We start from the raw sequence: 216,942 nt of genomic DNA, 5'->3' as shown, positions 1-216,942 counted from the left end.
CGGCTCCCCGCGGGGCGTCGCGACGGTCGCTGGGCGGGGGAGCGGTGCGACGTTGCAGGGCCAACGCCCAGCTGCCCAGCATGGCTGCGGCCGCCGGCGAACAGCAGGCCGGAGACGTCGCTGACGTGCAGGGTCAGGAACGTGACCAGGACGGGACCGAGGACAAAGGCCACCTCGTCGAGGACGGCCTCGATCGAGAAGGCCGTGTCGCTGTTCGCGATCAGTCAGGAGGTGCGACCAGCGGGCACGGACCATGCTGCCGGTCTGGGGCGTGGCAAGCCCGGTCAGGACCAGGCACAGGTGCGGCCAGGGGGCATCCCAGCCCGCGTCGAGCACCAGGATGAACAAGGTCATCCCGGTCGCGTACAGCGCCCGACGACCCACAGGACGACGCTCTGGCCCAGACGATCGGCCAGGCGCCCCTGCCCACGGACCGAACGCAGCCGCCGACAGGACGTAGGACGCCGACATGACACCGGCCTGCCCGTACGAGCCGGTGCGCTGCGTTGATCAGCAGCGCGATGCCGAGACCAGCCATCGACATCGGCAACCGCGACCGCAGGGCCGTGAACGAGAACAGCGCTGCGCCGCGGTGGGACAGCGCGTCCCGGTACTTCGTCAGCATCCTGGCCTTCCCGCCCCGTGTGACAAATGGGTCACGGTGCGAGGATGAGGGCATGAATGTTCGCCCCTTCGACGCGCTCCTGCTCGTCTCGTTCGGCGGCCCGGAACACCCGGACGACGTCGTGCCATTTCTCGAGAACGTCACCGCCGGTCGCGGCATCCCGCGCGAGCGCCTCGGAAGAGGTGGTCAGCGCTACTTCCTGTTCGGCGGGAAGTCGCCGATCAACGAGCTCAACCTCGAGCTGCTCGACGCGCTGCGCAAGGACTTCGCCGACCATCGAGTCGACCTGCCGATCTACTGGGGCAACCGCAACTGGGATCCCTACCTGCGCGACGCCGCCCAGCGGATCGCTCCGGCACGTCGAGCGGGCCGCCTGCTTCGTGACCACGCATACTCGTCGTACTCCGGCTGCCGCCAGTACCGCGAAGACCTGTACGACGCGACCACGGGGCTCGAGATCGGTCTCAGCAGGCTGCGGCACTACTTCAACCACCCCGGATTCGTCGGTCCGTTCGTCGAGGCGACCAGAGACTGCGCTGGCCTCGGCTCCCGCCGGCACGCACGTCGTCTTCGTGACCCGCTCGATCCCGACCTCGATGAACGAGGCGAGCGGCGGCCCCGGTGCGCGGCCTACCTGCACCAGCACGAGAGCGTCGCCGCGTTGGTCGCCGACGGCGCCGGCGCAGGAGAACTGGTCGGCCTGGCGTACTGCTCCCGATCGGGCTCGCCGCACGTTCCGTGGCTCGAGCCCGACGTGAGACGACCACCTGCGCACCCTGCACGAGCAGGGCGGTCGGTCGGTGCGTCGTGGTGCCGATCGGGTTCATCTCCGACCACATGGAGGTCATCTACGACCTCGACGCCGAAGGCAAGGCAACCGCCGAGCGAGGCTCGGGCTGCGCTACGAGCGGGTGGCCACACCGGGGCACGCCCGACTTCGTCGCGATGGTCCGAGAGCTGCTGCTCGAACGGGCCGCCGTCGAGCGCAGCGAGGCCCGTCGCACGAAGGTCGCTCGGCGACTGCCAGCGTCCCACGACGTCTGCGCCGTGGACTGCTGCTTCAACCCGCGCTCCGTCCTCCCGACGATCGCATGAGCGCCGCCGAGTCGCTCCTCGGAGCGCGCGCGCCGTCGGGCTGGAGGCTGCCGAGTTCGTCCGCAGCAGCCGCCCGAGGGCCGGGTCGACGTCGCGACGACCAAGAGCAGCCCGACCGACGTCGTCACGGAGATCGACCAGGCCTGCGAACGGCTGATCCGTGACCGCATCTTCGCTGCTCGACCCGATGACGGCTTCGTCGGCAAGGAAGGTGACGACATCGTCGGCACGTCCCGGCGTCGACTGGGTCGTCGATCCGATCGATGGAACCGTCAACTTCATCCACGGAATCCCGGCCTACGCCGTCGCGATCGCCGCACGGCGGCGGCGTCGTCGTGGCCGGACATGTCGTCAACATCGCGACCCGCGAGGAATGGGGTGCCGTCCGGGGGCAGGGCGCGTGGCGCTACGAGCGGGACGAACGCGTCACACTGACAGCGCCGGTCGGAGCGCCGCTGCCCAAGGCCATCGTTGCCTCCGGCTTTCACTACGTGCAGGAGATCCGGGCCAAGCAGGCCGCCGCGATGGCCGTCTTCCTGCCGCAGGTCGCCGACATCCGGCGCACCGGCTCGGCCGCGCTCAACCTGTGCGCGCTCGCGGAGGGGCAGTACGACCTGTACTTCGAGCAGGGGCTGCACCTGTGGGACCAGGCCGCAGCCGGCCTGGTGGCGACCGAATCGGGTCTCGTCATGACCGGCCTCGACGAGCGAGCCGAATGAACGTATGGTGATGGCAGCACACCCCGCGATGGCAGAGGAATATTTCGCGCTCGTACGCACTTGTGGGTTCTGAGTGTGAATGCCACAGCAAGATGTGGCACAATCACGCCGGTTGTTCCGCACAATAGGAGAGTTGATGGCTACCGACTACGACGCACCGCGCAAGACTGAAGAAAGAGCAGTCCGAGGACAGTATCGAGGGAGCTCAAGGCGCGTCGGCACGAAAGAATTCCGGCAAGGTCGACGAGGACGAGACCGAGGCAGCGGAATCATTCGAGCTGCCCGGAGCCGACCTCTCGCACGAAGGCTGGCCGTCCAGGTGATTCCCAAGCAGGTCGACGAGTTCACGTGCTCGTCGTGCTTCCTGGTGCATCACCGCAGCCAGCTCGCGTCTGAGAAGAACGGCGCGCTCATCTGCCGCGATTGCGCCGACTGACTTTTCGGGGTGACGATGTGGGAGCCGGTTCCGCAAGGACCGGCTCCTTTGCGTTGTCCGGGGCCTTGGACTTGGCGTCGGCCAAAGGCTTCATGCCGGGCGGCAGCTGGCCGGTCGACTTGACCCAGTACGTTGCTGCGCCCCGCCGGGTTGCGACCTTGACGAGCTCGACCATGGCCCCGCCCACCACGGCCCAGGCGACCGCCTCGCGGGTGCTGACCTCTGGATGGCGCCCGTCGTCGGCGGCTTCTTGCCCGTCACGGCCCGCCACGCCAGCATCGTCGCGCGCTGCGCCAGCAGACCCGACGCGATCGTGGCGCTCCTGTCCATGAGCTTCCACGTGCCCTTGCCGGGCGCCTTGCTCGTCGGTGTCGCCGCGGCCTGAGCCTCCAGCGAGGACGGGGCCTTCTTACGCTTCTTGGCCACGGGGCGCGTCTCCGTTCGATGTCGTGGGTGCCAGCGCCGCGGCAAGTGCCTCGGGGTGCCGGCTTGAGATCAGCCAGTATGGGGCCGGATCGGTCGGATCGTCGACGACAACGGTGATTCCGTGGTCGATGTACGGACGAGTCATCATGTGGGCACGGACGTCAGCACCCGGTCCGAGCGTGTGACGGTAGGCCGCCCGGTTGAGCACGGTGACCTCGCCGATGTGGCGCGGCTCGAGGTGCGCGCGTCCGACGCGCAGCCCGTCGGCGTCCACCGTGATGTCGACTGCTCCGTAGCGCCAGACCAGGAAGCAACCGGCGACGGACAGCAGAACTGTCACGGTGATGGTGATCGGCCACGTCGTGACGACCCAGAACAACCAGCCCCAGACGAGGGCGAAGAAGACGGCTGCCAGCCGACCAGGAGACGGGAGCGGACAGGCGTTCACGGTAGTTCGTCACGGTTCAACCTTGCCTCATGCGGACCAGGCACCCGACGCAGGTAGGGTCGCAGCCATGTTCGAGGTGGCTGTCACGCGGTTGGACCCAGACGTTCCGATGCCGGAGTATGCGCACCCAGGTGACGCCGGAGCCGACCTGGTGTCGACGGTCGACGTCGAGCTCGCACCCGGTGAACGCGTGCTCGTCCCCACCGGGATCGCACTGGCCCTTCCGGACGGGCTGGCCGCCTTCGTCCACCCGCGGTCCGGTCTGGCGCTGCGCCTCGGACTGTCGATCGTCAACACCCCGGGCACGATCGATGCGGGCTATCGCGGCGAGATCAAGGTGCTGTTGATCAACCACGATCTCCGAGAGACGATCAAGGTGAACCGGGGCGACCGTATCGCCCAGCTCGTCATCCAACGGGTCGAACGGGTTTCCTTTGCCGAAGTTCAGGCACTTCCGGACTCGGTGCGCGGCGCAGGGGGATACGGTTCTACAGGCGGTCACGCGACCGTTGACATCCACGAGGAGAACAGCCGATGGCACGCCGACGCAGCAAGAACCAGCCGGTCGAGGAACCGGTCGACGAGATCAAGACGGTCGAGGGGGTTCGCCACCTCGGACCGTGGACAGCTCTGAGCGGACGCCCGGGGACGATCCTGCCTCGGTCGATCTCGGGGCACTGGTCGTCAAGGTCCGGATCGGGCTCAACCTCGAGCTCCCCGTCGACCAGAACGACGACATCGGATCTGTCGTGCTGATCGCTGACAACGCCGCCTTGGAGCTGCGCGCGTTCGCGGCCAACAAGTCCGGCGGCCTGTGGGACGAGGTGCGCGACGACCTGATCCTCGAGGTCGAGCGGCTCAACGGCCAGTGCGAGCAGGTCGACGGCCTGTTCGGCCCCGAGCTGCACGTGCGCGTGCCCGTCGACATGGACGGCGAGGAGGGCTTCCAGCCCAGTCGGATCCTCGGCATCGAAGGCCCGCGGTGGCTCCTGCGCGCGACCTTCCTCGGCGACGCGGGTCTCAACCCGAGCGACGAGGGACTGCTCATGGACGCATTGCGCGACGTCATCGTCGTCCGTGGCAGCGAACCCCGCCTGCTGCGCGAGGCCCTGCTGCTGACGCCGCCGGAGACCACGACCGTCGTCCTCGACGGAGAGTAGAATCGGGGCATGGGACTCTTCAGCCGAACGCTTGATCGGCTCTCGTCCGAGAAGCAGGAGGCCGGTGAGCTCCAGAACGACGCGACCAGGGCCGGATGCCAGCTGATCTGCTCGCTTCCTGACCGGTCGGTCGTCTCGATCCACGGTGTCCTGCGTTCGGTGACGTTGCGTCCTGTCGACGGCGTCACGGCGCTCGAGGCCAGGCTGTACGACGGTTCTCGACAGCGTCACGCTGGTCTGGCTGGGGCGTCGCCGGATCCAGGGCATTGCCGTGGGCCGGCAACCACGGCACACGGCCGCATCGGCACCCGCACGACCGAGCGAGTCCTGTACAACCCTCGCTACGAGCTCGACGCGTGAGCAGCGCACAGGCCACGGTCGAACAGGTCGTCCGTGCCCAGCTGGCGCGGGCGCTCGGCGGGCGGCGAGGCATCGTCGAGAGCGCCGTGCCCACGGCGCTGTTCACGGTGTGCTTCCTGATCTCCGACGAGATCCGGCTGTCGCTGTACATCAGCATCGGCGTCACGGCCGCTCTGCTCCTGATCAGGATCCTCCAGCGGTCGACGACGCAGTTCGTGTTCAACGCGCTGGTCGGCATCGGTATCGGCGCCCTGTTCGCCTACCGGGCGTCACAGTCGGGCGGCTCCGACGAAGACATCGCCCGAGCTGTCTTCACGCCGGGCCTCATCTACAACGGTGCGTACGCGGTCGTGATCATCTTCACGATCGTGATCGGCTGGCCGATCGTCGGATTCATGGTCGGCTCGGTGACCGGCGACGCCACCGCGTGGCACAGCGACAAGGCGATGGTCAAGCTGTGCTCGCAAGCTGACCTGGATCCTGGCGATCCCGTGCGTCCTGCGTGTCGCGGTGCAGCTGCCGCTGTGGCTGGATCACCAGATCGGCCTGCTGGGCGTCTCGAAGATCGCGCTGGGCTGGCCTCTGCAGCTGGCATCCTTCGCGGTCATGGCCTGGCTCCTGAGCCGCAACCGCACCCCGATCGAGCTCGACACACCCCCACCCACCGACCCCCGCTGAAGAGGTAGTTGTCGCCCCACGACGAGAGGCTTGCCGCCCTTCGGCCGGCAGCCTGCACCTCGTCGAGGGGCCATAACGGCCTCGTCAGGGGCGGCAAGGGCCTCGTCAGCGGGGCTACTTGCGGGGGGAGAGCAGCTCGCCCAGCTCGTCCTCGACGTCGGACGGAGTCACGAACAGCAAGCGTCGCCAGACTCCAGCGAACGGTCGCCATCGGGGGTCTGGATGCTGTTGTCGCGCAGGATCGCGACCAGGACGGCATCGGAGGGCCACGGGACGTCGCACACCCGAGTACCGATGAACGGCGAGTCAGCCGGCATCGTGAGCTCGACGAGATCGGTGTTGCTCTGCCGGAACGTGAACAGCCGCACCAGGTCACCGACCGTGACAGCCTCCTCGACCAGCGCCGACATCAACCGCGGCGTCGACACCGAGACGTCGACACCCCACGACTCGCTGAACAGCCACTCGTTGCTCGGATGATTGACCCGGCCGACCGTGCGCGGCACCGCGAACTCGGTCTTGGCCAGCAGCGAGATGACGAGATTGGCCTTGTCGTCGCCGGTCGCCGAGATCACGACGTCGCACGACTGGAGCCGGGCCTCCTCCAACGACGACAGCGCACGCATCAGCGAGCAGCCACTGCGCCTGCGGCACCATCTCAGAACGGATCGAGGCGGGGGACTTGTCGATCAGCAAGATCGAGTGGCCGTTGTCGATGGGCTCTGGGCAACCGAACGGCCCACTGCGCCGGCTCCGGCAATCACGACGCGCATCAGTCGGCCTCCGGTCCTGCTTCGAGCACGGCATGGGTGCTGTCGGCCGAGGCCTCCAGCATGAAGACGCTGAGGTAGTCGCCCTCCTGGATCACGGTGTCGGGCCGGGCGATCAGTCCCGCGCCCAGACGGGTCAGATACGCGACACGCACGCTGGCAGCCTCTTCGAGCTCGACGATGCGGTGACCGATCCACGAGAAGGGCGCGTAGACCAGGTCGAGCCGGACGTCGCCGGACTGTCTCGCCAGGCCGGTTGGAGCCAGCCGGCAGCAGGCGCTTGAGCACCTGGTCGGCGGCCCACGGCACCGTCGCGACCGTGGGGACGCCGAGTCGTTCGTAGACCTCGGCTCGGCCCCGGATCGTAGATCCGGGCGACGACGTTCTCGACCTGGAACTGCTCACGTGCGACGCGCGCCGAGATGATGTTGGAGTTGTCGCCGCTGGAGACCGCCGCGAAGGCGTCGGCGCGTTCGATGCCGGCCTTCTTCAGCACCTCGCGGTCGAATCCCATGCCGGTCACCGTGATGCCGGCGAATCCGGTGCCCAGACGACGAAAGGCGTCCGGATTGGTGTCGATGACGGCGGTGGTGTGGCCGCGCTGCTCGAGGCTTCGGGTCAACGTCGAACCGACCCGGCCGCAGCCCATGATCACGATGTGCACGGAGGCGACGCTACACCTGGAAGGCCGCAGGCGCGCGCATGAGGCCTGCGAGGTCTAGCATCATCTCTCGTGGGACTCACCGAGGTCGTCAAGCGCGCTGTGGTCGGGCGCGAGCCCGAGCACCCAGCTGGGCGAGACGTTGCTCCCCAAGCGCATCGCGCTGCCGGTGTTCGCCAGCGATGCCCTCTCTTCGGTCGCGTACGCCCCGGACGAGATCTTCTTGACGTTGTCGCTCGGCGGGCTGTCTGCCTACGCGTTCAACTGGAAGATCGGCATCGCCGTGACGCTGGTGCTGCTGACGGTCGTGGCGTCCTATCGCCAGAACGTGCACGCGTACCCCAGTGGCGGCGGCGACTACGAGGTCGCGACCGTCAACCTGGGTCCCACGGCCGGTCTGACGGTGGGTAGCGCCCTGCTCGTCGACTACGTCCTGACCGTCGCGGTGTCGATCTCGTCCGGGGTACAGAACGCGACGTCGGCGTTGCCGTGGCTCAACGGTCACGAGGCCACCGCTGCGTCAGTCCTGGTGCTGGTGCTGATGGCGATGAACCTGCGAGGTACCAAGGAGTCCGGCAAGGCCTTCGCCGTGCCGACCTACCTGTTCATGCTCGCGAATCTTGATGATGGGCCTGTGGGGGTACTCCCGCTACCTGTTCGGCGACCTGCCCGAAGTCCCGAGCGCGGCCTACGACATCGCGCCCGAGGGACAGTTCGAGCAAGGCCTCACGGGCATCGCGATGGTCTTCCTCCTCGCGCGGGCCTTCTCATCGGGTTGCGCGGCGCTGACCGGGGTCGAGGCAATCAGCGACGGCGTCCCGGCGTTCAAGAAGCCCAAGAGCAAGAACGCCGCAACGACGCTGCTGCTGCTCGGCACGCTCGCCATCGCGATGCTGATGAGCATCATCGTGCTGGCCGACCTGATGAAGCTGCGGTACGTCGAGGACCCGGCGCACCAGCTGCTGCAGAACGGCAAGCCGGTCGGCTCGTCGTACGAGCAGGACACCGTCATCGGCCAGCTGGCCAAGACGCTGTACTCCGACTTCACGCCGCTGTTCTACTTCACGATCGCGTGCACCGGCATCATCTTGATCCTGGCGGCCAACACGGCGTTCAACGGCTTCCCGGTGCTCGGCTCGATCCTGGCCCGCGACGGCTTCCTGCCCCGCCAGCTCGACACCCGTGGCGACCGGCTCGCGTTCAGCAACGGCATCATCTTGCTGGCACTTGCGGCGATCGTGCTGATCCAAGCCTTCGATGCCGAGGTCACCAAGCTCATCCAGCTGTACATCGTGGGCGTCTTCGTGTCGTTCAACCTCAGTCAGCTCGGCATGATCCGGCACTGGAACCGGCACCTGCGGACGGAGACCGATCCCGCCGAGCGCAAGCGCATGGTGCGTTCGCGCGCCGTCAACGCGATCGGCCTGGCGATGACCGCGACGGTGCTCGTGATCGTGCTGCTGACCAAGTTCCTCGCCGGGGCGTGGATCGCGATCGTGGCGATGATCGCGGTGTTCGTGCTGATGCGCGCCATCGGCCGTCACTACGACCGCGTGTCAGACGAGCTCGCGATCGACGACTCCGACGTGATCCTGCCGTCACGGGTCCACGCGATCGTGCTCGTCAGCCGCCTGCACAAGCCGACGATGCGGGCCCTGGCCTATGCGCGGGTGTCGCGGCCGAACTCGTTGGAGGCGATCACGGTCGACTTCGACCCCGAGCAGACCGCAAAGCTCGTCCAGCAGTGGGACGAGCCGCGGTCCCGGTGCCGCTCAAGGTCATCGACTCCCCGTATCGTGGGCCGTCCGACCCGTGATCCGGTACGTCAAGGAAGCTGCGCAAGTCGGGACCGCGCGACATCATCACCGTCTACATCCCCGAGTACGTCGTGGGACGTTGGTGGGAACAGCTGCTGCACAACCAGACGGCCCTGCGCCTCAAGGGACGGCTGCTGTTCATGCCCGGTGTCATGGTGACGAGCGTGCCCTACCAGCTGAGCTCAGCGGGTCTGGCGAAACAGAAGATGGCCCAGCAGCGGCCAGCAGCCGGCGATGTCCGCCGTGGAGTGGAAGAGCGTGAGTGAGCACTGAAGCAGTAGTCGACGTCGGACCGGTCGCCCACGGTGGGCACTGCGTCGCACGACTCGACGGTCAGGTCGTGTTCGTCCGCCACGCGCTCCCGGGCGAGCGGGTCAGGATCTCGATCACCGAGCGCACCAAGACGTTCCTGCGCGCCGATGCGGTCGAGGTGCTCGACGCAGCGCCCGGCCGGGTCGACGCGCCGTGCCGGTACGCCGGGACGTGTGGCGGGTGCGACTTCCAGCACGTCGATCCGGCGGTGCAGCGCGAGCTGCTGGCCGATGTCGTCCGCGAACAGCGCGCCGACTGGCGGGGCTCACGTGGGACGGCGTCGTGGAGGCCGTCTCGCCGGAGGCACTGGGTTGGCGCACGCGGGTGCAGTTCGCAGTCGACCGCCAGGGCCGTCCAGGACTGCGGCGGCATCGTTCGCACGAGATCATCCCGGTGACTGAGTGCGTCATCGCCCATCCCGACCTGCCTGACGTGCTCGGGCACACCTGGGACGCCGAGTCGGTCGAGGCCATCGCGTCGTCGACGGGGGAGCGTCTGCTGGTCACCGATGCGAGCATCAGCGACGAGGTCGAGGACTCCGTCGACGGCGTCGTGGCCACCGACGGCACGACACGCGGTGGCCGAGGAGCGCTGACCGAGCGGGTGCACGACATCGACTTCCGGGTCAGTGGATCGGGTTTCTGGCAGGTGCATCCTGCGGCAGCGACGACCTTGGTCGACGCGGTGCTCGAGGGCGCGCAGGCTTCTCCTGGCGAGACGGTGCTCGACCTGTACGCAGGCGTCGGGCTGTTCACGTCGTTCTTGGCCGAGGCGGTCGGTGAGACCGGCACGGTCTTGAGCGTCAGTCCGATCCCGGAGGATCGCGCGACGCCCGGCGCAACCTGCATGCCCTGCCGCAGGTGCGGCTCGTCGCCGAGACGGTCGAACGGGCACTGCGTCACGGCACTCTCGGGGGAGGCCGCCGACGTCGTGGTGCTCGATCCGCCGCGCACCGGCGCCAAGAAGGCTGTCGCCGACATCGCCGCGCTGGCCCCTCGCCGCATCGTCTACGTCGCCTGCGATCCGGCGGCACTGGCCCGCGACCTGGCGTCGTTCGCCGCCCGCGGCTACCAGCTGACCAACCTGCGGGCGTTCGCGCTGTTCCCGATGACCCATCACGTCGAGTGCGTAGGCTGTCCTCGAACCCACCCCGCCCCCACGCTGACGAGGTAGTTGTCGCCCCCCGAGGAGGCGGTTTTTCGTCCTTGGCCAGGGCGGCAACTACCTCGCCGAGGGGCGGTAAGTACCTCCTCAGCGGTGGTGGAGGGGGTTAGCGGCGGGCGAGCAGGAAGCCATCACGGCGGCGCACAGGCCGAACGAGACCAGAGAGCCGTTCACGTCGGGTGCGACCATCAGCGGAACCGTCAACAGGGCGAGCACGTCGAAACCGCGTGCGGAGCTGATCAACAGCCCCGGCGGGATGGCGCCAGCCGGCGACGTGACGAGCGGGGTCGAGTAGTTGGGCTGACCGGCCAGGAGCAGACGGGCGATGGCGCCCAGTACCGCGGTGCCGGTGGCCAGGGCCACGACGACCGCTCCCGCCGCAGGGCCGTCGATGCCATGGCTGATCGCCGGGATCGCAGCCAGCGCCCACACCACGACCACGACACCCGGTACCGCCAGCGTCGCGGCGCGCACGGTCGCGATCGGCAGCGGGAAGCACCGCACGAGACCTGGGCTGTTGGCGACCGTGCGCAGCGCCGGGAACAACCACAGGCCGACGAACAGGCCCGTCAGAGCCGTGACCGGGATGATCGCGGCGTCGAGCCCGAGTGCCACCAACAGGTACGGGACGATCAACGCGGCCGCCAAGGCCGTGATGGCGCCGGGGAGCGACGCAGGCGGATGACGTCGCGCCACACGATCGCCCACGGACCACCGGGTCCGCCCCGTACCGGTCGCACCGTCGCCGCCGTGCGCCACTTCCGGGCCACCAGGACGTCGTAGGCCAAGGTGAAGTCGAGTCCGGCGAGGGCGCCAGAGATGCTGGAGAGCACCGATCCGGAGGCGGTCAGGTCGGCCCGTCGCACCTCGCCGATGCGACGCTGCGTGCACGGTCAGGGCTGCGGCCACGATGGCGACCCCGCTGATCAGGCCGACGCCCCAGGGGCCGGTGATCCAGGCCGAGCCGGTCTGCGGTGCCTGGTCGACTGTGATCAGCAGCATCCACGACCACGCGGCAGCACCGAGGGCGAGTGCAGCGACACGGGCCTGGCCCGACGGATGCCGCTGCCAGCGGGCGGCAAAGCCCCGTGACGCCGGCTGCTGCCAGGGCTGCGAGACCCGACCAGACGGCGAGCGGCGTCGGCGGCAGCCCGGCGAGCAGCGCCGAGACCCGCGACGACCAGACCGCACGACAACGCCGCCACGGCCGAGGTGACCATCAACCGGGTCCGCAGGAGCGGGCGTCGGTCGATCGGGGTGCTGAGCAGCCAGGTGCCGGTCGCCGGCGTGATCATGACGGGGCCGAGTGCGCCGCACACGGCTGAGCCGACGCCCAGCGAGGCGATGGTCGTGGCCCACAGCAGCGACGTGCGCGCGTCGTCGCAGGCCGCTGTCGTGCACCCCGCCGCGACACTGACCCGGGTCTGGATCAGTGCGCTGATCGCCATCGCGCCGATCAGGACCGCCGAGAACACCCAGATGTACGCCTCGGAGAGCTGTTCGTACAGCGTCGTGCTGGCGCGCTCGCGGCGCCATGACCGCATCTGACGACGCAGGGCCCGGGCTTCGGCGCGGGCCGGCGCGGTTGACGTCATCCGAGGTCGACGATGTAGTCGGCGACAGCCTCCACGAGTCCCGCGTCGTGGCTCACCAGGAGGATGCCTAGCCCGTCGGCCTTCTCGGCGATGAGCCGTTCGGCGAGCCAGTCGATGCCGGCGGCATCGAGCCGCTGCTCAGGTTCGTCGAGCACCAGGAGGCGCCGCGGACGCACGAATGCGCTGGCCAGGGCGAGCCGCCGCCGTTGCCGCGAAGACAACGTCCCCGGAAGCTGGGCGGCCTGGTCGCTGAGACCGACGTCGGCCAGCACGGCGTCGACGACTGACTCGGGATCATCGACGCGGTGCGCGCGGGCCAGCAGGTCGAGGTGCTCGACGACGCTCAGGTCGGGGAAGAAGGACAGGTCGTCCATCACGACCGCCAGGTCACGGCGGGTCGCGGTCGAGCGTTCGTCGAGGGGAGCCCCGTCGAGCCGACGGTCCCGCCAGTGGGCTCGTCGGCCCCGCAGATGCAGCGCAGTGCCGTCGACTTGCCTGAGCCGTTGGGCCCGACGAGGGCCAGGGCCTGACCGCTGTCGAGGTCGAGGTCGAGCCCGGTCAGCACCTGCAGCTCGCCGAAGTGTCGGTGCAGGTCACGAACGCGCAGCAGCGGCGGGGGAGTCTCGGCCATGCTGCCAACGTATCGGCCTGACCTTCGGGGGGGCGCACTTGCTGCGGACAGGCAGTCACGAGAGGGTGACGGCATGCGCTTTGCCGATCCGAATGCCTGCCCCGAGTGCGGCGAGGTGGTGACTGGCCTTCCGGCCTGCCCGCACTGCGGCCTGGACCTGACGACCCAAGAGGTACGCACGCTCTCGGCAGACGTTGCTGCATGCCGATAAGCTGCTGGCGCTTGCCTCGGTGCATCGGGTGGCACCGAGACAAGCGCCGACGGTGCCGACTCCACCTGCACCTGCACCTGCGCCCGCACCCACGCCGACGCACACCGCGCCGGCACCGCCAGTCGTGCCGTTGACCCAGAGCATCCCCTTCTACCCGGCGCAGGCGCCTGCCCCGAAGCCCGCGAAGGCCTCGACAGAACGGTCGTGGTCGGTCGGCACGATCTTGCTGGTGCTGGGTGCCTTCGGCCTGATCGTCGCGGGGCTGATCTTCGTGACGCGCTCGTGGGACAACCTCGGGCTGACCGGACGGACCGTGATCCTCGGGGGCGTCACGGCGCTGATCGGCGTGCTGGGCGTCTGGGTGACCCGCCGGCCGCTGCGCGCCTCGGCCGAGGCGGTCTGGACGGTGTTCCTGGCACTGCTGACGCTCGACTTCTTCGCTGCCCGGCACGAGAACCTGCTGGGCCTGGAGGCCCTGAGCATCCAGGTCACCTGGATCGTCTCGGGTGCGGTGCTGCTCGCGCTATGTGTCTTGATCGCCGTGTGGGCGCGGCCGCTGGTCCACGCTGCGCTGGTGGCGCCGGCCGTCATCGGCGGGCTGGCCATCGCGATCGGCGGGATCGGCGCGGGTGGCGTGCCCGAGGATGTCGACTTCGCCTGGCGCGCGTTCATCGCGCTGATCGTCTCGGGACTGCTGGCGCTGTCGACCCGGCCTGCTCGACTCGCGCCCATGACGCTGGTCGCGCGGATCGTGTTCGCCGGCTTCTTCGTGGCTGCCTATGTGTCGGCCTTCGTCGAGGTCGCTGCGCACCCGAGTCTCTCCGCCCTGATCGGCGACGCCCATGGCGTCGTCATGGCTCTCATGGCGGTCGCCTCGATCGTGGTGGCGTGGCTCGTTCCGCTGGTGCGCATCCCCCTGACGGCCTGCGGCGTCGCGGCGATGTCGTTGCTGCTCGTCGCGCCGTTGTCGGCGGACGGACCCACCGGGACGATCTGGCCGACGGTGGGGGTGCTCGCCGCCGGTCTTGCTGCGGCCGGATCTCGCGGGCGCAACGACTGGATGCGCGGTGTGCGGGTCGGCGCAGCGCTGCTTCTCGCATTTGCTGCCTATCTGGTGCTGTACCTGGTGTCCAACCTGCTGGCGACGATCGGGCAGTCGCTGGACGAGCCGTGGTCGCTGGCCTGGGACGCACGCCTCGATGCGCCGGGTATGCCGAACATCGCCGTCTGGGCTGTGTCGGTGCTGCTGGCGGCGTTCGTGGTGTCGGTGTGGTTCGTGTCTCGTTGGCCTGAGCTCGATCGGTTCCGTTCGCTCACGCCGCTGGTGATGGCATCGGCGATCGGTCTGGCAGCGGTCGTCGGCGTCACGGGAGTGCGTCTGCCGGTCCTGGTTGCGGCCATCGTGCTGCTGGCTGTCGCTGTGACGGTTCTCGGGCTGAGGATCCGCCGCCTGTTCGTCACGATCGGGCCGGTGGCGCTGGTGGTCGTCGTGGTCGCGTCGCTGCTGGCCCTGACATCGCACGGCGTGTCAGCCGCGACCTGGATGCCGGCCGCGGCGATCGTGGCCGGGCTGGCGTGCACTGATCGGCAGGCGTGGTGGCGGCCCGTCTACGGGGTCGCGGTCGCGGTCCTGGTGCCGCTGGGGGTCTTGGCGGTCGTCGAGCTGTTCGACCCCGACACCTCGATCACCGCACTGGCCGTGCTGGTCGCGGCGCTGGGCCTCGTCGTCGTCGCAGGACTGCTGCTGGTCGGTGACACGGTGCGGCTCCCGGTCGAGGTGACCAGCGCGCTCGCCGTGGCAGCCGCCTTGTTTGCCGCCGGGTCGACCGGCGAGGTGGCGGTGCGGTGGACGGTCGCCGGGGTCGTGGCGATCGCGCTGGCTTCTGCGTGCCCGACCGCCGCTGGTACCTGTGGCCGGGCCTGTCGGCACTGGTGGTGGCGTACATCCTGCTGATCGTCGACAGCGGCTTCTCGTTCGTCGAGGCGTACACGCTGCCGCTCGGGGTGGCTGCACTCGGCGTGGGCGGCTATCTCGTCCGCCGAGACCAGCAGACGCCGACCTGGCTCGTGCTCGGACCCGGTCTGGCGATCGCGCTGCTGCCGAGCGTCCCGCAGGCCCTCGCCGACCCGACCGGGCTGCGGGCACTGCTGTTGGGGGTTGCCGCGTTGGCGGTCCTCGTTGCCGGCGTGCGGCTGCACTGGCAGGCGCCGTTCGTGTCGGGTGTCGTGATCCTGACAGCTCTGCTGCTGTTCAACATCGGCCCGTATGCGAATGCTGCACCGCGGGTCGTGCTGATCGCGATCGGGAGCGCGATCCTGCTCGGCATCGGCATCACGTGGGAGGACCGGGTGCGCGACGGTCGCAAGGTCGTCCGGTACGTGCGGTCGATGCGCTGACCGGACTACTTGCGTGCGCGGAACCGGATGCTGGCCTTGCTACCGACGACGACTGTCGATCCGGAGTGCACCGCGCTGATCGTGTTGCTCTTCTTCGGGCTGACCTTGCAGCTTCTTGGCCTTCTTCGCACTGATCTTCAGCGTCGCTCGGCCGCCCTTGATCGTTGCGCTGCCCAGGGACTTGCCGTTGAGCCGGAACGTGATCTTTCCGGTTGCCCGGGGTGAGGACGTGACCGTTGCGCGCACCGTGAACGCCTTGCCGCGGCGTGGCTTGCTGGGACTGACGGCGAGGCTCGTGCGTGAGGTGGCTCTGACCGTGACCGACACGGTCGTGACCGCCGGTGCGCTGGTGGTGCTGCCCAGGTAGGCGACCGTCAAGCGCTGCACACCGGCCTTGAGTGTCCTCGGCGCGGTGAGCGTTGCGCTGCCACCGGTCAACGTGGCGGTTGCCAGCACGTGACCGCTGCTGGCGCGCAGCTCGACCGTGCCCAGGGCGGGAGCGCCCTGCGCTGTCGTCGCCGTGACCGGAACCCGCGCCGTGCTGCCGACGATCCACGGCTTCGGTTGTGTCGCCGCGAGTCGAGTCGCGGACCTCGCGGTCACCGTCACGGGCAGGACGACAGTCGCTCGCGCATAGACGCTGTTGCCGAGATAGGCGACTGTGAGCTGATGGGTGCCGACGGGGACTGAGCTCGGAAGCGTCACGGTCGCGGAGCCGTCTGCCAATGTCGCAGTGCCCAGCAGCGAGCCCGTGCTGTCGCGCACCTCGACGTCGCCGGCGGCCGCCGAGCTGTCGGCCGAGGTGACGTCGACCCGCAGCTGGCTGGAGCTGCCGACGGTCCAGGTCGTGGGGGCCGTCGCAGCCACCGACGTCATCGTGGCGCAGTAGGTGACGGCGACGTCGTCGACGAGCCAGCCGTGGACGCCGGCGCAGATGTCGGTGCCGAGGTCGAACCGGATCCGGATGCTGTCACCGACCGTGACGCCGGTGGCTGCGAGATCGATCTGCGAGGTTCCCCACCGGGCGCCGGTGGTCTGCTGCTCCGTGCCGGTCCAGACCTGCTGGCCCAGCATCGGGTTGTCATTGTCCTGGCCGCCGATGACACCGTCGGGTGCGTTGAACGTGTAGGCCGATGTCGGCACGACCGTGAACGGTCCGCCGTTGACGCTGATCTTGACGTTGCCCCCGTCATAGCTGTCCTCGATGGCCAGCGTGTGACGGAAGGTCGCTCGTGCGCCGCGTGTCGAAGGCACCGTGAAGGATGGGCTGGTCAATGAGCCGATGCCGGTGAGCGAGTCGGCGGCGCTGCACGTGCCGTAGGGATTGGCCGCGAAGGCGGCCGATCCGCGGATCCCGGCAGCCTTGGTCGTGGTGGTCCAGCTGCTCGGTCCGGAGGTCGAGGTGCCCACCGGATCGGTGACCGTGCTCGACCAGTCGGCCAGTCCGTTGTCGAAGTCCTGCTCGAGCATCGTGACCGACGTGGTGCCTTCGCCGCAGCCGGCCGGTTGCCCCGGGGTGAAGCGGGCCGTGGCACCGCAGCGGGCCACCGGGTCGGTCCGCAGCTCGGTCGCCGTGACGACCTTGGCCAGCTGAGCGCAGTCGGCTGTGGTGACCGAGGCGGCTGCCTCACCTGGGGCGCCGGTCAGGCTGAGCTTCTTGATCGGTTCTGCGACCAAGGTCGTGCACGCCTGCGTCAGGGAGCTCGCGAAGTCGTCGAAGTCGGAGGTCGGCGTCAGGTAGGACGCTCCGGCCCGCCACCAGATCTGCGCGGCCTTGTCGAGGCCCAGGCCGACGACGGTCTGCCCGTTGAACGTGCCACCGTCGACCGCCAACGAGTAAGCCCGATTGGGCACGCCGGAGTTGATGTGCACACCGCCGCTGTCGCTCGTGGCGCAGTGGTACTGCGCGTCGGTGACCTTGGCCGGATCGCCCTTGCAGGTGGGGTTCCACATGTCCCGCAGCGCCCCCGGGGTCGCTGTGGCCTGTTCGCCGACCAGCCACCGGTCGCTCGCGACGCCGGTCGGATCGTTGCCGGTCACGGTGACCGTGATGGGCGTGCCGGTGGGAACCGACTTGATCGCGTCGCCCCGGTCTTGGCTGATCATGACCGCGGGAACGGCGGCGTTCCCGGTGGGTCCGAACGGTGGAGTGCCAGCGCCCGAGCTGACCAGCATCCCGGTGCCGCCTGCGGCTTTGACGTTGCTCGCCTTGGTCGCGAAGGTGCACGTGCCTCGATCGAGATAGACCCACTTGCCGGACACGGCTGCCGCGTTCGACAGCGTGGTGCAGCCATCGGTCGTCGAGGGCCCGGTGGGGTTCGCGGCGTCGAGACCGACGACGACCTGCACGGTCTGCGGGGTCGAGGGCAGGCGCGGGCCGTTCTCCGAGGGCATCGCACCCGGCAGGAGCCGGCGATCGTGGCAGGCGAGTCGATCGTCACGGTCACTGTGCGCGTGGCGGCCGTGCTGTCTGCGCAGGAATTGTCGGCTCGGACAGCGTCGATCGCGGCCTCGCCCTCGTCCTCGCGGCTGTTGAGCAGGTCGACCGTCTCGCCCCAGACGTCCGAGTACGACTCGTTGAGTGCGCCGGCCTGCCACTGGTAGATCAGGCCTGACGTGTGCTCGGTGTAGGCGTGGCCCCACTCGTGGGCGACGATGTCGTCTGCCTCGAGGCCCGGGCAGAAGCTGGCGTGCTCGCCGGTCCACGAGGCATTGGGGCACCGGTCAGCTCGGTTGTCGACCAGCACCAGCTGCGCTCCGTTGCCGTCGAACGAGTCGCGACCTGCGAGGTTGCTTGAACAGGTGGTAGGTCTCGCCGGTGGAGGACAGGAGGTCTTGGCGAGTCTGGTTCAGCGAGTCGGTCGACTGGCCCTCGCTCCAGACGTCCGCGCGAACGTCGTCGTCGGGGTCGTCCGATCACGCCCGGCGTCACGACGGTGCGCAGCGTGCGGTTCAGCGCCGTGTGGCCGTCGCTCCATCGGTTGAGGGGCTTGAGCCGGTGGGCGTCGAGGATGACCTGTTCGCGCAGGCTTTGTCCGGCGGTCACCTCGACCTGCCAGGCGAGGTAGGGGGTTCCGCTTCGTCCCAGCATCGAGCCGGTCTGTAGATGACCAGCGTGGACGTGGCCGTCGCCCGGTCTGCAGAGGCCAGCTTGCCGTCCTCGGAGGTCGGCGGATCCTGACGGACCTGCCGGATCGCGGCTGCCTCGGCCTTCGCTGCCGAGACTCCGGGCTGCGTGGTGAGGTCGAGGTCGGGCACGACATGACCGTTGACGCTGGTCAGAGCACCATGGGTGTCGAGGTTGACCTTCAGCGCAGCGCCGAAGACGGGGACGCCGCCATGCTGCTGCGTGTACGTCAGGGTGCGGCCGTGGTCGGAGGATTCGTTGCCGGCCAGGACCAGGTCGTCGGGGGAGACCCCGAACAGCGCTGCCTGCTCAGCCAGCCAGTCCTCGGCCTTGTCGGCACTTGCGCTCTTGCTGCGTCCCGGCCACACCGGGGTTGAGGTCGGGCTTCTTGCCGGTCGACCTGACGAACTCGACACGCTGCGAGGTGGGTCGCGCTGGATCTCGACCGATTCGCTGGCGCCAGCGGGGGAGGACAGCGGCGCGGCGAGGCAGACGCTGGCGAGAGCGAGCCCGCACACCATGGTGGTGAGCTCGGTGGGCAGGACGGAATAGATCACAGCAGGTGGCTCCTTGGTGGCGCTCGGGGGCAGCGCTCGGAACATTCTGGCGGTCGAACGGGTCAGGGTGCACCAGCGGGTCTGGCTGGCCGTGTGGCGGAGGTGCAACGTAGTTCGGCATCATGTATCTTGATATCAAGAACATATTCCGCACTGAGCCACCACGACCCGCGGTTAGGTGAGCCTGACCGACTATCGCCCATCGGCGGTAGGCAGGATGGACACGACCGCGCGAAGGAGAATGACGATGGCCGTCGACAGCTTCAATTCCAAGGATTCCCTCTCAGTCGGGGACGCGTCCTACGACTACTACCGACTCGGAGCGGTGACAGGCGAAGGACTCGACGTCGCGTCGCTTCCGTTCAGCCTCAAGGTGCTCCTCGAGTCGCTTCTGCGCACCGAGGACGGTGCTGACATCACCAAGGCCGACATTGAGGCCCTGGCCGGCTGGGACGCTCAAGCCGAGCCCAGCAAGGAGATCCAGTTCACGCCTGCCCGCGTGATCATGCAGGACTTCACCGGCGTGCCGTGCGTCGTCGACCTCGCCACGATGCGGGAGGCCATGGCCGACCTCGGCGGCGATGCGACCAAGATCAACCCGCTCGCGCCCGCCGAGATGGTCATCGACCACTCGGTCATCGCCGACGTCTTCGGCACCCCGGAAGCCTTCGAGCGCAACGTCGAGATCGAGTACGAGCGCAACCGCGAGCGCTACCAGTTCCTGCGCTGGGGACAAGGCGCGTTCGACGACTTCAAGGTCGTCCCGCCCGGAACCGGCATCGTGCACCAGGTCAACATCGAGAAGCTCGCGCGCGTCGTGTTCGACAAGAACGGCACGGTCTACCCCGACTCCTGCGTCGGCACCGACTCGCACACCACGATGGTCAACGGCCTGGGCGTCGTCGGCTGGGGCGTCGGCGGCATCGAGGCCGAGGCTGCGATGCTCGGCCAGCCGATCAGCATGCTGATCCCGCGCGTCGTCGGCTTCAGCTGTCCGGTGAGCCTGCCCCAGGGCGCCACGGCGACCGACCTCGTGCTCGTCATCACCGAGAAGCTGCGCCAGCACGGCGTCGTCGGCAAGTTCGTCGAGTTCTACGGCTCGGGCGTCTCGGCAGTCCCGCTGGCCAACCGCGCCACGATCGGCAACATGAGCCCCGAGTACGGCTCGACCATCGCGGTCTTCCCGATCGACGACGAGACGACCAAGTACCTGCGTCTGACGGGTCGTACCGAAGAAGAGATCGCTCTCGTCGAGGCTTACGCCAAGGCTCAGGGCCTGTGGCACGACGCCGACAACGAGCCGCGCTTCTCCGAGTACCTCGCTCGACCTCGGCGACGTGGTTCCCTCGATCGCCGGACCGAAGCGTCCTCAGGACCGCGTCTCGTTGGTCGACTCGGTCTCGTCGTTCAAGACCGCTCTGGCCGACTACGCCGGAACGTCCGATGCGAGCAACAAGCAGACCGTCACCCTCGACGACGGCACGTCGTACGAGATCGACCACGGTGCCGTCACGATCGCCGCGATCACGTCGTGCACCAACACGTCCAACCCGTCGGTCATGATCGGCGCTGGCCTGCTGGCCAAGAAGGCTGTCGAGAAGGGTCTGCAGCGCAAGCCGTGGGTCAAGACGACGCTGGCGCCGGGCTCGAAGGTCGTCACCGACTACTACGAGAAGTCGGGCCTGAACGTCTACCTCGACAAGCTCGGCTTCAACCTGGTCGGCTACGGGTGCACGACGTGCATCGGCAACTCCGGCCCGTTGATCCCCGAGGTCAGCAAGGCTGTCAACGACGGCGACCTCGCGGTCACCGCGGTGCTGTCAGGCAACCGCAACTTCGAGGGACGCATCAACCCCGACATCAAGATGAACTACCTGGCGTCGCCGCCGCTGGTCATCGCGTACGCGCTGGCCGGCTCGATGGATGTCGACCTGTACACCGACCCGCTGGGGCAGGACGCCGACGGCAACGACGTCTTCATGAAGGACATCTGGCCGACCCCGCAGGAGATCGAGGACGTCATCGCGACCTCGATCGACGCCGACACGTTCAGCCGTGAGTACGCCGACGTCTTCGCCGGTGACGAGCGCTGGCAGAACCTGCCGACGCCGGACGGCGACGTGTTCGAGTGGGACGAGCTCGACGTACGTCCGCAAGGCGCCGTACTTCGACGGCATGCAGCGCGAGCCCTCGCCGGTCACCGAGGTCACGGGAGCCCGGGTGCTCCTGAAGCTCGGCGACTCGGTGACGACCGACCACATCAGCCCCGCTGGTGCGATCAGAAGGACAGCCCGGCCGGCAAGTACCTGTCGGAGCACGGCATCGAGGCCCGCGACTTCAACTCCTACGGCTCGCGTCGCGGCAACCACGAGATCATGATCCGCGGCACCTTCGCCAACATCCGTCTGCGCAACCAGATGGCGCCGGGCACCGAGGGCGGCTTCACCCGCGACCTGCTGGATCCCGAGACCCCGGTCACGACGATCTTCGAGGCGTCCGAGAAGTACATCGGCGCCGGTGTGCCGCTCGTGGTCCTGACGGGCAAGGAGTACGGCTCGGGCTCGTCGCGTGACTGGGCGGCCAAGGGCACCGCACTGCTGGGTGTCAAGGTCGTCATCGCCGAGTCGTACGAGCGCATCCACCGCTCGAACCTGATCGGCATGGGCGTTCTCCCGCTGCAGTACCCGGCGGGCGAGAACGTCGAGTCGCTGGGGCTGACGGGCGAGGAGACGTTCGACTTCTCGGGCATCACCGAGCTCAACGAGGGTCGCACGCCCAAGACGGTCCACGTCACGGCCACGGCCGCTGACGGCACGGTCACCGAGTTCGACGCGGTCGTCCGTATCGACACACCGGGCGAGGCCAACTACTACCGCAACGGCGGCATCATGCCGTACGTGCTGCGCAGCCTGCTCGACTGAGACTGCACGCTTCCGAAAGGGCCGTCCTGCTTCGGCAGGGCGGCCCTTTCGCCGTCTTGTGCGTCGAGGCGCTGGTGGTCGCCCTGTCATTGCAACCAATTTGTTGCCGCAAACGCTGGACGTGACCCCCGTCACGCTATACGTTGTCTCAAACAACAATTGCGTGCCGGTGTCAATCAGATGTCCATCGTGTGGCGCACTTACTGGAGAAATTGGAGGCGGTCTGTGTGAAGCGGACACACAAGCTCGTACTTGCCACGGTCATGAGTGCGACATTCGCGCTCAGTGCGTGTGGTGGCAGTGACAGTGCAGGCAGCGATGGCGGTAGCGATGGCGGCGGCGGTGACAAGGTCGAAGGAAAGATCGGCGTCATCCTGCCCGACACGAAGTCCTCGGTCCGGTGGGAGAGCGCGGACAAGCCGGCGCTCGAGGCAGCATTCAAGGCAGCCGGCGTCAAGTACGACGTCCAGAACGCCGAGGGTGACGCCGACAAGATGGCGACGATTGCTGACAGCATGATCACCAGCGGCGTCACGGTCCTCGCGATCGTCAACCTCGACTCCGACTCGGGTGCGGCGATCGAGGAGAAGGCGGCCAAGCAGGGCGTCAAGACGATCGACTACGACCGTCTGACACTGGGTGGCTCGGCCGATGTCTACATCTCGTACGACAACAGCAAGGTCGGAGCCCTGCAGGGCGAAGGCCTGGCCAAGTGCCTCGGCGACAAGGACGCCAACATCATCTTCTTGAACGGCTCGCCGACGGACAACAACGCGACGCTGTTCTCGCAGGGTGCGCACAGCGTCCTCGACAAGATCCCGACGTACAAGAACGTTGCCGAGCAGGCTGTTCCCGACTGGGACAACGACAAGGCCGTCACGATCTTCGAGCAGCTGTACACCAAGGTCGACGGCAAGGTCGACGGCGTCTACGCGGCCAATGACGGTCTCGCAGGCGGTGTCATCTCGATCCTGAAGAAGAACGGCCAGAACGGCAAGGTGCCGGTCACAGGTCAGGATGCCTCGATCGAGGGCCTGCAGAACATCCTCAGCGGTGACCAGTGCATGACGATCCAGAAGTCGGCAACGGGCCAGGCCAAGGCGCTCGCCGAGGCTGCGATCGCCATGGTCAAGGGTGACAAGCCCGCCACGACCGGCACGGTCAAGGACGACACGGGCAATCGTGAGGTCCCGTCGATCCTGCTGGATCCGGTCTCGATCGACAAGAGCAACGTCCAGGCTGTCGTCGACGCCGGTGACCTGAAGGCCGCCGACATCTGCACGGCGGACTTCGCCAGCTCTGCACCGAAAACGGCGTGGGCTGACCCACCGGGTGTGGCTCTCCGGGATGACCTCGGAGAGCCTCACCCGTTGCTGTCCACAGCACCCTCACCATCTCGGAACCAGCACTTCGGAAGGCTCACCATGAGCGACACGACACCACTCCTGCAGCTCCGCGGAGTCAACAAGAGCTTCGGCGTCGTCCACGTCCTCCACGACGTCGACCTCGCCATCTATCCCGGCCAGGTGACCGCCCTCGTGGGCGACAACGGCGCCGGCAAGTCGACGCTCGTCAAGACAGTTCGCCGGCATCTACCCGGCCGACTCCGGCGAGTATCTCTTTGAGGGCAAGCCCGTCTCGGTCCACGGTCCGAAGGACGCCGGCGCACTCGGCATCGAGGTGGTCTATCAAGACCTCGCCCTGTGCGAGAACCTCGACATCGTCGAGAACATGTTCCTCGGTCGCGAGAAGACCAACGGCATCATCCTCGACGAGACGACGATGGAGTCGAAGGCCAGGGAGGCGCTGGCCTCGCTCTCGGTCCGCACCGTCAAGTCGGTACGACAGAGCGTTTCGAGCCTGTCGGGCGGTCAGCGCCAGACCGTGGCCATCGCCAAGTCGGTGCTCTGGAACTCCAAGGTCGTCCTGCTGATGAGCCGACGGCGGCCCTGGGCGTCGCTCAGACGCGTCAGGTGCTCGACCTGGTGCGCCGGCTCGCCGACTCCGGTGTCGGCGTCCTGCTGATCTCGCACAACCTCACGGACGTCTTCGAGGTTGCGGACCGCATCACGGCGCTGTACCTCGGCCGCGTGGCGGCCGATGTCGCGACCAAGGACGTCACGTCACGCCAGGTCGTGGAGCTCATCACGACTGGTTCCTCATCCGACCTCGGTGCCGCGGCGCCGACCGCCACGGCCTGATCCGGGAGATCACCATGACTGACATCATCAGCGACGCGGAGCAGGCTGGCTTCGTCTCCGACCTCACCCAGTCCAACACCTTGGGCGACTCCGTCAAGGCGTATGTCCAGCGTGTGCGCGGCGGCGACATGGGCGCCTTGCCGTCGATCCTCGGGCTAGTCGTGCTGTTCATCGTGTTCGGCATCGCAAACGATCGCTTCCTGTCGAACCTCAACATGGCGAACCTGGCGACGCAGGCAGGGTCGATCATCATCCTCGCCATGGGGCTCGTGCCAGTCCTGCTGCTCGGCGACATCGACCTGTCGGCGGGGGTCGCGGGCGGTGTGGCGGCCTGCGTCATGGGCCTGCTGGTCGTCAAGCACGACCAGCCGTGGGGCGTAGCGGTGCTGGCCGCTCTCGTGACGGGTGCCGTCATCGGGATCGTGATCGGCTTTCTGGTCGCCAAGATAGGCATCCCATCATTTGTCGTGACGCTCGCATTCTTCCTGGGCCTGCAGGGCGTGACTCTCAAGCCATCGGCGAGGGTGGTTCGGTCCGCATCAACCAGGAAGTCATCAGCGGCATCGCCAACAGCAACATGAGCGTGTTGGCCGGTTGGATCTCGGCCGTCGTCATCATCGCCGGCTACGCGATACTCAGCCTGCTGCGTCATCGCCGCAAGGTCTCGCAGGGTCTGCAGCACCAGCCGTTCGCGGTGGTCGTGTCGCAGATCATCGCGATCGGGGTCGTGCTGCTGGTCGTGACGTACATCCTGAACCAGAACCGCAGCGTCAACGTCAACTTCCCGATCAAGGGCATCCCGTACGTCATCCCCATGGTCATCGTGCTGCTCATCGCCTGGACGTTCGCTCTCGGACGCACCACGTGGGGGCGTCATGTGTACGCCGTCGGTGGCAATGCCGAGGCGGCCCGTCGTGCCGGCATCAACGTCGACCGCATTCGCGTCTCGGTCTTCATGATGTGCTCGAGCATGGCGGCGCTCAGCGGCATCGTCGTGGCGTCGCGCCTCGGCAAGGTCTCGACCGATTCCGGCGGCGGCAACGTGCTGCTGTACGCCGTCGGCGCGGCGGTCATCGGCGGCACGAGCCTCTTCGGTGGCAAAGGGCAAGGCCAGTGACGCGGTCGTCGGCGGTCTCGTGATCGCCACGATCGCCAATGGCCTCGGCCTTCTTGCGCAGGCGTCGTGGATCAACTTCGTCGTCACCGGTGGCGTGCTGCTGCTTGCAGCGAGCGTCGACGCGATCTCCCGCAGGCGTCGCTCCACGTCAGGCCTGTAGAGATGGCCACTGCCAGGCGGGTCGGGGTCGGCACCAACCAGGAGGATGTCCGTCGGCACAATCTCGGCACCGTGCTGGGTCACGTGCACCGTGCTGGTCGTGTGTCTCGGGCTGAGCTGACCGCCACGATGGGGCTCAACCGCAGCACGATCGCGGGGCTGGTCACCGAGCTGGAGTCGCTCGGTCTCGCCGAGCAGGCCAAGCCGTCCGGGGCGCGGGTCAGCGCGGGACGCCCGTCCGTCGACGTCATCGTGCGCACGGGGGCGTACGTCCTGGCCGCTGATGTGCGGGTCGACGGTCTGACCGTCGCCCGCATCGGCCTCGGCGGGGTCGTGCAGTCGAGGGCGACGGGACCGGTGCCTGCCGGACGTGCGCCCGAGGCGATCGCCGCGTCGGTCATCGACCTGATGCGGCTCGTCGTCAAGGACGTCGAGCCCGGTGCGGCACTGGTCGGCGTGGGCGTCGGCGTCCCGGGCATCGTCCGGGCGTCCGACGGGCACGTGCGGCTGGCCCCCAACCTGGGCTGGCACGACGTCCCGTTCGCGCAGATCTTGGCCGACCAGCTGGGCGAGCTGGGCATGCCGGTGCTGGGCAACGACGCCGATCTCGGTGCGCTGTCGGAGCACCTGCGGGGTGCGGGCGTCGGGGTCGAGGACCTCATCTACCTGTCCGGCGAGGTCGGCGTGGGTGCCGGTGTCATCGTGAGCGGCCACAAGCTCGAAGGGGCTGGCGGGTACGCGGGCGAGATCGGCCACATGCCGTTCGTGCCCGAGGGGAAGCCGTGCCACTGCGGTGCCCGTGGGTGCTGGGAGACCGAGATCGGCGCTGAGGCCATCGCGCTGGCGATCGGTTGCCCGCCAGAACGGGTCGGCGCTCTGGGGGAGTACCTCGAAGCCGTGCACGAGGCGCCCGATGACCTGCAGGTTGTCGCCGGCCACCTCGGCCGTGGACTCGCGGGCATGGTCAACATGCTCAACCCGCGGGTCATCGTCCTCGGCGGCTACCTGCGGTCGCTGTTCCCGCTCGTGCACGACGTCGTCGAGAAGGAGCTTGCCTCGCATGCGCTGGCGGCGCCTCGAGATCTCGTCCGGGTCACCTTGCCCGGCCTCGGCGGTGACTCGGTGCTGCACGGCGCTGCCGAGCTGGCCTTCGAGCCGTTGCTGGCCGACCCGGTGGGACGTCTGGCGACGGCCTGCCACGACGCCGCAGCAGCGCTGTCAGCCTGACGCTGACCTCGGTCAGATCGGCAGCGCTCCTGAGAACACGTCGGCCAATGCGTGCTCCGCTGCACCGAGAGCGGCAGCCTGGATGCCGAGCGAGCTGAGCCGGATCTCCGGCAGATGCAGCTCGGCCGACGGCAGCCGCTCGGCCAGTACTTCCTGTGCGGCAGGAACAATGAACTCGCCCAGCGGCACGAAGTAGCCGCCGAGGACGATGGCCGAGGGGTTGAGCACAGCGGTCAGCGTGGCCAGGCCGTTGCCGAGGTCGCGCCCGAGCTGCGTCAGCGCCGCCTGGACCGCGGCATCGGAGGCGGCCCGTTCGGCCACGAGCGCAGCCGTCGCCAGGGGAGTGCTCGCCTCGTCCATCCCGACCGCGGCCAGCATCGCGCGCAGCCCGACCGAGGCCTCCCAGCAGCCACGTCGCCCGCAACCGCACACGGCGGACGGATGACCGATCGGCATGTGGCCGACCTCGCCAGCGAACCCGGCACCGCCCCGCAGCAGGACGCCGCTCTGCACGATGCCGGCACCGATGCCGATAGTTCCGGTGAGGTACAGCGAGTCCTCGACATCGACCGCGATCCCGTGGGACGACTCCGCCAGCGCAGCGCAGTTGGCGTCGTTGTCGACCGTCGTGGGGCACTGGCCCTCGAAGGCAGTCTCGAGCTCGTCGGCGAGCGGTCGTGAGTGCCAGTCGAGGTTGGGGGCCCATGCGACGGTGCGGTTGTCGCGGTCGACGAGACCCGGCACTGCGACGGCGGCGCGCACGACCGTGTGACCGTCGGCCATCAGCGAGTTGCGAACATCGGTCGCCAGGGCGACCAGGTCACTGCCGATGCCGACCGGACGGGTCTCAGCCAGCGTGACTCGGCCAGCCAGGTCGAGCGCAACGGCTGAGACGTAGTCGACGTTGACCTCGAGCCCGAGGCCCACGATCCTCTCGCCGGTCAGGGCGACCGGACGGCCGGGACGCCCTCGACCCGCCACGACCGGACCGTCCTCGGCGACGGCGCCCCCAGACTCGAGCTCGCCGATGATGGTGCCGATCGTGGCCTTGGCCAGGCCTGTGCGGCGAGCGAGCTCGGTCCGCGTGCCGGGTCCGTCCGACCGCAATGATCGGAGCACCAGCCCGGTGTTCTGCCGCCGTACGTGCTCGGTCGCGGTCGGCGCGTCGCCCACGCTCAGCGCACCCCGTACAGGTGCTCGAGGGCGAGCTGGTCGAGGCTGCGAAGCCGGCTCCGCGGGCCGCCAGGACCTCGGGATCGGCCAAGGGTGCCTCGGCGAGCTCGGCCCAGCCTTCGCCCTCGGCGAGGGTCGGCACCGCCAGCTCGGGCAGCTTGGCCGCCTCGAGTGCTGCCTGCACTTCTGGATCTGCCCGGAACGCCAGAGCCTTGTCACGCAGGATCAGGTAGTTGGTCATGCAGGCCTCGGCGGCGACCCAGACGCCGTTGTCGTCCTCGGTGCGCGGCGTCTTGAAGTCGAAGTGGACGGGGCCGTCGTAGCCGCCCTGCAGCAGGGTGTCGACGACCCAGAAGGCGCCGCGAGCGTTGCCTGCACCGAAGCGGAAGTCCTGGTCGTAGCGGGGACCGCTCTGCCCGTTGAGGTCGATGTGGAACAGCTTGCCCTGCCACATGGCCTGGGCGTAGCCATGTGCGGCGTTGAGCCCGGCCATCTCCTCGTGCCCGATCTCGGGGTTGACGCCGACCAGCCGAGAGCGGTCGAGGGTCTCGATGAAAGCCAGTGCGTGACCGATCGTCGGCAGCAGGATGTCGCCGCGCGGCTCGTTGGGCTTGGGCTCGATCGCGAACTTGATGTCGTAGCCCTTGTCGGTGACGAACTCGCAGAGCACGTTGAACGCCTCGCGGTAGCGGTCGAGTGCTGCTGCGACGTCCTTGGCGGCGCCGGACTCGGCGCCTTCACGGCCGCCCCAGGCCACGTAGACCTTCGCGCCGAGCTCGGCGGCGAGGTCGATGTTGCGCATGACCTTGCGGATCGCGAACCGTCGCACCTCGCGGTCGTTGGACGTGAAGCCGCCGTCCTTGAACATCGGGTGCGTGAACAGGTTGGTCGTCGCCGTCGTCACGGCGAGCCCGGTGTCGGCGAGTCCCTTCTTCCACCGGTCGATGATGGCGTCGCGGGCGGGAGTCGTCGGTGCCGAACGGGATCAGGTCGTCGTCGTGGAAGTTGACGCCGTACGCGCCGATGCCGGCGAGCTTCTCGAGGGCGTAGATCGGGTCCATGTCGGCGCGCGTCGGCTCGCCGGAACGGGTCACGTCCGGGGTAGGCGACGGTCCACAGGCCGAAGGAGAACTTGTCGGCGGGGGTGGGGGTCAGGTTGGTCATGGTGGGTCCGATCTGGGTGTGGATGGGTGTGCGGTGTCAGTGCCAGCGCGTCGTGCGTTCGCGCAGCTGTGCGTAGGCCTCACGCACGAGAGGGGTCGGTTCTGCTGTGTGGGTCGTGGCCGGGGCAGGAGACCAGGCCGGTGGGGCGACGTCGCCTGACAACGCCCAGGCGGCCTGCCGTGCGGCGCCGAGTGCGACGTACTCACCTGGTGCTGGGACGGTGACGGGCGCGCCGAGGATCGCGGGGGGCGAGGGTCTGGATGGCCGGATTGCTGGCAGCGCCACCGATCAGCAGGATCTGTTGCACCGGGTCGCCGGTCATCCCGACGAGCAGGTCGACTGCGTCGGCCAGCGAGCAGAGGAGCGCCTCGAAGGCGGCTCGTGCGAGGTCTTCACGTGTCGTGGACGAGGTGAGGCCAGCCCAGGTGCCGGTGGCGTCGGGGCGGTTGGGGGTGCGCTCGCCGTCGTAGTACGGCAGCAACGTGAGGCCGTTTGCGCCGGACGGTGCGGCGAGCGCGAGGCGACCGAGCTCGTCGTGGTCGACGCCGAGCAGGCGGCACTGCAGGTCGAGGATGCGTGCGGCGTTCATGGTCGTGGCCATGGGGGAGGAAGCGTCCGGTGGCGTCGGCAAACCCGGTGACCGACCCGGTGCCGTCGGCGACGCGGGTGGCACTGATCGAGGAGGCGACCCCAGACGTCCCGATCGACACGACGACGTCGCCGGGTTGCACGTCGAGCGCCAGCGCGGCGGCCATGTTGTCGCCGGTGCCAGCTGCCACGACTGCTCCTGTGGGGGCGTGCGCGGCCACCTCGGCAGGCCCGACGATGCGCGGCAGGTTGACCGGATGTCCGATGGCCGCTTCGGCGAGGTCTGGGCGCCAGGTATCCGCTGCGGTCGAGAAGTAGCCGGTGCCGGAGGCATCGCCGCGGTCGGTGAACGTCTCGCCGGTCAGGTGCCTGGAGATGTAGTCGTGCGGCAGGAGCACCTCGTGGACGCGGCGCGCGGCTTCAGGGCGGTGGTCGCGCAGCCAGCGCAGCTTGGTCGAGGTGAACGACGCCACCAGGACGCTCCCGACTGTCTCGGCGCAGGCTTGCGCGCCGCCGAGCTCGTCGATCAGGTCGCGCGCCTCGGCGCTGGAGCGGGTGTCGTTCCACAGGAGGGCGTCGAAGACGGGGTCGCCTGCGGGGTCGAGGGCCACCATGCCGTGCTGCTGTCCGCCGACGGCGACGGCCGACGCCCGGGGGAGCAGGTCGGCGGTGGCCTGGTCGAATGCGGTGAGCCAGGCACGCGGATCGACTGCGGTGCCGGGCGGGTGGGGGCGCCGACTGCTGTGCGACGACGTCGCCGGTAGTGGCATCGACCAGCACGGCCTTCGTCGATTGTGTCGACGAGTCGATGCCGAGCACGAGGTCTGTTCCCATCATCCTTGTTTAATACGAGACTTGAACTAAGTCAAGGATCTGGTCGAAATCCCACGCGGACGGCCCCTTCGCCGATAACGTCTGGCCAATGACCACTGTCCGGGCCAGTGCCGTCGGCCGCCTCGCGCGACTCGTACGCCGTTCCCAGCCCCCTTCTTCCTCAGCAGACCTCAAGCCGATCGGCACCGACGGCATCCCCGGCAGGCTGCTGCGGGTCGTCCCCGAGACTGCGCCTGCCGAGCAGGTCGACGAGCTCGAAGGCACCGACGCCGCCGAGGTCGCGGCCGTTCGGGCGGGCTGGCTGCTCCTGGACGCCCACGAACGGCTCAGCAAGCGTGGCGCCGACCGTCTCTTCGGTCATGAGACGGCCGCCTGGCACGCCTACGCCGAAGACACGATCGGCGAGCTGAACTACACCCTGTCCACGGGCAAGGAGCTGGTGCCCGAGACGAAGAAGAACCGGCTGCGGTTCCGTCGCACCCTCGACTTCGCCCGTCACGGAGAGACGGTCTTCGACGTCGGCTTCGGTCGCGGGCTGCTGGCCGCCCAGCTGATCAAGGATCGAGGCGTCCGGCGTTATCACGGCATCGACATCGTCGACCGCTACGTGCCCATCGCGACCGACCTGTTCCACGTCAACGGGCTCGAGCCCGACTCGCTCAACCTCAAGGTGGCAGATCTCTACCAGCTGCGCCGCGAGGACATCGAGGCCACCGGCGCCAAGCTGGTGATCTGCTGCGAGGTGCTCGAGCACGTCCCCGACGCCGAGCTTGCGCTCAAGACGCTGGCCGATGCGCTGCCTGAGGGTGCAGACCTGCTGTTCTCCGTGCCGATGCACGGACGGATCGAGGCCGAGTGGGGGCACGTCTCGGTGTTCGACGTCGCCCGGCTCAAGGGGATGCTCGACGGCGCTGGCCTCATCGCCCACCACGTCGAACCCCTGGCCAACACGTGGTCGCTGATCGTCGCCTCGCGTGACCCGGCTGGCTCCCAGCGCGTCCGCGAGGCCACCGGACGTCCGCCGCGTCGAGTCTCGGCCCCTCTGTCAGAGCACCGCGACTTCGTCTACCTGCAGGCTGCTGACCTGGCGGCCGTCGGTGGCGCCACCATCAAGGCCAACAACCAGAACGCCGTGTCCTGTCAGCTCACCTCCGGCGGTGGGCTGTCGTTCGAGGTCAAGAGCCTGCAGGCGCTCCGGTTCCGCTTCAAGGCCAAGGACGTCACGTTGTTGACCCGGCTGGTGGCCACGGCCTATGCCGGTGACGAGCCCGTTGCCCGATGGACCTGGAACCTGAAGCCCGGAGACCTGCCGGTCGGGGCGAGCACCTCGGTGTCGATGCGACCCGGCGAGGTCGGGATGCAGTTCGTCGGCGGGCGCCACGAGCGTGCGGAGCGGGCCGATCGGGTCGAGCTCGTCGGCACGGTCAAGGACGGGCAGCAAGCGGTCTTCGCGGTGCGGGTCGCCTACCTGCCTTGAACGACCCCGCCCTCAACCGCGTCGGCCAGTCGACGAACTAGTGTCACTGGTGTGACGATCCACTCCGACCACCCGTTCGTCCCTCCGGAGGGGCAGCGCGATCCACTGCGCCGTCTGCGAGGCCGGATGCCGGCGCCCGTCACGGTCTGGACGAGCGGCACCGGTGCAGGACGCAGCGGTCTGACGATCTCGTCGGTGCTGGTGGCCGACGGGGAGCCGGCCCAGGTGCTGGGCCTCGTCGACGAAGACTCCGACTTCTGCATCGACGAGCCGCAGACCTGGGTCGTCAACGTGCTCGGCACCGAGCACCGCTTCTTGGCCGACGCGTTCGCCGGCACCGCACCGGCCCCGGGAGGGCCGTTCACGATGGGGACGTGGACCGACAGCGAGTGGGGGCCGGTCCTGACCGGCACAGCAGGCTGGCTCGGGGTTCGACGCAGCGGCCCGCCGTCGCGTCACGTCGGCTGGGCGCTGCTGCTCGAAGGAACCGTCGAGCACGTTGACGTGGGCGACGCCGACGCGATGCTTCACCTGCGCGGACGCTATCGGGACACCGGCATCTCAGGCTAGGGTCCCGAGAATGACCAAGCCGTCGCTCGATCCAGCCCGTTGGACACCGCCTGCTCCGGCGCCGTCCGGACAGCCCACCGCACCGCGAGGTCTGCGGGTCTACGACACGTCGGGCTATGGCACCGAGGACGTGCTGCTGCGTTCCGACGGGCAGGTCATCACGGGCGTCGAGGACGGTCGGCTGCTCGCCATCGATCCCGAGACCGGGGCCGAGACCGTCATGGCCACGACCCACGGTCGTCCGCTCGGCATCGAGCACCACCCCGACGGTGGGTACGTCGTGTGCGACTCGACCCACGGGCTCCTGCGGCTCGACGCGGACGGCACCCTCACGGTGCTCGCCGACGGATTCGACGGTGCACCGTTCAGGTTCTGCAACAACGCCGCCGTCGCGGCCGACGGCACGATCTACTTCACCGACTCGTCGACGAAGTTCGGCTTCGAGCACTGGCGCGGCGACCTAATCGAGCATCGGCCGACCGGACGGCTGTTCCGACGCGATCCCGACGGCACTCTCACGCTGCTGCTCGACCACCTCGCCTTCGCCAACGGGGTCGCCCTCGCCGCCGACGAGTCGTTCGTGATCGTCGCCGAGACGGCCGGCTACGCACTGCAACGCCTGTGGCTGACCGGCGACAAGGCCGGCACGGCTGAGCCGTTCGTCGCAGTGCTTCCCGGCTTTCCCGACAACATCTCGACCGGCGAGGACGGCAACATCTGGGTCACGATCGCCTCGCCTCGCGACGAGATCCTCGACAAGCTCCTGCCCAAGGCGCCGTGGATCCGCAAGATCGTCTGGTCGCTGCCTGAACGGTTCCAGCCACAGGCCAAGAAGCTCATCAACATCCACGCCTACGCGCCCGACGGCACCCTCGTCCACGACATCGCCGGTGAGCACGACCGGTTCGGCAAGGCGACCGGCGTCCGTCAGGTAGGTGGCAAAGTGTGGCTCGGCAGCTTCGAGCAGAGCACGATCGCCGTGCTCGACGTGCCGTGAAGACGCGGGCTCAGGTGACGCCGATAGACTGGACGCTATGGCCGACGGAGGGAAGGAGCCCGCAATGAGTGTCCTGGGCACGTTGTCTGGACCCTCCGACCTGAGAGGTCTCGACGAGCAGCAGCCGACTCAGCTCGCCGCCGAGATCCGCGAGCTTGCTGATCACGTCAGTGGCCTCCAACGGAGGACATCTCGGACCCAATCTCGGTGTCGTCGAGCTCGGCATGGCGATCCACCGGGTCTTCGACTCTCCCCGCGACCGGGTCGTGTGGGACACCGGTCACCAGTCGTACGTCCACAAGATGCTGACCGGCCGCGCTGGCGAGTTCAGCTCGCTGCGCACCGAAGGTGGCCTGTCGGGCTACCCGAGCCGCGCCGAGTCCGAGCACGACTGGGTCGAGAACTCGCACGCGTCCACGAGCCTGTCGTACGCCGACGGCATGGCCAAGGCCAACCACCTGCTCGGCAAGGACGATCACGTCGTCGCCGTGATCGGCGATGGGGCGCTGACCGGCGGCATGGCGTGGGAAGCCCTCAACAACATCGCTGCCGACAACGACCGCCGGCTCGTCGTGATCGTCAACGACAACGGCCGCTCGTACACCCCGACCGTCGGCGGGCTCGCCAACCGGCTCACCGACATCCGCACCAACCCCAAGTACGAACCCACGCTCAGTGCGATCCGCGAACGTCTCAGCAACGCCCGCTTCGGTGGCGCGCAGGCCTATGAGGCGCTGCACGCCATCAAGAAGGGCGTCAAGGACGCCCTCGCACCCCAGGGCATGTTCGAAGACCTGGGGCTCAAGTACATCGGCCCGGTCGACGGCCACGACCTGGCATCGGTCGAGCACGCGCTGACCCAAGCCAAGAAGTTCGGCGGTCCGGTGCTGGTGCACGTGCTGACCACCAAGGGTCAGGGCTACGACATCGCGGTGTCCAACGAGAACGACCAGATGCACCAGGCCAGTCCCTTCGACCGCGAGACCGGAGACGCTCTCAACGTCGCTCCGGCCGGATGGACGTCGGTGTTCCGCGACGAGATCGTCCGCATCGCCGACGAGCGTCCCGACGTCGTCGGCATCACCGCCGCAATGCTGTATCCCGTCGGTCTCGACGCCTTCGCCGACAAGTTCCCCGACCGGGTGTTCGACGTCGGCATCGCCGAGCAGCACGCCGTCACCAGCGCTGCGGGTCTCGCGATGGGCGGGCTTCACCCCGTGGTCGCGGTCTACGCCACGTTCATCAACCGGGCGTTCGACCAGGTGCTGCTCGACGTCGCGCTGCACAAGTGCGGTGTCACGTTCGTGCTCGACCGTGCTGGTGTCACCGGCGACGACGGTGCGAGCCACAACGGCATGTGGGACATGTCGTTGCTGCAGATCGTCCCCACCCCTGCGGCTCGCGGCTCCCCGTGACGGCACGCAGCTGCGCGAGCTGTTGCGTGAGGCGGTCGACGTCGACGACGCACCGACCGTCATCCGGTTCGCGAAGGGGCCAGTCGTCGACGAGCTTCCCGCGATCGAGCGAATCGGCAGCTTCCGACGTGCTCTCGCGCGATGAGGCCACGAACGTCCTGATCGTGGGGGTCGGCATCTTCGCCCACCTCGCCGCCGAGGCCGCCGACCTGATCCGGGCCGCAGGCCACGGTGTCACGGTCGTCGACCCCCGGTGGAGCAAGCCCTTCGACCCCGTACTGGTGTCGCTGGCGGGGGAGTACGACCTGGTCGTGACGGTTGAGGACAACGGACGCCACGGTGGCGTCGGCTCGGCGTACACGCAGGCCGTGCGCGATGCCGGCATCGAGGTGCCGGTCAGGGTGCATGGCATCGAGCAGGAGTTCCTCGACCACGCCAAGCGCAACGTGATCCTCGACCGGCTCGGTCTGACGGCTGAGACGGTCGCCGACGACACGTTGGCTCGGCTGGCTCGGAATAGCACGGACGGGTGAGTGGTTGACCATGTCGATGAAGAACTGGCTCTCACGAAGCAACTTCGTGCACAAGCGTGCTGACCGGCCGACCCGTACGGGTTCTGGACCGGTGCTGATCCATGCTCTCGACGGCTTCCTCGGCGCCGGCTCGGCCGCGCGCCTGGCCGCCGACCAGCTCAAGTCGGGCAACGGCGACGTCGTCTACGAGTTCGACATCGACTCGATGTTCGACTACCGCGCCCGGCGTCCGATGATCGCGTTCCGCGAGAACCACTACGCCGACTACGAAGATCCGACGCTGCAGATCGTGCTCGAGCACGACGCGAATGGTGTTCCGTACTTCTTGATGGCGGGTCCCGAGCCCGACTTCCAGTGGGGAGCTTGTTCGTCAACGAGGTGCACGAGTTCGTCGAAGAGAATGATGTGCCGTTGACGATCGGCCTCGGCGCTGTGCCGATGGGCGTGCCGCACACCCGTCCGTCGATGATCACGGCCCACGGCACACGTCCTGAGCTGATCGACCGGCAGAACATCTGGTCGGCGCAGGTCACGGTGCCGTCGTCGGCACAGGCTCTGCTCGAGTACCGACTCGGCCAGTGGGGTCATGACGCCGCCGGTTATGTCGTGCACGTCCCGCACTACCTCGCGCAGATCGACTATCCGACGGCCTCGCTGGCGCTGATCGACGCACTCGTCGACCGCACCGGGCTGAGCCTCGACGTCGACGCGCTGCGCGCCCGCCAAGGCGATGCGATCAAGGAGATCGAGCAGCAGATCGAGGAACAGGGCGGCGCTGGTCTGCTCGGTGGCCTCGAGGAGCAGTACGACGCCTTCACCCGCGGTGCCGCGCAGTCGCTGCTCGCGAGCGACAGCGACCTGCCCAGTGGCGACGAGCTGGCCGACCAGTTCGAGCAGTTCTTGGCCCGTCAGCGCAAGGACGAGCAGGGCTAGAGCGCGGTTCGTTCGTCAGCGGTGTTATGCCACGCCATAGCGCTGGCGGGCCGCTTCACCACTGGTGCCCAGCGCCTCGCCCAGCTCACGCCACGAGAGCTGGGCGTCGCGCGCTTGGCTGATCGCTTCTGCGAGGTCCTTTTCGGCCTGAGCCCGCCGATACGCGGCCAGCTTGACAGCCATCAGCGGGGGTAGGGGGGCGTCGAAGTCGCCGGGTTGGGGTTCGTAGTTCTCGAAGGCATCAGCAAGCGCGTCGGCGTTGGCGATGAGTTCGGCTAGCGAGCGTGGCATCAAGATCACCTGAGGTACTTGTCTCGAGCTGGGCAGTAGGCATGAGCGATGGCAAGTTCGCCACCCCACCAGATCACCACCCCGACCTCGATGAGCGTGTGCCCGGTGCGGTCGGGGCCGATGAACATGACCATGTCGTCGGCTTGTCGGACTTCTTGGATCGAGAACCTCATGGCGTGCAGCATGTTCTCGGTCGTCACGCCGTGCCGATGTGCTGATTCGAGAATGAGCGGCTCGTCCGACTCACCATTTCTGATCACAAGTTTACTTGTCGACGGTCGGTTTGTGAAGGTATATGCAGAAGATGCCTGAACATGAAAGCTTGCTGCAACGTTGACATATTTCGATAGTTGCGGTTGCTCGGTCGGGTTGGAATAGGGCTGTCAGCATCTGTGGACAGGGATGGGGCTGACGTGTAGCCCAGGTGGCGGCGATCGACACCGCTGAACACCAGGGCCTGATGGATGCTCTGGCATGTCCATCGGCCAATCCGTATCGGGGCGATTCATGCGCCGCTGGCGACTTGCAGTTCGGCGCCGTGGGTAACGGGTGCTGTTGCTAGGCGAACCGAAGGTCTGCTCCATGCTCGACCTTCGGCTGATGCGCCTGGCATTACGTCTGACCTAGATTCATCGTGTGACGACGCAGCCGGTGGGACCCATGACGCTGGAGGAGCGCGCTCTCGGTCCTGACCTGGCGCGCGGCCTGATGCTGCTGTTCATCGCGCTCGCCAACTCGCACTACTTCCTGATGGGCGACCAGGTGCGGGGCGGATTTCCCATGGGCGGCTCGGCGATCGACGACGCCACGATCTGGTTCATCGCGACCTTCGTCGACGGCCGGGCGTTCCCGATGTTCGGGCTGCTGTTCGGCTACGGTGTGGCTCAGATCGTCCGGCGTCAGCAGGGGCTCGGACGCCGCGGCGTGCGGCACCTGCTGTGGCGTCGCAGCGCCGCGCTCGTGCTGGTCGGCTTCGTCCACGGATGCTCCTGTACGTCGGCGACATCCTCGGCGCCTACGGTGTGCTGCTGTTCTTCGGCGTGTGGACGCTGCGGTGGAGCGATCGTTGGCTGCTGGGCGTCGCCGCAGCGATCTTCATCCTGACGGCGCTGCCATCCGCCGACTCGTTGACGATCTCGACCGACGGGCCGGACCCGTCGATGCTGCCGCCCGACCTGGCCACGATGCTCACCGAACGGATCGTCGTGGTGCCGTTCATCATGCTGCTGGGTCCGATTGGCTTCCTGTGCCCGTTCTTGGTCGGTCTGTGGTTCGGGCGCCGCCGGGTGCTCGAACGTCCAGAGCAGCATCGGCGGTTGCTGGCGGCGACCGCGGTGCTCGGCATCACGGCCGCTGTCGCCGGTGCACAGCCGATCGCGCTGATGCTCTCAGGCGTCACCGGGGTGCCGTCCGACTCGACGCTGGAGGTCATTGGCCCGCTGCATGACGCGACGGGCGTGCTGGGCGGCTTCGGGTACGCGGCGCTGATCGTCCTGGTGGCCTCCGGCCTGGGTAGCCGGCGACCGCGGGTCGTCGAGGCGATCGCCGCAACTGGCCAGCGCTCGATGACGTTCTACCTGGCACAGTCGGTGATCTGGACCATCGTGTTCACGCCATTCCTGCTCGGTCTGGCCGACGACCTCAGCGTCGCCGCGACGGCGCTGCTGGCCACCGCCACCTGGGCGACGACAGTCCGTGCTGGCCGACCGCATGCGCCTGGCTGGACGACGAGGGCCGTTCGAGCAGCTCATGCGTCGCGTCACGTACATCACGGTTCCGGGAGCCTCTTCTTCATCGCCTCAGACGCGTACTCCCCGTAGCATCGGGCTGTGCCCTCCTCGATTGAAGAAGTTGTCGGACTGCTGGAGCTCGAAACCCTCGAGGTCGGGCTCTTCCGCGGATCGCAGCCCAAGAACTCCACCGTCAAGCGGGTCTTCGGCGGTCAGGTCGCAGCGCAGGCGTTGATGGCCGCGCAGCTGACGGTGCCCGAAGACCGTCATGTGCACTCGATGTACGTGTACTTCCTGCTGGGCGGCGACCCGAGCATCCCGATCATCTACGACGTCGAGAACGTTCGCGACGGCCGCTCGTTCACGACCCGGCGGGTGGCGCCCGCCAGCACGGCAAGATCATCTTCTACATGACGGCGTCGTTCCAGATCGACGAACCCGGTTCGACCACCAAGATGCGATGCCCGAGGTGCCGGGCCCCGACGAGGCGACGCCCATGGTCGAGATCGTCCGCGGTCTCGGCACAGCCGCCGCCGAGCACTGGGAAGCCGAGTGGTCGTCGTTCGACATCCGTTACATCGGCGACAACCGTGCCTCGGACGATCCGCAGCGCCAGTACGTGCCCGGCGTCCAGCGCCTGTGGTTCAAGGCCGCGGGACCGCTGCCGAAAGTCTCGGATCGTCCACAACGCGGTGTTCACCTACGTCAGTGACCTGACGTTGCTGGGTGTCAGCCTGGTCCCGCACGGCTACTACATCGGCTCACCGAAGATCCAGCCGGCTTCGCTCGACCACACGGTCTGGATCCACCGACCGATCGCGGCCGACGAATGGCTGTTGTACGACCAGACGTCGCCGTCGGCGTCCGGTGCGCGCGGCCTCAGCACGGCGCGGGTCTTCGCGCAGGACGGGACGCTCGTCGCGTCAGCGGCTCAAGAGGGCCTGATCCGGCCGGTCACGCGTTAACGCACCCGCCAGGTCACCGAGCGGCTCGATGACCGGACGGTCGGCGATCCGAGGTACTTGACCGTCACCCGGTAGGCGCGGGCGCGAGCCTGCTTCGGGGAGCGTGACGACCACGCGACCCTTCTTCAGCATCTCGGTCCTGACCTTGCGGGAGCCGACATAGACCGCGACCTTGCCGGTGGCGACAAAGCCATCGTTCTTCACGGTGACGGTCGCCCGGTTCGTCCTGCGGGTGTGGGGTCGTGCGGTGCCGCAGCTTCACAGCCGTCGACGACGCGAAGGTGCCCACGGTCGGGATGGTCAGCTCGGACGGGTACGCCGCCGAGCTGTGGATCTTCATGACGGTCAACGTGCCGAGCAGGTCGGGCAGCGTGGGCAGCAGGTGAGGGACATCGAAGGCTTGCACCGCGAGCCGCAGCTTGCTGTCCGGGCTTGATCTGCGCGGCGGTCGGGAAGATCTCGACGTCGACAGGGGCCACCTCGCCACTGGCCAGCTTCTTCTGTGCAGCCTTCGTGAACGGATGGAAGGGCTGCAACAGTTGCCGTCGACGTACCGTGACTTGCTCTTGTCGAGCGCGCGATGCGACAGCACCTGCCAGCCACCGGTGAGCCGACTGACCTTGCCGTCGGGGGCGACGTCGGACAACGAGACCGACAGCATGCCGTCGCCGCCGATCGACGACGTCCACAGCCGGGCGTTGATCGGGCCCTGCAGCGTCAGGGTTTCGTGGCGGCGGATGTCTCGAACACGACGCCGGTCTTGTCGTTGAGTGCGTTGTCGGTGAAGCACGGGTTGTCAGGCAGCACCATGTTCAGGATGCCCGCTGTCCACTGACTGGCCGAGCGGGTGCAGAGCCGGCCACCGGCACAGGGAGCACGTCCGAGGTGCCGTCGACAGGCTTGCCGGTCGTCAGTCTTCCGGGCGCGCCGCCGGTGCTCGACGATCCCGAGAGCCGCAGGCTCGTCGCGCGGATGTTGGAACCGACCCAGGCGCGCGACTTCGTCCAGGCGCCAGTTCCCTGCTGGTAGTAGGTCAGGTTGGCGATGTCGCTGTCGAGCGTCGCATCCTTGATGCCCTTGACGTAGTGGTCGAACCAGCGCAGCTGCAGCTCGGCGAGCGTTCCGTGCCCGGCCTTCTCCCAGCCCCGTGCCGCCAGACGCCTGCAGGTGGTCCCACGGTCCGACGATCAGCTTGGTCGGGATCTTGCGCTGGTTGAGGTTCTCGAACAGCAGCGGCGTGCCACGTTGGAACAGGTCGTACTCACCTGACACGAAGAACGCCGGCACCTTGATCCGGTTGACGACGTTGATCGCGGACCGTTCGGCGTAGAACGGGCCGTCATAGGCCGGCTCGCCGCCACCTAGCGCGCTGACCAGCAGCGGGACGGTGAACGTCCCCGCACCGACGAGGTGCTGCAGCAGGGCGCTGATGCCGGACTGCGGTGCAGTCGCGGTGACCGCCGGCGGATCGATCCCGGTGGCCGTGACGAGTCCCATCCACAACGGGATGAATCCGACGTCGACCTGACCGCCCCGACGCAACGACGTCACGGTAGACGTCGGCTCCTGGCACCTGCGGGAAGATCGCCTTGAGGCCCGGAGGCTGCGCGGCCGCCGCCCACAGCTGGCTGATGCCCATGTAGGACGGGCCGGACATCCCGGTGCTGCCATTGCTCCAGGGGCGGCTCTTGGAGTGGGCCCACGTCATGATCTCGCCGCCGTCCTTGTTCTCGCGGGCGCTGAAGGCCTGCCAGACGCCTTCGGAGCTGCCGGTGCCGCGAGCGTCGACGGTCAGCTGCACGTAGCCGCGCTTGACCAGGTAGTCGGGGCTGGCGCCGCCGAGACCACCGGCCGACGACAGGACGGACTTGTTGTAAGCGGTGATCGTGACGATGACGGGGAAGCGCTGGTTGATCGCCTTCCCGCTCGCGCATCGGCCGGACGCATGACGTCACCTCGCAAGATCGTGCCGTCCGACATGGGGATCGCGACGTCGCGCTCGGTGACGGTGCCCGCGTACTGCGGTGCGCGCGGCTTCCACTTCGGGGTGGCTGCGGAGGCGGTCGTGACGGACAGCGAGGCACCGACCAAGGCGATGCTCAGAGCCATCACGACGAAGAACCGGGCGAGAACGGTGCGGGTCATGCACCCACAACGAACTGCGACAGCTCGACGTTACGCGCCGGCAACTAGGGGTTGGCGATCAGCCGCAGCAGAGTCCCATCCGGATCGAGCAGAGCGCCGATGCGCAGCCCCGAGCTGCGCGCTGCGGTCGGTGCAGCCTCGGGAAGCCATGCGTGGTCTCCGGAATCCCGGCTGACAGGCAGACGTCATAGAACGCATCGACGTCGTCGAGCCGCAGGCAGCAGCTGAACGAGCTGGTTGCCGGGTCCAGGTCGACGTGGCGGAAGAACTCGATCAGCAGGTCTCCCCGACGCAAGATCAGCCAGTCGTCGTCGCTGAACTCCTGCGTGAAGCCGAGCTGGGCGTAGAAGTCGGTCGTCGCCTTCAGAGACCGGAAGGGCAGATTCGGGGTCGCCGTGTCCATGAACGTCAGAGGCCGGGGACGATCCGGCCCACCAGATGGGTGCTGGGCTTCTTGGCGCCCTTGACCCCGAACACGCAGCTGATCGGCCGACTGCTGCGATCCGAACACGACGGTGCTGGGCAGCAGGATCGGCTTGCGGAACTCGGCGTCGTTGACGAACGACTCCGGCAGCTTGTTGTGAACCGCCGCAAGGCTGTGGGCGAGCGTCCACATGCCGTGGGCGATGTTGCTCTTGAAGCCGAAAGCCTTGGCGGTCAACGGGTACAGGTGGATCGGATTACGATCGCCCGAGATCGCACCGTAGCGCCGTCCGAGACTGCCGTCGAGCTTCCAGTGCACGACGCCGTGCGGGGCCTCGACGCCGGTCAGAGGTGCGGCCGACGTCTCGGCCGAGCCGCCGGGCTGGCGCGAGAACAACGTCATGACCTCGTCCCAGACAAGCTCGTCGGCGACCGACACCGTCGTGACGAGGTCGATCAGTGAGCCCTTGGGGTGCGGCCGCAGATCGGCAGCGCGCACCGACACGTCCAACAGCTCGTCGGGCCGGATGCGGCGGTGCTGCCGGATCGTGTTGCGCAGATGCACCAGACCCATCGGCGCGAACGGGAACGCGGTGTCGGTCATCATCGTCATGTGCAGGCCGAACGCCGCCATGTGCGGATAGGTCACCGGCAGGAAGTCGGCACGAGGGAAGCCGCAGACCTCGTTGTACGCGTCGAGGTGCGCCCGATCGGTGGCGATCGCCTTGCGCTCGAGCACGAGATCGGGGGCGGCGCCCTCGGTGTGCTTGATGCCGGGCAGGGCGCCGACCAGCGGGATGGCCGGCAAGGCTGCCTTGAGCATCAACGGCAGACCTGCCGGCGCCTTCGTCAGGACTCGGGTCGTCACGTCACGCGCCGATCAGAGCCTGGCCGCACACGCGGACGACATTGCCCGAGATCGCGGACGAACCGGGGTTGGCGTACCAGGCGATGGCCTCGGCGACGTCGATCGGCTGGCCTCCCTGCGACAGCGAGCTGAGCAGACGCCCGGCCGTGCGGATGCCGACCGGCATCGTCTTGACCATGTCGGTCTCGATGAACCCCGGGGCGATCGCGTTGACCGTGATGCCGTCCTGGGCGACGCGCTTGGACAGGTCTTGCACGAAGCCGATGACGCCGGCCTTGGCCGTGCCGTAGCTCGTCTGACCGTTGTTGCCGGCGATGCCGGCGATCGAGGAGATGCCGATGACCCGTCCGCCGGTGCGGATAGCTTCTGGTCGAGCAACTCGGCGGTGATCCGCTGCGGCGCGCCGACGCTGATGTCGATCACGAGGTTCCAGGTCTCGGTCTTCATGTTCTTGAGCCGCTTGTCGCGGGTGATGCCGGCGTTGTGGACGACGATGTCGACGCCGCCGTGCGCCGCCTTGACGGCTGCGGCGATGACCTTGGGAGCGTCGTCCGCCGTGATGTCTTCGGCGATCGACGTGCCGCCGACTCGGCCATCACGGCGTCGAGCTCGGTCGAGAGTCCCGGGACGTCGAGACCGATGATCTGGGCACCGTCACGGTGCAGCGTGCGAGCCATGGCGGCCCCGAGGCCGCGCGAGGCGCCGGTGATCAGCGCGACCTTGCCGGCCAGCGGCTTGGTCGGATCGGCGACGGCGTCGGGCGTGAGCAGCTCGGTGAGGCCGAGGCGGATGACCTGCCCGGAGACGAAGGCCGACTTGGGGGAGAGCAGGAACTCCAAGGTGGACGTCAAGGCGCCCTCGGCGCCCGCACCGACGTACACCAGGTTGGCGGTGCTGCCGTTGCCACCGACTTCCTTGCCCGCTGAACGGACGAAGCCTTCGAGCGCCCGCTGCGCGATCGCGGCGGTCTCGGTGGCGGCCTGCTCGGGCAGGGTGCCGATCACGATGAGACGACCCGAGCCGGCGAGGCTGCGCAGGGCGGGGGTGAAGAACTGCTGCATGTCAGCCAGGCCCGCGGTGTCGGTGATGCCGGTCGCGTCGAAGACCAGGCCCTTGTAGCGCTTGCCGTCGGCGCGGACCCCGACGACCTCGATGCCGCTGGCCTTGAGTGTCGTGTTGAGGGAGGCGCCGAGTGTGCCCTTGGGCGCTGCGCCGATCAGCACCGTGCCCTGGACGAGGGGGGTGCCTTCGGTCCAGCGCTCCAGCACCGGGGGATTGGGCAGACCCAGGTTCTTGATGACGAACTTGCCGATGGGATTGTGTGCCAGCGACTGGTAACGGTCAGTCATGAGTGGGGTGTGTCCTATCTCTCGGATACCATTGGTATCTGGATCGCTGCAGAAACTGTAACCTCATGTTTCAGGGCCAGTCCACCCTTGGGTGTGCGGCGCTCGTCACGTACGGCAGCACTGCCTGACCAGCACTGTCTGGTTCCACTGTTCACGAAGATCGAGGAGATCGCCATGGCGGACACGACCCCAGCCAAGAAGTCGGCCAAGAAGGCCGCCGCATCCGACGCAGCCACGACCCAGCAGGTGCGCCGCGTCGCCGTCATCGGCGGCAACCGCATCCCGTTCGCGCGTTCCAACACGGTCTACGTCGACGCCTCCAACCAGGACATGCTGACCGCCGCAGTCGACGGCCTGGTGGACCGGTTCGGTCTGGCCGGTGAACAGGTCGGAGAGTTCGCCGCCGGCGCCGTGCTCAAGCACAGCCGCGACTTCAACCTCGCCCGCGAGACCGTGCTCGGCTCGGCGGCTCTCGCCGTCGACACCCGCCTACGACGTCCAGCAGGCCTGCGACACCGGCATCCAGGCCGCGGTGCTGGTCGCCAACAAGATCGCCCTCGGCAAGATCGAGTCCGGTATCGCGGGCGGCTCCGACACCACGTCCGACGCGCCCCTGGCCGTCGGTGAGAAGCTGCGCAAGATCCTGCTGGAGGCCAACCGGGCCAAGGACAACAAGGGGCGTCTGTCGGCGTTGGCCAAGATCCGGCCGAGCCACCTGGCCCCCGACCAGCCCCGCAATGCCGAGCCCCGTACAGGCCTGTCGATGGGTGACAGCCAGGCCATCACGACCAAGCAGTGGGGCATCACGCGTGAGGCCCAGGACGAGCTGGCCGTCGCCTCGCACGTCAACCTCGCGCGTTCGTACGACGAAGGCTGGCAGGACGACCTGGTGACGCCGTTCCGCGGTGTCACGAAGGACAACAACTTGCGGCCTGACTCCAAGCTGGAGAAGCTTGCGACGTTGAAGCCCGTCTTCGGCAAGGGCGAGGGCGCGACCATGACGGCCGCCAACTCGACGCCGCTGTCCGACGGTGCGTCGGTCGTGCTGCTGGCGTCCGAGGACGAGGCGAAGCGTCACGGCTGGACCCCGCAGGCCTACTTCGTCGACTACGAGACCGCTGCGGTCGACTACGTCTCGGGAGCCGAAGGCCTGCTGATGGCCCCGGTCTACGCGGTGCCGCGGATGCTCGGCCCGTCAGGGCCTCACGCTGCAGGACTTCGACTTCTACGAGATCCACGAGGCGTTCGCCGGTCAGGTGCTCACGACGCTTGCTGCTTGGGAGGACGCCGAGTTCTGCAAGGACAAGCTGGGTCTCGACGCACCGCTGGGCGCGATCGACCGCAGCAGCTGCAACGTCAAGGGCTCCTCGCTGGCTCGCCGCGCACCCGTTCGCCGCGACCGGCGGACGCATCATCGCCAACCTCGCCAGCTGCTGCACGAGAAGGGCTCGGGCCGCGGCCTGATCTCGATCTGCGCCGCCGGCGGTCAGGGCGTTGTCGCGATCCTCGAAGCCTAGTTGCTGGCGCTCAGTAGTCGTCTGAGTCGATGTGCTCGTCAACGAGCCAGGCGGTCCCGACCTTCTTGACCACGTAGCCGTTGTCGGGTTGCCCCTTGCTGCGAACGACGACCTCGGCGGTTCCAGCCGAGGTCGTCGTGGAGGTCACGGCCTTGACCTGGAGCCCACCGTGTCCAGCAACGAGCTCTGAGGTGAGCTTGACGTATCCCTCGCAGGTGCCGTCTGTCTCTTCGTCCCAGCCCGAATCCTCCATGTCCGCCTTGACCGCGGCGAGAAACTTCGGGGTCATCAAGGGGCAGGCGGTCTTGCCGTCACCACTCGTCAGTGCCTCGACCAGTGAGATCGCAGCCTTCTCCGCGGGAGTGTCACCAGAAGGAGATCCTGCGCAGGCCGTCAGGCCGGTGCTGAGCACGACAGCAATGGTCGTGGCGAGAGCTCTCTTCAGCTGCGGGGGCATGCGAGAAACCTAGGGCAGGTACCCGCCCGGATGGACCCGAGGGTCAGGCAGCGGTCCCGCGGGCCATCGCGATGGCTGCGGTCGTCACGAGCGCCTTGACCTGGTCGAAGGGGACCGCGTCGACGGCGGGCAGTCCGGGGTTTTCCTCGCGCACCGACAGCTGCAACGTGGCGAGGTTGAGCACGCCGAGCGCCTGCGTGTAGTAGACGTTGGCAAGCAGGTGAGGATCAGCCACCTTGAACTGGCCAGAGGCCACGCCTGCTTTCAGGATCTCGACGGCGTGGTTGAGGCAGGCGGTCATCGCAACGCCGAGGTCGACCATGACCTCTTGGCTGACTTCTTCCATGAGCTCTTCGCCGCGACGACGCAGCAGCGCCTGGGCGCAGTCGACGAAGGCGGGAAGGCCGGCACCGAAGTCGAGGAAGGCCTCGGAGATCGCCCTCAACCGGACTTCTGGGTCGGCGGTCGAGTCGTCGGCCGCCGCCAAGGTCTCGTCGAGCCACGCAGGTACCCGACCAGAGTCTGCGCGAACAGCTCTTCCTTGCCGGAGAAGTGCCGGTAGATGATCGCGCGGTTGATGCCGACCGCGCGGGCGATGTCCTCGATCTGGGCGTCGCGGACACCTCGCTCGTCGAACAGGCTGCGGGTCGCCTCGAGAATTTCCCTCTTGCGCGCTGCGCGGCGTTCTGTGACGGGCATGGGGTCACTTTATCGTCCTTGTCGGTGGTGGCCCGTAGGCTCGACACATGAGGCAAGTGTCCGAGCTCCGGCGCCAGGTGGCGCCCATCCAGGTCGTGTCCGACTATCAGCCTGCCGGCGACCAGCCCGCGGCCATTGCCGAGCTCGCCAAGCGCATCCGGGGCGGTGAGCAGGACGTCGTGCTGCTGGGCGCCACGGGCACCGGCAAGACCGCCACGACAGCTTGGCTGGCCGAAGGCTGCAGCGCCCCATGCTGGTGATGATGCCCGACAAGTGCTGGCGGCCCAGTTCGCCAACGAGCTGCGTAAGCTGCTGCCCCACAACGCGGTTGAGTACTTCGTCTCCTACTACGACTACTACCAACCTGAGGCGTACATCGCGCAGAGCGACACCTACATCGAGAAAGACTCCTCGATCAACGAAGAGGTCGAACGCCTGCGGCACTCGGCGACCTGGTCGCTGCTGACCCGCCGAGACGTCATCGTGGTGGCGACGGTCTCGTGCATCTACGGCCTGGGTTCTGCCCAGGAGTACCTCGAGCGGATGATCGGCTTCAAGGTCGGCGAAGCTGCCGCGCGAGCAGCTGCTGCGCACGCTCGTGCAGGCGCAGTACGTCCGCAACGACGTCGCCAGCACCCGTGGCACGTTCCGGGTCAAGGGCGACACCGTCGAGATCTTCCCCGTCTACCAAGAGATGGCTGTCCGGGTCGAGTTCTTCGGCGACGAGATCGAGCGCCTCATGACCTTGCACCCGCTGACTGGCGAAGTCCTCAGCGACGACCAAGAGCTGTTCGTCGGTGCCGCGACGCACTACGCGGCCGGCAACGAGACGATGCAGCGGGCGATGCGCACGATCGAGATCGAGCTGCAAGAGCGGCTGGCCGAGCTCGAGGGCGAGGGCAAGCTTGCTCGAGGCGCAACGACTGCGCATGCGCACGACCTATGACCTCGAGATGATGCAGCAGGTCGGCACCTGCGCCGGCATCGAGAACTACTCGCGCCACATGGACGGACGCGCGGCCGGCTCGGCGCCCAACTGTCTGCTCGACTACTTCCCCGAAGACTTCGTCCTGGTCGTCGACGAGTCGCACGTGACGATCCCGCAGATCGGTGCGATGTACGAGGGTGACATGTCGCGCAAGCGCTCGCTGGTCGATCACGGCTTCCGGCTGCCCAGCGCCATGGACAACCGTCCGCTCAAGTGGCCCGAGTTCCTCGACCGCATCGGTCAGACGGTCTACCTCTCGGCAACCCCCGGCAACTACGAGATGGAGAAGGTCGAGCACGACGTCGTCGAGCAGATCATCCGCCCGACCGGTCTGGTCGATCCTGAGGTGCTGGTCAAGCCGACCAAGGGGCAGATCGACGACCTGATCACCCAGATCCGCACCCGCGTCGAGAAGAATGAGCGGGTCCTGGTCACCACGCTGACCAAGAAGATGTCCGAAGATCTCACCGACTACCTGCTCGAAGCCGGCATCCGCACCCGTTACCTGCACAGCGAGGTCGACACCCTGCGACGGGTCGAGCTGCTGCGTGAGCTGCGCATGGGGGAGTACGACGTCCTGGTCGGCATCAACCTGCTGCGCGAGGGCCTCGACCTGCCCGAGGTGAGCCTGGTCGCGATCCTCGACGCCGACAAGGAGGGCTTCCTGCGGTCAGGGCGCTCGCTCATCCAGACGATCGGTCGTGCTGCCCGTAACGTCTCGGGTCAGGTCATCATGTACGCCGACCGCATCACCGACTCGATGGCACTGGCGATCGACGAGACCAACCGCCGCCGGGCCATCCAGGTGGCGTACAACACCGCCAACGGGATCGACCCGACACCGCTGCGCAAGAAGATCGGCGACATCACCGACATGCTCGCGCGCGAAGACGCCGACACCGCGACATTGCTCGCGGCCACGGGCGACAAGCGCCGCAAGGGCGCCGTCGTGCCGTTGGGGCAGCACACCGCAGATCTCGCGAGCCTGCCGTCCGGTGAGCTGGCGGCGTTGATCGAGCAGCTCAGCGAGCAGATGCACGCCGCAGCCGCCGAGCTGCAGTTCGAGGTCGCTGCCCGACTCCGTGATGAGATCGGCGAGCTCGAAGAAAGCTGCGCGGCATGATCGAGGCCGGGGTCTGACGTATCGGTGATACTGGACGGGTGACTCACGTCCTCGAGAACGGCTTGCTGCGCGCCACGATCGATCCCAGCAAGGGAGCGCGGCTGACCTCCTTGCAGGTCGGCGGACTGAGAGCTCCTGGCCGAGGCCGGCAGCTTCCCGATGATCCCGTGGGCCGGACGGGTGCGGGCCGGTCGGTTGAACGTCGGGGGCGCGACCCACCGCTGCCCCTGGGCAAGGACGGCAACGCGATGCACGGTCTGGGCCGCAACGTGGCCTGGGACCAGGTCGACGACGGGCACTACCGCCGTGACATCGGCTCACCCTGGCCGACCGAGGGCGTCGCCGAGCTGCGCTACGAGCTGCAGCCCGACGGTCTGCGCACGACACTTACCTGGACCGATGGCACCGACCTGCCCTGCTCGATCGGGCTGCACCCGTGGTTCAACCGCAGGCTCTCGGTCGGTGGCGACGTCGTCCTCGGCGTCGACCTGGCGCAGATGGTCGAGCGTGGCGCCGACGCCCTGCCGACCGGGCGCCTCGTCTCACCGCGGCCGGGCCCATCGGACGACTGCTTCCGCCTGAACGGCTCCCCGGTGCTGACCTGGCCCGGCGCGGTCGAGGTCACCCTCAGCTCCACCTCACCCTGGTGGGTCATCTACGACGAACCAGAATCGACGGTGTGCGTCGAGCCGCAGACCGTCCCACCCGATGCCTTCGACCATCCAGGTCTGCAGCCCGACGGCGCCTGGCCGCGCTCGTTGACGTTCGACCTGATCGCGAAGGCCCTCTAGCCAGAAGGCGCCGATAGCACGAATCGGCGAGAACGGCCGGTGATGTCAACACCTGACACTGCCGCGATTGACGTGGTCGGCGGGTGATGCTGGGCGGATCGTCAGATCACGCCAAGGAGACTCCCATGACCGTCACCGATGAGTTCGTCGAATCCAACAAGGCCTATCAACAGGGATTTACCGGTCCGCTGCCGTTGCCGCCCGCCCGCAAGATCGCCGTCGTCGCCTGCATGGACGCCCGGCTCGATCCGGCCAAGGTCCTGGGCATCGACGAGGGCGATGCCCACGTGATCCGCAATGCAGGTGGCGTGGTGACCGAGGACGCGCTGCGTTCGCTCGCGATCAGCCAACGGCTGCTCGGCACCGAGGAGATCGTCCTGGTCCATCACACCGACTGCGGGATGATCACGTTCCAGGACGATGCCTTCCGGCAGGGAATCGAGGCCGAGACCGGGATCCGTCCGACCTGGTCGTCCGAGGCCTTTCCCGACGCCGCAGCTGATGTCCGGCAGGGGATCAACCGGATCAAGGCCAATCCGTTCATCCCCAAGAAGGACCAGGTCCGCGGATTCGTCTTCGACGTCGCCACCGGTGCGATCGACGAGGTCTGATCGCGCGCGTCGTCAGCGTCCCGGCACGTAGTGGCTCGGGTCGTTCCGTTCAGCCAGAGGCGGGAGATTGCGATCGGGGGTCTCCGGCAACGGAGCGTCAGCGGGGAGGCGCCCGGTCGCCCGGTCCCAGCCGGCGCGGGCCCGTGGGTGCATGCGGCGACGGAGGGGGAGCAGTCCGAACGCCACATGGACGATCCGTCCCAGCACCCTGTGACGCCGTTCGTCACGTGCCGACCAGGTATAGCCGAGCAGGGTGCGGACCTCGGGGTCGTACAGCCCGACGGTGATCCACGCCTGCATGCGGGCGACTCCCGGCCGGAGTGCCCGCCACACGATGGTCGGCAACCACCACCATGTCGGTGGCTTGGGCAGCTCTGACAGGTCGAGCACCTGGCGGGTCGCAAGATTGTCCTCCAACACCTCGGCGCACATGTGCTTCCAGTAGACCTGGAAGTCTTCCCAGGTGTGGGGAACTGGCCGCATGCTCATGCCGTACAACGCGTACCAGGCGACGTGCTCGTCGAACAGGCGTCGCTTGTCGTTCTCGGTCAGGCCACCCATGAAGTGCTGAGCCGTCAGGAGCGTCCCCATGAAGAATGTTGCGTGCGCCCAGTAGAACGTGTCGGGGTCGAGCGCGTGATAGGCCCGTCCCTGTGCGTCGACACCGTGGATCCCGTGGTGGAAGTCGCGCACCTGGCGCGCGGTGTGCTCGGCCCGGTCGCCGTCGAACACCACGCCGCCGATCGGGTAGAGCGAACGCAGCAGCCGCTCCCAGCGTTCGGTGAAGAACCGCGAGTGCTGCTCGACTCCTGCTCCGAGACCCGGGTGCATGTTCTGCATCGAGCCGGCCCACAAGCCTTGAAGCACCCCGCGCCAGTCGCCGAAGTAGCGCCAGGTCAGGGAGTCTGGGCCCAGGGGAGCAGGCGGTGTGCGCATCCGGGAAGAATAGGTTGATTCGGCACGCGCGGCCATCCCCTGACACAATGATCCCCGGAGGGGAGTATTCCCTGATCGCAGTGCCGTCATCACGATGACTCCCGGCAGTCATCCGGTGCTGCGGGCCGCACGCCGATGTCCGGTGCGTGCGGCGGAAGAGACCTCTGGCGTACTGACGACCGGAGGAATCTCTTGAACGTGTCCCAGACCGAATGGTTCATCACCATCGGTGTGACCGTCGCGGTGTTGTTGTTCGACATCATCATCGTGGCCCGCAAACCGCACGAACCGTCCATGAAGGAATGTGCGGCGTATCTCTCGATCTATGTCGGCATGGCAATTGCCTTCGGCATCTGGGTCACGGCGTATCACAACGGACCAGGCAAGAACGAGGACTACGGTCTGCAGTTCTTCGCCGGATGGCTGACCGAGTACAGCCTGTCGATCGACAACTTGTTCATCTTCATCATCATCATGGCGAGCTTCAAGGTGCCGAGGAAGCTGCAGCAGGAAGCCCTGCTGGTGGGCATCATCATCGCCCTGGTGTTCCGCGGCATCTTCATCGCCCTGGGTGCGGTGGCGATCAACAACTTCTCGTGGATCTTCTACATCTTCGGCGCTTTCCTGCTCTACACGGGCTACAGCCTGATGAAGGACAAGGACCACGACGACGACGGTGAGAACGCTGTCGTCCGGTTCGCGCGCAAGCGGTTCCGCGTGGCTGACAACTGGTACGGACTCAAGCCGTCGTCCGCGAGAACGGCGCCCGCGTCATCACCCCGATGCTGCTGGTCATCATCGCGCTCGGCACGACCGACCTGCTCTTCGCGCTCGACTCGATCCCCGCGATCTACGGTCTGACCAAGGAGCCGTACCTCGTGTTCACCGCGAACGTCTTCGCGTTGATGGGACTGCGCCAGCTGTACTTCCTGATCGGCGGACTGCTGACCAAGCTGATCTACCTGTCGCAGGGACTCGCGATCCTCCTGGGCTTCATCGGCGTCAAGCTGATCCTGCACGCACTCCACGAGAACGAGCTGCCGTTCATCAACGGCGGCGAGCACGTCAAGGTGCCCGAGATCCCGACGCTGGCGAGCCTCGGCGTGATCATCGTGATCCTCACCGTGACTGCGGCCGTCAGCCTGATCGTCTCGAGCAAGCGCGAGAAGGCCGCCGCTCAGTCAGGCTCGTCGGACGAGATCTCGTAACGTCCGGGCGTCATCTGAACCAGAACGACCTGCCAGTCGACAAGACTGGCAGGTCGTTCTCGTTGTATCGGACCTCAGAGCATCATTCGATCTCGTCGGACAGCTCTTCGAGGTTTCCTGAGTCCGTCCCGGTGAGGCGGTTGAACACCAGCGTGATGGCCCACAGTGCGACACCGATCAGCATCATGACACCGGCGATCTTGTAGACCTCGCCGTCGCGGTCGACCCAGGGACCGGCCAGGAACAGGCACAGCACCGCAGCAACCGCCGGGAGCGGGCCGGGTGACGTGAAGGTCTTGCGTGCATTGGGGTCGTTGCGGCGGCGCAGGATGACGCAGCAGACGTTGACGACCGCGAACACGCACAGCAGCAGCAGCGACGTCACGTTGGACAGGTTGGCCACGACGTTGCTGTCGGGGTCGCGGGTCACGTAGAAGATCAGGCTCAGCGCGAGCACCGTCGAGAACACGATGCTGACCCATGGGGTCCGACGGCCGGGCAGCACGGCGCCGAGCGCCTTCGGCAGCACCCGCTGGCGGGACATGCCGTACAGGAGGCGGCTGGCCATCAGCATGTTGATCAGCGCGGTGTTCGCGACCGCGAAGACCGCCAGGAACGGGAACACCTTGTCGATCGGGAAGTCCGGTGCGCCCTTCGAGACCACCTCGAGCAGCGCGCGTCCCTCGGAGTCGGCGATGTTCTTGAGCTCGGGTGCGGTCAGGACGCTGACGACCGACACGGCGACCAGCATGTACAGGATGACGGCGATACCAAGACCTGTGAGCATCGTCTTGGGGAAGATCTTGACCGGCTCCTCGACCTCCTCGACCATGTTGACGGCATCTTCGAAGCCGACCATCGCGAAGAAGGCGATCGACGTCGCTGCGGTCACCGCCAGGAACATGCCCCGGTCGCCGTAGTCGCTGAACGAGACCAGCTCCGACATGTCGGCATCGCCGCGGCCGATGACGTAGAACCCGACGCCGATCACGATGCTCAAGGCCGACACCTCGACGAGGGTCAGCACGACGTTGAACTTGACGCTCTCGCCGACGCCGCGCAGGTTGATCAGCGCCAGCAGGACCATGAAGCCCATCGCAATGGCGGTGATGGCACCCGTGCTGAGCGACTTGTCGATCCAGCCGTTGATCTCAAGACCACCGGAGAAGTTGTCGGCCAGGGTCTTGGCCGACGTCGACGCGCTCGTGATGCCCGAGCAGACCACCGCGAACGCCACGAGGAAGGTCACGAAGTGCACACCGAACGCCTTGTGCGCGTACAACGCCGCGCCGGCGGCTTGCGGGTACTTGGTCACGAGCTCGAGGTACGACATCGCCGTCATCGTCGCGACGATGAACGCCAGCAGGAACGGTATCCAGACGATTCCGCCGACCTGGCCGGCCATCTGACCGGTGACGGCGTAGATGCCTGCGCCCAGGATGTCGCCGACGATGAACAGCAGCAGGAGCTTGGGCCCCATGACTCTCTTCAGCTCTGTTGGCTCGCTCTGTGGTGCTGTGTCGGTACTCATGAGATCTCCTCGGGGAAGCCTGCCGAAAATGGGTTCCGGGTCTCACCTTCCACCGGCTGACCTCAGTGCGCAACCGAGCGGTGTAGTTTCAGGTGCGTGTTTGATGTCAAGGAGAGGGCCACCGGCCTGCTGCGCAAGCTGGCTGTTCGCCGTATCCAGAAGAAGGGCATCGACCTCAGCGCGCTGTCCTTCATCCCCGCCAAGACCAAGATTCCGTTGCAGCGCGAGGGGATGGACCCGCTGCCCGAGATCGCCGAGTGGCGGGCGACCGAGCCGATGCGCAAGCTCGAGCTGCCGTTCGCCTTCACGGCCTACCTGGTCACGGGGTACGAGCAGACCCGTGCGGTGCTGACCGACCGCGACGCCTACAGCAACGACATCCGTCACCTCCTGCTCGGTGATGGTCCGGCCACGGCCGATGACGTCGGCGGGCTCGGCTTCACCGATGCGCCGCTGCACACGCGTCTGCGCAAGATCATCACGCCCGAGTTCACGATGCGGCGCCTGGCGCGGCTCGAACCCATGATCAGCGAGTTCGTCGAGACCCAGCTCGACGCGCTGGAGGCGCAGGGCCCCGGCAGCGATCTGTGCAAGGCCGTGGCGTTCCCGATCCCGTTCCAGACGATCTGCGCGCTGCTCGGGCTCGACTACGACGATCGCGATGCCTTCGAGAAGCTGGGCAGCGCGCGTTTCGACGCCACCAACGGCGGCGCAGCGGCCTTCGGTGCCGTCTCGGAGCAGCGAGAGTTCCTGTTCGCGGCGGTTGCCAAGCAGCGCAAGGAGCCGGGACCGGGTCTGATCGGTCAGATCATCCGCGACGAGGGCGACGCGATCAGCGACTTCGACCTGGCCGGACTGGCCGACGGCGTCTTCACGGGCGGTTACGAGACCACGGCGGGCATGATCGCCCTCGGCACCATGGTGCTGCTGGCCGACCCCGAGCACGCCGCCTTGATGCGCCGCGGTGAACGCGAGGACGTCGACCGGATCGTCGAGGAGCTGCTGCGCTATCTCGCGGTCGTCCAGGTCGCGTTCCCGCGCTTCGCCAAGCGCGACATGGAGCTGTTCGGCACGCAGGTCAAGGCCGGCGACGTCATCCTCGCCTCGCTGAGCGGCGCCAACCGCGATCCTGAGAGCGCAGGGGAGCGGCCCGACGAGTTCGACCCGTTCCGGACGCCGACGAGCGGTCACCTCGCCTTCGGCCACGGAATCCATCGCTGCATCGGCGCCGGCTGGCCCGCATGGAGCTGCGGATCGCCCTGCCTCGGCTGTTCCAGCGCTTCCCCGACCTGGCGCTCGCCAAGCCGCAGGAAGAGCCGGCTTTCGCCAGCTGTCGTTCGTCTTCGGCGTCGACGAGCTCCCGGTCACCTTCTAGCGATGCCGTCGGACCACGCGCAGTCAGCCGCACTGATCGAGACGTGGTTCGACGAGCACGGGCTGCCGTACTTCGCGGGTGACCACGCCGATGCGGTCGAACGCTGGCTGTCGAGCCGGCGGATCGTCGCGGTCATCGTGCTGATCGTGGCGCTCTCGGTCGCCACCGGCATCGTCGTGGGCGCCGTGCTGGCCGACCACGGCTCTGTCGGGACGCTGGCGGGGGTCGGCGCCTTCCTGGTGCTGCTGGGCCTGTACGCGGGCAGATTCCTGCGCATGGGCACGATGCTGCGGTGGGCTATCCGGCGGACGTTCGGCTCCTTGGGTCTGATGTTCCCGCTGCTGACTCGCGCCCTGCCGCTGCTGCTGCTGGCCGTGACGTTCTTGTTCATCAATGCCGAGGTGTGGCAGGTGGCGGCACTGATGTCGCGGCACGTCCTGTGGCTGGCCGTGCTGTTCTTCGCCGCGATCGCCCTGACCTTCCTGCTGGTCCGGCTGCCGGAGGAGGTGCGCCAGGTCGAGGACGATGTCGTGGGTGACCGGGTTGCCGAGTGCTGTGTGGGCACACCAGCCGAGGAGGCCGCGCGTCTGGTCGCCGCGACGCCGCCGGCGCTGCCGCGGTTCGCCCGCGCCAACCTGGTGCTGGTGCTGCTGTTCAGTCAGGCGATCCAGGTGCTGTTGCTGTCGTTGGGGCTGTTCGCCTTCTTCGTCGTGTTCGGCTCCCTCACGATCCCGGACGCGACGGTGCAGGCCTGGACGGGTGCCGCCGTCACCGACTTGCCGTCATCCCTTGGCAGCCACATCCCGGTGACCAACGAGCTGTGGCAGGTCGCGGTGTTTCTGGCGGCCTTCTCGGGGCTCTACTTCACGGTCTACGCCGTCACCGATGAGACCTACCGGTCCCAGTTCTTCGCCGGGTTGTCCCACGAGCTGGAGCAGGCCGTCGCGGTCAACGCGGTGTACGTGTCGCTGCCGCGCGAGCCCTAGGTCGGCGTGCCCACGCCGCCGTCGATGGGTTCTCCGGCGGCGCACTGGCTGAGGGTCACTGCCTTGTGCCGAGCGAACTCCGATGACGTCCGGGACGCCTTGAGATAGTCCTCCTCGGGCAGGTCGGCGTAGTACCGGACGGCGTCCAGGAGGGCGCGTGCCTCGGGCTCCGGACTGAGCATGGCGTACGCCTCGGCCGACGGAACTGCGTCGACGAAGTGCGCGATCGTGCCGTCGAGGTCGTGCTCGTTGAAGTCGTCGATGCCGGCCAGGACTTCCTCGCAGGTGCGTTGGACGGCCTGGGCCGCCGAGAGATCGGACGTCTCGGCGTCGTTGCCGCACCCGGCTAGGACCAGGATGCAGGCGAAGGCGGCGAGCGATCTCATGTCTCCACGCTAGGCGCTTGCAGTCTTTTCGCGAGCGGAGTCCGCAGGCGGCAGCCCGACAGTAGATTGGCGGGGTCCGGTCACTGCGGCGCGCCTCACGGGAGGGTCACGAGATGAGACCACTTCGCTACTCGATCAATGTCACGCTCGACGGCTGCTGCCATCACGAGGCAGGACTGCCCCCGGACGACGAGTCGATGCGTTACTGGACAGCTCAGATGGCGCAGGCGGATGCCTTGCTCTTCGGGCGGGTGACCTACCAGATGATGGAGTCGGCGTGGCGGAAGCCGACCACGGGTGCCTGGCCTGACTGGATGGGTGAGCGGGAGGTCCCGTTCGCCGAGGCCATCGACCGAGCAAAGAAGTACGTCGTGTCGAGCACGCTGGACGGTGCCGACTGGAACGCCGAGCTGGTGCGAGGCGACGTGGGTCGAGCGGTCCAGGAGCTCAAGCAGCAGCCGGGTGAGGGTCTGTGGGTGGGCGGAGTGACGCTTCCCATGGCGTTGGCAGATCTGCGACTGATCGACGAGTACGAGTTCGTCGTGCAGCCAGTCGTGGCCGGACACGGACCGACCCTGCTCGCGGGCCTGCGCGAGCGCATCCAGCTGAAGCTCGTGGATCGCCAGGAGTCGGGTCGGGAGCGGTGGTCCTGCGATATCGGGCCCCATAGGCCCAGCGCGACGACGCCAGTAGAACATGTGTTCGAACGCGCGTATCCTGATCGGGTGAACGCGAACGGGACCACGAACGGCAGGCCGCTGGCCAGCGCCGATCCGTACGCCGTGGCCACGCCGCAGGCTCCGCCGGTCTATCACGTGTGGGTCAACCTCTCGAACCTGACGAGCCAGATGGCTCAGGAGTATCCCGGTCTCGTCATCGGGTGGCGGCGGACGTCCGACGGCTACGAGGCTCAGGTCGTCTACGTCATCCCGGGCAAGAACCAGCGCCACAGCGACGCCTCCCAGATCGCCTGGTTGCCAGCCAGCAAGCTGAAGCCTCGGGACTGAGCGGTAGAAAGGTCGTATGGGACTTTTTGCGACGTTTGTGTTCGCCGACGGCGAGTGGGGCGGTCTGTCCGACTCGGTGCCGCGACTGTCGGTCAAGGTGCACGACAGCGACTTCGTCGCGGTCGACTACGCGCCGGTGCTGGCTGGCGGCAGCGGCCGTTGCTACGTCGGTTTCGAGCCACGGCACTACTTCGAGGACGAGACTGCTTCTGAAGCAGTCGACACCGACGCGGAGGCGCGAGCCCTAACGGCGTGGGCCGCCGACGTCCGCGGGGTCGTCGTCGACCCGGCCGTCGTGCGAGCGTTGCTGGCAAGCCCCGCCGTCGAGGACGAGGCACCCGACGTGTTCGTCGAGGCGGCCCTGGTGCGGCTGCTGACCGTCCTGGGACTTCCTGTCCCCGAAGACCTCGAGGACTGGGTCGAAGCCTGACCCGCCCACCGTCCCCACCCGCCTCGTCGGTTTCCCACGAGACCTGGGGTCTCCGGCACGCACCGAGCGTTACAGCGCTGGGGGAGTGCCGATCTCCCTACATGCCTAGGGTCCCTGACAGGCTCACCAACCTCGCTCGCGCCACTCCGCCAGGTGTGGGCGCTCGGCACCGAGGGTCGTGTCGCCGCCGTGCCCGGGGTAGACGCGGGTGTCGTCGGGGAAGCGGCCGAAGATCTTGGTCTCGACCTCGTCGATGAGGGTGGCGAAGTCTTCGGGTGACCACGTCTTGCCGACGCCGCCGGGGAACAGCGAGTCGCCGGTGAACAGGTGCACGATGCCGTCGGGGTCGTCGTAGGCCAGGACGATCGAGCCGGGGGTGTGGCCGGCGATCTCGATGACCTCGAGCTCGCAGGAGCCGACGCGTACGCGGGCGCCGGTCTGCACGCGGACGTCGACGGGGACGGGCAGCTCGTCGGCGTCGCGTTCACCGGCCACGGTCGTGGCGCCGGTGGCGGTGACGAGGGACTCGAGCGCCTGCCAGTGGTCGCCGTGGCGGTGGGTCGTGACGATCTGGGTGATGCCGGCGTCGCCGATCAGCTCGACCAGGCGGTCGTGCTCGTTGGCCGCGTCGATCAGGATCTGCTCGCCGGTCAAGTTGCACCGGAGCAGGTAGGCGTTGTTGTTCATCTCTCCGACGGCGACCTTGGTGATGATCAAGTCGGTCGCGTCCTGCACGTCGGCTGGGCCGCCGACCTCAACTTCTCCGGTGTACGTCATGAGAACCAGCCTGCCAGATCCCTAGGTGGCGGTCGGCAGATGCGTCTGGAGAAGCGTTCGGACGCTGCGCGGTTCGTCGACCCACAGCCCGACTCGGCTCGCGGCGACGTCACCCCCGGACGTTCGTAGATCTGCAATCCCGTCGAGCCTGAGTTCCAGGTTGGTTCGAGCGCTGACTCCGACCAGCAGCAGTTTATCGTCCTGGTGCACGGCCTTGATGATCCCGGGAAGCTCGTGCTCGACGGTATGGACGCTGGCGATTCGGTTGAGCGGAACATCGACCCAGGTCCGAGCGCTGTTGCGGATCCTGAGGTTCGCCTCGGACAACAGGTGGGGACGAACCCGGTAGGCGGCCATCATTCCGATCATCCAGAGCACGCCCCAGATGCCGACGACCAGAAGGGGCAGCCGGATGGCTTCGGCCCATGGTGCGTCGAAATGGCGCAGAAGGACCTCGACCACGATGGCCTCTGTCGCCGAGCCGAAGATCCAGAGCCACAGCATGGGTGCCACGAGTTGCGCGTATCCGATGGGAGTCGCACCGTCAGGTACATCGGGTCGCCGCGCCAGCCAGCGTCCGATCGAGCGGTACAGAGCGAGTTCGAGGCGGACCGCATTCATAACATGGGTCAGTGGGGAGCCGTTCATGTCGCCTCCTCCATCAACTCCTGGAGCGTCGCGATGACTTCGCTGAGCGTCGCGACGAAGGCGGAAACCTGCTGGTCCGACATCCTGTCGAAAAGCTGACGTGCCAGGTCTTCGTGGCTGTCCTGCAGATCCTTGATCGTTTGGTCGCCGGGCCTTGTCGGTGTGACGAGCGTTGCTCTGCGATCGGTGGGATGTTTTTCACGGGTCACGTGGCCCGAGGCGACGAGCCCGTCGACCAGGCCGGTGATGTTGCGCGGGGTGACGCCGAGTGCGGTCGAGAGCGTTTGTTGCGTGCTGGGCCCGGTCTGACCCAGCGCCCACAGGAGCTGGATACGTGGTCCGGTCAGCCCGGATTCGTGTTCATATCGCACCAAGTCCGTGGCCAGCAGGGCAGACAGGTGGAGCACGGTATTGAGGGCCTGAGTAGATTCGGTGGGCACATCGTGAATCTACTTCACTATGTAGTTGAGGCGCAATGTTGTCACCTCGACGCCCGGGGGTGTGACGGGGCCGACCTGGCCTTCGGAAAGAAACTGTCGGACCCCGTCGTTACGATGACGTGGGGCAGAATTCTGCCTCGCAACCACGATTCTTACAGGGGAACAAGTGACCGATCGCCTCGTCATCCGCGGCGCACGAGAGCACAACCTCAAGGACGTCTCGCTCGACCTCCCGCGCGATTCGCTGATCGTCTTCACGGGGCTGTCCGGGTCGGGCAAGTCGTCCCTGGCCTTCGACACGATCTTCGCCGAGGGCCAGCGACGCTACGTCGAGTCGTTGTCGGCGTACGCGCGTCAGTTCCTCGGTCAGATGGACAAGCCCGACGTCGACTTCATCGAGGGCCTGTCGCCAGCGGTCTCGATCGACCAGAAGTCGACCTCACGCAACCCGCGCTCGACTGTCGGCACGATCACCGAGGTCTACGACTACCTGCGCCTGCTGTACGCCCGTGCAGGACGCGCGCACTGCCCCGAGTGCGGTGAGCCGATCGCCCGGCAGACCCCGCAGCAGATCGTCGACCGCATCCTCGAAGGCACCGAGGGCGCCAGGTTCCAGGTGCTCGCGCCGGTCATCCGCGGCCGCAAGGGCGAGTACCTCGAGCTGTTCCGGCAGCTGCAGACCCAGGGCTTCAGCCGCACGATCGTCGACGGCGAGGTGCACATGCTGGCCGACGAGCCGCCCAAGCTCGCCAAGCAGAAGAAGCACACGATCGATGTGGTCGTCGACCGTCTCCAGGTCAAGGCCAGCCAGCAGCAACGGCTGACCGAGTCGATCGAGACTGCGCTCAACCTGGCTGACGGTCTCGTGATCATCGACTACGTCGACCTCGACGCCAAAGACCCGGAGCGCACCAGGCGGTTCTCCGAGAAGCTGGCCTGCCCCAACGACCACCCGCTGGCCGTCGACGAGCTCGAGCCGCGCTCGTTCTCGTTCAACGCCCCGTTCGGCGCCTGCCCCGAGTGCCACGGCATCGGCACCCGCATGGAGGTCGACCCCGAGCTGGTCGTCGCCGACGACGCCAAGTCGCTCAACGAGGGCGCCGTCGTGCCCTGGGCCTCGGCGCACGTCGCCGACTGCTACTCCCGCCTGATCGGTGCTCTGGCCGACGAGCTGAACTTCTCGGCCGACACCCCGTGGGGCGATCTCAGCAAAGAAGTTCAGGACGCGATCCTGCATGGGCATCCGACCAAGGTGCACGTCCGCTACAAGAACCGCTACGGCCGCGAACGGTCCTACTTCACGTCCTTCGAAGGTGCGATCACCTACCTCGAACGACGCCACGAAGAGACCGAGTCCGACACGAGTCGCGAACGCCTCGAAGGGTTCATGCGTGAGGTTCCGTGCCGGGTCTGCCAGGGCACCAGGCTCAAGCCCGTCATCTTGGCCGTGCAGCTGAACTCGGCGAAGTTCGGTCCCAAGAACATCGCCGAGGTCTGCGCCCTGTCGATCGCCGAGGCCGCGGAGTACCTCGCGACGCTCGAGATGACCGACCGCGAGCGTCAGATCGGCGAGCGGGTGCTCAAGGAGATCAACGAACGTCTCCGCTTCCTGCTCGACGTCGGTCTCGACTACCTGGCGCTCGACCGCGCTGCCGGCACGCTGTCAGGCGGCGAGGCGCAGCGCATCCGGCTCGCGACCCAGATCGGCGCCGGTCTGGTCGGTGTGCTCTACGTGCTCGACGAGCCATCGATCGGTCTGCACCAGCGCGACAACCAACGACTGATCGAGACCCTCGTGCGGTTGCGCGACCTCGGCAACACGTTGATCGTGGTCGAGCACGACGAAGACACCATCCGGGCCGCCGACTGGGCCGTCGACATCGGTCCCGGCGCCGGCGAGCACGGCGGACAGGTCATGGTCTCCGGTCCGGTCAAGGAGCTCTACGCGAGCAAGGACTCGCTGACCGGGCAGTACCTGTCGGGGCGCAAGAAGATCCCGTTGCCCGACAAGCGTCGCGAACGGGTTCCGGGTCGCGAGCTCACGGTGCACGGTGCCAAGGAGAACAACCTCCGCGACATCGACGTGTCGTTCCCGCTCGGCATGCTCGTCGCCGTGACCGGGGTGTCCGGCTCGGGCAAGTCGAGCCTCGTCAACGACATCCTCTACACCCAGCTCGCGCGCACGATCTATGGTGCGCGGACGATTCCGGGCCGCCACCGCACCATCACCGGCCTCGACCAGGTCGACAAGGTCATCCACGTCGACCAGTCGCCGATCGGTCGCACACCGCGATCCAACCCGGCCACCTACACCGGCGTCTTCGACCACGTCCGCAAGCTGTTCGCGCAGACGCCCGAGGCCAAGATGCGCGGCTACCAGCAGGGCCGATTCTCGTTCAACGTCAAGGGCGGCCGTTGCGAGGCGTGCTCCGGCGACGGCACGCTCAAGATCGAGATGAACTTCCTGCCCGACGTCTACGTCCCGTGCGAGGTCTGCCACGGTGCTCGCTACAACCGCGAGACGCTCGAGGTGCACTACAAGGGCAAGTCGATCGCCGACGTGCTCGACATGCCGATCGAGGAGGCCGTCGAGTTCTTCGAGGCGATCCCGGTCATCGCCCGACACCTGCGCACCCTGGTCGAGGTCGGCCTCGGCTACGTGCGCCTGGGTCAGCCGGCGACGACGTTGTCCGGTGGCGAGTCGCAGCGGGTCAAGCTGTCGGCCGAGCTGCAGAAGCGATCGACCGGCCGCACGGTCTACGTCCTCGACGAGCCCACGACCGGTCTGCACTTCGAAGACATCAACAAGCTCCTGGGCGTCCTGCAGCGCATCGTCGACACCGGCAACTCGGTCATCGTCATCGAGCACAACCTCGACGTCATCAAGACCGCCGACTGGCTCATCGACATGGGGCCCGAGGGTGGCAGCGGCGGCGGACTGTTGATTGCCGAAGGAACGCCCGAGGACGTCGCGGCCTGCCCCGACAGCCACACCGGTTCGTTCCTCAAACCGCTCCTGGCCACCTCGTAGGCTGGGTCGGTGGCAGATCCAGCAAGCTTATCGACCCGCGCCGGGGGAGATCCCGCGTGATCCGGGGGTCTACCGGTTCGTGACGACGAACGCCGGGTCATCTACGTCGGCAAGGCCAAGTCCCTGCGGCCGAGGCTGAGCTCGTACTTCCAGGACATCAACGGGCTGCATCCGCGCACCCAGCAGATGGTCATGACGGCGTCCAGCGTCGAGTGGACTGTCGTGACCACCGAGGTCGAGGCGCTGGCGCTCGAGTACTCCTGGATCAAGGAGTTCGACCCGCGGTTCAACGTCAAGTACCGCGACGACAAGTCCTACCCGTGGCTGGCCGTGACGGTCGGCGAAGAGTTCCCGCGCGTCACGGTCATGCGCGGCGCCCAACGCAAGGGTGTGCGCTACTTCGGCCCGTACGGGCATGCCTGGGCGATCCGAGACACCGTCGACACGCTGCTGCGGGTGTTTCCGATGCGGTCGTGCTCGGCGGGGGTGTTCCGACGCTCCAAGGCGATCGGTCGGCCCTGTCTGCTCGGTGACATCGGCAAGTGTGCCGCGCCGTGCGTCGGCCGGGTCAGCCCCGACGAGCACCGCGCGATCGTCAACGACTTCCTGGCGTTCATGGGCGGGCAGACCGCAGGTTTCACCAAGCGCATCGAAGCACGGATGCTCGAAGCCTCCAGCAACCAGGAGTACGAGCTCGCCGCCAAGCTGCGCGACGACCTCGGTGCCCTGCAACGGGTGCTCGAGAAGCAGACGGTGGTGCTCGGCGACGGCACCGACGCCGATGTGCTCGGGTTCGTCGACGATCCGCTCGAGATCGCGGTGCAGATCTTCTCGGTGCGCGGTGGACGCATCCGCGGTCAGCGCGGCTGGGTTGCCGAGAAGGCCGACGAGGCCGGGTTCCCCGAGCTCGTCCAGCGCGCCTTGATGACGCTCTACCAAGACAGTGCGCCGTCGGCGATACCCCGCGAGGTGCTGGTGCCTGCGATGCCGCTCGACGCCGACTCGGTGGCCGAGCTGTTGTCTCGCGCGGGGGAGTCGTCCGCATCCGAGTGCCTCAGCGCGGCGACAAGAAGGCGCTCATGGAGACCGTCGAGCAGAACGCCAAGCAGTCGCTGATGCGGCACAAGATGAAGCGCACCTCCGACCTCACGGCCCGCAGCCTGGCGCTCGAAGAGATCCAAGAAGCGCTCGACCTGCCGACCGCACCGCTGCGTATCGAGTGCTACGACATCTCCAACCTCGGTGCGACCGAGACCGTCGCGTCGATGGTCGTGTTCGAGGACGGCCTCGCCCGCAAGTCCGAGTACCGCCGGTTCACGATCCGCAACGAGGACAGAGCGATGTCGCGGCGATGCACGAGGTCATCACCCGACGGTTCAGCCAGCTGCTCAAGGCCCGCGACGAGAACGACGAGGAGGGCCCCGGGTATCGATCCCGAGACCGGCAAGCCCCGACGGTTCGCCTACAAGCCGGCTCTCGTCGTCGTCGACGGCGGCCCCCCGCAGGTGGCCGCCGCCCACCAGGCGATGCAGCAGCTCGGCATCACCGACATCGCGTTGGTCGGCCTGGCCAAACGCCTCGAAGAGGTCTGGTTGCCCGAGGACGAAGATCCGGTGATCCTTCCCCGCACCAGCGAGGGGCTCTACCTGCTCCAGCGGCTGCGCGACGAGGCTCACCGCTTCGCGATCAGCCATCACCGAGGTCGTCGCAGCAAGTCGATGATCGAGAGCGTGCTCGACTCCGTCGACGGTCTCGGGCCCACCAGGCGCAAGGCTGTGCTCAAGTCGTTCGGCTCGATCAAGAAATTGCGTGCCGCGACAGCAGAAGAGATCGCAACCGTCCCCGGGATCGGCGCGACTACGGCACAATCCATCGTGGACGCCCTCGCAACCGGCGACAGCGCACCCGCGATCAACACCGCAACCGGCGAGATCATCGAGTCATGACAGTGGAGGAAAGTTGACGACGCTCAGCCAGTTCGTGCTCGTGACGGGCATGACAGGAGCCGGCCGCGGTTCGGCCTGCAAGGTGCTGGAGAAGCTCGGCTACTACGTCATCGACAACCTGCCCCCAGGCCTCCTGGCCGGCGCCGTCGAGGCGATCGAGAAGTCGCCCGACGTCGACAAGCCGCGGTGGCCGTCGATGCCCGGTCGCGCCACTTCTTCGGTGGGATCGTCGACGAGATCGAAGGCCTGCGTGACCGCGGTGTCAGCACCCGCATCCTGTTCCTCGAAGCCGCCGACGAGGTGCTCGTGCGACGGCAGGAGGCCGCCAGACGGCCGCACCCGTTGAGCCTCGAAGGTCGTCTGATGGACGGTTTCGACCGCGAGCGCGAGTTGCTGCGGCGGCTGCGGGGCCGCGCCGACATCGTCGTCGACACCACGAACCTCAACGTCCACCAGCCCGGCCAGCGCGTCCATGCTGCGTTCGTCGACGCCCGACTCGGGCGGCCTGCGGGCATCGGTCATGTCATTCGGCTTCAAGTACGGCATCCCGATCGACGCCGACATGGTCGCCGACCTGCGTTTCCTGCCCAATCCCTACTGGGGTCGACGACCTGCGACCGCTCAGCGGCCTCGACGTGCCGGTCAGCGAGTACGTGCTGAACCAGCCGCGAGCCGACGAGTTCCTCGAGCAGTACGAGAAGCTCGTCGCTCTGCTGACCGATGGCTACCTGCGCGAGGACAAGCACTTCTTGACCATCGCGATCGGCTGCACGGGTGGACGGCACCGCAGTGTCGCGATGTCTGAGGCATTCGCCGAACGGCTGCGGGCCCAGGGCGTGAAGACGCTCGTCGTGCACCGTGACCTGGGGCGCGAGTGATCGCGCGTCCACCGCGGCCTGTCCGGCCAGAACGCTACGAAGGTGACCTCAAGGTCGTCTCCCTGGGTGGCGGGCACGGCCTTGCCGCGAGCCTGTCCGCCCTGCGACGGCTGACCACCGAGCTGACCGGCGTCGTGACGGTCGCCGACAACGGTGGCTCCTCAGGGCGCCTGCGCGACGAGCTCGGCGGCCTGCCGCCAGGTGATCTGCGGATGGCACTCGCAGCGCTGTGCGGCGACGACCAGTGGGGCCGTACCTGGGCGGGCGTCCTGCAGCACCGGTTCACCAGTGAGGGGCCCTTGCACAACCACGCGGTCGGCAACCTGCTGATCGCCGCCATCTGGGACCAGCTCGGCGACCACGTCGCCGGGCTCGACCTGGTCGGCGACCTGCTGGGCGCCCAAGGACGGGGTCCTGCCGATGGCCGCCGTCCCACTCGACATCGAGGCCGACGTCCACCTGAGAGCCGCGCCCGACCGGCTGACAGTGGTCCGTGGGCAGGTTCAGGTCGCCCAGGTCGACGGACAGGTCGTGTCGGTGCGGTTGTCGCCGGCAGACCCGCCGGCCTGTCCTGAGGCAGTGGCCGCAGTCGAGGCGGCCGACTGGGTCGTGGTCGGTCCCGGCTCCTGGTTCACGAGCGTCATGCCGACCTTGCTGGTCCCGCAGCTGCGCGACGCCCTGATCCGCACCCCGGCCAAACGGGCCTTGGTGCTCAACCTGGTCGAGCAGCGCGGCGAGACCGAAGGGCTCAGCCCGACCGACCACCTCGAGGTCCTGGCCGCTCACGCGCCGAGCTGAGGCTCGATGCCGTGATCGCCGACAGCAGCCAGGTCGATGCACGTGGCTCGTTGGAGTCGACGGCCCGTGCGCTCGGTGCGACGCTGTTCGTCTCCGACCTCGCAGCGACGTCCGGATCCGATCAGCACGACCCGGCGCAGCCGCAGCCGCATTCGGGCACGTCATGCGGCAGGCGTAAAGTGACACACTCTCTGAAGGCACAGATCTTGACCGTGGAATGGGGCTTGGTGGCATGGCAATGACGGCGCAGGTGAAGGCGAGCTAGCCAGCACCACGATCACGAAGTCATGCTGCCGCAAGGCTGAGGTGTCCTCGATCCTGAGGTTCTCCGGGGGGCTGCACATCGTCCTGGGACGCATCGTGGTGGAGGCCGAGCTCGACACGGGTGCTGCGGCTCGGCGGCTCCGCAAGGACATCGCCGAGATCTACGGCCACGACAGCGAGATCCTGGTGATGCAGAACGCTGGCATCCGCAAGGACACCCACTACGTCGTGCGCGTCTCCAAGGACGGCGAGGCGCTGGCCCGCCAGACCGGTCTGATCGACGGGGGAGGTCGGCCCATCCGTGGTCTGCCCCCGCAGGTCGTCTCAGGATCGTCCTGCGACGCGGTCGCAGCCTGGGCGCGGCAGCTTCCTCGCGCACGGCTCGCTGACTGAGCCCGGACGTTCGTCCGCCCTCGAGGTCAGCTGCCCCAGCCCCGAGGCCGCATTGGCCCTGGTGGGCGCGGCGCGTCGTGTCGGCATCAGCGCCAAGGCGCGTGAGGTGCGAGGCATCGACCGAGTCGTCATCCGTGACGGTGAGGCGATCGGTGCGCTGCTGACCCGTCTGGGCGCGCACGCGTCGCTGCTCGCCTGGGAAGAACGGCGCATGCGTCGTGAGGTGCGTGCCACCGCCAACCGGCTCGCCAACTTCGACGACGCCAACCTGCGTCGTTCCGCCCCGCGCGGCCGTCGCTGCCGGTGCCAGGGCGCAACGGGCACTCGAGATCCTCGGCGACGAGGTGCCCGACCACCTGAAGATGGCCGGCACGCTGCGCGTCGAGCATCGTCAGGCCAGCCTCGAAGAGCTCGGGCAGCTTCACGAACCGGCCCTCACCAAGGACGCCATCGCCGGACGCATCCGCCGCTTGCTGGCGATGGCCGACAAACGCGCCGAAGAGCTCGGCGTGCCCGACACCGAGTCGAGCCTCGGCGAAGAGACGCTCGCCAGCGACTGACGCCGATCATCTCGTCGCGACGCGCCCGGCCCAGCTGTCGGGAAGATGGCCTGCAGCCAGCGTCGTGACGGCCAGAGCGAGCCAGGCTGACTCGGCCCAGATCGCCAGGGCGGCAAAGATCAGCACCGGAAGCACCGCCATCGGCACGGGAACACCGGCGACCGGACTGAACAGGACAGCCACCCGGCGCCCGCTGCGCACGTAGCGCAGCCACAGCATCCAATAGCCGGCGACGAGCGCCACGACGCCGATCGCGCACGCAGCGTCGAGACCTCGGCCGATCGACTGTGGTCCTGTCATCGTCGCCAAGGCGAGGCAACCGACCTGACCGAATCGTTCGAGGGCTGTGGCCAGCGCTCCCGCAGAGAATCCCGCTGGTCCGGCCGGACGAGGCGGCCAGAACACCAGCAGCATCGACGGCGCGAGGACGGCAAGCGCGACCGAGAGGCCGATGGTGGACAAACTCATGGTGCGCACACGGTCGCACATCGAGAGGTGACTCGCCGGTAGCGACGCACTCTCGGTAGGGTGGGGGCACCTAGCCACCCCATCTTGCAGGAGATCTGTTTCCCGTGACCGTACGCGTAGGCATCAATGGATTTGGCCGAATCGGCCGTAACTTCTTCCGTGCGGTTCGCGCCGCCGGGGCTGACATCGAGATTGTCGCCGTCAACGACCTGACCGACAACAAGACGCTCGCCCACCTGCTCAAGTACGACTCGATCCTGGGCCGTCTCGACGCTGACGTCACCTACGACGAGGGCAACATCTACGTCGGCGACCAGAAGATCGCCGCCTTCGAAGAGCGCGACCCGGCCAAGCTCGACTGGGCCAGCGTCGGCGTCGACATCGTCGTCGAGTCGACCGGCTTCTTCACCGACGCCACCAAGGCCAAGGCGCACATCGATGGCGGTGCCAAGAAGGTCATCATCTCGGCGCCGGCCAAGAACGAAGACATCACGATCGTCATGGGCGTCAACCACGACCTCTACGACCCGGCCGCGCACACCGTGATCTCCAACGCCTCGTGCACGACCAACTGCCTCGCTCCGATGGCCAAGGCGCTCAACGACGCGCTCGGCATCGAGAAGGGCCTCATGACGACGATCCACGCCTACACGCAGGATCAGAACCTGCAGGACGCGCCGCACGGCGACCTGCGTCGCGCCCGCGCTGCTGCGATCAACATCGTTCCCACGTCGACGGGTGCCGCCAAGGCTGTCAGCCTGGTGCTGCCCGAGCTGAAGGGCAAGCCGACGGCTACGCGCTGCGCGTCCCGGTCCCGACCGGTTCGGCGACCGACCTGACCTTCACGGCTTCGCGCGAGACGACGGTCGACGAGGTCAACTCGATCATCAAGGCTGCTGCCGAAGGCGCCATGAAGGGCATCCTGGTCTACACCGAGGACCCGATCGTCTCCTCCGACATCGTCACCGACCCCGCGTCGAGCATCTTCGACTCGGGTCTGACCAAGGTCATCGGCGACCAGGTCAAGGTCGTCTCCTGGTACGACAACGAGTGGGGCTACTCCAACCGCCTGGCCGACCTGGTCGCGCACGTCGGCTCGTCGCTCTCAGCTGCGGAGTCCACTGACGTGAAGACAGTCTCAGACCTCGGCGACCTGCGCGGCAAGCGCGTGCTGGTCCGCAGCGATCTCAACGTCCCCTTCGAGGGCGACGCGATCTCCGACGACGGTCGCATCCGTGCGAGCGTCCCGACGATCAAGAACCTGGCTGACGCGGGTGCGCGCGTCCTCGTGACCGCACACCTGGGTCGGCCCGACGGCGTGCCCAACGAGGCCTACTCGTCGGCGCCGTCGCCGTGCGGCTGGGCGAGCTGCTGGGTGCGCCCGTGCAGTTCGCCGCCGACACGGTGGGTGCCGAGGCTCAGGCTGTCTCGTCAGGCCTCCAGGACGGCGAGGTCGCCGTCCTGGAGAACGTCCGCTTCAATGCGGGCGAGACCAGCAAGGACGATGCCGTCCGCGGTGAGTTCGCCGCGCAGCCGCGGCGCTGGCCGACGTGTTCGTCTCCGACGGATTCGGTGTCGTGCACCGCAAGCAGGCCAGCGTGTACGACGTCGCGAAGCTGCTGCCGTCTGCGGTCGGCGGACTCGTCGAGGCCGAGGTGACGGTGCTCAAGCGCCTCACCGAGGAGCCGGCCCGTCCGTACACCGTCGTGCTGGGCGGCTCGAAGGTCTCCGACAAGCTCGGCGTCATCGACAACCTGCTCGACAAGGCCGACAACCTGCTGATCGGCGGCGGCATGGTCTTCACCTTCCTCAAGGCCCAGGGCCACGAGGTCGGCAAGTCGCTGCTCGAGGCCGACCAGCCGAAATCGCCCGCGGATACATCAAGCAGGCCGCCGACCTCGGTGTGCAGCCGTGCTGCCCACCGACATCGTCGTCGCGCCCGAGTTTGCCGCCGACTCGCCGGCGACTGTCGTCGCCGCCGACGCGATGCCGGCCGACCAGCTGGGCCTCGACATCGGGCCTGAGTCGGGTGCCGCCTTCGCCGAGATCATCCGTGGCTCCAAGACCGTGTTCTGGAACGGGCCCATGGGCGTGTTCGAGATGGAAGCGTTCGCTGCGGGCACCAAGGCTGTCGCCCAGGCACTCACCGAGGTCGACGGCCTGTCGGTCGTCGGCGGCGGCGACTCGGCTGCTGCCGTGCGTCAGCTCGGATTCGCCGACGATCAGTTCGGCCACATCTCCACCGGTGGTGGCGCATCCCTCGAGTACCTCGAGGGCAAGACGCTGCCGGGCCTGGACATCCTGAACGAAGGAAGCTGAATCATGACCCGCAAGCCACTCATGGCAGGCAACTGGAAGTCCAACGTCAACCACCAAGAAGCCGTGGTGCTGGTCCAGAAGCTCGCCTGGACGTTGCAGGACAAGAAGCACGACTACGACAAGGCCGAGGTCGTGGTGATCCCGCCGTTCACCGACCTGCGCAGCATCCAGACCGTCGTCGACGGCGACAAGCTGGGCATCCGCTACGGCGCCCAGGACGTCTCCGAGCACGACGGCGGCGCCTACACCGGCGAGATCTCGGCGGCGATGCTCGCCAAGCTCGGCTGCTCGTACGTCGTCGTCGGTCACTCCGAGCGGCGCGAGTACCACGCCGAGAGCGATCAGGTCGTCAACGTCAAGGCGTCCAAGACCCTCGCTGCCGGCATGAGCCCCATCGTGTGCGTCGGTGAAGGCCTCGACGTGCGCAAGGCGGGCGACCAGGTCGCGTACACGCTGGCGCAGATCGACGGTTCGCTCGCCGGACTGACGGCCGAGCAGATGGCCGACGTCGTCATCGCGTACGAGCCCGTCTGGGCTATCGGCACCGGCGAGGTCGCCACTCCTGAGGACGCCCAAGAGGTCTGTGCGGCCATCCGCGGACGCATCGAGGAGACCTGGTCCACCGAAGTGGCCTCGGCAACGCGTATCCTTTACGGCGGATCGGTCAAAGCGGCTAACATCGCTGCCATCATGGCGAAGTCAGACGTTGACGGAGCCTTGGTCGGCGGGAGCTAGCCTGCAGGCCGACGAGTTCGCCGGGATCTCCCGGTTCTATGCCATGCCGGACCTTTCCGGTTCCTGACAACGAAGGCCTAACGTGATTCTGACGTTTTCGATTATCCTCGCGATCAGCAGCCTGCTGATGATCGTGCTGGTCCTCATGCACAAGGGACGCGGGGCGGCCTGTCCGACATGTTCGGCGGCGGTGTCTCCAGCTCACTCGGTGGCTCGTCCGTCGCGGAGCGCAACCTCGACCGCATCACGGTCGGTATCGCAGTCGTCTGGGTCGTGTGCATCTTCGCACTCGGTCTGCTCCTGAAGGTGAGTAACTAGTGGCAGCAGGTGCAATCCGGGGCAGCCGCATCGGCTCTGGCCCCATGGGCGAGGCCGAGCGCGGAGAAGCGGCCCCCCGGCAGTTCGTGACGTTCTTCTGCATCAACAATCACACGACCGAGCTGCAGTTCTCGATCGAGGCAGAGGTCCCCGAGTCGTGGGATTGCCCGCGCTGCGGCATGCCGGCCAGTGTCGATGCCGACAACCGTCCGACGGCCAAGAAGATCGAGCCGTACAAGACGCATCTGGCGTACGTCAAGGAACGTCGTTCCGAGACCGAGGCCGACGAGATCTTGAAAGAGGCTGTCGACACCCTGCGCAGCAAGCGCAAGTCCGGCGAGATCATCTTCTAGGTCGCTCGACCCAGAGCCTGACGTCCGTCCCGTGCAGGGGCGGGGTCGGGCTCTTCGTCGTTCTGGGGTACGCCGCGCCCTGGAGCGGTGGTTTTTCAACGTCATTACCTCGGCACGGTGGTTTTTCAACCGCATTCGGGCCCACAAGGTTGTGGATCCACCACGCCGGGGGGCGGAAGTGGTCCAGAAGGTTGCGGATCCACCACGCCGGGGGCGGGGTGGCGGTGCCGCTAGGGGAGCTCGGCGTCGAGGAAGTCGGTGACCTGCGCGGCAAAGACGTCGTTGTCGTCGCCGGCGACCATGTGGCCGGCCTTGGCCTCGCGGACGACCGCGTGCGGGATGAGTCGACGGAACTCCTCGACTCCTTCGGCTGTCACGACGTCTGACTGCTGCCCGCGCACCAGCAGCGAGGGGATGCGAATGGCCTGTGCGGCATCCTCGAGCCGTCGCTGCGATGCCTGGCGCTTGTGCTCGTCTCCACCGTCGAGGAAAGCCGGATCCCAGTGCCAGCGCCACCGGCCGTCGGGGCCCTGACGGACGTTCTTCTTCAGACCCTCCAACGACGACGGGCGCGACCGGTGCGGGTTGTAGGCCGAGACGGCATCGGCGACGTCTTCGAGGGAGGCGAAACCGTCAGGCGCAGAGCGCATGAAGCCGATGATCCGTTCGACGCCCTGAGGCTCGCTACGGGTGGCGATGTCGACCAGCACCAGCGCTCGGGCCAGGTCGGGGTGCTCTCCTTGCGCGACGAGCGAGGTGATCCCGCCGAGGGATGCGCCGATCAGCACCGGCTGGGCGTCGAGCTGTGCCGTGACCTCGAGCAGGTCGGCGACCAGAGTGTCGATGCCGTAGTCGCCGTCGGCTGCCCACGAGCTGTCACCGTGGCCGCGCGCATCGAGCGCATAGGTCGTCCACCCGGCCTGGGCGAACCGCGCACCGCTGCGGTGCCACGAGTGACGGGTCTGTCCGCCACCGTGCAGCAGCAGCACCGTGCCCCGGTCACCCGGGCTCTCCCACCGATCGGCGACGATCGTGCCGGCAGAGCCGTCGGCTTGACGACGTCAGACTTCATGCGGTGATCTCCTGGGCGGCGTCGTGGTCGAGCAGCCACAAGGTCTCGGCCGTGCCATGGACCCCGCTCGCGGGGATCTGAGCCTTGTCGGTGCCGTTCAGGGCCTCGGCGACCACGCCCGCCTTGGCCGCGCCGGAGACGAGCAGCCAGACGCTGTCAGCGTGGTTGAGGGCCGGGTAGGTCAACGAGATGCGTTGCGGCGGCGGCTTGGGGGAGTCGAAGACCTCGACCGCACGCCGCTGAGTCTCTTCGAGCTGGGCGAACCCGGGGAACAGCGAGGCGATGTGCCCGTCGGGGCCCATCCCCAGCAGGACCAGGTCGAAGGGTGCCTCGGGCAGTGAGGCGGCGTACTCGTCTGCGGCATCGGCCAGGCTCTGCTCGCAGCCGTGGGCCGGCATCGCATGGATGTTCGTCTCCGGCACGTCGAGCCGGGTCAGGAACGCGTCGCGGGCCTGCTGGTCGTTGCGATCGGCGTGGCCTGCGGGCACGAAACGCTCGTCGCCCCAGAAGAAGTCGACGTCGGCCCAGTCGGCGCCGTCACCGGTGATCTGCTGGTAGGCGGCGATCGCGATCGTCCCCGCCGGTCAGCACGACGGACGGCCGGCGGCCGGTCTGCTGCACCTGGGCGATCCGATCGGTCAGCCGTTCGGCGATCTTGGTTGCGAGCTCGTCGGCTGTGGGCCAGACCTCGACCGTCATGTCAGGCCTCCAGCATGTGCTTGATCGTGGCCGCGTAGATGTCATCGGCATCGAGCCGGCGCAGATCTTCGGCCAGCAGCTCGGCGAGCGACCGTGCGCCGAGCGGCACCTCGCGAGGTGACGATCCGGGAACGCTGAAGTGGCACGAGACGGAGTCGATGCGTTCGATCAGGACGTCGCCTGCGGTCGTGGACAGCACGACCGACGCGATCTGGTCGGTGTCGCTGCGCTTGGACGTGATCTTGATCTTCAACCGGCTCTCGAGCCAGGCGATGAGCAACGTCGCGGCCGGATTTCCTGACCCTGCGATCACCGTCCCGCTCGTCACCGTGCCGGGCGTCTGGTCAAGAGCTGCGGCCAGGAGAGCGCGCCACGGGGTGAGCCTTGTCCACGACAGGTCGGTGTCACCGGGCTCGTAGGCACGGGCCACCGACTTGAGCGAACGGATCGGCGAGTCGGTCGCCTCGGCGTCGGTGAGCCGGCGACGAGCGAGCTTGCCGATGGCGTCCTTCGACGGGACGGCTGGAGGCTTGCCCGGCCACCAGACGACGACGGGGGAGTCGGGCAGCAGCAACGGCAGCACGACCGACTCGGCATGCTTGGTCAGCCGCCGGAGATGCGCAGCAGGATCGACTCGCCGGACGAGTTCTCGCCGACGCGCACCTTGGCATCGAGCTTGGCCGAGCCGCGTCCGTCACCCAGGATGACGCCGATGACACGAGACGGATGCTCCCGCGACAACGTCGTGGCGGTCTGCAGCGCCTGGCCCACGTTGGCGTCGTCAGTCACGACGAGCAGCGTCAGCACCATGTCCATCGCGGGGCTGCCTGCCGCCGATCGCGCCTTCACGAGTGCGCGAGCGATCTTGGCCGAGTTGGTCGAGGTGAGTGCGATCTCCATCAGGGACGCCTCCAGACGCGACCGTCGTGGGCCATCATGGCGTCGGCGCTGGGGGGTCCCCAGGTGCCGGCCTCGTAGGTGTCGATGTCCTTGTCACGCTTCCAGTGCGCGATGACCGGGTCGAGGATCTTCCACGACAGCTCGACCTCCTCGTGCTGCGGGAACAGCGGAGGATCGCCGAGGAGGACGTCGAGGATCAACCGCTCGTACGCCTCGGGGCTGCTCTCGACGAAGGCACCGCCGTAGGCGAAGTCCATGTTGACGTCGCGGATCTCCATCGTGGTGCCGGGCACCTTGGCGCCGAACCGCAGCGTCACACCCTCGTCGGGCTGGATCCGCATGACCAGGGCGTTCTGTCCGAGCTCTTCCGACGTCGTTCTTGCTGAACGGCTGGTGCGGGGCGCGCTTGAACACGACGGCGACCTCGGTGACCCGGCGGCCGAGCCGCTTGCCGGTACGGAGGTAGAACGGGACTCCGGCCCACCGGCGGGTCGACACGTCGACCCGGATCGCCGCGTAGGTCTCGGCCCGTGAGCCGTCGGGGACGCCGTCCTCCTCGAGGTAGCCGCGCACCTTCTCGCCACCGGCCCAACCGGCCACGTACTGTGCCTGCGCGGTGTGCAGGTCCATGCGTGCCGGTGGGCGCGCGTTGGCGAGGATCTTCTGCTTCTCCAGGCGCAGGGACGAGGCGTTGAAGGAGACGGGTTCCTCCATCGCGACGAGGGCCATGGCTGCAGCAGGTGGTTCTGGATGACGTCGCGGGCAGCGCCGATGCCGTCGTAGTAGCCGGCGCGAGAGCCGATGCCGATGTCTTCGGCCATCGTGATCTGCACGTGGTCGACGTAGTGGTTGTTCCAGATCGGCTCGAACATGCCGTTGGCGAAACGGAAGGCCAGGATGTTCTGGACCGTCTCCTTGCCCAGGTAGTGGTCGATGCGGAACACCGACTCGCGGGCGAAGACGTCGGCCACGATGCGGTTGAGCTCTTCGGCAGAGGCGAGGTCGTGGCCGAAGGGCTTCTCGATCACGACTCGACGCCAGCCCTTGGCCGACTCGGCCAGCCCGTGCTTCTTGATCTGCGACACCACGACGGGGAAGAGCCCCGGCGGGATCGACAGGTAGAAGGCGTGATTGCCGCCGGTGCCCTGCTGCTCGTCGAGCCGGCCATGGTGTCGGCGAGGCGCTCCCACGCATCGTCGTCGTCGAACTCACCGGGGACGAAGCGTATGCCGGCAGCGAGCTGCTTCCAGACCGTCTCGCTCCAGGCGGTGCGGGCCCCGTCCTTGGCGGCCTGCTTGATCATCTTGGCGAAGGTGTTGTCGCCGAAGTCGTGGCGGGCGAATCCGACCAGCGCGAACCCGGGCGGCAGGAGACCGCGGTTCGCGAGGTCGTACACCGCCGGGATGAGCTTCTTCTTGGCCAGGTCGCCGGTCACGCCGAACATGATCAGGCTGCACGGCCCGGCGATGCGGGGCAGACGACGGTCGTTCGGGTCACGCAGCGGGTTCGTGGTGGCCGACGTCATGCCAGCAAGCTCCTGATCGTGGCGAGTCCGGCGGGGATGTCGTGCAGGTGGAGGCGAAGCACGGGTCTGCCGTGCTCCTGCAGGACCGCCGCGTCGCCGGCTGCCTGCGAGTCGATGAACGAGCCGAACGTGAACTCACGTCCCGGCACGGGGAGATCGTCGAGCGGGGTGCCCGTGACCTGCAGGAACACGCCGTTCGGCGTGCCGCCCTTGTGGTACTGGCCGGTCGAGTGCAGGAACCGAGGCCCCCAGCCGAACGTCACCGGCCGGTTGAGGCGGGTCGCCGCGATCTCGCGGACGCCCGCGAAGTCGGCGTGGTCGATCCGGTCGAGGTACACCTGGATCGCGAGGTAGCCGTGGTCGAGATCGATCTGGTCGAGCAGCGTGCGCACTGCGTTGGCCAGCGTGCCGCCAGCACCGTAGACGTCGATGTCGTCCTCGGTGAAGTCGGCCGACGGCACGGAACCACCGCCGTTGAGCAGCTCGCGTGCTGCCTGCTTGGCGCTCTCGACATCGGGCTGGTCGAATGGGTCGATGCCGATCAGGCGACCGGCGATCGACACCGCGATCTCCCACAGCAGCATCTGGGCGCCGAGCGGGCCGGTGAGCCCAGCCGCATAACCCGACTGGGCCGGCGGGACGTCGGTGGTGCCGAGCGAGACGAGGATCGAGTCGGCGGTGCTGGGGTCGAAGTTGACCGCATGCGCCGAAGGCACGACGACCGGCAGGACGCCGCGGCCCTTCTTGCCGGTCGACTCGGCGACGAGCTGCTCGATCCAGTCGCCGACCCCGTGCTGGGTCTGGTCGGCGATCACGAGCTTGTCGACCTGATGGGTGTTGGCCACGCCCATCAGGACGCCGAGCTGCAGAGCCGGATTGGCGGCGTCGTCGGAGTACAGCAGGGCCTCCGCGTCGGCTGCGCTGGCGAGCAGTCCGTTGATGTCGGCGCCAGCCAGTCCGCTGGGAACGAGCCCGAAGGCCGTCATCGCCGAGTAGCGTCCGCCGACGTGCGGATCTGCCCGGAACACCCGGTAGCCGGCCTGGGTGGCTTCTTGGTCGAGCGGTGAGTCGGGATCGGTGACCACGATGATGCGGGTCAACGGGTCGATCTCAGCGTCGGTGAACGCCTTCTCGTACGCCCGACGCTGGCTGTCGGTCTCGACCGTGCCGCCAGACTTGCTGGACACGACGACGACCGTCCGCTCGAGACGGTCGTCGAGCGTGCTGCGGACCATGTCGGGCTGCGACGAGTCGAGCACCGTCAGCTCGACCCCTGCGGTGTGGCAGATGACCTCGGGGGCCAGGGACGAGCCGCCCATGCCGCACAGCACGACGTGGTCGAGCCCCTGCGCCAAGAGCTCGTCGCGCAAGGTGAGGATCTCGGCCACCAGCGGGCGGGACGACTCCGGCAGGTGAGTCCAGCTCAGCCGGATGCTCGCCTCGGACTCCGCGTCCGGACCCCACAGAGTCGAGTCGCGGGCCGCGATGCGCGAGGCCACCCGGTCGTCGATGGCCTGCTGCAATGCGTCGTCGAGCTCGGACTGGGACGGGACGCTGTACGCGATCTCGATGCTCTGCGGATCACCAGCCACGGGTTCAGGCCTTGTCGAGCTCGGCAGAGACGGTGTCGAGGAGCTCGTTCCAGGAGGTCTCGAACTTCTCGAGCCCTTCGTCCTCGAGCACCTTGACGACGTCGTCATAGGAGACCCCCGCCCGTTCGAGGGCTGCGATGGCGTCGCGGGACTCCTCGTACGTGTTGCTGACCCGGTCGCCGATGATCTCGCCGTGGTCGGCGACAGCTTCGAGCGTCTTCTCAGGCATCGTGTTGACGGTATTGGCGACGACGAGCTCGGTGACGTACAGCGTGTCGGGCAGGTTGGGATCCTTGACACCGGTGGACGCCCACAGCGGCCGCTGCGCGTTGGCGCCCTGGGCTGCCAGCGCCTCGAACCGGTCGGAGCCGAAGACCTCCTCGTACGCCTCGTAGGCCAGACGCGCGTTGGCCAGCGCTGCCGTGCCGCGCAACGGGCTGTCGTCGCCCAGGCGCTTGTCGACCTCGGTGTCGACGCGGCTCACGAAGAAGGACGCGACCGAGTGGATCGCCGACAGGTCGCGGCCAGCGGCGGCCGCCTGCTCGAGCCCGGCCAGGTAGGCGTCCATGACACCGCGGTAGCGCTCGAGCGAGAAGATCAGCGTGACGTTGACGCTGATGCCCTCAGCGATCGCTGCCGTGATGGCCGGCAGGCCCTCGACGGTCGCCGGGATCTTGATCAGCAGGTTGGGCCGGCTGACGCGCTCCCACAACCGGTGGGCGAGTGCGATCGTGCCCTCGGTGTCGCGGGCGAGATCGGGGTCGACCTCGATCGAGACCCGTCCGTCGACGCCGTTGGTGGCGTCGAAGACCGGCTTGAGGATGTCGCAGCCGTTCTGCACGTCGGTCGTGGTGAGCTCGAACACGGTCGTCGCGACGTCGGCGCCGGACTCCTTGAGCTCCTTGACCTGCGGTGCGTACTTCTCGCCCTTGGCGAGCGCCGCGGCGAAGATCGAGGGATTGGTCGTGACACCCACGACGCCCGACTCGGCGATGAGCTGGGCGAGGTTGCCCGACTCGATCCGTTCGCGGGACAGGTCGTCGAGCCAGATGGATACTCCCGCGTCAGCGAGAGCCTTGAGACGGTCGTTCATGAGTGCTCCTTCGTGAGGATCAGTCTTGCGTTCGTCAGTGCGAGATGTCCGGGATGACAGGTCCTGCCGGCCGGGCATGGAAGGGGGCGACTGGCTCGCCGGCTGCTGCGGCGATCGAGTCCTTGGCAGCTGCGACGACGGCCTCGGCGGTGATGCCGAACTTGTCGTACAACGTCTGGTAGTCGGCTGAGGCGCCGAAGTGCTCGAGGCTCACGGTGCGGCCGGCGTCGCCGACCACGTCGCGCCAGCCCAGCGAGATGCCGGCCTCGACCGACACACGTGCTCGCAGCGCCGGGGGGATGACGCTGTCGCGGTAGTCGGCGTCCTGCTGCTCGAACCACTCACGTGACGGCATCGACACGACCCGCGCGGCGATGCCTTCGGCGGCGACTGCTCGCGTGCGGCGACGGCCAGCTGCACCTCGGAGCCGGTCGCGACCAGGATGACGTCGGGCGTGCCCTCGGTGTCGAGCAGGACGTAGGCGCCCTTCTCGACGAGATCGGCAGTCGCCCAGCCGTCGGTGCCCCGCGGAACGTCGGCAGGTTCTGCCGGCTCAGTGCGAGGGCCGCGGGACGATCGGTCGTCGCCAGGATCTTGCGCCAGGCGGCGATGGTCTCGTTGGCGTCGGCCGGTCGGATGACGTCGAGGCCGGGGATCGCACGCAGCGAGGCGACGTGCTCGACCGGCTGGTGGGTCGGTCCGTCCTCGCCGAGGCCGATCGAGTCGTGCGTCCACACGTAGGTGACGGGCAGCCCCTGCAGGGCGGCCAGGCGCACCGAGGGGCGCATGTAGTCGCTGAAGACCAGGAACGTCCCGCCGTAGGGGCGGGTCAGGCCGTGCTGCGACATGCCGTTCATGATCGCGCCCATGGCGTGCTCGCGGATGCCGAAGTGCAGCACACGACCGTACTGGTCGCCCTGGAACTTCGCAGTCGAGTGCTCGGCCGGGATGAAGGACGGCTCGCCCTTTGGGGTCGTGTTGTTCGAGCCGGCAAGGTCGGCTGAACCGCCCCACAGCTCGGCAGCCGGGGAGCTGCCCGCGGACAGGAAGTCACCCGATGCGACGCGGGTCGCGACGCCCTTCGAGCTCTCCTCGTACGTCGGCAGGTCGGCGTCCCAACCGTCGGGCAGGGCGCGGGTCGACAGGCGGTCGAGCAGCTTGGCCCCTTCGGGCGAGGCGGTGCGCCAGGCGTCGTACGACTTCTGCCACGCGGTGTGCGCATCGGCGCCGCGGTCACGGGCGCCGTGGGTGTGCGCGATGACGTCGTCGTCGACGATGAACGTCTTCTCGGGGTCGAAGCCGAGCAAGGTCTTGGTGGCCTTGATCTCGTCGTCGCCGAGGGCCGAGCCGTGCGATCCGCCGGTGTTCTGGGCGGTCGGCGCGGGCCAGGCGATGATGGTGCGCAGCTTGATGAAGCTCGGCTTGTCGGTGACGGCCTCGGCGGCCTGGTAGGCGTCCCACAGGGCCTGGACGTCTTCTTCGTAACCGGTGCCGCCGTTGGTCCAGTCGACGGTCTGGACGTGCCAGCCGTACGCCTCGTAGCGCGCTGCGACGTCTTCGGTGAAGGCGATGTCGGTGTCGTCCTCGATCGATATCTTGTTGTCGTCCCACAGCACCGTGAGGTTGCCGAGCTTCTGGTGTCCGGCCAGCGAGGATGCCTCGGCCGACACGCCCTCCTGGAGGTCGCCGTCGGACGCGATGACGAACACGCGGTGGTCGAACGGGCTCTCACCGGCAGCCGGGGTCGGGTCGAGCAGGCCGCGCGTCGCGTCGGGCCGCCATCGCCATGCCGACCGCGTTGGCGACGCCCTGGCCCAACGGGCCGGTCGTGACCTCGACGCCGGGGGTGTGACCGTACTCGGGGTGACCCGGAGTCTGGCTGCCCCACGTGCGCAGGCTCTTCAGGTCGTCGAGCGTCATCGGGTAGCCCGCCAGGAACAGCTGGATGTACTGCGTCAGGCTCGAGTGACCGCACGACAGGACGAACCGGTCGCGGCCGATCCAGTGCGGATCGCTGGGATCGTGACGCATGAGCTTCTGGTAGTGGAGGTAGGCGACGGGGGCCAGGCTCATGGCCGTGCCGGGGTGGCCGTTGCCGACCTTCTGCACGGCGTCGGCGGCCAGGAGACGGACCGTGTCGACGGCCTTCTTGTCAAGGTCGGTCCACTCGAGGGCTGGGGTTCCGGACGTCACAGCGGTGGCTCCTGATCGTGGTGCGAGTTATGTCGTTGACGAGCGGCGTAGGCCGTCATGCCGAGCCTACTCGCGTCCATTAGAATGGCGAACGTGACCGCCGTTGATGTGAAGACAGCCGCTACTGCTGACGTACCCACATCGCCACCCTTCAGCCAGATCGTCAAGGCCTATGTCGCCTTGACCAAGCCGCGGATCATCGAGCTTGCTGCTGTTGACGACCGTGCCGGTGATGTTCCTGGCACAGCAGGGTGTCCCACCGTTCTGGCTCGTCATCGCGACGTTCGTGGGCGGTGCACTGTCTGCGGGCAGCGCCAATGCGCTCAACTGCGTCGTCGACGCCGACATCGACCAGAAGATGCGCCGCACCTCGCGTCGGCCGCTCGCGCGTCATCAGATCCCCACCCGCAACGCGCTGATCTTCGGCCTGGTCCTGGGCGTCGTGTCGACGCTGGTTCTCGGCTACTACGTCAACTGGCTCTCCGCCGGCCTGTCGCTGACCGCGAACGCCTTCTACGTCTTCATCTACACGATGATCCTCAAGCGCCGCACGAGCCAGAACATCGTCTGGGGCGGCGCGGCTGGTTGTTTCCCTGCGTTGATCGGCTGGACCGCAGTCACCGGTGGCTGGCCTGGGCGCCGTTCGTCTTGTTCGCAGTCGTGTTCTTCTGGACGCCGCCGCACACCTGGGCGCTCGCGATGCGCTACCGCGAGGACTACGCCGCAGCCGATGTCCCGATGCTGCCGTCGGTCGCCCCGGCGGCCGAGGTCGGCCGTCAGATCGTCCTCTACAGCTGGGCGATGCTCGCCACCTCGTTGGTGCTGTGGCCGGTCGCCGGCACCGGCTGGTTCTATCCCTCGGTCGCGATCGTCCTCGGCATCGTGTTCATGGTCGAGGCCTACGACCTCAAGACCCGTGCGCAGGACACCGAAGAGCTCTCGGTCATCAAGCCGATGCGGTTGTTCCACTACTCCAACGCCTATCTTGCGCTGCTGTTCGTGGCCGCCGCGATCGATCCGTTCCTGCGCTAGGGCGCACCTGAGGTGATCCGTCACGTCGGTCCTGACCAGTGGGCCGACTGGCGTCTGCTGCGCCGGCGCTCCCTCGTCGAAGATCGCGCTGCCTTCTCGGCCTCGACGCAGCTGTGGTCGGGGGCCGACGACACCGAAGAACGGTGGCGCGCCCTGCTGGCCGACACGGCCTGCTTCATCGCCTACGACGGCGAGGAGCCTGTCGGGATGGTCAGCGGCCGAGTCGTCGACGGAGCACACGAGCTGACGTCGATGTGGGTTGCGCCGCAGGGCCGAGGCCGCGGCATCGGACGTCAGCTCATCGCCGCGGTCATCGCCTGGAGCGCCGGGCGGCCGCTCTCGCTGCGGGTCATGGACGGCAACCAGGCGGCGATCCGGGTCTACGAGGCGGCTGGCTTCGAGCTGCAGGACGGTGTCGACGCCGAAGGATGCCGTCGGATGGTGCGGGCCGCTCCGCCGTTCCGGCTCGTGGCCGGTGCGCAGCGGGCGCCGTTGCCGCCAGGATCGCGGCGGGTCGGCCTGCGCGGACTGCTGGCCGATCTCAACCGCTCGGCCCAGCATGTCGAGGTCCCGGCGGAGGCAGCGACGTACGGGATTTCCTGGGACCCGACCGATCGCGACACGACTCGTTGGTTCCCGCAGGGCATCACGACGTCGTCCGATGCGTACGGCCCCGAGCCGACCGGCGGGGATGTTCGAGGGCCATGACGTCGTGATGACGACTGGTACGGCCGTGGCTGGATCGGGCGACGCCTCGGTGCACGCATCTCGGTGATCGACTGGCACGACGACGCACCGCCGCGCTACCGGCACGTCCTGCTGGTCGAGCCTCGTGGACGTCTGCGGCTGTCCCGCCTGCGCCGCGTCAAGGTGCACGCCGGCGGGATCGTCTGGTACGGCGATTACCTGTTCGTGGCCGGCGGCTCGGCCGGGATCCGGGTCTTCCGGCTCGACGACCTCACCAAGGTCCGCAACCGGCTGCGCACCGGCGGCTACCGCTACGTCCTGCCGCAGCTCACGGTCTACACCGCCGAGCACGACGACGGGGCAGGCCCGTTGACCTACTCGTTCATGTCGCTTGATCGTCGCGGCACCGAGGATCACCTGGTGGCGGGGGAGTACGGGCGCAAGGGTGGCAGCCACCGGCTCATCAGCTATGCGATCGACCCGGCGACGGGGGTTGCTGCGCAGCGACGACCAGGGTCGGTCGGTGCCGACTGATCTGCACGACCGTCAAATTGCCCGCATGCAGGGCGCCGTCGTCGCCGACGGCCAGTGGGTCGTGACGTCGAGCAATGGCGAGGGCTTGCCGGGCGACCTGTGGGTCGGCTCTCCGGGTGCCTTCACCCGGCACCGGGGTGTGCTGCCGACGGGTGCCGAAGACATCACGTACCTGCCGCAGCGGCGCCAGCTGTGGTCGTTGACCGAGTGGCCCGGACGGCGCTGGGTCTACGCGATCGACGCCGATCGCTGGCTCTGATCATCGCGAGTGGTGCATTTCAGCCCGCGAGTGGTGCGGTTCGGACCGACACGCCGTCCTAGAACGTCCACCAACCAGCACTCGCGGAACTCAGGAGGTGAGGAGGCGCTTGAGCAGCTCGTCGACCGACTGGTGATTGCCGGCGAGGTGCCAGCGGTGGCCGCGGTGCTCGACGACCTCGGTGCGTCCGCCTGCGCCCTCGACGAGCGCCTGACCGGGAAGCCAGTCCCAGGCCGGCACCGAGTGCTGCGCCCAGACCCCGATCCGGCCCGTGGCGACGCTCGACATGTCCATCGACCCGGAGCCGAGCAACCGGGGAGTGGCGACGCCGCCGACCATGGCCAGCCAGGGCTCCAGCACGTCGGGATCAGCCAGCGTCGTGGGATGCACGTACGTGGCGAGACTGACCTGGTCCAACGGCTGATCGGCGAGGCGCGCGACCGGCTGGCCGTCCAGCGTCGTGGGATGCTCACGTCCGCCGACCCAGGTCTCGCCGCCGACCGGCTGGTGCACTGCGCCCGCAGCACGACTCCGTCGGCGTCACGCAGGGCCAAGGCGCTGCACCAGTAGGCGAGCCCGGAGGCAAAGTTGTAGGTGCCGTCGACCGGGTCGATGACCCAGGTGCGGCCGCTGGTGCCGGCGTGCGACGCGCCTTCCTCGCCGAGGATGCCGTCAGCGGGCCGAGCCTGACGCAGTGCCTCGGTGGCGAGCCGTTCGGCAGCGTGGTCGGCCGCCGTCACGACATCGGACACCGACGTCTTGTGCGCGACGTCGAGCCCGTCGGCACGCATGTCGGCGGCCAGACGCCCGGCCGCCTGCACCAAGGAGACCGCCAGGTCGGCGTCGCTGAGGTGGCCGTCGGTCACGCCGACACGTCCGCCGGCGTGCTGGTGCCGGCCGACGACCGGCTGCTTACGATCTCGATGAGCAGGCGGGTGCCGACTCCGGCGAGCAGCGCTGCGCCGAACAGGTGGACCGTGACCAGGGCGATCGGCAGATCGGTGAAGTACTGCACGAAGCCGACGACGCCCTGGGCCAGCTCGGCGACGAGCAGCGCGATCGCGATGGTCCGTGCCGCGGTGTGGCGCAGCACCCAGCAGCACAGCAGGGTCAGTCCCACGAGGGCGTAGACGCTGAAGGCGTGGACGTGGCTCATGACCTGCGGGTCGAGCCCGTTGCGGCGGGCGTCGTCATCGCCCGCATGTGGGCCGCTGCCCGTGACGATCGTGCCCAGGTAGATCGCGATCCACAGCACGACGTAGGTCAGCACGACGAGCTGGCGGGTGCGCTGGGGGTAGGCCGTCGTGGCGCCGCCGCGCACGCGCACCAGCAGCAGCACCGAGGCCGACACCAGCACCAGCGACAAGATCAGGTGCAGCGCGACGATCCACGGGTTCAGGTCGGTCAGCACCGTGATGCCGCCGATGACGCCCTGGAACGGCACGCCCAGTGCGATGAGTGCTGCGAGCCGCCGCAAGCCACGGCTCGTGCCCGACCAGCGCCACACCGCCACGAACGTCGCGACGACGACCGCGATCAGCACGTAGGTCAGCATCCGGTTGCCGAACTCGATCAGGCCGTGCAGGCCGAGCTCGCTGTGCGGCACGAACGACTCGTCGGTGCACTTGGGCCAGGTCGGGCAGCCGAGACCAGAACCGGTCAGTCGCACCAGGCCGCCGGTCAGGATGATGACGGTGTTGGCGACGACGGCCGCCCACGCCCACCGTTCGACGGTCTTGCCGTCGGCACGCTTGAGACCCAGATCTATACCCATGCGGCTATTCCCATTTGAAAGTTCTCGAGACCATGAGGCTCGCGCACACGGTCCAGATCAGCAGGACGACGGTGGAGAAGGCGGAAGGTCCGTGGCCCGCGAAAGTGTCGCGCAGACCCTGTCCGAGCGCGCCGGACGGCAAGAACTCCAGCACGTGGCTGGCAGCCTCGGGGTAGCGGCTCAACGGCACCAGGAGTCCGCCGCCGATCAGCAGCAGGACATAGACCAGGTTGGCTACGGCGAGGGTCGCCTCGGCGCGGAGCGTGCCGGCGATCAGGAGTCCGAGGGAGCCGAAGGCGGCTGTGCCGAGCACGATCATCAGCAGGAACTGGACCACTGCCGTCAGACCGCCGTGGGGCTCCCGAGCCGAGGGCGAAGCCGACGCCGGACAAGATCGCCAGCTGCACGATCTCGACGATCACGACGGCGCCGATCTTGCCGAACAGCAGTCCCCAGCGCGGCAGGGGAGAGGCGCCGAGTCGCTTGATGATGCCGTAGCGCCGCTCGAACCCGGTCGCGATGGCCAGCGACGTGAACGACGTCGACAGCACGGCGAGCGCCAGGATGCCGGGGGTGATGATGTCGATCGTGCGGCCGGGGCCCAGGTCGACGACCGAGCTGGCCTTGGCGCCGAGCACCAGCAGGACCAGCGGGATGACCATCGTGAGCAGCACCTGCTCGGCGTTGCGGGTCTGGAGCCGCAAGCTCCATGGCGGTCTGTGCCCGCAGCATCGAGACGCGGGGCGCGGCACCGGGGCGGGGCGTCAGGTCGAGGGAGGTCATCGCAACGCCTTTCCGGTCAGCTCGAGGAACCGGTCTTCGAGGGTCTGCCGCTCGACAAGCAGCGACTCGGTCAGAACCCCCTGGTTGGCGCACCAGGCGGCCAGGGTCGCGAGCAGGGCGGGGTCGACCTCACCGGCGATGACGTACGCCCCGGGGTTGACCTCGTCGACCTTGGTGTCGTGCGGCAGCGCCAGCATCAGGTTCGCGATGTCGAGGCCGGCCTGTGCGGTGAACCGTACGGTGTTCTTGGCGCCGGACGAGGCCAGCTGGGCGGGCGTGCCGGAGGCGATGACCTGGCCGGCGTCGACGATGTGGATCAGGTCGGACAGCGCCTCGGCCTCGTCCATGAAGTGGGTCGTCAGCACGGTCGTGACCCCGCTGTCGCGCAGCTCGGCGATGAGCTCCCACGTCGACCGGCGCGCCGCCGGGTCGAGGCCTGCGGTGGGCTCGTCGAGGAACAGCAGCTCGGGGCGTCCCACGACCGCCATCGCGAGGCTGAGTCGCTGCTGCTGTCCGCCCGAGAGGCGACGGTAGGGCGTCTTGCCGTACGACCCCATGCCGAGGCGTTCGATCAACACGTCGACATCGAGCGGGTGCGCGTGCAGCGAGGCGATGTGGCGCAGCATCTCGTACGACCGGGCGCCCGACCAGGCACCGCCGGACTGCAGCATGACGCCCACGCGGGGACGCAGCAGGTGGCCGTCGGCGACAGGATCGAGGCCCAGCACGCGGACGCTGCCGCTGTGCGGGGTGCGAAATCCTTCGCACGTCTCGATCGTCGTGGTCTTCCGGCACCGTTGGGACCGAGGATCGCCGTGACCGTCCCGGGCTCGACCGTGAGGTTGAGTCCGTTGACGGCAGTGGTCGTGCCGTACTGCATGACGAGATCGACGACCTCGACGGCAAGTACCTCTGGAGCCGGCTCAGTCACCCGAGAAGTATAGGTGTCGTCCATTCCGGCCGCGGGCTGAGGCTGTGCTTCCTCACTGCTCTGGCATGCTCGAGACATGAGCGAGATGCCTCGCCCGGATGTCGCCGTCATCGGCGGGTCGGGCTTCTACACATTCCTGGAGAATCCGCGCGAGGTCGAGGTCTCGACACCGTACGGCACACCCTCGGCGCCGATCTCGATCGGAACGGTTGGTGGCCGCACGGTCGCCTTCTCGCCCGCGTCACGGGAAGCAGCACGACTTTCCTGCGCACCAGGTCCCGTACCGAGCGAACATGTGGGCGCTGCGCAGCCTCGGGGTGCGGCAGGTGCTGGCTCCTTGTGCAGTCGGTGGGCTCCAAGTCGCCTACGGCCCCGGAACCTTCCTGGTTCCAGATCAGCTGGTCGATCGGACGTCTGGTCGGGTCCAGACCTTCTTCGACGAGGGCGCGTGTCACGTCTCGTTCGCCGATCCGTACTGCTCCAGGCTGCGGGGCCACCTGCTGAGTGGACTCCGCGAACAGGCTCCGGTCGACGGCGGGACGATGGTCGTGATCGAGGGCCCGCGGTTCTCGACACGCGCCGAGTCTGTCTGGTACGCCGAGCAGGGGTGGGCCGTCGTCAACATGACGGGCCACCCCGAAGCCGTCCTGGCCCGTGAGCTTGCGCTCTGCTACGCGACCGTTGCGCTGGTGACCGACCACGACGCAGGCGTCGACCAGGCCTCGTCCGTCAGCATGGATGCGGTCTTCGAGGTCTTTGCCGCGCACACCGGCGAGCTCAAGACGGCACTGGCCGACGTCATCGGCCAGCTGGGTGACGAGCGCCGACTGCGCCTGCGCGTCAGCCCTCGACGGCATGGACCTGCCACCCGGTTGGACGGCGGACGCTCTGGGGCGCCTGCGTCGTGTGAACGCGCACGACGGCGGGCGCCCATCATGGGCACCCGCCGTCTTGCTGCTCGCTGCCAAGGCGAGGGGCCAGATCAGCTGGCAGGCGTGGTGTTGACCGTGATCTTGGCGACGCCGACCAGCAGTGCGTCGGTGACTGCGTCTGTCTTGAACGTGTCGTTCAGCAGGCTTGCGGCGACCGGGCTGATGAACACCTTCGTGCCTTCGAGGATCGCGGTGTCACCCTCGGTCTGAAGCGGCTTCAGGGTGGCGCCTGGCAGCTGGAACAAGAATGCGGAGTCGACGACCTTCTTTCCATTGACCGAGACGTCACCGTAGACGCGCGAGATGCCGGGGTCGACGTTGAAGTTGGTCAGCTGACGGTCGTGTCGCCGGCCTTCAGGGACAGGCCCGACCCTTCGTGCTGGATCTGGCCGATGACGTAGGGCTTGGCCGTGCCGGGCTTGAAGTACGTCACGTTGCCGCCCGTGATCGGGAAGATCAGCGAGCCGTCCGTCAGCTCTGCGTCGCCGACCACGCCGGGCTCGAGGCCCAGCGTGCCGAGCGCGTCGGTGAACCCGGTGTCGAGGGCGATCGCCGTGGAGTCTCCGGAGAGGGCGTTGATGCGAGCGACGGGCTTGGCGACCGATGTCTTGTTCTCCGAGGAGGACGATCCGGCCGAGTCGGACGACGAGCAAGCGGCGAGCGGCAGTGCCGCCACGGCCGCGAGGGCGATTCCTGCGAACATCTTCTTGCTAGCGGTGATGGAGCTCGTGCGGTCCACGTCCTTGAGATTGTTCGTGCTGGTGAGGTTCTGGGGACTTACCTGTACTTCGCGACGGGCGGGGGCGGTGATTGGTCGGCCCAGGTCCTGCAGTCGGCTGAGGACTCGATCTGCCCTGGCATCGCAGCAGGAAATCCGTCGAGAATAGTTTGAGCCGCTGGGTCTTGGACGTCGTCTGACGCGCAGTGGGTCCTTCTGACATGCTCGGACTGACATGCTCGGACCATGACGGGGACTGCACGATGAGGATTCTGCTGACAGGGGCCGCCGGATTCATCGGAACCCACATCGGCGAGGCAGCACGAGAGCGTGGCCACGAGATCGTGCCGCTCGACATGTTTCTCGACAAGGCTCACGGTCCCCGGCCCGCACCCCGCGGGCTTTGCGGGAGCTGGACCTGCGTCACGACGGCCTCGACGGCGTCCTCGAGGGAATCGACGTCGTGTGCCACCAAGCGGCGATGGTCGGCAACGGTGTGGACTCGCAGGATCTACCCGACTACGCCGAGCACAATGACGCGGGGACGGCCAGGCTCCTCGCCGCGATGGCCCGGGCCGGGATCAAGGATCTCGTGCTGGCGTCGTCGATGGTGGTCTACGGCGACGGTCGTTTCACGTGTCCGGCACATGGAGACGTGCCTCCGGCCGTGCGCCACGATAACGACCTGGCAGCCGGCCGTTTCGATCCACGCTGCCCGGTCTGCGACGGGGACATCGAGTGGCGACGGATCAACGAAGACGCTCCGTTCCTGCCCCGCACGGCTATGCCGCGTCGAAGATCGCCCAGGAGCACTACGCCTCAGCGTGGTGCACGTTGGAGGGCGCTCGGACCATCGCGTTGCGGTACCACAACGTCTACGGACCCGGCATGCCTGCCGACACGCCCTATGCCGGTGTGGCGGCGATCTTTCGCTCCGCGATCGCCCGCGGCGAGGCGCCCCGCGTCTTCGAGGACGGGCAGCAGGTGCGCGACTTCGTGCACGTCCGTGACGTCGCCCGCGCCAACGTCCTGGCCATCGAGCAGGTCGCGGACCATCCGATCGGGCTGACGCCGTACAACGTCGCCTCCGGGACGACGTTCACGATCGGTCAGATGGCCTCGACCCTGGCTGCGTCGGCAGGAGGACACGCACCGGTCCTGACCGGTGACTACCGGGCGTTCGACGTCCGCCACGTCGTCGCCTCGCCGGAGGCAGCGAAGGTCGGCCTCGGATTCGAGGCCGAGATCGGTCCGGAGCAGGGTCTGGCCGAGCTGGCAACAGCTCCGCTGCGGTCGCGCTAGGCGATGGTGCTCACCATCGGGTGAGCAGGAGCTTGCTGGGCCAGCAGCGCGGTAGCGACCTGCGACAGCAGCAGAGGTCGGTGCCACTTCTCAGGCAGCAGTGCGGGCAGGGCGACGATCCAGATCGTGAACGGCAGGAAGATGCGTTCGACCTCCGCCTTGCTCATGCCCGACAGTGTCGCGACGAGAATCGTGAGAGCGGCCGCTGCGGCCAGCTGCGCGAGCACATTCCTCTCTCGTGTAGCTCGGGCTGCTGCCGGGAATGCGGCCCACACGGCGAGCCCAGCGGTGAACGTCCAGGCGGCGAGGTTGCCCCAGACCCAGTACGAGTACGCACGTTCGGACGCGATGCCGTCGTAGTACCGCTCCCCGCAGCACGGGGAGGCGTCCCCACCACGCGAAGCCTCCGACGGTGAACGCCGCTGTCACGACGAAGGCACCACCGAGGGCCCACGGAAGTGGTCGCCATGATCTGGCGATCGTCAGCACGGCCACTGCCAGGATCCCGAGCAGGACCAGCCCGTAGGACAGGAAGACGCAGTAGCCCAGCAACACACCGGCACCGATGGCCGCAAGCGCCCGGCCGCGCGTGGCCGCGACCGCCAGGAGGGCCAGCCCCCAGGCCGCGACGGCTGTGAAGACGGCATCGCCGTTGACGCCCATCCAGACAGCACTGGGTGCCAGGACGATCCAGGGCATCGCCGATCGGGCCAGCCGCTCGCTGCCGAGGGTGCGCAGCGTGATCATGACGGCCACGATCGCGGTGCTGGCCAGGGTCACGCACACCACGCCGATCCAGAACGGGTCGGTGACGCCGATCCGGTCGAGGCCCACGAAGTACAGCAAGGCTCCAGGTGGATGACCGGCCACGTGGACGTACCAGTTGTCGGGCGAGTCGAAGGGGATGCGCTCGATGAACGTCTGCAGCATCTCGTGGATCGAGCCCACGCTCTGGGCATCGAAGACGTACTCCTGCCGGCGTTCGAACACCCGCGCGAGGCCGTCGGTCCCTTCGGTCATCGCGAGCGCCATGATCCATGTCCATGTGCTCGCGAAGGCTACCGCCAGCAGTGCGTGCCACGAGGCCGTCCGGGACACCCTTGGCAGCGCGAGCACGAGCATCAGGCCGATGGCGATGGCAGGCAACGTGAGCAGGCCGAAGCGCGGGTCCCAGTCGGCGTGCAGCGGTGGCCAGTGCACCCGGACGTCCTCGTCGAGCCAGCGCGGCAGGACCATCGCCGCGACGACCAGCAGCACCCCGGCGCTGGCCGACAGCATCGCGGCGCGAGACGTGAGGACGGGTCGGTGCACAGACTCACCCTAGGTGTCGGACCCGGCGTCGGCCCGGTGCACGAGAAGCGCGTCAATCTGTCGCGGTCGCGACCAAGCGCATTCGGCCCTAGGTTCGAACCAGAGTTATGAGCACCTGTGATGTTGTGATCCCGTGTCGGGACGAGGCACGTGCTCTGCCGGCCGTTCTCGAGCATGTGCCGGACGGGTGGAACGTCATCGTCGTCGACAACGGCTCGACGGATGACACGGCTGCCGTGGCGCTCGCTCTTGGTGCGACGGTCGTGACGGAGCTTCAACCGGGCTACGGTGCCGCGGTCCATGCCGGGATGCTCGCGGCTACCGCAGAGCATGTCGCGGTGATCGACGGCGATGCGTCGATGCGGCTGACCGAGCTCGTGCCGATGCTCGACCTCGTCCGCTCGGGCACCGCGACCATGGCGGTCGGACGCCGACGGCCGGTAGGTCGTGGAGTCTGGCCGTGGCACGCACGGCTGGGCACGAAGCTTGCTGGCCACGATGATCCGCCGTCGCAGCAGCTTCCCGATCCACGATCTTGCGCCGATGAGGGTGTGTCGTCGTGACGACCTTCTCGCACTCGACGTCCAGGACCGCAGATTCGGTTATCCGCTCGAGCTGATGCTCAAGGCGGCCCGCGCAGGCTGGACGGTCCGCGAGATCGACGTGTCGTACGCCCGTCGTGCGGCTGGGACGAAGTCGAAGGTCTCCGGCTCGCTGAGAGGCACCGCACGGGTCGTCCGCGACTTCGCGGGGGTGCTCCGGTGACCGCCCCCACGGTGCTCGTGGTCGCGAAGGCACCGGTTCCCGGACTCGCGAAGACCAGGATCGCTGAGACCGTCGGCGACGACCTTGCCGCCGCGGTGGCGGCTGCGGCGCTCCTCGACACCTTGGCGACCGTGACGGCTGTCGGTTGGCCGGTCGTTGTCGCGATGACGGGGGACCTGAGCCAGGCGGCACGGTCTGACGAGATCCGGGGCGGCGCTGAAGCCCCACCAGGTGATCTCGCAGCGGGGTGAGGGGCTGGCCGAGCGCCTTGCCCACGCACATCTCGACGCCGGCGGTCGGTCCGGGACCATCCAGGTCGGCATGGACACCCCGCGGCTGCTCGTCGCCGACTACCTGGATGCCGGTCGTCTGGTCGAGTGCGGCAACGTCGTCATCGGGCCAGCCCGAGACGGCGGTTGGTGGCTTCTCGGGCTGCCAGATCCCACAGCGGCCCAGGGCCTGGTCGGCGTCGTCATGTCGCAGGAAGACACCTGTGCCAAGACCGAGGAGGCCCTGGGCGGTGACGTCGTGCGACTCCGGACGGTGCTCGACATGGACACGTGGGACGACGCCCTCGAGATCGTCCGCGACATCCCGATCTCTCACCTCGCGCAGACGATGTCACAGCGCCCAATGTCACAGCGCTCGGGTCGCTCAGCATGACCGCGGCCTTCGACGCCGTCAGCGCGTACGACGCGGCATTCTCCGGCAAGCAGGCTCAGGTGGTCCACCACTGCGGTGGCACCGAGACGTTCGACGTGACGGCGTGGGCGGCCGAACCGGACTGGGTCGACCATGACCTGTTCGTCGACCCTGCGATGCACGGACCATCGACGTCGGGTGCGGGCCGGGCCGGCTGGTCGGAGCACTCACGTCACGTCAGATCCCGGCGATGGGCATCGACGTCTCCAGGGAGGCAGTGCGCCAGACCCGGATCCGGGGCGCGCTCGCCCTGCGGCGTGACGTCTTCTCGACCGTCCCGGGGGAGGGGACCTGGGCTTACGCCCTGCTGGCCGACGGAAACCTTGGCATCGGCGGCGACCCCGTGCGGCTGCTTTCTCGGCTCGCCGACGTGCTTGCTCCTGCCGGCCAGGTCATCGCCGAGGTGGCAGAAGACGGCGCAGGTCTTGTGAAGGGGCGTCGTCAGCTCCGCGTCGACGGTCGCTGTCGGCTCATTTCGACTGGGCCGTCGTCGGCCTCGACGCGATCGAGGAGGTGGCGTCGACCGCGGGCATGCGGATCGTCGCGCTGAGAAGTGCGGGTGGACGTCACGCCGCCACGATGGTCCGGTCCGGGCCATGAGACTGCCGACTGTCGCCGACATCGAGCGACGTATCCCGCGTCAGGAGGACTTCACGAGTCGCGCGCGGGGGACGGGCCTGACGGCGCGGGTGGGCAGTGCCCTGGGCGTTGCCTTCCTCATCTGCTTCGTGACCGGGTTGTGGAGCGGTCTGCAGTACCAACGCCCGAGCTGGGTGCCGTTGGGGCCAGGACCGACTCAGCTGTACCGGTGGACGCAGGGCATCCACGTCGTGTCGGGCATGGCGGCGATTCCGTTGCTGCTGGTCAAGCTGTGGTCGGTGTTCCCGCGGCTGTTCATCCGTCCTCCGACCGGGGCCAAGGAACGCGTGCTGGAGGCGTTCGAGCGCGGGTCGATCGCCGTCCTGATGGCGTCTTCGCTGTTCATGCTGACGAGCGGGCTGCTGAACATCGCCCAGTGGTATCCGTGGGAGTTCAGCTTTCGCCGGACGCATGAAGCAGTGGCGTGGGTCGCGATCGGCTCGTTGCTCGTGCACATCGCGGTCAAGCTGCCGGTGATCCGCCAGGCCTTCGCCGAGCCGGTCGAGGATCACGATGTCGACTCCGATGCACCGACCAGGCGAGCTGTGCTCCATGGCGCGGTCGTCGCCTCGGGCCTCGCGGTCGTGCTCACCGCCGGGCAGACAGTTCCGTGGCTCCGCAACATCTCGGTCTTCGCGGTGCGCGACGGAGAGGGGCCGCAGGACCTGCCGATCAACCGCACGGCGAAGGCCGCGGGTTCTGTCGACACCGCGCAGAGCCCGAGCTATGCGTTGGAGATCCTGGTCGGCACCCAGATGGTGTCGCTGACCCGCGAGCAGCTGCTGTCGATGCCGCAACGGACCCACCGGCTGCCGATCGCGTGCGTCGAGGGATGGAGCCGCAGTGCCGAGTGGACCGGTGTGTCGGTCAGGGACCTGCTGGCGCTCGCGGGCGGCGCGCCGGACTCCGAGGTCGTGGTTCGGTCGCTGCAGACGAAGGGCGCTTTCGGCTCGTCGCGGCTGCTCCCGAGCTACGTCCAGGATCACCGTACGATGCTGGCGCTGAAGCTCAACGGCGAGGATCTCAGCCTCGACCACGGCTACCCGTGCCGCCTCATCGCACCCAACCGGCCCGGCGTGTTCCAGACCAAGTGGGTCAAGCGTCTGGAGGTCCAGGCATGAGGGCCACACGGCTCCTGCTCGTCCTCGCTGGCGTGGGTCTCGGTCTTCGTGGCCTGTGGCTCATGCGGGACTTCACCCGCGAACAGCTGACGTCCGAGGCGTTCTGGCTCGCCGGCGGTGTGCTGCTGCACGACGCCCTCTTGGCACCCGTCGTGGTCGTGGTCGGGGTTCTTGCGGCACGCCTGCTTCCGGCGAGCTTCCGCGCCTCGTCGGCCCTGGCCTTCTTCGGTCTGGGGAACCCTGACCATCGTCTTCGTGCCGGTCCTGAGCGGCCAGGGCGGCAAGCCCGACAACGACACGATCCTGGGCCGTCCCTACTGGTTGAGCTGGATCGTCATGACGCTGATCCTCGCGGCTGCGGCGGTGTGGGCCGGCTGGCGCAGGGGCAGGCGCGCTGAGCGCGCGGGGGCACCTGACCGACCACGTGCCTGATGGTTGCGCACGGTCGCTGCCGTCGTCTATCGTGTGCGGATGGATCTGCCCGTGATGCCACCGCTCAAGCCCATGCTGGCCAAGTCGGTCAAGGGCGTGCCAGCCGCAGACTCGGTCGACGGCGGGCTCTCGTTCGAGCCGAAGTGGGATGGCTTTCGGTGCTTGGTGTTCCGCGACGGTGACGAGGTCGTGCTGGCCAGCCGGTCGACCAGAGGAGCTCAACCGGTACTTCCCCGAGGTCGTCGAAGCGGTGCTGGGGCAGACGCCTGCTCGGTGCGTGCTGGACGGCGAGATCTTCCTCGCGGTTGACGGTCGGCTCGAGTTCGACCTGCTGTCGCAGCGGATCCATCCGGCCGCTTCGCGGGTCAAGATGCTGGCTGTCGAGACGCCAGCCTCGTTCGTGGCCTTCGACCTGCTGGCGGTCGGTGACGACTCGTTGATCGACGAGCCGTTCTCGGTGCGTCGCGCCCGGCTCGAGGCCGAGCTGGCCGATGTGTCCGCCCCGATCCACGTGACCCGCACGACGACCGATGCCGCAGTCGCCGAGGAGTGGTTCGGGATCTTCGAGGGCGCGGGGCTCGACGGCGTCGTCGCCAAGCCGCTCGCGAAGCCATATGCACCCAACGGCCGGACGATGCTGAAGATCAAGCACGCCCGGACCGCCGACGTCGTGGTGGCCGGCTACCGGCTGCACAAGACCTCGACCGACGAGCGGCCGCTGCTGGGCTCGCTCCTGCTGGGTCTGTACGCCGATGACGGGAAGCTGCAGCACGTGGGCGTCGCGGCTTCGTTCACCGACACCCGGCGGGCCGAGCTGATCGACGAGCTGGCGCCGCTGGTCGTCGGAGCGGGCGAGGATCATCCATGGGCGCAGTGGCAGGACGCCGACGCGCAGGCGTCCTCGCGCCTACCGGGCGGGCAGAGCCGGTGGACCGGCACCAAGGACCTGTCGTTCGTGCCGCTGGCTCCGAGTCGCGTCGCCGAGGTCGGCTACGAGCACATGGAAGGTACTCGCTTCCGGCACACCGCACAGTTCAAGCGCTGGCGTCCCGACCGCGAACCGCAGTCATGCACCTACGAGCAGCGAGGAAGTTGCGAAGTACGATCTCGCCACCGTTCTTGGGGTAAGCTGACCGACTGATCAGGGTGCCATGCGGCGCAGGCGTTCGACGAAGTCTTCGCCCGGCACGACATCGCTGCTGATCTGCAGCTTGCGCTTGAGCTCGGGGGACAAACTCGCCTGCGGTCATGACCTCGGTGTGCAGCCGTTCCATCGTCGTGTCGACTCGCCAGCGGTCTCGGCCGCCTGACGGAGACCCTCGACGAGGGAGTCGGGGATGTCCTGGCGGTACTTGTAGTGGATCTTGTGCTCGAGGCTGGCCCAGAAGTCCATCGCGATGGTGCGCCACTGCACCTCGACCAGCACCGGCACGACGCCGTCGGTCATGAAGACCGGTACCTCGATCAGCGCGTGCAGGCTCCGGTAGCCGTTGGGCTTCGGCTCGGCAATGTAGTCGCGCACCTCGACGACCTTGACGTCCGTCTGACCCGTCAGCAGGTCGAAGACTCGGTAGACGTCGGAGATGAAGCTGCACGTGACCCGGATGCCGGCGATGTCGGTGATCTTCTCGGCGATCGACTCGAACGTCGGTTCGCAGCCCTTGCGACCCATCTTCTCCAGGATGCTGTCGGGCTTCTTCGAGCCGCGACGAGACGTTCTCGATCGGATTGGTCTGGTGCAGGTGGGCGAACTCTTCACGCAGGATCGACAGCTCGGTCGTGATCTCCTCCATGCCGAACTTGTAACGCATCATGAATCGCGTGAAGTCTTGGCGGAGCTCAGCGGCATCCTCGTAGGCGAAGTCGCCGGTGGGCTGCTCGATGAGACGGCCGAGATCGATCCGGTCGGGCGTGGTGTCCACCTGACCCACTGTAGACACGCGGTCCATGGCTGCGCTGTGAGGCCAGGGTCACACCACTGTGCGCATCTATCCTGAACGACATGACCGCCATGGACGACGCGGAGCGCTTTCACCCGCAGACACAGGACGAATGGCGTGCGTGGCTCGACCGCCATCACGACCGCGGTCACGGCGTCTGGCTCGTGTTCTGGCGGCGCGCCTCGGGTGGGCCGGTCATCGAGTACGAGGACTCCGTGCTGGAGGCTCTGTGCTTCGGCTGGATCGACTCGACCCGCAAGGTCCTCGACGACGACCGGGTCATGATGTGGTTCGCCCCGCGGCGCCCCCAGAGCACGTGGGTCCGCAACAACAAGGAGCGGGTCGCGCGGCTGGAGGTCGAGGGACGGATGCAGCCGGCCGGTCGTGCCCTGGTGGAGGCGGCAAAGGCCAATGGCATGTGGAACCTGTTCGACGACGCCGAGGACGGCGTGGTTCCGGCTGACCTGGCCGCGCGGCTGTCTGGCTCGGTCGCCGGCGTGGCCTGGGACGCGCTGACCCCGGCGAGGCGCAAGCGTCACCTGATGGATCTGGCCCTGGCGAGGACTGCCGCGACCCGCGAGAAACGGATCGACTCCCTGCTGGACGAGCTGGTAGCAGGGCGGTGAGAGAGGCTCAGTCCTTCTTGGCCTTGCTCGGCTGCACCCGCTTCGGCTCGCCCGGCATCTTCGGGTACTCCGGGGGATAGGGCATCTCGGTCGGGTCGTCGGCCCACAGCGCCAACAGGGGTTCGAGCGAGTGGGCGACGTCGTCGATCTCGGCCCACGCATCGCCGTCGGCGGCGAGCTTGTCAGGGACCGTGTGCAGGGTGAACGCCTGCGGGCCGTCGAGCTCGGCCAGCCGTCCCAGGTCACCGGCATCGAGACGGTCGCGCCAGGCGCGGGTCGCAGGCTGTAGGCCGACGCGATCGTCCGGTCGCGGCAGTTCTGGTTGAAGTCGATGAAGATGTTGTCGCCACGTTCTTCTTTCCACCAGTGCGTCGTCACGCCCGACGTGCGTCGTTCAAGCTTCGCGCGCGAAGGCGATCGCCGCGTGCCGGACGTCGGTGAACGTCCACTGTGGAGCAATGCGGACGTAGACGTGCACCCCGCGCTTGCCGCTGGTCTTGGCGAATGCCCGGATGCCGAGCTCGTCGAAGAGGTCTCGTGCGACCGCGGCGACGCGCACCGCATCGGCGAAGGTCGCCGAGCCGAAGGGGTCGAGGTCGATGCGCAGCTCGTCGGGCCGGTCGTTGTCGTCGCGTCGGGTCGGCCACGGGTGGAACGTGATCGCGCCCATGTGGGCGGCCCAGGCGGCGACGGCGATCTCGGTCATGCACATCTCGTCGGCCGGGCGTCCGGACGGGAACAGCACCCGCGTGCTCTCGACGTACGGGGGAGCGCCACGCATCATCCGCTTTTGGTAGAACGCGTCGCCGTGACTGTCGGCGCGCGTCGACATGACCATGCCTGCGCGGACACCCTTGGGCCACCGCTCCAGCGCCACGGGCCGATCGCGAAGGGCCCGCATCAGACCGTCCTCGACGGCGACGTAGTACTGAGCGACCATCAGCTTGGTCACTTCTGCCGAGAAGTCGGTGGCCTCGAAGATGACGCGGTCAGGACTCGACACCCGCACCGAACGTCCGCCTGCCTCGATCTCGACCGCATCGCTTGCCATGGGAATCACTCTAGGTCTGACAGCCGACATCGCGCGGGACCTGAGCCTGTGGACAACTAGCGTCCTGGCCTGACCCGCTGTCATAGGGTGCTCCAAGGATGAACGCATCAGCCAGAACAGCCGTCAACGACGAGATGCCCGACGCCGCGCAACTGCGCGCTCCCCACGACCGGCCCCCGCACGATCTTCCAGGCAACCGGTGCTGACCCAGGGCGATCTGATCACCTTGATCGGGCGAGCCAGGCGCTACGCCGTGGCCTCGCCACGGGCCGCCGTGCCGCACATCCAACAGCTGAACGAGCTGGCCGAGCTGGCCTCATCACCTGACGTCGATCCGGCAGTGCTGGTGACCGACCAGGTCCTGTCAGTCATCGGCTTGACGTGGGAGCACGGCTGGCAGCCAGCTGACCTTGTTCATGCGGCAGCACGCCGCACGTCGAAGGTCGGCGCCCGGTGGCTCGCCCGCGCTGTGCTGGTGCATGCAGAGCGCACCGAGGCCGACAGCCGGGCTCCCGATGAGTGGACCAGCCAGTTAAATGCACTGTCGTCGCGTCATCGTCACGCAGGCGGCACCGAGGGGCTGCTCGCCACGGCGGGACGCGCCCAGCACGACGACTGGGTCACTGCTCTGGTCGTGCTCGACTTCTTGTCGGAGCTGCCTGCGCTTCCGCCGTTGGTGCCGCCCCCGTCACGATGGGGGCAGCCCAGGCAGACGCCTCGCACGCAGCCCGGCCCCTCCGGTGCGCGAGACGATCACGACAAGGTGCTGACCCGCATCAGGGCGCTGCTGGCCAAGGCCGAGTCGACCGAGTTCGCTGCGGAGGCCGAGGCCTTCACCGCCAAGGCGCAAGATCTCATGACCCGCCACTCGATCGACGAGGCGCTGCTGGCGGCCGAGGCCGGCCATTCCTTCGACATCGGCACGATCAGGGTGCTGATCGATCACCCCTATGCGCGCGAGAAGGCCAATCTGCTGCACGTCGTCGCGCAGGCCAACCGCATCCGGGCGATCTGGTTCGACTTCGCATCGCACGCGAGCCTCGTCGGGGTGCGCTCCGATCTGGCTCAGGTCGAGATGCTGTTCACCTCGTTGCTGGTCCAGGCAACACGCGCGATGACACAAGCTGGCGAGCAGTCACGCGGAGCCGACCGCACCTCGGGATTCCGCAAGGCGTTCCTGACGTCGTACGCCGTGCGCATCAACGAGCGGCTGACCGAGGCGAGCCAGGAAGCCGCCGACTCGTACGGCACAGACCTCGTGCCGATCTTCCAGCGCCAGGCTGACGCCGTCGAGGCAGAGTTCGAGCGGCTCTACCCGCACGCCACGCAGATGTCGTCGCGTGCCTCGTACGACGCACGCGGATGGGATGCAGGTGCCAAGGCCGCCGACCAGGCCGTTCTTCCGGCCGGGGCTGTCGAGGCCTGATGTGACATCCAGATGAGGTCCACCTCACTAAGGTTCACCTTCGTTGAAACGCTTTGGTGAATAAAGGCACACTTGTCTTGTGAAAAACATCGGGCCGTCGCAGACGCCCGCTGCCGAGGTGGCAGTGGACGATGCGCCGACCCGTGAAAAGGTCGCGACGACGCTGCTCAAGAACGGTCCGTCCACGGCAGCCGACCTGGCTGTCGAGCTCGGACTGACCCCGGCCGCAGTGCGCCGCCACCTCGACCAGCTGCTGGCCGACGGTGTCATCGAGGCCCGCAGCGAACGCATCACCGGTCAGCGTGGACGCGGACGTCCTGCCAAGGCATTCGTCATCACCGACGCTGGCCGCGACCACTTCAACCACGCCTACGACGAGCTGGCCGCTGGCGCGCTGCGCTTCCTGGCCGAGACTGCCGGGAGCGACGCGGTCAAGGCCTTCGCCCAGCACCGTCTGCTCGACCTGGAGAACCGCTACCGTCCGCTGCTCGAGATGGCCGATCCGAACCACCGAGCTCAAGTCCTCGCCGAGGCATTGAGCAAGGACGGCTTCGCCGCCTCCGTCAGCACGACCCCGGCGGGAACCCAGATCTGCCAGCACCACTGCCCGGTCGCCCACGTGGCCGAAGAGTTTCCGCAGATGTGTGAAGCCGAGACCGAGATGTTCTCTCGTCTGCTCGGCACCCACGTCCAGCGGCTCGCGACGATCGCCCACGGCGACGGCGTCTGCACGACCCACCTACCTGCTTCATCTGCTTCCACCACAGAGAGGTTGACCTCATGACGACGACGTCGCACGAGAGCACCGCACCCAACGCCATCATCGAGGCCAATCCGGGCCTCAAGGACGTGGGCCGCTACGAGTTCGGCTGGTCCGACAGCAACGACGCCGGGGCCAACGTCCAACGCGGTCTGAGCGAAGCGGTCGTCCGCAACATCTCCGGACTCAAGAGCGAGCCGCAGTGGATGCTCGACCTGAGGCTCAAGGGCCTCAAGCTGTTCGACCGCAAGCCCATGCCCACCTGGGGTTCCGACCTCGGCGGCATCGACTTCGACAACATCAAGTACTTCGTGCGCTCCACCGAGAAGCAGGCAGCCACGTGGGACGACCTGCCCGAAGACATCAAGAACACCTATGACCGTCTGGGCATCCCCGAGGCCGAGAAGCAGCGTCTCGTCTCTGGCGTCGCCGCTCAGTACGAGTCCGAGGTCGTCTACCACTCGATCCGCGAAGATCTTGAAGCGCAGGGCGTGCTGTTCCTCGACACCGACACGGCCCTCAAGGAGCACCCGGAGATCTTCCAGGAGTACTTCGCGACCGTCATCCCCGTCGGCGACAACAAGTTCTCCGCCCTCAACTCGGCCGTGTGGTCCGGCGGGTCGTTCATCTACGTCCCCAAGGGCGTCCACGTCGACATCCCGCTGCAGGCCTACTTCCGCATCAACACCGAGAACATGGGCCAGTTCGAGCGCACCCTGATCATCGCCGACGAAGACTCCTACGTTCACTACGTCGAAGGCTGCACCGCGCCGATCTACTCCTCGGACTCGCTGCACTCGGCTGTCGTCGAGATCATCGTCAAGAAGGGCGCCCGCGTCCGCTACACGACGATCCAGAACTGGTCGAACAACGTCTACAACCTCGTCACCAAGCGCGCCGTCTGCGAAGAGGGCGCCACGATGGAATGGGTCGACGGCAACATCGGCTCCAAGGTCACGATGAAGTACCCGGCCGTCTACCTCATGGGCGAGCACGCTCGTGGCGAGACGCTGTCGATCGCCTTCGCTGGCGAGGGACAGCACCAGGACGCCGGCGCCAAGATGGTCCACGCCGCGCCCCAACACGTCGAGCTCGATCCTGAGCAAGTCGGTGGCCCGCGGCGGTGGACGCACGTCCTACCGCGGCCTGCTGCAGGTGCTCGAAGGCGCCGAGGGCTCGGCCAGCACGGTCAAGTGCGATGCGTTGCTGGTCGACCAGATCAGCCGCTCCGACACCTACCCGTACGTCGACGTCCGCGAGGACGACGTGACCCTCGGACACGAGGCGACCGTCTCCAAGCTCAGCGACGACCAGCTCTTCTACTTCATGTCACGTGGCATGGAGGAGGACGAGGCCATGGCCATGATCGTGCGCGGATTCGTCGAGCCGATCGCTCGCGAGCTGCCGATGGAGTACGCGCTGGAGCTCGAACCGTCTGATCGAACTGCAAATGGAGGGAGCTGTCGGATGACGCTCGCCGAGACCCTGGAGCTCGCTCCGGTTGAATCCCACCTGCACCCCGAAGGATCCTTCGACCTCGCCGACCACGAGGTGCCCACCGGGCGCGAAGAGATCTGGCGCTTCACGCCGCTCAAGCGCCTGCGTGAGCTGCACAAGGACGCGCCGCTCGACGGTGACGACTACAAGGTCGAGGTCGACGCCGCTCCAGGCGTCACCGCGGTCTCGGTGCCCGCCGCCGACTCGGCGCGCGGAGTCTCCGGCTACGTCCCCGTCGACCGGGTCTCGGCCCGCGCCTGGGACGCCGCACAGTCAGTGTTCGAGGTCACGATCCCGGCCGATGCCGAGATCGTCGAGCCCACGACGCTTCGTCTGATCGGCGGCAGCGTCGAGAAGGCGGCCGCCGGTCACCTGCTCGTGCGCGCCGGCCGGTTCAGCAAGGCCGTCGTCGTCGTCGACTACAACGGCTCGGCCACCTGGGCCGAGAACATCGAGGTCGTCCTCGAAGACGGCGCCGAGCTGACGTTCGTCACGATCCAGGACTGGAACGACGACAGCGTGCACGTCGTCACCCAGCACGCCCGGGTCGGCCGCGACGCCACGTTCAAGCACGTGGCAGTCTCGCTCGGCGGTGACGTCCTGCGCGCCAGCACCTCGGCCGACTACATCGGCAGCGGTGGCAGCGTCGACATGCTCGGCGTGTACTTCGCCGACGAGGGCCAGCACATCGAGCACCGGCTGTTCGCCGACCACACGGCTCCGCGCACCAAGAGCAACGTCGAGTACAAGGGCGCGCTGCAGGGCGACGGAGCCCACACGGTGTGGGTCGGCAACGTCCTCATCCGCAAGGAAGCCGAAGGCATCCTGACGTACGAGAGCAACGACAACCTCGTGCTGACCGACGGTGCCAAGGCCGACTCGGTGCCCAACCTCGAGATCGAGACCGGTGAGATCGAGGGCGCGGGTCACGCGTCCACAACCGGCCGCTTCGACGACCAGCACCTGTTCTACCTGCAGAGCCGCGGCATCCCTGCCGAAGAAGCCCGCCGACTCGTCGTGCACGGCTTCTTCCACGACATCATCCGTCGTATCGGCGTGCCGTCCCTGCAGGAGCGACTGATCGCCTCGATCGAGGACGAGCTGGCCGAGCACGTAGGACGTCTCGAAGCATGACGTTCGTCGAGGCCGCGCAGCTGACCGACGTACCCGAAGGCGGTGTCCTGGCGGTCGAGATCGACGGCGAGGAGATCGCACTGGTGCGCGACGGCAGCGATGTCTACGCGATCCGCGACGAGTGCTCGCACGCGTCGATCAAGCTGTCCGAAGGCGATGTCGAAGGCTGCGAGATCGAGTGCTGGCTGCACGGATCACGCTTCGACCTGCGCACCGGCAAGGCGCTGAACTTCCCAGCCACAGAACCCGTACCCGTTTACCCCACCCAGATCACCGGAGACGTCGTCATGGTCGACCTCTCCGCCGACAGGAGCTGAACCCACATGGCAACCCTTGAGATCAAGGACCTGCACGTCTCGGTCGACACCGAAGAAGGCGCAAAGCAGATCCTCAAAGGCGTCGACCTGACCGTCAAGAGCGGCGAAGTCCACGCCATCATGGGCCCCAACGGCTCGGGCAAGTCGACTCTTGCCTACTCGATCGCCGGACACCCCAAGTACCAGGTCACCGGCGGCAGCGTCACCCTCGACGGCGTCGACATCTTGTCGATGTCGGTCGACGAGCGCGCCCGCGCCGGACTGTTCCTCGCGATGCAGTACCCCGTCGAGGTTCCCGGCGTCTCGGTCGCCAACTTCCTGCGCACCGCCAAGACCGCGATCGACGGCGAAGCGCCGAGCTCCGCAGCTGGGTCAAGGACGTCAACGCCGCGCTCGAGCGGGTCACGCTCGACAAGGAGTTCGCCCAGCGCAGCGTCAACGAGGGCTTCTCCGGCGGCGAGAAGAAGCGTCACGAGATCGCTCAGCTCGAGCTGCTCAACCCCAAGTTCGCCGTCCTCGACGAGACCGACTCCGGCCTCGACATCGATGCGTTGCGCGTCGTCTCCGAAGGCGTCAACCGCTACAGCGACCAGGGGGACCGCGGCGTCCTGCTGATCACGCACTACACGCGCATCCTGCGCTACATCAAGCCCGACTACGTGCACGTGTTCGTCGCCGGTCGCGTCGCCGACCAGGGTGGCCGTGAGCTCGCCGACGAGCTCGAGGCGAACGGTTACGACAAGTACGTCAAGGCAGCCGCAGAGGTCTCGGCGTCGTGACAACCGTCGAGGGCACCAGACGTACGACGTCGCCAAGATCAGAGCCGACTTCCCGATCCTGGGTCGTCGGCTGTCAGGTGACCTCCCGTTGGTGTACCTCGACAGCGCCAACACCTCGCGCAGAAGCCGCAGCAGGTCATCGACGCGATCGCTGACCACTACCGGCTGCACAATGCGAACGTGGCGCGGGCGATGCACCAGCTCGGTGCCGAGGCGAGTGCGGCGTTCGAGCTCGGCCGCGACAAGGTGGCCGAGTTCATCGGCGCGCCGAGCCGCGACGAGGTCGTGTTCACCAAGAACGCCTCCGAGGCGCTCAACCTGGTGGCCCGCGTGCTGGGCGACGCCGGACGCATCGGTGTCGGCGACGAAGTCGTCATCACCGAGATGGAGCACCACTCCAACATCGTTCCGTGGCAGCAGGTCACGCAGCGCACCGGCGCGACCCTGCGTTGGTTCGGTGTGACCGACGAGGGTCGACTCGACCTCGACGACATCGACACGCTGATCACCGAGCAGACCAAGGTCGTCTCGCTGACCTGGGTGTCCAACATGCTCGGCACGATCAACCCGCTCGACGTCATCATCGCCAAGGCTCACTCGGTCGGCGCGCTGGTCGTGGTCGACGCGTCGCAGGCCGTTCCTCAGATCCCGGTCGACATGGCGTCGCTGGGCGCCGACTTCGTGGTGTTCACGGGCCACAGCTCGTCGGACCAACCGGCATCGGCGTCCTGTGGGGACGCTACGACCTGCTCGCCGGCTTGCCTCCGTTCCTCGGCGGCGGCGAGATGATCGAGACCGTCACGATGGCCACGTCGACCTACGCTGCTCCGCCTTCGCGCTTCGAGGCCGGCACTCCGCCGATCGCCGAGTCCGTCGGGCTCGGCGCTGCCGTCGACTACCTGTCGTCGATCGGGATGGAGAACGTCGCCGCCCACGAGCAGGCCATCACGGCCTATGCGTCGGCTGCCATGCAGGAGATCGACGGACTGACGATCGTCGGTCCCAAGACCGCCGACATGCGCGGGGGAGCGATCAGCTTCACCCTCGACGGCGTGCACCCGCACGACGTGTCGCAGCTGCTCGACTCACGGGGCGTGGCAGTGCGCGCGGGTCATCATTGCGCCAAGCCGGCGCACCTGCGCTTCGGTGTGCAGTCGACGACGCGCGCATCGTTCTACCTCTACACGACCGAGCTGGAAATTGATGCGCTGGTCGAGGCGTTGCACCATACGAAGAAGTACTTCGGAGCCTAGGGGGATCGTGAACGTCGACGCGTTGTACCAGGAGATCATCCTGGACCACTACAAGCACCCGCACGGGGCTGGCCTGCGGGAGCCCTTCGAGGCTGAGGTCCACCACGTCAACCCCACGTGCGGTGACGAGATCACCCTGCGGGTCCACCTCGACGGCGAGACGGTCGCCGATGTCTCGTACGAGGCACAGGGCTGCTCGATCAGCCAGGCGTCGGTGTCGGTGCTCAACGACCTGATCCTCGGCAAGAGCGTCGATGAAGGCATGTCGGTGCTCGACTCGTTCACCGAGCTCATGCAGGGCAAGGGCAAGGTCGAGCCCGACGAAGAAGTCCTCGAGGACGGCATCGCCTTCGCCGGCGTCGCCCAGTTCCCGGCACGCGTCAAGTGCGCTCTGCTGGGCTGGATGGCCTGGAAGGACGCTGTCTCACAAGCGCTAGTCACCACCAACACGGGAGATGCCCCATGACCACCGACCACAGCGACCTCCCCGAGGTCTCCACGGCGCCGGCTGGCGCGACGACGACCGAAGACGTCCTCGAGGCCATGAAGGACGTCGTCGATCCTGAGCTCGGCATCAACGTCGTCGACCTGGGCCTGGTCTACGGTGCCGACGTCGACGAGCACAGCAACACCGTCCTGTCGATGACCCTGACGTCTGCGGCGTGCCCGCTGACCGATGTCATCGAGGACCAGACGCGTGCGGCTCTTGACGGCATCGTCAACGACTTCCGGATCGAGTGGGTCTGGATGCCGCCGTGGGGCCCCGACAAGATCACCGACGACGGCCGCGAGATGCTCCGCGCCCTCGGCTTCAACATCGGCTAACCCTGACGAGGTAGTTGTCGCCCCCTGGCGAGGTGGTCGTTGCCCTTCGCCGGGTGTGACCAAGGGCACCAACCACCTCGTCGCAGGGCGGTAACTACCTCGTCAGCGGGGGCGTAGGATGGTGAGGTGCCTTTTTATCAGCGTGAGTGACGTCGGCGTCGTCTTGCCGATCCCCAGTTCTTTTCACTGTCACCCCTGATTCAAAGGTTTTCCTGTGCTTACTGTCTCCAATGTGGAGCTGCGCTTCGGCGCGCGCGTCCTGATGTCCGATGTCTCGTTCCGCGTCGACAAGGGCGACAAGATCGGTCTGGTCGGTCGCAACGGCGCCGGCAAGACGACACTGACCCGCATGCTGTCCGGCGACGGACAGCCCGCTGAGGGCAGCATCACCTCGACGGGCAAGATCGGCTACCTTCCGCAGGACCCGAAGTCCGGCGACCTGTCGACGACCGCACGCGACCGCATCCTCGGCGCCCGCGGCCTCGACGAGGCACTCACGGCGATGCGCAAGGCCGAGCTCGACATGGGCTCACCCGATGCCGCCATAGCCGAGAAGGCCATGAAGTCGTACACCCGCGCCGACGCGATCTTCGGCTCCGGCGGCGGCTATGCGGCCGAGGCTGAAGCCGCGACGATCGCCCACGCGCTCGGGCTGCCCGACCGCATCCTCGAGCAGCCGCTCAGCACGCTGTCCGGTGGTCAGCGACGCCGCATCGAGCTGGCGCGCATCCTGTTCTCCGACGCCGACACCCTGCTGCTCGACGAGCCCACCAACCACCTCGATGCCGACTCCGTCGTGTGGCTGCGCGGATTCCTCAAGACGTTCTCCGGCGGGCTCATCATCATCAGCCACGACGTCGAGCTGATCGAGGAGACCGTCAACAAGGTCCTGTACCTCGACGCCAACCGATCGACGATCGACATCTACAACATGGGCTGGAAGTCGTACGTCAAGCAGCGCGAGGCCGACGAGCAACGCCGTCGCCGCGAGCGGGCCATCGCCGTCAAGAAGGCTGACGCGCTCACGAGCCAGGCCAACAAGTTCCGTGCCAAGGCGTCCAAGGCGTCCACGGCCCAGCAGATGCTGCGCCGCGCCGAGCAGCTCGTCGCGGGTCTCGACGGCGAGCGGGTGCAGGACAAGGTCGCGAACATCAAGTTCCCCAAACCGGCACCGTGCGGCAAGACCCCGCTCATGGCGGAGGGCCTGTCGAAGTCATATGGCTCGCTCGAGATCTTCACGGGCGTCGACCTGGCGATCGACAAGGGCAGCCGAGTCGTGATCCTGGGCCTCAACGGCGCAGGCAAGACGACGCTGCTGCGCATGCTGGCCGGGACGCTGAAGCCAGACTCCGGCGACATCATCCCGGGGCACGGCCTCAAGATCGGGTACTTCGCGCAGGAGCACGAGACGCTCGACACCTCGCGCACGGTGCTGGAGAACATGCAGGCGCAGGCGCCTCAGCTGACCGACACCGAGGCGCGCAGCGTGCTCGGCTCGTTCTTGTTCAGCGGTGACGACACGTCGAAGCCCGCCGGCGTGCTGTCGGGCGGCGAGAAGACCCGTCTGGCGCTCGCCAGCCTCATCGTGTCGAGCGCGAACGTGCTGCTGCTCGACGAGCCCACCAACAACCTCGACCCGGCGTCGCGTGAAGAAGTGCTGCGCGCGATCCGGACGTACGAGGGCGCGATCATCCTGGTCTCGCACGACGAGGGTGCCGTCATGGCGCTCGAGCCCGACCGCGTGCTGCTGCTGCCCGACGGTGACGAGGACATCTGGTCCGACTCGTACGCCGATCTCGTCAACTTGGCGTTAGCTCGAAACCGTCGATGCGCGTCGGCTTGCGCCGTTCCTTGGCCTCGGCCCGGGCGAACCAGAAGTAGCCGACGACTGCCAGCAGCGCGAAGAACCACCACTGCAGAGCGTAGAAGAAGTGTGGACCCTGTCCGAGCTCCGGCTTGGGCTCGGCTGCCAACGGGGTGGCCGGTTCGGGGGTCTGCGCCTGCAGGTTGACGTAGCCGTCGACCAGCCGTACGGAACGTGATCTGCGAGCGCCGTGCTGGAGATCGCCCGGATCTGACCATCCGACGGCACCGTGGCGTTGCTGCCGGCACCGGAGTCCTTGCGCAGCCAGCCCTCGATCGTGACCTGACCGCTCGACGGCGCAGGGGCGTCGGGCTTGGTGACGTTGTTGTCGGTGGCGACCCAGCCTCGATTGACCAGGACGGCGTCTCCGGACGCCAGGACCAGCGGCGTCACGACGTCGGCCCCAGGTGCACCATCGCGGGTCACGAACTTGACGCTGGCTGGTGCTCCAGGTCGTACGTGCCGGTGGCGGTGACGCGGGTCCACTCGTTCGTGCCGTCGACCTCAGTGCCAGGGGGGAGCGCGGCCGAGATGTCGACCGGGTCGGCTGCGAAGTGCTTCGTGACGAGCTTGTTGCGGTCGAGTCGCTGGTCGAGCTTGTCCATCTGCCAGAAGCCGAGACGTGTGCAGATGGCGGCGAGCAGGACGACGAAGACCGCGAATCCGATCCAGCGCGCGCTCAAGACGAAGCGATACACACCTTGACGGTAGTTGTCGTGACCAAGCATGAGTCAGCCGGGCTGGCCGCTGGCGCCTAGACTCGACCCATGGAGCTGATCGACGGGCACGGACGCACGGCGACCGACCTGCGTGTGTCGTTGACCGACCGGTGCAATCTGCGGTGCCAGTACTGCATGCCGGCCGAGGGGCTCGACTGGTTGCCCACCGATGCGACGCTGACCGATGACGCTGATGCGGCTGATCACGATCGGCGTGGAGGTGCTGGGCGTCACCGACGTGCGGTTCACCGGCGGCGAGCCGTTGCTGCGGCGCAGCCTTCCGGCGATCGTCGCGGCAACCAAGGCGCTTCCCTCCCGTCCGCGCACCGCGATGACGTCGAACGGCCTGGGGCTCAAGCACACGGCTCGCGCGCTTGCCGAGGCGGGACTCGACCGGGTCAACATCAGCCTCGACACGACAGATCCGACGACCTTCGAGAAGATCACCCGACGCAACCGGCTGGGCGACGTCCTGGACGGCCTCGAGGCGGCCCGTGAGGCCGGTCTGACGCCCGTGAAGGTCAACGCCGTCCTCTTGCGTGGCATCAACGACCGCGGCAGAGCCCCAGATCTGCTGCGCTGGTGCATGAAGCACGAGTACGAGCTGCGCTTCATCGAGCAGATGCCGCTCGATGCTCAGCACGGCTGGAGCAGGGAGGCGATGGTCACTGCCGACGAGACGTTGTCGTTGCTCGGGGAGCACTTCACGCTCACGCCGATGGACGGGCGAGGATCGGCACCGGCCGAGAAGTTCCGGGTCGATGACGGGCCGCACACGGTCGGCATCGTCGGCTCAGTGACTCGCCCGTTCTGCGGCGACTGCAACCGGGTGCGGCTGACGGCCGACGGCAGATCATGAACTGCCTGTTCGCCCGTGAGGAGTCCGACCTCCGCACGGCGTTGCGAGCAGGCGCCACCGACGACGAGATCGCCCGGCGGTGGGCGGCGGCGATGATGACCGAAGCTGCCCGGCCACGGCATCGACGATCCGACGTTCCTGCAGTCTCCGCGGCCGATGTCGGCCATCGGCGGCTGACCACCCCGCCGGGGTGCGGTTCCCACGAGACCTCGGGAACTCGTCACGTACCCAGCGCTGTAACGCGAGGTACGTGCCAAAGACCCCAGGCCTCGTGGGAAACCGGCGCGCGGCGGGAGAGCGGGGCTAGAGGGGGAGGGTTTCCTTCCAGAAACCTCGGGCGCCGAGGAAGGCTCGCAGCGACTCCTCGTGCTCGTCGCAGGCCATCCAGGTCTTGCGGCGATCGGGTGTGTGGAGCTTGGGGTTGTTCCACAGCACCTGGTGCGTCGCGGCGGCGGTGCAGCCCTTCGCCGAACAGGTCAGCTCATCAGCCACGGCCCGGCTCCGGATCGGCCGGGGGCTGCTGAGGGCCTTCGAGCTGTCGGCCGGCCTCGGGACCGAAGGGCGATGGGCCCGCGCCCTCTTGCGGACGCCGGCATTGGCGATCACGACCGCGATGTACGGCAAGAACACGGCCGCGACGAACATCAGCCATCCAGCGACGGCCCACGGCATCGGCTGCATCACCAGGACGACGCCGGCGAGGAAGCAGATCGTGCGGATCGCCATCGACAGGGCGTAACGCTTCTCGCCGGCGTACGCGGTCTGCGGTCTGCGACTCGGCGGCGGACGTGATGGAGAAGACCTGCTGCTTGCGGGGTTCGCGGGACTCGGGGGGCACCCTTCCAGACTACGCCGATGAGGGCAGACGGCATGATGGGCTCATGACTGATCGCACCTACCGCATCACCGAGATCGTTCGGCACCTCTCCCGACGGCATCACCGAGGCCGTCGACAACGGCATCAAGCGCGCCGCGCAGACCCTGCGTCACCTCGACTGGTTCGAGGTGACCGGCGTCCGTGGGCAGATCACCGACGACTCCGTGTCGCACTACCAGGTCACGATGAAGATCGGCTTCCGCCTGGAGGACGGCGAATAGCCCCGGTCTCCTAGTCGTCTGAGGCGAACTTGCGCAGCAGGGCCGCGCTCCCCGACAGCACGACGACGACCGCGCCGTAGATGTACGTGGTCGTCGCCAGGCCGAGGTGGGGCGCGGCGATCCCTGCGATGACCGCAGGGATGCCGAACGCCAGGTACGAGATGACGAACACCGAGGCGAACAGCTCGCCCCGCTCGTGGGGTGCTGCCAGGGGCGTGATCGAGCGCATGATGCCGAGGAACGCCGTCCCGAAGCCGGTGCCGGTCAGCAGCGCAGCGGCGATGAAGCCCCAGTACGAGCCGCCGGCGATCGCGATGAGGGTCAGGGCGGTGCCGACGGCAAGAGCCGTGGTCCCGTAGATCGTGATGGCGCGCGAGGTCCGATTTCCGGCGAGGTAGCAGGCAGCTGCGCCGGCGCCGGTCAGCACCGTGACGACGAGCCCTTGCTCGACGTGGTTGGTGCCGCCGAGCTCTTGGGCGACCAGGGGAGCGCCCAGCGACAGGTAGAGGCCGCCGGTGGCCCATCCGGCGAACACCGCTGGTGCGCTTCGCAGGAATGGTGCACGTGCCGCGTGCGGAAGACCGATGCGCGGGATGAACGAGTGGAGCAGTCCCTCGTGGCGGGGCGACGTCTCGGGCAGCAGCCACACGGCGGCCGCGATGAGGACGTAGGACGCGGTCAGGGTGCCGAACACGATCGCCAGGGCCGACGACGAGTGGTCGAGCAGCACGCCGGAGCCGAGGGCGCCGAGCGCCAGCCCTGCCAGTGGGCTGATGCTGTTCAGGGTCGCGGCCGAACCGGGACGACGTGGCGACTCGAGGTCGACGACGGCGGCGGACAGCGATGACATGAGCAGTCCGGCGGCGACGCCCTGGACGATACGAGCGACGAACAGCACCGTGACGCTGTCGGCGTGCCAGAAAGCCACCATGCTGATGGCGAGCACGACGAAGCCGACCGAGATGACGGGGCGGCGGCCGAGGTGGTCGGACAGCGAGCCGGAGACGAGCAGCGTCAGCAGCAGGCTGACCGCGTAGACCGCGAAGATCGCGGTCATCGTGACGGCGGAGAATCCGAGCTCGGCCTGCAGCACCGGGTAGAACGGCGAGGGCGCGCTCGCACCGATCATCATGGCCAGCACTCCCGCGACTGCGAGGGTCAGGCCGCGGGTGCGTGTGCGGGTCGTGGTCGGTGGTGCGGTGGTCGTGGCGGTCATCTCTGCCTCAGCGTCATAACGTTCGAAAAAAGTGGAACTTTGACGACGTTACCCGATCATTGGGATGGTTCGAGTATTCTCGAACCATGACGGTCATCACACGGCTCCCGCACCCCGACATCGACGACGTGGCCCTGACCGACGTGCTGTTCGCGTTGAGCGATCCGGCACGCCTCGACATCGTCCGTCGCTGGCGGACGGACCGCTCAGCATGGCCGAGTGCTACGTGACCAACCCCGACCTGCCGAAGTCGACCAAGTCGCACCTCATGAAGGTGCTGCGCGAGGCCGGGATCGTGCGCAACGAGCCCGAGGGTCGTCGGCGAGTCCTGAGCCTGCGCAAGGACGGCTCGACCGGGCGTTCCCCGGGCTGCTCGACTCGGTGCTGGGTGCGAGCTAGTCGGCTGCGTCGGCCGCTTCGACCTCTTCGCGCGTGATGCCGAGCAGGTAGATGATGGCGTCGAGATAGGGCACGTTGACCGACGTGCGGGCCTGGTCCCGCACGACCGGCTTGGCGTTGAAGGCGATGCCGAGGCCCGAGGCGGCCAGCATGTCGAGGTCGTTGGCGCCGTCGCCGATCGCCACGGTGTTCTTGATCGGGATGCGGGCCTCAGCCGCGAAGGTCCGCAACGCCTCGGCCTTGCCGGCCCGGTCGACGACCCGGCCGACGATGCGTCCGGTCAACAAGCCGTCGCTCACCTCAAGCTCGTTGGCCGCGTAGTAGTCGATGCCGAGCTCGGCGGCGATCTTCTCGATGATCTGGGTGAAGCCGCCGCTGACGAGCGCGAACCGGTAGCCGAGACGCTTGAGCGTGCGGATCATGGTGCGCGCACCGGGGGCGTACAGCAACGACTCGTAGACCGAGTCGAGCGCAGCGGCGTCGACGCCTTCGAGCAGTGCCACGCGAGCCGCCAACGACTCGCCGAAGTCGAGCTCGCCGCGCATCGCGGCCTCGGTGATCCGGGCGACCTCGGCCTCGCAGCCAGCGTGTGCGGCGATCATCTCGATGACCTCGCCCTGGATCAACGTCGAGTCGACGTCCATGACCACGAGGCGTTGGGCGTGCCGCAGGATGCCGTTCTCCTGCACTGCGACGTCGACGCCCTGCTCGTAGGCCACGGCGGCCAGGTCGGACTGCAGCAGGTCGGGGTCAGCGCCGGAGACCTCCATGCGGATCGCGGTCACGGGGTAGCGGGCCATCCGGACGATGCGGTCGATGTTGCCGCCGTCGTCCTTGATCCGCTGCGTCAGCGCCGCGAGCGCGCCGGGGCGCAGGGGAGCGCCAGCACGACGACTTTGCGCCCGTCCTACCCGGCGCGGGCGGTTGTCGCCGGTGCCGTACTCGATCGTGACCTCGAGGCCGACCTCGTCGGCCGCAGCGACGGCCGTGGCCTCGAAGGACGCCTTGTCGTCGGGGACCGTCACGAGGGCGCTCAGGACGAGACGGCCGCGCACCACGAGCTGCTCGACGTCGATGACCTCGACGCCGAAGGGCGCGAAGGCCGTGAACAGGCGTGTTGACACGCCGCTCTTGTGCGGGACCGGTGAGGGTCACGAGCACGGTGGGGTCGGTGAAGTGCAACGTGGGCACGGGATCAGTCATCGCATCCGAGGCTATCGCTGACGCTGTGGCGGCTCGCGATAGGTTGACACCGACGCCGTCGACCACGCTGAGGAGGGCCCATGCCTGCTGCTTTCGAGCTCGAAGGTGAGTGTGGTGCGTCCCGGCAAAATTCTGCTCGACGACGTCGACTGGACCGTGGCGACGACGAGCGCTGGGTCGTCCTGGGACCCAATGGCGCGGGCAAGACGACGCTGATGCGGGATCATCGGCACGTTCATGCACCCGACGCGCGGCTCGGTCCGCATCCTGGACGAAGTTCTCGGCGAGGTCGACGTCTTCGACGTCCGCACGCGCATCGGCCACACCAGCACGTCGGTCGCCGACCACATCCCGCCGGCCGAGTCGGTCTCCAATGCGGTGCTGTCCGCTGCGCACGCTGTCAGAGGACGGTGGAAGGAGGCGTACGACGAGCAGGACGTGCGTCGCGCCGAGCAGATCATGGGCGAGTCGGGGCATCCTCGGGCTCGCCGGACGCACGTTCGGCACGTTGTCCGAGGGCGAGCGCAAGCGGGTGCTGATCGCCCGTGCGCTGATGACCGATCCTGAGCTGCTGTTGCTCGACGAGCCGGCTGCCGGGCTTGACCTGGGTGCGCGCGAAGACCTGGTCGCGAGCCTGCAGATGCTCTCGGAGGCCGACGACTCTCCGGTGCTCGTGATGGTCTCGCACCACGTCGAGGAGATCCCGGCCGGTTTCACCCACGTGCTGATGCTGCGCGACGGCAAGGTCGTGGCGCAAGGCCCGATCGAGTCGACCATGACCGCCGCCAACCTCAGCCGGACCTTCGGCCAGCGGATCCACCTCGACCACGAAGGTGGACGCTGGGCAGCCCGTCGGGCAGCATACGGACACCGGGCAGACACCAGCCGCTAGACCCACACCACCAGGGAGCAGCACATGATCGACTGGATTCAGGAACATGCATGGGCCAGCTGGCTCGGGGCTGCGGTGATCCTCGCCGCGGTCGAGCTGCTGAGCCTCGACCTGGTCCTGCTGATGTTCGCGATCGGCGCGCTCGCGGCCGCTCTCACCGCCGCGCTGGGCGGACCGGCCTGGCTCGCGATCGCGGTGTTCGCGGTCGTCTCGCTGCTGCTGCTGCTCGTGGTGCGGCCGTCGATGGTCGCCAAGCTGCCGCGCCGGACCCACCCTCGAGACGGGGCACAGCAACCTCGTCGGCCGCACGGCCGTCGTCTTGGAGCCCGTCTCCGGCACCAACGGCCGGGTGCAGCTCGGCGGCGAGCTGTGGTCGGCTCGAGCGGCTCTGCCCGATGACGCCTACGACATCGGCACCGAGGTCGTCGTCACCCAGATCGACGGCGCCACCGCTGTCGTGACCCATGCCAATCCATCGTCCAGTCTCCAAGGAGTACTGATGTCTGCAGCATTGATTGTGCTGATCCTGCTCGCCGTCCTGGCGATCATGATCGTCGCGATGACCGTCAAGATCGTGCCCCAGGCACGTTCTGGCATCGTCGAACGGTTCGGCAAGTACCGCACGACCCTGTCGGCCGGCCTCAACATCGTCGTCCCGTTCATCGACAAGGTGCGCTACGTCATCGACCTGCGTGAGCAGGTCGTGTCGTTCCCGCCCCAGCCGGTCATCACCGAGGACAACCTGGTGGTCTCGATCGACACCGTGATCTACTTCCAGGTCACCAACCCGGTCGACGCGACCTACGAGATCGCCAACTACATCCAGGCCATCGAGCAGCTGACGATGACGACGCTGCGCAACATCACCGGCGGCATGACGCTGGAGCAGACGTTGACGAGCCGCGACCAGATCAACTCGGGTCTGCGCGGCGAGCTCGACTCGGCGACCGGCAAGTGGGCATCCGCGTCAACCGTGTCGAGCGCAAGGGCATCGACCCGCCGCCGTCGATCATCGACGCGATGGAGCAGCAGATGCGTGCCGAGCGCAACAAGCGTGCCGCGATCCTGACCGCCGAGGGCGAGCGCCAGTCGTCGATCCTGACCGCCGAGGGCGACAAGCAGTCGGCCATCCTGACCGCCGAGGGCCAGCGCCAGGCGCAGATCCTCACGGCGCAGGCCGACCGGCAGGCGCAGATCCTGCGTGCCCAGGGTGAGGCCCAGGCCATCACGACGGTCTTCCAGGCCATCCACGACGGCAACCCCGACCAGAAGCTGCTGTCGTACCAGTACCTGCAGATGCTGCCGAAGATCGCCGAGGGCGACAACGCCACGACGTGGATCATCCCGGCCGAGCTGACCAAGGCTCTCGGGACGCTGGGCGGCACGATCGGCTCGATCCCGGTCGACGGCGGCGGAAGCAAGACCCGCGTCGACGTCAACGCACCGATCGAGGACGACGTCGAAGACGTCGAGGCCACCAACGAGGCCGTGCAGCAGGCGCTCGACGCGGCGAAGGCCGCCGAGAACCCTGCGACGGCTGCCGCGGACGTGCCGCCACCGCCCGAGCCGCAAAGCTGCAGCCAGCTGGGCTGAACGACTGACCGCGACGCCGGCGCGAACGAGTGCAGAGGCTCGTTCGCGCCGGCGTCGCCGTGCGTTGCAGAAGGTACGCCCAGCGTTCATTCCACGTTCACCGCAAAGGGGCCGAAAGCCGTCACGCTGCCCCTAGATTTCTCGCGTCAAGCAACACCGACTGCGCGAGAAGAGAACCTCTGTGAGCACGATCTTGCGTTCCGGGCCCCCGGACGCAGACCTGGACGAGCCGCGTGAGTTGGCCAGCAACCCCACCGGATCCGACCGGGCGTTCCTGGTCATCAGCCGCTGTGTCGCGGCCGTGGTCCTGGTCATCACCGGCGGCATCGGCGTCTTCCTGGCCATGTCGTTCCTGCCGACGCTGGGCCACTACGGACTAGCTTCTTCACCGAGAAGCAGTGGCAGCCCGAGGCCGATGTGCTGGGCATCGCCGCCGTCCTGACCGGAACGTTCACCGTCGCCATCGTGGCGCTGCTGATCGCCTTCCCGTTGTCGGTGCTGACGGCGCTCTACATCGCCGAGTACGCCCCGGCGAAGCTCCGTCCGACGTTCGTGTCGCTGGTCGACCTGATGGCCGCGGTGCCGAGCATCATCTACGGGCTCTGGGGCTTCACCCTGATCAGCCCGCACGCCAGCAGCCTGGCGCACTGGCTGCACATGCACCTGGGCTTCATCCCGTTCTTCCGGGTCGATGCCGATCCGAATGCGGCCATCTGGGAGCAGACCCGGTACACCGCCTCGGCGTTCATCGCCGGCATCGCGGTCGCCATGATGGTCATCCCGATGGCGTGCGCCGTGATGCAGCAGGTGTTCTCGCAGGCTCCGCCCGGAGAGCGCGAAGCGGCCTTCGCCCTCGGTGCCACCCACTGGGGCGTCGTCAAGAGCGTCGTCCTGCCGTTCGGCCGCGGTGGCATCATCGGCGGGACGATGCTGGGGCTGGGGCGTGCGCTCGGTGAGACCATCGCGGTGCTGCTGATCATCTCGCCGGCCTTCGACATCAAGCTCCGCCCGCTCGAGGTCGGCACCAACACCGTGTCGGCGTTGATCGCCGGACGGTTCGGCGAGGCTACTGCCGCCCAGCTGCAGGCGCTTCTGGCGGCAGGCTTCGTGCTGTTCCTCATCACGCTTGGCATCAACACGCTCGCCTCGATGGTCGTCGCGCGCAGCCGTTCAGGACAGGGAGCTGACGCCTGATGAGCATCGACACACAAGATGCGCCCACCACGATCATCCCGACGGGCACGACAGCTCAGCCGGCCCCGGCAGGATCGACGACGGTGCGCACCGAACCGTCGTCGACTGAGTCGATCCCGGTCTACCAGCGCCGACTGCTCAGCCGGTCGACCGCGGAGCAGAAGTTCGAGGTCGTCGGCTGCTGGGTCGCCGCCTTGGCGATGGCCTGGCTGATCTGCGGGCGGCTCATGCCCTGGAACGGGCCGATCGTGTTCACGATCGTGACCGTCGTGGTCGGGCTGCTGCTGATCGCCGTCATCACGGCGATCGACTCCGGCTGGCCCGAGGTCGCCGACCGGATCGTGACGACCGTCATCAACCTGGCCGCCCTGCTGGTCGGCGTCGCACTGGTCTCGACGGTGCTGTTCATCTTCGCGCGGGGCTGGAAGCCGCTGATGCACCTCAACACGTTCTTCGACGACATGGCGGGCGTCGGCCCGCGCGATCCGTTGACCAAGGGCGGTGTCGCGCACGCGATCGTCGGCTCGCTGATCCAGGTCGGCATCGCGATCATCATCACGATCCCGCTCGGCATCGGCACCGCGGTCTACATGACCGAGGTCGGCGGCAAGTTCGCCCGCATCGTCCGGACGGTCGTGGAAGCCATGACGGCGCTGCCGTCGATCGTGGCGGGCCTGTTCATCTACACGACGCTGATCGTGGGACTCGGTGTTCCCCGGTCGGGTCTCGCCGCGGCGCTGGCGCTGGGCGTGATGATGCTGCCGATCATCGCCCGGGCGGCCGACGTGGTCCTGCGTGTCGTGCCGAGCAACCTGCGCGAGGCGAGCCTGGCCCTGGGGGCGTCACGCTGGTCGACGGTGTGGCACATCGTGCTGCCGACAGCACGACCAGGACTGGCCACGGCCGTGATCCTCGGCGTGGCCCGAGGCATCGGCGAGACATCGCCGGTCTTGCTGACATCCGGTGCGGCGAGCTTCATGGTCGTCAACCCAGCCGACGGCGTCATGAACTCGCTGCCGCTGTTCATCTTCTCCACCGTCCGAAGCGGCGAGCCGATCTTCATCGAGCGCGCCTACGGTGCCGCCGCGATCCTGCTCGGCATCGTCCTCATCTTGTTCATCATGGCCCGACTCCTGGCCCGTCCACGAAAGGGCATCCGTTGATCACCTCCGCCCGCAAACCCCTCGTCCTGAGCGCCCTGATCGGCGCGCTGGCGGTCGCCGTCCTGCTGGCAGGCGCACGCCCGGCCAGTGCGGCGGCCTACGCCCAGATCGAGGGCTCAGGGTCTACCTGGTCCCAGGGAATCGTGTCGCAGTGGATCGCGAAGGTCAGCGACAACGGCATGAAGATCGCCTACAACGGTGCAGGCTCCTCGCAGGGACGCAAGGACTTCGCCAACAACGTCACCGACTTCGGCATCACCGAGATCCCGTACCAGGGCAAGGACGAGTTCGGCAACGTCGACACCGCCGGCTCCCGCGAGTACGCCTACATGCCGATCGTCGCCGGAGGCACGGCGTTCACGTACCAGCTCAACGTCGCCGGCAAGCAGGTCGAGAACCTGCGGCTGTCAGGTGACACGATCGCCAAGATCTTCACCAACAAGATCACCAACTGGAACGATCCGGCGATCGCCAAGGACAACAACGGGCGCAAGCTGCCGTCGTTGCCGATCGTCCCGGTCGTGCGTTCGGACGGCTCGGGAACGACCGCGCAGTTCACGGCGTGGATGGACAAGATGCACTCCAGCGTCTGGCGGTCGTACTTCGGCCGCTCGGGCCTGACGTCGTACTACCCGAAGAAGCCGGGCAGCAAGATGATCGGTGCATCGGGCTCGGACCAGGTCATGAACTCGATCTCGGCGAAGTCCGGCCAGGGCACGATCGGCTACGTCGAGTACTCGTACCCCGTCAACAAGGGCTACCCGGTCGTCAAGATGCTCAACAAGGCCGGCTACTTCGTGGAGCCGACCCAGTACAACGTGGCAGTGGCGCTGACCCGCGCCAAGATCAACCAGGACAAGAGCTCGCAGAACTACCTGACCTCGATCTTGGACGGTGTGTACACCGCATCCGATCCGCGCGCGTACCCGCTGTCGTCGTACTCGTACATGCTGCTGCCGACCGGCAAGGAAGACCGGCGCATGACGACCGCGAAGCGGCAGACGCTGACCGACTTCATGTTCTACTCGCTGTGCCAAGGGCAGAACAGCGCCGGCAAGCTCGGCTACTCCCCGCTGCCGCTCAACCTGGTGCAGGCCGGATTCACCCAGCTGAAGAAGCTGTCGACCGCTGATCCCAAGGTCAACTTCACGAATCGCGACGTGACGCAGTGCAACAACCCCACGTTCACGAAGGGCAACTTGTCCAAGAACCACCTGGCCGAGATCGCCCCGCAGCCGGCCAAGTGCGACAAGGTCGGCGCCGGACCCTGCGGCGACGCCACGGGCGCGGCACCGACGACGGTCGACCAGGCGAGCGGCAGCGGCAAGCCCGCCGCCGGGGGAGACACTCCGGCTGGAGGCGGCGCCCCGGGCGGCGACGCCGCGGTCGACCCGGGCACGGTCGACCCGGAGACGGGCCAGCCGGCCGCAGGTGGCGGTGAGGTGGCCGCTGGAGGCGTCGGGTCAGAGGCCGTCCCCACCGAGCTGGTGTCGAGCCGTGCAGGTGACACCAAGGTGTTCGGCGCGCTGGCCGCCATCCAGCTGCTGGCCATCGTCATGGCGCCCGGAGTGGGCGCCGTCTACTTCCGTCGACGCGCGCGCAAGCGCCAAGGAGCACTCTGATGACGCACCGCCTTGCCCGTCGTGGGCTGTTCGCCCTCGTGACGCTGACCTTGTTGGGAGGCAGCGTGGTCGCTGGAGTCGCCATCCCCGCCACTGCTGCTGGCTCGGACGAGGGCGCGTTCAGCAAGACCAAGACCGTGACACGAGAGTTCCGTGACGCCGACGGCGCAGACCAGGTCGTCGACTCGCGTGACGTGACGTTGAAGGTCGACCACACCAAGAACCTGCGAGGACGCGAACGCGTCAAGGTGACGTGGGCGGGCGCTCGGCCTAGCGCTGCACGGGCTGCCGACCCGTTCGGCGAGAACGGGCTCAAGCAGGAGTACCCCATGCTGATCCTGCAGTGTCGTGGCGTCGATGACGCCTCGCTGCCTGCGGCCAAGCAGATCCGGCCAGAGACGTGCTTCACCTCGACCCGCCAGCAGCGGTCGCAGTCGACTGACCCGTTCTACGCGATCTGGCGCCACGACCTGTACGCGACCGACAAGGACCGGGCAGAGAAGTCAGGGCTCGATCCGATTCCCGCCGAGTGCAATGACTTCGGCGGCTTCTCGACCCACCTGACGCCGTTCGTGGCCGCGTCGGGCAAGACCTATCCGGCGTGCACGGGGGAGACGATGCCACCAGAGGCTGCCGTCGGGGCGTCGTTCCCGCCAGCGGAGGTCGCTGCCTTCACGGGCAAGGACGGCAAGGGCCAGGTCAGCTTCGAGGTGCGGTCGGCGGTCGAGAACGAGTCGCTCGGATGCTCGGACAAGACGCCGTGCTCGATCGTGGCGATCCCCATCATGGGCCTGAGCTGTGTCGACGCCGACCGCGAATGTCGACGGACGGGGCGCTTCGAGCCCGGTTCGAGCAACTTCGCCAACGAGGGCGTCGATGCCGCCGTCTCGCCGACGTACTGGTGGAGCGAGTCGAACTGGCGCAACCGCATCACGGTGCCGTTGACGTTCGCCCTCCCGCCGAATGTCTGCGACGTGATCGACAACCGCACCCCGGTCGACTTCTACGGCTCGAGAGCTCATGAGCCAGGCCACGATGCAGTGGGCACCGGCTTACTGCCTGCGCAAGGGACGGTTCACGTTCCAGCACACATCGGTCGGCGACACCCCGGCGTTCAAGCTCGTCGAGAGCGGTGAGGTGCCCGCAGCATTCGTCTCTGGAACACGCAAGAGGACGACGACTGATCCGATCGGCTACGCGCCCACCGCGCTGACGGGCTTCGCGATCGCGTACGTCATCGACCGGCCGAACAATGCCGGCGAGCAGGTCGAGCTGAACCTCAATCCGCGCCTGATCGCCAAGCTGCTGACCCAGTCGTACACAGGCTCAAGTCTCGGTGCGCAGCATCCTGGACTCGCCAAGAACCCGATGTCGTTGAACCAAGATCCGGAGTTCGCGGCACTCAACCCGGGTCTGGACTCGATCTCGCGTGAGGCGGCCGCGACGGTCTTGTCGTTGTCGGAGTCGTCGGACGTCATCGAGACGCTGACCGCGTACCTGAAGGCTGATCCCGAGGCCAGCGCCTTCATCAAGGGCAAGGCCGATCCGTGGGGGATGGTCGTGAACCCGTCGTACAAGGGCATCGACCTTCCGGTCAGCGAGTACCCGCTGCTGGACGAGTTCGAGCCGAAGTCGGAGCAGCAGTGCCGCATCGAGAACCCGGCACCGTACTTCGGGCAGCTTGCGGCGCCCGTCACGACGTTGCGCAAGATCTCCGAGGCCGTGCTCGATGCCTGGCCGAACGTGCAGACCAAGTGCGAACGGCCCAATCCGGCCGAGCCGTACAAGGTAGGCCGCATCGACCGGCAGGGCGTCGGCGCGCGGTTCATGCTCGGCATCGTCAGCCTGGGCGATGCGCAGCGCTACGGACTGCGCACGGCCAGCCTGCAGACGCAGTCGTCGATGTCGCCGACCGAGAAGGTGACGAGCGCGGAAGGTCGCACGTTCATCGCGCCGACCAATGCGAGCGTCCAGGCAGCTGCCCGCGTCGCCAAGCCCGGCAAGAAGACGGCGGCGTTCTCGCTGCCGATGAAGGCGCTGCGGGAGAACCCGGACGCCTATCCGGGCGCGATGATCGTGTACACGACGGCCAAGCTGACCGGGCTTGACAAGTCCGATGCCAAGAACGTGTCGTCGTTCATCAAGATCGCCACGAGCGAGGGCCAGGTGCGTGGATCGGGCAACGGCAGACTGCCCGAGGGGTATGTACCCATCACGAAGGGCGGTGCCACCGCCGCGCTGTACCAGCGTGCGCAGGACGTCGCGAAGCTGATTGCCGAGCAGAAGGAGCCGGCCACGCCGGTCAGCACGCAGGGCCCCGGTGCTGAGTCTGGTCCGGGAACCACGACGCCTGATGCGGCCGGACCGGCTGATGAGGTCGTCCCGGACGAGCAGGTGTCGGCCGGACCTGCTGTGACCCAGACGTTGCAGACCAGCCCGACCTCGGCGGACAGCCGCGGCCGGCGGCGATGCTGCTGCCGCTGCTGATCGGGCTGGCCCTGCTGGCCGGTCTCGGCGGGCCCGTCACCCGCGTCGTCGCGATCGTGCGAGCCCGCCGATGACCGCGATGCTCAACGGCCGGCGACGGGCGAGCCAACCGGCCCAGGTCTGGCCTATCCTGCCGCGGGCAGACCGGTCGCCGGTCACCCTCGCGGAGTCCACGTCGATCATCAGCACGTCGCTGACGGTCTTCGCGATCGTCCTGATGTGGTTCTTGGCGCAGCTGCTGTTCCTCAGCGGGATCGAGCAGGGGCGCGCACAGGAGCGGTTGTACCTCGACTTCCGGACCCAGGTGGCCGGCGCCACGGCACCGACCGGCGGTGTCATCGCACCGGGGTCACCGGTGGCACTGTTCTCGATCCCCTCGCTGGGCTACGAGCAGGTCGTCTCAGAAGGCACGTCGTCGGGCGTGCTGATCAACGGGCTGGGCCACCGCCGCGACACGGTCCTGCCCGGACAGGCGGGCGTGTCGATCATCTACGGCAAGTCACGGACGTTCGGCAAGCCCATGGCCGCGATGCTGACCGATGCGACCGGTCGCACCCTCACGGTCACGACGGGCCAGGGGGAGTCGACGTACAAGATCAGCAAGGTGCGACGGGGCGGGGATCCCATGCCCGTCCCGCCGACGGGCACCGGCTCGCGGATCACGATGGTGACGTCCGAGGGGAGCGGAAGCCTGGGTGCGCTGTCCCCGAGCAAGGTCGTGTACGTCGACGCCGAGCTCGTCGGCAAGTCGTATCTCGCGCCGGGCGGTCGGCCCAACACGGTCAGCACGATCGAGACAGCGATGGCCGGTGACAAGACCGTCATGCCGTCGCTCGCGTTGGCGCTCGGAGCACTCGCTCTGGTCACGGTCGGGTCGATCTGGTCCCGGCACCGGTTCGGCCTGGTGCGCACCTGGATCATCGCGGCGCCGATCGTCGTGGCCCTGGCCTGGCTGACATCGGACCTGACGATGTACCTCCTGCCGAATCTCCTGTGATTGCAGGGAATCCAAGTCGTCTTCCGATGGTCACTTGGCGTTCACCTCAAACACCGCGAACGACGCATCTGCACCCCTAAGTTGCTCGTGGGAAGCAGCAATCCGCTGGCCCACTCATACGAGGCAAGACACACGAGAAGAGGAACCCAGGAATGATTCGTCAGCGAGTCTCCTTCGCCGTGGCCGGGGCGCTTGTCGCCGGCACGGCACTGACCGTAGGACTGGCCGGACCGGCCTCTGCGGCCGCCACCGCTTACGACCCGAACTTCACGCCTGCATCAGGCGACCTCGTCGGCGTGGGATCCGACACCATCGAGATCGCTCTCGACTACCTGGCCAAGGGCGCCGACGGCGCGGCCGGATTCAACGCCGGCACGGCTGGTTTCAAGATCGCCTCGTTCGCGGCCGCTGGCGACCCGGCCACCGTCACCCTGCGCTCGGGCAGTGCGGCGATCGCTCGCTCCACGATCAACGGATCGGGCTCCGGCAAGTCCAAGCTGTACGGAACCGGCAACAACGCCGACGTCAACTTCGCGCGGTCCTCCTCGACGCTCAGCGCCGCCGAGATCTCCGCCGGGCTGCAGCAGTACCCGTTCGCGGTCGACGGCCTGAAGCTCGCCGTGTCGGCGACGGTGCCGTCCAACGCCCCGGAGACCATCAGCCCGGCCGACCTGGTCCGCATCTACAGCGGCGCGGTCACCAACTGGAGCCAGCTCGGCGGCACCCCCCGGTGTCATCAAGCCGTACGTCCCGCCGACGACATCGGGCACGTACTCGTTCTTCATCTCACAGCTGACGGCCGCCAACTCCGGCAACGCCGTGACGCTCGCGGGCACCGTGGCGACGAGCCAGGAGCACGACGAGACCCTCATCAAGAGCGACCCGAACGCGATCGCCCCGTTCTCGACGGCACGCGCCAAGAGCCTGACCAGCAGCATCAAGCTGGAGAAGGGCTTCAAGGCCTACCGCGCGGTCTACAACGTGGTCCGCCAGGCTGACCTGTCGAACCCCAAGATCACCGCAGTCTTCGGCGAGACCGGCTTCATCTGCAGCCCGGCCGGCAAGCCCCTCATCGAGGCCGCCGGTTTCGAGCAGCCGCGACGCAGGCCGCCGGCGGCGGCGTCTGCGGCAAGCCCCTGCAGGAGGCCGTGTCGACGTTCGTCACGACCTCGCAGGTCGAGACCGACTCGACGCTCGTCGCCGAGTCGCTCAACGGCAACAAGGTTCGGCTGTCGGCCACGGTCGACGCCTCGAGCACGCCCGAAGGCACCGTGACGTTCAAGCAGGGCAGCACGGTCCTCGGCGATCCGGTCGAGGTCGTCAACGGCAAGGCGTCGACGACGGTCCTGGCTCCCGCCGGGAACCACACCTACACCTCGACGTTCACGGCGTCGGACGTGCTCGCGTTCAAGCCGTCGTCGTCGACGGCGACGGTCTCGGTCAAGACGCCCTCGCAGGTCACGGTCGGCCTGATGAACCCCATCGGCGCCTACGGCTCGACCCGCCTCGCGGTCGTCTCGGCCACGGTCGACGGTGAGTCGGCGACCGGCAATGTCGCGGTCAAGCTCGACAACGGCGCTTCGGTCAACGTCGCCCTGAAGAACGGCTTCGGCTTCTACACGGTTCCCGGGACGACTGCTCTCGGCGCTCACACGCTGACCGCCTCCTTCGCCGGTTCGTCGACCGTCAGCGCCGCGACCGCGTCGACGCCGCTCAACGTCTCGAAGGCGACGACCAAGACGTCGTTCACCCTGAGCCCGGCCAAGATCAAGGTCAAGAAGTCGACCAAGGCCAAGGTCACGGTCACGATCAACGGCGCCTCGGTCAAGCCCAACGGCCTCATCGTGATCAAGAGCGGCTCGAAGGTCGTCGGATCGGGTGCCGTCAGAACGGTGTCGCCACCGTCACGATCGCCAAGCAGACCAAGAAGGGCAAGCTCAACCTCAAGGCGACGTTCACCGGCAACAGCGACTACGCCGGCTCGTCGTCCTCGGTGGTGAAGCTGACGGTCACCAAGTAGCGCATGCACGTCCCCGCACTGCACGGCCGGCTCCGCGTCCACCCGGACGCGGAGCCGGTCAGCGCGTGCTCCGAACTCCAGAAAGGCATGACCCATGACTGTGACCGCCCCCGAACGCGACCACTCCGCTGCGCCGGACGACGCGCACACCGACGTGCTGCCGGTCGTGCCGGCAGCGGCCTCGCACCTCGCCGAGATCAAGGCCAACGAGATCTCGGCCTGGTCCGGAACCCACAAGGTGCTCGACCGGGTCTCGTTGACGATGCCGCCCGGCGCCGTGACGGCGTTGATCGGCCCGTCGGGCTGCGGCAAGTCGACGTTCCTGCGCATCCTCAACCGGATGCACGAGCGATCCCGTCAGCGTCGCTCGCCGGCAGCGTCGGCTCGACGGGCAGGACATCTACGACCCCGAGCGCAAGCTCACCGATGCCCGACGGTCGATCGGCATGGTGTTCCAGAAGCCGAACCCGTTCCCGGCGATGTCGATCCAGGAGAACGTCCTGGCCGGTCTGAAGCTGACGGGGACGAAGATCGACAAGTCGGCTCGTGAGGAGCTCGTCGAGTCCTGCCTGACCAAGGGCGGTCTGTGGAACGAGGTCAAGGACCGGCTCGACGCCCCCGGTGGCGGGCTCTCCGGCGGCCAGCAGCAGCGGCTGTGCATCGCCCGCTCGCTCGCGATCAAGCCGCGCGTCCTGCTGATGGACGAGCCGTGCTCGGCGCTGGACCCCACGTCGACCCGCGTCATCGAGGAGACGATGCTGGAAGCTCGCCCAGGAGGTGACGATCGTGATCGTGACCCACAACATGCAGCAGGCTGCGCGGGTCTCGTCGCAGTGCGCGTTCTTCCTCGCGGCACAGGGCACCCCTGGTGTGATTGTGGAGCATGGGGATACTGGTTCCATGTTCGGCAATCCTCAGGACTCGCGCACGGCTGACTACGTCAATGGCCGCTTTGGCTGAGCGTGCGCGAGACGGCCGGTCCACGTCGGGAATCCTTCTCGGCGTGATCGCTGCGCTGGTCGGCGTCGCGCTCTTGGCCGCGACGGCGGCGTTCGCGAGCGTTCCGTCCAGTCCGCGCCCAGAGCTCGCGGCCGCGCCGGTGCCCACCACCACGATGTCGCCCGTGCAGCCGACCGCCGAGGCAGCGACCCCGAAGGCCGTCACGGAGCAGGCCACGACGGCGGGCGTCGCGCCTGACTGGATCGCCAAGGTCTCGCAGCAGACGGGTGTCAGCAGCGTCGCGGTGGCTGCGTACGGCTCGGTGTCGTTGCGCATGGCGGCGGAGCAGCCGGGCTGCAAGCTCGGCTGGACGACGCTGGCCGGCATCGGCGGCATCGAGTCGGGGCACGGCACCAACGGCGAGCTCCCCAGCTGTTGCCTGACGGCACGACCTCGCTCCAGATCATCGGTCCCGCCCTCGACGGGAGCGCGGGCATGGCGGCGATCCGCTCCGACGCCGAGTCGGCGCAGTGGCACGGCGACACGTCGTGGGACCACGCGATCGGCCCGATGCAGTTCATTCCCTCCACCTGGGAGAAGTGGCACTCCGACGGTGATGGCGACGGCAAGGACGATCCGCACAACATCTTCGATGCGGCCTACGCCGCCGGTCGCTACCTGTGTGCGTCCGGAGCAGACCTGACCACGGGTGAAGGCTGGACCCGGGCAGTGTTCTCGTACGACCATTCCGACGACTACGTCCGAAACGTCTTGGCGCGCGCCAACTCGTACGCCGCTCGCTGACTCGGCCCGCACCACGCACACGAGGCCCCCGGTTCGCACCGGTTTCAGACTGTGAGATGCGCATCGAATCGTCTGCTGTCCCCATAGATTTCGCTGTCGGTATGCACCTTCAGACGATGGGACGCTTGTGGCACTCGAGAGCCAGGTGGTCGATCAGCCGCGCCAGGTCACGGCGCGTCTGACCCGTGGCGACCTGTGGTTCGTCCGGGGCACCCGGACCATCGCGCTGCTGGTGTTCGCGATCGTGTTCGCGATCGCGCTGTTCCTCGGCCTGCAGTCCGTGCCGACGTTCAGGGCGTACGGCTGGTCGTTCTTCACCGAGTACCGCTGGCTGCCGAGCCAGGACGTCCTGGGCATCGCTGCCGTCGCGCTCGGGACGCTCGAGGTCGCACTGATCGCTCTGCTGATCGCGGTGCCGCTCGCCCTCGCGACGGCCCTGTTCATCACCGACTGGGCGCCGCCGCGGATCAAGCCGATCCTGATCACGCTGGTCGACCTGATGGCCGCAGTGCCCGGGATCGTGTTCGGGCTGTGGGTCCTGCTCGTGGTGCAGCCCCACGCGAACGCACGTGACGCACTGGCTCAGCAAGGTCTTCGGCTGGTTCCCGCCGTTCAACGTCCGCACCGACGTCGACTTCCCGATCTGGAACCAGGCTCCCGGCTACCCGTCGTACGCCGGCTCGGCCGCGATCGCCGCGATCGCCGTCGCGGCAATGATCTTCCCGATGGCGACGTCGGTGATGCGCGAGGTGTTCGCCGAGGCGCCGCTGGGCGAGAAGGAGGCAGCCCTGGCGCTGGGCGGCACCCGCTGGGCGGTCGTGCGCCACGTCGTCCTGCCATTCGGCAAGAGCGGGATCATCGGAGGGTCGATGCTTGCGCTGGGTCGTGCGCTGGGCGAGACGATCTCGGTCGTGCTGGTCATCACGCAGACCTTCGAGATCAAGATCCGGGTGCTGGAGGCGGGCACGTCGACGATCTCCTCGCTGATCGCGACGGGCTACAAGGAAGCCACGCCGGCCCAGCTCTCGGCGCTGCTGACGGCCGGATTCTTGCTGTTCGTCACGACGATGGCGGTGAACGGGCTCGCTGCGGCGGTCGTCGCGCGGTCTCGCTCCGGGGCGGAGAGCGAGATATCGAGTGTCGACGTGCTGACCGTCGAGAAGGTGCTCTCCGACGATGGTCTGGGGCCCGAGCAGCTGAGGCGACCCGGGCGGGCCACCCGCGAGGACCGGCTGACCTATCTCGGGGCGGTCGTGGCCTCGCTGTCGCTGACCTGGCTCGTGTACACCCAGATCCTGCCGTTCACCGGACGACTGGGATTCATCGTGTCCTGGTACGCGCTGTTCGTGATCCTCCTCGGGGTGCTGACGGCCCTCGACCGCCCGCGCGCCGTCGTGGTCGACCGAGTCATCTCGACCCTGGTCGCCGCAGCACCCGTCATCGTCGGGCTGGTCCTGGCGTCGACGGTGATCTCGACGGCCTGGAAGGGCATCGAGCCCCTGATGCACCTGAACTTCTACACCCAGGACATGGCCGGGGTCCGGGCGACGGACAGCTTCGACAAGGGCGGCATCCTGCATGCGATCGTCGGCACCGTGATCCAGGTGTCGATCGCCGTCATGATCGCGATGCCGCTGGGCATCACGACCGCAGTGTTCACCTCGGAAGTCGGCGGACGCACCTCGCGCTGGGTGCGGGCCGTGGTCGAGGCGATGACCGCGATGCCCTCGATCGTGGCGGGCCTGTTCATCTACACCGTCTGCATCGTCCACCTGGGCATGCCGACGAGCGGCTTCGCGGCGTCACTCGCGCTGACGGTCATGGCACTGCCGATCATGGCCCGGGCCAGCGACGTCGTGCTGCGCGTCGTCCCCGGCGGACTGCGCGAAGCTTCCTACGCCCTCGGGGCGACGAAGTGGCAGACCGTGTGGCACGTCGTGCTGCCGACGGCCCCGACCCGGTCTCGCAACGGCGTTGATCCTCGGTGTGGCCCGGACCGTCGGCGAGACCGCGCCGTTGCTGCTGACATCGGGTGCATCGACGTACCTGACGGCCAATCCCTTTCACGAGCCCATGAACTCGTTGCCGTTGTTCATCTTCAGCGGGGTGTCCTCCGGCTCCCCGATGTTCGAGGAGCGTGGCTACGCCGCAGCCGCCGTGCTGCTGGTCGTGGTCCTCAGTCTGTTCGTGTTCGCGCGCCTGGTGGCACGCAGAAAGCCAGGAAGCTGTGAGACCCCTCCCGCCGAAACTCCTCCGCCCGGTGCTGATCGCCCTGGCGGCCACCCTGGTGCTGCTGTCCGGGCCCGGTGCGGCCAGCGCAGCGGTCTCGCACGCCCTGATCCAGGGATCCGGCTCGAGCTGGGCCGGGAACGCGCTGAGCGAGTGGGTCGCCGATGTCGATGCCAAGGGCCTCAAGGTCGTCTACACCCCCAACGGCGCCGCGCAGGGACGCAAGGACTACGCCAACAAGTCGACCGACTTCGGCATCACGGACTCGCCCTACCGCGGCAAGGATCCGACGACCGGCGCCGACGACTCGCCGCTCGGCCGGTCCTTCGCCTACCTGCCGGTCGTGGCCGGCGGCACGTCGTTCCCGTACCACCTGGAGGTCGGCGGCAAGCTCGTGCGCAACCTGCGTCTGTCCGGCGACACGATCGCCAAGATCTTCACCAACAAGATCGACAGCTGGAACGACCCGCAGATCACCAAGGACAACAACGGGAAGGCGCTGCCCGACATCCCCGTGATCCCGGTCGTCCGTTCGGATGGTGCCGGCATCACCAACCAGTTCACGACCTGGCTCGTGGCCGAGCACGCAGGTCTGTGGAAGGAGTGCAATGGCGGACGCCTCGCGCCGACCGACTACTTCCCCTGAACTGCGGCGACTCGCGTGGGCCGCAGAAGGGGCAGGCAGGTTCGGACGGCGTCATGAACTTCATCAAGAGCAAGGGCGCGAACGGGTCGATCGCGATGGAGGAGTACTCCTATCCGCTGATGGCGAACTACCCCGTCGCGAAGGTGCTCAACCGGGCCGGCTACTACACGCTGCCGACGCAGTACAACGTCGCCGTGGCGCTGACCAAGGCCACGATCAACTCCAATCCGAAGGATCCGGACTATCTGACCCAGAAGCTCGACGGCGTCTACGTCAACTCCGACAAGCGCACCTACCCGCTGTCGTCCTACGTGTACGCGATCATCCCCACCGCCGCGAACGACAAGCGCATGACGACCGCCAAGCGGCAGACCGTCGTCGACTTCTTGAAGCACGCGATCTGCGAAGGGCAGTCGGAGGTCGGCCCGATCGGCTACTCGCCGCTGCCGGTCAACCTCGTCCAGGCCGGGTTCGCCCAGATCAACAAGCTGAAGCTGGCGGACAAGAAGGTCTCGTTCGACGCCAGGATCATCAAGAACGTCAAGAACTGCCACAACCCGACATTCGTCCCGGGCAAGCCGAGCCAGAACTACCTGGCCAAGATCGCCCCGTACCCAGCCGAGTGCGACCGCCCCGGCAAGGGACCGTGCGTGGAGGGAGCAGGGGCCTTCAACGCCAATCCCGACAAGTCGGCAAGGTGCCGAAGTCCGACGTGAAGCCCGGTACGACGGCCCCGGGAGCGGTGGCAGGCGGTCCCGCTGCTGACACCCCTGTCGCGGCAGACGGCGCTGTCGTCGAGGCGGCCAGCGGGCAGGTCGCGAGCACGGCCACCCCCGTCGCGTCGACGCTGCCTGCCGATGCGCACTCCGGCCCGTCGCCGGTGCTGACGGCCCTCGTGATCGGGTTGCTGCTCGCGGCGCTCGGCTTTCCGCCGATCGTCAGTCACTGGGTCGACCGGTCAGGAGGCCGACGATGATGCGTCGCGTCGTAGGAACCCGGATGCTCGTCGTCGCGGCACTGCTGGCGACCTCAGCGGTCGTGCTGCCTGCCTTCGACCAGGGAGCCACCGCCGCGAGCGGTGCGGTGACCAAGAAGGTCACTGCCACTCGCACCGTGATCGACGAGGACGGGACGTCGCGCGAGATCTCGCGCAACGACGTGAAGCTTACCGTCTCACAGACCACCAGTCTGCGTGGACGGCAGGAGCTTAGAGGTCAGCTGGGAGGGGGCCGTTCCCACCCGTGCGCTCGTCACGAACGTCAACAGCAGCGCTGGCAAGGACCAGGAGTATCCCTTCGTGCTGCTGCAGTGCCGCGGCGTCGACACGACGGGCAAGGTGCCGAAGGGCCAGAGCCGTCTGCGGCCCGAGAACTGCTGGACCCAGACGACGTCCGAGCGGTACGTCTCCGGCGCGACAGCGACACCGGGCTGGCGTTTCGACGCGCACGCGCTGGCGGCCGATCGTGCTGCTCTGGTCGACACGCCCGACCCCTGGCCCGAGGCCTGCGGCACGGAGCCTCAGTCGTCGCGCTGGCTGCACTTCGCCGCAGCTGGCGGCACCGGTCTACCAGGGAGGTCCCGACCCGGACCGCGGCTGCATCGGACAGGCGCCGGAGTCGGCCGACACCAACGGGGGACTGCCGAGCAACACCACCTACGGCATCACGGGCGCCGATGGGAAGGGTCGAGCCGACTTCGCGGTGTGGAGCAAGGCCGAGAACGCCTCGCTGGGCTGCACCGCGGACGTCGACTGCGCGCTGGTCGCGGTGCCGATCGTGGGGCTCAGCTGTGACGCCTGGGGGCACCGTCTGCCCGACGGGGTCGAGCAGACCAACGAGAGCGGGACACCCCTGACGTCGGCGCAGAAGACGGCCGGCAACACGTCGTGCACGGCGACCGGCAAGTACGAGCCGGGGGAGGGCAGCTCGGTGCAGACGACCGATGCGGCCGTCCGGGGAACGTACTGGTGGAGCGAGTCGAACTGGCGCAACCGGCTGACCGTTCCGCTCGAGTTCGCCGTGACCGGCGAGGTGTGCGACGCCGAGTCGAAGACCAAGCCGGTCGAGCTGATCGGGTCGGTCGCGGTGAACGGCTCGCCGCGTCGTGGCGGCCGAAGTTCTGCACCGACAAGTCGCTGTTCAACTTCACCCACATCCAGCAGTCCGACTCCTTGGCCCGCAGGTCGATCAACCAGAACGAAGCTCCCCTGCGGGATTCACGACAGCACCGGTGGGGGAGAGCATCGTGCGTCCTGTCGTCCAGGCGCCGCTGACGTTCACGGGCTTCGCGATCGCGTTCACGATCGACGACGCCGAATCGGGAACGGCAGGAGAGCCTCAAGCTCAATGCCCGACTCGTGGCCAAGCTGTTGTCGGCGTCCTACCCGGCGGCCAGCTTCGTCCGCAACAACAATCCGGGTCTGCAAGACAATCCGCTCAACATCTCGGTCGACCCGGAGTTCCAGGCGCTCGACCCAGGCCTGCTCAGCAACTCCAGCAAGGAGTCGGCCGCCACCTTGCAGAACCTGTCGTCGAATGCCGATCTCGTCTGGGCGATGACGAGCTGGATCGATGCCGATCCCGAGGCACGCGCCTGGCTCGACGGCGCTGCAGATCCGTGGGGGATGAAGGTCAACCCGAACTACCGCGGGATCGAGCTGCCGGTCGAGAACTGGCCGCTGCTCGACGAGTTCATCGCGCCCGACGCATCGGTCAACCCGTGCTACCGGGAGACCCCGTCGCCGTACCTGCAGCTCGTCGCGAACCCCACTGCGACGCTCAACAGCATCCTGGTCAACCTGCAGTTCGGCCTGTCGAGCGTCCGGACAGGCTGCGCCTACGACGGCAACGACCCCACGAGCCTGAGCCTCAGCTGGAAGGCGCCCAGTCGGTCGGCTTCCGGTTCGTGCTCGGACTCGTGACCCTGTCATCGGCCGAGCGCTACAACCTGCGCACGGCGGCGCTGCAGACGACGTCGAACGTGCCGGCAGCGACGCAGTTCACGAATGCCGACGGCCGCACGTTCACAGCCGGCGACGCCTCGTCGTTGAAGGCGGCGGCAGAGGTCCTCAAGCCCGACGGCAAGCAGTGGAACCTCGACTACAAGGCGCTGTCGACTGCACGGGGTGCCAAGGCCTACCCGGGAGCCCTGCCGGTCTACGCCACAGTGCCGACCTCCGGGCTCGAGCAGCCGGTGGCAGACAAGCTGACCAGGTTCCTGTGCTACTCCGTCGACCGCGGCCAGCGACCCGGGCAGGCCAACGGCCAGCCGCCGGACGGGTACCTGCCGATCACGGAGGCCAACGGGCTGGGAGCGCAGCGATCGTACGTCGTCAACGCCATCGCCGCGGTGCGGCAGCAGAAGGGCGCGGTGCCCGCTCTGGACGACCGTGCCGGTGATGCGTCTAGGCGTGCTCACCCACGAAGGCCAAGCCGGTGTCGACGCCGTCAACGGCTCCCGCAGCAGATCCTGTCGTGGACTCGCCGGTCGTCGAGGACGTGCCAGCGACCGAGGACGTCGCGGTCGCCGCGGACGACAACGTGGCGCCCGAGGTGCTGCTGACGGCTGGACAGGGCTCGATGCTCGGTGACCTCGGGATGCCACTGCTGCTGCTTGCGGCGCTGCTGGCCGGTGTTGTCGGCTCCGTGATGCGCTGGTGGGAGCCGCTGGGTGCGACGGTCCGTCGTGGTCGCCGGGCCTGGGCAGAGCGGACGCGGGGGCGATGACCGACGTCCTCACGGCCCCACCGCAGACGATCCTGCACACCGGCACGGTCGACGACTCTCCTCCGCCGCGGCGCAGCCGTGAGCCCGTGGCGTATCGGCTTCGCCCGTGCGCTCCTCGGAGTGCCGTTGGCGTGTCTGTGGATCGTGGCCTACCTGGCGGTCTTCAGCGGCTTCGAGCAGGGACACACCCAGCACGTCCTGTACGACGAGGTGCGCACCACGTTCGCACTGGGTGAAGGCCCGACTGGTGCACCGATCGCGGTCGGGGACCCGGTTGCCTGATCTCGGTGCCCGACCTGGACATCTCGAACCTCGTGGTGGTCGAAGGCACGCGCAACGCCGAGCTGCAGGACGGCGTCGGGCACGAGACCGGCACGGTCCTCCCGGGCCAGCAGGGGGTCAGCACCGTCGTCGGCAAGTCGTTCACGTTCGGGGCCCCGTCCCGGGAAACTCCATGAGCTTAACCCGGTGCCGCGATCCGGGTCGCCAACGGCCAAGGCAGCTTCACGTACGCCGTGACCGGACTCCGGGTCAAGGGCGATCCGATCCCTGCGCCGCCCCAGGCTGGCGAGGGACAGCTGCGCCTCGTGACATCGCTGCGGTCCACGGGCCTGCTCGGCGGCTTGAGACCTGCGACGACGATGTACGTCGACGCGGAGCTCGAGAAGGCCGCTCCGGCCGGTGCTGTCGCCCCGGCAGACCCGGGCACGAGCTGACATGACCGGCAAGCTCACGGTGTCGACGCTGGCGCAGCCGCGCTGGCCCTGCAGGTCGTCCTGATCGTGCTGGCCGCCGTGACCTGGGCCTGGAAACGCTGGTCACCACGCGCCGCCTGGATCGTCGCTCTGCCGACGCTGGGCGCGGCCCTCTGGGTGGCTTCTTCGCTGGCATCCCTAGTGCTTCCTGGCCTGATCTAGGGGCGCATCTCATGGGATGAGACGCCGAAAGCGGGGGGGTTGACGACCGATACGTTCCTCGTCAGTTGATGTCCGAAGCCCCCGAAGCTGCGCCCGGCATCACCCCCCACCGAGCTTCATGAAAGGCACACCATGTTCACCAGACGTGCGGTCGTCGGACTCACCGCTTCCGGCCTCATCGCCTCGGGCGCCCTGCTCGGCTCGCAGGGCGCCGCCCACGCCGACCTGGCCCCCCAGCCCCAGGACGTCGTGACGACGGGGTCGGACATCATCCAGACCTCGTTCAACTTCCTGGCCGACGGCTACCGGCAGCTGCCGGGCTACAACACGGCCGGCAACCGCTGGCGGTTCGTCAACTTCGACTCGTCGGGCGACGCCCAGGGCCGCAGCGCCTACGTGGACGCCTCGCTGCTGCCCACCGTCACAGGCAACGGCGCGGTCGGCGACAACGGCACCAAGTACGTCAAGCAGAGCGACGTCAAGCTGCTCGACCCGACGATCTCGCTGCGTGCGGGGGCAGGGGCTGATCGTCCGGCCGTCCGGTGGCGGCGGCGGAGGTCTCACGGCGATCGTCAACGACGAGGTCATCGACGGCGTCGGCGGCTGGATCGACGTCGGCCGTACGCCCAACCTGCCGACCACGACCGACCAGAACACGGCAGACTCCAAGCTGGGCAGCAAGCTGTACTCGGTCAAGATCGGTACCGATCGTCAGCTGATCGCGACCTCCACGACCACCAACGCCCCGGCGACGTTGTCGGGCGACACGATCGAGAAGATCTACAACGGCACCTACACGACGTGGAGCCAGGTTCCCGGCTACGCGGGATCGGCCGGCTCCGAGACGATCATCCCGCTGACGCTGCCCAGCGACGCGGGCATGTGGACGACGTTCGTCAACGGCGTCAAGTCGCAGACCGGCAGCACGACCTTCACGGGCACCGGCAACCCGAACAGCATCCAGGTGCAGCAGAACGACCCGACCGCGATTCCCGCCCTGCCGGAGGCGCAGCGCAAGAACGCCATCGTGCCGTTCCCGCGCGGCCGGTTCAAGGTCGTCGAGAGCGGCTTCTACACCGTCGCCAAGGACGGCGGCGACCAGACCAACCCGTACAACGGCACTCGCACCTACACCGGCGGCAAGAAGCGGCTCGCCGCGGACGTCGCAGGCATCAAGCTTCTGGACCCCAGCGCGACCGCCAGCACCACCGGCAACGCTGCGGCGCCGTACGGCACGAACTTCGCCTACAACGGCGTGTTCCGCAAGTCTGACCTGAACAGCACGACCCCCTGGCAGCCGGGCAGCACGCTCAACTGGGTCCAGGCGCTGTTCTTCAACCCGGGCGGCCCGGCCCCGTTCGTCGACACCGAGGCAGGACGCGCGTTGATCGCGGCAGCCGGCATCACGCCGGACTACCAGGTCTACGACGAGACCAACAGCCCGCAGATCGACTAAGACCTGGCCGGCCGGGCGTACACCGAACGCTTGGCCGGCCAGCCCACCCACCAGACTCTCTCGACCAGATCGGACCCACCGTGACCACCACCTTGCAGACGCAGCCCCGCCGGGTTCGCCGATCCTTCCTGGTCGTTGCCGCCGCCGTCATCGTGGTCGGTGCCGGGCTCGTGGCCGCCAAGGTCGTCGGCAGCGAGGACGTCGTTCCGTACACGGATCCACAGTCCGCAGGTCGGCTGACCCTCTGCGACGCCACGGGGTCTGCCGTCACCAGCGGCAAGGTCGACGCCCGTCCCTTCGCGGCGTACGTGCTCGGTGAGACGGCGCTGGGTGAGCAGTACGCACCCGATGGTGCCGTGGCCGCGTTGTACGCCTACCAGCCTCGGGCCGGGGTCGAGGCACGTGAGTTCAGTGGCAACACCTTGACGAAGGCCTCCCTGCTCGCCGATGCAGCCCGACCAGCGGTGCGTCTGACCAAGGAGTCGACCTCACTGGCCGACTTCACTGCGGCGTTCCCCGCCGAGCACGAGGGATATGTCCAGCTTCGGGTGTACCTCGGTACACCGGCCGCCGGGACCCTCACGACCGAGAAGTACGACACCGCAGACCTCAAGATCGACGGCGACGAGTGGAAGCTCGTGGCTGGCGGCCAGCAGTCCTGCTCTGGCGCCGCATCCGCGGTCGCCGACTGATCCCCCCACTTGCCGGCACCCCCTGCCAGCGCCCCATCCATGAGGAGACACACCATGAGGATCCGCACCCCCAGAACGGCTGTGGCCGGACTCGGATTCCTGATCGCCGTCAGCGCCGGCACCGTCGCGTACGCCGACACCAGCCTCGACTGGTTCGAAGGTGACAACGCAACAGTCGCCGACCCGCACCAGCTGAGCGCACCACTCAAGATCTACGACGCGGCAGGTGCTGTCGTGACGGGCGGCGACATCGACGAGCCATTCGGTGCCTTCGTCGCGGCGGACGGAGCCATCGCGGCCGGCGCGACCCACGCGAGTCTGTTCGTGCACGTCCCGAGCCCCTCCTCGGCCCCCGGTGCCTGGACCGGGCTGCAGACGACCGGCACGACCAAGCTGGACGTCACCCACCCGCCAGCGCTCAACGGCAAGGCGTTCGCGGTCAGCAACTCCAGCCGGGCGATCACGTTGGAGCAGATCGTGCAGGGCTACGAGAACACGTCGACGGCCGACAGCTTCACGGACGTGTACGAGCTGCGCCTGCGGGACGCGCTCTGCTCCCGGTGGCGTCTCGGACGACTACGCCTCGACGTTCGTCAAGGTCGACGGGACGTCGTGGTCCGTCACGGGGGCACCCGACCTGGGTGAGGCCACGGCGCCCGATGCGACCCTGACCCCTGCCTGGGCGGGGCCATCACGTATGGAACGGCGCGAGCAGTCGTCGTCACGGTGTCCGGTGGATCGACTCCGGCCAAGGGCAAGGTCGTGCTGAAGTCGGGCACCACTGTCGTCAGCCAGGCCGAACGGGTCCTCGACAGCTCCGGCCGGGCCACCTTGACGATCCCCAAGGGCAGCTGCTTCCGGGCAAGCGGGCCGTCACGGTGGCGTTCACGACCTCCGACGCGGCGATCGCCGCCTCCGGAGTCTCGGCGGCGCACACCTACTCCGTGAGCAAGGGCGCCGTGGCGGCGCCGACGTTCAAGGTCACCAAGAAGATCACCGCGAAGAAGGCCGGCTCGTTGACGGTCAGGCTCGCGACGCCCTCCGGGCTGGCCCGTCCCACGGGCAAGGTCGACGTGATCCTGAAGAAGGGCCGCAAGACGGTCACGATCAGGAACAAGACCGTGGCCGGCAATGGTCAGGTCAAGGTCAAGGTGCCCAAGCAGAAGGCCGGCAAGTGGACCGTGACGATCAGCTACAAGGGCGACACGCGATACAACGCCAAGAAGTCCGCAGCCAAGAAGATCACGATCGCCAAGAAGTAGCACCTCGTGCGGTGGGGCCTCTCTCGGGTGAGGCCCCACCACCCACAGGACCGTGACACCACCCACCGAAGGGCACCACCATGACGTTGACCGACGAGACGACGATCCTGCCTTCCGTGCCCGCTGCGGCGTCGGCCCCGTCGACGTTGCGCGCCGAGGCGGTATCAGCCTGGTTCGGCGACCGCAAGGTGCTCGACCGGGTCGACCTGGAGATGCAGGCCGGCAAGGTCACGGCGCTGATCGGGCCGTCAGGCTGCGGAAAGTCGACGTTCCTGCGGATCCTCAACCGCATGCACGAACCTCGTGCCCAGCGCGTCGCTGGCTGGGAAGGTGCTGCTTGACGGTCAGGACATCTACGACCCCCAGCGCCAGCTCACCCGAGGCCCGCAAGTCGATCGGCATGGTGTTCCAGAAGCCCAATCCGTTCCCGTCGATGTCGATCCAAGAGAACGTGCTGGCCGGTCTGCGGATCACCGGCACCCGGATCTCGCGCGATGCTCGCGACGAGCTCGTCGAGGAGAGCCTGGTTCGCGCCGGACTGTGGGCCGAGGTCCGAGACCGGCTGCACCAGCCGGGGTCAGCACTGTCGGGCGGGCAGCAGCAGCGGCTGTGCATCGCACGCTCGCTGGCGGTCAAGCCCAAGGTCCTGCTGATGGACGAACCGTGCTCGGCGCTCGATCCGACGTCGACGCGTGTCGTGGAGGAGACGATCCTCGAGATCGCCCGCGACGTCACGATCGTCATCGTGACCCACAACATGCAGCAGGCCGCGCGGGTGTCGAGCTCGTGCTGCGTTCTTCCTCGCAGCGCACGGAACGCCGGGCGTCATCGTCGAGCAGGGGTCGACGCACGCGATGTTCGGCGACCCGCAGGACCCCCGTACCGCCGACTACGTCAACGGTCGGTTCGGCTGATCCTGCAGGTCACTTCGCCCTGTCAGTGGGCGTAGGTGCCCTGGATGATCGCGCGGCCCAAGGTCTTGAAGGCCAGGTTGAAGCCCACGGCGGCTGGCGATGCGGAAGCGTCGACGCCGAGCGTCTCCTCGCCGACCGCGTGGACGACGAAGTAGTAGCGGTGCACCTGGTCGCCCTGCGGGGGAGCGGCGCCCATGTACGACAGCCCGCCGCCGTCGTTGCGCACGTGGAACGCGCCGTCCGGAAGGGTCGCGTCGGACGCGCCGGCACCGGTGTCGAGCGTCGTGACGTCGGCCGGGATGTCGACGACGGTCCAGTGCCAGAAGCCCGACACGATCGGCGCATCGGGATCGAAGCACGTCACGATGTACGACTTCGTGCCTTCGGGCGCACCGCTCCACGACAGCTGCGGTGACGTGTCACCTGCATGGTTGACCTGGTCGTCCTTGAGCGGGAACCCGTCGCTCACGTCGGTGCTCGTGACCGTGAACGAGGCCGTAGCAGGCAGCAGGTGGTAGGGATCGGGTGTGACGGGGCGATCAAGACTCATGGTCGCTAGGCTAACGCGGTGGCCGAGATCGTACGACTGGAAGACCTGGACGATCCGCGCCTGCGGGACTACGTCGATCTGCGCGACGTCCAGATGCGGCTCAAGCACGAGGTCGCCGGTGGGATCTTCCTGGCCGAGGGCGAGAAGGTCGTTCGCCGGGCGGTCGAGTCAGGCCACACCCCGCGATCGTTCCTGATGGCCCCGAAGTGGCTCGACGGGCTCTCCGACATCCTCGACACCACCGACGCGCCGTGTTTCGTGCTCGACGAGAAGTCGGTCGAGAAGGTCACCGGCTTCCACGTGCACCGGGGCGCCCTCGCAGCGCTCGAGCGTCCCGAGCTGCCGACTCCTCAGCAGGTTCTGGCCGATGCGCGCCGCGTCGTCGTGATCGAGGACCTGGCCGACCACACCAACGTCGGCGCGATCTTCCGCAGCGTCGCTGCGCTGGGCTTCGATGCGGTCCTGCTGTCTCCGCGGTGTGCTGACCCGCTGTACCGGCGAGCCATCAAGGTCTCGATGGGATCGGTGTTCTGGCTGCCGTACGCGCGGGTCGACGACTGGTACGGCGCGCCCGAGCTGTTGCGGGAGGCCGGTTACACGACGTATGCCATGACGCTCGCCGATGACTCGGTGGCGATCGACCAGGTGCCGCGCGACGTCGAGCGCCTGGCGGTCATCGTGGGGTCCGAGGGGCACGGCCTCACGGCGCACTGGGAGCAGGGCGCCGACTACCGCGTCACGATCCCGATGGCGGCCGACATCGACTCGCTCAACGTCGCGTCATCGGTCGCGGTGGCGTGCTGGGGAAGCTGCGCAGCCGCTAGTCAGCGATCGTGGTAGTGCTGTCTCACTGTTCGTCGGCAGTGGATCCTTGGAGAGCGCTGAGCGCCGCTGAAAGATGGTCGAGCATCGGCGGCAGATGGACCCGCGCGGCATCGACGATGATGCGATCGCGTTGGCGGCGTCGATCATCTCGTGGATGAAGAGGTCCTCACGCCGCATACAGCGGTCTCGCGTCAGCAAGCACCTGCTCACGGATGTATTTGTTGATGGCGTTCCGTCCGACCAAGTCAACAGGCCGGCCAAACAACTCCGTGAGCTCGTCTTCCAGCTCGAAGATCCGAAATCCTGTCACGGCGTCAGGTTTGAAGACGTACAGCAGATCGACATCGCTATCGGGGTGATCGTCGCCGCGGCTGCGGACCCGAACACCTCCAAGGACGCCACGCCATAGCGCTCGCACACCTGGCGCAAGCGTTGCGGGTCTACCTCGGTCACCATCACGATCCTCAGTCTACTGTTCACTCGGATGGTTGTGGAGGGAGCGCGTCAGCCGTCTCGGCGCGGCTGATCAGGACGAGGGCCGCCGTGACGACGTCGCTGAGGTAGTCGGCGGTCTCGTCGGCCGACGGCGTGAAGAACGTCGGCCGGGCCGAGTCGTCGCGAGCCTGCATCAAGATCTCGAGGTCGTCGACTTCTTCGCCGGTGCAGAGGTCGAGCGAGGACAGCATCTCGAGGAGCAGCCGCCGGTCGTGCGCACCGACAGGTCCTCGATCGTTCCGCCGGACCAGCTCGGCCGGATCGCCCGCACGGCCGCGAAGTCGTTCGAGGCGAGCATCGTGAGGGCGAGCGCCGTGAAGCCGTTCCAGACCGAGATGTGGGCAGGACGGTACAGCCGTGCCGGGTGCACTCGAGCGCTTCCTGGTAGGCAGCCGTGAGCCGCCGCATCGCCAGCAGCCGCTCGTGGGGGGTCAGCCTGATCTGGCGGGAAGCCGGGCTCTTGGACGTCTGGATGACCGACACCGAGAAGTTGGCGTGCTGCGTCAGCGCCAGGAAGCACTCGGCCGTGCGAGTCACGTGGTGCTCGGAGTACTCGGTGTGGCGGCGGATGACCTTGGCCAGGGAGGCCAGGTCGCGGTCGGGTGCGTCGGGATACCGGACGAACAGGGGAGCGTACGCATTGCGGAGCGCTCCGGCGAGCACGACGCCTGCATGATCGGGGCGTCGGTACCGGTTCCAGGTGAGGGTCGGTCGTCCTGCGCCGTCGACGAAGCCCAGCGAGCGCAGCATGCCCACGACGTGACCGCCCTCGCCGGCCGGGATGCCGTTGGCCTCCAGGAAGGCAGCGGTCACCTTGCCGGGGACGGTCGCGTCCTGGATGGCCTTGAGGGTCAGGGGGATCGATGACGGTGCCGTGGTGTGCGGCATGCCGGCCATTGCTCCTCCTCGTGTCGGGTCCGGCCGTTGACGACGGCTGGGGCGCTGTCAGCGCTCGATGGCGTCCTCGTCTACGAGGATCGTGACGGGCCAGTCGTCCGGGTAGTCGTCGGCCAGCTTGGTGCTGCTTGTAGAGCTTCTTGCGCGCACGCTCGGGGACGCGGTCGCCGAACACGGTGCCGAAGAGGTGGTCGGTCTCGTGCTGCAGGCAGCGGGCCAGCAGGCCGTCTCCCGTGAACTCGACCGGCTCGCCGTTCTCGTCGAAGCCGCTGACGTGGGCGAGATCGGGACGTGCGCAGCCGGTGAACGCTCCGGCAACGACAGACAGCCCTCGTCGGAGTCTTCGAGATTGCGCTCCTTGCCCTCGGGCAGGGTCAGTACCGGATTGCAGACGACACCGGTGATCTGGTTGTTCTCGTCGTCAGGGCAGTCGAAGACGAAGACCTTGAGGTCGACGCCGACCTGGTTCGCTGCCAGGCCGACACCGCGGGCTGCATACATCGTGGCGACCATGTCGGCGACGAGGGTGCGCAGCTCGTCGTCGAACTCCGTGACGTCCTTCGGCCGTGGTGCATCACGGGGGTGCCCCATCGAGTGATGGGACGGACAGAGCCGCCGGCGGGCAGCGGGCGGACTGCGAAGGGGTAGAAGTCACGATCCGAGTTTATCGAGCGAGGAATCGACCGCCGGTGCTGGTACCGCCATGTGAAGTGGAATACCATTGGTATCGAAAGTGCAAACGCGAGTTACACTTTTGATGTGGCGGGCAATTCAGTCCGACCCGACCCAGACTTCTAGGAGTAGCCGTGGCCACTCGTCGCGATCCCATGGGACTCGGACTGGCGGTGCTCAATCGCATCGCCAGCGCGCCGACCATCGACAAGCTGAGCTGCGCAAGACCACCGAGCGCGCCGTCTACGAAGGGGCCCGTGGCGGCTTCCGGGTAGCCGGCGCGACGAGTCGTGCGTTCAAGCGCGTCAAGGGCTCCGGCAAGCCCCAGCGCCTCAACCAGCCGGCTGATGCCGGTGTCTTCGACCTCGAGCCCACCGACGACCAGCAGATGATCGTCGGCGTCATCAAGGAGTTCTCGGCCGAGGTGCTGCGTCCCGGCGCTGCCGATGCCGAGACGTCCAACGACACAGCCAAGGAGGTGCTGGCCCAGACCAGCGAGTTCGGGCTGACGCTGATCAACATCCCCGAGAAGCTCGGCGGCCTGTCCGAAGAGCGCTCCGCGGTCACCGGTGTCCTGGTGGCCGAGGCCCTCGCCGAGGGCGACATGGGGCAGGCCGTCGCCTGTCTGGCGCCGTCCGCCGTCGCGACGGCCATCTCGCTGTGGGGTACCGATGACCAGCAGCAGACCTACCTGCCCGCCTTCGTCGGCGATGACATCCCGACCGCGGCACTCGCGATCGCCGAGCCACGCGCACTGTTCGACCCGTTCGAAGCTGCAGACCACAGCGGTCCGGCGCAACGGATCGCTCGTGATCAACGGCGTCAAGTCGGGCGTCGTGCGCGGCAGCGAGGCCGGCTGTTCCTCATCGGTGTCGACATCGAGGGCAGCGGCCCGACGCTCGTCGTGGTCGAGTCCGCCAGCGCGGGTGTGTCGATCGAGGCCGATCCGAGCATGGGCCTACGGGCAGCCGGGCTCAGCCGCCTGGTGCTCGAGGACGTCGAGGTCTCGACCGATGCGATCCTCGGCGAAGGTTCCGCCGACGACTACCGCGAGTGCATCCGACTGTCCCGCCTCGCCTGGGCGAGCCTCGCACTCGGCACGGGCCGTGCGGTGCTCGACTACGTCTCCGAGTATGTCAAGACTCGTTCGGCCTTCGGCGAGCCCATTGCCCACCGGCAGGCCGTCGCATTCATGGTCGCCAACATCGCGATCGAGCTCGAAGGCATGCGTCTGGTGACGCTCAAGGCTGCCGCCCGTGCCGAACGCGGCCAAGACTTCTCCCGCGAGGTCGCGCTGGCGCGCCGGCTGGCTGGTGAGTACGGCATGAAGATCGGCACCGACGGCGTCCAGCTGCTCGGCGGCCACGGCTTCGTCAAGGAACATCCCGTGGAACGGTGGTATCGCGACCTGCGTGCTGTCGGCCTGATGGAAGGAGCAGTCCTCGTCTGAGGGCGGACACACCATGATCAATCTTGAGACTCCCCGCAAGTTCCGTCCCTTCGTCAAGCAGGCCCACCAGGTCGCCGAAGATTCTTGCGCGCCAACTCGCGCAAGTACGACCTCGCCGAGCACGCCTACCCCAGAGGAGCTCGACCTGCTGGCCTCGCTGGTCGACGGCATGGGCGACTCGGGCCAGGGCCAGGGTGCCGGCGCCGCCGGTGTCCGCCGTGACGACGACGACCAGGCTGGCGCAGGCAAGGTCAAGAACGGCACCAACATGTCGTCGGTGCTCTCGGTCATCGAGATGTGCTGGGCCGACGTCGGCCTTCTGCTGTCGATGCCACGTCAGGGCCTCGGCAACTCGGCGATCGCCTCGGTCGCCAGCGACGAGCAGCTCGCCCGGTTCAAGGGCACCTGGGCCGCGATGGCGATCACCGAGCCGAGCTTTCGGCTCCGACTCGGCTGCCATCACGACCACGGCGGTCAAGGACGGCGACGCGTACATCCTCAACGGCGAGAAGATCTTCGTCACCTCGGGCGACCGTGCCGACTCGGTCGTGGTCTGGGCGACGCTCGACGAGTCGCTGGGTCGGGCGGCGATCAAGTCGTTCCTGGTGCCCAAGAGCCTGCCCGGCATCCGCGTCGAGCGCCTCGAGCACAAGCCGGCATCCGTGCCTCCGACACCGCGGTGATCGTGCTCGACAACTGCCGGGTGCCCGCCGAGAACCTGCTGGGCAATCCCGAGATCGACGTCAAGCAGGGCTTCGCCGGCGCGATGGCCACATTCGACAACACGCGTCCGCTGGTCGCGGGCATGGCCGTGGGATGGCGCCCGTGCGGCGCTCGAAGACACCCGACGGTTGCTCGAGGACGCGGGTGTCGTGATCGACTACGACCGGCCTGTGCAGGCCCAGTCCTATGCGGCGGCGGCGTTCATCTCGATGGAGGCCGACTGGGAGGCCGCGCTGCTCCTGACGTTGGAGGCAGCGTGGCTGGCCGACAACCGCAAGCCCAACTCGATGGAAGCCTCGATGGCCAAGGCCAAGGCCGGCCGGGCCGGCAACGAGATCACGCTGCGGTGCGTCGAGCTGTCGGAACGCTGGGCTACAGCGAGCACGAGCTGATCGAGAAGTGGTCGCGCGATTCCAAGATCCTCGACATCTTCGAGGGCACGCAGCAGATCCAGCAGCCTATCGTGGCGCGGCGACTTCTCGGACTCACATCGACCGAGCTGCGCTGAAGCTCGACCCCGCACGTCGCTTTCGACACAGAACTCCCCGAAGTGGTCGGGGAGTTCTGTGGTCTATAGGGTTCACCTATGACGAGCGAACTCCCAGCCGACCTTCTGACGTCGACTTCGCTGACCCGATTCGTGCGCCGCGTGCGTGGCCGCGCCCTCCGGACGTCGGGGAGATCCACCCCAGCTCGACTACGGCAACTTCACCTTCCTGCTGACGATCTGCGACGCGGTCGACGGCATCCGGGGCTCAAGCTCGCCGAAGAGCTCGGCGTGCACAAGTCGACGGCCAGCCGGGCGGCCGCCACGCTCGAGAAGCTGGGGTCTCATCACTCGGGTGCCTGACCCTGACGACGGTCGCGCTCAGCTGTTGGTCGCCAATCCTGAGACCCAGCGTCTGATCGTCGAGTACCGCCGCCGGGCGCACGAGCGGCTCACCTTGATCTTCGACGACTGGGACCCCGACGAGATCACTGCTTTCACGCGGAGTCTTACCCGCCTCAACGAGGGCGCCGAACGGCTGCTGTGAAGATCTTCCACCTCGCCCTGGCAGCCGCCTGGGAAGACGCCCAGGCAGTCGGCACCTACACGGTCTCGACCTTGGGACTCGACCTGGCCGAGGTCGGCTTCATCCACTGCTCGCAGGCCGAACAGGTCGATGCAGTGCATGCGAAGTTCTACGGCGGGGTGACCGGTCCGGTCATCCCGGCTGACGATCGACACCGATCTGCTGACGTCGCCCTGGGCCTCGACGATGTTGCGGAGGAGCCGCTGCCCCTTCCCGCACGTCTACGGGCCGCTCAACCTCGATGCTGTCGTCGAAGCCGTGCCCTTCACAGGGTCAGCATCGTCTTGATCGCTGTGCGTTCGTTCATCGCCCGGTAGCCGTCGGCGACCTGGTCGAGCGGAACCACGAGGTCGAACACGTCGCCGGGCGTCAGCGATCCGTCCAGCACCTCGGGCAGGATGTCTTCGATGTAGTGGCGCACGGGTGCGACGCCGCCGGCCAGGCCCACGTTGCGTCCGAACATCGCCGGCACGTTCAGCTGCACGTCGTGCGGGACGCCGACATAGCCGACCCGGCCACCGGGGCGCACCGAGAGCATCGCCTGCTTCATGCTGTCAGCGGTGCCGACGCATTCGAGCACGCAGTCGGCACCGATGCCGTCGAGGATCTCGCGGACGACAGCAGCACCGTCCTTGCCGCGCTCGGCGACGATCTCGTCGGCGCCGAACTGCTGGGCGATCCGCTGACGGTCTTCGTGGCGGGGACATCGCGATGACGTGGGCTGCGCCGAGGCGCTTGGCGGCCAGCACCGCGCTGAGACCGACCGCGCCGTCTCCGACGACGACGACCGTGCTGCCTGCGGTGACTCCGGCGGACGTGGCTGCGTGGTGGCCGGTCGGGCAACACGTCGGACAACGTCAGCAGGTGGGGATCAGCGCGGCGTCAGGCTCGGACGGGGGCGGCACCAGGGTGCCGTCGGCCCACGGCACACGGACCAGCTCCGCCCTGGCCGCCGTCGGCCAGATGGCCCGCCTTGTCGGGGTGGCCCAGAAGCCCCCGTTGACGCACGAGGTGTGCACGCCGCGCTCGCACAGCTTGCACGTGTTGTCGGAGAACGTGAACGGCGCGATGACGAAGTCGCCGGGCGTGACGTTCGTGACGGTGGCGCCGACCTGCTCGACCACGCCGACGAAGTCGTGCCCGATGCGCAGCGGTTCAGTCACCTCGTTGACACCGCGATAGGGCCACAGGTCGGAGCCGCAGATGCAGGCTGCGACGACCCGGACGATCGCGTCGGTGTCGGCAAGGATCTGCGGGGTCGGCACGTCGTCGAGGCGGATGTCACGGGCTGCATGGAGGACGGTGGCGCGCATGGCTTCGATCTTGCCAGCCATTCGTGTGGAAGGATTGTCGCCATGACTAACAAGCCTGAGATTGACTTCATCGAGGGCCCCGCGCCCACCGAGCTGCAGATCACCGACCTCATCGTGGGTGACGGTGCGGAGGCCGTCCCGGCGGACTCGTCGACGTGCACTACGTGGGCGTCGAGTTCGACACCGGCGAGCAGTTCGACGCCTCCTGGGACCGCGGCCAGTCCGCACGTTCTCCGCTCCCGCAGCTGATCGGCGCCTGGCAGCAGGGCATCCCCGGCATGAAGGTCGGCGGACGCCGTCGGCTCGTGTGCCCGCCCAGCTGGCCTACGGCCCCGCCGGCGGCGGACACCACCTGTCGGGCAAGACGCTGGTCTTCGTGATCGACCTGCTCGGAGTCTGACTCTCCCTCGATCAAGATGTCGGCGGTTTTGTGTCCATCCCGGTCCCGGGACGACGCAAAACCGCCGACATCTTGCGGTTAGAGGTCGTCGACCAGGGCCGTGACGCGCTTGACCGACACCGGGAACGCCGTCCTGAGGTTCTGGGCAAGGAGGCTCGAGGCGGAGCTCTTCGAGGGCCCAGCGCACGTGCTGGACGTCGGGGGCCAGCCTCGCCCACACCGACATGTCGGCAGTCTTCTCGTGGAACCTCGCCTCGAGGTCCTCGGGTCGCGATGAGGTTGTCGCTCAGCGGAGCGTCCAGCCGGCGTCTCGCCGCTTGCAGGTAGAGCGGCAGGCGCCGCAGCCGGGACGTGCCGGCCTCGCGGATGAATCCGGGGAAGAGCAGCCAGGACGCTGCACCCGCACGTCCTCGCCGGCCTCGGTCTGCGGCAGCGGGGTGAGGTCGCCCAGGGCTCGCAACGTCGCGATGACGGCGTGGACGGCCTGCTCGGTCTCGTCGTAGACCTCGGCGCGCACAGTCTCGTGCAACAGGCCGAACGTCGCCTCGTCCCAGACCGGACCGCTGTGACGCACGACCAGCGTCTCGATCGCGGCGAGCCAGCACTCCTCGATGACGGCGGCCGCGTCCTTGCGCGGCCCGGTCGACAGCAGCAGCTTGGACTGCAGGTCGAGGTTTCGGCCCAGGTGGGGGACGGGCGTCGGGAACGAGTAGGACAGCAGCCGGGCCTGCGCCTTGATCATGGCGACGGTCTGCTCAGCACGGGTGTCGAGGATGCGCAGCGCCACGGACGTGCCTTCGTCGACGAGAGCCGGATAGCCCGTGGCCTGGCCGGCAGTGATCGACTGGTCGATCGTGCCGACGTCCCAGGTGCGGAGCCCGGTGCGTTCTTCCTGCTGGGCCACCTTCGTCAGATCGGCGCGCAGGTGGCTCGTGAGCCACGTCGCAGTGCGGCGAGATCCTTGCCGCGCCCGAGCCTGCCGGTGCCGTCGACGACGCGGAACGTGACTCGCAGGTGGGACGGCAACGCATCGAAGTCGAAGTCGCTGGCGTTGACGACAGTTCCGTTGAGCAGGCGCATCTGGCGGGCGAGCTTCGCTCATGTCGGATGCCGACGGGTCGAGTGCCTCCACGACTTGGGCGCGAACTGGCCGGCCGGGACGAACTCCCGCCGCAACGGCTTCGGCAGCGAGCGGATCAGCTCCTCGGTGACGCGTCACCGATGGCCCGGCACGTGCCAGTCGAAGGCCCGGTCGTCGACGCTCAGGGAGCCGGTCGATCGGCAGGTCGATCGTCACGCCGTCGTCGGTCATGCCGGGCTCGAACGCATCAGCCAGCGGGTAGGACTCACCATCGGAGTGCCACTCCCGCGGGAACTCGGCGTCGGCTCCGTCCGGTCCGTCGCTCAGCATCGCCGGATCGAAGGTCAGCAGATCGGGCTGCTCGCGCCTGGTCTGCTTCCACCACGAGTCGAAGTGCCGGGTCGACACGACATGGGCAGGAACGCGCTGATCGTAGAACGCGTACAGCGTCTCGTCGTCGACGCGCAGGTCGCGGCGACGCAGACGTTCCTCGAGCTCTTCCGACGCCTTCGATCATCCGCTGGTTCGCGGCCCAGAACTTGTGGTGCGTGCGCCACTCGCCCTGCACGAGCGCGTGTCGGATGAACAGGTCGCGCGAGACCACCGGGTCGACCTTGCCGAACTGCACGAGCCGGTCGGCGATCAGGGGGATGCCGAACAGCAGCAAGCTTCTCGCGGGCCATCACGGCGCCGCGTCGGGTCGACCAGTGGGGCTCGCTGTAGACCCGGTTGATGAGGTGGTCGCCGACGGACTCGACCCCACTCGGGCTGGATCTTGGCGGCAGTACGTCCCCAGAGCCGGCTGGTCTCGACGAGCTCGCCGACCATGACCATGCGCGGCGGCTTCTTGGCCAGTCCCGAACCGGGGAAGATCATGAACTTGGCGTTGCGGGCGCCGAGGTACTCGCGGCCTTCTGCATCGCGCAGTCCGATGTGCGACAGCAACCCGGACAACATGGCCTGGTGGACCAGGTCGGGTCGGCACCGGCGTTGCCTGGCTTGAGACCCATGTCCTTGGCGGTGCGCCGCAGCTGGGAGTGCACGTCGTGCCACTCGCGGATGCGCAGGTAGTGCAGGAACTCGTCACGGCACAGTCGCCGGAACGCCGAGCCTCGACAGGTCGGCGCGGCGGTCGCGGATGTACTTCCACAACGTCAGGTACGACAGGAAGTCGGAGTCGGGCTCGCGGAAGCGTGAGTGCTTCTCGTCGGCGGCCTGCTGCATCTCGAGCGGACGCTCACGCGGGTCCTGGATCGACATCGCCGAGACGATGACCAGCACGTCGGCGAGGCAGCCGGCGGCTCAGCGGCCAGCAGCATCCGGGCCAGCCGCGGGTCGGTCGGCAGCGTCGACATGCGGCGACCGATCGTGGTCGGCTTGTTGTCACCCTTGCGCTGCGGGTCGAGCGCCCCCAGCTCGTACAACAGGTTGAGACCGTCGGTGACCGAGCGCGAGTCTGGCGGGTCCAGGAACGGAAAGTTCTTGATGTCGCCGAGCTCGAGCGACGACATCTGCAGCAGGACGGACGCCAGGTTGGTGCGCTGGATCTCAGGGTCGGTGAACTCGGGACGGCCCTCGAAGTCTTCTTCGGAGTACAGCCGGATGCAGATACCGTCGGCGACACGACCGCACCGGCCGGCCCGTTGAGCCGCGCTGGCCTGGGAGATCGGCTCGATCGGCAGTCGTTGCACCTTGAGGCGTTGGCTGAACCGGGAGATGCGGGCCATGCCCGTGTCGATGACGTAACGGATGCCGGGAACCGTCAACGAGGTCTCGGCGACGTTGGTCGACAGCACGATCCGTCGTCCGGGGTGACTGCTGAAGATCTTCTGCTGGTCGGCCGGCGGCCAGGCGGCCGTACAGCGGGAGGATCTCGGTGCGGGAGACTTCTTGCCGGCCAGGAACTCGGTCGCGTCCCGGATCTCCCGCTCGCCCGACAAGAACACCAGGATGTCGCCGTCGAGGGGCAGGTCGGACACCGCGTACGCGATGGCGTCGCGCTCGCCGTCGGCGCCGGTCTCCTCGATCGGGTGGTAGCGGACCTCGACGGGAACGTCCGGCCGCTCGACCTCGATGACGGGTGCATCGAACATCTCGCCGAACCCGTCCCGACGTCGATCGTCGCCGACGTGATGACGACCTTGAGCTCGGGACGGCGGGGAGAGCTTGCTCCAGGTAGCCCAGAAGGAAGTCGATCGACAGCGAACGCTCGTGCGCTTCGTCGATGATGATCGTGTCGTACCGGGAGAGCAGCCGGTCGCGTTGCAGCTCGGCCAGCAGGAGGCCGTCGGTGACCAGCCGGATCGCGGTGTCGGCGCTGGTCTGGTCGTCGAACCGCACGGCATAGCCGACCTCGGCGCCGAGGCTCGACCTCGCACTCGTCGGCGATGCGCTTGGCCACCGAACGTGCCGCGATACGCCGGGCTGGGGTGTGGGCGATCGACCGGCGGCCCAGCTTGAGGCGATCTTGGGCAGCTGGGTTGTCTTGCCCGAGCCGGCTCGCCTGCAACGACGACGACCTGGCTGGTCGCGCATCGCCGTGGCGATGTCGTCGTGGCGGGCGCTGATGGGCAGGCCCGGGTCGAAGGCGATCTTCATAGGTGTGCGGTCTTCATTTCAGATTGAGTGAATCAGCAAGACAGGTAGCCCACGAAGGCGACGACGTCGAGCAAGGTGTGGGCGATGACGAGGGGCATGACGCGCTTGGTCCGGTGGAACCAGTAGCCGAACACGAGGCCCATGACAAAGTTACCGATGCCGGGCCCGACCCCTTGGTAGAGGTGGAGCTGCCACGCAGTGCCGCCGCTGTGACGAGTTGCCGGTGTGCCCCAACCGAGCTGCTTCACCGGGTCAGGAAGTAGCCGATCACGACGACTTCCTCTAGCAGGGCGTCTCGAGCGCGGCCAGGATCAGCAGTGCGCCGGTCCACCAGTAGGCGAGATCAGGTGCTGGGATGATCTCGGCGGTGATGCCGACCACCGGCCGACGAAGTAGAACGCCGAGGCCGGGCACGCCGATCGCAGCGAACAGCCAGAAGCCCCACCAGGCGTCGAACTTCTTGCGGCGCAGGTCGAGGCCGATGCGCTGGAACACCGGAGGCTGTCCTCGGTCGAGCGACAGCAGGTAGAGGACGAGCGCCACGACGACCATCGCGGAGACCAGGCCCAGCACCTCGTAGGTGAAGTCGAACCACTCGCGCGGGTTGTTGTTGGAGTTGAGCGTCGCGGTCGACTCCCGGACTCCGCCAGGCCTGGTGGCCTTGTCGATCAGGGAGACGGCCGAGTAGACGCCGGACATCCCCGAACGACAGGCCGAGGACGATCCAGACCTCGATCTTGAGCCGACGGTCAGACACCGATTACAGGTCGTTCGTGCTGAACGTGTCGCAGGCGTCGACGGTACCGGCCTGGTAGCCCGAGGCACCACTTCTGGCGCGACTCGCTGGAGCCGTGCGTCCACGAGTCCTGGTTGACGTTGCCGCCGCCCAGCTCTTTTGGATGTGGTCGTCGCCGACTGCGGCGGCTGCGGAGAGGGCGGACTGGATGTCGGACTTGGTCAAGGGCTTCAGCAGGGTGTTGCCGTCGGCGTCCTCGGTCGTCGCGGCGTGATCGGCCCACACACCGGCCATGCAGTCGGCCATGGGCTCGATGCGCACGCCGCCGCTCTTCGGCCGGTCTTGCCGTCCTGGCCCTTGGCGAGGAAGCCAAGGATGTTCTCGACGTGGTGGCCGTACTCGTGCGCGCGCGACCAGTTCCTGGGCCAGTGCGCCGCCGTCGGCGCCGAAGCGGCTGGTCAGCTCGTCGAAGAAGCTCGCGTCGATGTAGATGCGCTCGTCGCTGGGCAGTAGAACGGTCCGGTCTGGTTCGAGGCGGTGCCGCACGGTGACTGCGTGGCGCCCTCGTAGATCACGGTCTTGGCGGCGCGGTACTGACGGTTGACGTCAGCCGGCAGGGCTTCTGCCAGTAGGCCTGGACGCTGTTGACCGTGCCGATGATGCGGCACGTGTCGTCGCGGTTGGCGTCGGCGCCGGTCTTGCACTGCTCGAACGACGTGGTCGACTCGTCGCCGGCCGTCTGCACCTGGCTGGTGTCGAAGGGGCTGCCGCTGCCGGTGATCGAGCTCAGGTCGACTCCGAGGAAGGCACCGATCAGCACGATCAGCAATCCGCCGAGCGCGCCCCCGACGGCCAGACCTGCGCGCGACCCGCCTCCGGTGACCTGACTCGTGTCGAGGTTCGCACCCTCGTTGAGCCATGCGCGTCAGTCTACGCAGAGCAGGCCGCCGAAATCGTGGATAGTGTCGACGCGTGACCTCGACGATTTCGGCTGCTGGCCTGGCGATGCCTGAAGGAATGTCCGACGGCGACGTCGCCAGGCTCAGGGGCCTGCGGCGGGATGCGGGCGCTGGCGTTGTCGCTGCTGATCCTGGCGGCGATCATCTACGTGCTGACGCGCGAGCACGACACTGGTTGGCTCGGCTACGTGAACGCCGGTTCTGCGCGGCGCCGGCGACTGGTCGGGCGCGATCGCCGACTGGTTCGTGGCGACCGCGCTGTTCCGCCATCCGCTCGGGTCTGCCGATCCGCACACCGCGATCATCCCGAAGCGCAAGGAGTCGCTGGGGAGAGCCTGCAGGAGTTCGTCGCCGAGAACTTCCTGCGCGAGGACGTCATCCGCGAGCGCATCCAGTCCGCAGGTCAGCAAACGTGCTGGTGAGTGGCTCATCGCCGGCCGCCACAGCGAGCGGCTCGTGCACGAGGGGTCCCGGGATTCCTGGCCGATGCGCTGTCGCACATCAAAGGAGACCGATGTCGCGGCGGTGATCCAGGAGGCGCTGATCCCCCAGGCTCCAGGAAGAACAGCTCAGCCCCGTCGCCGGGCAGCTGCTCGAAGAGGTGCTGCGCGATGACGCCCATCGGGCCTGGTCGACCTGGTGCTCGACGCCCGCCCGGTGGCTCGATCACAACGAGGCAGAGGTCGCCGCACTCGTCGAGAACCGGGCACCGTCCTGGACACCGCAGTGGGTCGACAAGCGGGTCGCCAGCCGGGTGCACGAGCAGGTCGTCGAGTGGGTCGCGGAGATCAGCCGCACGCCCCAGCACAAGGCCCGCATCGCGCTGGACGGCTGGTTGACGCAGCTTCGCCCACGACCTGCAGCACGACGAGGCCACGATGCTGCGGTTCGAGCGGCTCAAGGAGCGGATGCTGGGCCAGCCGCAAGTCATCAAGACGTCGTCGCAGCTTCTGGGACGCGCTGCGCCGTGCGCTGGTCGGTGCGCTGGCCGATGAGGACGGCATGCTGCGACGGCGTGCCCTGGAGGAGATCGATGCCTTCGGTCACCGGCTCATCGAGGACCCGCGCTGAGCCGCCGACTTGATTCCACGATCAGCGACATTGCGGCGTACGCGGTCAACAACTACGGCACCGAGGTCGCCCGATCATCTCGGCGACGGTCAATCGTTGGGATGGCAAGGAGACTGCCGAACGCATCGGCTGCACGTCGGACGGGACCTGCAGTTCATCCGGATCAACGGCACCGTGGTCGGCGGTCTGGCCGGTCTGGTGATCCACGCCGTCTCGACGCAGCTGTGACTCTCAACGTCCGGTAGAGAGTTAGTCCACATGTGTGGATAACCTGTGTGTAACTTCTCACAACCTGTGGGTGACCCCGGTCACATTGTGGACTCGGCGGTCGATCCGGACGGCCGAATCGTTTGGGGATGCGATGCCCCGGAATCATGGAAAGATCCAGCGTCATGGCAGGTGAATCAGGTGTTCCGATGACGGAACCGCTGTTCCCGGCTCGCCGGTCTGGCCAGGGGTACGACCGCGTCCAGGTCGAGGAGTTCTTGCGGGACGTGCTGGACGAGCTGACGGCCCGCTGCCCAACCAAGAGCCGCCGAGCGCATCCGCGACACGATGTTCACCCCGGTGCGATTCCGGCGTGGCTACGACATGGACGAGGTCGACGACGCCCTCGACGAGCTTCGAACTGTTGGCATTGCGGGGCAGGGGCTGATCGGCGCCCGAACGGGCATTCCCCCATGACCGTCTTCAGGAGGGGGTTTGTTAGAGTTCAGTGCTGCACCGCGCTGATGAAAAGAAGCGCATGTCCGGGTGGCGGAATGGTAGACGCGCTAAGCTTGAGGTGCTAGTGCCCTGTTAGGGGCGTGGGGGTTCAAGTCCCCCTCGGACACACTGAAACGGCGGACCGAAACGGTCCGCCGTTTTTTAGTGGCCACGGTGCGATGAAGCAGGTGCCCCCCGCGGGCGGGTGGCTCTTGCGGTAAGCGGTCCCCCACGGCGGTGGATTTCCTGTCTGCATGTAGTTCGTGTCTTGGCAGACCGGTGGCGGGATTCTGCCCGATCTGCGCCTAGGTCTTCATTCGTCACGGGTCTGCTGACGCTTAGGCTGCTGACGGGCCGGTCACGACCAAAGTCGGCAGGTCGCTGTCGTGGCGTCCTCAAGAAGACGGGTGGGAAACATCTCTCCTGGTATTCGTGTGGACGCTCTGTCCGTTGTCAGGGATTGTTTCGTCCTTCTCGGCGACAAGGGCACGCCCGCAACACGGTTCAGGCCCGTCAGACGGCCTCGTCGACCTGCGGAACCACCACGACCTCGACCTTCTGGTCCTCGAGCACGGCCCGGTCACGACCCCGCATCTTGGCTTCGTAGAGGGCTGCGTCGGCCGACGCGATCAAGCCGTTCAGGTCCTTGCCATCAGCGGTGGACGCGATGCCGTAAGCTCACGGTGGGCAGACCGCCCTCCGGAGTTTGCATGCTGTGGATGCGACGACTGATCTCTGAGGTGATCTGTTCGGCCCTGTCGAGGCTGGTCCCCGTCAGCAAGAAGATGAACTCCTCGCCGCCGTATCGTCCCACCAGGTCGGTCGAGCGCACTGTGTCGGTGCAGGCTGCGGAAAACACCTGCAACGCGTGGTCGCCTGCCATGTGGCCGAAGGTGTCGTTGATGTTCTTGAAGTGATCGAGATCGGCCAGGATCAGTGCGACCTCAGTGCCATCGGGCTTTGCACGACGAGAGCTCCTGGGCAGCCAGGTCCAAGAACTCGGTGCGGTTGAGCAATCCTGTGAGCCCGTCCCGCGTCGCACGGGCCCGCAGGTCCCTGATCGACTGCTCCTGGCTCAGCAAGGACATGCTGAAGGAGACTGCGATCAGCAGGACGAGGTCGATGAGGAGCGTGATGCTCCCGTTCAGATACGTCATGAAGAACGACCCGTCCGGGCCCGTGATCGTGAAGACCACCAGGCGGCAGGTGTAGAACCCGCTGACGATGCCTGCGGCCACAGCCATGGCGACCTGCGTCGGCGCATCGGCGCTGCGGCGGGGCCACAGCTCGCGCGCCGTGAGACCGAACAGCAAGGTCATCATCAAGAGGAAGGCGGTCCCGCCTGCCCATGGTTCCGAACCGGGGTTGCCCAGGGCGGCTGCTCCGCCCGCCACCGCTGGCGGCACGAGGATCAACCAGGTTCTCGATTGCCTTCTCACCAACGAGCGAGCCGCAGTCCAGATGGAAGCAGCGCCCATGACGAGCAAGGAATTGCCGACCGGGTTGGCCCACCGCTGCTGACCGAAGTCCGCGAAGAGGTAGGCGGTGGAGCCGCCGAGGAACAGCACCAACGCGACACACCACCACCCGCAGTACGCCGAGCGGGTCGAGCGATACGTGACGAAGTAAGAACAACGCCAGCGTGGTCAGGGCGACGACGAGGAACGCTACGAACAGAGCCGATGACTCAAGCACAATGGTGTAGTCCCTCAACTCCCCGTGGCCCCGCCCCCAGTCTCCCACGGACGCGTCTGCGCTGGGTCAGTTAGCACCAGATAGTTGTGTCTACCGTGCAGCCGTGGTCACCCCGGCGCGGCAACGGCCCTGTCGTGGTGTCAGGGCTGCAATGCCATGACGATCGGCCGGTTCTGCACCTGCGGCTTCGTCGCCAAGCGGCGGGTCGGCGCGATGGCCTTCTTGTAGGTCGCCTTGGCAGTGGCGCGCTTCTTGGCGTATGCCTTCTTGGCCTTGGCCTTCTTGCTCTTGTTCTTGCCGGCCTTCTTCAGAGCCTTCTTGTAGGTCTTCTCGGCCGACGCCAGTGACTTGGTGACTCCTCTTGGCGGCCTGCTTCTGCTTCGCCGTCTTGGGGGTCGTGATCGTGACCGTGGAGGTGGTGCTCCGTGTTGCGTTGCCATTGACCGAGAAGGCGAATTGAGCCGGAGCCGCCATTGATGATCTGGTACATCTCGAGCAGCGTGTAGTTACGGGCGGGAGATAGCAAAGACGTCCCCCGACATGGGGTGGTGGGTCGTCGTGCCGAAGCTCAGCGTTGCCGTGCCGGTCAGTCGGAAAGCGGGTCAGTTGGGGCTACGACACCGACGAAGCAGTAGCGCATCGCCGCGAACTCGTTTGGGGCGTTGTCGTCCACGACCGTGCCACGGAGGAAGAGGCCGTCAGCGTTGGGGTTGACTGTCGTGGCCATGGCGAAGACCTCTCGGGTGGTCTCGTGGGTGGGGTCTACTGCACACGCGAGATCGACCAACGGCCTGAGCGCCTCGACCGTCTCGGGCGACGGCCGCCTGCAGCGGGCGGATCTGCGCGGGCCGCAGCCACGGCAGCGATCACCTGCTCACGGTGATTCAAGATGATGTCGCGGCCGAGGCGGGACGGCAGACACGGCTCCGGCCGCCACGGCGAGGGCTGCGCCAGCGATCAACGAGCGGGACAGAACGGATGTGCGCATGAGATTCCTCGAGAATGGCGACTGGCGTCCAAGATGGTGTCACTCAGCGTAGTGACAGTATGTCGATTCGGATACGGCTTCCGGCGATTTCGGACCTGATGCGGCTGTCGCGGACGCGGGCTGACGTCTCGGCCGGTCCTCGTTGGGCCGTCTACTCAGGTCGGCGAATGAGCTCTCCGGCAGATGCACGACCCAGGCAGTTCACCTCGGCTCTGGGCTGGCCAGCGGCGATCGACTCCGCTGGGACGGTGACGGTGCAGGATGACGCCGGTCAGCTGCGGGCTACCTACCAGGGAACCGCTGCCAAGCATCCGTCCGCGCACGTCCCTGCAGGCGGCTCCCACATCGTGCGGCTGCCGACAGGTGAGGTCGAGCTGTTCAACGGCAAGCCCAAGGCGAAGCGACGCCGTGACCACAACGGACATCTCGACCTGTACGGGCGCCGCTACGAGTTCTTGCACGTGCGTCGTTGGAACACCGAGGTCACCTGCGATGGCGTGCGAGTAGCGGTGCTGCATCGTCGTTTCAGCCGCACGTTCACGGTGCGCGTCAACGCCGTTCGCGACGACACCGACCTGCTGGCCACGGTGCTGTGCTGGTACGCCGTGCGTCCCGGTCGTGCGGGTGCGATCTCGGCTGCCTTCGACGGTCTGTGATCTCGTTGGTCACCCGACGCTGAACAGCTGCACGGTGATGAGCCCCACACTGACCGACGTGCCTCGTCCCAAACTCGCCATTCTCGTGCTGTTGAGCCTGCTGTTCGTCGCCGGATGCAGCGGTGGGAACAGCGACGAAGGCGCACCCTCAGCCGCCGACACGCTGGTCGAGACTGGTTTGCAGCAGCTCGCCAAGGGTGATGATGCCAAGGCGAAGGCCACGTTCGAGAACGTGCTGGAGCTCGACTCCGACAACGTCTACGCGCACTACAACCTCGGCCTCATCGCGCAGGACGCGGGCAAGGACCAGCTCGCGATCAAGCACTACGACGCGGCACTGAAGACCGACCCCAAGTTCACTTCGGCGCTCTACAACAAGGGCATTCTTCTTGAGAGTGATGATCTTGATGCTGCTGTGAAGCTGTATCGACGCGCCATCGCGGTCGACTCCAAGCTTGCGGCCGCTCACATGCGTCTCGGCTTCGCTCTTCTGCACCAAGGCGAGACTGAGAAGGCCGAAGAACACCTGTCCAAGGGCGTCAAGCTGGACCCGTCGATGGCAGACGTCAAGGCGCCGACGTACGACTGAGTCTCAGCGTCGGGGGGGCCAGCTTGGCCGAATCGGAGACAGGTCGTCCGTTGTTCCGCTACGGTATTCGCGTGTTCACTCCTCGGCCACGCGCCCTCGCCAGCTCTGTCCGTCGCCTCGTTGGCCATGACCGCCGTCATCGGCGCAGGCGGCACTGCAGTGGCCGCCGACAGCTCCAAGCAGGATGCCAAGCTCATCCGGGCCTGTCTCAACGAGAAGAGCGGCAAGATCCGGATCGTCAAGAAGAGCACAAGCTGCAAGGGCGGCGAGGCGCGAATTGTCTGGCTCCGTGGCACGGATCCCGGCCAAGTGGTCAAAGGGTGCCAAGGGCGACAAGGGTGCCAGGGCGCCGCTGGAGCCAAGGGTGAGAAGGGTGACACCGGTGCCACGGGCGCCACGGGCGCCACGGGTGAGACTGGTGCGGTCGGTGCTACGGGCGCTGCCGGACCGGCCGGCGCAACTGGCGCGACCGGGCAACCGGTGCCGCGGGTGTAGCGGGACCGGCTGGTGCCACCGGGGCAACCGGGGCAACCCGGGCAACCGGCGCTGCTGGAGACATCGGTCCTGCCGGTGCGACCGCGTCCGGTTGGTGCGACCGGCGCAGCCGGAGAGAACGGCGCCGCCGGCGCGACTGGTGCGGCTGGCGCGACCGGCGCGGCGGGAGACATCGGGCCCGCCGGACCCACCGGTGCGACTGGCCCGGCCGGCGCGACCGGACCGACGGGGGCAACGGGTGCGACTGGCCCCGCCGGACCGGCCGGCTCCGGCGCCATGCTGTCGAGCAGCAGCGGCCAGGTAGCGACCACCACGACCCTCCTCGGCGGATTTGCCAACACGGTGGCCGTGCTGCCGATCAACGGATCCGGCTCGGTCAGCAACGTCTCCATCGTCAACAACACGATCGACGCCACGAACAGCGCGATTGCTGGCCTGGCCCAGCCGATCTCGGACAACCACACGCTCACCAGCATCAACGGCTACTTCACCAACACCAGCGCGATGTCACTGGTCGGTTCCACGCTCGGCCTCCGGGTTGAGCTTGGACCTCGTCAACCCCCAACAACGTCTTCACGCCGGTCCCCGGAGCATCGTGCACGTTGGCGCCGTCATTCACCGGCATCCTCGCCATCGGCGCTGTGACGAACTGCACGACCACCGGATTGTCGATCCCGATCACCAATCAGACTCAGGCCATCCTCGTCGTGCGTTCCGACGTCGTAGCGGGCCTCGACACGACGACAACTCTCAACGGCTACTGGTCGGCCGGTCTGACGCTGTCCTGACTCAGGGGCGGGGCAGGTTGCGCAGGTTGGACCGCGCGAGCTGCAAGGCTTCGCCGACTCCACCGTTGAGCACGACCTTGCCGAGCGCCATCGCGAAGCCGCGGACCTGCTCACCGGTGATGGTGGGCGGTATCGACAAGGCCATCGGGTCGGTGACGAGCTGAACGAGGGCGGGGCCGTCCACGGAGAATGCGGTACGCAGGGCATGCTCGATGTGCGTCGGGTCCTCGACCCGCTGCGCGTGGATGCCTGCCGCTTGTGCGATGCCGGCGTAGTCGACGGCGGGCACGTCGACGCCGAAGTCGGGCAGGCCGTCGACGAGCATCTCGGCCTTCACCATGCCCAGCGTCGAGTTGTCGAACAGGACGATCTTGACGGGCAGCTGATACGTCGCGACGGTGAGGAGGCTCGGACAGCATCATCGAGAGTCCACCGTCCCCAGAGATCGAGATGACCTGACGGCCAGGGTTCGAGATCTGCGCACCGATGGCGTGGGGGGAGGGCGTTGGCCATCGAGCCGTGGAGCATCGATGCGATGAACCGCCGGTCGCCGGTCGGGTTGATGTAGCGCGCGGTCCACACGTTGCACATGCCGGTGTCCGTGGTGAAGATCGCGTCGCGGTCGGCGACCTCGTCGAGGATCGACGCGGCGTACTCCGGGTGGATGGGCACGAGCTTCTCGGCCGACCGGGTGTACGCACCGACGGTGCGGTGCATCATCGAGTCGTGCTTCTCGAGCCATCGGTCGACGAACCGTCGGTCGTCCTTGCGGTGCACCAGCGGCGCCACGGCGCGCAGCGTCGCCAGCACGTCGCCGTGCACGGGAATGTCCACGCGGGTACGGCGTCCGAGCGCACTGGCGTCGACGTCGACCTGGGCGGTCGTCACGTCGTCGGGCAGGAACTGCGAGTACGGGAAGTCGGTTCCGAGCATCAGCAGCAGGTCGGCGTCGTGCATGCCGGCGTACGCTGCGCCGTAGCCGAGCAGACCGGTCATGCCGACGTCATAGGGGTTGTCGTACTGGATGAACTCCTTGCCGCGCAGGGAGTGCCCGATCGGTGCGCCGATCGTCTCGGCCAGGGCGATGACTTCGTCATGAGCCCCGCGGACGCCGTAGCCGGCGAAGATCGCGACCCGCTCTGCGGCGTTGATCGCGTCGGCGAGCTGCTGCACCGATGCTTCGTCCGGGACGATGCTCGGCGTCGAGGACAGCACCAACGGCGTGAGCTCCCGGGTGGCGGCCATCTCGGCGATGTCGCCCGGGAGGGTGACGACCGAGACCCCGTGCCCGGCGACGGCCGAGCGGATCGCGGACCGAAAGACGCGGGGCGCCTGGTCCGCCGTGAGCACGACTCGTTGTAGCCCGAGCACTCGCCGAAGAGGCGGTCGGGATGCGTCTCCTGGAAGTAGCCCGACCCGATCTCTGCGCTGGGAATGTGTGAGGCGATCGCCAGCACCGGGGCACCAGAACGGTGCGCGTCGTAGAGGCCGTTGATGAGGTGCAGGTTGCCGGGACCACACGAACCTGCGCAGACCGCGCGCTCGCCAGTCAGCTGAGCGTCGGCAGAGGCGGCAAAAGCAGCGGCCTCCTCGTGGCGGACGTGGATCCAGTCGATGCCGCCCTTGGCGGAACCGCCGGTGCGTCGCACCTCGTCGACGACGGGGTTCAGGCTGTCGCCGACGATGCCGTAGATGCGCCGGACCCCTGCCTCGACGAGGGACGCTATCAGCTGGCCTGCGACAGTGGTCATGTCTCGACCCTACGACCGTCGCTCAACCCAGCACGGTTCCGCTGGAGTCAGAATTCGCGGGGCGCTTGCGCGAGAACACACCGAGGTCGACCGTGAGTCCGGTGTGCTCGCCGCGCACCTGCACCGGATCCGTGTCGTGGTCGTGGCCGTTATCGACCGCCGTCACGAGGGCGGCCATGAGCCGTCCTACGACAGGAGCGTTCTTGAACTGGTTGCCACTCGTGCCGATGGCGACGTAGAAGCCGTCCAGGGCGGTGCGGTCATAGACGGGCGTCCAGTCGGTCGCGACGTCGTACACGCCGACGATGCCGCGAGGCCCAGAGGGCACCCGCAGGTCGGGAAGGCGTCGTGCGGCGCGGGTCACCTGGGCCTCGAAAGCGGCCTTGGTCGGCCGGTGGTCGGTGTCGTCCGGGTCGTCGAGCCACTGCAGCTCGTCGCACTCGGGCTCGGTGCCGCCGATGTAGATCCCGTCGCCTGGCGCTCCGCGCAGATAGATGCCGAGATCGAGGTCGGCCACGAACGGGCCGGGTCTGCCGTCGGGATTGAAGCCCGGAGGTGCCGTGACGACATGGACCTCCTGTCGCAGGGGGCGAGTGGTGATCGTGAAGTCGTCGCCCACACCGGCCATCTCGTTGAACGCCGACGACCACGGGCCCGCCACGTTGACCACGACGGGTGCGTCGATCCGGGTGCCGTCCGCCAGATCAACGCCACCGACCCGGCCCCCGGTCCGACGGACGCCGACGACCTGCTGCTTGAAGAGCAGCTGCGCACCAGCTCGGCGGGCTGCATCGGCAAGATTGACCGCGGCGAGCAGGGGGTCGTCGACGTGGCCGGCGTCCGGCGTCCACAATGCGCCGAGCTCGTCGGTCGAATCGGACCAGAACTCCTCGTCGTCGAGGCGTTTCGGCGGCCAGTACCGTCCTGTGTCGAGCGCAGGCAGCCGTTCGGCCAGCGTGGCCGGGTTCCAGACCTCGTAGGGAATGCCCGCGCGATCGAAGTTCGGCAGGATCTTGCTGCTCGGCGCCACGTCGACGTCGAGGAACGCCATCCCTGTGCGGTGGAAGCGCGCCGGCCAGACGTGTCGGCTGTCCCGAGATGATCGGCCCAGCTCTCCCAGCAGTGCTTGGCCTCCCACGCAGCGGCGATGCCCGCGAAGGTCGAGTAGTTGAAGCGGATGATGGCACTCGACGCGCTGGTCGAGCCCTGCCCCGGCCCGTTGAGGCGGTCGACGACCACGACCTCGAGTCCCGCGCGAGCGAGCTCGAGAGCCGTGGCCGAGCCGATCACCCCTGCCCCCCACGACGACGGCATCTGCTGTCAGAGTCATCACACCATCGTCACAGGCGAGGAGCAGGTCAGCGAATCCGCACCGAACCGACAAGAGAGCTGTCGGCCGAGGACGTCCCGACGAAGATCTTCGTGCGACCCCGAGGAGTCACCCAGGCATCCCGGCCGGTGTCCCAGAACGACAGTGCCTGTCTCGGGATCTTCACGGTGACGCGACGGGACTCGCCTGGTTCGAGCTCGACCTTGGCGAAGCCGGCCAGCTGGCGACGCGGTGTCGCCACGTCGGTTGGCAGCTCACCGACGTACACCTGAGCTACCTCAGCACCGGTGCGCCGTCCTGTGTTGCGGATCGTGAAGGTCGCGGTCACCTTCTCACCGCGACGACCCCGCACGCTGGTGTCGAGGTTGCGGTACCGGAAGTCCGTGTACGACAGCCCGAAGCCGAACGGGTAGCGGGACGCATCCTGTTCTCGAGGAATCCCCGGTAGCCCACAAAGATCGACTCGGTGAACTCGGCGGTTCCTGCGGGTGTCGTCGGCACCTGGCGCTCGCTGCGCGGCAGTGTCGCCGGGAGCTTGCCGGACGGGTTGACGTCGCCCCACAGGACATCGGCGATCGCGTGGCCCTGCTCCTGTCCGGGGTACCAGGCCTGCACGATGCCCTTGGTCCTGCGGGACCAGCCGCTGGTCGTTCCGACGGCTCCGGTCTCGACCACGACAACCGTGCGACGGTTGACCTTGGCCACCTGCCGGATCAGCTGCTCCTGCTCCTTGGGGAGTCGTAGATCGGGACGGTCGACCCCTTCGGTCTCGTAGTCCGCACCACCACGACGGCAGTGTCGGCGCCCCGGGCCGTGTCGACCGCGTCGGTCATCGCGGGTGACATGACGCGCTCCGGATGCTCCCAGAACAGTCGCACCTGGCCGCCCTGATAGGTATTGAGCGCTGGAGCGCTGTACTCGATGCGAACCTCGTGCGCCTCGCCCGCCGTCAACCTGATCCGTTCACCGACGGATGACAAGTCGCCGGTGTGCTCGACCAACAGCGTCGTCGAGGTAGCTTGGCGTCACCACGTGCCGTGAGCCCCAGGGTGTAGGTCGCAGTGGTCGGCGCCGTGATGGTGCCGCTCCAGCGCGCCGACAGGTCACCGAGGAGCGCGAAGTCGCCTCGTGCCGTCGGGATCTTGGGTGATGCGACATTGAACCCAGGGAAGTTCTGGAAGCCGAAGTTCACGTTGACGTTGGGATCGACCTGCGTGAGGTGCGGTTCGCCGGAGAAGTCGGTGTTGCTCCAGTCACTCGCCCGAGAGTCCCTGGCCGTTCCCGTCGACGGGTGTCAGCACCGAGGACGGGACTGGTGCGGCACCCGGCAGTAGGTCGCCCTCGGAGATTCCGTCAGTACCGGGGGAGTAGGTCACCTCGGCCGACCCGGCCCGATCGGTGATGCCGTCGAGCGGCGACACCGACCTGGTCGGCGTCGAGACCGTCGCTGAGCCGCCGCCCTGCGCCGAGGTGTTGTCGGCATCGGGACCGATCACGGCGATCGACCGGTTGCGGCGTCCGAGCGGAAGGACGTCACCCCTGTTCTTCAGCAGGACCATGCCGTCCGCGGCGACCTGGCGTGCGATGAGCTGTCGCGCTCGACGTCGATCGGACTGATCTGCGGCAGCCGTCGAACAGGCCGAGGCCGATCATGGGACGCAAGATCCTGCGGGCCATGTCGTCGAGTCGCTCCATGCTGACCTGGCCAGCCGCGACGGCGGCCACGAGGCGCTCACCGAAGTTCGCGCTGCCCGGACCCTGGTCGCCCGGCTGCTCCTGATCGAGTCCGTTGTTGGCCGCCTGCACGGTGCTCGGTGTCGCGTTGTAGTCGCTCATGACGAAGCCGCGCAACCCCAGCTGGTCCTTCAGCACCGTGTTCATCAGCGGACTCTCACAGGCATACACGCCGTTGATCTTGTTGAACGCGCACATCGCCGAGCCAGGGCGGCCCTTCTCGATCCCGATGCCGAACGGACGTGCGTAGATCTCCTGCAGGGCGCGTTCGTCGACCCGGGCGTCGACGTTGAAGCGATCGGTCTCTTGGTTGTAGAGGAAGGGATGCTTGATCGTCGCGATGACAGGGCTCTTCTGGATGCCCTGGATGACTTCGCCCGCCATGGTGCCGACCAGCAACGGGTCCTCGCCGAAGCCTTCGAAGGAACGTCCCCACAACGGGGTGCGGGTGATGTCTGCCGACGGCGCCAGCTGGAAGTTGTGCCCAGTCTTGAACGCCTCCCTGCCAAGGAGGTCACCGAACGTCCGCGCGTGGTCCAGGTCGAATGACGCCGCGAGGGCCGACGCCGACGGCAGCTGTGTCGAGCGGCGGTCGATGGTCGGATTTGCCACGCGCACGCCGACTGGCCCGTCGGCCATGGTCTGGGCCGGGATGCCGAGTCGGTCGATGGGGTTGTTGTAGAACCCGTAGTTGTTGTTGATCTGACCGGTGGCCAGATCGGCCTTCTCCTCCGTCGTCATCTGCTCCAGGAGCGCCTCGACCTGCTGCTCGACCTCGGCTGAGTCGTCCCACCGTGGGACGGCCGATGGTGCGTCGGGCTTGGGCTGTACCTGCGGTGCGGTGAATCGTGGACCGCCGAAGCGGTCTCGCTGACCGCCCCCGTCGTCGTCCGCGGCCTGCGCCGGCAGGGCCGACCCGGCCAACGACAGGATCGTGGTTGCTGCGACGCAGATGATGACGCCTCGGCCCGTTCGGGCGCGATGAGTCGGCTTGGACATGAGGGCCCCCCGGCTCTCGGGCGCGCCGCATGGTGTCCGGCGCCGTCCGGGCACTGGATCGTGGCAGACGCGGAATCCGTGAGATGTTGGCCCGGCCGGCACTCCCACCGGCATGCGCGGAGCCAAGGTGATGGTTTTCCGTTCAGGGACGGTGACGTTGTCTCCGCCGTGTCATGCACTTGATTTTCAACCTAGGCCGGACCGTGCGGACTGTCCATGGGTAAATGCCACTTACATCCACGCCCCGCGACGTCAACGATCCCAGGTGCCGCTTGGCTGGACACCTGGGATCTCGTCCACACTCATCCGCGCGAATGAACGAAGACGTGGGGTGTGCGTACCCACACGAGGTGGTTGAACGCGTCCATCACTCGCATTTCATCGACGCCTGCTCGGGGCTGACCTGCTCACGAGTCGAAGACCTCTGCGATCTTGGCGTTGAAGGCGTCGAGGTCGCCGGGATTGCGTGACGTGACGAGGTTCCAACCGTTCGCGGGGCAGTGCACGACCTCCTGGTCTACCCAGGTGCCGCCGGCGTTCGTGACATCAGTGCGGAGCGACGGGTAGGACGTGAGCGTCTTGCCAGGCAGCACGCCCGCCTCGACCAGGCCCCACGGCCCGTGACAGATCGACGCGACCGGCTTCTTGGCCTCGACGAAGCGGGTGATGAATGCGACAGCACCGTGGTCAGCGCGCAAGGTGTCGGCGTTGATGGTGCCGCCAGGGATGATGAGCCCGTCGTAGTCGTCGACAGAGGTATCGGCGACTGCCTTGGCGGCCTGGTGCACGACATCCTTCTCGATGTCGTGATTGACCGTCTGGACGTCACCAGCGTCGAGAGCCAGGTGCTCGACGTCCCACCCTCGAGTGCGTGCGGCATCGGCGGGTGACTCCAGCTCGACTTTCTCGACGCCGGTGTTGGAGGTCAGGATGGCGATCTTCATGTGAGCTCACTGCTTTCATCTGTGGGAATGCTGATGTGCAGGGTGTACCCGAGCGTGGGGCAGCTATGCCTGGCCATCCAATCGGTCGGCCGCCGAGGGGTGCTCGGGTTGGGCGTGAGGAAAGTTCGGCATTTTGGCACAGGGTGTCGAGAAAACGATTTAAACTAATCCGGCTCGTCCCTCGACCTCAGGTGGTACCCGGTGAAATCTCCTGCCCAGCTGACGCGTGCCCTCCTCTCGGGCGTCGTCATCGCATCCGGATTGACGGCGGTCTCGATCGCCGGTCCGGTGTCATCGGCGTCGGCGGCGCCGGCTTTCACCGTGGACGGGGACTCCGTCGTCACGGTGCACAGCTCGACGGGCATTGCTGGCTCCCCAGAACCCGCGCCTGGTCACGGGAGAGGGTGCCGTCACGACCCTGACCCTGGCCAACAACGGCTGGGTTCTTCGCGGCGGAGCGCTAGCGCCAGATGGCACGCTGTACCTGCAGGACGCCAGCGTCGTGCCGACCCGCGTGGTGAAGATCGCCCCGGACGGTGCCGAGAGCGTGGTCGCGACTCTCGACTTTCCCGCCGCAGGTCAGCTCGCGCCGACCAGCGGTGACATCGCGATCCTGCCGGACGGCGACCTTGTCGTCTCGGCCTACCGCAGCCCCAACACCCGCTTCATCCGGGTGGATCCGGACACCGGTACCACCACCACGCTGTTCACGTTGACCAATGGTGAGTCCGCTGCTCGCACCGGCACTGATGCGTCCGGGAACTTCTACTACTTCACGACGCTGACCAGCCCCAAGCAGGTCTGGAAGATGAACCCGACTGTTGGTGCGACGCCGTCGCTGGTGGGCGGAACCGGGACTTTCGGTTACGACATGAACGTCGACGGCGTCGGTAACGTCTACGTCGCGGGCGGTGTGGGTGTCAGCCAGGCCAATCACGGAGAGATCAGCAAGTTCACCTTGCAGGGCGATGGCTCCTATTCGGCGGCCGCGCTCTGGGCCTCGACTCCGACGGTCGGTCAAGGTGGGTACTCCGCCGACGGAGGTATCACTGCGACCCCCAACGGCCAGGTCGTCCTGGCGCGTTCAGACGGAGCAGGAAATGCCTCGCTGTACCGCTACTCTGCGGCTGGCGCCCTGACGTCCACGCAGGCGGTGACGAGTGTGTACCCCCAGGTCATCGCAGCGTTGCCGAGCAGCAACCCCTTCACCAATGCGGTGGATGCGTCGGTCAGCGGCACGGTCAAGGTGGGGGAGCCTTTGACTGGTTCGGCGGGGACGTACGCACCGTCTGATGCGTCGATTGCGTATGCCTGGAAGGTCGGTTCGGACACGGTGGGCACGACGTCGTCGTACACGCCGAAGCTGGCTGATGCGGGCAAGAGCCTGACGTTGACGGTGACAGGCACCAAGGCGGGCTATGCGCCGAGCACCTCGACGACCACGGGTCAGACAGTGGCGACGGTGCAGGGGTTCACTGGGACGGTTCAGGCGGGTCAGACGCTGACTGCGTCGGATGCGTCCGGCACGAGCACGTGGGGTCTGTCGGCTTCGTCGTCATGCACCTCGCCGACGACGTCCACGGGCACGACCTACGAACTGCCGAGCAACAGCACGGGCAAGTACGTCCAGCTGTCGCAGACACTCAGTGGTCGCACTGGTGCGGGCACGTGTGTGGGTCCGATCGCTGCGGCGACGTCGGCGCCGACCATCACGGGTGAGGCTGGTGCACATGGTGTGAAGGGGCAGGCCTTCAGCTACACGCCGGAGTCGTTGACTGGTCAGCCCGCGCCGACGGTGACGGTGGTGGGCACGTTGCCGACGGGTGTGAGCGTGAACTCGTCGACGGGCAAGTTGTCGGGCACACCGAGCGTGGCCGGCACGTTCCCGGTGACTCTGCGCGCTGACAACGGCATTGGCAGTGCGGCGACGTTGGCTGTGACGATCACGATCGATGACGTGGTGACCGGGTTGTCGCCGACGATCGTTGGTACGCCGAAGGTGGGTGTGCTGCTGACGGTGATGCCGGGGACCTCGCTGTCGCCGAGCCCTGGTGATGCATCGGTGACGGCTGTGTGGCAGTACGAGTCTTCGTCGGGGAACTGGTCCGACCTGACGACAGGTCCGACGTACACGCCTGGCGCTTCTGAGGTGGGTCGGGTGTTCCGGGCCAAGGTGACGGTCTCGAAGGCTGGGTTCCAGTCGCGGACGGAGTACTCGCCGGCCACCTCGGCGACGGTCAAGGGGACGTTCACGATTGGTGCTCCGTCGATCAGTGGGACGGCAAAGGTCGGTCAGACGTTGACGTGTGCTGCTGCGGGCGGGACGCCGGGGACGCTGTCGTATGCGTGGACTCGTGGTGGGACTGCGTTGGGTTCGGGCGCCTCGTATGTGTTGCTGCCTGCGGATCGAACCCATGAGGTGACGTGCACGGTGACGTCGACGCGACCTGGGTATGACGATGCGAGCAACAGCAAGGATTCGGCGACGGTGGACTACGGCACGTTCACGATCGGCACCCCGTCGATCAGTGGGACGGCGAAGGTCGGCGAGTCGTTGACGTGTGAGGCTGCTGGTGGAACTCCGGGCACGTTGTCGTATGCGTGGACGCGTGGTGCTGTGTCGTTGGGTTCGGGTGACACGTATGAGCTGGTGGTGGCTGATCTGGGTGAGCAGGTGACGTGCACGGTGACCGCGTCGCGTCCCGGTTACATCGATGCGTCGGCCAGCAAGGATTCGACGACCATTGGGTCGGGCACGTTCAGCATTGCTGCTCCGTCGGTCAGTGGGACGGCGAAGGTCGGCCAGACGTTGACGTGTGAGGCTGCTAGCGGAACGCCGGGCACACTCAGCTACGCGTGGACTCGTGGTGTCACACCGGTGGGTTCGGGTGACTCGTACGTGTTGGTCGCGGCCGATCGGACGGAGCAGGTGACCTGCACGGTCACGGCAGCACGGACCGGCTACGCGGATGCGTCGGCCAGCAAGGATTCAGCGACGGTCGGGTATGGGTCGTTCACGATTGATGCGCCGTCGATCAGTGGTACGGCTGCGGTCGGGAAGACACTGACCTGTGAAGCGGCCGCTGGTACTGCCGGTGATGTCAGCTATGCGTGGACTCGTGGGACCACACCGTTGGGGTCCGATGCCGCGTACGTGTTGGTGGCGGCGGACCGGACCGAGCAGGTGACGTGCACGGTGACATCGCAGCGGGCCGGTTATGAGGACGCGTCAGCGTCCAAGGACTCGGCCACGGTCGGGTACGGCACGTTCAGCATTGATGCGCCGTCGCTCAGCGGTACGGCTGCTGTCGGGAAGACGCTGACGTGTGTGGCTGCGGATGGCACTCCCGGTGATGTCAGCTACGCCTGGACTCGTGGGACCACACCGTTGGACACGGGTGACAGCTACGAACTGGTGGCGGCTGACCGGGCCGGTCAGGTGACGTGCACGGTGACATCGCAGCGCGCTGGTTACACCGATGCGTCGGCGAGCAAGGATTCGGCGACGGTCGCGGCTGGCACATTCACGATCGACGAGCCGTCGATCAGTGGCACCGCTGTCGTGGGGCAGACGCTGACCTGTGAAGCGGCCGATGACACCCCGGGCACGCTGTCGTATGCGTGGAAGCGTGGTGTCACGCCGGTGGAAACGGGTGCCAGCTATGTGTTGGTGGCTGCTGATCGCGGTGAGCAGGTCACGTGTGTGGTGACCGCAGCACGGGCCGGGTACGACGACGCGTCCGCGGCCAAGGACTCAGCGGTCGTCGGTTATGGGACGTTCAGCATTGATACCCCGTCGATCAGTGGTGATGCTGCTGTCGGGAAGACGTTGACGTGTGAGGCGGCGACCGGGACACCGGGCACGATCTCGTACGCGTGGACGCGTGGTGTCACACCGTTGGGTGCTGGTGCCAGTCATGTGTTGAGCGCTGATGACCGCACCAACGAGGTGACGTGCACGGTGACCGCCGCGCGTGAGGGGTACACCGATGCGACCGCTGGGGTCACTCGGCCACGGTCGACTACGGCACCTTCGCCATTGGTGTCCCGTCGATCAGTGGGACGGCGCAGGTGGGTCGTACGTTGACGTGTGTGCCTGCGGCGGGTACGCCGGGTGCGGTGTCGTTCGGGTGGACCCGTGACAGCATCGTGTTGGGTGCGGGTGCGGGCTACAAGCTGACTGCGGCTGATCTGGGCAAGAGGGCCACGTGTGTGGTCACTGCGGTGCGTGCCGGGTACGTCGATGCGGTCAACCAGGCCAGCAGTGTCACGGTGGTGGCTGCGGCGCCGGTCAGGGTCACTGGGCTCAAGCCGCGGGTGGTGGGCAAGATGGTCGAGCGGTCCACGGTCACTGCGCAGGCTGGCACGGTGGTGCCGTCGACGGCGGTGCGGACGTATCAGTGGTTGGCCGATGGCAAGAAGATCAAGGGCGCGACGGGGCGTACGTTCACGCTCCGCAAGGCCCAGGCCGGCCACCAGGTCAGTGTCCGGGTCACCGCCCGTGCTGGTGCAGTGTCCGCGACGGCGACGTCGCCGGCCAGGCGGGTGGGTTCGTCGGTCAAGCGGCTGGTGGTGGTGCGTCAGGTTGCTAGTGGCAAGAAGCTGACGGTGACCGCTACTGGTCTGACTCGGGGACGGCGGTACGTGATCTGGTTGGGTGGTCAGCAGCGTGCTGCTGGTGTGGTCGGTGCTACCGGCACGGTGTCACGTTCGGTGAGCTTCGACCCGAGATCAAGCCCGGCACCCGCCGGGTCAGGGTCTCGACCTACACCAAGAACGGCACCCGCACCACCACCATCTACCGCACCATCCACTACAAGTGAGGTAGACAAAGGGCCGGAACCTCAGGGTTCCGGCCCTTTGCGTGTTGCCGTGAGTCAGCTCGTGAGCGAGATGATCTGCGGGACCGTCAGGACTGCGACGTAGTAGGCCATGAACTGGATGCCCGAGTTCACGTTCAGCACCTTGTTCAGCAGGCCGCCGACCAGCCCGACCGTGAGTGCCACCCCAAGGGCCAGCAGGCCACCTTCGTAGAGGCAGATCACGAGGATGAGTCCCGCGAAGGCGCCGATGATCGCCTCGTGGGAGACGTGCCGGAGCACCCACCCCGCCGCGCGGTGAGCCTGTGTCATCGCGAACGGGTAGGCGATGGCGACGGCGATCACGACGCCGAGCAGTCCGTAGAGCAAGAACTCCGTCGACGACAGGAGGTCGTGCAGGTTGTTGGTCTGCCCGGTCTCCGCGTCGAAGGTGTACTTGGGAGGCGCGTTGAACAGCGGCGCGGCCACGCTGGCGGCCAGTGGCGACAGAGGCAGTCCCAGTGCGATCAGCGGAATCAGCGTCTCGGCGATGTACGTCGACTCGGTGACACCGTTGCGGACGGCCATCTTCGTGGTCAGCCGGTGGTATCCGTTCTTGACGCGGGTGCCGACGAGCCGACCCATCAGGACGGCCATCGCGACCGGCGAGAACACGAAGGTCGCGCTCGTGACAGTCGCGGCTGCTCCGGTCATGGCGATCTGTTCCCGGTCGAGAACGCGGAAGGGGTTCGGGAAACGTCCCGACCAGGTGCGGACATCAGGTGCCAGCTCGAACGTCCGCTGCTCAGACCTGCGCAGTAGATCGCGCGCCGCGGGCGAGAGGCTCAGCACCAGATCGATGATGAGCGGTCCGGTCGCGATGCCCAGGGAAGAAGCTGATCGACAGGGGCTTGTCGGAGACATTGCCGACGAACGCCTGCAGTCCCACGATGAGGAAGACGAACGGGATCAGCGCTGCCACGGCCGCCATCCGGGCCTTCGACGTTGCCGCGATGAGCAGCGCTGCCGCCGCGAACAACCATGGTGCGGCGTCGCTGATGTTGTCGGCGAACGGGCTCAGCAAGCTGGGCGAACAGCACGGCTGCAGGCACGGCGATGAAGGCTGAGATGACGCCGCCGGAGATTGCCTTGCGCAGCGCGATGTGCGGGACGCCCAGCTCTCTGAGCATCTGCGCGTCGCGGAGCATCGGCACGGCCGTGGTGTCACCGGGGATGCCGAGCAGGGTCGTCGGGATCGCGTGGGTGATGTGCTTGGAGATGATCGCCGCCATGAAGAACGTGAACACCCCCGTCGGGGGAACGCCCACCAGGATCACCAGGAGCGTGATGGGTGCGATGGTCGCTGTCTCGTCGGTGCCGGAGACCAGGCCGATGAGCGAGAACACGACGGCTCCCAGCAGGCCCATCCCGACGCCCCAGGCGATGGCTTCGAGCAAGCTCGGGCTCATGCGGAAGCCTCCTTCGGTGTGGTCGGTGTGGTCGGTGTGGTCGGTGTGGTCGGTGTGGTCGGGTCGGTCTGGCCGTCTGTGGCCTGGCGTGCTTCGTTGCGTTCGTGCTGTCCGAGCAGGTCGTCGAAGACCGCCAGGGCCTTCAGCTCGGCCTGTACTGCTGCCGGAAGCTCACGCGGATCTCCCAGGGACCGGCCTCGTCCTCGATCGCGTCCATCGCGATACGTCGGCCTGCCGAGTCGGTTCCGGTGCCCAGCACGACCTCGCGCTTCGGCGGAACAGCTTTGCCGCGATGACGGCAGCCACCAGGCAGCCGATCAGTCCGATGAGCAGCGCGTAGGAGTGCGCGAGGGTGCGGTCGTCGACGAGCGACGGCATGATCTGGTCGGCTGCCAGGTACAGAGATCCGGCGATCGTGAGGCCGAGGCCGATGGCGCCGCAGAGATGACGACTGTCGACGGTGTCTCCCCACACTTCGAGAAGTGAGGACTTCATGAGGTTCCTTCCTTGGTCGACGTGCCGGTGGGGCCGTCTGAGCGGGGGGTGCTGAGCGCCTGCGCGATGCGGGAGGGGCGGCGACCGAGATGGTCGGTCACGATGCGGCCGGCGCGCACGACGGCATCGAGATCGACGCCGGTCTCGATGCCCAGTCCCTTCAGCATCCAGAGCAGGTCTTCGGTGGCGAGATTTCCGGTGGCGCTGCCCGCGAAGGGGCATCCTCCGACGCCTCCGGCGGAGGCGTCGAACGTCGCGACTCCGGCACGCAGGCCGGACAGGACGTTCGCGAGCGCCTGTCCATAGGTGTCGTGGAAGTGCAGGGCCAGGCGGTCGGTGTCGATGCCGATCTGGCGGTGCCCGTCGATGAGGGCCGACACATGACCCGGGAGTTCCCACGCCGATCGTGTCTCCGAGGCTCACTTCGTAGCAGCCGGCGTCGATCAGTGCCTTCGAGACGTCCGCGACGGCAGCGACATCGACCTGGCCTTCCCACGGGTCGCCGAAGCACATCGACACGTACCCGCGCACCCCGATACCGTGCTCGGCAGCACCGGCGATCACATCGGCGGCCAGGTCGATGGCCCCGGAGCGGCTGGTGTTGAGGTTGCGCTGCGCGAAGGTCTCGGTCGCGCTGACGAACACGGCGACCGTGCGTGCTCCCGCCGCAACGGCCCGCTCGAGGCCGCGCAGGTTGGGCACCAGGACCGGGTGTCGTGTCAGGTCGTCCAGACCGTCCATGACCTCAGCGGCATCGGCCAGCGGGGGGACCCACTTCGGCGACACGAAGCTCGCTGGCCTCGACGGGTGACAGTCCGGCGGCGAGCAGATCGCGGATGAACGAGATCTTGAGGTCGGTCGGCACGAATGCCGCCTCGGCCTGCAGACCGTCGCGCGGGCCAACCTCGTAGACCGTGACGGAGGTCGGCAGCCCGGTGTCTGGATGCAGCGCAGGGAATGAGCCGGTCACGCCTGGGCCCCGGTCCGCAGCGCAGCGATGATCGCCTCGGCCGCCTCCGCGCGGACTGCCTTGTCGGCGATCATCTTGGCGACCACGGCATCGACCTCGTCGAGGCGGGCGCCGGCCGTCACGGCGACGTTGCGCGCGTGCAGCGACATGTGGCCACGCTGGATGCCCTCGGAAGCCAGGGCACGCAGGGCGCCGGCGTTCTGGGCCAGGCCCACCGCCATGATCACGTCGGCGAGCTCGGCGGCAGTCGAGACCCCGAGGAGGGAGACGGCGGCCTGGGCGACGGGATGCACCTTGGTGGCGCCGCCCACGAGCCCGACCGGCATGGGCAGCTCCATCGTGCCGACGAGATTGCCGTCGCGATCCTTCTCGAAGCGGGACATCGAGGTGTACTGGCCGGTGGAGCCGATCGCGTGCGAGTGGGCCCCGGCCTCGACGGCGCGGGTGTCATTGCCCGTGGCCAGCACGACGGCGGTGATGCCGTTCATGATGCCCTTGTTGTGGGTCGCGGCCCGGTAGGGGTCGACCACGGCGAACTCGGCTGCGTCCAGCATGTTGTCGACGACCTCCGCACCGCCGAGCGCCTCGGCGTCGAACACCGCGCGAACCCGCGTCAGGCGCAGGTCAGCCTTGTTGGTCAGGATGCGCAGGAGTGTGCGGCCGCCCGTGATCTCGGCGACCCGCGGGGCGATCGCCTCGGCCATGGTGTTCACGGCATTGGCGCCCATGGCGTCGCGCACGTCCACCACGAGGTGCAGGACGACATAGGTCTGGCGTGAGCTTGGGCAGCACCCGGACGAGGAGGTCGCGGACTCCGCCGCCGAACTCGACCAGCTTGGGGTCCTGCGCGTTGGCGAGGTCGGATCAGCTCGGCGGCCGACTCGAGCAGGCGCAGTCGCGCGCCTTCAGGATCGAGCACGTCGAGCACCTGCACCTGGGCTTGCATGAGGGGAGCGTCGACGAGGTCGTGAACCCACCGTGCTCGCGTGTCATCCGAGCGAGGTTGCTGGCTGCTGCGACGACGGACGGCTCCTCGGTAGCCATGGGCACCAAGACGTCGCGTCCGTTTGATCGAGAAGTTGGTGGCGATGCCGACGGGGATCCCCAGCACGCCGATGCTGTTCTCCACCATGTGGTTCGCCTGATCCAGGGTCAGTCCCTGAGCCGGGCTGAGCACGTCGAGGATGCCGGGCTCGATGCTTGTCTCTCGGCGGCCAGCTTGGCGCGGCGCTGCTCGACGGTGAGGTTCCGGAAGCCGGACAGACGGCTGTTGGTCATGGGGAGAGTTCCTTCCGAGGGGCAACGAGCCACGATGGCCCAGACAACTCAGCAGACGGTAGTCCTTCCATGTGATCCCGCATATGTCATGAGGGCACTATCTGAGGTCCAAGAATCTGCTTGTGACACACACCTGTCGCGGTGTGAAGAGAGACAGATCAGACCTGTCGCGAGTCATCTTGTGCGAGCCTCAGCAGCTCGAGCCGCAATGCCGTCTGGACGTCGAGCTGTCGTGGGACACTCGCCATCTGGCACCGAGCAGCCGATCGATGCGGGAGATCCGCTGCGCGACGGTGTTGGCGTGGATGTCGAGCCTCGCCGCCGCTGCGGTCGGGCTGCCCATCGACTCGAGGTAGGCCGCAGCAGTGGCGACGAGCTCGGTCGAGTGGCGCTCGTCGTAGTCGAGCAGTGCACCGATCGTGGAGCTCACGAAGTGGTGGAGTGCCTCGGCGGAGTCGGCCGTGAAGAGCATCGAGTAGATCGCGAACTCGGCGGTCGTGCCCCAGGTCTGTTCGCGGCCCAGCTGGTGCATCAGCTTCAGGCATTGCGTCGCCTCGCGATAGACGTGTCGCAGGTCGAGCGGTGAGGTGGCCGGCCCGGCTGCCGCTACGGTCGTCGGCGTTCCAGCAGCCAGTGCGAGTCGGCGGTGGAGATCTTCGGTGACGTCCTGCGGTGAACCTGGAAGCACCACGACCAGGTAGTCGTCGTACAGCGCGGAAAGACCGCCTTCGGCGCGGCACCTGGCCGAGGCTGCCCCCACCACTGCAGCGGTGCGCTCCGGGGGAGCGCCGCGACCGCCACGGTGAGCGGGCCAGAACCCAGCTGGTGTCTACGGGCGATGCGGTCGAGCTCTTCCGGGACTCGTCCGGCTGGGATCGAACAGGCGTCGAATGGTCTCGCCGGACGCCCGGGTGTCGGCTTCGGCCATGTTGGCGTCAGCGAGCCGGGAGACCGAGATGGTCTGCGTGGCACGCTCGAACGTGCGCACCTCGACGTCGCCGAGCTCCCGGTTCGTCGAGAGGAGTAGTGATCCGAGGGTGGTGCTGCCCGCAGCAGCGGTGTCGACGTACCACCGTCGTCCGTCCGGCCCGGTGGTCACGGTCGACCGGCCACTGTGGCGGCTCTCGTCGAGCGCACCCTTGACGGAACGGCTGAACGGAGGGGCGGGGGCGGGGTCTCCTTCGGATGCCACGACGACCCCGTGCTCGTCGACGAACACCATCGGCACCTTGAGGGCAGCGGCTACGACGGCGACGATCGGAGCGACACCTTCGCCGCGCGAAGACGAGCTGGGTCAGCTGTTCGTGCACCTCGACCGAGGTCTCGACGGCTGAGTTGTGGGCGCGAAAGCAGCGAGTCGACTGCTCCAGCCGCGCATCGTCTGTTCTTGCATCTCGAAGAGCTGGGCGTTGACGAGCGCCACCGCCGCGTGGGCTGCTAACGACGAGACCAGCGTGATCTCTCGGTCGTCGAAGCGTTGCTTGGCACGACGTCCCGCGAACAGGATGCCCAGAAGTCGGCCGTCGATCTCGAGCGGCACTCCCAGGAGCGTGCGGATGCCTTGGCCGCCGACGTGCGTGTCGAGGTAGTCGTTGTGGGCGATCTCGGTGGCGGAGGTGTAGTCCTCTACCTGGACGGCCTGATGTGTCGCGGCGACCGCGCCCCCGACCCCGCTGCCGACGCTGACCTGGGTGCCGAGAAAGCCGGGCGAGAGCTGGCCCGACCACGCACGGACCGCGAAGTGCTCCTCGCCGTCGACGCGAGCCGAGAGGTAGGCGACGTCGCAGTCGAGCAGGCGTTTGGTGCGATCGGTGACGGTGCGCAACGCATGCTCGACGTCGCGGATCCGGGTCAGGTCTTGCGCAGCGGCGAGCAGCTCTTCGAGCTCGGCCTCGCGACGCGCATGCTGTGCGAGGACGGCATCGGCGTCTGATGGCAGCTGGGACATGGGAGTCCAGCCTATGCGCACCCGGCAGGGTCGTCCCATCCTGCGGTGGGGACGGGGTCTGGGGTTTGTGTGTAGGTGTGCCCGGTGTGTGTGGTCCATTGGAACGTTCCGGGCTGGGGTTGTCGTAAGCTTGGATGAGCCCTTCTGTTTTGAGGTTGTGGGCGCGTCTGTTGAGGGGGCCGGTGTTGGCTGCGTTGGTGTCGGCGGGCCAGGGGTCGGTGTGGTCGGTGTCGCACATCCGTGCCGGCACCGAGCTGGTCGGGAACACTGAGGTTCCGTCTCTGAATTCGAGGACTTGCTTGAGCCTGGTGGGGGCGAAGCGGCCGAGCCAGGTGATGGTCATGAGGTTGCCGATGTCGTCGGTGACGAGGCGGTAGAGCAAGGACTGTGGGTCGGCCATCGCGGCTCGGATGATGTGGGCGGGGATGGTCGCGGACCGGTCGGTGAGCTCACCGGGTGCGTTGCTGAATCCCATGAGGGACGACAACGGCACGGTGACTCCGATGACGGCCTGGTAGACCCAGACCACCTTCGGTGCGGTTCAGGAGGGTGTCGGCCAGCAGATCGGCTCGGGTCTGGTCGATGGTCCGCGGATCATCGGCAGGGGAGCTGGTGGGCAGTCCCGGTGAGTGATCGCATGATCGCTGCGGCGTCAGCGGCAGACAGGACGGCGGTGAGGCGGGTCATCGAGTCCCCGGCCAGCCGCAGGGTCACGCTGCGGTCAGCGAAGGCAGCCTTGTGGCGTTCGGCCGCGGCATCGGGTTCGGTGCGGTCGACCCACCGGTCGAGCCATCGGACAGCCTGCCCGGGGGTTAGGGTGCCCACCCGGTCGACGGCGACGTCATCGAGCAGTCCGAAGGATTCTGGCCGGGTGAGGCGGCGGGCTGCCCGGTCGATGGCCTCAACGGTGGTGGTGGCCAGGTGTCCGTCGTGCCAGGCCTGCCACACCGCCGGGAGCTGGCTGCGGAGTCGGCGGGCGCGGGCGACCTGGCGTTCGACGGTCGGGACAGGAAGCCTCAGCGCCAGGGACAGCTCGTGGACCGCGGCATCGGCGCGCCGTCGTCCCTGGGCTTGGCCGCCGTGCTCTTCGCCGGTGGTGCGGGCGCGGTCGACGTAGTCGAGCAGGTCGGCGGCTTCGGCTGCTTCGACCGAGGCGAGGGCTTGACGACGTAGGACGATCTGATCGATCGTCTCCCGGTCGTCGACCCTCGTACCAAGCATGGAAACCCCTCGTATCGCAGTGTTTCCATCACTCTACGAACCACCACAGACACCCAGAATCAACCAGACAAAGTTGTCCACAAGGCTCGTGACCGCTCAGGAATATATGATCGCCACCATGGTGATGCAAGTAGGGGTCGTGCTCGGCAGCGGGCACGGTCTTGAAGGTACGACGGGTGTCCTGGTGACGAATCTGCTCGACAGGATGCGCTCTCGTGCTCCTGCAGGCACCGCCATCAGCGTGGACACCGTCCTGACGACTGATCTCGACCTGGGCTCGGACTGCCCGGCGTGCCTACGGTGCATGACGGCGGGGAGCAGGCCTGCCCCAACTACGATCGCGCCGCTGCAGCTCGCCGCGTGATGGATGGAGCGGACCTGGTCATTTTCGCGACACCCGTGCACTCGTTCCAGGTCTCGGCCAGCATGAAGCGGTTCATCGACCACTTCGCGTACCTGATCCACCGGCCGGCATATGTCGGCCGTCCGGCTGTGCTCGTCTCCACCGCGGCCGGAGGTGGACACGATGCGGCGCTGGACTACGTGCGCAGCGCGGTGCGACGCTGGGGCTTCCACACGGTCGCGCAGATCGGGGCCAACGGGCCCGGACTGGCGCGTCCGAAGTACCGGGCCAAGGTGGACGAAGCCCTCGACGAGATCGCGCTCACGGCACTTGCGGCTCCGACTGCCGGCGAGCCGAAGCCGACGACCGCCGACCTGATCGGTTTCCGGGTTGCGAAGATCCTGGTCGATGGCGGACGAGAGGATGGGCCTGTCGACGCGAGCTACTGGGACGAACGCGGTTGGTTCGACGCCGAGTGGTGGACCGACCAGAAGCCCCCGTACCTCGCCAACCGCATCGCCGCGCTGGTGGAGAAGAAGATCCGCAAGGGCATCGACCAGGGCACTGCAGACCCATACCGAGGCTGAGAGCCGCATCTTCCCGCTCGACTGCAGGCCTCACCCGGCACGGGCGAGGCGGAGCCATCCGCACCGCGCCTAGCCTCGTCATCGGACCGGTCGGACGACCGACGGAGGCGGAGTAGACGTACGCAACCCGCCGTCCCCGATGATCGACACCGGTATGAGCCACCTTGGCTTCGTGTGCGTCGGAAGGGAGTCTGCGCGATCAGTCTTCTCCCGTCGTGGCGTGCTGGCACGGTCAGAGATGCCGTCGTCACCTTTCTCGACGAGATCGGAGAGGTGCCTGTCCATGAACGCCTCGTCTGCTTCGACAACGACGGAACTTTGTGGTGCGAACGGCCGACCTACGTGCAGTTCGACTTCTTGTCGATGCCTTGGCAACGCGGGTGGCACGCGACCCTGCTGTGGGGGAGACACCGGAGTACGCGGCCCTGCTCAGCGGCGATCGAGCCGCCGTCGACGAGATCGGTCTCGAACGCGTCGCGATGGCACTCACGGCGCTCTTCGCCGGACAGTCGCCGGAGAAGCTTCACGGCCATCGTCCGTGACTTCCTCGCGCGCGCCCAGCATGCGACGTTGCACCGACCGCACCGGTCGAATCTCTACCAGCCGATGCTCGAGCTGATCGCCGAGCTCCGGCGCCGGGGCGCCACCGTCGCCATCGTCACGGGTGGTGGCACGGAGTTCGTCCGAGCGGTGAGCCACGACCAGTACGGCGTCCCGCCTGAGCTGGTCGTCGGGACGTTGATCGACTACGACTTCGAGCGCCGAGCGGGCGGGTCGCCCCAGCTCCCGGCGCACGGCTCGCGTGATCGGGGCCGCGAACGAGGGGACCGCCAAGGTGGGCAACATCCAGACCCAGCTGGGACGACGGCCCATCGCGGCTGCTGGCAACTCGGGCGGAGACCGCGAGATGCTCGAGTGGGCCACAGCCGGCGAGGGGCCGAGCCTCGCCCTGCTGATCGACCACGATGACGCCGAACGCGAGTTCTCCTACGTGAGCACGGCTGAGACGTTCGCGGAGCCCGAACCGATCACCGACGTGGGCGCGCGACTCGGATGGACAGTGGTGAGCATGGCGCGGGACTGGGAGACGATCTTCGTGCCCCAGCACCCGCGGCCCGAGGTCAGCGCTTCGTGAACTTGCCTCGCTTCGTCGTCACGTTGCCGGCGCGATCCTTCGCCTTCGCAACCCAGGTGACGACGCCCTCGGCCCGGTTCTTCTTCGTGATCTTGCACGAGGCGATTCCCGAGAGAGTGTCCTTGGCCTGGCAGCGCAGCCGGTTGCCGGTCCGCTTGACGCGCAGCGAGGGTGCCTTGCGGTCGATGTTGACCGTGACCTTGACCTTGGCTGCGCCGCCGTCAGTCGCGGTGGCGGTGCCGACCACCGGGATGGCCCGAGCCGAACGGGTGACCTTGACCGGCTTCGGGCAGGGCTGAGTCAACGGGGCAGAGCCTGCGGCGCAGCTGAAGGTGACCACGACCGGTGTGCGGTACCACCCGCGCGCCGACTTGGCACGTGATGACTGGACGCGGGCGGTGATCGCGGGATCGGTGCGCCGGGTCACGGCAGCCGATGTGAGGTGGTTCGACGATCCTGAGTAGGCCGCGTGGACGTCGATGGGCTTGCCGGTGGCCAAGGACGCCGCGAGCGTCGCCACGCCATCGACGAGGGCTGCTTCCCCGACGGGCTTGTCACCGACCGAGAACGTGACCGTCCCGTTCGGTGTGCCGCCACCGGGAGCGACAGCACGGACCGTTGCAGTCAGGGCGGCTGCGCTGATCTTGACGGTGGTCGTCGTCTCCGTCGTGTCGACAGAGTGCACCCGGTTGCCGGAGGCGTCCGCGTACACAGCGGTTCCGCTGTACTCCGCCGTGACCGTCGTGTCGCCGACTGGCAGGGCAGAGGTCGTGAAGGTCACCTGACCATTCGCGTCCACGGCGGTTGTGGCCTGTACCTGTTCTGCTCCGGCCAGGAAACGGATGGTGCCACCGGTAACGGTCGTGCCGCCAGAGGTGACGCTCGCCGTGAACGTGACGGACTCACCGAACTTCGTCGGCGAGGACGACGTGACCTCGACGTTCGTGGGCCGCTTGACGACGGCGCGTTCGACGGCCGCCGACGTGCTCGCTGTGTCGGGCGGAGCTGCCTTCGTCACTGGCGGTGAAGCTGCGGCCCCACGCTGAGACTGTCGGCGACATAGGTCGCGAGGCCGGAGCTGTTGACGGATCCGGTTCCCAGCTGAGCGTCGCCGTCGTAGAACGTCACGTCACCGGCCGGACTGCCGCCGCCGGGCGACGTGGGCGACACCGTCGCAGACAGCGAGACGGGCTGGCCTGTCACGAGCGGTCCCGCCGGGACAGTCAGCGTCGTGGTCGTTCCGGCCGCGCCGACTGACTGGATGCGGCTTTCATCGCTGTCGGCGAAGCCCGTGGGGCCGACGTACTCGGCAGTGACAGTCGTCTCGCCGATCGGGAGGGAGTCGGTCGTGAACGTGGCCTTGCCAGCCGCGTCGACCGATGTCGGAGCCTGGGCTTGGTCCCCGTCGACCAGGAATCGCGTCGTGCCGCCGGGTACAGCTGTTCCTTCCGAGGTGGTCGTGGCAGTGAAGGTGATCGGCTCGCCGGTGACCGCAGACGGCACCGATGACGACACTGTCGTGGTGGTCGGTGCGAGGGCCGCCGTCAGGACGATGTCGTTGCCGCTGCCTCCCACGTAGCTGATCTGGAGCCTGGCGCCGTCGACGATGAGGTAGGCACCTTCTGGCAGGTCGGCGAATGTGCCGGAGACGGCGTCTGAGCCGTCGTTGTCCACGATCGTGAAGCTGTCGCCGACAGAGGGAACGTGAGCCAGCGAGGGTTCGAGAACCGGGCCAGAGAGCTGGACCGTTCCGGCCACGTCGACCCGGTCGTTGGTGTCGGCGGCCAGGTCGACTGACATGGCCGAGGTAGAGGTCAAGCTGAGGTTGCCCGTTGCGAGACCACGTGGGGTGAGGTTGCCGGCGACCGAGACGGCCGGAACTACCCCGCTTCCGGCCAGCGTGGCACCGGAGGCGACCTGGACAGAGCTGCTGGACGCGATCAATCCGTCGACGGTCAGCTGACCGGCGCTGACAGTCGTGGCCCCCGTGTAGGAGCTCGACGCATGGGTCAGGCGCAGGTTGCCCGGCGAGGTCTTGGTCAAGCCTCCGGCTCCTGAGATCGGTGAGGTGATCGCCACGGTGCCGCCTGCATCGACCTGCACCGTCCGAGCAGCGGCCAGCGTGAGGCCGAGATCGATCGCTGACGTCCCAGTCGAGTAGGTGGCGCGGGCTGTTCCGAGGAGCTCGACTCCGTGTCCGCTCAGCGTAGCCGGGTGCCTCGATCGTCAGCGAGGTGGCCTTGAGTCCGGGCAGGTCGTTGACCGGGGCGGCTTCGAGGTTCCTGCCGGGAAGACGAGGGCTGCAGCGAGGGACGGGGCGACGTCGCCGACCCAGTTGGCAGCCTCGGACCAGCTGCTCGTCGCACCGCCGCCGTCCCACGTTCGCGTCGGAACATTGACGCCGACCACGGTGAGGATGATGCCGGAGTTGAAGTAGCCCACCGAGAACGTGACTGGGCCGACGACGATCGAGCCGAACTGGGAGATGCCGTTGAAGCGGCCGGTGATGGGGGAGCCGAAGGTCTGGGAGACGATCTGGAAGCTCGTGTTGACTGCTGGCAGGTAGCCGAGATCGATGTCGAGGTTGGCGCCGTTGGGGTTGAAGAGGGCCGAGCCACTGGTGAGCTTTGAGCTGGTCGTAGCCGGTGCCAAGGGTGGGGCCGTCGAGGTCGACCCGGAACGTCGAGCTGGCCGGCAGTGTGAGTCCGGCGTTCGCGGCGTACCTCAGGATTCCGGGAGCATTCTGGCGCCCAGGCGCGATGGTCGAGCTGGCCGAGGCGGTGATCCCGTTGCCGTTCAGCGTGCCCGTGCCGGCCAGGGTGCCGCCGGCGAGGCTGACGGGTCCCGTGAGTGAGCCGTTGATCTCGAGCACTCCGCCGCCGGCCAGTGACAGCCAGACGAGCTGCTGACCGTGCCATTCAGGGAGAGCGTGCTGCCTGCTGCCACGGTGACGGTGGCGGAACCCAGCTGTGTGTCGATGTCGACGACGGACGTGCCTGAGGTGTAGGTCGCCGACAGGGCACCCGTCAGCGCGAGTGAGGTGCCGGAGATGTCGTAGCCCGCTCCGGCGATCGTGATGGATCCGAACGACGTGCCAGGCGCGAGGTCGTTGACGGTGGCAGTCCGCGACGCTCCGGCCGGGAACACCAGGTCGGAGCCGGCCGTCGGGGCCACGCCACCCCAGTTGTCGGGGTCGGACCAGAGCTCGCTGTCGGTGCCGGTCCAGGTGGCTGTTCCAGCAGCCTGGGCGGGTGCGGTGATGCCGAGGAGCGCGACGACCACGACGAGTGCGGTGAAGATGGCGCGCAGGCTGGATGGGCGGGAGGACACGAGCATAAGAGTTCCCTCAGGTTCTGGCGCCTCCCAGTCCGGCAGGACGCGCGAGCTCGAGGACAGCGGCCTCCATCCTCGCGCAGAAAGGGCCGGTCGTCAGGCGTTCTGGTCATCGGGTGAACCGGACAGCAGGCCGAGCGTCTGTGCGTGCTCCCGCACGGCGTCGCTGTCAGCCGCCAGCACGAACGGCACGTCGGGTGCCCACTGCTGTGCGACCTGCTCGACCGAGCCGTCGCCGGGATCGAGGCGTACCTCGCGGATGTACACCGCGCGGATCCGCCCGGGGTGGGAGCGGACGATGTCGGCGTAGATCTCGGGGTCCTTCTCGCCGGAGTCGCCGATCAGCACGAATGACAGGTCCGGATGCAGGTCGAGGATCTCGCGGATGCGTCCATGCTTCTGCTCGCGTCCCTCTGCTGTTCCGATCAGGTCGCGCAGCAGCAGGGGGGCCGCGCGGGAATTCGTGGTGCTCGAGGAAGGCCGAGAGGAATGCATGCAGGTTCCAGGGGCTGGACGAGACGTAGTAGAACGGGTTGGCGTCCGCGGCGAGGTCGCGGTAGAGCGACGCGGCGCCGGGGAAGGCCTCGCGGGTCAGCTGAGAACCGATCAGCGTGTGCAGCACCATCTGGCCGGCACGCTGGACACCGGTCTTGATGACGGTGTCGTCGATGTCGGAGATGACGCCGAACCGCGCTGCCGGATCAGGCACCCGCACGTCGACAGATGTGGAGTGCGCGCCGGTCACGCCACGGTACTCGCCCCGCAGCGAGACCGTGCCGGTCGTCGAGGGCGACTGGAGCGATGCGGACCCTGGCAGCCGCACGAGGAAGTAGCCGTCGTGATCGGTGATCGCGTCAACGGACGCCCCGCTGACGTGGATCGTCAGCGGGACGTCCGGCAGCTCGCGGGTGACGAAGTTCTGCACGCTCCTGCGCAGGGCAGCGCCGACGCCTTCACCTTCTGCGGCTCTCGACGGCTCGGGGTTGTCGAGGACGCGTCCCCGGACGATGACGCCACCGGGGCCGCCGTGCCCGCCGTACGACTCGATCCGAAAGCCGTCGGCGTCCTGCGCGACGACAGGTGGACCGACTCGAAGAGCCGCTCGACCCGGTTGACCCACCTCGCGCTCATGCCGCCACGGTAGCGGCTTCCGGGCCAGCCCGGTGGGCAGGTCAGACGGCGGCGGTGAGCGCCTCGAGCTCGGCATCGGTCAGGTCGATGCCAGCCGCGCCGACGTTGTCGTCGAGGTGGTCGACGCTCGACGTGCCCGGGATCGGCAGCATCACGGGGGAGCGCTTGAGCAGCCAGGCCAGGGCGAGCTGCGAGGGTGACGCGCCGTGCTCGGCCGCGATGTCGGCCAGCGGGCCACCCTCCTTGACCAGGTTGCCGGTGGCCAGGGGGAACCACGGGATGAATCCGATGCCCTGCTCCGCGGAGTAGTCGAGCAGCGGTTCGGCGCTGCGGTCTGCCAGGTTGTACAGGTTCTGCACGGTAGCGATCGTCGCGACCTCCTGAGCCTGCTTGAGCTGGTCGACCGTGACCTCGCTCAGACCGATGTGCCGGATCTTGCCCTCGTCCTGCAACGCCTTGAGCTCGCCGACCTGGTCCTCGAGGGGGACCTCGCTGTCGATCCGGTGCAGCTGGAACAGGTCGATCGGTGTCGAGCCCGAGCCGGCGCAGGCTCAGCTCGGCCTGCTGGCGCAGGTAGGCAGGCCGTCCGACCGGTGTCCAGACGCCGGGGCCGGGCCGGGTCAGCCCGGCCTTGGTGGCGATGACGACGTCGTCGGCGTACGGGTGGAGCGCCTCGCGGAGCAGGTCCTCGGCGACTTCTGGGCCGTACGAGTCGGCCGTGTCGAAGAACGTCACGCCGAGCTCGACCGCGCGGCGCAGGACGGCGATCGCTGCGTCGTGATCGCGCGGTGGTCCCCACACGCCTTCACCGGTCAGCTGCATCGTGCCGTAGCCGAGGCGGACGACTGGGAGGTCACCGCCGATCTGGAAGGTGCCGGATGCGGATGCGGAGAGTGTCGAAGTCATGACAGGGTCAAGAACTGCTGGCGGCGACTTATTCCGCTACCTGTCTGGGTGATTCTGCGCCATCCCTCTCGTCGCGATCAGCCCATGCCAGCAGTGGACGGATGTCGAACACCTCGTCGTCGATGTCAGCGTGCAGGTCGCCGATACGGTCCAACCGCTCCGGCACCGTCGCGATCGTGAAGTCGTGCGGGTCGAGGTCGTCGATCTCGTCCCATCGCACAGGCGTGGAGACTCGTCCGTCCGCGAAGCCGCGCACCGAGTAGGCCGCGGCCATCGTGTGGTCGCGGGCATTCTGGTTGTAGTCGACGAACAGCTGCGTCGGGTCACGGTCCTTGCGCCACCAGGTCGTCGTCACGTCGTCCGACCTTCGCTCGACCTCGCGGGCAAAGGCCAGTGCCGCGCGCCGTACGTCGGCGAATCCGTGCTCGGGTCGGATGCGGACGTAGACGTGCATGCCAGAGCCCCCGGACGTCTTCGGGAAACCTGTCGCGCCCAGCCGTCGAGCACCTCGTGGACCAGGTGCGTGACGCGTCGAACCGTCGCGAAGTCGCAGTCATCACCCGGATCGAGATCGATGCGCCACTCGTCCGGCTGCTCGACGTCACCACGTCGGCTGTTCCACGGATGGAACTCCACGGTTGACATCTGGACGGCCCAGATGACGGTGGCGAGCTCGGTGACGCACACCTCGTCGACGTCCCGGTCGAACCGCGGAAAGTGGATGCTCACGGTCTCCAGCCACGGCGGAGCGCCGTTCGGGACCTTCTTCTGGTGGACCTTCTTGCCGGCGACGCCGGTGGGGAAGCGGTGCAGCATGCACGGGCGTTCGTAGAGGGCGTGGACGATCGGCTTGCCGACCGCGAGGTAGTACTCGACGAGGTCGAGCTTGGTCCAGCCGTGGTCGGGGAAGTAGACCCGGTCGGGGTGCGAGATGCGCACCTCGCGGAGGACGCCCGCATCGGCAGCGGGCACCTCGATCTCGACCGCGGGCGCGCCCGACCCAGTCATGGCAGTCCGATCAGGCCTTGCGCTTCTTGCTGGACTTCGCGCGGGGACGCCAGACCAGGACGGGGCAGGTCGCCAGGTTCAGCACCCGGTGGGCCACCGAACCCATCAGGACCGCGCCAGCGCGCGAGCTGCTGCTGGCCAGGACGATGAGGCCGGCATCCTTGGCCTTGGCGGCCTTGACGATCTCTGCAGCGGGCGATCCGCTGCGGACCTGCGTGGTGACCTTCGGTCCCCAGTCGGCGAGCAAGCGGCGACGTCGAGCGTCGCGCGTTCGGCCGCGGCCTTGAACGAGAGGTCTTCGATGCCTTTGCGTCCTTCTTCGCTGTCTGCCGCGAAGGGGACGGCCGCGAGGGGGCTGGTCACGGCCAGGACCCCGACCGAGGTCACGTTCTTCGGGTCGACGGTCGACCGCAGATAGCGTGCTGCGTTGAGAGACTGCTTGGACCCGTCGGTGGCGATGATGACATGCATGGCGTTGCCTTTCGCTCGTTCGCGCCATCCTTGTGGACGTCTGCGAGCCGCGCAACCGCTGGCGTCGTGCGTCACGGTGGCTCGTCTCCCTCAATCGAGACGTGAGGCAGGATCCGGTCGAGCCAACCGGGCAACCACCAGGCGGCACGACCGAAGATGATCAGTGCGGCAGGAGCGAGGGTGACGACCAGGATGCCGGCGAGCAGCACGGCGACGGACAGTCCGACGCCGAACTGCTTGATCGTCGGATCGGTGTCGAGGATGAAGCTCGCGAACACCGACGCCATGATGAGCGCCGCAGCGGTGGTGATCTTCGCGCTGGAGACGAGCGCCGACCGTACAGCGTCCTGAGGGTCCTCGTTGCCGTGCAGGTGCTGCTGGACGTGGCTGACCAGGAACACCTCGTAGTCCATCGACAGTCCGAACAGGCCCGCGAACATCATGAGCGGCACGTAGCTCGCGATCGGCACCGACGACGATGCGGTGTCGATGCCGAGCAGCGAGATGCCCCAGCCCCACTGGAAGGTCGCGGTGAGGACCCCAAATGCGGCGGCGGCCGACAGCACGTTCGTCACGGCTGCCTGGAGCGGGATGAGCAGCGACCGGAACGCGACCATCAGCAGCAGGTAGCCGAGCAGGATCACTGTGCCGATCACCAGCAGCAGCCGTGCCGAGATGAGCGAGGCGAGATCGACGTACGACGCGGTGTATCCGCCGACGTACGACGTGATGTCGGTACCGTCGGTGACCTTCGGAAGCACGTCGTCGCGCACAGCTGCCACCAGGTCGGCGGTGTCGTCCGAGGCAGGCGCAGTAGACGGCACCGCCGACAGCAGCACGACGTCGCCCTTCTTGTTGATCTGCGGCGGGGTCAGGGCGACCACTCCGTCGGTGTCCGAGAGCCCCTTCTGCAGCGTGACGACCCGCGTGTCGGTGCCCCGGCCGTCACCACCTGCTGTGGTCATCATCTGGGTCAGCTGGTCCTGCAGTGACTCGGCTTGCTGCTGTTCCTGCTCGGCCTGCTGCTGGGCGGCCTTGAGTGCATCGGCTTGGTCCTGGAGCTCGGCGGCCTGCTTCTGCAGTGCAGTCGCCTGCTGCTGAAGCTCTGCGGCCTCCGCCTGGAACTCGGCGCCCTGGGCCTGGGCGTCGGCTGCCTGCTGCTCCAGCGCTGACTTCTGCCGGTCGAGTGCCGCGGCCTGACGCTGCAGAGCATCGGCGCGTCGTTGCAGCTCGCTGGCCTGCTTCTGGAGCTGCCGTCCTTGGTTCGCGAGGTCTCGGGCGTCGGCCTCGAGCGGTGCGAGCTTCTTGCGCACGACGGTCTCACGCGCCTCCAGCTCGTCCAGCCGGGCGTTGAGCCGCGCCGCCAGTGCGTCGTCGCCACGTCGCTCGGCATCGTCGATCCGCCGCTGCAGGATGCGCTCTCGCGCCACGAGCCGCGTGAGCTCTCGGGCCAGCGGACGGATCTTCGTCGCGAGCTGCTGGGCCTGTTGCCGAAGCTGGGCCCGTTGGGCCTCGAGCCGCGACTGATCTGCCTCGAGGGCAGCTTGTTGCGTCCGGAGCCGATCAGCTTGTGCTTCGAGCGATGCCTGCTGGCTCTGCAGCTCGCCGGCCTGTCGTTGGAGCACGGCCTGCTCGTCCTGCAGCTGAGCCTTTTGCCGCTCGAGCTCGGCCTGCTCGACCTGCAGCTGTGCCTGCTGGTCCTCCAGTGACTCCTTCTGCTGCGTGAGCTCCTTCTGCTTCTTCTCCAGGTCCGACTTCAAGGACATCGCCTGGTCATATTTCTGGGTGTACTCGTCGCTCGGCGCGGCCGGCGGGTCCAGTGACGATGCGACCTGCAACGGGCCGTTGTAGCCGACTCCCAGTCCTGCGCTGATGAGGTCGTAGGCCTGCCTCTGCGTGGTGGCGGGGGAGGTCGCGCCGACATCCTCCTGGCCGAGGTCGAGGGCGAATACCGGGACGATCAACGGGGTCAGGAGGGCGAGGGACAATCCGGCAACGCGCCAGGGATGACGGTGCACCACCCCTGCCCACTTCGCCCACCTGCCCTGGCCCGACGGCCGCCGGGACCGCATGAACCTCGGAAGGGAGGCCCATGCGATGCGGTTGCCCAGCAGACCGAGGAAGGCTGGCAGCAACGAGATCGCGACCAGGACGGCCGCGACGACTGCTAGTGCAGAAGCGAAGCCGAGCGCCGAGACCAGGGGAGATCCCCGCGACAGCCAACGACAGCAATGCGACCACGACGGTGCAGCCCGCGAAGACGATTGCGCTCCCTGACGTCGCGACGGCGTTCGCGATCGAGTCGACGACCGGCATGCCGTCACGTAGCTGATCCTGGTGCCGGGTGATCAGGAACAACGCGTAGTCGATGCCGACGCCCAGTCCGATCATCGTGGCCAGAGTCGGGCCGCTCGATGGGATGGACAGCAGATGGCCGACCAGGCCCACGATGGCGAGGGCCACGGCCAGGCCCACGACGGCTGTGACGATCGGTAGCCCCATCGCGACGAGGCTGCCCAGGACGAGGCTCAGGATGATCATCGCGGCGATGATCCCAACGATCTCGCTGGTCTCCGACTCGTCGGTCGACAGCGTGGATCCGATCGAGCCGCCAGCTGCCGTCGTGATCCCGGCGTCCTGGGCCGGCTTCGTCGCGTCGAGCACCCGACCTGCGATCTCCTCGGTCAGCTCACCCGAACCGACGTCCATCAGCACCGGCGCGAAGGCCGTCTGTCCATCCTTTGACAGCAGGCCAGCGGTCTGCCCGGCACTGGTCAGCGGATTGGTGACGCTGTGGACGTGCGGCTGCTTGCCGATCGCGGTGACGGCGTCGTCGACCGCCTTGTGGTTGGCGGTGTCGGTGAGCTTGCCCTTCCGCACGTCGAAGACGATGGGGTTGGCGCCATTTTGCTGAGGTGAGAACTTGGCGGTGAGCAGGTCCTTCGCGCTCTGGCTGCCCGTCCCGGGCAAGGTGAGGTCGTTGCTGGTCTGGGCCCCGAAGGTCGACACTGCCGCGCCCACGACGACCAGCACCGTGAACCAGGCGCCGATCACGAGCAAGGCGTGGCGGGCGCAGAAGCCGCCCAGGCGTCGGAGATGGTGTGCCACGATTCCGCTCCCGTCCGCGGCCCCGGTCGGGCCGACCGTTCACGGCACCGGGCACTCCTGGGACGCATGACCCACGTCTCGTGCTCGCTCGAGGCGCCGGTACCAATGCGGAGAGTCGTGTACTTCCACGCATCGTAACCGCCATGCGAGCGCAAGGGGAGTCTGCGAGCGAGGCGACCGGCACGCTCTGCGAGGATCGCGGTATGTACGTCAAGATCTGCGGCCTGCGAGATCCCGAGCACGCGCGCGTCGCGGTAGACAGTGGCGCACACGCTGTCGGGGTCGTGATGAACCAGACGAGCTCGCGTCGGGCGACCGACGACGAGGCTGCGGCCGTCATCGCTGCCGCCGACGGGCACGTCGACACCGTGCTGGTGGTCAACGACATGGCGGCCGCCGAAGCAGCCGCGACGGCACGGCGCCTCGGCTTCGACGTCCTCCAGCTGCACGGGCCTGCCTACGACAGCGCCGACTTCGCATCCGCACTAGCGGTGATGCCTCGGGTGTGGCGGGCTACCTCGCTGAAGCATGATCCGTCCCTGCTGGTCGGCGCCCACGGCGAGGAGATGCTGCTGCTCGACTCGCCGAATCCTGGATCGGGTGAACGCTGGGACGCCTCGGCGTTGGCATCTCGTGCGCCAGATGGGCGCTGGCTGCTGGCCGGGGGACTGTCACCTCAGAACGTCGCTGATGCACTGCGCGCGTTGAGTCCGTGGGGCGTCGACGTCTCCAGCGGCATCGAGAGCGCTCCGGGCGAGAAGGATGCCGAACTGATCAGGGCGTTCGTCGCAGCAGCGCTGACGGCCTGACAGGCGTACCGTCGGGGTATGGACGGCGGCCGGTCCGCAGAGGGTGACTCACTGTTCGTCGGGACGATTCCCGACGTCTACGAGAGCCTGCTCGTGCCGATGATCTTCCAGATGGCCGCCGATGGCCTGGCTGCCATCGTGGCCGCTCATTCACCGAGCGACATCCTCGAGACGGCGGCGGGAACAGGGGTACTGACGCGGGTCCTGGTGGACCTCTGTCCAGACGCACGCATCACCGCCACTGATCTCAGCCCAGCCATGCTGGCGGTGGCTGCATCGAGGATGCCAGAGGATCCACGAGTGACCCGTCGACCGGCCGACGCCCTCGATCTGCCGTTCGCGTCGGGCACGTTCGACGTGGTCGCCTGCCAGTTCGGAGCGATGTTCTTCCCCGACCGGGTGGCCGGCTTTCGTGAGGCGCGACGAGTTCTCAGGCCACACGGGTCCTTCATCTTCAACGTGTGGGACCAGATCGAGCACAACGAGGTGCCCTACGTCATCGAGTCAGCTCTCAACGCCGCTGATCCGGTGAGACCGTTGACGTTCATGAGCCGCCTCCCGCACGGCTACTTCTCCACCGCCCAGATCCGCGACGATCTGGAGCGTGCCGGGTTGACCGCCACGACGATCACCGAGGTCGATGGCAGCTGCCGCACCACCGCCGCCGACGCGGCTGTTGCCTACTGCCAAGGGACCCCGTTGCGGCTCGACCTCGAACGACACGAGACCTGGACCGTCGCCGATGCTACGGCGCTCGTCGAGCGGGCGCTGCTGAGTCATTTCGGCGACGGCCAGTTCGACGCGCCGATCCGGTCGTACGAGATCGTGGCCAGACCGGCGCGTCGAGAAGGTGCCGACTAGCGCTGGCAGCCGTCAGCCGCGATGACGCAGCAGCGAGATTCCGCTTGGCCTTCTGCACGGTCTTCTTGGCCGTCTTGACTCGCTTGCTCGCGGAGCTGACCTTCTTCTTGGCCTTGGCGACGGCCTTGGCCTTCTTGTGCTTCGAAGCCTTCTTGGCCCTCTGTGCTTTCTGTGCCTTCTTGAGAGCCTTCTTGGCCGACTTCAGCTTCTTGTTCGCCGAGGTGAGGCTCTTGTTCGCCTTCGTCACCGCTGTCTTGGCCTTGGCGACGGCGGCCTTCTCCGCGTTGCAGACCTTGGGCGGGACAACGACCGTTGCCGCCTTGACCGTGAACGTCCTTGTCGCGGGCGTGGCATCGGTGTTGCCGACCGAGTCGGTGGCTCGTACCGCGAAGACATGTGCTCCGAGGTCCAGCTGGTCTGCGGTGTGGGTTCCTGGGCCGGTGCAGGGTCCGAAGGTGGCGTCGTCGACTGCGCACTCGAATGTCGAGCCGGTCTCGGTGGACTCGAAGGTGAACGCTGGGGTGGTGTCTTGGGTGTCGGCGTCGGGGCCGGTCAGGATCGTGGTGTCGGGTGCGGTGGTGTCGACCGTGAACGTCCGGGTCGCCGGGGTCTCGTCGGTGTTGCCAGCCGCGTCGGTGGCTCGTACGGCGAAGGTGTGGTCGCCATCGGTGAGATCCCCGGTCGTGTGGGTCTCGGGGCCGGTGCAGGGTCCGAAGGTGGCGTCGTCGACTGCGCACTCGAATGTCGAGCCGGTCTCGGTGGACTCGAAGGTGAACGCTGGGGTGGTGTCTTGGGTGACACCGTCGGGGCCGGTCAGGATCGTGGTGTCGGGTGCGGTGGTGTCGACCGTGAACGTCCGGGTCGCCGGGGTCTCGTCGGTGTTGCCTGCCGCGTCGGTGGCTCGTACGGCGAAGGTGTGGTCGCCATCGGTGAGATCCCCGGTCGTGTGGGTCTCGGGGCCGGTGCAGGGTCCGAAGGTGGCGTCGTCGACTGCGCACTCGAACGTCGAGCCGGTCTCGGAAGACTCGAAGGTGAAGCTCGGTGTGCTGTCCTGGGTGACACCGTCGGGGCCGGTCAGGATCGTGGTGTCGGGTGCGGTGATGTCGGTCGGCTGGTCGTCGAAGCTGTACGTGTCGATGCCGATGTAGTCGCTGTTGGCGCCGGTGGGTCCGCCGTTGGTGACGAAGTAGCGAAATGCCAGACAACCGGTCTTGGCGCCCTTGATCCCGGCGAGCGCGCCGCTGATCTCTGTCCAGGTCTTCGGATATCCCGTCGTGGTCAGACCCGGATTGACGGTCGTCAGCAGCGTCGTGAAGTCGCCTACGCTCTCCGGGCCCGATCCGGCTGAGCAGCTGCCGTTGGTCGACATCCGCACCTCGAGCCGATCGGGGAAGGTGGAATCGGCCTGGCGGGTGAAGAAGGACCATGCGTCCCCATTGCTCAAGCTGCTGTACGGCGGCGTCACCAACCAGACGCTGATCGTGTTGCTTCCGGTCGTGGCATTGAAGTTCATGCTGGTGTAGGACGGGCCCTGATGGGGGCCGAAGACCGCGAGCTCGCCGGGGACACCGTGGTCGACCCGACCGCCGCGCTGTTGTTCTGCGCGGTCCAGCCAGTCGGCACCGGCGTGTCGAAGCCCTCTGTGTGGATGGCCGCCGATGCGGTTCCCGGCGTGAAGACGAGCAGCGCCGCCGCGATCGCAGTGGCAAGGCAGGCGAAGAGCGACTTCTTCAAGGGGGGACTCCGTTGTTCAGGGGCTGCGAGACGCGCTGTCACAGGCTAGTGGCGGGCGCACCCCTGAGGGAGTAAAACAATGAGATGAGGTGTTCCTCACGTTCGCTGGCGCAGTGAGCGCACCAGCGAGCGTGAGGAACAGCAGTCAGTGAGCGCCAGCGGCGACCTGGTGGTCAGGTCCCGCCTCAGCCAGGTCGGCAGCGCTGGACCGCATCATGAAGAACGCGATCACCGCGCCGACGAAGGTGATCGCCGCTGCCCACCAGAACACCACCACGTAGCCGTGGATGCTGGCATCGAGCGGATTCGATGTCGGATTGTCACGTGCGAAGTCGGTCAGAGCGCTGGCGAACAGCGTCGACAGCAAGGCCGTGCCGACCGATCCACCGACCTGCTGGGCGGTGTTGAGCATCGCCGAGGCGACGCCCATGTCGCGCTCGTCCACCCGAGCGTCGCCGTGGCGAACGTCGTGGTGAACAGCATGCCGGCGCCGATCCCGACCAGGATCAGGGCGGGCAGGATGTCGATGTAGCCCGAGCTCGTGTCGATCAGCGCGACGACCACGAGGCCAGCCGTCGTCAGCAGGAGACCGCCGACGATGAGGACCCGGGGGCCCCACTTGGGCAGCAGCACCGCTGCCGACAGGCCCGCAACGATGATGATCGCGATGTTGGCCGGCATGAAGGCGAACCCGGCACGGGTCGGCGAGTAGTGGAGGTTCTCCTGCATGAAGTACGTCAGGAACAAGAACACGCCGAACATCGCGACACCGAGGACTGCGATCGAGAAGAAGGAACCACCGCGGGTGGCGTTCCACACGACGCGCAGCGGCAGCAACGGCTCCTTGACCCGGCCTTCGACCACGATGAACGCGATCAGCAGCACTGGCGCGGCGATGAGCGAGATGATCGTCACGGGTGCGTCCCAGCCGCGGGTCTCGGCCGAGGAGAAGGCGAAGACGAGCGCGAACAGGCCCAGGGTGCCAGCGAGGACTCCGGGCAGGTCGATCGATCGAGAGTGACCGCCGGCGGTGCGATCGCGGTGGTGCGACTTCAGCACGAAGATCGTCGCGATGGCGGCCGGAACCGCGAAGATGAGGTTGACGTACAGGCACCAGCGCCACGACAGTGCATCGGTCAGCACGCCGCCGAGCAGCAGGCCGATGCCCGCACCAACACCGGCGATGGCGCCGAAGATGCCAAAGGCCTTGCCGCGCTCGGCCGGATCGGAGAACGTCACCGACAGGATCGCCAGGGCGGCTGGCGCCAGCAGCGCGGCGAACACACCCTGCAGCGCGCGGGCGGTGACGAGCAGCCGAAGTTGCTCGCGGCGCCGCCGAGGGCCGACGCGATCGCGAAGCCGAACAGGCCGACCACGAAGGCCTGCTTGCGGCCGAACAGGTCGCCGAGGCGTCCGCCGATCAGCAGCAGGGAGCCGAAGGCCAGCGCGTAGGCGGTGACGACCCACTGGCGGCTGTCGTTGTCGAAGCCGAGGTCGTACTGGGCCGACGGCAACGCGATGTTGACGATCGTGGCATCGAGCACGACCATCAGCTGCGCGATGCCGACGATGGCCAGGATCGCCCACCGCGAAGCGTGGTTGGGGGTCGGTCGAGGTCGATGCCTCGGGGGACCCGGGGGTCTGCATGGAGTGACTCCTAGTCGTTTGAACGAAGAAGGACGGGCAGAAGAACCCGCCCGATGAGGGCAGCCTCTGCACCCTTGCCCTGGCGCTCACGACCGAACGTCCAGCAGCAAGCCGGTTGGACCGGAGAAGGCCAGGCCGCTGGAAGCTCATGTGGTCCACCGTCGTCGAATCATCGGGTGGACCTGGAGAAATCTAACATCTCCAGCACCTTTCGACCTGCCTCGGAGCGACGAGGTGGGGTGCGCGAATCGTCACGTTGACGTCCGGGTTCTCGTGTGGACAACGCGTCGTGGGCCGTAGCCTGTGGGGATGAACCAGATCGTGAGCGACAAGAGCGGCAAGGGCGGGCAGGCGGTGATCGCCTGGATCGTGGCCATCGTCACGGCGGGCTACATGCTCCCGTGGGCGATCGCGGCGACCCGCGGGAAGAGCAACTCGGGCGCGATCGGCTGGATCAACCTGTTGCTGGGCTGGTCGATCATCGGCTGGATCGTCGCCCTGGTCATGGCGTGCAGCGCCCACCGGATCGTGGCCGTCAGGTCGTTCTAGGGTCCTAGGCCTCGGCCGGGCCGACCGTGTGGTGCACGACGAAGCCGACGATGGTCGAGAAGATCGAGATCAGCAGCGCCGCGACGATCGTGGCGAGGAACCCGCCGAGGTCGAGGGCATCGCTGAGGCCGGCCGACAACGCCAGCAGCACCCCGTTGACGACCAGCGCGAACAGCCCGAACGTGACCATCGTGATGGGCAACGAGATGATTCTCAGCAGCGGGCCGATGAGCCCGTTGACGAGCCCGAAGACCAACGCGACGCCGAGCAGGGCGAAGAAGCCCCCGTCGATCTCGACCGACGGCACGATGGCTGCCGTGATCGCGATCGCGACGGCGATGATGAACCAGGACATGAGCAGCTGCGGATCATGGGTGACTCCTCGGTGTGGTGGTACGGGACGTCGCGATGGCTTGTCGCAGCACCGGATCCTCGATGATGACCCGGCCGAACGTGGCGCCGAGGACGATCACGCCGCCGAAGACCAAGAGCCAGGTCGATGCGGCGAACACGACGCCGAGCGAACCGAACTGCTCGATGTTCGCCTCGGTGTAGGGCGGCATGACGAATCGGGAGAGTCGCACCATCACGGCCAGTCCGGTCGCGGTCAGGGCGGCGCCCAGCCACAAGGAGCGCCACGGGACCCGGCCCAGCAGCAGGGTGTGCGCGGTCCACCACCACAACGCCGTGCCAGCGCCGATCTGCAGGATGATGCCCAGCGCCGAGAAGCTGAGCGGATGGTCGAGCGAGGCGATGATCGTCACGACGAGCTGGAGGTAGACGACCCAGCCAGCGAGCCACACCAGGCAGCGTTGCGCTCCGGCAACCCCGCCGCGGTGGTCCTGCTCCCAGACCCGTTCGAAGAGGCGCTGCAGCGCCCGCGCGAAGCTCAGCGCGGAGATGATCACGAGCACGACACCGATCACCCCGGTGTGCGATCGCACCTGCTCCGACGTCGCCGTGGCGAGCGCCGCGGCGGACAGGTCGTCGGACTGGGAGATCCCGGTGGCCGGCAGCTGATCTGGTCGAGCACCGTGGTGCCGGTCGTGTGAGGCGTGAACGCGGCCAGCACGACGAGCAGCGGCGTGAGGGCGAACAGCGCCTGCGCCGCGATGATCAGCGAGCGATCGAGCACCTCTACGCGGATGATCGCTGCGACTGCCGTGCGCGCGACAGGCACCCGGTCGAGCACCTGCTCGGCCAGCTCACGACCACGGGCGCTGACCGCGGCGGCTCGCTGGCTGGCGCGCATCAGGGACCGTCCGCAGTGGGCGGAGTGGCACGTCCTTGCGCGACGACCTGTTGCCACCACGACGTGCCGGCCGCCATCGACCGGGCACGGGGGGTCAGCCCGGACCAGGTGACCGTGACGCCGGCCTCGGAGAGCTCGCTGTCGAGCCGACAGCTGCGTCGAGGACCGCGACGGGCAGCATCGAGATGCGGGACAGGTGAGGCTGCGAGGGTGCTCGGCTCGGTGGCTGCGGTCAATGCTCGCACCGCGTCGAGGTTCGCCCTGACGTTCGCGGTGTAGAGGCCCGTGTCGAATCGCAGCACCAGAGGATCACCGGGCTCGACGGTCGCGACGTGGGACCGGTTACAGCTGCGCAGCACGAGGTACAGGGTCGCGAGGACACCGACCAGCACGGCGACGAGCAGCCCCTGGGTCAGTCCGACGACGGCGGTCGCGACGGCGACCCAGAACTCCATGGGGTCGACCCGCCACAGGCGGGCGAGCTCGGCGGGTGAGATCAGTCCCAGCGTCGCCACGAGCACCATCGAGCCGAGCGTCGCCTGGGGCAGGTCGTCGAGGACGGGCGCGAGGAACAGTGCTGCGAGCACCGCGAGGCCTGCGGTGACGAGCGCGCTGGCCTGGCTGCGGGCTCCGGCGCCCAGGCTCACGGCTGACTGGGAGAAGCCGCCTGCGGGCGGCAGCGTGTGGAAGAACGCGCCAGCCGTCGCTGCGACTCCGTTGGCGAGGAGCTCCCGGTTGCTGCCGATCTGCGGCTAACCGCGCTCGCGGATGCCACGGGCGACCGAGACGGTCTCGAGAAAGGCCATGACGGCGATGGCCATGGCCCCGGGAAACAGCGCGCCGATGTCGTCGAGCGACGGGATGCTGGGAGCGGGTATCCCGGTCGGCACCCGCTCGATCACGGCGACTCCCTTGTCGTCGAGGTCTGCGAAGGCCACGAGCACGATGCCGAGACCGACGACGACGAGCGGGCCCGGCACCGCCGGCACGATCCTGGGTGCGACCAGCAGCACCACGATCGAGGCGATCGACAGCGCCAACGTCGCGCCGTCGGTGTCGGAGAGGTCGGCGAACGCCGCCCGTACGAGCCCGAAGAATCCGCTGGCGTCGGGGTCGGACGGGATGCCGAGCACCTTCGGCAGCTGCGTGGCAGCCACGGTCAGCCCCACACCGACCTTGATCCCCGTCATCGTGGCCGGTGAGATGTTCTCGACGATCCCGCCCACCCGCAGGATCCGGCCGGCCACCAGGAGCAGGCCGACGAGCAATTCACCGTCGACAGCGCCGTCACGCCGTCGTCCGACCCAGCCGCGATGCCCGCCGTGGCCATCGTCGACGCGGTCAGCACGGCGATCGTCGAGGTCGTGCTCACGCTCATGGCGCGTGAGCCCCCGAGGAATGCGTACACGACCATCGGGACCATGCACGTGTACAGCCCGTACTGCACGGGAAGCTCGGCGATCGTGGCGTAGGCCATGGCCTGGGGAATGACGACGGCGCCGGCCGTGACGCCAGCGACGACGTCGCTGCGCAGCCACGCACGGTCGTATCCCGCAGGGTCGGGGCCAGCCAGGACTTCACGACTCAGCCGAGCAGCCCGCCGAGACCCTTGCCGACGTCCGAGACGCCCAGCACGGTCAGCAGCACCGTCATGATGGCCGCATTGTGGTCCTGCATGAACGACTTGAGCCCGCCCAGCGGCCTGGACATGGCATCACGTGCGACGAAGAAGGCGATGACAGGTCCGACGACGAGCGTGCTGCCGACGATCACGAAGACCACGACGCAGCTGACCTCCGCAGCCGTGCCGAGATCGGCCGAGGCGATGGCGACCGCACCGGTCGCGGTGAGTGCGAGGTTCTTCGGGTTGAGGCCGGACAGGGCGGCCCCGAGGCCAAGCGCGGCAATGGGGGACAGATGGTCGAGCCCAGCCATCCACTTCGGCGGGGTGGGGGAGGACCCCGCGCGGGGGCGTGTCTGCCACGAGTGGAAGGCCAGGAGCAGGAACACGAGGCCCAGCGCCAGCTTGATCCACGATGTCGCCGTGGGACTCCCGCCGGTGTCGGCGGCCGAGGGGCCGGCCAGCAGCAGGACGATGACCGTGACCGCAGTCAGGCCGATCAACCACCCGGCCGCGAAGGCCGGCGCCGTCCTGGTCGGCTTGGCTGAGAGCAGCATCAGCACCGAGGCGATGATCGGCAGTGGGCTGATCGCGACACCGACTGCCGCAGGCAGAACCGCTCCCAACGCTGCCGCCAGTGGATCCATGGTGTGCTCCCGCCTGTCTCGCCACGACGCTATTCGCCGTCCGGAGTCGAGGGCCTCACCCTGATCGGGTGAGGCCTCGGAGCTTGCGATCGCTCGACGATGGGTGCAGATCACCGGCCTATGGGAGAGACCATGACGAAGGAATTTCAGGGCACCATCAACCTCGACATCCGCGACTCGGTCGCCGACTGGGAGCCGTTCGTCGCGCCGACCGCACCGGCTGGGGCCCCCAACATCCTGTTCGTGCTGTACGACGACACCGGCATGGCTGCCTGGTCGCCGTACGGCGGTCGGATCGCGATGCCGACGATGGACCGGCTCGCCGAGAAGCGGCTTGACGTACACCCAGTGGCACACCACGGCGCTGTGCTCGCCGACCCGGTCATGTCTGCTGACCGGACGCAATCACCACGAGAACGGCTTTGCCTCCATCTCGGAGGGCGCGACCGGCTATCCGGGGCACAACTCGCACATCCCGATGGAGAATGCCTTCTGCGCCGAGGTGCTCCGCGAGAACGGATGGAACACGTTCTGGATCGGCAAGAACCACAACGTCCCGGTCGACGAGTGGCACATGGGTGCGACCAAGCGGAACTGGCCGTTGGCACGGGGGTTCGACCGGTTCTACGGATTCCTGGGCGGCGAGACCAATCAATGGTTCCCCGACCTGACCGAGGACAATCACTCCGTCGACCAGCCGTACGGGCCGGACGACGGCTACCACCTGTCGGCCGACCTGGCCGACAAGGCGATCTCGTTCATCGCCGACTCGCGCCAGTCGGCGCCCGACAAGCCCTGGTTCACGTTCTTCTGCCCCGGTGCCAACCACGCGCCACACCATGCACCCCAGGAGTGGATCGACCAGTACGCCGGTCAGTTCGACGACGGGTACGAGGCGTACCGCGAGTGGGTGCTGCCGCGGATGATCGAGCGGGGGGTGTTCCCGAAGGCACCGAGCTGACCGATCTCAACCCGATGCCGGACGGGACGTTCTCACCTGGCGACATGGTGCGACCGTGGGACGAGGCTGGACGCCGACGAGCGGGCGCTGTTCAGCCGGATGGCCGAGGTGTACGCCGGCTTCTCCTCGTACACCGATCACCAGGTCGGGCGCATCATCGACTACCTGGAGGAGTCGGGCCAGCTCGACAACACGATCGTGTTCTATGCCGCCGACAACGGGGCGTCCGGGGAGGGAAGCCCCAACGGCTCTGTCAACGAGAACAAGTTCTTCAACGGGTTCCCCGAGGATCTCGCCCAGAACATCGCGATGAAGGACGACCTCGGGGGCCCCAACGCCTACAACCACTATCCGACCGGCTGGGCGGCCGCCTTCTCGACGCCGTTCCGGATGTTCAAGCGCTACTCCTACCAAGGGGGTGTGGCCGATCCGCTGGTCATCTCCTGGCCACAGGGCATCAAGGCTCGCGGGGAGGTGCGCAGCCAGTACCACCACGCGATCGACATCGTGCCGACGATCCTGGAGGCCTGCGGGCTCGAGATGCCCGAGCAGGTCAACGGCTATCGGCAGTCGCCGCTGCCCGGGACGTCGATGCTCTACTCGTTCGAGGCACAGCCCGATGCGCCGACCCGCAAGACCAAGCAGTACTACGAGATGCTCGGAACCCGGGGGATGTGGCACGAGGGGTGGAAGGCGGTCGCCGTCCACGGACCCACGTCGGGAATCGGCAACTTCGACACCGACCAGTGGCAGCTGTTCCACACGGACGTCGACCGCTCGGAGGCCCACGACCTGGCCGAGCAGGAGCCAGAGCGGCTCAAGCAGCTCATCGACCTGTGGTTCGAGGAGGCCGAGCGCTACCAGGTGCTGCCGCTGAACGACCTCACGCCGCGGGAGATCCTGGCAGTCGAGTTCCCGATGCCGGTGCCGGAGAGCGGTACCTACACCTACTACCCGGGCACGCTGGACCTGCCCGAACGGTTGGCCGCCAGCACGCACGGCAACTCGTACACGATCGCAGGCACCATCACGGTGGAGTCGACCGACGCAGAGGGGGTCGTGTACGCCCTGGGATCACGGTTCGGCGGGCACTCGCTGCTTCCTCAAGGACCACAAGCTCTGGTACGTCTACAACTTCCTGGGGATCCCGCCGGAGCAGAAGCTCGTCTCGTCGACCGACATCACGACCGGTCCGCACACCGTCGGCATCGAGTTCACGAAGGAGTCGATGGGCGAGCACGGCGAGTCGCACGGCACCGCAACACTCTACATCGATGACGAGATCGTCGCCAAGGACACGATCCGCACCCAGACCGGACACTTCTCGTTGTGTGGGGAAGGCATGTGCATCGGCTACGACAGCGGCGACGCGATCAGCGAGGAGTACACGCCGCGCTTCCCGCTGACAGGTGCGACGATCGGCAAGGTGCAGGTCCACGTCGGCGACGACATCTACTTCGACGTGGAGCGTGAGCTGGCGGCTGCGATGGCCCGTGACGAGCTCATGCTCGGGCCCGGGTTCAGCCACAAGCACATGGTGCACATCGAGGGTGGCGTTCTGCAGCAGGGCAGCGAGGACTTCTACCCCGAGGAGAGACCTGTCCGGCGGGTCGCGGTCGAGGGCTTTTGGATGGACCGTCATCCGGTCACGAATGCGGAGTTCCGCCGCTTCGTGGTCGACACCGGGCACGTGACCGTGGCCGAGCTGGCACCCGACCCGGCGGGACTTCCCGGACGCCGCGCCGGCCGAGCTGGTTCCGGGCTCGTTGGTCTTCACGCCGACCCGGGGCCCCGTGCCGCTGGACGATTGGATGCGCTGGTGGCGCTGGGTCCCGGGAGCGTCGTGGCGACATCCCGAAGGGCCCGGGAGCACGCTCAACGGGCGGAACGGCATCCGGTGGTGCACATCGCCCACGAGGACGCGACAGCCTATGCCGCCTGGGCGGACAAGCGTCTGGCCTCCGAGGAGGAGTGGGAGCACGCGGCCCGTGGTGGTCTGGTAGGTGCGACCTACCCGTGGGGTGACGAGTACATGCCGCGCTCGCGGGTCATGGCCAACAACTGGCACGGCGACTTCCCGTGGCGGGTCGAGCGACCTGGTAGGTACGGGCGGACGACACCGGTCGGGACCTTCCCGCCCAACGGCTACGGTCTCGTGGACGTCGTCGGGAACGTCTGGGAGTGGACGTCTTCGAGGTGGACCGTCTCACACGCCCCCGAGGACGCCGTCGAGCACGTGCACCACTGCTGCGGCCCGCAGGTCGTTGGCGAGCAGACGCGGATGGTCATGAAGGGCGGCTCGTACGTGTGCGCTCCGTCTTACTGCCACCGGTACCGGCCGGCCGCCCGGCAAGGTCAGGCTGCTCGGAGCACGACGAGTCACCTGGGATTCCGCTGCGCGCACTCGCTGTAGGTCACGCCGAACCGAGACCGCGGCCCAGGAACAGCACGCCGAAGCCCAGCAGCACGGCGATGCTGAGCGCCCGGTTGTGCCGCAGCATCCACTGCTTGACGTGCACCAGGGCCGTCCTGGCCCGGTCGCCCAGCACGACGTAGAGGCCGATCGGCACGATGAAGTCGAGCATCGCTGCCACGAAGAGGGCGACGAGCCCGACCAGGCTGACAAGTGACGACTGATCGGACGAGGCGATGACTCCGATGCCGGACAACAGGATCAGCAGGTTCGGATTGACCAGGGCCATCACGACACCGATCACGAAGGCGACGGCCGGTCCGGCCTGGTCGAGATGACGGATCCAGCCCGGCGGCGGTGCATCGGGCCGAGGGCGGCGGAGCAGCTGGAGACCGCCCACGGCGAGGAAGACGCAGCCGACCGCGATGCCGATCGCTGCTGACACGTCGTCGTCCTGGGCGCCGGGGTTCGCGGCACCGCCGATGATGGCGGCCAGCGTGATCACGGCGTACAGCACGAGGAAGCCGGCGCCGAAGCTCGCTGCGGCCCGCACGCCGCCGCGCGATTCCAGTAGCAGCACCGCGCCGACCACGGCGGCTGGCGTGATGATCAGGCCGACGATCTCGGGCAGGAGCGCGGAGATCAGGGCTCCCATCACGAGTCCGTCCGCGCCGCAGCGACGGCCTCGTCGATCGTGGCGAAGATCCGCGGCACGCCTGGTCGTCGGTCGAGGTCACGACGTCACGCACTTGTCCCACATCACGGGCGAACAGCAGGCGGACGCCTTGCTTTCCGAGGTCCTGGTCGAGACCAGCGAGCATGGCGGATGCCGTCACGTCGACGAACGGCGTGGTCTCGCCGTCGAGGACCACCGCACGGGTCGAGCTGTCGACGAGGCCACGCACCTGCTGGCGGACGAAGTCGCAGTTGGCGAAGAACAGCCCGGATTCCACGCGCAGCACCACGACGCCGGGCTCCGGCACAGCGTCGGGGTGGCGGGTCAGGTCGACCCAGTCAGCCCCGCCGTCGACAGGCCGTCCTAACGACGCGACATGCGGTCGGGACGATCGGTAGAGCATCGTGAGCAGCGAGATCGCGATGCCGATGAACAGTCCAGGCAGGGTGTCGAAGACCAGCACGCCGATCATCGTCGTGACTGCTGCGACGAAGTCGGATCGTGCCGCGTGCCGGTACATCTTGGCCATCGGCCCGGTGCCGACCCGCCACAGGCGCCGCAGCGCTGCGAGGTCGACAAGCTCGATGACCGCAGCGATCACGACGGCCGCCAAGATGGCTTCGGGCAGCTGCTCGAACAAGCCCGTCAGGAACAGCAGTGTCGCGACCGTCAGAGCGGCCACTGTCAGGCCCGACAGCTGGGAGCGGGCGCCGGCGCCTCCGTTGATCGCGGTCTTGGACAGGCTGCCGTTGACGACCATGCCGCCGAGGACGCCTGATCCGAGATTGCTCCCGCCGAGCGCGACGAGCCGCGACTCGGATCGATCTCGTACCCGGCCTTGGCGGCATACGTCTTGGCGGCGCCGAGGCCCTCGGCGAAGCCCACGAGCAGCACTCCCACTGCGGGTCCGACGAGATCGAGGTAGCGATGACCTGCGACGTCGGGAAGTCCGAACGAGGGAAGGCCCGCATCGATCGTCCCGACGATCGAGACGCCGTGGTCGTCGAGGTCGAGCAGCGCGACCGCCGCGATGCCGACCAGGACGACCGGGAGCGAGCCGGGCACCAAGGGCACGAAACGACGCAGCACCAGGATTGCTGCCAGGCCCAGCCCGCCGACGAGGAGCGTCGTCCAGCCGTCTCAGACAGGTTCTCGACGAGCCCGACGGTCTTCTCGAAGAAGTCGCCGTCGGATCCGTCGACGCCGAGCAGCTTGGGCACCTGCCCGATCATGATCGTGAGGGCCAGACCGATGATGAATCCCTTGAGCACCGGCTCGGAGATGAAGGCCGACAAGAAGCGAGACGCAGCAGTCCCGCCACCATCCCGAGCATGCCCATCACCAGGGCGAGCGCCGTCGTGGTGGCGATGAACTCGCGGACTTCCCGCCGCGGCGAACCCGGCCACGATGCTGGCCGACAGGGCAGCCGTCCCCGACATGGGGCCGACCACGAGGTGGCGAGAGCTGCCGAGTGCGGCATAGACCACGAGGGCCGGCACCGCGGCGTACAGGCCCACGGCCGGAGGGGCTCCCGCAATCGTGGCGTAGGCCAAGGACTCAGGAATCAGCACCGCCCAGACCGTCAGCCCGGCCACGACGTCGCCGCGCACCCAGGCACGTCGATACCCGCTGAACGAGCCGAACAGACCGAGCGTCGACTTCATCGGGCCTCCTGTCCCGCCCCACCTTCGCCGGAGCGCGACGGCCTGACCTCACCCAGCAGGGTGAGGTCAGGCCGTCGCGGGTTGGGCAAGGTCCGAAGTAGACAGCAACGTGGGCACCAGCCCACCCGAACGAGGAGTCAGTTGTGGGAACACTCACTGTGTGGCAGTTTCCCGGGGCGGCAGATGCCGATCAGGCCATCAGCACGCTTGAGAAGTCTGCAGTCCAGGAGCTATCAAGATTCATGACGCGGCAGTTGTCACCTGGGAGGCGGCAAGAAGAAGCCCAAGACCCGACAGCTGACCAACCTGACCGGGCGGCGGGCGCGCTCGGTGGCGCGTTCTGGGGATGCTGTTCGGTCTCCTGTTCTTCGTCCCGCTGCTCGGGCTAGCAATAGGCGCCGCGGCGGGGGCGCTGGGCGGGTCGATGGCCGACGTGGGCATCGACGACAAGTTCATCAACGAGGTCCGCGACAAGGTCGAGCCCGGCACGTCGGCGCTGTTCCTGCTGCCGGGACGCCGTGCCGGACAAGGTCCACGCAGCCTTCCAAGGTGTGAACGCCCACCTCGTGAGCACGAACCTCAGCGACGAGCAGGAAGCAGCACTGCGGGCTGCTTTCGCTGACGAGTGAGGTCGTGATGGTCGCGCAGCCGTCGCCGCAGCGCATGGGCGTCACCGAGCTTGCCGCCCAGGTCGGTGGGGTTCGCGAGCGGAGTCGTCGTCCTCGCGTCGGTGCTGATGATGCTGACCGGTCTGCTGCAGATCATGCAGGGGATCGGTGCGCTCGCCAACGGCGACTTCTACGTCCTTCGTGGCAGCTACACGTACGACTTCGACGTCACCGCCTGGGGATGGGTCCACCTGGTGCTCGGGTTCATCGCTCTCGTCGCAGGTCTGGCCCTGCTGTCGGGTGCGATCTGGGCTCGGCTGACGGCCATCACCTTGGCGGTGCTGTCGATCATGATCAACTTCGCCTGGCTGCCGTACTTCCCGTGGTGGGCCATGTCGATCATGGTGCTCGACGTGCTCGTCATCTGGGCCGTCACCAAGTTCGAGCCGTACGGCTAGCACCTCAGCCGGCCCGGCTGTCGGCCCTGGTTCACAGGGCCAGCAGCCGGGCCTTCTGCGCCGCGAACTCGGCGTCGGTCAAGATGCCTTGCTCCTTGAGCGTGCCCAGGCGCTCCAGCTGATCGATGAGGTCGTCCCCAGGAGCAGGCGGAGCGGCTTGAGCAGCCGGCGGTGCTTGCTGCTGCTCATAGCGGGCTGCTTCGGTGGCCTCGCTGCTGCCGTTCTCCTGATGGCGACGCATCGCTCCGGTCACGGCACCCGCTGTTCCGGCCACGACGGCCGTCCCGCGCCGCGAGACCCAGCAGGCCGGGGCGGCCCATTCGTCGAATCAACATCAGCTCTGCTCCGATCCGGTGTCGTCGATCAGGTCGAGGAGACTGTCGACGGCACCCGTTGGTATGCGTTCGTGGGCGAGGACGACGCCTCCCGCATCGGCCACGACCCGCGAGATGGCGGTCGCCCAGGTGTTCTCCCAGGCGATGACCGCCGCTGCGGTGCCCGACGGCAGCGACTCGGCGATCTCGGCGACGTCATCGACCCGAGCAGACCTGGGAGCCAGGCATCGAAGGAGAACAGGTCTTCGTCCTCGTCGTCGAGATCGATCACGGTGTAGGAGCCGTCGCTCTCCTTGTGGATCCACAGGGCGTCGAGGACGCGGGCAGAGCCAGTCGCGGCGATGTCGGCGATCGACGCGGCCAGGGCCGGCCCTGCCGATGCGTCAGGAAGGCCGAGGACGACGACGTCGACGGGGGCTTTCTGGTCGGTGCAGTGAGTTCATGTCCTCAGCGTCGGTCCTCGGGCACGGGGCGAACATCACCCCGGTGGGGGTGAAGTCGTCGTCGGGCGCCACGCGGCGTGCTCGAGCGTCGAGGTAGGCGGCGTGGGGTGGCCGCCCGAGCTCGGGCTGGGCCGGGTAGAGCCTGATGCCGGCGAAGCGGTAGGTCAGTGCGTCGCGCTCCCGACAACCGCAGCAGGCTCGGCTCGACACCCGTCAGGTACAGCGTTCCGCCGTGGCGGTGCAAGACCTGGGCGTAGCTCGCGATGACGGTGAAGAACGTCGCGCCAGCGTCGTGCCGGCCGCGCAGCCGCAAGATCACCGAGGCTCCGTCCGCGCCGGCTGGATCGGCAGCCGCAGCTGCAAGGTGCGCGCACCGGCGTAGAACAGCGAGCCGTACACGTCGAGCACGACGACCTGGCCGGGCACGAGGCTCCGGGGCGCAGGCCGTTCGATGACCCGTCCTTCGTCGTCGGGACGCCTCGACGATGCGCAGGTCGATCGACTCCTGGTTGAGCTGCAGGATCAGCGACAGCGTCACCCCGACGCCGACCGCGGCTGCGACCGGGAGGAGCAGCGTGGCTGCGAACGTCGAGAACATCGCGACCAACGGGGTCGGGCCCGCGTGGGCGATGGTCCAGATCTCGTGCGGCTTCAGCGACATGATCGCGGCGAACACCAGGACCGCCGAGAGCGTCGGCATCAGCACCTGCCCGACGACGCCGGAGAACGCCACCAGGACGATCAGCATCCAGATCCCCGACCAGATCGCGCCCCACCGGCTCACCGCCCCGGCAGAGACGTTGAGCGCGGTCGACCCGACCGCAGCCACCGACCGGCATCCCCGAGAAGAAGCCGCTCGCGAGGTTGCGACGCCTTGTGCCGCGAAGTCGCGGTTCGTGCGGGACCTGCTGCCGTCGGGATTGGGTGCTGCTTCCGCCACTCCGGCACCCTGGATCAGGATGATCGCCGCCACCGCGATGGCGCCGGCGACGACCTCCGGCGACATGGCTGGAGAGCCGGAGAGCCGAGGAGGGGCACGCCGGCCGGGATGGCTCCGGGAGTCCCGCACCCGGGCGACATCTTGGTCGACCAGCAGCAGCAGGAGCGTGGGGACTGCGAGCGCGAGCAACGAGCTGAGCATCGACAACCGCGTCCGAGCCAGGCAGAACAGCAGCACGAGCGCACCGGCACCCGCGACGGCTGACCACCCGTCGATGCGTCCCGGGTGGAAGAGGATGCCTCGACGGCCTTGCCGAGGGCAATGCGCCGGACGGTTCTGCTCCGAGGAGGTCAGGGATCTGACCCAGGATGATGTTCGCTGCGATACCGGTGAGGCAATCCCAGCATCACCGACTGCGACACGAAACGCACGTAGCGCCCGAGGCGGGCCACGGCCGCCGCGACGAGCAGGAGTCCGGTCAGCAACGTGAGCCACAAGATGGCCTCGGCCTGCTGTCGGCCGGACCGAGGCGAGCGCCGACCCGGCGGCGAGCGCCGCGGCGCTGGTCGTCGTGATGACCATCATGCGGGTGCTGGTCGTCAGTCCGCCCGCGATCGGACCGACGGCGCTCGCGTACAGGCCATGCACCGGTGGCACGCCGGCAAGCAGGCTCGACGCCATCCCGTCCGGGACGCTGCTGATCGCGTTCGGCAGGCCCGCGAGCGCGTCGCGTCGCCACTCACTGCGACGCGGACGCAGGTTGCGTAGCCAATCGGGCGTCGAGGGCGACACGATGCGCTACTGGCGCACCATGGCTGCCTGCATCCGGTGCTCCGGCTCGATCAGGTGGTTGTGGTCGTCGTCGCCGGCATCGATCCTGACCCAGTCGATGGTCCCGCTGAAGGCGTTGTCGCGGGGTCCGTAGCTCGGGGAGACCGGCGATGCCACGTCCATGCCGATGTCGAGGGTCTCGTCGAGCGAGAACGTGAACGGGATCGTCCGCTCGACCCGCCCTTCACCGATCTGCACGTCATCGTCGTAGAGCGTCACGATGCCACCTCTGCCGAGCCCGCCACCGTCGTAGGCGAAGTGTGCGCGCAGCTCGCGTGACCCGACGTCCAGCGGAGCGTCTGAGTAGATCTGCGCGGTCTGCACCGCCAGGGTGTTGTAGCAGAAGGCCAGCCTGCCGTCATGGGCGTAGAAGCTCCAGCCGCCGTACGACCCGCCTTGGGCGATCAGGACTCCCGACGGCCCGGGTTCGGTCACCTCGACCTTGGCCGTGACCGTGAACGAGCGGTTCTTGACCCCGACGATGCAGTTCTCGTTGAGCCGCTTCATGCCCGGGAACAGCAACTGGCTGCTGCCCTGCACGAGCCGAGGACGGCCGACCAGGTCGGCGTTCGAACCGCTGAGCCGAGCGGACGTCCATCGGCAGCACGTTGAACCGGGCCGCCTGGATCAAGAACAGTCGCTGCAGGTGGGCCAGCCGCTCGGGTTCCTGCGCCGCGAGGTCGTGCGACTGGGTCCAGTCGTGCTCGACGTCGTACAGCCCCCAGACGTCGTCGTCGAGGTCGTGCGTCGAGGCCTCCCACGGGTCCTTGTGCTTGGCGACGGCCGTCCAGCCCCGGTGGAAGATGGCGCGGTTGCCGAGCAGCTCGAAGTACTGCGTCGTGTGCTGCTCCTCGGCGTCTGCGTCGTCGAAGCTGTAGTTCATCGGCACCCCCTCGTAGGGGCGTTCGGGTCACGCCGTGCACCGTGGACGGCTCGGGGATGCCGGCGGCCTGAAGAACTGTCGGCGCCACGTCGATGCAGTGGGCGAACTGGTTGCGCACCTCACCGCGGGCCTTGATCCCGTTCGGCCAGCTGACGATCGTGCCGTTGCGGGTGCCGCCCCAGTGGCTCGCGACCTGCTTGGTCCACTGGTACGGCGTGTCCATCGCGTGCGCCCAGCCGATCGCGTAGTGGTTGTACGAGTCAGGGGTGCCGAGATCGTCCTTGTGCTCGACGAGGTACTCGTCGGTCTCCATGTCGGTCATGTGGTTGAGCATGAAGCTTCTCGTTCGTGGTGCCCTTCATGGTGCCTTCGGCCGATGCACCGTTGTCGCCGATGATGACGTAGATCAAGGTGTCGTCGAGCACGCCCAGATCGTCCAACGCGTCCAGCAGACGCCCTGTGTGGTGATCGGCGTACTCGAGGTAGCCCGCGTAGACCTCCATCTCGCGAGCCAGCACCGGGCGCAGCCCGGGTGGCATCTCCTCCCACGCCGGGATGCCGGGCGACCGCTCCGTGAGCACGGCGTCCTGGGGAATCACGCCGAGCGCCTTCTGACGGGCGAAGGTCTCCTCGCGAAGCACGTCCCACCCTTGGTCGAACGCGCCGGCGTACTTGTCCGCCCACTCGGTCGGCACGTGGTGCGGTGCATGAGTCGCACCGGGGGCGAAGTAGGTGAAGAACGGCTTGTCGGGTGCCAGGGCATGCTGCTGCTTGGTCCAGGCGATGGCCTTGTCGGTCATGTCGCCCATGAAGTGATACCCCTCCTCGGGCGTGCCCCACGGCTCGGCGGGCGTGGTGTTCTCGTAGATCGCGGGATACCACTGATCGGTCTCGCCGCCGATGAATCCGTAGAAGTACTCGAAGCCCCCACCGGGGTGTGGCCAATGGTCGAAGGGCCGACCGGACTGGCCTGCCACACCGGAACCTCGTGGCACTTGCCGAACTGGGCGGTGTTGTAGCCGTTGAGCTGAGCGTCTCGGCCAGGGGAGCGCAGCGGTCGGGACGCAGCGAGCTGTAGCCAGGAGCGCTGGTCGCGGATCTCGGTGATCCGCCCATGCCGACGGTGTGGTGGTTGCGGCCCGAGAGCAGTGCGGCGCGGGTGGGTGAGCACAGGGCAGTCGTGTGGAACCGGGTGTACTTCAGACCAGCCGCCGCGACTCGTTCGAAGGAGGGGGTCTCGATCGGACCGCCGAAGGCCGACGACGCGCCGAAACCGACGTCGTCGATCAGGATCACCAGCACGTGGGGCGCCCCAGCCGGGGGGCGGATGTCCTCGATCGGCGGATAGTGCGTGTGTCCGGATCGGTCGCGTCGTACGTCACCGTCCCCCGTAGCTGAGGTCTGGGACAGGCAGTGCTCCCCGCTGGACCGCATCGTTCGAACTCGCCATGATCGTGCTCCTGATCCGTCGACTGTGGTTCGCGATCCAGCGTGCACGGCGCCGTCTCCCCCGGCCTCACCTCTTGCCGGGTGAGCGGAGTCGTGTAGACCCTCACGAGGGAGGCGACCACGACGATGTTGAACACGATGAGCCCGCAGGACGAGTCCGCGCGCGAAGCTGGCCGGCGGCATGCACGTCGCCGTACCCGACCGTCGTCATGGTGCTGAGCGTGAAGTACAGCGCGTCGGTGCGGGTGCTCAGCCCGGCGACCTGATCGGGTTCCAGCTGTCGAGCAGGTAGAACGCCAGTGAGAACGACATGATCAGGAGCACCAGCATCATCAGCAGCACCCGAGCGGCGCGGCCCTCGCCACCGGCTCGTCTGTGCGCGACGCCCGAGCACCATCGCCCAGGCGAGCAGTGCCAGGCCGGCAGCGGTCGTCAGCAAGCTGACCGCGATAGCGGCGGCCGATCCGTTCCACTCGACCGGAAACGCGTAGTACGCGACCAGCAGACCGACGAGCGTCCAGGCCGGACGCCAGCGTGCCGCCGTGCGGTTCATGGCTTGACGTCGCTCGTACCGCCGGGCTGGCCGCTGATGAGGGGGCAGGCGCCACGTCCCGTCGGGATCGGCGTCGACCAGCACCGCACGGACCAGCAGGCTCATCGGAACCGCCAGCAGGGCTCCGAGTGGGCCGAGCACCCAGGCCCAGAAGACGAGCGAGAGGAACGTGAGGCTGGTCGACAGTCCGACCGCGTTGCCGACGTACCTGGGCTGGATGATCGACTGGATCACCAGGTTGACCGCGGAGTACATCACGATGACCCAGAGCATCAGGCTCGGTCCGCCCTCCAGCAGCCCGATGACCGCCGGCGGCACGACGCCGATGACGAAGCCGATGTTGGGGATGAAGTTGGTGACGAAGGCGAGCACGCCCCAGACGAAGGCCTCCGGAACGCCCAGCGCCCAGAGCAGAACCGTGTCGATCACCGCGACGATGAGTCCGAACACGGCCGAGACGCCGAGATAGCTCCGCGTGCCCTGGGCGAAGACGGCGAGCGCGTCGACGAGCTCAGGACGGTGCCTGCGGGCCTGGGCAGTCAACGCCGACACCTGGGCTGAGTCGAACGCGAAGAACAGCAGCAAGGTGATGATGAAGAACAGGTTCGACAGGATCGACGCGATGCCCTCCATGAACGATGTCGCCACGCCGAGGAGCCGGTCGATGTCGAGGGATCCCGCGACGGACTCGACCTGCGACGGAGCGACGCCTAGGTCGTGCAGCCACGCCCCCAGGTCGTCGACGAACTCGTCCACGTCGGGCGCGTAGGTAGGGATCAGTGCGGCGAGGCGGCCGACCGACACCACCAAGGCCAGGGTGAGACCGAGGATCAGGACGTAGGCCAGCGCGACCACGACGACCGACGCGGCCCACGACGGCAGACGGCGCCCGATGACTCCGCGCAGCGGGTGGAACACGATCGTCAGCGCCAGGGCCAGCATGACCGGCCCGACGATGCCGCTGGCCGACCGGAGGCCGGCGACGATGATCACGATGCACGCTGCGCTGAGCAGCAGTCGACTCGTCCGGGTCAGGGTCATGGTGAGCTCCTCTGTCGGTGTGCGGCGTTGCGCAGTCCCCGCGTGGCTGGACCGTGGCTGAGCAGCCCCTCGGTCACGAGCGCCACGACCACCGCGAGGATCACGATGGGCATCTGGCTGGCGGCAGCGTCACCGAGCAGCAAGGTCACCAGGACGACGCTCGTGACGGGCAGGCCGGTGACCGCCATCCCGGCAGCCATGCCGATCGCGATGGCCGGGAGCACGTCGAGACCCGGGAGCAGCGTTGCGGCGAGGACCCCGACGACACTCCCAGGAACAGGGCGGGAAACACCGGCCCGCCTCGGAAGGTGCCCAGGCACACGCCGTAGGCGATCGCCTTGCCCAGCAGCAGGGCGACGAGCGCGCCGGTCGTCCAGTCGTCGGGGGTTGCTGGCCAGGGGCCCGAGCGTCGCCTGGCCGGACAGGACGACCTCGGCGGGGGAGCGATCGGTGACGAGGGCGTACACGCACGCGGCCGCACCCGCGATGACACCAGCGGCGACGGTCGTCCTCATCAGATGGGTCGCGGCGCGAGCCGCCGTGCGGTGGCCCACGAGGTAGACGAGCCACGTGCCCACCGCGACCAGGATGGCCAGGGGGATGGTCCAGGCCACGGCAGCGGCCGTCAGCCGAAGCGGCGTGAGGTCGGGGATCGCGAGGCTGCCGATCTCGAAGCCGGTCCAGCGCCCGAGGCCGGTGAAGAGCAGGGCGCCCACGCCGCTGGACAGCAGGCAGGGCAGCACCACGATCATCAGCTGACGCCGGGCGAGTCCCAGCACCTCGAGGAACATGACCGCAGCGACGAGCGGGTTCCCGAAAGATCGCAGAGATCGCGGCGGCCGAGCCGGCCGCAGCAATGACGGTCGTGGCCGTGGTGTCGGTGCCTAGGCGGCTGTTGCGGACGGCCAGGAGTGCCAGTCCGCTGCCGACCGCGATGAGCGGCGCCTCGGGACCGACCACCGCTCCGCCCACGAGGCTCGCGGCCGCTGCCAGGACGACTCCGGGCAGCTCACTCGGTGGCGTGGCACCGGCACCGAGTCCCTCGACCGGGACGTGGCCTCCGTGTCCCGGCAGGTGCCGGATGGCCAGCGCAACAAGGAGACCGGCGAGTCCGACGGCCAGGATCGCCCACCACGCCGGCGGCTCGGCGAATCCGAGAGCATCGGGCAGATCGTGCCAGACGACGTGCTCGAGCTGGTGCACCGCGGCCAAGAAGCAGAATGCGACGAATGACAGGGGGATCCCCCAGGAGTCCCGTCGTGAGCAGGAGCAGCAGGTAGGACCGGTCGAACAGGGCGAGCGGAGAGTCATCGCCCCGGCCCTGGTCTGCGTCCATCAGCGGTCTCCGTCCATCAGCGGTCTCCTCGGACCTCATGACGAGGGGAGGCGCTCGTCTGCTCACAGCGTGGCGACCTGGCGGTGTGACAGGCTCACCCCGCACAGGGTGAGATCGTCACGACGAGCCGGGCACGGGTGTCGTGCGTCGACTCCACTCTCCGTACCGTCGCGCCAGCGGTGTCGCGGTCAGTCCGTGGGCGACGACGCTGAGCACGACCGTCGCTGCGATCGTGGCGATGACGTCCGGGCACCCGGGTGCCGGGCCAGCTCTTCGCTGGCGATCAGCGCGAACACGACCGAGGGCAGGCCGCGAGGACCGAACCAGCCCACGAACAGCACGGTCGGCCGCCGAAGACCTGATCCAGCGAGGCTCAAGGCGACCGGCACGATGCGCAGGGCAGTGAGCGACAGGATCGCGACGAGGATCGTCCGCCAGTGGACGAGTGACGACACGTGCGCGTGGGTGGCCGCCCCGAACAGCATCCAGGCCGCACCCGCCAGCAGGGCCGAGCCCAGGCGGGTGAGGTCGAGATCCCGCTCGGGCCTTCGCCCGGGAGACATGTGTGGTGGCGTACGCCGTGCCGGCGACGAATGCCGCCATGAAGCCGTTGCCCCCGAGCACGTCGGGCACCGTAGAAGCACAGTGCAGGGACGAGCAGCACAGCGAGTGGGACCAGCTGGTCATCGGCCCACCCGCGGGCACGGGCCAGGCGAAGGGCTCGTCCCGCGCCCAGCCCGACCGCAGAGCCGTAGACCACCCCGATCACGACGGCGAGCACCGCGCTCCGTGCGCCGTTACCGTCACCGGTGCCGGCGGCTGATGCGATCGCGAACAGCACGACTGGCGTCGCGATCCCGTCGTTGAGGCCGCTTTCCAGGCTCAGGAGTCGGCGGATCCGGGCGGGGACCGCCGGATCCTCCACGGTCGCCGTGCTGAGTGCCGAGTCTGTGGGCGGAGGGCCGCGGCGAGGACCAGGACCAGCCACACGTCAAGGGTCGGGAACAGCAGACGGACGAGCACGAACGTGCTGATGACGGTCACCGGCAGCGCGACCAGGAGGAGTCGTGCCGTCAACGACGGGTCGGTGCGCAGGTCTTTCGGCCTCAGCTCTGCTGCGCCATGGAACAGCAGCAGGGCGAGCGTCGCCTCGGCCACGGCCCTGATCGCGCTGGCGTCGAGGTCGTCGAGCCCCGTGCTGCTCAGCGCGAAGCCAGCGAGCACGAACACCATGGGCGGTGACACGTTGACCCGGCTTGCGCGGGCCGAGACCGCGACGAACACGATGACGACCGCGGCGAAGACAGCGATCGTGGCCGACATCGTCTGGTCGAACGGGATCTGGTCGAGTGGTCAGTCCCACTCCAGCTGGGTCGCCGTGCGTCGCCACCGCGTAGATCACGAGGATGTCGACCGTGATCATGATCGCCGACCACACGGGATATGCCGACAGGAACGCCAGGTTGACGACCGCGCTGAGCATCGCCACGACGATCGCCACGAACTCGTGCCCAGGTGGCACCGGCGAACAACGCTGCGCCGGCTGCCGCGATGAGGATGCCGAGCAGCAGGTGCACCCACCCCCATGCGGTGTAGTCGGCCTCGACGACCAGGCCGCCCGACGAGACCAGGAAGTACTCGTCGTTGAAGAGCGCCACGAGGCCCGCTATCGCATGGAAGATGCCGAGCATCACCATCATGGTCGCGGCGAAGAAGATCCAGCCGTACCAGCCGCTCCCGCGGCGGGCAGGTACTG

General features: G+C 67.6%; 234 protein-coding genes, 1 tRNA gene and 70 pseudogenes (2 of these 305 only partly in view). 155 read left to right on the top strand and 150 right to left on the bottom strand.

Going from position 1 to position 216,942, the window contains the following annotated elements:
* Positions 1-471, bottom strand: the 5' portion of a protein-coding gene (locus tag ACHMWU_RS21115) for a hypothetical protein (RefSeq protein ID WP_396046532.1). The gene continues 237 nt to the left of window position 1, outside the view; only the first 471 of its 708 coding nucleotides appear in the window; it begins with the start codon at positions 469-471; the stop codon falls past the left edge of the window.
* Between ACHMWU_RS21115 and ACHMWU_RS21110 the strand changes: the two genes are divergently transcribed.
* The 6 genes and pseudogenes from ACHMWU_RS21110 (at position 470) to ACHMWU_RS21085 (ending at position 2,875) form a co-directional block, all read left to right on the top strand.
* Positions 470-673: a hypothetical protein gene (locus ACHMWU_RS21110; protein ID WP_396046530.1), complete on the top strand. Its 204-nt coding sequence runs from the start codon at positions 470-472 to the stop codon at positions 671-673. The two genes, ACHMWU_RS21115 and ACHMWU_RS21110, sit on opposite strands and share 2 nt — an antisense overlap.
* A gap of 4 nt (positions 674-677) precedes the next feature.
* Positions 678-1,328 (top strand): annotated as a pseudogene (locus ACHMWU_RS21105) (ferrochelatase); the annotation flags it as partial.
* Between the two features lie 134 nt (positions 1,329-1,462).
* The gene (locus tag ACHMWU_RS21100) at positions 1,463-1,720 is read left to right on the top strand and encodes a hypothetical protein (protein ID WP_396046955.1); all 258 of its coding nucleotides are present in this window, start codon (positions 1,463-1,465) and stop codon (positions 1,718-1,720) included.
* A gap of 187 nt (positions 1,721-1,907) precedes the next feature.
* Positions 1,908-2,000: pseudogene (locus ACHMWU_RS21095) on the top strand (hypothetical protein); the annotation flags it as partial.
* Entirely contained in the window at positions 1,984-2,439 is a 456-nt protein-coding gene (locus ACHMWU_RS21090; protein ID WP_396046528.1) for an inositol monophosphatase family protein, read from the top strand. The pseudogene ACHMWU_RS21095 and the gene ACHMWU_RS21090, both read left to right, overlap by 17 nt.
* Positions 2,440-2,575: 136 nt before the next feature.
* Positions 2,576-2,875 (top strand): annotated as a pseudogene (locus ACHMWU_RS21085) (DUF4193 domain-containing protein).
* Here ACHMWU_RS21085 and ACHMWU_RS21080 read toward each other — a convergent pair.
* Both ACHMWU_RS21080 and ACHMWU_RS21075 read right to left on the bottom strand, forming a co-directional pair.
* The gene (locus ACHMWU_RS21080; protein WP_396046526.1) at positions 2,850-3,146 is read right to left on the bottom strand and encodes a DUF4235 domain-containing protein; all 297 of its coding nucleotides are present in this window, start codon (positions 3,144-3,146) and stop codon (positions 2,850-2,852) included. The pseudogene ACHMWU_RS21085 and the gene ACHMWU_RS21080 sit on opposite strands and share 26 nt — an antisense overlap.
* A 138-nt stretch (positions 3,147-3,284) precedes the next feature.
* Positions 3,285-3,749, bottom strand: a complete 465-nt coding sequence (locus ACHMWU_RS21075) for a DUF3093 domain-containing protein (protein WP_396046524.1) — start codon at positions 3,747-3,749, stop codon at positions 3,285-3,287.
* Positions 3,750-3,816: 67 nt separating this feature from the next.
* Between ACHMWU_RS21075 and dut the strand changes: the two are divergent.
* The 5 genes and pseudogenes from dut to ACHMWU_RS21050 all read left to right on the top strand — a co-directional run.
* A pseudogene (dut, locus tag ACHMWU_RS21070) lies at positions 3,817-4,257 on the top strand (dUTP diphosphatase); the annotation flags it as partial.
* A 112-nt stretch (positions 4,258-4,369) separates the two neighbouring features.
* The gene (locus ACHMWU_RS21065; protein ID WP_396046522.1) at positions 4,370-4,909 is read left to right on the top strand and encodes a DUF3710 domain-containing protein; all 540 of its coding nucleotides are present in this window, start codon (positions 4,370-4,372) and stop codon (positions 4,907-4,909) included.
* Between the two features lie 9 nt (positions 4,910-4,918).
* Positions 4,919-5,269, top strand: coding sequence for a DNA-binding protein (locus ACHMWU_RS21060; protein ID WP_396046520.1), 351 nt, complete (start codon positions 4,919-4,921; stop codon positions 5,267-5,269).
* Positions 5,266-5,679 (top strand): annotated as a pseudogene (locus ACHMWU_RS21055) (DUF3159 domain-containing protein); the annotation flags it as partial. The gene ACHMWU_RS21060 and the pseudogene ACHMWU_RS21055, both read left to right, overlap by 4 nt.
* A 100-nt stretch (positions 5,680-5,779) precedes the next feature.
* Positions 5,780-5,947: a hypothetical protein gene (locus ACHMWU_RS21050; RefSeq protein WP_396046952.1), complete on the top strand. Its 168-nt coding sequence runs from the start codon at positions 5,780-5,782 to the stop codon at positions 5,945-5,947.
* Between the two features lie 114 nt (positions 5,948-6,061).
* On the opposite strand, the pseudogene ACHMWU_RS21045 reads toward ACHMWU_RS21050, so the two are convergent.
* A pseudogene (locus ACHMWU_RS21045) lies at positions 6,062-6,720 on the bottom strand (potassium channel family protein).
* Positions 6,720-7,381, bottom strand: a pseudogene (locus tag ACHMWU_RS21040) (potassium channel family protein). The pseudogenes ACHMWU_RS21045 and ACHMWU_RS21040 overlap by 1 nt, the downstream one beginning before the upstream one ends.
* 69 nt (positions 7,382-7,450) lie before the next feature.
* Between ACHMWU_RS21040 and ACHMWU_RS21035 the strand changes: the two are divergent.
* From ACHMWU_RS21035 to ACHMWU_RS21025, 3 genes and pseudogenes are all read left to right on the top strand, one after another.
* Positions 7,451-9,461: pseudogene (locus ACHMWU_RS21035) on the top strand (APC family permease).
* On the top strand, positions 9,458-9,904 hold the full coding sequence (locus ACHMWU_RS21030; protein ID WP_396046518.1) for a TRAM domain-containing protein: 447 nt from the start codon (positions 9,458-9,460) through the stop codon (positions 9,902-9,904). Before ACHMWU_RS21035 ends, ACHMWU_RS21030 begins: the two are co-directional and overlap by 4 nt.
* Positions 9,901-10,680 carry a class I SAM-dependent RNA methyltransferase gene (locus tag ACHMWU_RS21025; RefSeq protein ID WP_396046516.1) on the top strand — a complete coding sequence of 260 codons (780 nt, stop codon included), beginning with the start codon at positions 9,901-9,903 and terminating at the stop codon, positions 10,678-10,680. Before ACHMWU_RS21030 ends, ACHMWU_RS21025 begins: the two co-directional genes overlap by 4 nt.
* Before the next feature lie 78 nt (positions 10,681-10,758).
* Here ACHMWU_RS21025 and ACHMWU_RS21020 read toward each other — a convergent pair.
* From ACHMWU_RS21020 to ACHMWU_RS21010, 3 genes and pseudogenes are all read right to left on the bottom strand, one after another.
* Positions 10,759-11,504: pseudogene (locus ACHMWU_RS21020) on the bottom strand (DUF6297 family protein).
* A gap of 159 nt (positions 11,505-11,663) precedes the next feature.
* Positions 11,664-12,266 (bottom strand): DUF6297 family protein, encoded by a 603-nt coding sequence (locus ACHMWU_RS21015; protein ID WP_396046514.1) that lies wholly within the window; start codon positions 12,264-12,266, stop codon positions 11,664-11,666.
* Positions 12,263-12,897: pseudogene (locus tag ACHMWU_RS21010) on the bottom strand (ATP-binding cassette domain-containing protein). The gene ACHMWU_RS21015 and the pseudogene ACHMWU_RS21010 overlap by 4 nt, the downstream one beginning before the upstream one ends.
* A gap of 194 nt (positions 12,898-13,091) precedes the next feature.
* On the opposite strand from ACHMWU_RS21010, the gene ACHMWU_RS21005 reads away from it, so the two are divergent.
* Together ACHMWU_RS21005 and ACHMWU_RS21000 are read left to right on the top strand one after the other, a co-directional pair.
* On the top strand, positions 13,092-15,062 hold the full coding sequence (locus ACHMWU_RS21005) for a hypothetical protein (RefSeq protein ID WP_396046512.1): 1,971 nt from the start codon (positions 13,092-13,094) through the stop codon (positions 15,060-15,062).
* Complete coding sequence (locus tag ACHMWU_RS21000) at positions 14,996-15,505, top strand: SCO7613 C-terminal domain-containing membrane protein (RefSeq protein WP_396046510.1); 510 nt, start codon at positions 14,996-14,998, stop codon at positions 15,503-15,505. Before ACHMWU_RS21005 ends, ACHMWU_RS21000 begins: the two co-directional genes overlap by 67 nt.
* Before the next feature lie 39 nt (positions 15,506-15,544).
* Here ACHMWU_RS21000 and ACHMWU_RS20995 read toward each other — a convergent pair whose 3' ends face one another.
* On the bottom strand, positions 15,545-17,899 hold the full coding sequence (locus ACHMWU_RS20995) for an Ig-like domain repeat protein (protein WP_396046508.1): 2,355 nt from the start codon (positions 17,897-17,899) through the stop codon (positions 15,545-15,547).
* A gap of 24 nt (positions 17,900-17,923) precedes the next feature.
* On the opposite strand from ACHMWU_RS20995, the gene ACHMWU_RS20990 reads away from it, so the two are divergent.
* On the top strand, positions 17,924-18,109 hold the full coding sequence (locus ACHMWU_RS20990) for a hypothetical protein (RefSeq protein WP_396046506.1): 186 nt from the start codon (positions 17,924-17,926) through the stop codon (positions 18,107-18,109).
* Here the strand turns inward: ACHMWU_RS20990 and ACHMWU_RS20985 are convergent.
* Positions 18,079-18,285: pseudogene (locus ACHMWU_RS20985) on the bottom strand (M4 family peptidase); the annotation flags it as partial. The gene ACHMWU_RS20990 and the pseudogene ACHMWU_RS20985 overlap by 31 nt on opposite strands.
* Positions 18,286-18,547: 262 nt before the next feature.
* Entirely contained in the window at positions 18,548-19,189 is a 642-nt protein-coding gene (locus ACHMWU_RS20980; protein ID WP_396046504.1) for a hypothetical protein, read from the bottom strand.
* A 217-nt stretch (positions 19,190-19,406) separates the two neighbouring features.
* Between ACHMWU_RS20980 and acnA the strand changes: the two are divergent.
* From acnA to ACHMWU_RS20940, 8 genes and pseudogenes are all read left to right on the top strand, one after another.
* Positions 19,407-22,110, top strand: a pseudogene (acnA, locus tag ACHMWU_RS20975) (aconitate hydratase AcnA).
* Positions 22,111-22,373: 263 nt separating this feature from the next.
* Positions 22,374-23,735, top strand: coding sequence for a substrate-binding domain-containing protein (locus ACHMWU_RS20970; RefSeq protein ID WP_396046502.1), 1,362 nt, complete (start codon positions 22,374-22,376; stop codon positions 23,733-23,735).
* Entirely contained in the window at positions 23,701-24,135 is a 435-nt protein-coding gene (locus ACHMWU_RS20965) for an ATP-binding cassette domain-containing protein (protein ID WP_396046950.1), read from the top strand. Before ACHMWU_RS20970 ends, ACHMWU_RS20965 begins: the two co-directional genes overlap by 35 nt.
* The gene (locus ACHMWU_RS20960; RefSeq protein WP_396046500.1) at positions 24,096-24,311 is read left to right on the top strand and encodes a hypothetical protein; all 216 of its coding nucleotides are present in this window, start codon (positions 24,096-24,098) and stop codon (positions 24,309-24,311) included. The genes ACHMWU_RS20965 and ACHMWU_RS20960 overlap by 40 nt, the downstream gene beginning before the upstream one ends.
* 14 nt (positions 24,312-24,325) lie before the next feature.
* Entirely contained in the window at positions 24,326-24,892 is a 567-nt protein-coding gene (locus ACHMWU_RS20955) for a hypothetical protein (RefSeq protein WP_396046498.1), read from the top strand.
* A complete protein-coding gene (locus ACHMWU_RS20950) occupies positions 24,889-25,428 on the top strand; it encodes a hypothetical protein (RefSeq protein ID WP_396046496.1) in 540 nt (179 codons plus the stop codon). Before ACHMWU_RS20955 ends, ACHMWU_RS20950 begins: the two co-directional genes overlap by 4 nt.
* A complete protein-coding gene (locus ACHMWU_RS20945; protein ID WP_396046494.1) occupies positions 25,406-25,588 on the top strand; it encodes a hypothetical protein in 183 nt (60 codons plus the stop codon). Before ACHMWU_RS20950 ends, ACHMWU_RS20945 begins: the two co-directional genes overlap by 23 nt.
* 2 nt (positions 25,589-25,590) lie before the next feature.
* Positions 25,591-26,814, top strand: coding sequence for an ROK family protein (locus ACHMWU_RS20940; RefSeq protein WP_396046492.1), 1,224 nt, complete (start codon positions 25,591-25,593; stop codon positions 26,812-26,814).
* Positions 26,815-26,826: 12 nt separating this feature from the next.
* Here ACHMWU_RS20940 and ACHMWU_RS20935 read toward each other — a convergent pair whose 3' ends face one another.
* The 5 genes from ACHMWU_RS20935 to ACHMWU_RS20915 form a co-directional block, all read right to left on the bottom strand.
* A complete protein-coding gene (locus tag ACHMWU_RS20935; protein WP_396046490.1) occupies positions 26,827-27,741 on the bottom strand; it encodes an ROK family protein in 915 nt (304 codons plus the stop codon).
* Positions 27,662-28,891 (bottom strand): TIM barrel protein, encoded by a 1,230-nt coding sequence (locus ACHMWU_RS20930; RefSeq protein ID WP_396046488.1) that lies wholly within the window; start codon positions 28,889-28,891, stop codon positions 27,662-27,664. Before ACHMWU_RS20930 ends, ACHMWU_RS20935 begins: the two co-directional genes overlap by 80 nt.
* Entirely contained in the window at positions 28,888-29,151 is a 264-nt protein-coding gene (locus ACHMWU_RS20925) for a hypothetical protein (RefSeq protein ID WP_396046486.1), read from the bottom strand. Before ACHMWU_RS20925 ends, ACHMWU_RS20930 begins: the two co-directional genes overlap by 4 nt.
* Before the next feature lie 202 nt (positions 29,152-29,353).
* Positions 29,354-29,632, bottom strand: a complete 279-nt coding sequence (locus ACHMWU_RS20920) for an FGGY-family carbohydrate kinase (protein WP_396046484.1) — start codon at positions 29,630-29,632, stop codon at positions 29,354-29,356.
* Positions 29,544-30,509, bottom strand: a complete 966-nt coding sequence (locus tag ACHMWU_RS20915; protein ID WP_396046482.1) for an FGGY family carbohydrate kinase — start codon at positions 30,507-30,509, stop codon at positions 29,544-29,546. Before ACHMWU_RS20915 ends, ACHMWU_RS20920 begins: the two co-directional genes overlap by 89 nt.
* 152 nt (positions 30,510-30,661) lie before the next feature.
* On the opposite strand from ACHMWU_RS20915, the gene ACHMWU_RS20910 reads away from it, so the two are divergent.
* The 5 genes and pseudogenes from ACHMWU_RS20910 (at position 30,662) to ACHMWU_RS20890 (ending at position 36,498) form a co-directional block, all read left to right on the top strand.
* Positions 30,662-32,050, top strand: coding sequence for a class I SAM-dependent methyltransferase (locus ACHMWU_RS20910; protein WP_396046480.1), 1,389 nt, complete (start codon positions 30,662-30,664; stop codon positions 32,048-32,050).
* Between the two features lie 51 nt (positions 32,051-32,101).
* A complete protein-coding gene (locus tag ACHMWU_RS20905) occupies positions 32,102-32,620 on the top strand; it encodes a flavin reductase family protein (protein WP_396046477.1) in 519 nt (172 codons plus the stop codon).
* A 10-nt stretch (positions 32,621-32,630) separates the two neighbouring features.
* Positions 32,631-33,617, top strand: coding sequence for an SMP-30/gluconolactonase/LRE family protein (locus ACHMWU_RS20900; protein WP_396046475.1), 987 nt, complete (start codon positions 32,631-32,633; stop codon positions 33,615-33,617).
* Between the two features lie 64 nt (positions 33,618-33,681).
* Positions 33,682-35,565: pseudogene (dxs, locus tag ACHMWU_RS20895) on the top strand (1-deoxy-D-xylulose-5-phosphate synthase).
* A gap of 10 nt (positions 35,566-35,575) precedes the next feature.
* Positions 35,576-36,498, top strand: a pseudogene (locus ACHMWU_RS20890) (proteasome assembly chaperone family protein).
* A 24-nt stretch (positions 36,499-36,522) separates the two neighbouring features.
* On the opposite strand, the gene ACHMWU_RS20885 reads toward ACHMWU_RS20890, so the two are convergent.
* Both ACHMWU_RS20885 and ACHMWU_RS20880 read right to left on the bottom strand, forming a co-directional pair.
* On the bottom strand, positions 36,523-36,789 hold the full coding sequence (locus tag ACHMWU_RS20885; protein ID WP_396046473.1) for a hypothetical protein: 267 nt from the start codon (positions 36,787-36,789) through the stop codon (positions 36,523-36,525).
* Between the two features lie 5 nt (positions 36,790-36,794).
* Positions 36,795-36,962, bottom strand: coding sequence for a hypothetical protein (locus ACHMWU_RS20880; protein ID WP_396046472.1), 168 nt, complete (start codon positions 36,960-36,962; stop codon positions 36,795-36,797).
* 463 nt (positions 36,963-37,425) lie between these two features.
* Between ACHMWU_RS20880 and ACHMWU_RS20875 the strand changes: the two genes are divergently transcribed.
* From ACHMWU_RS20875 to ACHMWU_RS20855, 5 genes are read left to right on the top strand one after another with little or no spacing between them, the layout of a single operon-like run.
* Entirely contained in the window at positions 37,426-37,893 is a 468-nt protein-coding gene (locus ACHMWU_RS20875) for a hypothetical protein (protein ID WP_396046471.1), read from the top strand.
* Positions 37,779-38,609, top strand: a complete 831-nt coding sequence (locus ACHMWU_RS20870; protein ID WP_396046948.1) for a DUF418 domain-containing protein — start codon at positions 37,779-37,781, stop codon at positions 38,607-38,609. Before ACHMWU_RS20875 ends, ACHMWU_RS20870 begins: the two co-directional genes overlap by 115 nt.
* Positions 38,610-38,618: 9 nt before the next feature.
* The gene (locus tag ACHMWU_RS20865) at positions 38,619-38,933 is read left to right on the top strand and encodes an acyl-CoA thioesterase (protein ID WP_396046469.1); all 315 of its coding nucleotides are present in this window, start codon (positions 38,619-38,621) and stop codon (positions 38,931-38,933) included.
* A gap of 46 nt (positions 38,934-38,979) precedes the next feature.
* On the top strand, positions 38,980-39,231 hold the full coding sequence (locus ACHMWU_RS20860; protein ID WP_396046467.1) for a hypothetical protein: 252 nt from the start codon (positions 38,980-38,982) through the stop codon (positions 39,229-39,231).
* Entirely contained in the window at positions 39,212-39,484 is a 273-nt protein-coding gene (locus ACHMWU_RS20855) for an acyl-CoA thioesterase (RefSeq protein WP_396046465.1), read from the top strand. The genes ACHMWU_RS20860 and ACHMWU_RS20855 overlap by 20 nt, the downstream gene beginning before the upstream one ends.
* 64 nt (positions 39,485-39,548) lie before the next feature.
* Here the strand turns inward: ACHMWU_RS20855 and ACHMWU_RS20850 are convergent, their stop codons facing one another.
* The 8 genes and pseudogenes from ACHMWU_RS20850 to ACHMWU_RS20815 all read right to left on the bottom strand — a co-directional run.
* Positions 39,549-40,274, bottom strand: a complete 726-nt coding sequence (locus ACHMWU_RS20850) for a CocE/NonD family hydrolase C-terminal non-catalytic domain-containing protein (protein WP_396046463.1) — start codon at positions 40,272-40,274, stop codon at positions 39,549-39,551.
* Positions 40,202-41,035: a CocE/NonD family hydrolase gene (locus ACHMWU_RS20845; RefSeq protein WP_396046461.1), complete on the bottom strand. Its 834-nt coding sequence runs from the start codon at positions 41,033-41,035 to the stop codon at positions 40,202-40,204. Before ACHMWU_RS20845 ends, ACHMWU_RS20850 begins: the two co-directional genes overlap by 73 nt.
* Positions 41,036-41,054: 19 nt before the next feature.
* A pseudogene (locus tag ACHMWU_RS20840) lies at positions 41,055-41,345 on the bottom strand (CocE/NonD family hydrolase); the annotation flags it as partial.
* The gene (locus ACHMWU_RS20835) at positions 41,276-41,629 is read right to left on the bottom strand and encodes a hypothetical protein (protein ID WP_396046459.1); all 354 of its coding nucleotides are present in this window, start codon (positions 41,627-41,629) and stop codon (positions 41,276-41,278) included. The pseudogene ACHMWU_RS20840 and the gene ACHMWU_RS20835, both read right to left, overlap by 70 nt.
* A gap of 44 nt (positions 41,630-41,673) precedes the next feature.
* Positions 41,674-42,032: pseudogene (locus ACHMWU_RS20830) on the bottom strand (bleomycin resistance protein).
* 96 nt (positions 42,033-42,128) lie between these two features.
* Positions 42,129-42,455: pseudogene (locus ACHMWU_RS20825) on the bottom strand (MaoC family dehydratase); the annotation flags it as partial.
* Between the two features lie 466 nt (positions 42,456-42,921).
* The gene (locus ACHMWU_RS20820; RefSeq protein WP_396046946.1) at positions 42,922-43,245 is read right to left on the bottom strand and encodes an SDR family oxidoreductase; all 324 of its coding nucleotides are present in this window, start codon (positions 43,243-43,245) and stop codon (positions 42,922-42,924) included.
* 101 nt (positions 43,246-43,346) lie between these two features.
* Positions 43,347-43,481: pseudogene (locus ACHMWU_RS20815) on the bottom strand (short chain dehydrogenase); the annotation flags it as partial.
* A gap of 962 nt (positions 43,482-44,443) precedes the next feature.
* On the opposite strand from ACHMWU_RS20815, the gene ACHMWU_RS20810 reads away from it, so the two are divergent.
* The 3 genes and pseudogenes from ACHMWU_RS20810 to ACHMWU_RS20800 all read left to right on the top strand — a co-directional run bounded on the left by ACHMWU_RS20810 (position 44,444) and on the right by ACHMWU_RS20800 (position 45,786).
* Positions 44,444-44,896, top strand: a complete 453-nt coding sequence (locus ACHMWU_RS20810) for a hypothetical protein (RefSeq protein WP_396046457.1) — start codon at positions 44,444-44,446, stop codon at positions 44,894-44,896.
* Positions 44,790-45,272: pseudogene (locus ACHMWU_RS20805) on the top strand (acetyl-CoA C-acyltransferase); the annotation flags it as partial. The gene ACHMWU_RS20810 and the pseudogene ACHMWU_RS20805, both read left to right, overlap by 107 nt.
* Positions 45,273-45,477: 205 nt before the next feature.
* Positions 45,478-45,786, top strand: coding sequence for a hypothetical protein (locus tag ACHMWU_RS20800; protein WP_396046944.1), 309 nt, complete (start codon positions 45,478-45,480; stop codon positions 45,784-45,786).
* A 10-nt stretch (positions 45,787-45,796) separates the two neighbouring features.
* Here ACHMWU_RS20800 and ACHMWU_RS20795 read toward each other — a convergent pair whose 3' ends face one another.
* Genes ACHMWU_RS20795 through ACHMWU_RS20785 form a run of 3 tightly spaced genes read right to left on the bottom strand, consistent with a single transcriptional unit; the run spans position 45,797 to position 46,942 of the window.
* Positions 45,797-46,243, bottom strand: coding sequence for a hypothetical protein (locus ACHMWU_RS20795; protein WP_396046455.1), 447 nt, complete (start codon positions 46,241-46,243; stop codon positions 45,797-45,799).
* Between the two features lie 43 nt (positions 46,244-46,286).
* Complete coding sequence (locus tag ACHMWU_RS20790; protein WP_396046453.1) at positions 46,287-46,730, bottom strand: hypothetical protein; 444 nt, start codon at positions 46,728-46,730, stop codon at positions 46,287-46,289.
* Complete coding sequence (locus ACHMWU_RS20785) at positions 46,685-46,942, bottom strand: helix-turn-helix domain-containing protein (protein ID WP_396046451.1); 258 nt, start codon at positions 46,940-46,942, stop codon at positions 46,685-46,687. Before ACHMWU_RS20785 ends, ACHMWU_RS20790 begins: the two co-directional genes overlap by 46 nt.
* 47 nt (positions 46,943-46,989) lie before the next feature.
* Here ACHMWU_RS20785 and uvrB point away from each other — a divergent pair.
* From uvrB to ACHMWU_RS20770, 3 genes and pseudogenes are all read left to right on the top strand, one after another.
* Positions 46,990-49,053 (top strand): annotated as a pseudogene (gene uvrB, locus ACHMWU_RS20780) (excinuclease ABC subunit UvrB).
* A 38-nt stretch (positions 49,054-49,091) separates the two neighbouring features.
* Positions 49,092-49,844, top strand: a complete 753-nt coding sequence (locus ACHMWU_RS20775; RefSeq protein ID WP_396046449.1) for a hypothetical protein — start codon at positions 49,092-49,094, stop codon at positions 49,842-49,844.
* A 125-nt stretch (positions 49,845-49,969) separates the two neighbouring features.
* Positions 49,970-50,455, top strand: a complete 486-nt coding sequence (locus ACHMWU_RS20770) for a beta-class carbonic anhydrase (RefSeq protein WP_396046447.1) — start codon at positions 49,970-49,972, stop codon at positions 50,453-50,455.
* 12 nt (positions 50,456-50,467) lie between these two features.
* Here ACHMWU_RS20770 and ACHMWU_RS20765 read toward each other — a convergent pair whose 3' ends face one another.
* Complete coding sequence (locus tag ACHMWU_RS20765) at positions 50,468-51,391, bottom strand: oxygenase MpaB family protein (RefSeq protein ID WP_396046445.1); 924 nt, start codon at positions 51,389-51,391, stop codon at positions 50,468-50,470.
* Positions 51,392-51,589: 198 nt separating this feature from the next.
* Here ACHMWU_RS20765 and ACHMWU_RS20760 point away from each other — a divergent pair, with 198 nt between their 5' ends.
* Both ACHMWU_RS20760 and ACHMWU_RS20755 read left to right on the top strand, forming a co-directional pair.
* Positions 51,590-52,252, top strand: a complete 663-nt coding sequence (locus tag ACHMWU_RS20760) for a hypothetical protein (RefSeq protein WP_396046942.1) — start codon at positions 51,590-51,592, stop codon at positions 52,250-52,252.
* On the top strand, positions 52,174-52,599 hold the full coding sequence (locus ACHMWU_RS20755) for a hypothetical protein (RefSeq protein WP_396046443.1): 426 nt from the start codon (positions 52,174-52,176) through the stop codon (positions 52,597-52,599). Before ACHMWU_RS20760 ends, ACHMWU_RS20755 begins: the two co-directional genes overlap by 79 nt.
* 82 nt (positions 52,600-52,681) lie before the next feature.
* On the opposite strand, the gene ACHMWU_RS20750 is transcribed toward ACHMWU_RS20755, so the two are convergent.
* Positions 52,682-54,079 (bottom strand): APC family permease, encoded by a 1,398-nt coding sequence (locus tag ACHMWU_RS20750; protein ID WP_396046441.1) that lies wholly within the window; start codon positions 54,077-54,079, stop codon positions 52,682-52,684.
* A 147-nt stretch (positions 54,080-54,226) separates the two neighbouring features.
* Between ACHMWU_RS20750 and ACHMWU_RS20745 the strand changes: the two genes are divergently transcribed.
* Positions 54,227-56,491: a cytochrome P450 gene (locus ACHMWU_RS20745; protein WP_396046438.1), complete on the top strand. Its 2,265-nt coding sequence runs from the start codon at positions 54,227-54,229 to the stop codon at positions 56,489-56,491.
* On the opposite strand, the gene ACHMWU_RS20740 is transcribed toward ACHMWU_RS20745, so the two are convergent.
* Complete coding sequence (locus tag ACHMWU_RS20740; RefSeq protein WP_396046436.1) at positions 56,488-56,877, bottom strand: hypothetical protein; 390 nt, start codon at positions 56,875-56,877, stop codon at positions 56,488-56,490. The genes ACHMWU_RS20745 and ACHMWU_RS20740 overlap by 4 nt on opposite strands.
* Before the next feature lie 113 nt (positions 56,878-56,990).
* Between ACHMWU_RS20740 and ACHMWU_RS20735 the strand changes: the two genes are divergently transcribed.
* Together ACHMWU_RS20735 and ACHMWU_RS20730 are read left to right on the top strand one after the other, a co-directional pair.
* Entirely contained in the window at positions 56,991-57,884 is an 894-nt protein-coding gene (locus ACHMWU_RS20735; RefSeq protein ID WP_396046434.1) for a dihydrofolate reductase family protein, read from the top strand.
* Between the two features lie 16 nt (positions 57,885-57,900).
* Positions 57,901-58,314, top strand: a complete 414-nt coding sequence (locus tag ACHMWU_RS20730) for a hypothetical protein (RefSeq protein WP_396046432.1) — start codon at positions 57,901-57,903, stop codon at positions 58,312-58,314.
* 123 nt (positions 58,315-58,437) lie between these two features.
* On the opposite strand, the gene ACHMWU_RS20725 is transcribed toward ACHMWU_RS20730, so the two are convergent.
* The 3 genes from ACHMWU_RS20725 to ACHMWU_RS20715 are packed head-to-tail and all read right to left on the bottom strand — an operon-like array spanning position 58,438 to position 60,179.
* Positions 58,438-59,091, bottom strand: coding sequence for an MBL fold metallo-hydrolase (locus ACHMWU_RS20725; protein ID WP_396046430.1), 654 nt, complete (start codon positions 59,089-59,091; stop codon positions 58,438-58,440).
* Positions 59,092-59,112: 21 nt separating this feature from the next.
* Positions 59,113-59,739 carry a hypothetical protein gene (locus ACHMWU_RS20720; RefSeq protein WP_396046428.1) on the bottom strand — a complete coding sequence of 209 codons (627 nt, stop codon included), beginning with the start codon at positions 59,737-59,739 and terminating at the stop codon, positions 59,113-59,115.
* Positions 59,736-60,179: a MarR family winged helix-turn-helix transcriptional regulator gene (locus ACHMWU_RS20715; protein WP_396046426.1), complete on the bottom strand. Its 444-nt coding sequence runs from the start codon at positions 60,177-60,179 to the stop codon at positions 59,736-59,738. The genes ACHMWU_RS20720 and ACHMWU_RS20715 overlap by 4 nt, the downstream gene beginning before the upstream one ends.
* A 166-nt stretch (positions 60,180-60,345) precedes the next feature.
* On the opposite strand from ACHMWU_RS20715, the gene uvrA reads away from it, so the two are divergent.
* The 9 genes and pseudogenes from uvrA (at position 60,346) to ACHMWU_RS20670 (ending at position 66,832) form a co-directional block, all read left to right on the top strand.
* Positions 60,346-63,210 (top strand): excinuclease ABC subunit UvrA, encoded by a 2,865-nt coding sequence (uvrA, locus tag ACHMWU_RS20710; protein WP_396046424.1) that lies wholly within the window; start codon positions 60,346-60,348, stop codon positions 63,208-63,210.
* Between the two features lie 99 nt (positions 63,211-63,309).
* Positions 63,310-64,274, top strand: a pseudogene (gene uvrC / locus ACHMWU_RS20705) (excinuclease ABC subunit UvrC); the annotation flags it as partial.
* Between the two features lie 15 nt (positions 64,275-64,289).
* Positions 64,290-65,156: a helix-hairpin-helix domain-containing protein gene (locus ACHMWU_RS20700; protein ID WP_396046940.1), complete on the top strand. Its 867-nt coding sequence runs from the start codon at positions 64,290-64,292 to the stop codon at positions 65,154-65,156.
* A 49-nt stretch (positions 65,157-65,205) separates the two neighbouring features.
* A pseudogene (locus ACHMWU_RS20695) lies at positions 65,206-65,262 on the top strand (hypothetical protein); the annotation flags it as partial.
* A gap of 80 nt (positions 65,263-65,342) precedes the next feature.
* Positions 65,343-65,579 (top strand): annotated as a pseudogene (locus ACHMWU_RS20690) (RNase adapter RapZ); the annotation flags it as partial.
* A 49-nt stretch (positions 65,580-65,628) separates the two neighbouring features.
* Positions 65,629-65,724: pseudogene (locus tag ACHMWU_RS20685) on the top strand (hypothetical protein); the annotation flags it as partial.
* Between the two features lie 67 nt (positions 65,725-65,791).
* Positions 65,792-66,034 (top strand): hypothetical protein, encoded by a 243-nt coding sequence (locus ACHMWU_RS20680; RefSeq protein ID WP_396046422.1) that lies wholly within the window; start codon positions 65,792-65,794, stop codon positions 66,032-66,034.
* Positions 66,031-66,609 (top strand): 2-phospho-L-lactate transferase CofD family protein, encoded by a 579-nt coding sequence (locus ACHMWU_RS20675; protein WP_396046421.1) that lies wholly within the window; start codon positions 66,031-66,033, stop codon positions 66,607-66,609. The genes ACHMWU_RS20680 and ACHMWU_RS20675 overlap by 4 nt, the downstream gene beginning before the upstream one ends.
* Positions 66,494-66,832 carry a 2-phospho-L-lactate transferase CofD family protein gene (locus ACHMWU_RS20670; protein WP_396046938.1) on the top strand — a complete coding sequence of 113 codons (339 nt, stop codon included), beginning with the start codon at positions 66,494-66,496 and terminating at the stop codon, positions 66,830-66,832. Before ACHMWU_RS20675 ends, ACHMWU_RS20670 begins: the two co-directional genes overlap by 116 nt.
* Here ACHMWU_RS20670 and ACHMWU_RS20665 read toward each other — a convergent pair.
* Positions 66,817-66,984: a hypothetical protein gene (locus ACHMWU_RS20665; RefSeq protein ID WP_396046419.1), complete on the bottom strand. Its 168-nt coding sequence runs from the start codon at positions 66,982-66,984 to the stop codon at positions 66,817-66,819. The genes ACHMWU_RS20670 and ACHMWU_RS20665 overlap by 16 nt on opposite strands.
* Before the next feature lie 80 nt (positions 66,985-67,064).
* Here ACHMWU_RS20665 and whiA point away from each other — a divergent pair.
* Positions 67,065-68,049, top strand: a pseudogene (gene whiA / locus ACHMWU_RS20660) (DNA-binding protein WhiA).
* A 6-nt stretch (positions 68,050-68,055) separates the two neighbouring features.
* Here the strand turns inward: whiA and ACHMWU_RS20655 are convergent.
* On the bottom strand, positions 68,056-68,517 hold the full coding sequence (locus ACHMWU_RS20655; protein ID WP_396046417.1) for a hypothetical protein: 462 nt from the start codon (positions 68,515-68,517) through the stop codon (positions 68,056-68,058).
* Between the two features lie 104 nt (positions 68,518-68,621).
* Here ACHMWU_RS20655 and gap point away from each other — a divergent pair.
* The 5 genes and pseudogenes from gap to ACHMWU_RS20630 form a co-directional block, all read left to right on the top strand.
* Positions 68,622-69,625 (top strand): annotated as a pseudogene (gene gap / locus ACHMWU_RS20650) (type I glyceraldehyde-3-phosphate dehydrogenase); the annotation flags it as partial.
* Positions 69,626-69,643: 18 nt separating this feature from the next.
* Positions 69,644-70,836, top strand: a pseudogene (locus tag ACHMWU_RS20645) (phosphoglycerate kinase).
* A gap of 3 nt (positions 70,837-70,839) precedes the next feature.
* Positions 70,840-71,638 (top strand): annotated as a pseudogene (gene tpiA / locus ACHMWU_RS20640) (triose-phosphate isomerase).
* Positions 71,639-71,653: 15 nt separating this feature from the next.
* Positions 71,654-71,889, top strand: a pseudogene (secG, locus tag ACHMWU_RS20635) (preprotein translocase subunit SecG).
* A complete protein-coding gene (locus ACHMWU_RS20630) occupies positions 71,889-72,242 on the top strand; it encodes an RNA polymerase-binding protein RbpA (protein ID WP_396046415.1) in 354 nt (117 codons plus the stop codon). The pseudogene secG and the gene ACHMWU_RS20630 overlap by 1 nt, the downstream one beginning before the upstream one ends.
* 230 nt (positions 72,243-72,472) lie before the next feature.
* Here ACHMWU_RS20630 and ACHMWU_RS20625 read toward each other — a convergent pair whose 3' ends face one another.
* The 9 genes and pseudogenes from ACHMWU_RS20625 to tkt form a co-directional block, all read right to left on the bottom strand.
* On the bottom strand, positions 72,473-73,231 hold the full coding sequence (locus tag ACHMWU_RS20625) for an alpha/beta fold hydrolase (RefSeq protein ID WP_396046413.1): 759 nt from the start codon (positions 73,229-73,231) through the stop codon (positions 72,473-72,475).
* Positions 73,232-73,310: 79 nt separating this feature from the next.
* Complete coding sequence (pgl, locus tag ACHMWU_RS20620; RefSeq protein ID WP_396046936.1) at positions 73,311-73,862, bottom strand: 6-phosphogluconolactonase; 552 nt, start codon at positions 73,860-73,862, stop codon at positions 73,311-73,313.
* Positions 73,852-74,013, bottom strand: coding sequence for a hypothetical protein (locus ACHMWU_RS20615; protein ID WP_396046411.1), 162 nt, complete (start codon positions 74,011-74,013; stop codon positions 73,852-73,854). The genes pgl and ACHMWU_RS20615 overlap by 11 nt, the downstream gene beginning before the upstream one ends.
* Position 74,014: 1 nt before the next feature.
* Positions 74,015-74,443 carry a glucose-6-phosphate dehydrogenase assembly protein OpcA gene (locus ACHMWU_RS20610; protein WP_396046934.1) on the bottom strand — a complete coding sequence of 143 codons (429 nt, stop codon included), beginning with the start codon at positions 74,441-74,443 and terminating at the stop codon, positions 74,015-74,017.
* 54 nt (positions 74,444-74,497) lie between these two features.
* A pseudogene (locus ACHMWU_RS20605) lies at positions 74,498-74,823 on the bottom strand (glucose-6-phosphate dehydrogenase assembly protein OpcA); the annotation flags it as partial.
* A gap of 89 nt (positions 74,824-74,912) precedes the next feature.
* Positions 74,913-76,357 (bottom strand): annotated as a pseudogene (gene zwf / locus ACHMWU_RS20600) (glucose-6-phosphate dehydrogenase).
* 77 nt (positions 76,358-76,434) lie between these two features.
* On the bottom strand, positions 76,435-78,030 hold the full coding sequence (locus ACHMWU_RS20595; protein ID WP_396046409.1) for a glucose-6-phosphate isomerase: 1,596 nt from the start codon (positions 78,028-78,030) through the stop codon (positions 76,435-76,437).
* A gap of 4 nt (positions 78,031-78,034) precedes the next feature.
* Entirely contained in the window at positions 78,035-79,123 is a 1,089-nt protein-coding gene (tal, locus tag ACHMWU_RS20590) for a transaldolase (protein WP_396046407.1), read from the bottom strand.
* Positions 79,124-79,157: 34 nt separating this feature from the next.
* Positions 79,158-81,316: pseudogene (gene tkt, locus ACHMWU_RS20585) on the bottom strand (transketolase).
* A gap of 159 nt (positions 81,317-81,475) precedes the next feature.
* On the opposite strand from tkt, the pseudogene ACHMWU_RS20580 reads away from it, so the two are divergent.
* The 4 genes and pseudogenes from ACHMWU_RS20580 (at position 81,476) to ACHMWU_RS20565 (ending at position 83,828) form a co-directional block, all read left to right on the top strand.
* Positions 81,476-82,348, top strand: a pseudogene (locus tag ACHMWU_RS20580) (heme o synthase).
* 12 nt (positions 82,349-82,360) lie between these two features.
* A complete protein-coding gene (locus tag ACHMWU_RS20575) occupies positions 82,361-83,056 on the top strand; it encodes a GNAT family N-acetyltransferase (protein ID WP_396046405.1) in 696 nt (231 codons plus the stop codon).
* 63 nt (positions 83,057-83,119) lie between these two features.
* The gene (locus ACHMWU_RS20570; RefSeq protein WP_396046403.1) at positions 83,120-83,569 is read left to right on the top strand and encodes a hypothetical protein; all 450 of its coding nucleotides are present in this window, start codon (positions 83,120-83,122) and stop codon (positions 83,567-83,569) included.
* Entirely contained in the window at positions 83,559-83,828 is a 270-nt protein-coding gene (locus ACHMWU_RS20565) for a hypothetical protein (RefSeq protein WP_396046401.1), read from the top strand. Before ACHMWU_RS20570 ends, ACHMWU_RS20565 begins: the two co-directional genes overlap by 11 nt.
* Before the next feature lie 90 nt (positions 83,829-83,918).
* Here ACHMWU_RS20565 and ACHMWU_RS20560 read toward each other — a convergent pair whose 3' ends face one another.
* The 5 genes and pseudogenes from ACHMWU_RS20560 to ACHMWU_RS20540 form a co-directional block, all read right to left on the bottom strand.
* A complete protein-coding gene (locus tag ACHMWU_RS20560; protein WP_396046399.1) occupies positions 83,919-84,341 on the bottom strand; it encodes an inositol monophosphatase family protein in 423 nt (140 codons plus the stop codon).
* A gap of 71 nt (positions 84,342-84,412) precedes the next feature.
* Positions 84,413-84,619: pseudogene (locus ACHMWU_RS20555) on the bottom strand (inositol monophosphatase family protein); the annotation flags it as partial.
* A gap of 71 nt (positions 84,620-84,690) precedes the next feature.
* Positions 84,691-85,602 (bottom strand): heme A synthase, encoded by a 912-nt coding sequence (locus ACHMWU_RS20550; RefSeq protein ID WP_396046397.1) that lies wholly within the window; start codon positions 85,600-85,602, stop codon positions 84,691-84,693.
* Complete coding sequence (locus ACHMWU_RS20545; protein ID WP_396046395.1) at positions 85,593-86,306, bottom strand: hypothetical protein; 714 nt, start codon at positions 86,304-86,306, stop codon at positions 85,593-85,595. The genes ACHMWU_RS20550 and ACHMWU_RS20545 overlap by 10 nt, the downstream gene beginning before the upstream one ends.
* Positions 86,307-86,381: 75 nt before the next feature.
* Positions 86,382-87,113, bottom strand: coding sequence for an ABC transporter ATP-binding protein (locus ACHMWU_RS20540; RefSeq protein WP_396046393.1), 732 nt, complete (start codon positions 87,111-87,113; stop codon positions 86,382-86,384).
* Positions 87,114-87,609: 496 nt separating this feature from the next.
* Here ACHMWU_RS20540 and ACHMWU_RS20535 point away from each other — a divergent pair, with 496 nt between their 5' ends.
* Positions 87,610-88,458, top strand: a complete 849-nt coding sequence (locus tag ACHMWU_RS20535) for a hypothetical protein (RefSeq protein WP_396046391.1) — start codon at positions 87,610-87,612, stop codon at positions 88,456-88,458.
* 118 nt (positions 88,459-88,576) lie between these two features.
* On the opposite strand, the gene ACHMWU_RS20530 is transcribed toward ACHMWU_RS20535, so the two are convergent.
* Positions 88,577-88,987 (bottom strand): hypothetical protein, encoded by a 411-nt coding sequence (locus ACHMWU_RS20530; protein WP_396046389.1) that lies wholly within the window; start codon positions 88,985-88,987, stop codon positions 88,577-88,579.
* Positions 88,988-89,187: 200 nt separating this feature from the next.
* Here ACHMWU_RS20530 and ACHMWU_RS20525 point away from each other — a divergent pair.
* The 3 genes and pseudogenes from ACHMWU_RS20525 to ACHMWU_RS20515 all read left to right on the top strand — a co-directional run.
* A pseudogene (locus ACHMWU_RS20525) lies at positions 89,188-89,292 on the top strand (hypothetical protein); the annotation flags it as partial.
* 77 nt (positions 89,293-89,369) lie between these two features.
* A pseudogene (locus ACHMWU_RS20520) lies at positions 89,370-89,543 on the top strand (NAD-dependent dehydratase); the annotation flags it as partial.
* Positions 89,544-89,704: 161 nt separating this feature from the next.
* Entirely contained in the window at positions 89,705-90,268 is a 564-nt protein-coding gene (locus ACHMWU_RS20515) for an NAD-dependent epimerase/dehydratase family protein (protein ID WP_396046387.1), read from the top strand.
* Between the two features lie 90 nt (positions 90,269-90,358).
* On the opposite strand, the gene ACHMWU_RS20510 is transcribed toward ACHMWU_RS20515, so the two are convergent.
* On the bottom strand, positions 90,359-91,579 hold the full coding sequence (locus ACHMWU_RS20510) for a hypothetical protein (RefSeq protein WP_396046385.1): 1,221 nt from the start codon (positions 91,577-91,579) through the stop codon (positions 90,359-90,361).
* A gap of 176 nt (positions 91,580-91,755) precedes the next feature.
* Here ACHMWU_RS20510 and ACHMWU_RS20505 point away from each other — a divergent pair, with 176 nt between their 5' ends.
* The 9 genes from ACHMWU_RS20505 (at position 91,756) to ACHMWU_RS20465 (ending at position 96,379) form a co-directional block, all read left to right on the top strand.
* The gene (locus ACHMWU_RS20505) at positions 91,756-92,142 is read left to right on the top strand and encodes a glycosyltransferase family 2 protein (RefSeq protein WP_396046383.1); all 387 of its coding nucleotides are present in this window, start codon (positions 91,756-91,758) and stop codon (positions 92,140-92,142) included.
* Complete coding sequence (locus tag ACHMWU_RS20500; RefSeq protein ID WP_396046381.1) at positions 92,123-92,344, top strand: hypothetical protein; 222 nt, start codon at positions 92,123-92,125, stop codon at positions 92,342-92,344. The genes ACHMWU_RS20505 and ACHMWU_RS20500 overlap by 20 nt, the downstream gene beginning before the upstream one ends.
* Complete coding sequence (locus ACHMWU_RS20495) at positions 92,341-92,595, top strand: hypothetical protein (protein ID WP_396046379.1); 255 nt, start codon at positions 92,341-92,343, stop codon at positions 92,593-92,595. Before ACHMWU_RS20500 ends, ACHMWU_RS20495 begins: the two co-directional genes overlap by 4 nt.
* Positions 92,576-93,007 carry a DUF2064 domain-containing protein gene (locus ACHMWU_RS20490; protein ID WP_396046377.1) on the top strand — a complete coding sequence of 144 codons (432 nt, stop codon included), beginning with the start codon at positions 92,576-92,578 and terminating at the stop codon, positions 93,005-93,007. Before ACHMWU_RS20495 ends, ACHMWU_RS20490 begins: the two co-directional genes overlap by 20 nt.
* A 166-nt stretch (positions 93,008-93,173) precedes the next feature.
* Positions 93,174-93,596 carry a hypothetical protein gene (locus tag ACHMWU_RS20485; RefSeq protein ID WP_396046932.1) on the top strand — a complete coding sequence of 141 codons (423 nt, stop codon included), beginning with the start codon at positions 93,174-93,176 and terminating at the stop codon, positions 93,594-93,596.
* A gap of 46 nt (positions 93,597-93,642) precedes the next feature.
* Positions 93,643-94,806 (top strand): molybdopterin-dependent oxidoreductase, encoded by a 1,164-nt coding sequence (locus ACHMWU_RS20480; protein WP_396046375.1) that lies wholly within the window; start codon positions 93,643-93,645, stop codon positions 94,804-94,806.
* Positions 94,803-95,204: a hypothetical protein gene (locus tag ACHMWU_RS20475; protein ID WP_396046373.1), complete on the top strand. Its 402-nt coding sequence runs from the start codon at positions 94,803-94,805 to the stop codon at positions 95,202-95,204. Before ACHMWU_RS20480 ends, ACHMWU_RS20475 begins: the two co-directional genes overlap by 4 nt.
* Positions 95,205-95,277: 73 nt before the next feature.
* Positions 95,278-95,547 carry a hypothetical protein gene (locus ACHMWU_RS20470; protein ID WP_396046371.1) on the top strand — a complete coding sequence of 90 codons (270 nt, stop codon included), beginning with the start codon at positions 95,278-95,280 and terminating at the stop codon, positions 95,545-95,547.
* Positions 95,489-96,379 carry an ATP-dependent DNA ligase gene (locus ACHMWU_RS20465; RefSeq protein WP_396046369.1) on the top strand — a complete coding sequence of 297 codons (891 nt, stop codon included), beginning with the start codon at positions 95,489-95,491 and terminating at the stop codon, positions 96,377-96,379. The genes ACHMWU_RS20470 and ACHMWU_RS20465 overlap by 59 nt, the downstream gene beginning before the upstream one ends.
* Positions 96,380-96,484: 105 nt before the next feature.
* Here the strand turns inward: ACHMWU_RS20465 and ACHMWU_RS20460 are convergent, their stop codons facing one another.
* The gene (locus ACHMWU_RS20460) at positions 96,485-96,997 is read right to left on the bottom strand and encodes a GTP pyrophosphokinase family protein (protein ID WP_396046367.1); all 513 of its coding nucleotides are present in this window, start codon (positions 96,995-96,997) and stop codon (positions 96,485-96,487) included.
* A gap of 252 nt (positions 96,998-97,249) precedes the next feature.
* Here ACHMWU_RS20460 and ACHMWU_RS20455 point away from each other — a divergent pair, with 252 nt between their 5' ends.
* Entirely contained in the window at positions 97,250-97,804 is a 555-nt protein-coding gene (locus ACHMWU_RS20455; protein ID WP_396046365.1) for a YdeI family protein, read from the top strand.
* 282 nt (positions 97,805-98,086) lie between these two features.
* Here the strand turns inward: ACHMWU_RS20455 and ACHMWU_RS20450 are convergent.
* Positions 98,087-98,182 (bottom strand): annotated as a pseudogene (locus ACHMWU_RS20450) (hypothetical protein); the annotation flags it as partial.
* A 16-nt stretch (positions 98,183-98,198) separates the two neighbouring features.
* Complete coding sequence (locus ACHMWU_RS20445; protein ID WP_396046363.1) at positions 98,199-98,855, bottom strand: DNA primase small subunit domain-containing protein; 657 nt, start codon at positions 98,853-98,855, stop codon at positions 98,199-98,201.
* A 199-nt stretch (positions 98,856-99,054) separates the two neighbouring features.
* On the opposite strand from ACHMWU_RS20445, the gene ACHMWU_RS20440 reads away from it, so the two are divergent.
* From ACHMWU_RS20440 to ACHMWU_RS20395, 10 genes and pseudogenes are all read left to right on the top strand, one after another.
* The gene (locus tag ACHMWU_RS20440; RefSeq protein ID WP_396046361.1) at positions 99,055-100,281 is read left to right on the top strand and encodes a DUF2786 domain-containing protein; all 1,227 of its coding nucleotides are present in this window, start codon (positions 99,055-99,057) and stop codon (positions 100,279-100,281) included.
* A 79-nt stretch (positions 100,282-100,360) separates the two neighbouring features.
* On the top strand, positions 100,361-101,065 hold the full coding sequence (locus ACHMWU_RS20435) for a helix-turn-helix transcriptional regulator (RefSeq protein ID WP_396046359.1): 705 nt from the start codon (positions 100,361-100,363) through the stop codon (positions 101,063-101,065).
* Positions 101,062-102,512 (top strand): annotated as a pseudogene (gene sufB / locus ACHMWU_RS20430) (Fe-S cluster assembly protein SufB). Before ACHMWU_RS20435 ends, sufB begins: the two are co-directional and overlap by 4 nt.
* Complete coding sequence (gene sufD, locus ACHMWU_RS20425) at positions 102,509-103,672, top strand: Fe-S cluster assembly protein SufD (RefSeq protein ID WP_396046357.1); 1,164 nt, start codon at positions 102,509-102,511, stop codon at positions 103,670-103,672. Before sufB ends, sufD begins: the two are co-directional and overlap by 4 nt.
* Entirely contained in the window at positions 103,669-103,989 is a 321-nt protein-coding gene (locus ACHMWU_RS20420) for a non-heme iron oxygenase ferredoxin subunit (protein WP_396046355.1), read from the top strand. The genes sufD and ACHMWU_RS20420 overlap by 4 nt, the downstream gene beginning before the upstream one ends.
* A 6-nt stretch (positions 103,990-103,995) precedes the next feature.
* Positions 103,996-104,768 (top strand): annotated as a pseudogene (gene sufC, locus ACHMWU_RS20415) (Fe-S cluster assembly ATPase SufC).
* A gap of 37 nt (positions 104,769-104,805) precedes the next feature.
* Positions 104,806-106,021 (top strand): annotated as a pseudogene (locus ACHMWU_RS20410) (cysteine desulfurase).
* 7 nt (positions 106,022-106,028) lie between these two features.
* Positions 106,029-106,487 carry a Fe-S cluster assembly sulfur transfer protein SufU gene (gene sufU, locus ACHMWU_RS20405; protein ID WP_396046353.1) on the top strand — a complete coding sequence of 153 codons (459 nt, stop codon included), beginning with the start codon at positions 106,029-106,031 and terminating at the stop codon, positions 106,485-106,487.
* Positions 106,484-106,846: a metal-sulfur cluster assembly factor gene (locus ACHMWU_RS20400; RefSeq protein WP_119704838.1), complete on the top strand. Its 363-nt coding sequence runs from the start codon at positions 106,484-106,486 to the stop codon at positions 106,844-106,846. The genes sufU and ACHMWU_RS20400 overlap by 4 nt, the downstream gene beginning before the upstream one ends.
* A 214-nt stretch (positions 106,847-107,060) precedes the next feature.
* Positions 107,061-108,656: pseudogene (locus tag ACHMWU_RS20395) on the top strand (ABC-F family ATP-binding cassette domain-containing protein); the annotation flags it as partial.
* Here ACHMWU_RS20395 and ACHMWU_RS20390 read toward each other — a convergent pair.
* Positions 108,657-109,103 carry an SURF1 family cytochrome oxidase biogenesis protein gene (locus tag ACHMWU_RS20390; RefSeq protein WP_396046930.1) on the bottom strand — a complete coding sequence of 149 codons (447 nt, stop codon included), beginning with the start codon at positions 109,101-109,103 and terminating at the stop codon, positions 108,657-108,659.
* Between the two features lie 29 nt (positions 109,104-109,132).
* Positions 109,133-109,408, bottom strand: a complete 276-nt coding sequence (locus ACHMWU_RS20385; RefSeq protein ID WP_396046351.1) for an SURF1 family protein — start codon at positions 109,406-109,408, stop codon at positions 109,133-109,135.
* Between the two features lie 69 nt (positions 109,409-109,477).
* Between ACHMWU_RS20385 and moaA the strand changes: the two are divergent.
* Positions 109,478-110,465 (top strand): annotated as a pseudogene (gene moaA / locus ACHMWU_RS20380) (GTP 3',8-cyclase MoaA).
* 126 nt (positions 110,466-110,591) lie between these two features.
* Here moaA and ACHMWU_RS20375 read toward each other — a convergent pair.
* Complete coding sequence (locus tag ACHMWU_RS20375; RefSeq protein WP_396046349.1) at positions 110,592-111,014, bottom strand: DUF3099 domain-containing protein; 423 nt, start codon at positions 111,012-111,014, stop codon at positions 110,592-110,594.
* A gap of 159 nt (positions 111,015-111,173) precedes the next feature.
* Between ACHMWU_RS20375 and ACHMWU_RS20370 the strand changes: the two genes are divergently transcribed.
* Positions 111,174-111,386 carry a dodecin gene (locus tag ACHMWU_RS20370; RefSeq protein WP_396046928.1) on the top strand — a complete coding sequence of 71 codons (213 nt, stop codon included), beginning with the start codon at positions 111,174-111,176 and terminating at the stop codon, positions 111,384-111,386.
* A gap of 10 nt (positions 111,387-111,396) precedes the next feature.
* Here ACHMWU_RS20370 and ACHMWU_RS20365 read toward each other — a convergent pair whose 3' ends face one another.
* Positions 111,397-112,602, bottom strand: coding sequence for an MFS transporter (locus ACHMWU_RS20365; protein WP_396046347.1), 1,206 nt, complete (start codon positions 112,600-112,602; stop codon positions 111,397-111,399).
* An 86-nt stretch (positions 112,603-112,688) separates the two neighbouring features.
* Between ACHMWU_RS20365 and ACHMWU_RS20360 the strand changes: the two genes are divergently transcribed.
* Both ACHMWU_RS20360 and ACHMWU_RS20355 read left to right on the top strand, forming a co-directional pair.
* Positions 112,689-112,832, top strand: a complete 144-nt coding sequence (locus ACHMWU_RS20360) for a hypothetical protein (protein ID WP_396046345.1) — start codon at positions 112,689-112,691, stop codon at positions 112,830-112,832.
* A complete protein-coding gene (locus ACHMWU_RS20355) occupies positions 112,814-113,038 on the top strand; it encodes a hypothetical protein (protein WP_396046343.1) in 225 nt (74 codons plus the stop codon). The genes ACHMWU_RS20360 and ACHMWU_RS20355 overlap by 19 nt, the downstream gene beginning before the upstream one ends.
* On the opposite strand, the gene serB is transcribed toward ACHMWU_RS20355, so the two are convergent.
* The gene (gene serB, locus ACHMWU_RS20350; protein WP_396046341.1) at positions 112,998-114,125 is read right to left on the bottom strand and encodes a phosphoserine phosphatase SerB; all 1,128 of its coding nucleotides are present in this window, start codon (positions 114,123-114,125) and stop codon (positions 112,998-113,000) included. The two genes, ACHMWU_RS20355 and serB, sit on opposite strands and share 41 nt — an antisense overlap.
* A gap of 166 nt (positions 114,126-114,291) precedes the next feature.
* Between serB and ACHMWU_RS20345 the strand changes: the two are divergent.
* The 14 genes and pseudogenes from ACHMWU_RS20345 (at position 114,292) to ACHMWU_RS20280 (ending at position 127,132) form a co-directional block, all read left to right on the top strand.
* A pseudogene (locus tag ACHMWU_RS20345) lies at positions 114,292-115,096 on the top strand (ABC transporter ATP-binding protein).
* A 24-nt stretch (positions 115,097-115,120) separates the two neighbouring features.
* Entirely contained in the window at positions 115,121-115,495 is a 375-nt protein-coding gene (locus ACHMWU_RS20340) for a hypothetical protein (RefSeq protein ID WP_396046339.1), read from the top strand.
* Positions 115,395-116,119: pseudogene (locus tag ACHMWU_RS20335) on the top strand (SPFH domain-containing protein); the annotation flags it as partial. The gene ACHMWU_RS20340 and the pseudogene ACHMWU_RS20335, both read left to right, overlap by 101 nt.
* A gap of 9 nt (positions 116,120-116,128) precedes the next feature.
* On the top strand, positions 116,129-116,689 hold the full coding sequence (locus tag ACHMWU_RS20330; protein ID WP_396047038.1) for an SPFH domain-containing protein: 561 nt from the start codon (positions 116,129-116,131) through the stop codon (positions 116,687-116,689).
* Between the two features lie 181 nt (positions 116,690-116,870).
* Positions 116,871-117,131, top strand: a complete 261-nt coding sequence (locus ACHMWU_RS20325) for a hypothetical protein (RefSeq protein ID WP_396046337.1) — start codon at positions 116,871-116,873, stop codon at positions 117,129-117,131.
* Positions 117,107-117,883: a phosphate ABC transporter permease subunit PstC gene (pstC, locus tag ACHMWU_RS20320; protein ID WP_396046335.1), complete on the top strand. Its 777-nt coding sequence runs from the start codon at positions 117,107-117,109 to the stop codon at positions 117,881-117,883. The genes ACHMWU_RS20325 and pstC overlap by 25 nt, the downstream gene beginning before the upstream one ends.
* Entirely contained in the window at positions 117,883-119,046 is a 1,164-nt protein-coding gene (gene pstA, locus ACHMWU_RS20315; protein ID WP_396046333.1) for a phosphate ABC transporter permease PstA, read from the top strand. The genes pstC and pstA overlap by 1 nt, the downstream gene beginning before the upstream one ends.
* Positions 119,043-120,668: a substrate-binding domain-containing protein gene (locus ACHMWU_RS20310; protein WP_396046331.1), complete on the top strand. Its 1,626-nt coding sequence runs from the start codon at positions 119,043-119,045 to the stop codon at positions 120,666-120,668. The genes pstA and ACHMWU_RS20310 overlap by 4 nt, the downstream gene beginning before the upstream one ends.
* A complete protein-coding gene (locus ACHMWU_RS20305) occupies positions 120,668-121,804 on the top strand; it encodes a hypothetical protein (RefSeq protein ID WP_396046329.1) in 1,137 nt (378 codons plus the stop codon). Before ACHMWU_RS20310 ends, ACHMWU_RS20305 begins: the two co-directional genes overlap by 1 nt.
* On the top strand, positions 121,689-123,155 hold the full coding sequence (locus ACHMWU_RS20300) for a hypothetical protein (protein ID WP_396046327.1): 1,467 nt from the start codon (positions 121,689-121,691) through the stop codon (positions 123,153-123,155). The genes ACHMWU_RS20305 and ACHMWU_RS20300 overlap by 116 nt, the downstream gene beginning before the upstream one ends.
* A gap of 70 nt (positions 123,156-123,225) precedes the next feature.
* Entirely contained in the window at positions 123,226-124,152 is a 927-nt protein-coding gene (locus ACHMWU_RS20295; RefSeq protein ID WP_396046325.1) for a sortase domain-bontaining protein, read from the top strand.
* Positions 124,153-124,304: 152 nt separating this feature from the next.
* Positions 124,305-125,150 (top strand): substrate-binding domain-containing protein, encoded by an 846-nt coding sequence (locus ACHMWU_RS20290; RefSeq protein WP_396046323.1) that lies wholly within the window; start codon positions 124,305-124,307, stop codon positions 125,148-125,150.
* Positions 125,151-125,300: 150 nt separating this feature from the next.
* The gene (locus tag ACHMWU_RS20285; RefSeq protein ID WP_396046321.1) at positions 125,301-126,152 is read left to right on the top strand and encodes an Ig-like domain repeat protein; all 852 of its coding nucleotides are present in this window, start codon (positions 125,301-125,303) and stop codon (positions 126,150-126,152) included.
* Between the two features lie 114 nt (positions 126,153-126,266).
* A pseudogene (locus ACHMWU_RS20280) lies at positions 126,267-127,132 on the top strand (phosphate ABC transporter ATP-binding protein).
* On the opposite strand, the gene ACHMWU_RS20275 reads toward ACHMWU_RS20280, so the two are convergent.
* On the bottom strand, positions 127,113-127,520 hold the full coding sequence (locus tag ACHMWU_RS20275) for a hypothetical protein (protein ID WP_396046319.1): 408 nt from the start codon (positions 127,518-127,520) through the stop codon (positions 127,113-127,115). The pseudogene ACHMWU_RS20280 and the gene ACHMWU_RS20275 overlap by 20 nt on opposite strands.
* Before the next feature lie 26 nt (positions 127,521-127,546).
* Here ACHMWU_RS20275 and ACHMWU_RS20270 point away from each other — a divergent pair, with 26 nt between their 5' ends.
* Positions 127,547-127,915, top strand: a complete 369-nt coding sequence (locus ACHMWU_RS20270) for a lytic murein transglycosylase (protein ID WP_396046317.1) — start codon at positions 127,547-127,549, stop codon at positions 127,913-127,915.
* A 109-nt stretch (positions 127,916-128,024) separates the two neighbouring features.
* Here ACHMWU_RS20270 and ACHMWU_RS20265 read toward each other — a convergent pair whose 3' ends face one another.
* Positions 128,025-128,474 (bottom strand): hypothetical protein, encoded by a 450-nt coding sequence (locus tag ACHMWU_RS20265; RefSeq protein ID WP_396046315.1) that lies wholly within the window; start codon positions 128,472-128,474, stop codon positions 128,025-128,027.
* Between the two features lie 10 nt (positions 128,475-128,484).
* Here ACHMWU_RS20265 and ACHMWU_RS20260 point away from each other — a divergent pair, with 10 nt between their 5' ends.
* The 4 genes from ACHMWU_RS20260 to ACHMWU_RS20245 are packed head-to-tail and all read left to right on the top strand — an operon-like array spanning position 128,485 to position 131,766.
* On the top strand, positions 128,485-130,146 hold the full coding sequence (locus ACHMWU_RS20260; protein WP_396046313.1) for an ABC transporter permease subunit: 1,662 nt from the start codon (positions 128,485-128,487) through the stop codon (positions 130,144-130,146).
* A 29-nt stretch (positions 130,147-130,175) separates the two neighbouring features.
* A complete protein-coding gene (locus ACHMWU_RS20255; RefSeq protein ID WP_396046311.1) occupies positions 130,176-130,790 on the top strand; it encodes a substrate-binding domain-containing protein in 615 nt (204 codons plus the stop codon).
* Positions 130,791-130,843: 53 nt separating this feature from the next.
* Positions 130,844-131,506 (top strand): hypothetical protein, encoded by a 663-nt coding sequence (locus tag ACHMWU_RS20250; RefSeq protein ID WP_396046309.1) that lies wholly within the window; start codon positions 130,844-130,846, stop codon positions 131,504-131,506.
* Positions 131,503-131,766 carry a hypothetical protein gene (locus ACHMWU_RS20245; protein ID WP_396046307.1) on the top strand — a complete coding sequence of 88 codons (264 nt, stop codon included), beginning with the start codon at positions 131,503-131,505 and terminating at the stop codon, positions 131,764-131,766. The genes ACHMWU_RS20250 and ACHMWU_RS20245 overlap by 4 nt, the downstream gene beginning before the upstream one ends.
* Here the strand turns inward: ACHMWU_RS20245 and ACHMWU_RS20240 are convergent.
* The 3 genes from ACHMWU_RS20240 to ACHMWU_RS20230 form a co-directional block, all read right to left on the bottom strand.
* The gene (locus ACHMWU_RS20240) at positions 131,729-131,974 is read right to left on the bottom strand and encodes a hypothetical protein (protein WP_396046305.1); all 246 of its coding nucleotides are present in this window, start codon (positions 131,972-131,974) and stop codon (positions 131,729-131,731) included. The two genes, ACHMWU_RS20245 and ACHMWU_RS20240, sit on opposite strands and share 38 nt — an antisense overlap.
* On the bottom strand, positions 131,964-132,302 hold the full coding sequence (locus ACHMWU_RS20235; protein WP_396046303.1) for a hypothetical protein: 339 nt from the start codon (positions 132,300-132,302) through the stop codon (positions 131,964-131,966). Before ACHMWU_RS20235 ends, ACHMWU_RS20240 begins: the two co-directional genes overlap by 11 nt.
* A 142-nt stretch (positions 132,303-132,444) precedes the next feature.
* Complete coding sequence (locus ACHMWU_RS20230) at positions 132,445-132,942, bottom strand: hypothetical protein (protein ID WP_396046301.1); 498 nt, start codon at positions 132,940-132,942, stop codon at positions 132,445-132,447.
* A 204-nt stretch (positions 132,943-133,146) separates the two neighbouring features.
* On the opposite strand from ACHMWU_RS20230, the gene ACHMWU_RS20225 reads away from it, so the two are divergent.
* The 11 genes and pseudogenes from ACHMWU_RS20225 to ACHMWU_RS20175 all read left to right on the top strand — a co-directional run bounded on the left by ACHMWU_RS20225 (position 133,147) and on the right by ACHMWU_RS20175 (position 139,756).
* Complete coding sequence (locus tag ACHMWU_RS20225) at positions 133,147-133,710, top strand: hypothetical protein (RefSeq protein WP_396046299.1); 564 nt, start codon at positions 133,147-133,149, stop codon at positions 133,708-133,710.
* Positions 133,707-134,351, top strand: a complete 645-nt coding sequence (locus ACHMWU_RS20220; protein WP_396046297.1) for a hypothetical protein — start codon at positions 133,707-133,709, stop codon at positions 134,349-134,351. Before ACHMWU_RS20225 ends, ACHMWU_RS20220 begins: the two co-directional genes overlap by 4 nt.
* Entirely contained in the window at positions 134,330-134,515 is a 186-nt protein-coding gene (locus ACHMWU_RS20215) for a hypothetical protein (RefSeq protein ID WP_396046295.1), read from the top strand. The genes ACHMWU_RS20220 and ACHMWU_RS20215 overlap by 22 nt, the downstream gene beginning before the upstream one ends.
* Positions 134,516-134,593: 78 nt before the next feature.
* A complete protein-coding gene (locus ACHMWU_RS20210) occupies positions 134,594-134,797 on the top strand; it encodes a hypothetical protein (protein WP_396046293.1) in 204 nt (67 codons plus the stop codon).
* A gap of 5 nt (positions 134,798-134,802) precedes the next feature.
* Positions 134,803-134,973: a hypothetical protein gene (locus ACHMWU_RS20205; RefSeq protein WP_396046291.1), complete on the top strand. Its 171-nt coding sequence runs from the start codon at positions 134,803-134,805 to the stop codon at positions 134,971-134,973.
* A gap of 57 nt (positions 134,974-135,030) precedes the next feature.
* On the top strand, positions 135,031-135,231 hold the full coding sequence (locus tag ACHMWU_RS20200; RefSeq protein ID WP_396046289.1) for a hypothetical protein: 201 nt from the start codon (positions 135,031-135,033) through the stop codon (positions 135,229-135,231).
* 709 nt (positions 135,232-135,940) lie between these two features.
* On the top strand, positions 135,941-136,888 hold the full coding sequence (locus ACHMWU_RS20195) for a substrate-binding domain-containing protein (RefSeq protein WP_396046287.1): 948 nt from the start codon (positions 135,941-135,943) through the stop codon (positions 136,886-136,888).
* Between the two features lie 80 nt (positions 136,889-136,968).
* Positions 136,969-137,580, top strand: a complete 612-nt coding sequence (locus tag ACHMWU_RS20190) for a hypothetical protein (protein ID WP_396046285.1) — start codon at positions 136,969-136,971, stop codon at positions 137,578-137,580.
* A gap of 54 nt (positions 137,581-137,634) precedes the next feature.
* Positions 137,635-138,225 (top strand): hypothetical protein, encoded by a 591-nt coding sequence (locus ACHMWU_RS20185; protein ID WP_396046283.1) that lies wholly within the window; start codon positions 137,635-137,637, stop codon positions 138,223-138,225.
* 233 nt (positions 138,226-138,458) lie between these two features.
* The gene (locus tag ACHMWU_RS20180) at positions 138,459-138,842 is read left to right on the top strand and encodes an Ig-like domain repeat protein (RefSeq protein WP_396046281.1); all 384 of its coding nucleotides are present in this window, start codon (positions 138,459-138,461) and stop codon (positions 138,840-138,842) included.
* A gap of 80 nt (positions 138,843-138,922) precedes the next feature.
* Positions 138,923-139,756 (top strand): annotated as a pseudogene (locus ACHMWU_RS20175) (phosphate ABC transporter ATP-binding protein).
* A 22-nt stretch (positions 139,757-139,778) separates the two neighbouring features.
* On the opposite strand, the gene ACHMWU_RS20170 reads toward ACHMWU_RS20175, so the two are convergent.
* On the bottom strand, positions 139,779-140,306 hold the full coding sequence (locus ACHMWU_RS20170; RefSeq protein ID WP_396046279.1) for a YbhB/YbcL family Raf kinase inhibitor-like protein: 528 nt from the start codon (positions 140,304-140,306) through the stop codon (positions 139,779-139,781).
* An 18-nt stretch (positions 140,307-140,324) separates the two neighbouring features.
* Between ACHMWU_RS20170 and ACHMWU_RS20165 the strand changes: the two genes are divergently transcribed.
* Positions 140,325-141,146, top strand: coding sequence for a TrmH family RNA methyltransferase (locus tag ACHMWU_RS20165; protein WP_396046277.1), 822 nt, complete (start codon positions 140,325-140,327; stop codon positions 141,144-141,146).
* Positions 141,147-141,297: 151 nt separating this feature from the next.
* Here ACHMWU_RS20165 and ACHMWU_RS20160 read toward each other — a convergent pair whose 3' ends face one another.
* The 3 genes and pseudogenes from ACHMWU_RS20160 to def all read right to left on the bottom strand — a co-directional run bounded on the left by ACHMWU_RS20160 (position 141,298) and on the right by def (position 143,098).
* Positions 141,298-141,549, bottom strand: a complete 252-nt coding sequence (locus tag ACHMWU_RS20160; RefSeq protein WP_396046275.1) for a nucleotidyltransferase family protein — start codon at positions 141,547-141,549, stop codon at positions 141,298-141,300.
* An 86-nt stretch (positions 141,550-141,635) separates the two neighbouring features.
* Complete coding sequence (locus ACHMWU_RS20155) at positions 141,636-142,523, bottom strand: DUF5343 domain-containing protein (protein WP_396046273.1); 888 nt, start codon at positions 142,521-142,523, stop codon at positions 141,636-141,638.
* 48 nt (positions 142,524-142,571) lie between these two features.
* Positions 142,572-143,098 (bottom strand): annotated as a pseudogene (gene def, locus ACHMWU_RS20150) (peptide deformylase).
* 182 nt (positions 143,099-143,280) lie between these two features.
* Here def and ACHMWU_RS20145 point away from each other — a divergent pair.
* From ACHMWU_RS20145 to ACHMWU_RS20125, 5 genes and pseudogenes are all read left to right on the top strand, one after another.
* Positions 143,281-144,645, top strand: a complete 1,365-nt coding sequence (locus ACHMWU_RS20145; RefSeq protein WP_396046271.1) for an acyl-CoA dehydrogenase family protein — start codon at positions 143,281-143,283, stop codon at positions 144,643-144,645.
* A 194-nt stretch (positions 144,646-144,839) separates the two neighbouring features.
* Positions 144,840-145,328 carry an acyl-CoA dehydrogenase family protein gene (locus ACHMWU_RS20140; RefSeq protein WP_396046269.1) on the top strand — a complete coding sequence of 163 codons (489 nt, stop codon included), beginning with the start codon at positions 144,840-144,842 and terminating at the stop codon, positions 145,326-145,328.
* 189 nt (positions 145,329-145,517) lie between these two features.
* Positions 145,518-145,876 (top strand): annotated as a pseudogene (locus ACHMWU_RS20135) (acyl-CoA dehydrogenase family protein).
* A gap of 145 nt (positions 145,877-146,021) precedes the next feature.
* A complete protein-coding gene (locus tag ACHMWU_RS20130) occupies positions 146,022-146,402 on the top strand; it encodes a MarR family winged helix-turn-helix transcriptional regulator (protein WP_396046267.1) in 381 nt (126 codons plus the stop codon).
* On the top strand, positions 146,399-146,758 hold the full coding sequence (locus ACHMWU_RS20125; RefSeq protein WP_396046265.1) for a DUF952 domain-containing protein: 360 nt from the start codon (positions 146,399-146,401) through the stop codon (positions 146,756-146,758). The genes ACHMWU_RS20130 and ACHMWU_RS20125 overlap by 4 nt, the downstream gene beginning before the upstream one ends.
* Here ACHMWU_RS20125 and ACHMWU_RS20120 read toward each other — a convergent pair.
* Positions 146,707-147,093 (bottom strand): zinc-binding dehydrogenase, encoded by a 387-nt coding sequence (locus ACHMWU_RS20120; protein ID WP_396046926.1) that lies wholly within the window; start codon positions 147,091-147,093, stop codon positions 146,707-146,709. The two genes, ACHMWU_RS20125 and ACHMWU_RS20120, sit on opposite strands and share 52 nt — an antisense overlap.
* A 205-nt stretch (positions 147,094-147,298) precedes the next feature.
* Complete coding sequence (locus tag ACHMWU_RS20115; protein WP_396046263.1) at positions 147,299-147,754, bottom strand: alcohol dehydrogenase catalytic domain-containing protein; 456 nt, start codon at positions 147,752-147,754, stop codon at positions 147,299-147,301.
* A gap of 42 nt (positions 147,755-147,796) precedes the next feature.
* Here ACHMWU_RS20115 and ACHMWU_RS20110 point away from each other — a divergent pair.
* Positions 147,797-148,154, top strand: a pseudogene (locus ACHMWU_RS20110) (FKBP-type peptidyl-prolyl cis-trans isomerase).
* A 286-nt stretch (positions 148,155-148,440) separates the two neighbouring features.
* On the opposite strand, the pseudogene ACHMWU_RS20105 reads toward ACHMWU_RS20110, so the two are convergent.
* From ACHMWU_RS20105 to ACHMWU_RS20080, 6 genes and pseudogenes are all read right to left on the bottom strand, one after another.
* Positions 148,441-149,330: pseudogene (locus ACHMWU_RS20105) on the bottom strand (DUF3418 domain-containing protein).
* Positions 149,331-149,475: 145 nt separating this feature from the next.
* A pseudogene (locus tag ACHMWU_RS20100) lies at positions 149,476-149,682 on the bottom strand (DUF3418 domain-containing protein); the annotation flags it as partial.
* A gap of 118 nt (positions 149,683-149,800) precedes the next feature.
* Positions 149,801-149,863, bottom strand: a pseudogene (locus tag ACHMWU_RS20095) (hypothetical protein); the annotation flags it as partial.
* Between the two features lie 14 nt (positions 149,864-149,877).
* Positions 149,878-150,192, bottom strand: coding sequence for an oligonucleotide/oligosaccharide-binding fold domain-containing protein (locus ACHMWU_RS20090; RefSeq protein WP_396046261.1), 315 nt, complete (start codon positions 150,190-150,192; stop codon positions 149,878-149,880).
* 126 nt (positions 150,193-150,318) lie between these two features.
* The gene (locus ACHMWU_RS20085) at positions 150,319-150,495 is read right to left on the bottom strand and encodes a hypothetical protein (protein ID WP_396046259.1); all 177 of its coding nucleotides are present in this window, start codon (positions 150,493-150,495) and stop codon (positions 150,319-150,321) included.
* Between the two features lie 419 nt (positions 150,496-150,914).
* Positions 150,915-151,328: pseudogene (locus ACHMWU_RS20080) on the bottom strand (helicase-related protein); the annotation flags it as partial.
* A gap of 118 nt (positions 151,329-151,446) precedes the next feature.
* On the opposite strand from ACHMWU_RS20080, the gene ACHMWU_RS20075 reads away from it, so the two are divergent.
* Positions 151,447-151,695 carry a hypothetical protein gene (locus ACHMWU_RS20075; protein WP_396046257.1) on the top strand — a complete coding sequence of 83 codons (249 nt, stop codon included), beginning with the start codon at positions 151,447-151,449 and terminating at the stop codon, positions 151,693-151,695.
* Positions 151,696-151,865: 170 nt separating this feature from the next.
* Here the strand turns inward: ACHMWU_RS20075 and ACHMWU_RS20070 are convergent, their stop codons facing one another.
* The 4 genes and pseudogenes from ACHMWU_RS20070 to ACHMWU_RS20055 all read right to left on the bottom strand — a co-directional run bounded on the left by ACHMWU_RS20070 (position 151,866) and on the right by ACHMWU_RS20055 (position 153,398).
* Positions 151,866-152,081, bottom strand: coding sequence for a CPBP family intramembrane glutamic endopeptidase (locus tag ACHMWU_RS20070; RefSeq protein ID WP_396046255.1), 216 nt, complete (start codon positions 152,079-152,081; stop codon positions 151,866-151,868).
* A gap of 34 nt (positions 152,082-152,115) precedes the next feature.
* Entirely contained in the window at positions 152,116-152,532 is a 417-nt protein-coding gene (locus tag ACHMWU_RS20065) for a hypothetical protein (RefSeq protein ID WP_396046253.1), read from the bottom strand.
* Between the two features lie 61 nt (positions 152,533-152,593).
* Positions 152,594-153,144: pseudogene (locus ACHMWU_RS20060) on the bottom strand (neutral zinc metallopeptidase).
* Positions 153,141-153,398: a hypothetical protein gene (locus tag ACHMWU_RS20055; RefSeq protein WP_396046251.1), complete on the bottom strand. Its 258-nt coding sequence runs from the start codon at positions 153,396-153,398 to the stop codon at positions 153,141-153,143. The pseudogene ACHMWU_RS20060 and the gene ACHMWU_RS20055 overlap by 4 nt, the downstream one beginning before the upstream one ends.
* Positions 153,399-153,774: 376 nt before the next feature.
* On the opposite strand from ACHMWU_RS20055, the gene ACHMWU_RS20050 reads away from it, so the two are divergent.
* The 5 genes from ACHMWU_RS20050 to ACHMWU_RS20030 all read left to right on the top strand — a co-directional run bounded on the left by ACHMWU_RS20050 (position 153,775) and on the right by ACHMWU_RS20030 (position 155,432).
* A complete protein-coding gene (locus ACHMWU_RS20050) occupies positions 153,775-154,143 on the top strand; it encodes a hypothetical protein (protein ID WP_396046249.1) in 369 nt (122 codons plus the stop codon).
* A complete protein-coding gene (locus tag ACHMWU_RS20045) occupies positions 154,130-154,612 on the top strand; it encodes a DUF445 family protein (protein WP_396046247.1) in 483 nt (160 codons plus the stop codon). Before ACHMWU_RS20050 ends, ACHMWU_RS20045 begins: the two co-directional genes overlap by 14 nt.
* A gap of 83 nt (positions 154,613-154,695) precedes the next feature.
* Positions 154,696-154,827, top strand: a complete 132-nt coding sequence (locus ACHMWU_RS20040) for a DUF445 family protein (protein ID WP_396046245.1) — start codon at positions 154,696-154,698, stop codon at positions 154,825-154,827.
* A gap of 315 nt (positions 154,828-155,142) precedes the next feature.
* A complete protein-coding gene (locus ACHMWU_RS20035; protein WP_396046924.1) occupies positions 155,143-155,283 on the top strand; it encodes a DivIVA domain-containing protein in 141 nt (46 codons plus the stop codon).
* Between the two features lie 62 nt (positions 155,284-155,345).
* Positions 155,346-155,432: transfer RNA gene (locus ACHMWU_RS20030), tRNA-Leu, on the top strand.
* Positions 155,433-155,956: 524 nt separating this feature from the next.
* Here the strand turns inward: ACHMWU_RS20030 and ACHMWU_RS20025 are convergent.
* The 4 genes from ACHMWU_RS20025 to ACHMWU_RS20010 all read right to left on the bottom strand — a co-directional run bounded on the left by ACHMWU_RS20025 (position 155,957) and on the right by ACHMWU_RS20010 (position 157,786).
* The gene (locus tag ACHMWU_RS20025; RefSeq protein ID WP_396046243.1) at positions 155,957-156,346 is read right to left on the bottom strand and encodes a GGDEF domain-containing protein; all 390 of its coding nucleotides are present in this window, start codon (positions 156,344-156,346) and stop codon (positions 155,957-155,959) included.
* Positions 156,249-156,875: a GGDEF domain-containing protein gene (locus ACHMWU_RS20020; protein ID WP_396046241.1), complete on the bottom strand. Its 627-nt coding sequence runs from the start codon at positions 156,873-156,875 to the stop codon at positions 156,249-156,251. The genes ACHMWU_RS20025 and ACHMWU_RS20020 overlap by 98 nt, the downstream gene beginning before the upstream one ends.
* Before the next feature lie 264 nt (positions 156,876-157,139).
* Positions 157,140-157,439 carry a hypothetical protein gene (locus ACHMWU_RS20015; protein ID WP_396046239.1) on the bottom strand — a complete coding sequence of 100 codons (300 nt, stop codon included), beginning with the start codon at positions 157,437-157,439 and terminating at the stop codon, positions 157,140-157,142.
* A 146-nt stretch (positions 157,440-157,585) separates the two neighbouring features.
* The gene (locus ACHMWU_RS20010; RefSeq protein ID WP_396046237.1) at positions 157,586-157,786 is read right to left on the bottom strand and encodes a hypothetical protein; all 201 of its coding nucleotides are present in this window, start codon (positions 157,784-157,786) and stop codon (positions 157,586-157,588) included.
* A gap of 368 nt (positions 157,787-158,154) precedes the next feature.
* On the opposite strand from ACHMWU_RS20010, the gene ACHMWU_RS20005 reads away from it, so the two are divergent.
* From ACHMWU_RS20005 to ACHMWU_RS19985, 5 genes are all read left to right on the top strand, one after another.
* On the top strand, positions 158,155-158,643 hold the full coding sequence (locus ACHMWU_RS20005; protein ID WP_396046235.1) for a hypothetical protein: 489 nt from the start codon (positions 158,155-158,157) through the stop codon (positions 158,641-158,643).
* 58 nt (positions 158,644-158,701) lie between these two features.
* A complete protein-coding gene (locus ACHMWU_RS20000) occupies positions 158,702-159,232 on the top strand; it encodes a tetratricopeptide repeat protein (protein ID WP_396046233.1) in 531 nt (176 codons plus the stop codon).
* Between the two features lie 126 nt (positions 159,233-159,358).
* Positions 159,359-159,727 carry a hypothetical protein gene (locus ACHMWU_RS19995; protein ID WP_396046231.1) on the top strand — a complete coding sequence of 123 codons (369 nt, stop codon included), beginning with the start codon at positions 159,359-159,361 and terminating at the stop codon, positions 159,725-159,727.
* A 12-nt stretch (positions 159,728-159,739) separates the two neighbouring features.
* Positions 159,740-160,372 carry a hypothetical protein gene (locus ACHMWU_RS19990; protein WP_396046229.1) on the top strand — a complete coding sequence of 211 codons (633 nt, stop codon included), beginning with the start codon at positions 159,740-159,742 and terminating at the stop codon, positions 160,370-160,372.
* On the top strand, positions 160,369-160,515 hold the full coding sequence (locus ACHMWU_RS19985; protein ID WP_396046227.1) for a hypothetical protein: 147 nt from the start codon (positions 160,369-160,371) through the stop codon (positions 160,513-160,515). The genes ACHMWU_RS19990 and ACHMWU_RS19985 overlap by 4 nt, the downstream gene beginning before the upstream one ends.
* 1 nt (position 160,516) lies before the next feature.
* Here the strand turns inward: ACHMWU_RS19985 and ACHMWU_RS19980 are convergent.
* The 11 genes and pseudogenes from ACHMWU_RS19980 to ACHMWU_RS19930 form a co-directional block, all read right to left on the bottom strand.
* Positions 160,517-162,266: pseudogene (locus ACHMWU_RS19980) on the bottom strand (pyruvate dehydrogenase).
* Positions 162,267-162,288: 22 nt separating this feature from the next.
* A complete protein-coding gene (locus ACHMWU_RS19975) occupies positions 162,289-162,630 on the bottom strand; it encodes an FAD-dependent oxidoreductase (RefSeq protein ID WP_396046225.1) in 342 nt (113 codons plus the stop codon).
* Positions 162,627-163,580 carry an FAD-dependent oxidoreductase gene (locus ACHMWU_RS19970; RefSeq protein ID WP_396046223.1) on the bottom strand — a complete coding sequence of 318 codons (954 nt, stop codon included), beginning with the start codon at positions 163,578-163,580 and terminating at the stop codon, positions 162,627-162,629. The genes ACHMWU_RS19975 and ACHMWU_RS19970 overlap by 4 nt, the downstream gene beginning before the upstream one ends.
* A 44-nt stretch (positions 163,581-163,624) precedes the next feature.
* Entirely contained in the window at positions 163,625-163,924 is a 300-nt protein-coding gene (locus ACHMWU_RS19965; RefSeq protein ID WP_396046221.1) for a fibronectin type III-like domain-contianing protein, read from the bottom strand.
* Positions 163,921-164,313: a glycoside hydrolase family 3 protein gene (locus tag ACHMWU_RS19960; protein ID WP_396046922.1), complete on the bottom strand. Its 393-nt coding sequence runs from the start codon at positions 164,311-164,313 to the stop codon at positions 163,921-163,923. The genes ACHMWU_RS19965 and ACHMWU_RS19960 overlap by 4 nt, the downstream gene beginning before the upstream one ends.
* The gene (locus ACHMWU_RS19955) at positions 164,310-164,576 is read right to left on the bottom strand and encodes a hypothetical protein (RefSeq protein WP_396046219.1); all 267 of its coding nucleotides are present in this window, start codon (positions 164,574-164,576) and stop codon (positions 164,310-164,312) included. The genes ACHMWU_RS19960 and ACHMWU_RS19955 overlap by 4 nt, the downstream gene beginning before the upstream one ends.
* Complete coding sequence (locus tag ACHMWU_RS19950; RefSeq protein ID WP_396046217.1) at positions 164,546-164,788, bottom strand: PA14 domain-containing protein; 243 nt, start codon at positions 164,786-164,788, stop codon at positions 164,546-164,548. The genes ACHMWU_RS19955 and ACHMWU_RS19950 overlap by 31 nt, the downstream gene beginning before the upstream one ends.
* Positions 164,789-164,849: 61 nt before the next feature.
* Positions 164,850-165,155 (bottom strand): glycoside hydrolase family 3 protein, encoded by a 306-nt coding sequence (locus ACHMWU_RS19945; protein WP_396046215.1) that lies wholly within the window; start codon positions 165,153-165,155, stop codon positions 164,850-164,852.
* Positions 165,130-166,329: a glycoside hydrolase family 3 protein gene (locus tag ACHMWU_RS19940; RefSeq protein WP_396046213.1), complete on the bottom strand. Its 1,200-nt coding sequence runs from the start codon at positions 166,327-166,329 to the stop codon at positions 165,130-165,132. Before ACHMWU_RS19940 ends, ACHMWU_RS19945 begins: the two co-directional genes overlap by 26 nt.
* 407 nt (positions 166,330-166,736) lie before the next feature.
* Positions 166,737-167,273, bottom strand: coding sequence for a type 1 glutamine amidotransferase domain-containing protein (locus ACHMWU_RS19935; protein ID WP_396046211.1), 537 nt, complete (start codon positions 167,271-167,273; stop codon positions 166,737-166,739).
* A gap of 164 nt (positions 167,274-167,437) precedes the next feature.
* Positions 167,438-167,617, bottom strand: coding sequence for a hypothetical protein (locus tag ACHMWU_RS19930; protein WP_396046209.1), 180 nt, complete (start codon positions 167,615-167,617; stop codon positions 167,438-167,440).
* A 20-nt stretch (positions 167,618-167,637) separates the two neighbouring features.
* On the opposite strand from ACHMWU_RS19930, the gene ACHMWU_RS19925 reads away from it, so the two are divergent.
* Positions 167,638-171,360, top strand: a complete 3,723-nt coding sequence (locus ACHMWU_RS19925; RefSeq protein ID WP_396046207.1) for a hypothetical protein — start codon at positions 167,638-167,640, stop codon at positions 171,358-171,360.
* On the top strand, positions 171,357-172,199 hold the full coding sequence (locus ACHMWU_RS19920) for a hypothetical protein (RefSeq protein ID WP_396046205.1): 843 nt from the start codon (positions 171,357-171,359) through the stop codon (positions 172,197-172,199). Before ACHMWU_RS19925 ends, ACHMWU_RS19920 begins: the two co-directional genes overlap by 4 nt.
* Here ACHMWU_RS19920 and ACHMWU_RS19915 read toward each other — a convergent pair.
* The 13 genes and pseudogenes from ACHMWU_RS19915 to ACHMWU_RS19855 all read right to left on the bottom strand — a co-directional run bounded on the left by ACHMWU_RS19915 (position 172,151) and on the right by ACHMWU_RS19855 (position 179,453).
* Positions 172,151-172,924, bottom strand: coding sequence for a hypothetical protein (locus tag ACHMWU_RS19915; RefSeq protein ID WP_396046203.1), 774 nt, complete (start codon positions 172,922-172,924; stop codon positions 172,151-172,153). The two genes, ACHMWU_RS19920 and ACHMWU_RS19915, sit on opposite strands and share 49 nt — an antisense overlap.
* Positions 172,918-173,541 carry a tripartite tricarboxylate transporter permease gene (locus tag ACHMWU_RS19910; protein WP_396046201.1) on the bottom strand — a complete coding sequence of 208 codons (624 nt, stop codon included), beginning with the start codon at positions 173,539-173,541 and terminating at the stop codon, positions 172,918-172,920. The genes ACHMWU_RS19915 and ACHMWU_RS19910 overlap by 7 nt, the downstream gene beginning before the upstream one ends.
* Positions 173,542-173,712: 171 nt before the next feature.
* Positions 173,713-174,036, bottom strand: a complete 324-nt coding sequence (locus ACHMWU_RS19905) for a hypothetical protein (protein ID WP_396047036.1) — start codon at positions 174,034-174,036, stop codon at positions 173,713-173,715.
* Positions 174,033-174,416, bottom strand: coding sequence for a hypothetical protein (locus tag ACHMWU_RS19900; RefSeq protein ID WP_396046199.1), 384 nt, complete (start codon positions 174,414-174,416; stop codon positions 174,033-174,035). The genes ACHMWU_RS19905 and ACHMWU_RS19900 overlap by 4 nt, the downstream gene beginning before the upstream one ends.
* Before the next feature lie 61 nt (positions 174,417-174,477).
* Positions 174,478-174,777, bottom strand: a pseudogene (locus tag ACHMWU_RS19895) (hydroxymethylglutaryl-CoA lyase); the annotation flags it as partial.
* Positions 174,778-174,781: 4 nt separating this feature from the next.
* Positions 174,782-175,006 (bottom strand): hypothetical protein, encoded by a 225-nt coding sequence (locus tag ACHMWU_RS19890; protein ID WP_396046197.1) that lies wholly within the window; start codon positions 175,004-175,006, stop codon positions 174,782-174,784.
* Positions 175,003-175,755 carry a hydroxymethylglutaryl-CoA reductase, degradative gene (locus tag ACHMWU_RS19885; protein ID WP_396046195.1) on the bottom strand — a complete coding sequence of 251 codons (753 nt, stop codon included), beginning with the start codon at positions 175,753-175,755 and terminating at the stop codon, positions 175,003-175,005. Before ACHMWU_RS19885 ends, ACHMWU_RS19890 begins: the two co-directional genes overlap by 4 nt.
* A gap of 115 nt (positions 175,756-175,870) precedes the next feature.
* Positions 175,871-176,050: a hypothetical protein gene (locus ACHMWU_RS19880; protein WP_396046193.1), complete on the bottom strand. Its 180-nt coding sequence runs from the start codon at positions 176,048-176,050 to the stop codon at positions 175,871-175,873.
* Between the two features lie 108 nt (positions 176,051-176,158).
* On the bottom strand, positions 176,159-176,284 hold the full coding sequence (locus tag ACHMWU_RS19875) for a hypothetical protein (RefSeq protein WP_396046191.1): 126 nt from the start codon (positions 176,282-176,284) through the stop codon (positions 176,159-176,161).
* 190 nt (positions 176,285-176,474) lie between these two features.
* Complete coding sequence (locus tag ACHMWU_RS19870; RefSeq protein WP_396046189.1) at positions 176,475-177,044, bottom strand: PucR family transcriptional regulator; 570 nt, start codon at positions 177,042-177,044, stop codon at positions 176,475-176,477.
* Positions 177,045-177,113: 69 nt separating this feature from the next.
* Positions 177,114-177,506, bottom strand: coding sequence for a hypothetical protein (locus tag ACHMWU_RS19865; protein WP_396046187.1), 393 nt, complete (start codon positions 177,504-177,506; stop codon positions 177,114-177,116).
* A 72-nt stretch (positions 177,507-177,578) separates the two neighbouring features.
* Positions 177,579-178,232 carry a GAF domain-containing protein gene (locus ACHMWU_RS19860; protein ID WP_396046185.1) on the bottom strand — a complete coding sequence of 218 codons (654 nt, stop codon included), beginning with the start codon at positions 178,230-178,232 and terminating at the stop codon, positions 177,579-177,581.
* Positions 178,233-178,826: 594 nt separating this feature from the next.
* Positions 178,827-179,453: a DUF222 domain-containing protein gene (locus ACHMWU_RS19855; RefSeq protein ID WP_396046183.1), complete on the bottom strand. Its 627-nt coding sequence runs from the start codon at positions 179,451-179,453 to the stop codon at positions 178,827-178,829.
* A gap of 291 nt (positions 179,454-179,744) precedes the next feature.
* Between ACHMWU_RS19855 and ACHMWU_RS19850 the strand changes: the two genes are divergently transcribed.
* The 3 genes and pseudogenes from ACHMWU_RS19850 (at position 179,745) to ACHMWU_RS19840 (ending at position 181,518) form a co-directional block, all read left to right on the top strand.
* On the top strand, positions 179,745-180,383 hold the full coding sequence (locus tag ACHMWU_RS19850) for a flavodoxin family protein (RefSeq protein ID WP_396046181.1): 639 nt from the start codon (positions 179,745-179,747) through the stop codon (positions 180,381-180,383).
* Between the two features lie 174 nt (positions 180,384-180,557).
* A pseudogene (locus tag ACHMWU_RS19845) lies at positions 180,558-181,076 on the top strand (haloacid dehalogenase-like hydrolase); the annotation flags it as partial.
* Positions 181,077-181,218: 142 nt separating this feature from the next.
* Positions 181,219-181,518: a hypothetical protein gene (locus ACHMWU_RS19840; protein ID WP_396047034.1), complete on the top strand. Its 300-nt coding sequence runs from the start codon at positions 181,219-181,221 to the stop codon at positions 181,516-181,518.
* On the opposite strand, the gene ACHMWU_RS19835 is transcribed toward ACHMWU_RS19840, so the two are convergent.
* From ACHMWU_RS19835 to ACHMWU_RS19775, 13 genes and pseudogenes are all read right to left on the bottom strand, one after another.
* Entirely contained in the window at positions 181,505-182,536 is a 1,032-nt protein-coding gene (locus tag ACHMWU_RS19835; protein ID WP_396046179.1) for an Ig-like domain-containing protein, read from the bottom strand. The two genes, ACHMWU_RS19840 and ACHMWU_RS19835, sit on opposite strands and share 14 nt — an antisense overlap.
* Positions 182,533-183,621, bottom strand: coding sequence for an Ig-like domain-containing protein (locus ACHMWU_RS19830; RefSeq protein WP_396046177.1), 1,089 nt, complete (start codon positions 183,619-183,621; stop codon positions 182,533-182,535). The genes ACHMWU_RS19835 and ACHMWU_RS19830 overlap by 4 nt, the downstream gene beginning before the upstream one ends.
* Before the next feature lie 123 nt (positions 183,622-183,744).
* Entirely contained in the window at positions 183,745-184,170 is a 426-nt protein-coding gene (locus ACHMWU_RS19825; RefSeq protein ID WP_396046175.1) for a hypothetical protein, read from the bottom strand.
* A 144-nt stretch (positions 184,171-184,314) separates the two neighbouring features.
* Complete coding sequence (locus ACHMWU_RS19820; RefSeq protein ID WP_396046173.1) at positions 184,315-184,854, bottom strand: hypothetical protein; 540 nt, start codon at positions 184,852-184,854, stop codon at positions 184,315-184,317.
* Between the two features lie 93 nt (positions 184,855-184,947).
* On the bottom strand, positions 184,948-185,346 hold the full coding sequence (locus ACHMWU_RS19815) for a phosphatase domain-containing protein (protein ID WP_396046171.1): 399 nt from the start codon (positions 185,344-185,346) through the stop codon (positions 184,948-184,950).
* Positions 185,309-186,058, bottom strand: a pseudogene (locus tag ACHMWU_RS19810) (phosphatase domain-containing protein); the annotation flags it as partial. The pseudogene ACHMWU_RS19810 and the gene ACHMWU_RS19815, both read right to left, overlap by 38 nt.
* Positions 186,024-186,482: an aldo/keto reductase gene (locus ACHMWU_RS19805; RefSeq protein ID WP_396046920.1), complete on the bottom strand. Its 459-nt coding sequence runs from the start codon at positions 186,480-186,482 to the stop codon at positions 186,024-186,026. The pseudogene ACHMWU_RS19810 and the gene ACHMWU_RS19805, both read right to left, overlap by 35 nt.
* An 88-nt stretch (positions 186,483-186,570) precedes the next feature.
* Positions 186,571-186,804 (bottom strand): annotated as a pseudogene (locus ACHMWU_RS19800) (aldo/keto reductase); the annotation flags it as partial.
* A 112-nt stretch (positions 186,805-186,916) separates the two neighbouring features.
* Positions 186,917-187,896, bottom strand: a pseudogene (ligD, locus tag ACHMWU_RS19795) (non-homologous end-joining DNA ligase).
* 10 nt (positions 187,897-187,906) lie between these two features.
* A complete protein-coding gene (locus ACHMWU_RS19790; RefSeq protein WP_396046169.1) occupies positions 187,907-188,143 on the bottom strand; it encodes a universal stress protein in 237 nt (78 codons plus the stop codon).
* Positions 188,144-188,438: 295 nt separating this feature from the next.
* Positions 188,439-190,331 (bottom strand): MMPL family transporter, encoded by a 1,893-nt coding sequence (locus ACHMWU_RS19785; protein ID WP_396046918.1) that lies wholly within the window; start codon positions 190,329-190,331, stop codon positions 188,439-188,441.
* A 99-nt stretch (positions 190,332-190,430) separates the two neighbouring features.
* A pseudogene (locus tag ACHMWU_RS19780) lies at positions 190,431-190,691 on the bottom strand (MMPL family transporter); the annotation flags it as partial.
* Positions 190,585-191,376 (bottom strand): annotated as a pseudogene (locus ACHMWU_RS19775) (MMPL family transporter); the annotation flags it as partial. The pseudogenes ACHMWU_RS19780 and ACHMWU_RS19775, both read right to left, overlap by 107 nt.
* Before the next feature lie 302 nt (positions 191,377-191,678).
* Between ACHMWU_RS19775 and ACHMWU_RS19770 the strand changes: the two are divergent.
* Positions 191,679-192,284: a hypothetical protein gene (locus tag ACHMWU_RS19770; RefSeq protein WP_396046167.1), complete on the top strand. Its 606-nt coding sequence runs from the start codon at positions 191,679-191,681 to the stop codon at positions 192,282-192,284.
* 18 nt (positions 192,285-192,302) lie between these two features.
* Positions 192,303-193,145, top strand: a complete 843-nt coding sequence (locus ACHMWU_RS19765; protein WP_396046165.1) for a class I SAM-dependent methyltransferase — start codon at positions 192,303-192,305, stop codon at positions 193,143-193,145.
* On the opposite strand, the gene ACHMWU_RS19760 is transcribed toward ACHMWU_RS19765, so the two are convergent.
* From ACHMWU_RS19760 to ACHMWU_RS19740, 5 genes are all read right to left on the bottom strand, one after another.
* A complete protein-coding gene (locus ACHMWU_RS19760; RefSeq protein WP_396046163.1) occupies positions 193,030-194,658 on the bottom strand; it encodes a choice-of-anchor J domain-containing protein in 1,629 nt (542 codons plus the stop codon). The two genes, ACHMWU_RS19765 and ACHMWU_RS19760, sit on opposite strands and share 116 nt — an antisense overlap.
* Positions 194,655-194,879, bottom strand: a complete 225-nt coding sequence (locus tag ACHMWU_RS19755) for a hypothetical protein (protein ID WP_396046161.1) — start codon at positions 194,877-194,879, stop codon at positions 194,655-194,657. The genes ACHMWU_RS19760 and ACHMWU_RS19755 overlap by 4 nt, the downstream gene beginning before the upstream one ends.
* 145 nt (positions 194,880-195,024) lie before the next feature.
* Entirely contained in the window at positions 195,025-195,246 is a 222-nt protein-coding gene (locus ACHMWU_RS19750) for a hypothetical protein (protein WP_396046159.1), read from the bottom strand.
* Positions 195,216-196,163: an MFS transporter gene (locus tag ACHMWU_RS19745; RefSeq protein WP_396046157.1), complete on the bottom strand. Its 948-nt coding sequence runs from the start codon at positions 196,161-196,163 to the stop codon at positions 195,216-195,218. The genes ACHMWU_RS19750 and ACHMWU_RS19745 overlap by 31 nt, the downstream gene beginning before the upstream one ends.
* Positions 196,115-196,432, bottom strand: a complete 318-nt coding sequence (locus ACHMWU_RS19740) for an MFS transporter (RefSeq protein WP_396046916.1) — start codon at positions 196,430-196,432, stop codon at positions 196,115-196,117. The genes ACHMWU_RS19745 and ACHMWU_RS19740 overlap by 49 nt, the downstream gene beginning before the upstream one ends.
* Before the next feature lie 415 nt (positions 196,433-196,847).
* Between ACHMWU_RS19740 and ACHMWU_RS19735 the strand changes: the two genes are divergently transcribed.
* Positions 196,848-197,075, top strand: coding sequence for a superinfection immunity protein (locus ACHMWU_RS19735; RefSeq protein WP_396046155.1), 228 nt, complete (start codon positions 196,848-196,850; stop codon positions 197,073-197,075).
* A 4-nt stretch (positions 197,076-197,079) separates the two neighbouring features.
* On the opposite strand, the gene ACHMWU_RS19730 is transcribed toward ACHMWU_RS19735, so the two are convergent.
* The 6 genes and pseudogenes from ACHMWU_RS19730 to ACHMWU_RS19705 all read right to left on the bottom strand — a co-directional run bounded on the left by ACHMWU_RS19730 (position 197,080) and on the right by ACHMWU_RS19705 (position 200,595).
* Positions 197,080-197,430 carry a phage holin family protein gene (locus tag ACHMWU_RS19730; protein WP_396046153.1) on the bottom strand — a complete coding sequence of 117 codons (351 nt, stop codon included), beginning with the start codon at positions 197,428-197,430 and terminating at the stop codon, positions 197,080-197,082.
* Between the two features lie 13 nt (positions 197,431-197,443).
* On the bottom strand, positions 197,444-198,019 hold the full coding sequence (locus ACHMWU_RS19725) for a YhjD/YihY/BrkB family envelope integrity protein (RefSeq protein WP_396046151.1): 576 nt from the start codon (positions 198,017-198,019) through the stop codon (positions 197,444-197,446).
* Positions 197,998-198,327 carry a hypothetical protein gene (locus tag ACHMWU_RS19720; protein WP_396046149.1) on the bottom strand — a complete coding sequence of 110 codons (330 nt, stop codon included), beginning with the start codon at positions 198,325-198,327 and terminating at the stop codon, positions 197,998-198,000. Before ACHMWU_RS19720 ends, ACHMWU_RS19725 begins: the two co-directional genes overlap by 22 nt.
* Positions 198,327-199,553 (bottom strand): annotated as a pseudogene (locus ACHMWU_RS19715) (SulP family inorganic anion transporter). Before ACHMWU_RS19715 ends, ACHMWU_RS19720 begins: the two are co-directional and overlap by 1 nt.
* Positions 199,514-199,861, bottom strand: a complete 348-nt coding sequence (locus ACHMWU_RS19710; protein ID WP_396046914.1) for a SulP family inorganic anion transporter — start codon at positions 199,859-199,861, stop codon at positions 199,514-199,516. Before ACHMWU_RS19710 ends, ACHMWU_RS19715 begins: the two are co-directional and overlap by 40 nt.
* A gap of 50 nt (positions 199,862-199,911) precedes the next feature.
* A complete protein-coding gene (locus tag ACHMWU_RS19705; protein WP_396046147.1) occupies positions 199,912-200,595 on the bottom strand; it encodes a GAP family protein in 684 nt (227 codons plus the stop codon).
* Between the two features lie 334 nt (positions 200,596-200,929).
* Between ACHMWU_RS19705 and ACHMWU_RS19700 the strand changes: the two are divergent.
* Positions 200,930-202,834 (top strand): annotated as a pseudogene (locus ACHMWU_RS19700) (arylsulfatase).
* The gene (locus tag ACHMWU_RS19695) at positions 202,785-203,969 is read left to right on the top strand and encodes a formylglycine-generating enzyme family protein (RefSeq protein WP_396046145.1); all 1,185 of its coding nucleotides are present in this window, start codon (positions 202,785-202,787) and stop codon (positions 203,967-203,969) included. The pseudogene ACHMWU_RS19700 and the gene ACHMWU_RS19695 overlap by 50 nt, the downstream one beginning before the upstream one ends.
* A 1-nt stretch (position 203,970) precedes the next feature.
* On the opposite strand, the gene ACHMWU_RS19690 is transcribed toward ACHMWU_RS19695, so the two are convergent.
* The 3 genes and pseudogenes from ACHMWU_RS19690 to ACHMWU_RS19680 form a co-directional block, all read right to left on the bottom strand.
* Positions 203,971-204,624, bottom strand: a complete 654-nt coding sequence (locus ACHMWU_RS19690) for a GAP family protein (protein ID WP_396046143.1) — start codon at positions 204,622-204,624, stop codon at positions 203,971-203,973.
* 136 nt (positions 204,625-204,760) lie between these two features.
* Positions 204,761-205,719 (bottom strand): annotated as a pseudogene (locus ACHMWU_RS19685) (SulP family inorganic anion transporter); the annotation flags it as partial.
* 74 nt (positions 205,720-205,793) lie between these two features.
* Positions 205,794-206,309: pseudogene (locus ACHMWU_RS19680) on the bottom strand (SulP family inorganic anion transporter); the annotation flags it as partial.
* Between the two features lie 346 nt (positions 206,310-206,655).
* Here ACHMWU_RS19680 and ACHMWU_RS19675 point away from each other — a divergent pair.
* A pseudogene (locus tag ACHMWU_RS19675) lies at positions 206,656-206,938 on the top strand (DUF1269 domain-containing protein).
* A 65-nt stretch (positions 206,939-207,003) separates the two neighbouring features.
* Positions 207,004-207,375: a hypothetical protein gene (locus ACHMWU_RS19670; RefSeq protein ID WP_396046141.1), complete on the top strand. Its 372-nt coding sequence runs from the start codon at positions 207,004-207,006 to the stop codon at positions 207,373-207,375.
* A 31-nt stretch (positions 207,376-207,406) separates the two neighbouring features.
* On the opposite strand, the gene ACHMWU_RS19665 is transcribed toward ACHMWU_RS19670, so the two are convergent.
* From ACHMWU_RS19665 to ACHMWU_RS19620, 10 genes and pseudogenes are all read right to left on the bottom strand, one after another.
* Positions 207,407-207,649 (bottom strand): SHOCT domain-containing protein, encoded by a 243-nt coding sequence (locus ACHMWU_RS19665; protein ID WP_396046139.1) that lies wholly within the window; start codon positions 207,647-207,649, stop codon positions 207,407-207,409.
* 60 nt (positions 207,650-207,709) lie between these two features.
* Positions 207,710-208,015: a DUF6325 family protein gene (locus ACHMWU_RS19660; protein WP_396046137.1), complete on the bottom strand. Its 306-nt coding sequence runs from the start codon at positions 208,013-208,015 to the stop codon at positions 207,710-207,712.
* 142 nt (positions 208,016-208,157) lie between these two features.
* Positions 208,158-209,885 (bottom strand): SulP family inorganic anion transporter, encoded by a 1,728-nt coding sequence (locus ACHMWU_RS19655; protein WP_396046135.1) that lies wholly within the window; start codon positions 209,883-209,885, stop codon positions 208,158-208,160.
* 6 nt (positions 209,886-209,891) lie between these two features.
* Entirely contained in the window at positions 209,892-210,431 is a 540-nt protein-coding gene (locus tag ACHMWU_RS19650; protein WP_396046133.1) for a hypothetical protein, read from the bottom strand.
* Positions 210,428-211,120, bottom strand: a complete 693-nt coding sequence (locus tag ACHMWU_RS19645; protein ID WP_396046131.1) for a sulfatase/phosphatase domain-containing protein — start codon at positions 211,118-211,120, stop codon at positions 210,428-210,430. The genes ACHMWU_RS19650 and ACHMWU_RS19645 overlap by 4 nt, the downstream gene beginning before the upstream one ends.
* Entirely contained in the window at positions 211,068-211,784 is a 717-nt protein-coding gene (locus ACHMWU_RS19640) for a sulfatase-like hydrolase/transferase (protein WP_396046129.1), read from the bottom strand. Before ACHMWU_RS19640 ends, ACHMWU_RS19645 begins: the two co-directional genes overlap by 53 nt.
* A gap of 103 nt (positions 211,785-211,887) precedes the next feature.
* Positions 211,888-212,241 (bottom strand): annotated as a pseudogene (locus ACHMWU_RS19635) (sulfatase-like hydrolase/transferase); the annotation flags it as partial.
* Positions 212,242-212,359: 118 nt separating this feature from the next.
* Positions 212,360-213,850, bottom strand: coding sequence for an AI-2E family transporter (locus ACHMWU_RS19630; RefSeq protein ID WP_396046127.1), 1,491 nt, complete (start codon positions 213,848-213,850; stop codon positions 212,360-212,362).
* Complete coding sequence (locus ACHMWU_RS19625) at positions 213,847-214,641, bottom strand: hypothetical protein (RefSeq protein ID WP_396047032.1); 795 nt, start codon at positions 214,639-214,641, stop codon at positions 213,847-213,849. Before ACHMWU_RS19625 ends, ACHMWU_RS19630 begins: the two co-directional genes overlap by 4 nt.
* Positions 214,642-214,717: 76 nt before the next feature.
* Positions 214,718-214,924: pseudogene (locus ACHMWU_RS19620) on the bottom strand (hypothetical protein); the annotation flags it as partial.
* Between ACHMWU_RS19620 and ACHMWU_RS19615 the strand changes: the two are divergent.
* Entirely contained in the window at positions 214,904-215,083 is a 180-nt protein-coding gene (locus tag ACHMWU_RS19615; RefSeq protein WP_396047030.1) for a hypothetical protein, read from the top strand. The pseudogene ACHMWU_RS19620 and the gene ACHMWU_RS19615 sit on opposite strands and share 21 nt — an antisense overlap.
* A 291-nt stretch (positions 215,084-215,374) precedes the next feature.
* On the opposite strand, the gene ACHMWU_RS19610 is transcribed toward ACHMWU_RS19615, so the two are convergent.
* The 3 genes and pseudogenes from ACHMWU_RS19610 to ACHMWU_RS19600 form a co-directional block, all read right to left on the bottom strand.
* A complete protein-coding gene (locus tag ACHMWU_RS19610; protein WP_396046125.1) occupies positions 215,375-215,749 on the bottom strand; it encodes a cation:proton antiporter in 375 nt (124 codons plus the stop codon).
* A 125-nt stretch (positions 215,750-215,874) separates the two neighbouring features.
* Positions 215,875-216,111: pseudogene (locus tag ACHMWU_RS19605) on the bottom strand (hypothetical protein); the annotation flags it as partial.
* Complete coding sequence (locus ACHMWU_RS19600) at positions 216,069-216,509, bottom strand: cation:proton antiporter (protein ID WP_396046123.1); 441 nt, start codon at positions 216,507-216,509, stop codon at positions 216,069-216,071. The pseudogene ACHMWU_RS19605 and the gene ACHMWU_RS19600, both read right to left, overlap by 43 nt.
* Positions 216,510-216,592: 83 nt before the next feature.
* Between ACHMWU_RS19600 and ACHMWU_RS19595 the strand changes: the two genes are divergently transcribed.
* Positions 216,593-216,942, top strand: partial view of a hypothetical protein gene (locus ACHMWU_RS19595; protein WP_396046121.1) — the 5' portion only. It continues 166 nt past the right edge of the window; only the first 350 of its 516 coding nucleotides appear in the window; it begins with the start codon at positions 216,593-216,595; its stop codon lies off the right edge, out of view.

The organism is Aeromicrobium sp. UC242_57 (assembly GCF_044452305.1).
Taxonomy (GTDB): domain Bacteria; phylum Actinomycetota; class Actinomycetes; order Propionibacteriales; family Nocardioidaceae; genus Aeromicrobium.
Note: the sequence above shows the minus strand (reverse complement) of the source record. Positions and strands in the feature narration are given on the sequence as shown.

What these genes read in the sequence shown, in the direction of transcription:
- ACHMWU_RS21110 (WP_396046530.1), top strand. Translation starts at nt 470, where the DNA reads ATGACACCGGCCTGCCCGTACGAGCCGGTGCGCTGCGTTGATCAGCAG.
- ACHMWU_RS21100 (WP_396046955.1), top strand. Translation starts at nt 1,463, where the DNA reads ATGGAGGTCATCTACGACCTCGACGCCGAAGGCAAGGCAACCGCCGAG.
- ACHMWU_RS21090 (WP_396046528.1), top strand. Translation starts at nt 1,984, where the DNA reads ATGGAACCGTCAACTTCATCCACGGAATCCCGGCCTACGCCGTCGCGA.
- ACHMWU_RS21060 (WP_396046520.1), top strand. Translation starts at nt 4,919, where the DNA reads ATGGGACTCTTCAGCCGAACGCTTGATCGGCTCTCGTCCGAGAAGCAG.
- ACHMWU_RS21015 (WP_396046514.1), bottom strand. Translation starts at nt 12,266, where the DNA reads ATGACGTCAACCGCGCCGGCCCGCGCCGAAGCCCGGGCCCTGCGTCGT.
- ACHMWU_RS20995 (WP_396046508.1), bottom strand. Translation starts at nt 17,899, where the DNA reads ATGCCCTCGGAGAACGGCCCGCGCCTGCCCTCGACCCCGCAGACCGTG.
- ACHMWU_RS20970 (WP_396046502.1), top strand. Translation starts at nt 22,374, where the DNA reads ATGAGTGCGACATTCGCGCTCAGTGCGTGTGGTGGCAGTGACAGTGCA.
- ACHMWU_RS20955 (WP_396046498.1), top strand. Translation starts at nt 24,326, where the DNA reads ATGACTGACATCATCAGCGACGCGGAGCAGGCTGGCTTCGTCTCCGAC.
- ACHMWU_RS20950 (WP_396046496.1), top strand. Translation starts at nt 24,889, where the DNA reads ATGAGCGTGTTGGCCGGTTGGATCTCGGCCGTCGTCATCATCGCCGGC.
- ACHMWU_RS20940 (WP_396046492.1), top strand. Translation starts at nt 25,591, where the DNA reads ATGGCCACTGCCAGGCGGGTCGGGGTCGGCACCAACCAGGAGGATGTC.
- ACHMWU_RS20925 (WP_396046486.1), bottom strand. Translation starts at nt 29,151, where the DNA reads ATGACCAACCTGACCCCCACCCCCGCCGACAAGTTCTCCTTCGGCCTG.
- ACHMWU_RS20915 (WP_396046482.1), bottom strand. Translation starts at nt 30,509, where the DNA reads ATGCCACTACCGGCGACGTCGTCGCACAGCAGTCGGCGCCCCCACCCG.
- ACHMWU_RS20910 (WP_396046480.1), top strand. Translation starts at nt 30,662, where the DNA reads ATGACCACTGTCCGGGCCAGTGCCGTCGGCCGCCTCGCGCGACTCGTA.
- ACHMWU_RS20900 (WP_396046475.1), top strand. Translation starts at nt 32,631, where the DNA reads ATGACCAAGCCGTCGCTCGATCCAGCCCGTTGGACACCGCCTGCTCCG.
- ACHMWU_RS20885 (WP_396046473.1), bottom strand. Translation starts at nt 36,789, where the DNA reads ATGCCACGCTCGCTAGCCGAACTCATCGCCAACGCCGACGCGCTTGCT.
- ACHMWU_RS20880 (WP_396046472.1), bottom strand. Translation starts at nt 36,962, where the DNA reads ATGAGGTTCTCGATCCAAGAAGTCCGACAAGCCGACGACATGGTCATG.
- ACHMWU_RS20860 (WP_396046467.1), top strand. Translation starts at nt 38,980, where the DNA reads ATGCCCGAGGTGCCGGGCCCCGACGAGGCGACGCCCATGGTCGAGATC.
- ACHMWU_RS20835 (WP_396046459.1), bottom strand. Translation starts at nt 41,629, where the DNA reads ATGACCCGCACCGTTCTCGCCCGGTTCTTCGTCGTGATGGCTCTGAGC.
- ACHMWU_RS20810 (WP_396046457.1), top strand. Translation starts at nt 44,444, where the DNA reads ATGGCGGACACGACCCCAGCCAAGAAGTCGGCCAAGAAGGCCGCCGCA.
- ACHMWU_RS20795 (WP_396046455.1), bottom strand. Translation starts at nt 46,243, where the DNA reads ATGCCCCCGCAGCTGAAGAGAGCTCTCGCCACGACCATTGCTGTCGTG.
- ACHMWU_RS20785 (WP_396046451.1), bottom strand. Translation starts at nt 46,942, where the DNA reads ATGCCCGTCACAGAACGCCGCGCAGCGCGCAAGAGGGAAATTCTCGAG.
- ACHMWU_RS20770 (WP_396046447.1), top strand. Translation starts at nt 49,970, where the DNA reads ATGACCGTCACCGATGAGTTCGTCGAATCCAACAAGGCCTATCAACAG.
- ACHMWU_RS20765 (WP_396046445.1), bottom strand. Translation starts at nt 51,391, where the DNA reads ATGCGCACACCGCCTGCTCCCCTGGGCCCAGACTCCCTGACCTGGCGC.
- ACHMWU_RS20755 (WP_396046443.1), top strand. Translation starts at nt 52,174, where the DNA reads ATGCTGCTGGTCATCATCGCGCTCGGCACGACCGACCTGCTCTTCGCG.
- ACHMWU_RS20750 (WP_396046441.1), bottom strand. Translation starts at nt 54,079, where the DNA reads ATGGGGCCCAAGCTCCTGCTGCTGTTCATCGTCGGCGACATCCTGGGC.
- ACHMWU_RS20740 (WP_396046436.1), bottom strand. Translation starts at nt 56,877, where the DNA reads ATGAGATCGCTCGCCGCCTTCGCCTGCATCCTGGTCCTAGCCGGGTGC.
- ACHMWU_RS20735 (WP_396046434.1), top strand. Translation starts at nt 56,991, where the DNA reads ATGAGACCACTTCGCTACTCGATCAATGTCACGCTCGACGGCTGCTGC.
- ACHMWU_RS20730 (WP_396046432.1), top strand. Translation starts at nt 57,901, where the DNA reads ATGGGACTTTTTGCGACGTTTGTGTTCGCCGACGGCGAGTGGGGCGGT.
- ACHMWU_RS20725 (WP_396046430.1), bottom strand. Translation starts at nt 59,091, where the DNA reads ATGACGTACACCGGAGAAGTTGAGGTCGGCGGCCCAGCCGACGTGCAG.
- ACHMWU_RS20720 (WP_396046428.1), bottom strand. Translation starts at nt 59,739, where the DNA reads ATGAACGGCTCCCCACTGACCCATGTTATGAATGCGGTCCGCCTCGAA.
- ACHMWU_RS20700 (WP_396046940.1), top strand. Translation starts at nt 64,290, where the DNA reads ATGGAGACCGTCGAGCAGAACGCCAAGCAGTCGCTGATGCGGCACAAG.
- ACHMWU_RS20665 (WP_396046419.1), bottom strand. Translation starts at nt 66,984, where the DNA reads ATGCGGCTGCGGCTGCGCCGGGTCGTGCTGATCGGATCCGGACGTCGC.
- ACHMWU_RS20655 (WP_396046417.1), bottom strand. Translation starts at nt 68,517, where the DNA reads ATGAGTTTGTCCACCATCGGCCTCTCGGTCGCGCTTGCCGTCCTCGCG.
- ACHMWU_RS20615 (WP_396046411.1), bottom strand. Translation starts at nt 74,013, where the DNA reads ATGACGGTCGAGGTCTGGCCCACAGCCGACGAGCTCGCAACCAAGATC.
- tal (WP_396046407.1), bottom strand. Translation starts at nt 79,123, where the DNA reads ATGAACGACCGTCTCAAGGCTCTCGCTGACGCGGGAGTATCCATCTGG.
- ACHMWU_RS20550 (WP_396046397.1), bottom strand. Translation starts at nt 85,602, where the DNA reads ATGGGTATAGATCTGGGTCTCAAGCGTGCCGACGGCAAGACCGTCGAA.
- ACHMWU_RS20535 (WP_396046391.1), top strand. Translation starts at nt 87,610, where the DNA reads ATGTGGGCGCTGCGCAGCCTCGGGGTGCGGCAGGTGCTGGCTCCTTGT.
- ACHMWU_RS20500 (WP_396046381.1), top strand. Translation starts at nt 92,123, where the DNA reads ATGAGGGTGTGTCGTCGTGACGACCTTCTCGCACTCGACGTCCAGGAC.
- ACHMWU_RS20480 (WP_396046375.1), top strand. Translation starts at nt 93,643, where the DNA reads ATGAGACTGCCGACTGTCGCCGACATCGAGCGACGTATCCCGCGTCAG.
- ACHMWU_RS20475 (WP_396046373.1), top strand. Translation starts at nt 94,803, where the DNA reads ATGAGGGCCACACGGCTCCTGCTCGTCCTCGCTGGCGTGGGTCTCGGT.
- ACHMWU_RS20470 (WP_396046371.1), top strand. Translation starts at nt 95,278, where the DNA reads ATGGATCTGCCCGTGATGCCACCGCTCAAGCCCATGCTGGCCAAGTCG.
- ACHMWU_RS20455 (WP_396046365.1), top strand. Translation starts at nt 97,250, where the DNA reads ATGGACGACGCGGAGCGCTTTCACCCGCAGACACAGGACGAATGGCGT.
- ACHMWU_RS20445 (WP_396046363.1), bottom strand. Translation starts at nt 98,855, where the DNA reads ATGGCAAGCGATGCGGTCGAGATCGAGGCAGGCGGACGTTCGGTGCGG.
- sufD (WP_396046357.1), top strand. Translation starts at nt 102,509, where the DNA reads ATGACGCTCGCCGAGACCCTGGAGCTCGCTCCGGTTGAATCCCACCTG.
- ACHMWU_RS20420 (WP_396046355.1), top strand. Translation starts at nt 103,669, where the DNA reads ATGACGTTCGTCGAGGCCGCGCAGCTGACCGACGTACCCGAAGGCGGT.
- ACHMWU_RS20400 (WP_119704838.1), top strand. Translation starts at nt 106,484, where the DNA reads ATGACCACCGACCACAGCGACCTCCCCGAGGTCTCCACGGCGCCGGCT.
- ACHMWU_RS20375 (WP_396046349.1), bottom strand. Translation starts at nt 111,014, where the DNA reads ATGGCGATCCGCACGATCTGCTTCCTCGCCGGCGTCGTCCTGGTGATG.
- ACHMWU_RS20365 (WP_396046347.1), bottom strand. Translation starts at nt 112,602, where the DNA reads ATGACCGCCACGACCACCGCACCACCGACCACGACCCGCACACGCACC.
- ACHMWU_RS20360 (WP_396046345.1), top strand. Translation starts at nt 112,689, where the DNA reads ATGACGGTCATCACACGGCTCCCGCACCCCGACATCGACGACGTGGCC.
- ACHMWU_RS20355 (WP_396046343.1), top strand. Translation starts at nt 112,814, where the DNA reads ATGGCCGAGTGCTACGTGACCAACCCCGACCTGCCGAAGTCGACCAAG.
- ACHMWU_RS20340 (WP_396046339.1), top strand. Translation starts at nt 115,121, where the DNA reads ATGATCGACTGGATTCAGGAACATGCATGGGCCAGCTGGCTCGGGGCT.
- ACHMWU_RS20330 (WP_396047038.1), top strand. Translation starts at nt 116,129, where the DNA reads ATGCGTGCCGAGCGCAACAAGCGTGCCGCGATCCTGACCGCCGAGGGC.
- pstA (WP_396046333.1), top strand. Translation starts at nt 117,883, where the DNA reads ATGAGCATCGACACACAAGATGCGCCCACCACGATCATCCCGACGGGC.
- ACHMWU_RS20305 (WP_396046329.1), top strand. Translation starts at nt 120,668, where the DNA reads ATGACGCACCGCCTTGCCCGTCGTGGGCTGTTCGCCCTCGTGACGCTG.
- ACHMWU_RS20300 (WP_396046327.1), top strand. Translation starts at nt 121,689, where the DNA reads ATGAGCCAGGCCACGATGCAGTGGGCACCGGCTTACTGCCTGCGCAAG.
- ACHMWU_RS20295 (WP_396046325.1), top strand. Translation starts at nt 123,226, where the DNA reads ATGACCGCGATGCTCAACGGCCGGCGACGGGCGAGCCAACCGGCCCAG.
- ACHMWU_RS20290 (WP_396046323.1), top strand. Translation starts at nt 124,305, where the DNA reads ATGATTCGTCAGCGAGTCTCCTTCGCCGTGGCCGGGGCGCTTGTCGCC.
- ACHMWU_RS20250 (WP_396046309.1), top strand. Translation starts at nt 130,844, where the DNA reads ATGAACTTCATCAAGAGCAAGGGCGCGAACGGGTCGATCGCGATGGAG.
- ACHMWU_RS20185 (WP_396046283.1), top strand. Translation starts at nt 137,635, where the DNA reads ATGAGGATCCGCACCCCCAGAACGGCTGTGGCCGGACTCGGATTCCTG.
- ACHMWU_RS20170 (WP_396046279.1), bottom strand. Translation starts at nt 140,306, where the DNA reads ATGAGTCTTGATCGCCCCGTCACACCCGATCCCTACCACCTGCTGCCT.
- ACHMWU_RS20155 (WP_396046273.1), bottom strand. Translation starts at nt 142,523, where the DNA reads ATGGCCGGCATGCCGCACACCACGGCACCGTCATCGATCCCCCTGACC.
- ACHMWU_RS20145 (WP_396046271.1), top strand. Translation starts at nt 143,281, where the DNA reads ATGTGGCGGGCAATTCAGTCCGACCCGACCCAGACTTCTAGGAGTAGC.
- ACHMWU_RS20115 (WP_396046263.1), bottom strand. Translation starts at nt 147,754, where the DNA reads ATGCGCGCCACCGTCCTCCATGCAGCCCGTGACATCCGCCTCGACGAC.
- ACHMWU_RS20090 (WP_396046261.1), bottom strand. Translation starts at nt 150,192, where the DNA reads ATGTTGTCCGGGTTGCTGTCGCACATCGGACTGCGCGATGCAGAAGGC.
- ACHMWU_RS20085 (WP_396046259.1), bottom strand. Translation starts at nt 150,495, where the DNA reads ATGTCGATCCAGGACCCGCGTGAGCGTCCGCTCGAGATGCAGCAGGCC.
- ACHMWU_RS20065 (WP_396046253.1), bottom strand. Translation starts at nt 152,532, where the DNA reads ATGTCCGGCGTCTACTCGGCCGTCTCCCTGATCGACAAGGCCACCAGG.
- ACHMWU_RS20015 (WP_396046239.1), bottom strand. Translation starts at nt 157,439, where the DNA reads ATGGCAACGCAACACGGAGCACCACCTCCACGGTCACGATCACGACCC.
- ACHMWU_RS20005 (WP_396046235.1), top strand. Translation starts at nt 158,155, where the DNA reads ATGAGCTCTCCGGCAGATGCACGACCCAGGCAGTTCACCTCGGCTCTG.
- ACHMWU_RS19995 (WP_396046231.1), top strand. Translation starts at nt 159,359, where the DNA reads ATGACCGCCGTCATCGGCGCAGGCGGCACTGCAGTGGCCGCCGACAGC.
- ACHMWU_RS19970 (WP_396046223.1), bottom strand. Translation starts at nt 163,580, where the DNA reads ATGCCGTCGTCGTGGGGGGCAGGGGTGATCGGCTCGGCCACGGCTCTC.
- ACHMWU_RS19945 (WP_396046215.1), bottom strand. Translation starts at nt 165,155, where the DNA reads ATGGTCCTGCTGAAGAACAGGGGTGACGTCCTTCCGCTCGGACGCCGC.
- ACHMWU_RS19940 (WP_396046213.1), bottom strand. Translation starts at nt 166,329, where the DNA reads ATGTCCAAGCCGACTCATCGCGCCCGAACGGGCCGAGGCGTCATCATC.
- ACHMWU_RS19935 (WP_396046211.1), bottom strand. Translation starts at nt 167,273, where the DNA reads ATGAAGATCGCCATCCTGACCTCCAACACCGGCGTCGAGAAAGTCGAG.
- ACHMWU_RS19910 (WP_396046201.1), bottom strand. Translation starts at nt 173,541, where the DNA reads ATGAGCCCGAGCTTGCTCGAAGCCATCGCCTGGGGCGTCGGGATGGGC.
- ACHMWU_RS19905 (WP_396047036.1), bottom strand. Translation starts at nt 174,036, where the DNA reads ATGAAGTCCTCACTTCTCGAAGTGTGGGGAGACACCGTCGACAGTCGT.
- ACHMWU_RS19880 (WP_396046193.1), bottom strand. Translation starts at nt 176,050, where the DNA reads ATGGCTACCGAGGAGCCGTCCGTCGTCGCAGCAGCCAGCAACCTCGCT.
- ACHMWU_RS19875 (WP_396046191.1), bottom strand. Translation starts at nt 176,284, where the DNA reads ATGACCAACAGCCGTCTGTCCGGCTTCCGGAACCTCACCGTCGAGCAG.
- ACHMWU_RS19865 (WP_396046187.1), bottom strand. Translation starts at nt 177,506, where the DNA reads ATGGTGTTCGTCGACGAGCACGGGGTCGTCGTGGCATCCGAAGGAGAC.
- ACHMWU_RS19860 (WP_396046185.1), bottom strand. Translation starts at nt 178,232, where the DNA reads ATGTCCCAGCTGCCATCAGACGCCGATGCCGTCCTCGCACAGCATGCG.
- ACHMWU_RS19855 (WP_396046183.1), bottom strand. Translation starts at nt 179,453, where the DNA reads ATGCTTGGTACGAGGGTCGACGACCGGGAGACGATCGATCAGATCGTC.
- ACHMWU_RS19820 (WP_396046173.1), bottom strand. Translation starts at nt 184,854, where the DNA reads ATGCTCGTGTCCTCCCGCCCATCCAGCCTGCGCGCCATCTTCACCGCA.
- ACHMWU_RS19815 (WP_396046171.1), bottom strand. Translation starts at nt 185,346, where the DNA reads ATGCATTCCTCTCGGCCTTCCTCGAGCACCACGAATTCCCGCGCGGCC.
- ACHMWU_RS19770 (WP_396046167.1), top strand. Translation starts at nt 191,679, where the DNA reads ATGTACGTCAAGATCTGCGGCCTGCGAGATCCCGAGCACGCGCGCGTC.
- ACHMWU_RS19765 (WP_396046165.1), top strand. Translation starts at nt 192,303, where the DNA reads ATGGACGGCGGCCGGTCCGCAGAGGGTGACTCACTGTTCGTCGGGACG.
- ACHMWU_RS19760 (WP_396046163.1), bottom strand. Translation starts at nt 194,658, where the DNA reads ATGAACTTCAATGCCACGACCGGAAGCAACACGATCAGCGTCTGGTTG.
- ACHMWU_RS19730 (WP_396046153.1), bottom strand. Translation starts at nt 197,430, where the DNA reads ATGTCCTGGTTCATCATCGCCGTCGCGATCGCGATCACGGCAGCCATC.
- ACHMWU_RS19720 (WP_396046149.1), bottom strand. Translation starts at nt 198,327, where the DNA reads ATGCGCGCCAGCCAGCGAGCCGCCGCGGTCAGCGCCCGTGGTCGTGAG.
- ACHMWU_RS19705 (WP_396046147.1), bottom strand. Translation starts at nt 200,595, where the DNA reads ATGGATCCACTGGCGGCAGCGTTGGGAGCGGTTCTGCCTGCGGCAGTC.
- ACHMWU_RS19695 (WP_396046145.1), top strand. Translation starts at nt 202,785, where the DNA reads ATGGGCGAGCACGGCGAGTCGCACGGCACCGCAACACTCTACATCGAT.
- ACHMWU_RS19690 (WP_396046143.1), bottom strand. Translation starts at nt 204,624, where the DNA reads ATGGGAGCCCTGATCTCCGCGCTCCTGCCCGAGATCGTCGGCCTGATC.
- ACHMWU_RS19650 (WP_396046133.1), bottom strand. Translation starts at nt 210,431, where the DNA reads ATGAAGCGGCTCAACGAGAACTGCATCGTCGGGGTCAAGAACCGCTCG.
- ACHMWU_RS19645 (WP_396046131.1), bottom strand. Translation starts at nt 211,120, where the DNA reads ATGGAGACCGACGAGTACCTCGTCGAGCACAAGGACGATCTCGGCACC.
- ACHMWU_RS19630 (WP_396046127.1), bottom strand. Translation starts at nt 213,850, where the DNA reads ATGACCCTGACCCGGACGAGTCGACTGCTGCTCAGCGCAGCGTGCATC.
- ACHMWU_RS19625 (WP_396047032.1), bottom strand. Translation starts at nt 214,641, where the DNA reads ATGTTCCTCGAGGTGCTGGGACTCGCCCGGCGTCAGCTGATGATCGTG.
- ACHMWU_RS19610 (WP_396046125.1), bottom strand. Translation starts at nt 215,749, where the DNA reads ATGTCTCCCGGGCGAAGGCCCGAGCGGGATCTCGACCTCACCCGCCTG.
- ACHMWU_RS19600 (WP_396046123.1), bottom strand. Translation starts at nt 216,509, where the DNA reads ATGTCGGCCACGATCGCTGTCTTCGCCGCGGTCGTCATCGTGTTCGTC.